The 230,686-nt window shown below is 58.8% G+C and carries 196 protein-coding genes and 3 riboswitches (2 of these 199 cut by a window edge); of the genes, 106 read left to right on the top strand and 90 right to left on the bottom strand.

Features of this window, described 5'->3' with window-relative positions:
• Together G6L97_RS11715 and fdxA are read left to right on the top strand one after the other, a co-directional pair.
• On the top strand, positions 1 to 192 hold the 3' end of the coding sequence (locus G6L97_RS11715; protein WP_111782548.1) for an RNA-binding S4 domain-containing protein. The gene continues 225 nt to the left of window position 1, outside the view; only the last 192 of its 417 coding nucleotides appear in the window; its start codon lies off the left edge, out of view; it ends in the stop codon at positions 190 to 192.
• A gap of 158 nt (positions 193 to 350) precedes the next feature.
• Positions 351 to 689, top strand: a complete 339-nt coding sequence (gene fdxA / locus G6L97_RS11710) for a ferredoxin FdxA (RefSeq protein ID WP_003516508.1) — start codon at positions 351 to 353, stop codon at positions 687 to 689.
• An 86-nt stretch (positions 690 to 775) separates the two neighbouring features.
• Here fdxA and holA read toward each other — a convergent pair whose 3' ends face one another.
• Genes holA through leuS form a run of 3 tightly spaced genes read right to left on the bottom strand, consistent with a single transcriptional unit; the run spans position 776 to position 4,993 of the window.
• Positions 776 to 1,813, bottom strand: coding sequence for a DNA polymerase III subunit delta (gene holA / locus G6L97_RS11705; RefSeq protein ID WP_003516510.1), 1,038 nt, complete (start codon positions 1,811 to 1,813; stop codon positions 776 to 778).
• A gap of 11 nt (positions 1,814 to 1,824) precedes the next feature.
• A complete protein-coding gene (gene lptE, locus G6L97_RS11700; protein ID WP_003516512.1) occupies positions 1,825 to 2,316 on the bottom strand; it encodes an LPS assembly lipoprotein LptE in 492 nt (163 codons plus the stop codon).
• Positions 2,317 to 2,362: 46 nt separating this feature from the next.
• Entirely contained in the window at positions 2,363 to 4,993 is a 2,631-nt protein-coding gene (leuS, locus tag G6L97_RS11695) for a leucine--tRNA ligase (RefSeq protein ID WP_111782550.1), read from the bottom strand.
• Positions 4,994 to 5,186: 193 nt separating this feature from the next.
• On the opposite strand from leuS, the gene G6L97_RS11690 reads away from it, so the two are divergent.
• Positions 5,187 to 5,846: a YggS family pyridoxal phosphate-dependent enzyme gene (locus tag G6L97_RS11690; RefSeq protein WP_003516516.1), complete on the top strand. Its 660-nt coding sequence runs from the start codon at positions 5,187 to 5,189 to the stop codon at positions 5,844 to 5,846.
• A gap of 107 nt (positions 5,847 to 5,953) precedes the next feature.
• On the opposite strand, the gene G6L97_RS11685 is transcribed toward G6L97_RS11690, so the two are convergent.
• Positions 5,954 to 6,658 carry a DUF1013 domain-containing protein gene (locus G6L97_RS11685; RefSeq protein ID WP_003516519.1) on the bottom strand — a complete coding sequence of 235 codons (705 nt, stop codon included), beginning with the start codon at positions 6,656 to 6,658 and terminating at the stop codon, positions 5,954 to 5,956.
• A gap of 232 nt (positions 6,659 to 6,890) precedes the next feature.
• Here G6L97_RS11685 and acs point away from each other — a divergent pair, with 232 nt between their 5' ends.
• Entirely contained in the window at positions 6,891 to 8,846 is a 1,956-nt protein-coding gene (gene acs / locus G6L97_RS11680; RefSeq protein WP_003516521.1) for an acetate--CoA ligase, read from the top strand.
• Between the two features lie 105 nt (positions 8,847 to 8,951).
• Here acs and G6L97_RS11675 read toward each other — a convergent pair whose 3' ends face one another.
• The 6 genes from G6L97_RS11675 to G6L97_RS11650 form a co-directional block, all read right to left on the bottom strand.
• A complete protein-coding gene (locus G6L97_RS11675; RefSeq protein WP_003516523.1) occupies positions 8,952 to 9,959 on the bottom strand; it encodes a TRAP transporter substrate-binding protein in 1,008 nt (335 codons plus the stop codon).
• A gap of 36 nt (positions 9,960 to 9,995) precedes the next feature.
• The gene (locus G6L97_RS11670; RefSeq protein WP_019566002.1) at positions 9,996 to 11,273 is read right to left on the bottom strand and encodes a TRAP transporter large permease; all 1,278 of its coding nucleotides are present in this window, start codon (positions 11,271 to 11,273) and stop codon (positions 9,996 to 9,998) included.
• Between the two features lie 4 nt (positions 11,274 to 11,277).
• Complete coding sequence (locus tag G6L97_RS11665; RefSeq protein ID WP_003516529.1) at positions 11,278 to 11,808, bottom strand: TRAP transporter small permease; 531 nt, start codon at positions 11,806 to 11,808, stop codon at positions 11,278 to 11,280.
• Positions 11,809 to 11,924: 116 nt separating this feature from the next.
• A complete protein-coding gene (locus G6L97_RS11660) occupies positions 11,925 to 13,085 on the bottom strand; it encodes a fumarylacetoacetate hydrolase family protein (protein WP_003516531.1) in 1,161 nt (386 codons plus the stop codon).
• A 206-nt stretch (positions 13,086 to 13,291) separates the two neighbouring features.
• Positions 13,292 to 14,008, bottom strand: a complete 717-nt coding sequence (locus G6L97_RS11655) for a FadR/GntR family transcriptional regulator (protein ID WP_065659973.1) — start codon at positions 14,006 to 14,008, stop codon at positions 13,292 to 13,294.
• Between the two features lie 119 nt (positions 14,009 to 14,127).
• Complete coding sequence (locus tag G6L97_RS11650; RefSeq protein ID WP_038492498.1) at positions 14,128 to 15,573, bottom strand: FAD-binding oxidoreductase; 1,446 nt, start codon at positions 15,571 to 15,573, stop codon at positions 14,128 to 14,130.
• A 200-nt stretch (positions 15,574 to 15,773) separates the two neighbouring features.
• Between G6L97_RS11650 and denD the strand changes: the two genes are divergently transcribed.
• The 4 genes from denD to G6L97_RS11630 all read left to right on the top strand — a co-directional run bounded on the left by denD (position 15,774) and on the right by G6L97_RS11630 (position 20,555).
• Positions 15,774 to 16,760 carry a D-erythronate dehydrogenase gene (denD, locus tag G6L97_RS11645; RefSeq protein WP_003516536.1) on the top strand — a complete coding sequence of 329 codons (987 nt, stop codon included), beginning with the start codon at positions 15,774 to 15,776 and terminating at the stop codon, positions 16,758 to 16,760.
• Positions 16,757 to 17,659 carry an NAD(P)-dependent oxidoreductase gene (locus tag G6L97_RS11640; protein WP_065688697.1) on the top strand — a complete coding sequence of 301 codons (903 nt, stop codon included), beginning with the start codon at positions 16,757 to 16,759 and terminating at the stop codon, positions 17,657 to 17,659. The genes denD and G6L97_RS11640 overlap by 4 nt, the downstream gene beginning before the upstream one ends.
• Positions 17,660 to 17,668: 9 nt before the next feature.
• Positions 17,669 to 19,453 carry an IlvD/Edd family dehydratase gene (locus tag G6L97_RS11635; protein ID WP_003516539.1) on the top strand — a complete coding sequence of 595 codons (1,785 nt, stop codon included), beginning with the start codon at positions 17,669 to 17,671 and terminating at the stop codon, positions 19,451 to 19,453.
• Between the two features lie 127 nt (positions 19,454 to 19,580).
• On the top strand, positions 19,581 to 20,555 hold the full coding sequence (locus G6L97_RS11630) for a threonine ammonia-lyase (RefSeq protein WP_065659969.1): 975 nt from the start codon (positions 19,581 to 19,583) through the stop codon (positions 20,553 to 20,555).
• 12 nt (positions 20,556 to 20,567) lie between these two features.
• Here the strand turns inward: G6L97_RS11630 and G6L97_RS11625 are convergent, their stop codons facing one another.
• Both G6L97_RS11625 and G6L97_RS11620 read right to left on the bottom strand, forming a co-directional pair.
• Positions 20,568 to 21,671 (bottom strand): NAD(P)/FAD-dependent oxidoreductase, encoded by a 1,104-nt coding sequence (locus G6L97_RS11625; protein ID WP_111782552.1) that lies wholly within the window; start codon positions 21,669 to 21,671, stop codon positions 20,568 to 20,570.
• Between the two features lie 452 nt (positions 21,672 to 22,123).
• Positions 22,124 to 23,302: a M20 aminoacylase family protein gene (locus G6L97_RS11620; RefSeq protein WP_003516543.1), complete on the bottom strand. Its 1,179-nt coding sequence runs from the start codon at positions 23,300 to 23,302 to the stop codon at positions 22,124 to 22,126.
• A 567-nt stretch (positions 23,303 to 23,869) separates the two neighbouring features.
• Between G6L97_RS11620 and G6L97_RS11615 the strand changes: the two genes are divergently transcribed.
• Positions 23,870 to 32,365 (top strand): GH36-type glycosyl hydrolase domain-containing protein, encoded by an 8,496-nt coding sequence (locus G6L97_RS11615; protein ID WP_111782554.1) that lies wholly within the window; start codon positions 23,870 to 23,872, stop codon positions 32,363 to 32,365.
• Positions 32,366 to 33,181: 816 nt separating this feature from the next.
• On the opposite strand, the gene G6L97_RS11610 is transcribed toward G6L97_RS11615, so the two are convergent.
• Positions 33,182 to 34,945, bottom strand: coding sequence for a glucan ABC transporter ATP-binding protein/ permease (locus tag G6L97_RS11610; protein WP_013636948.1), 1,764 nt, complete (start codon positions 34,943 to 34,945; stop codon positions 33,182 to 33,184).
• 337 nt (positions 34,946 to 35,282) lie between these two features.
• On the opposite strand from G6L97_RS11610, the gene G6L97_RS11605 reads away from it, so the two are divergent.
• From G6L97_RS11605 to G6L97_RS11580, 6 genes are all read left to right on the top strand, one after another.
• Positions 35,283 to 36,020: a LuxR family transcriptional regulator gene (locus tag G6L97_RS11605; protein WP_111782556.1), complete on the top strand. Its 738-nt coding sequence runs from the start codon at positions 35,283 to 35,285 to the stop codon at positions 36,018 to 36,020.
• 106 nt (positions 36,021 to 36,126) lie between these two features.
• Positions 36,127 to 39,588: a pyruvate carboxylase gene (gene pyc, locus G6L97_RS11600; protein ID WP_111782557.1), complete on the top strand. Its 3,462-nt coding sequence runs from the start codon at positions 36,127 to 36,129 to the stop codon at positions 39,586 to 39,588.
• Between the two features lie 144 nt (positions 39,589 to 39,732).
• A complete protein-coding gene (locus tag G6L97_RS11595) occupies positions 39,733 to 40,533 on the top strand; it encodes a DeoR/GlpR family DNA-binding transcription regulator (RefSeq protein ID WP_065662966.1) in 801 nt (266 codons plus the stop codon).
• A 12-nt stretch (positions 40,534 to 40,545) separates the two neighbouring features.
• Positions 40,546 to 41,736, top strand: a complete 1,191-nt coding sequence (locus G6L97_RS11590) for an MFS transporter (protein ID WP_111782558.1) — start codon at positions 40,546 to 40,548, stop codon at positions 41,734 to 41,736.
• 120 nt (positions 41,737 to 41,856) lie between these two features.
• On the top strand, positions 41,857 to 43,107 hold the full coding sequence (gene ispG / locus G6L97_RS11585) for a flavodoxin-dependent (E)-4-hydroxy-3-methylbut-2-enyl-diphosphate synthase (RefSeq protein ID WP_111782559.1): 1,251 nt from the start codon (positions 41,857 to 41,859) through the stop codon (positions 43,105 to 43,107).
• Positions 43,108 to 43,173: 66 nt separating this feature from the next.
• Complete coding sequence (locus G6L97_RS11580) at positions 43,174 to 43,836, top strand: OmpA family protein (RefSeq protein WP_003516557.1); 663 nt, start codon at positions 43,174 to 43,176, stop codon at positions 43,834 to 43,836.
• 32 nt (positions 43,837 to 43,868) lie between these two features.
• Here G6L97_RS11580 and G6L97_RS11575 read toward each other — a convergent pair whose 3' ends face one another.
• The gene (locus G6L97_RS11575) at positions 43,869 to 44,783 is read right to left on the bottom strand and encodes a polyprenyl synthetase family protein (protein ID WP_025594610.1); all 915 of its coding nucleotides are present in this window, start codon (positions 44,781 to 44,783) and stop codon (positions 43,869 to 43,871) included.
• A 135-nt stretch (positions 44,784 to 44,918) separates the two neighbouring features.
• Here G6L97_RS11575 and mtgA point away from each other — a divergent pair, with 135 nt between their 5' ends.
• Positions 44,919 to 45,665, top strand: a complete 747-nt coding sequence (gene mtgA, locus G6L97_RS11570) for a monofunctional biosynthetic peptidoglycan transglycosylase (protein ID WP_003516563.1) — start codon at positions 44,919 to 44,921, stop codon at positions 45,663 to 45,665.
• A 15-nt stretch (positions 45,666 to 45,680) separates the two neighbouring features.
• Here the strand turns inward: mtgA and G6L97_RS11565 are convergent, their stop codons facing one another.
• Both G6L97_RS11565 and metA read right to left on the bottom strand, forming a co-directional pair.
• The gene (locus G6L97_RS11565; RefSeq protein ID WP_003516565.1) at positions 45,681 to 46,700 is read right to left on the bottom strand and encodes an aldose epimerase family protein; all 1,020 of its coding nucleotides are present in this window, start codon (positions 46,698 to 46,700) and stop codon (positions 45,681 to 45,683) included.
• A gap of 74 nt (positions 46,701 to 46,774) precedes the next feature.
• Positions 46,775 to 47,701, bottom strand: coding sequence for a homoserine O-acetyltransferase MetA (metA, locus tag G6L97_RS11560; RefSeq protein WP_003516567.1), 927 nt, complete (start codon positions 47,699 to 47,701; stop codon positions 46,775 to 46,777).
• 82 nt (positions 47,702 to 47,783) lie between these two features.
• Positions 47,784 to 47,860: riboswitch (SAM riboswitch) on the bottom strand.
• 90 nt (positions 47,861 to 47,950) lie between these two features.
• On the opposite strand from metA, the gene G6L97_RS11555 reads away from it, so the two are divergent.
• The 7 genes from G6L97_RS11555 (at position 47,951) to G6L97_RS11525 (ending at position 56,253) form a co-directional block, all read left to right on the top strand.
• Positions 47,951 to 48,604 carry a thiamine diphosphokinase gene (locus tag G6L97_RS11555; RefSeq protein WP_111782560.1) on the top strand — a complete coding sequence of 218 codons (654 nt, stop codon included), beginning with the start codon at positions 47,951 to 47,953 and terminating at the stop codon, positions 48,602 to 48,604.
• A gap of 4 nt (positions 48,605 to 48,608) precedes the next feature.
• On the top strand, positions 48,609 to 50,435 hold the full coding sequence (locus G6L97_RS11550; protein ID WP_111782561.1) for an ABC-F family ATP-binding cassette domain-containing protein: 1,827 nt from the start codon (positions 48,609 to 48,611) through the stop codon (positions 50,433 to 50,435).
• 91 nt (positions 50,436 to 50,526) lie between these two features.
• Complete coding sequence (locus G6L97_RS11545; RefSeq protein WP_003516574.1) at positions 50,527 to 50,919, top strand: VOC family protein; 393 nt, start codon at positions 50,527 to 50,529, stop codon at positions 50,917 to 50,919.
• 45 nt (positions 50,920 to 50,964) lie between these two features.
• Positions 50,965 to 51,075, top strand: a riboswitch (TPP riboswitch).
• 38 nt (positions 51,076 to 51,113) lie between these two features.
• Positions 51,114 to 52,127, top strand: a complete 1,014-nt coding sequence (gene thiB / locus G6L97_RS11540) for a thiamine ABC transporter substrate binding subunit (protein ID WP_174002925.1) — start codon at positions 51,114 to 51,116, stop codon at positions 52,125 to 52,127.
• A gap of 19 nt (positions 52,128 to 52,146) precedes the next feature.
• The gene (gene thiP / locus G6L97_RS11535; RefSeq protein ID WP_111782563.1) at positions 52,147 to 53,772 is read left to right on the top strand and encodes a thiamine/thiamine pyrophosphate ABC transporter permease ThiP; all 1,626 of its coding nucleotides are present in this window, start codon (positions 52,147 to 52,149) and stop codon (positions 53,770 to 53,772) included.
• Positions 53,769 to 54,485 (top strand): thiamine ABC transporter ATP-binding protein, encoded by a 717-nt coding sequence (locus tag G6L97_RS11530; RefSeq protein WP_111782564.1) that lies wholly within the window; start codon positions 53,769 to 53,771, stop codon positions 54,483 to 54,485. The genes thiP and G6L97_RS11530 overlap by 4 nt, the downstream gene beginning before the upstream one ends.
• A gap of 307 nt (positions 54,486 to 54,792) precedes the next feature.
• On the top strand, positions 54,793 to 56,253 hold the full coding sequence (locus G6L97_RS11525; RefSeq protein ID WP_025594597.1) for a M48 family metalloprotease: 1,461 nt from the start codon (positions 54,793 to 54,795) through the stop codon (positions 56,251 to 56,253).
• Between the two features lie 61 nt (positions 56,254 to 56,314).
• Here G6L97_RS11525 and leuC read toward each other — a convergent pair whose 3' ends face one another.
• Positions 56,315 to 57,724: a 3-isopropylmalate dehydratase large subunit gene (leuC, locus tag G6L97_RS11520; RefSeq protein WP_111782565.1), complete on the bottom strand. Its 1,410-nt coding sequence runs from the start codon at positions 57,722 to 57,724 to the stop codon at positions 56,315 to 56,317.
• Positions 57,725 to 58,151: 427 nt separating this feature from the next.
• Here leuC and G6L97_RS11515 point away from each other — a divergent pair, with 427 nt between their 5' ends.
• Positions 58,152 to 59,429, top strand: coding sequence for an MFS transporter (locus tag G6L97_RS11515; protein ID WP_003516599.1), 1,278 nt, complete (start codon positions 58,152 to 58,154; stop codon positions 59,427 to 59,429).
• Between the two features lie 123 nt (positions 59,430 to 59,552).
• On the opposite strand, the gene G6L97_RS11510 is transcribed toward G6L97_RS11515, so the two are convergent.
• From G6L97_RS11510 to rplS, 4 genes are all read right to left on the bottom strand, one after another.
• Positions 59,553 to 60,515, bottom strand: coding sequence for a hypothetical protein (locus G6L97_RS11510; protein ID WP_025594592.1), 963 nt, complete (start codon positions 60,513 to 60,515; stop codon positions 59,553 to 59,555).
• Positions 60,516 to 60,695: 180 nt separating this feature from the next.
• Positions 60,696 to 62,009: an HlyD family type I secretion periplasmic adaptor subunit gene (locus tag G6L97_RS11505; protein WP_019566021.1), complete on the bottom strand. Its 1,314-nt coding sequence runs from the start codon at positions 62,007 to 62,009 to the stop codon at positions 60,696 to 60,698.
• Complete coding sequence (locus G6L97_RS11500) at positions 62,002 to 63,738, bottom strand: type I secretion system permease/ATPase (protein ID WP_065659954.1); 1,737 nt, start codon at positions 63,736 to 63,738, stop codon at positions 62,002 to 62,004. The genes G6L97_RS11505 and G6L97_RS11500 overlap by 8 nt, the downstream gene beginning before the upstream one ends.
• 249 nt (positions 63,739 to 63,987) lie before the next feature.
• Positions 63,988 to 64,527 (bottom strand): 50S ribosomal protein L19, encoded by a 540-nt coding sequence (gene rplS / locus G6L97_RS11495; protein ID WP_003492508.1) that lies wholly within the window; start codon positions 64,525 to 64,527, stop codon positions 63,988 to 63,990.
• Between the two features lie 267 nt (positions 64,528 to 64,794).
• Between rplS and G6L97_RS11490 the strand changes: the two genes are divergently transcribed.
• Positions 64,795 to 65,541: a sulfite exporter TauE/SafE family protein gene (locus tag G6L97_RS11490; RefSeq protein WP_174002924.1), complete on the top strand. Its 747-nt coding sequence runs from the start codon at positions 64,795 to 64,797 to the stop codon at positions 65,539 to 65,541.
• Here the strand turns inward: G6L97_RS11490 and trmD are convergent.
• The 5 genes from trmD to ffh form a co-directional block, all read right to left on the bottom strand.
• Positions 65,538 to 66,227, bottom strand: coding sequence for a tRNA (guanosine(37)-N1)-methyltransferase TrmD (trmD, locus tag G6L97_RS11485; protein WP_013636925.1), 690 nt, complete (start codon positions 66,225 to 66,227; stop codon positions 65,538 to 65,540). The genes G6L97_RS11490 and trmD overlap by 4 nt on opposite strands.
• A gap of 4 nt (positions 66,228 to 66,231) precedes the next feature.
• The gene (rimM, locus tag G6L97_RS11480) at positions 66,232 to 66,798 is read right to left on the bottom strand and encodes a ribosome maturation factor RimM (protein ID WP_003516610.1); all 567 of its coding nucleotides are present in this window, start codon (positions 66,796 to 66,798) and stop codon (positions 66,232 to 66,234) included.
• A gap of 204 nt (positions 66,799 to 67,002) precedes the next feature.
• Positions 67,003 to 67,380 (bottom strand): 30S ribosomal protein S16, encoded by a 378-nt coding sequence (rpsP, locus tag G6L97_RS11475; RefSeq protein WP_003516612.1) that lies wholly within the window; start codon positions 67,378 to 67,380, stop codon positions 67,003 to 67,005.
• 33 nt (positions 67,381 to 67,413) lie between these two features.
• Positions 67,414 to 67,731 carry a chorismate mutase gene (locus G6L97_RS11470; protein WP_013636924.1) on the bottom strand — a complete coding sequence of 106 codons (318 nt, stop codon included), beginning with the start codon at positions 67,729 to 67,731 and terminating at the stop codon, positions 67,414 to 67,416.
• A gap of 11 nt (positions 67,732 to 67,742) precedes the next feature.
• Complete coding sequence (gene ffh, locus G6L97_RS11465; protein WP_003516616.1) at positions 67,743 to 69,314, bottom strand: signal recognition particle protein; 1,572 nt, start codon at positions 69,312 to 69,314, stop codon at positions 67,743 to 67,745.
• A gap of 282 nt (positions 69,315 to 69,596) precedes the next feature.
• On the opposite strand from ffh, the gene G6L97_RS11460 reads away from it, so the two are divergent.
• From G6L97_RS11460 to G6L97_RS11430, 7 genes are all read left to right on the top strand, one after another.
• The gene (locus G6L97_RS11460; RefSeq protein WP_013636923.1) at positions 69,597 to 70,712 is read left to right on the top strand and encodes an MBL fold metallo-hydrolase; all 1,116 of its coding nucleotides are present in this window, start codon (positions 69,597 to 69,599) and stop codon (positions 70,710 to 70,712) included.
• Positions 70,713 to 70,833: 121 nt separating this feature from the next.
• The gene (dapF, locus tag G6L97_RS11455; protein WP_111782566.1) at positions 70,834 to 71,736 is read left to right on the top strand and encodes a diaminopimelate epimerase; all 903 of its coding nucleotides are present in this window, start codon (positions 70,834 to 70,836) and stop codon (positions 71,734 to 71,736) included.
• Entirely contained in the window at positions 71,733 to 73,007 is a 1,275-nt protein-coding gene (gene mtaB / locus G6L97_RS11450; RefSeq protein WP_038492430.1) for a tRNA (N(6)-L-threonylcarbamoyladenosine(37)-C(2))-methylthiotransferase MtaB, read from the top strand. Before dapF ends, mtaB begins: the two co-directional genes overlap by 4 nt.
• A gap of 30 nt (positions 73,008 to 73,037) precedes the next feature.
• Positions 73,038 to 74,468 carry a signal recognition particle-docking protein FtsY gene (gene ftsY / locus G6L97_RS11445; RefSeq protein WP_111782567.1) on the top strand — a complete coding sequence of 477 codons (1,431 nt, stop codon included), beginning with the start codon at positions 73,038 to 73,040 and terminating at the stop codon, positions 74,466 to 74,468.
• A 2-nt stretch (positions 74,469 to 74,470) separates the two neighbouring features.
• Entirely contained in the window at positions 74,471 to 75,121 is a 651-nt protein-coding gene (locus G6L97_RS11440) for a septation protein A (RefSeq protein ID WP_003516625.1), read from the top strand.
• Positions 75,118 to 75,714 (top strand): DUF2585 domain-containing protein, encoded by a 597-nt coding sequence (locus G6L97_RS11435; RefSeq protein WP_111782568.1) that lies wholly within the window; start codon positions 75,118 to 75,120, stop codon positions 75,712 to 75,714. Before G6L97_RS11440 ends, G6L97_RS11435 begins: the two co-directional genes overlap by 4 nt.
• Before the next feature lie 121 nt (positions 75,715 to 75,835).
• On the top strand, positions 75,836 to 77,023 hold the full coding sequence (locus G6L97_RS11430) for a GGDEF domain-containing protein (protein ID WP_162686661.1): 1,188 nt from the start codon (positions 75,836 to 75,838) through the stop codon (positions 77,021 to 77,023).
• 18 nt (positions 77,024 to 77,041) lie between these two features.
• Here the strand turns inward: G6L97_RS11430 and G6L97_RS11425 are convergent, their stop codons facing one another.
• The 5 genes from G6L97_RS11425 to ccmA all read right to left on the bottom strand — a co-directional run bounded on the left by G6L97_RS11425 (position 77,042) and on the right by ccmA (position 80,161).
• Complete coding sequence (locus G6L97_RS11425) at positions 77,042 to 77,647, bottom strand: DsbE family thiol:disulfide interchange protein (protein ID WP_111782569.1); 606 nt, start codon at positions 77,645 to 77,647, stop codon at positions 77,042 to 77,044.
• On the bottom strand, positions 77,644 to 77,817 hold the full coding sequence (ccmD, locus tag G6L97_RS11420) for a heme exporter protein CcmD (RefSeq protein WP_013636916.1): 174 nt from the start codon (positions 77,815 to 77,817) through the stop codon (positions 77,644 to 77,646). The genes G6L97_RS11425 and ccmD overlap by 4 nt, the downstream gene beginning before the upstream one ends.
• A 4-nt stretch (positions 77,818 to 77,821) precedes the next feature.
• Positions 77,822 to 78,583 carry a heme ABC transporter permease gene (locus G6L97_RS11415; protein ID WP_003516631.1) on the bottom strand — a complete coding sequence of 254 codons (762 nt, stop codon included), beginning with the start codon at positions 78,581 to 78,583 and terminating at the stop codon, positions 77,822 to 77,824.
• A gap of 74 nt (positions 78,584 to 78,657) precedes the next feature.
• On the bottom strand, positions 78,658 to 79,317 hold the full coding sequence (ccmB, locus tag G6L97_RS11410) for a heme exporter protein CcmB (RefSeq protein WP_003516632.1): 660 nt from the start codon (positions 79,315 to 79,317) through the stop codon (positions 78,658 to 78,660).
• Between the two features lie 202 nt (positions 79,318 to 79,519).
• Positions 79,520 to 80,161 (bottom strand): heme ABC exporter ATP-binding protein CcmA, encoded by a 642-nt coding sequence (gene ccmA / locus G6L97_RS11405; protein WP_065705171.1) that lies wholly within the window; start codon positions 80,159 to 80,161, stop codon positions 79,520 to 79,522.
• Positions 80,162 to 80,433: 272 nt separating this feature from the next.
• On the opposite strand from ccmA, the gene acnA reads away from it, so the two are divergent.
• From acnA to G6L97_RS11390, 3 genes are all read left to right on the top strand, one after another.
• Positions 80,434 to 83,127 carry an aconitate hydratase AcnA gene (gene acnA / locus G6L97_RS11400; RefSeq protein ID WP_174002923.1) on the top strand — a complete coding sequence of 898 codons (2,694 nt, stop codon included), beginning with the start codon at positions 80,434 to 80,436 and terminating at the stop codon, positions 83,125 to 83,127.
• A 195-nt stretch (positions 83,128 to 83,322) separates the two neighbouring features.
• On the top strand, positions 83,323 to 84,063 hold the full coding sequence (locus tag G6L97_RS11395) for a DUF1223 domain-containing protein (protein ID WP_003516643.1): 741 nt from the start codon (positions 83,323 to 83,325) through the stop codon (positions 84,061 to 84,063).
• A gap of 397 nt (positions 84,064 to 84,460) precedes the next feature.
• Positions 84,461 to 84,853, top strand: coding sequence for a DUF2794 domain-containing protein (locus tag G6L97_RS11390; protein ID WP_003516645.1), 393 nt, complete (start codon positions 84,461 to 84,463; stop codon positions 84,851 to 84,853).
• 137 nt (positions 84,854 to 84,990) lie between these two features.
• On the opposite strand, the gene G6L97_RS11385 is transcribed toward G6L97_RS11390, so the two are convergent.
• From G6L97_RS11385 to G6L97_RS11375, 3 genes are all read right to left on the bottom strand, one after another.
• Positions 84,991 to 85,728 (bottom strand): Bax inhibitor-1/YccA family protein, encoded by a 738-nt coding sequence (locus G6L97_RS11385; protein ID WP_174002922.1) that lies wholly within the window; start codon positions 85,726 to 85,728, stop codon positions 84,991 to 84,993.
• A gap of 218 nt (positions 85,729 to 85,946) precedes the next feature.
• Positions 85,947 to 88,508, bottom strand: coding sequence for an ABC transporter permease (locus G6L97_RS11380; RefSeq protein ID WP_111782570.1), 2,562 nt, complete (start codon positions 88,506 to 88,508; stop codon positions 85,947 to 85,949).
• Positions 88,505 to 89,215, bottom strand: a complete 711-nt coding sequence (locus tag G6L97_RS11375; RefSeq protein WP_038492408.1) for an ABC transporter ATP-binding protein — start codon at positions 89,213 to 89,215, stop codon at positions 88,505 to 88,507. The genes G6L97_RS11380 and G6L97_RS11375 overlap by 4 nt, the downstream gene beginning before the upstream one ends.
• Before the next feature lie 90 nt (positions 89,216 to 89,305).
• On the opposite strand from G6L97_RS11375, the gene G6L97_RS11370 reads away from it, so the two are divergent.
• Together G6L97_RS11370 and thpR are read left to right on the top strand one after the other, a co-directional pair.
• A complete protein-coding gene (locus G6L97_RS11370; RefSeq protein ID WP_111788685.1) occupies positions 89,306 to 89,956 on the top strand; it encodes an arylesterase in 651 nt (216 codons plus the stop codon).
• A gap of 68 nt (positions 89,957 to 90,024) precedes the next feature.
• Positions 90,025 to 90,618 (top strand): RNA 2',3'-cyclic phosphodiesterase, encoded by a 594-nt coding sequence (thpR, locus tag G6L97_RS11365; protein WP_003516655.1) that lies wholly within the window; start codon positions 90,025 to 90,027, stop codon positions 90,616 to 90,618.
• Here the strand turns inward: thpR and G6L97_RS11360 are convergent.
• Positions 90,552 to 91,031: a low molecular weight protein-tyrosine-phosphatase gene (locus G6L97_RS11360; protein ID WP_111788686.1), complete on the bottom strand. Its 480-nt coding sequence runs from the start codon at positions 91,029 to 91,031 to the stop codon at positions 90,552 to 90,554. The two genes, thpR and G6L97_RS11360, sit on opposite strands and share 67 nt — an antisense overlap.
• A gap of 80 nt (positions 91,032 to 91,111) precedes the next feature.
• Between G6L97_RS11360 and G6L97_RS11355 the strand changes: the two genes are divergently transcribed.
• The 7 genes from G6L97_RS11355 to G6L97_RS11325 all read left to right on the top strand — a co-directional run bounded on the left by G6L97_RS11355 (position 91,112) and on the right by G6L97_RS11325 (position 96,921).
• Entirely contained in the window at positions 91,112 to 91,417 is a 306-nt protein-coding gene (locus G6L97_RS11355; RefSeq protein ID WP_013636908.1) for a 4a-hydroxytetrahydrobiopterin dehydratase, read from the top strand.
• A gap of 51 nt (positions 91,418 to 91,468) precedes the next feature.
• Entirely contained in the window at positions 91,469 to 91,849 is a 381-nt protein-coding gene (locus G6L97_RS11350; protein ID WP_038492401.1) for a YkvA family protein, read from the top strand.
• Positions 91,850 to 92,147: 298 nt separating this feature from the next.
• Positions 92,148 to 92,651 carry an invasion associated locus B family protein gene (locus G6L97_RS11345; protein ID WP_003516662.1) on the top strand — a complete coding sequence of 168 codons (504 nt, stop codon included), beginning with the start codon at positions 92,148 to 92,150 and terminating at the stop codon, positions 92,649 to 92,651.
• Positions 92,652 to 92,917: 266 nt separating this feature from the next.
• Positions 92,918 to 94,090 (top strand): 23S rRNA (adenine(2503)-C(2))-methyltransferase RlmN, encoded by a 1,173-nt coding sequence (gene rlmN, locus G6L97_RS11340; protein ID WP_075807724.1) that lies wholly within the window; start codon positions 92,918 to 92,920, stop codon positions 94,088 to 94,090.
• 108 nt (positions 94,091 to 94,198) lie between these two features.
• Entirely contained in the window at positions 94,199 to 95,152 is a 954-nt protein-coding gene (locus tag G6L97_RS11335) for an ABC transporter substrate-binding protein (protein WP_065705186.1), read from the top strand.
• Positions 95,153 to 95,248: 96 nt separating this feature from the next.
• Positions 95,249 to 96,130: an ABC transporter permease gene (locus tag G6L97_RS11330; protein ID WP_111782573.1), complete on the top strand. Its 882-nt coding sequence runs from the start codon at positions 95,249 to 95,251 to the stop codon at positions 96,128 to 96,130.
• Complete coding sequence (locus G6L97_RS11325; RefSeq protein ID WP_111782574.1) at positions 96,127 to 96,921, top strand: ABC transporter ATP-binding protein; 795 nt, start codon at positions 96,127 to 96,129, stop codon at positions 96,919 to 96,921. Before G6L97_RS11330 ends, G6L97_RS11325 begins: the two co-directional genes overlap by 4 nt.
• Before the next feature lie 45 nt (positions 96,922 to 96,966).
• On the opposite strand, the gene G6L97_RS11320 is transcribed toward G6L97_RS11325, so the two are convergent.
• Positions 96,967 to 97,614 (bottom strand): LysE family translocator, encoded by a 648-nt coding sequence (locus G6L97_RS11320; RefSeq protein ID WP_003516674.1) that lies wholly within the window; start codon positions 97,612 to 97,614, stop codon positions 96,967 to 96,969.
• A gap of 151 nt (positions 97,615 to 97,765) precedes the next feature.
• Positions 97,766 to 98,620, bottom strand: a complete 855-nt coding sequence (locus G6L97_RS11315) for an SDR family NAD(P)-dependent oxidoreductase (RefSeq protein WP_003516675.1) — start codon at positions 98,618 to 98,620, stop codon at positions 97,766 to 97,768.
• A gap of 339 nt (positions 98,621 to 98,959) precedes the next feature.
• Between G6L97_RS11315 and G6L97_RS11310 the strand changes: the two genes are divergently transcribed.
• The gene (locus tag G6L97_RS11310; protein WP_111782626.1) at positions 98,960 to 100,183 is read left to right on the top strand and encodes an argininosuccinate synthase; all 1,224 of its coding nucleotides are present in this window, start codon (positions 98,960 to 98,962) and stop codon (positions 100,181 to 100,183) included.
• A gap of 55 nt (positions 100,184 to 100,238) precedes the next feature.
• Here the strand turns inward: G6L97_RS11310 and G6L97_RS11305 are convergent, their stop codons facing one another.
• The 3 genes from G6L97_RS11305 to G6L97_RS11295 all read right to left on the bottom strand — a co-directional run bounded on the left by G6L97_RS11305 (position 100,239) and on the right by G6L97_RS11295 (position 102,452).
• Positions 100,239 to 101,417: a multidrug effflux MFS transporter gene (locus tag G6L97_RS11305; protein WP_111782627.1), complete on the bottom strand. Its 1,179-nt coding sequence runs from the start codon at positions 101,415 to 101,417 to the stop codon at positions 100,239 to 100,241.
• 20 nt (positions 101,418 to 101,437) lie between these two features.
• Positions 101,438 to 101,893: a MarR family winged helix-turn-helix transcriptional regulator gene (locus G6L97_RS11300; protein ID WP_003516681.1), complete on the bottom strand. Its 456-nt coding sequence runs from the start codon at positions 101,891 to 101,893 to the stop codon at positions 101,438 to 101,440.
• A gap of 133 nt (positions 101,894 to 102,026) precedes the next feature.
• Positions 102,027 to 102,452 carry a hypothetical protein gene (locus G6L97_RS11295; protein WP_111782575.1) on the bottom strand — a complete coding sequence of 142 codons (426 nt, stop codon included), beginning with the start codon at positions 102,450 to 102,452 and terminating at the stop codon, positions 102,027 to 102,029.
• Between the two features lie 176 nt (positions 102,453 to 102,628).
• On the opposite strand from G6L97_RS11295, the gene G6L97_RS11290 reads away from it, so the two are divergent.
• The 4 genes from G6L97_RS11290 (at position 102,629) to ppa (ending at position 108,084) form a co-directional block, all read left to right on the top strand.
• Complete coding sequence (locus tag G6L97_RS11290) at positions 102,629 to 104,689, top strand: M3 family metallopeptidase (RefSeq protein ID WP_111782576.1); 2,061 nt, start codon at positions 102,629 to 102,631, stop codon at positions 104,687 to 104,689.
• A 149-nt stretch (positions 104,690 to 104,838) separates the two neighbouring features.
• Positions 104,839 to 106,659, top strand: coding sequence for a translational GTPase TypA (typA, locus tag G6L97_RS11285; protein WP_003516684.1), 1,821 nt, complete (start codon positions 104,839 to 104,841; stop codon positions 106,657 to 106,659).
• A gap of 215 nt (positions 106,660 to 106,874) precedes the next feature.
• The gene (locus tag G6L97_RS11280; protein ID WP_003516685.1) at positions 106,875 to 107,381 is read left to right on the top strand and encodes a GNAT family N-acetyltransferase; all 507 of its coding nucleotides are present in this window, start codon (positions 106,875 to 106,877) and stop codon (positions 107,379 to 107,381) included.
• Positions 107,382 to 107,550: 169 nt separating this feature from the next.
• A complete protein-coding gene (gene ppa / locus G6L97_RS11275; protein ID WP_003516686.1) occupies positions 107,551 to 108,084 on the top strand; it encodes an inorganic diphosphatase in 534 nt (177 codons plus the stop codon).
• 14 nt (positions 108,085 to 108,098) lie between these two features.
• Here ppa and G6L97_RS11270 read toward each other — a convergent pair whose 3' ends face one another.
• Together G6L97_RS11270 and G6L97_RS11265 are read right to left on the bottom strand one after the other, a co-directional pair.
• On the bottom strand, positions 108,099 to 108,410 hold the full coding sequence (locus G6L97_RS11270) for a DUF167 domain-containing protein (RefSeq protein WP_111782577.1): 312 nt from the start codon (positions 108,408 to 108,410) through the stop codon (positions 108,099 to 108,101).
• Positions 108,407 to 108,697, bottom strand: coding sequence for a YggT family protein (locus G6L97_RS11265; RefSeq protein ID WP_003516688.1), 291 nt, complete (start codon positions 108,695 to 108,697; stop codon positions 108,407 to 108,409). Before G6L97_RS11265 ends, G6L97_RS11270 begins: the two co-directional genes overlap by 4 nt.
• Positions 108,698 to 108,834: 137 nt before the next feature.
• Between G6L97_RS11265 and G6L97_RS11260 the strand changes: the two genes are divergently transcribed.
• Positions 108,835 to 110,067, top strand: coding sequence for an MFS transporter (locus tag G6L97_RS11260; protein WP_003516689.1), 1,233 nt, complete (start codon positions 108,835 to 108,837; stop codon positions 110,065 to 110,067).
• Positions 110,068 to 110,079: 12 nt separating this feature from the next.
• On the opposite strand, the gene G6L97_RS11255 is transcribed toward G6L97_RS11260, so the two are convergent.
• From G6L97_RS11255 to hemC, 6 genes are all read right to left on the bottom strand, one after another.
• Complete coding sequence (locus G6L97_RS11255) at positions 110,080 to 110,811, bottom strand: glutamine amidotransferase (RefSeq protein ID WP_003516697.1); 732 nt, start codon at positions 110,809 to 110,811, stop codon at positions 110,080 to 110,082.
• The gene (locus tag G6L97_RS11250) at positions 110,801 to 111,289 is read right to left on the bottom strand and encodes a tellurite resistance TerB family protein (RefSeq protein ID WP_111782578.1); all 489 of its coding nucleotides are present in this window, start codon (positions 111,287 to 111,289) and stop codon (positions 110,801 to 110,803) included. Before G6L97_RS11250 ends, G6L97_RS11255 begins: the two co-directional genes overlap by 11 nt.
• A gap of 10 nt (positions 111,290 to 111,299) precedes the next feature.
• Positions 111,300 to 112,907, bottom strand: a complete 1,608-nt coding sequence (locus G6L97_RS11245; protein ID WP_111782579.1) for a heme biosynthesis protein HemY — start codon at positions 112,905 to 112,907, stop codon at positions 111,300 to 111,302.
• Positions 112,908 to 112,910: 3 nt separating this feature from the next.
• On the bottom strand, positions 112,911 to 114,356 hold the full coding sequence (locus G6L97_RS11240; protein ID WP_174002920.1) for a COG4223 family protein: 1,446 nt from the start codon (positions 114,354 to 114,356) through the stop codon (positions 112,911 to 112,913).
• Between the two features lie 73 nt (positions 114,357 to 114,429).
• Complete coding sequence (locus G6L97_RS11235) at positions 114,430 to 115,170, bottom strand: uroporphyrinogen-III synthase (RefSeq protein WP_111782581.1); 741 nt, start codon at positions 115,168 to 115,170, stop codon at positions 114,430 to 114,432.
• Positions 115,171 to 115,174: 4 nt separating this feature from the next.
• Entirely contained in the window at positions 115,175 to 116,104 is a 930-nt protein-coding gene (gene hemC / locus G6L97_RS11230) for a hydroxymethylbilane synthase (protein ID WP_111782582.1), read from the bottom strand.
• A 73-nt stretch (positions 116,105 to 116,177) separates the two neighbouring features.
• Here hemC and tsaD point away from each other — a divergent pair, with 73 nt between their 5' ends.
• The 5 genes from tsaD (at position 116,178) to G6L97_RS11205 (ending at position 119,740) form a co-directional block, all read left to right on the top strand.
• Complete coding sequence (gene tsaD / locus G6L97_RS11225; protein WP_111782583.1) at positions 116,178 to 117,275, top strand: tRNA (adenosine(37)-N6)-threonylcarbamoyltransferase complex transferase subunit TsaD; 1,098 nt, start codon at positions 116,178 to 116,180, stop codon at positions 117,273 to 117,275.
• A complete protein-coding gene (locus G6L97_RS11220; RefSeq protein WP_013636892.1) occupies positions 117,275 to 118,258 on the top strand; it encodes an NAD(P)H-dependent glycerol-3-phosphate dehydrogenase in 984 nt (327 codons plus the stop codon). The genes tsaD and G6L97_RS11220 overlap by 1 nt, the downstream gene beginning before the upstream one ends.
• Before the next feature lie 86 nt (positions 118,259 to 118,344).
• On the top strand, positions 118,345 to 118,638 hold the full coding sequence (locus tag G6L97_RS11215) for a YciI-like protein (protein ID WP_003516711.1): 294 nt from the start codon (positions 118,345 to 118,347) through the stop codon (positions 118,636 to 118,638).
• Between the two features lie 6 nt (positions 118,639 to 118,644).
• Entirely contained in the window at positions 118,645 to 119,088 is a 444-nt protein-coding gene (locus tag G6L97_RS11210) for an EVE domain-containing protein (RefSeq protein ID WP_003516712.1), read from the top strand.
• Positions 119,089 to 119,095: 7 nt separating this feature from the next.
• Positions 119,096 to 119,740 (top strand): class I SAM-dependent methyltransferase, encoded by a 645-nt coding sequence (locus tag G6L97_RS11205; protein WP_111782584.1) that lies wholly within the window; start codon positions 119,096 to 119,098, stop codon positions 119,738 to 119,740.
• Positions 119,741 to 119,745: 5 nt separating this feature from the next.
• Here the strand turns inward: G6L97_RS11205 and G6L97_RS11200 are convergent, their stop codons facing one another.
• Positions 119,746 to 120,114 carry a hypothetical protein gene (locus G6L97_RS11200; RefSeq protein WP_019566047.1) on the bottom strand — a complete coding sequence of 123 codons (369 nt, stop codon included), beginning with the start codon at positions 120,112 to 120,114 and terminating at the stop codon, positions 119,746 to 119,748.
• Between the two features lie 306 nt (positions 120,115 to 120,420).
• On the opposite strand from G6L97_RS11200, the gene sdhC reads away from it, so the two are divergent.
• The 16 genes from sdhC (at position 120,421) to G6L97_RS11120 (ending at position 137,575) form a co-directional block, all read left to right on the top strand.
• Entirely contained in the window at positions 120,421 to 120,813 is a 393-nt protein-coding gene (gene sdhC / locus G6L97_RS11195) for a succinate dehydrogenase, cytochrome b556 subunit (protein ID WP_013636889.1), read from the top strand.
• A 14-nt stretch (positions 120,814 to 120,827) separates the two neighbouring features.
• Positions 120,828 to 121,208 (top strand): succinate dehydrogenase, hydrophobic membrane anchor protein, encoded by a 381-nt coding sequence (gene sdhD / locus G6L97_RS11190; protein ID WP_003516716.1) that lies wholly within the window; start codon positions 120,828 to 120,830, stop codon positions 121,206 to 121,208.
• Positions 121,209 to 121,215: 7 nt separating this feature from the next.
• On the top strand, positions 121,216 to 123,057 hold the full coding sequence (gene sdhA / locus G6L97_RS11185; RefSeq protein ID WP_013636888.1) for a succinate dehydrogenase flavoprotein subunit: 1,842 nt from the start codon (positions 121,216 to 121,218) through the stop codon (positions 123,055 to 123,057).
• 15 nt (positions 123,058 to 123,072) lie between these two features.
• Entirely contained in the window at positions 123,073 to 123,852 is a 780-nt protein-coding gene (locus tag G6L97_RS11180; RefSeq protein ID WP_111782585.1) for a succinate dehydrogenase iron-sulfur subunit, read from the top strand.
• A 205-nt stretch (positions 123,853 to 124,057) separates the two neighbouring features.
• On the top strand, positions 124,058 to 124,600 hold the full coding sequence (locus G6L97_RS11175) for a protease inhibitor Inh/omp19 family protein (protein ID WP_003516719.1): 543 nt from the start codon (positions 124,058 to 124,060) through the stop codon (positions 124,598 to 124,600).
• 87 nt (positions 124,601 to 124,687) lie between these two features.
• The gene (gene zapE, locus G6L97_RS11170; RefSeq protein WP_013636887.1) at positions 124,688 to 125,851 is read left to right on the top strand and encodes a cell division protein ZapE; all 1,164 of its coding nucleotides are present in this window, start codon (positions 124,688 to 124,690) and stop codon (positions 125,849 to 125,851) included.
• A gap of 176 nt (positions 125,852 to 126,027) precedes the next feature.
• The gene (gene mdh, locus G6L97_RS11165; protein WP_003516723.1) at positions 126,028 to 126,990 is read left to right on the top strand and encodes a malate dehydrogenase; all 963 of its coding nucleotides are present in this window, start codon (positions 126,028 to 126,030) and stop codon (positions 126,988 to 126,990) included.
• A 131-nt stretch (positions 126,991 to 127,121) separates the two neighbouring features.
• On the top strand, positions 127,122 to 128,315 hold the full coding sequence (sucC, locus tag G6L97_RS11160; RefSeq protein ID WP_003516725.1) for an ADP-forming succinate--CoA ligase subunit beta: 1,194 nt from the start codon (positions 127,122 to 127,124) through the stop codon (positions 128,313 to 128,315).
• Positions 128,316 to 128,332: 17 nt separating this feature from the next.
• Positions 128,333 to 129,235 carry a succinate--CoA ligase subunit alpha gene (gene sucD / locus G6L97_RS11155; protein WP_003516727.1) on the top strand — a complete coding sequence of 301 codons (903 nt, stop codon included), beginning with the start codon at positions 128,333 to 128,335 and terminating at the stop codon, positions 129,233 to 129,235.
• Positions 129,236 to 129,411: 176 nt separating this feature from the next.
• Complete coding sequence (locus G6L97_RS11150) at positions 129,412 to 132,408, top strand: 2-oxoglutarate dehydrogenase E1 component (RefSeq protein ID WP_003516728.1); 2,997 nt, start codon at positions 129,412 to 129,414, stop codon at positions 132,406 to 132,408.
• Positions 132,409 to 132,461: 53 nt separating this feature from the next.
• Positions 132,462 to 133,694 carry a 2-oxoglutarate dehydrogenase complex dihydrolipoyllysine-residue succinyltransferase gene (gene odhB, locus G6L97_RS11145; protein WP_111782586.1) on the top strand — a complete coding sequence of 411 codons (1,233 nt, stop codon included), beginning with the start codon at positions 132,462 to 132,464 and terminating at the stop codon, positions 133,692 to 133,694.
• 68 nt (positions 133,695 to 133,762) lie between these two features.
• A complete protein-coding gene (locus G6L97_RS11140) occupies positions 133,763 to 134,176 on the top strand; it encodes an MAPEG family protein (protein ID WP_013636885.1) in 414 nt (137 codons plus the stop codon).
• 14 nt (positions 134,177 to 134,190) lie between these two features.
• Positions 134,191 to 134,835, top strand: coding sequence for a LysE family translocator (locus tag G6L97_RS11135; protein WP_003516732.1), 645 nt, complete (start codon positions 134,191 to 134,193; stop codon positions 134,833 to 134,835).
• Between the two features lie 64 nt (positions 134,836 to 134,899).
• Entirely contained in the window at positions 134,900 to 136,306 is a 1,407-nt protein-coding gene (gene lpdA / locus G6L97_RS11130) for a dihydrolipoyl dehydrogenase (protein WP_019566054.1), read from the top strand.
• Between the two features lie 112 nt (positions 136,307 to 136,418).
• On the top strand, positions 136,419 to 136,919 hold the full coding sequence (locus tag G6L97_RS11125) for a cytochrome b (protein WP_111782587.1): 501 nt from the start codon (positions 136,419 to 136,421) through the stop codon (positions 136,917 to 136,919).
• Between the two features lie 167 nt (positions 136,920 to 137,086).
• On the top strand, positions 137,087 to 137,575 hold the full coding sequence (locus tag G6L97_RS11120; RefSeq protein ID WP_003516737.1) for a DUF2867 domain-containing protein: 489 nt from the start codon (positions 137,087 to 137,089) through the stop codon (positions 137,573 to 137,575).
• On the opposite strand, the gene G6L97_RS11115 is transcribed toward G6L97_RS11120, so the two are convergent.
• The gene (locus tag G6L97_RS11115) at positions 137,559 to 138,653 is read right to left on the bottom strand and encodes a TraB/GumN family protein (RefSeq protein ID WP_065659926.1); all 1,095 of its coding nucleotides are present in this window, start codon (positions 138,651 to 138,653) and stop codon (positions 137,559 to 137,561) included. The genes G6L97_RS11120 and G6L97_RS11115 overlap by 17 nt on opposite strands.
• Before the next feature lie 80 nt (positions 138,654 to 138,733).
• Positions 138,734 to 139,681, bottom strand: a complete 948-nt coding sequence (locus G6L97_RS11110) for a tyrosine recombinase XerC (RefSeq protein WP_035252387.1) — start codon at positions 139,679 to 139,681, stop codon at positions 138,734 to 138,736.
• 144 nt (positions 139,682 to 139,825) lie between these two features.
• Here G6L97_RS11110 and G6L97_RS11105 point away from each other — a divergent pair, with 144 nt between their 5' ends.
• The 8 genes from G6L97_RS11105 (at position 139,826) to fdhD (ending at position 148,879) form a co-directional block, all read left to right on the top strand.
• Positions 139,826 to 142,042 (top strand): primosomal protein N', encoded by a 2,217-nt coding sequence (locus tag G6L97_RS11105; RefSeq protein WP_003516742.1) that lies wholly within the window; start codon positions 139,826 to 139,828, stop codon positions 142,040 to 142,042.
• 77 nt (positions 142,043 to 142,119) lie between these two features.
• Complete coding sequence (locus G6L97_RS11100; protein WP_065659924.1) at positions 142,120 to 142,506, top strand: AGROH133_08824 family phage infection protein; 387 nt, start codon at positions 142,120 to 142,122, stop codon at positions 142,504 to 142,506.
• A gap of 261 nt (positions 142,507 to 142,767) precedes the next feature.
• A complete protein-coding gene (locus G6L97_RS11095; protein ID WP_173739219.1) occupies positions 142,768 to 143,334 on the top strand; it encodes a F0F1 ATP synthase subunit delta in 567 nt (188 codons plus the stop codon).
• The gene (gene atpA, locus G6L97_RS11090) at positions 143,334 to 144,863 is read left to right on the top strand and encodes a F0F1 ATP synthase subunit alpha (protein ID WP_003516747.1); all 1,530 of its coding nucleotides are present in this window, start codon (positions 143,334 to 143,336) and stop codon (positions 144,861 to 144,863) included. The genes G6L97_RS11095 and atpA overlap by 1 nt, the downstream gene beginning before the upstream one ends.
• 30 nt (positions 144,864 to 144,893) lie before the next feature.
• Positions 144,894 to 145,772: a F0F1 ATP synthase subunit gamma gene (locus G6L97_RS11085; protein ID WP_003516748.1), complete on the top strand. Its 879-nt coding sequence runs from the start codon at positions 144,894 to 144,896 to the stop codon at positions 145,770 to 145,772.
• Between the two features lie 23 nt (positions 145,773 to 145,795).
• Entirely contained in the window at positions 145,796 to 147,250 is a 1,455-nt protein-coding gene (gene atpD, locus G6L97_RS11080) for a F0F1 ATP synthase subunit beta (RefSeq protein WP_003516750.1), read from the top strand.
• A gap of 127 nt (positions 147,251 to 147,377) precedes the next feature.
• Positions 147,378 to 147,788 (top strand): F0F1 ATP synthase subunit epsilon, encoded by a 411-nt coding sequence (locus G6L97_RS11075; RefSeq protein ID WP_003516751.1) that lies wholly within the window; start codon positions 147,378 to 147,380, stop codon positions 147,786 to 147,788.
• 275 nt (positions 147,789 to 148,063) lie between these two features.
• On the top strand, positions 148,064 to 148,879 hold the full coding sequence (fdhD, locus tag G6L97_RS11070) for a formate dehydrogenase accessory sulfurtransferase FdhD (protein WP_111782589.1): 816 nt from the start codon (positions 148,064 to 148,066) through the stop codon (positions 148,877 to 148,879).
• A 43-nt stretch (positions 148,880 to 148,922) separates the two neighbouring features.
• On the opposite strand, the gene G6L97_RS11065 is transcribed toward fdhD, so the two are convergent.
• The 5 genes from G6L97_RS11065 to G6L97_RS11045 form a co-directional block, all read right to left on the bottom strand.
• Positions 148,923 to 150,659 carry a methyl-accepting chemotaxis protein gene (locus tag G6L97_RS11065; RefSeq protein WP_162686659.1) on the bottom strand — a complete coding sequence of 579 codons (1,737 nt, stop codon included), beginning with the start codon at positions 150,657 to 150,659 and terminating at the stop codon, positions 148,923 to 148,925.
• 408 nt (positions 150,660 to 151,067) lie between these two features.
• Entirely contained in the window at positions 151,068 to 151,544 is a 477-nt protein-coding gene (locus G6L97_RS11060; RefSeq protein ID WP_003504949.1) for a chemotaxis protein CheW, read from the bottom strand.
• Between the two features lie 167 nt (positions 151,545 to 151,711).
• A complete protein-coding gene (locus G6L97_RS11055) occupies positions 151,712 to 155,872 on the bottom strand; it encodes a translocation/assembly module TamB domain-containing protein (protein ID WP_174002918.1) in 4,161 nt (1,386 codons plus the stop codon).
• A 45-nt stretch (positions 155,873 to 155,917) separates the two neighbouring features.
• Positions 155,918 to 157,843 (bottom strand): autotransporter assembly complex protein TamA, encoded by a 1,926-nt coding sequence (locus G6L97_RS11050; RefSeq protein ID WP_065662997.1) that lies wholly within the window; start codon positions 157,841 to 157,843, stop codon positions 155,918 to 155,920.
• 175 nt (positions 157,844 to 158,018) lie between these two features.
• Positions 158,019 to 158,270, bottom strand: a complete 252-nt coding sequence (locus G6L97_RS11045) for a YMGG-like glycine zipper-containing protein (RefSeq protein WP_003492347.1) — start codon at positions 158,268 to 158,270, stop codon at positions 158,019 to 158,021.
• Positions 158,271 to 158,641: 371 nt separating this feature from the next.
• On the opposite strand from G6L97_RS11045, the gene hemA reads away from it, so the two are divergent.
• Positions 158,642 to 159,859 (top strand): 5-aminolevulinate synthase, encoded by a 1,218-nt coding sequence (gene hemA / locus G6L97_RS11040; protein ID WP_003516756.1) that lies wholly within the window; start codon positions 158,642 to 158,644, stop codon positions 159,857 to 159,859.
• Between the two features lie 35 nt (positions 159,860 to 159,894).
• Here hemA and dxr read toward each other — a convergent pair whose 3' ends face one another.
• The gene (dxr, locus tag G6L97_RS11035) at positions 159,895 to 161,088 is read right to left on the bottom strand and encodes a 1-deoxy-D-xylulose-5-phosphate reductoisomerase (protein WP_111782592.1); all 1,194 of its coding nucleotides are present in this window, start codon (positions 161,086 to 161,088) and stop codon (positions 159,895 to 159,897) included.
• Between the two features lie 163 nt (positions 161,089 to 161,251).
• Here dxr and G6L97_RS11030 point away from each other — a divergent pair, with 163 nt between their 5' ends.
• Positions 161,252 to 161,953, top strand: a complete 702-nt coding sequence (locus G6L97_RS11030) for a phosphatase PAP2 family protein (RefSeq protein WP_025594534.1) — start codon at positions 161,252 to 161,254, stop codon at positions 161,951 to 161,953.
• Between the two features lie 27 nt (positions 161,954 to 161,980).
• The gene (locus G6L97_RS11025; protein ID WP_111782593.1) at positions 161,981 to 163,237 is read left to right on the top strand and encodes an FAD-dependent oxidoreductase; all 1,257 of its coding nucleotides are present in this window, start codon (positions 161,981 to 161,983) and stop codon (positions 163,235 to 163,237) included.
• Positions 163,238 to 163,243: 6 nt separating this feature from the next.
• Here G6L97_RS11025 and G6L97_RS11020 read toward each other — a convergent pair whose 3' ends face one another.
• The 4 genes from G6L97_RS11020 to G6L97_RS11005 are packed head-to-tail and all read right to left on the bottom strand — an operon-like array spanning position 163,244 to position 167,141.
• Positions 163,244 to 164,170: an ROK family protein gene (locus tag G6L97_RS11020; protein ID WP_080800161.1), complete on the bottom strand. Its 927-nt coding sequence runs from the start codon at positions 164,168 to 164,170 to the stop codon at positions 163,244 to 163,246.
• A gap of 3 nt (positions 164,171 to 164,173) precedes the next feature.
• Positions 164,174 to 165,340 carry an N-acetylglucosamine-6-phosphate deacetylase gene (gene nagA / locus G6L97_RS11015; RefSeq protein ID WP_111782594.1) on the bottom strand — a complete coding sequence of 389 codons (1,167 nt, stop codon included), beginning with the start codon at positions 165,338 to 165,340 and terminating at the stop codon, positions 164,174 to 164,176.
• Complete coding sequence (locus G6L97_RS11010) at positions 165,337 to 166,359, bottom strand: SIS domain-containing protein (RefSeq protein ID WP_003516766.1); 1,023 nt, start codon at positions 166,357 to 166,359, stop codon at positions 165,337 to 165,339. The genes nagA and G6L97_RS11010 overlap by 4 nt, the downstream gene beginning before the upstream one ends.
• A gap of 26 nt (positions 166,360 to 166,385) precedes the next feature.
• Complete coding sequence (locus G6L97_RS11005; RefSeq protein ID WP_111782595.1) at positions 166,386 to 167,141, bottom strand: GntR family transcriptional regulator; 756 nt, start codon at positions 167,139 to 167,141, stop codon at positions 166,386 to 166,388.
• Between the two features lie 439 nt (positions 167,142 to 167,580).
• Here G6L97_RS11005 and G6L97_RS11000 point away from each other — a divergent pair, with 439 nt between their 5' ends.
• The 5 genes from G6L97_RS11000 (at position 167,581) to G6L97_RS10980 (ending at position 173,084) form a co-directional block, all read left to right on the top strand.
• Positions 167,581 to 168,762, top strand: a complete 1,182-nt coding sequence (locus G6L97_RS11000) for a Gfo/Idh/MocA family protein (protein WP_003516769.1) — start codon at positions 167,581 to 167,583, stop codon at positions 168,760 to 168,762.
• Positions 168,763 to 168,774: 12 nt separating this feature from the next.
• Positions 168,775 to 169,659 carry a carbohydrate ABC transporter permease gene (locus tag G6L97_RS10995; RefSeq protein WP_003516771.1) on the top strand — a complete coding sequence of 295 codons (885 nt, stop codon included), beginning with the start codon at positions 168,775 to 168,777 and terminating at the stop codon, positions 169,657 to 169,659.
• Entirely contained in the window at positions 169,656 to 170,513 is an 858-nt protein-coding gene (locus G6L97_RS10990; protein WP_003516772.1) for a carbohydrate ABC transporter permease, read from the top strand. Before G6L97_RS10995 ends, G6L97_RS10990 begins: the two co-directional genes overlap by 4 nt.
• 40 nt (positions 170,514 to 170,553) lie before the next feature.
• Positions 170,554 to 171,786 (top strand): extracellular solute-binding protein, encoded by a 1,233-nt coding sequence (locus G6L97_RS10985; protein ID WP_003516773.1) that lies wholly within the window; start codon positions 170,554 to 170,556, stop codon positions 171,784 to 171,786.
• A 185-nt stretch (positions 171,787 to 171,971) separates the two neighbouring features.
• Positions 171,972 to 173,084 carry an ABC transporter ATP-binding protein gene (locus tag G6L97_RS10980; RefSeq protein WP_003516776.1) on the top strand — a complete coding sequence of 371 codons (1,113 nt, stop codon included), beginning with the start codon at positions 171,972 to 171,974 and terminating at the stop codon, positions 173,082 to 173,084.
• A 147-nt stretch (positions 173,085 to 173,231) separates the two neighbouring features.
• Here the strand turns inward: G6L97_RS10980 and G6L97_RS10975 are convergent, their stop codons facing one another.
• Positions 173,232 to 173,717 (bottom strand): hypothetical protein, encoded by a 486-nt coding sequence (locus G6L97_RS10975; protein ID WP_013636865.1) that lies wholly within the window; start codon positions 173,715 to 173,717, stop codon positions 173,232 to 173,234.
• A gap of 243 nt (positions 173,718 to 173,960) precedes the next feature.
• Here G6L97_RS10975 and G6L97_RS10970 point away from each other — a divergent pair, with 243 nt between their 5' ends.
• The 6 genes from G6L97_RS10970 (at position 173,961) to G6L97_RS10945 (ending at position 181,220) form a co-directional block, all read left to right on the top strand.
• Positions 173,961 to 174,824 (top strand): MurR/RpiR family transcriptional regulator, encoded by an 864-nt coding sequence (locus G6L97_RS10970; RefSeq protein ID WP_003516783.1) that lies wholly within the window; start codon positions 173,961 to 173,963, stop codon positions 174,822 to 174,824.
• Positions 174,825 to 174,940: 116 nt separating this feature from the next.
• On the top strand, positions 174,941 to 175,723 hold the full coding sequence (locus G6L97_RS10965; RefSeq protein WP_111782597.1) for an SDR family oxidoreductase: 783 nt from the start codon (positions 174,941 to 174,943) through the stop codon (positions 175,721 to 175,723).
• A gap of 42 nt (positions 175,724 to 175,765) precedes the next feature.
• The gene (locus G6L97_RS10960) at positions 175,766 to 177,685 is read left to right on the top strand and encodes a beta-N-acetylhexosaminidase (RefSeq protein ID WP_111782598.1); all 1,920 of its coding nucleotides are present in this window, start codon (positions 175,766 to 175,768) and stop codon (positions 177,683 to 177,685) included.
• A 12-nt stretch (positions 177,686 to 177,697) separates the two neighbouring features.
• On the top strand, positions 177,698 to 179,131 hold the full coding sequence (locus G6L97_RS10955) for a M81 family metallopeptidase (RefSeq protein ID WP_111782599.1): 1,434 nt from the start codon (positions 177,698 to 177,700) through the stop codon (positions 179,129 to 179,131).
• A gap of 63 nt (positions 179,132 to 179,194) precedes the next feature.
• On the top strand, positions 179,195 to 180,400 hold the full coding sequence (locus G6L97_RS10950; protein ID WP_111782600.1) for an MFS transporter: 1,206 nt from the start codon (positions 179,195 to 179,197) through the stop codon (positions 180,398 to 180,400).
• Between the two features lie 79 nt (positions 180,401 to 180,479).
• Positions 180,480 to 181,220 carry a copper homeostasis protein CutC gene (locus G6L97_RS10945; protein WP_111782601.1) on the top strand — a complete coding sequence of 247 codons (741 nt, stop codon included), beginning with the start codon at positions 180,480 to 180,482 and terminating at the stop codon, positions 181,218 to 181,220.
• Here the strand turns inward: G6L97_RS10945 and G6L97_RS10940 are convergent.
• The 7 genes from G6L97_RS10940 to G6L97_RS10910 form a co-directional block, all read right to left on the bottom strand.
• Entirely contained in the window at positions 181,186 to 182,337 is a 1,152-nt protein-coding gene (locus tag G6L97_RS10940) for a glycosyltransferase family protein (protein ID WP_111782602.1), read from the bottom strand. The genes G6L97_RS10945 and G6L97_RS10940 overlap by 35 nt on opposite strands.
• Complete coding sequence (locus tag G6L97_RS10935) at positions 182,334 to 183,581, bottom strand: glycosyltransferase family 4 protein (RefSeq protein ID WP_065663009.1); 1,248 nt, start codon at positions 183,579 to 183,581, stop codon at positions 182,334 to 182,336. Before G6L97_RS10935 ends, G6L97_RS10940 begins: the two co-directional genes overlap by 4 nt.
• A gap of 43 nt (positions 183,582 to 183,624) precedes the next feature.
• Positions 183,625 to 184,833, bottom strand: a complete 1,209-nt coding sequence (locus tag G6L97_RS10930; RefSeq protein WP_003516795.1) for a glycosyltransferase family protein — start codon at positions 184,831 to 184,833, stop codon at positions 183,625 to 183,627.
• 72 nt (positions 184,834 to 184,905) lie between these two features.
• On the bottom strand, positions 184,906 to 186,081 hold the full coding sequence (locus G6L97_RS10925; protein WP_003516796.1) for an ABC transporter permease: 1,176 nt from the start codon (positions 186,079 to 186,081) through the stop codon (positions 184,906 to 184,908).
• Positions 186,078 to 187,076: an ABC transporter permease gene (locus tag G6L97_RS10920; protein ID WP_003516797.1), complete on the bottom strand. Its 999-nt coding sequence runs from the start codon at positions 187,074 to 187,076 to the stop codon at positions 186,078 to 186,080. The genes G6L97_RS10925 and G6L97_RS10920 overlap by 4 nt, the downstream gene beginning before the upstream one ends.
• A gap of 1 nt (position 187,077) precedes the next feature.
• A complete protein-coding gene (locus tag G6L97_RS10915; RefSeq protein ID WP_019566081.1) occupies positions 187,078 to 188,979 on the bottom strand; it encodes an ABC transporter substrate-binding protein in 1,902 nt (633 codons plus the stop codon).
• Positions 188,976 to 190,868: an ABC transporter ATP-binding protein gene (locus G6L97_RS10910; protein WP_065659911.1), complete on the bottom strand. Its 1,893-nt coding sequence runs from the start codon at positions 190,866 to 190,868 to the stop codon at positions 188,976 to 188,978. Before G6L97_RS10910 ends, G6L97_RS10915 begins: the two co-directional genes overlap by 4 nt.
• A 213-nt stretch (positions 190,869 to 191,081) precedes the next feature.
• Here G6L97_RS10910 and G6L97_RS10905 point away from each other — a divergent pair, with 213 nt between their 5' ends.
• The gene (locus tag G6L97_RS10905) at positions 191,082 to 192,044 is read left to right on the top strand and encodes a glycosyltransferase family 32 protein (RefSeq protein ID WP_162686658.1); all 963 of its coding nucleotides are present in this window, start codon (positions 191,082 to 191,084) and stop codon (positions 192,042 to 192,044) included.
• On the opposite strand, the gene G6L97_RS10900 is transcribed toward G6L97_RS10905, so the two are convergent.
• Both G6L97_RS10900 and G6L97_RS10895 read right to left on the bottom strand, forming a co-directional pair.
• A complete protein-coding gene (locus tag G6L97_RS10900; RefSeq protein ID WP_111782603.1) occupies positions 192,036 to 192,779 on the bottom strand; it encodes a polysaccharide deacetylase family protein in 744 nt (247 codons plus the stop codon). The two genes, G6L97_RS10905 and G6L97_RS10900, sit on opposite strands and share 9 nt — an antisense overlap.
• Complete coding sequence (locus G6L97_RS10895; RefSeq protein WP_111782604.1) at positions 192,776 to 193,873, bottom strand: glycosyltransferase family 4 protein; 1,098 nt, start codon at positions 193,871 to 193,873, stop codon at positions 192,776 to 192,778. The genes G6L97_RS10900 and G6L97_RS10895 overlap by 4 nt, the downstream gene beginning before the upstream one ends.
• 127 nt (positions 193,874 to 194,000) lie before the next feature.
• On the opposite strand from G6L97_RS10895, the gene G6L97_RS10890 reads away from it, so the two are divergent.
• Together G6L97_RS10890 and G6L97_RS10885 are read left to right on the top strand one after the other, a co-directional pair.
• Entirely contained in the window at positions 194,001 to 195,341 is a 1,341-nt protein-coding gene (locus G6L97_RS10890) for a nucleotide sugar dehydrogenase (RefSeq protein WP_162686657.1), read from the top strand.
• Positions 195,342 to 195,420: 79 nt separating this feature from the next.
• Complete coding sequence (locus G6L97_RS10885) at positions 195,421 to 195,903, top strand: class I SAM-dependent methyltransferase (protein WP_003516804.1); 483 nt, start codon at positions 195,421 to 195,423, stop codon at positions 195,901 to 195,903.
• 37 nt (positions 195,904 to 195,940) lie between these two features.
• Here the strand turns inward: G6L97_RS10885 and G6L97_RS10880 are convergent, their stop codons facing one another.
• The 4 genes from G6L97_RS10880 to G6L97_RS10865 form a co-directional block, all read right to left on the bottom strand.
• Positions 195,941 to 197,635: an adenylate/guanylate cyclase domain-containing protein gene (locus G6L97_RS10880; protein ID WP_003516805.1), complete on the bottom strand. Its 1,695-nt coding sequence runs from the start codon at positions 197,633 to 197,635 to the stop codon at positions 195,941 to 195,943.
• A gap of 209 nt (positions 197,636 to 197,844) precedes the next feature.
• Positions 197,845 to 198,546, bottom strand: coding sequence for an MBL fold metallo-hydrolase (locus tag G6L97_RS10875; RefSeq protein WP_003516806.1), 702 nt, complete (start codon positions 198,544 to 198,546; stop codon positions 197,845 to 197,847).
• A 347-nt stretch (positions 198,547 to 198,893) separates the two neighbouring features.
• On the bottom strand, positions 198,894 to 199,349 hold the full coding sequence (locus G6L97_RS10870) for a cyclic nucleotide-binding domain-containing protein (RefSeq protein WP_003516807.1): 456 nt from the start codon (positions 199,347 to 199,349) through the stop codon (positions 198,894 to 198,896).
• Positions 199,350 to 199,392: 43 nt separating this feature from the next.
• Positions 199,393 to 202,110 carry an ABC transporter ATP-binding protein gene (locus G6L97_RS10865; RefSeq protein WP_003516808.1) on the bottom strand — a complete coding sequence of 906 codons (2,718 nt, stop codon included), beginning with the start codon at positions 202,108 to 202,110 and terminating at the stop codon, positions 199,393 to 199,395.
• Between the two features lie 346 nt (positions 202,111 to 202,456).
• On the opposite strand from G6L97_RS10865, the gene G6L97_RS10860 reads away from it, so the two are divergent.
• Positions 202,457 to 204,274 carry a serine aminopeptidase domain-containing protein gene (locus tag G6L97_RS10860; protein WP_111782605.1) on the top strand — a complete coding sequence of 606 codons (1,818 nt, stop codon included), beginning with the start codon at positions 202,457 to 202,459 and terminating at the stop codon, positions 204,272 to 204,274.
• Here the strand turns inward: G6L97_RS10860 and G6L97_RS10855 are convergent.
• Genes G6L97_RS10855 through G6L97_RS10835 form a run of 5 tightly spaced genes read right to left on the bottom strand, consistent with a single transcriptional unit; the run spans position 204,245 to position 210,033 of the window.
• Positions 204,245 to 206,701 carry a glycoside hydrolase family 2 protein gene (locus G6L97_RS10855; RefSeq protein ID WP_174002914.1) on the bottom strand — a complete coding sequence of 819 codons (2,457 nt, stop codon included), beginning with the start codon at positions 206,699 to 206,701 and terminating at the stop codon, positions 204,245 to 204,247. The genes G6L97_RS10860 and G6L97_RS10855 overlap by 30 nt on opposite strands.
• The gene (locus tag G6L97_RS10850) at positions 206,698 to 207,681 is read right to left on the bottom strand and encodes a DUF1839 family protein (RefSeq protein WP_174002912.1); all 984 of its coding nucleotides are present in this window, start codon (positions 207,679 to 207,681) and stop codon (positions 206,698 to 206,700) included. Before G6L97_RS10850 ends, G6L97_RS10855 begins: the two co-directional genes overlap by 4 nt.
• A 6-nt stretch (positions 207,682 to 207,687) precedes the next feature.
• Positions 207,688 to 208,596 carry an amino acid--[acyl-carrier-protein] ligase gene (locus G6L97_RS10845; RefSeq protein ID WP_013636844.1) on the bottom strand — a complete coding sequence of 303 codons (909 nt, stop codon included), beginning with the start codon at positions 208,594 to 208,596 and terminating at the stop codon, positions 207,688 to 207,690.
• A gap of 4 nt (positions 208,597 to 208,600) precedes the next feature.
• Positions 208,601 to 209,782: an acyl-CoA dehydrogenase family protein gene (locus G6L97_RS10840; RefSeq protein ID WP_113157556.1), complete on the bottom strand. Its 1,182-nt coding sequence runs from the start codon at positions 209,780 to 209,782 to the stop codon at positions 208,601 to 208,603.
• On the bottom strand, positions 209,782 to 210,033 hold the full coding sequence (locus G6L97_RS10835) for an acyl carrier protein (RefSeq protein WP_003492279.1): 252 nt from the start codon (positions 210,031 to 210,033) through the stop codon (positions 209,782 to 209,784). Before G6L97_RS10835 ends, G6L97_RS10840 begins: the two co-directional genes overlap by 1 nt.
• A 180-nt stretch (positions 210,034 to 210,213) precedes the next feature.
• Positions 210,214 to 210,325: riboswitch (TPP riboswitch) on the top strand.
• A gap of 94 nt (positions 210,326 to 210,419) precedes the next feature.
• Here G6L97_RS10835 and thiC point away from each other — a divergent pair.
• The 6 genes from thiC (at position 210,420) to G6L97_RS10805 (ending at position 215,661) form a co-directional block, all read left to right on the top strand.
• Complete coding sequence (gene thiC / locus G6L97_RS10830; protein ID WP_111782630.1) at positions 210,420 to 212,243, top strand: phosphomethylpyrimidine synthase ThiC; 1,824 nt, start codon at positions 210,420 to 210,422, stop codon at positions 212,241 to 212,243.
• A 1-nt stretch (position 212,244) separates the two neighbouring features.
• Positions 212,245 to 213,249, top strand: a complete 1,005-nt coding sequence (gene thiO / locus G6L97_RS10825; protein WP_019566093.1) for a glycine oxidase ThiO — start codon at positions 212,245 to 212,247, stop codon at positions 213,247 to 213,249.
• Positions 213,218 to 213,415 (top strand): sulfur carrier protein ThiS, encoded by a 198-nt coding sequence (thiS, locus tag G6L97_RS10820; RefSeq protein ID WP_003516823.1) that lies wholly within the window; start codon positions 213,218 to 213,220, stop codon positions 213,413 to 213,415. Before thiO ends, thiS begins: the two co-directional genes overlap by 32 nt.
• Before the next feature lie 4 nt (positions 213,416 to 213,419).
• Positions 213,420 to 214,193, top strand: coding sequence for a thiazole synthase (locus tag G6L97_RS10815; RefSeq protein WP_113291870.1), 774 nt, complete (start codon positions 213,420 to 213,422; stop codon positions 214,191 to 214,193).
• 61 nt (positions 214,194 to 214,254) lie between these two features.
• Positions 214,255 to 215,259 (top strand): P1 family peptidase, encoded by a 1,005-nt coding sequence (locus G6L97_RS10810; protein WP_113291871.1) that lies wholly within the window; start codon positions 214,255 to 214,257, stop codon positions 215,257 to 215,259.
• 3 nt (positions 215,260 to 215,262) lie between these two features.
• Entirely contained in the window at positions 215,263 to 215,661 is a 399-nt protein-coding gene (locus G6L97_RS10805) for a winged helix-turn-helix domain-containing protein (protein WP_113291872.1), read from the top strand.
• On the opposite strand, the gene modC is transcribed toward G6L97_RS10805, so the two are convergent.
• The 4 genes from modC to G6L97_RS10785 form a co-directional block, all read right to left on the bottom strand.
• On the bottom strand, positions 215,630 to 216,706 hold the full coding sequence (gene modC, locus G6L97_RS10800) for a molybdenum ABC transporter ATP-binding protein (protein ID WP_113291873.1): 1,077 nt from the start codon (positions 216,704 to 216,706) through the stop codon (positions 215,630 to 215,632). The two genes, G6L97_RS10805 and modC, sit on opposite strands and share 32 nt — an antisense overlap.
• On the bottom strand, positions 216,703 to 217,410 hold the full coding sequence (gene modB, locus G6L97_RS10795) for a molybdate ABC transporter permease subunit (RefSeq protein ID WP_025594485.1): 708 nt from the start codon (positions 217,408 to 217,410) through the stop codon (positions 216,703 to 216,705). Before modB ends, modC begins: the two co-directional genes overlap by 4 nt.
• Positions 217,411 to 217,466: 56 nt before the next feature.
• Positions 217,467 to 218,258 (bottom strand): molybdate ABC transporter substrate-binding protein, encoded by a 792-nt coding sequence (gene modA / locus G6L97_RS10790; protein ID WP_113291874.1) that lies wholly within the window; start codon positions 218,256 to 218,258, stop codon positions 217,467 to 217,469.
• 130 nt (positions 218,259 to 218,388) lie between these two features.
• Positions 218,389 to 219,672 (bottom strand): NAD(P)/FAD-dependent oxidoreductase, encoded by a 1,284-nt coding sequence (locus G6L97_RS10785; RefSeq protein ID WP_111799098.1) that lies wholly within the window; start codon positions 219,670 to 219,672, stop codon positions 218,389 to 218,391.
• A gap of 130 nt (positions 219,673 to 219,802) precedes the next feature.
• Between G6L97_RS10785 and G6L97_RS10780 the strand changes: the two genes are divergently transcribed.
• Both G6L97_RS10780 and G6L97_RS10775 read left to right on the top strand, forming a co-directional pair.
• Positions 219,803 to 220,714 (top strand): LysR family transcriptional regulator, encoded by a 912-nt coding sequence (locus G6L97_RS10780; RefSeq protein ID WP_174002910.1) that lies wholly within the window; start codon positions 219,803 to 219,805, stop codon positions 220,712 to 220,714.
• A 116-nt stretch (positions 220,715 to 220,830) separates the two neighbouring features.
• Entirely contained in the window at positions 220,831 to 221,067 is a 237-nt protein-coding gene (locus G6L97_RS10775) for an Lrp/AsnC ligand binding domain-containing protein (protein WP_003516842.1), read from the top strand.
• A gap of 309 nt (positions 221,068 to 221,376) precedes the next feature.
• Here the strand turns inward: G6L97_RS10775 and G6L97_RS10770 are convergent, their stop codons facing one another.
• From G6L97_RS10770 to epmA, 3 genes are all read right to left on the bottom strand, one after another.
• Positions 221,377 to 221,565 carry a hypothetical protein gene (locus G6L97_RS10770; protein ID WP_003516843.1) on the bottom strand — a complete coding sequence of 63 codons (189 nt, stop codon included), beginning with the start codon at positions 221,563 to 221,565 and terminating at the stop codon, positions 221,377 to 221,379.
• A gap of 379 nt (positions 221,566 to 221,944) precedes the next feature.
• Positions 221,945 to 223,009 (bottom strand): lysine-2,3-aminomutase-like protein, encoded by a 1,065-nt coding sequence (locus tag G6L97_RS10765; RefSeq protein ID WP_111788690.1) that lies wholly within the window; start codon positions 223,007 to 223,009, stop codon positions 221,945 to 221,947.
• The gene (epmA, locus tag G6L97_RS10760; protein WP_111782617.1) at positions 223,006 to 224,070 is read right to left on the bottom strand and encodes an EF-P lysine aminoacylase EpmA; all 1,065 of its coding nucleotides are present in this window, start codon (positions 224,068 to 224,070) and stop codon (positions 223,006 to 223,008) included. Before epmA ends, G6L97_RS10765 begins: the two co-directional genes overlap by 4 nt.
• A gap of 250 nt (positions 224,071 to 224,320) precedes the next feature.
• On the opposite strand from epmA, the gene efp reads away from it, so the two are divergent.
• Positions 224,321 to 224,890, top strand: a complete 570-nt coding sequence (gene efp, locus G6L97_RS10755) for an elongation factor P (protein ID WP_003516849.1) — start codon at positions 224,321 to 224,323, stop codon at positions 224,888 to 224,890.
• Between the two features lie 112 nt (positions 224,891 to 225,002).
• Here efp and G6L97_RS10750 read toward each other — a convergent pair whose 3' ends face one another.
• From G6L97_RS10750 to G6L97_RS10740, 3 genes are all read right to left on the bottom strand, one after another.
• Positions 225,003 to 226,445 (bottom strand): efflux transporter outer membrane subunit, encoded by a 1,443-nt coding sequence (locus tag G6L97_RS10750; RefSeq protein ID WP_111782618.1) that lies wholly within the window; start codon positions 226,443 to 226,445, stop codon positions 225,003 to 225,005.
• A gap of 149 nt (positions 226,446 to 226,594) precedes the next feature.
• The gene (locus G6L97_RS10745) at positions 226,595 to 229,684 is read right to left on the bottom strand and encodes an efflux RND transporter permease subunit (RefSeq protein ID WP_111782619.1); all 3,090 of its coding nucleotides are present in this window, start codon (positions 229,682 to 229,684) and stop codon (positions 226,595 to 226,597) included.
• Positions 229,685 to 229,737: 53 nt separating this feature from the next.
• Positions 229,738 to 230,686, bottom strand: the 3' portion of a protein-coding gene (locus tag G6L97_RS10740) for an efflux RND transporter periplasmic adaptor subunit (protein WP_025594474.1). Its footprint extends 254 nt past the window's final position; only the last 949 of its 1,203 coding nucleotides appear in the window; its start codon lies off the right edge, out of view; the stop codon is at positions 229,738 to 229,740.

The raw sequence follows: 230,686 nt of genomic DNA, 5'->3' as shown, positions 1-230,686 counted from the left end.
GGGGGCGAGCGGCGCGGGCCCTATGAAGAGGCCAAACTTCTCTACGACGATCTGACGCCGCCGCGCGAGCCTTCCGACAGGCTGAGCCCGCTGGAGCAGGCGATACGTCAGCCGGGAAGCGGTCGCCCCACCAAAAAAGAGCGCAGGGCGCTCGACAGGTTCCTGTCGGACAGCGACGGAAACAAAGAATAGAATAAACCTTCAAGTCTTAGCGGTTTTTCAGAATTGTTTATCCTTGCTATCTGAAGGCAAAGGCATTACCTCACTTGCAAAATTGCCCTGTCTGAATTCCGGGCGACGGCTTGTGTTCCGAAGCCCACAGACCCGGCCTGCATATTCTGGAGTTCATCATGACATATGTCGTGACCGACAATTGCATCCGCTGCAAATACACCGATTGCGTTGAAGTCTGCCCTGTCGACTGCTTTTACGAGGGTGAAAATTTCCTCGCTATCAATCCTGACGAATGCATCGATTGTGGTGTGTGCGAACCGGAATGTCCTGCCGAAGCGATCAAGCCTGACACTGAGCCGGGTCTCGACAAGTGGCTGAAGCTGAATACGGAATATGCGGCGATCTGGCCGAATATCACCATCAAGCGCGACCCCTTGCCGGAAGCCAAGGAAATGGATGGCGTGACAGGCAAGCTCGAGCTTTATTTCTCTGCCGAGCCGGGTAAGGGCGACTGAGTTCTCAACGACTGGTGTCCTTGGTATCATGATTTTAAAAGCCCTCGCAGCGTCAGCGTGAGGGCTTTTTGCCGATCTTCAGCGAGTTATCCGCCGCGGCCTGATTGCAATGTGGTCGATAGCAGGGTCAAAAGCGCCACGCTGTCTTCCAGGCTTTGGCGCTGGCGGCTTTGCAATATGGCCGCTTGCAGGCGGTTCATCTCACGGGCGATCGCCGCTGGCTGCCAGGTTCGCAGCGCCCTTTCGATAACCGGTTTCCTGCGAAAATGGATGTGGCGTCCAAGCGTTTGCATGACCTGCCCGGCCTGCTGCTTTTTCTCATCCATTTCGGCGCGCATCTGATCCAGCAACTGAAATTGCTTGAGGCATCCCTGAAGCACGAGAAAGATCGGCGTCTTCGACGAGACGATCTTCTGGGTCGCGTGGAAAAAGGCGTTTCTGTCGCCCTTCAGGATGGCATCGACGGCGTCGTCAGCCGAAACCGTGCTGGCATCGCCGATGATTGCCAGCACATCATCTTCCTCGATCACCTCTGCGCCGCGGCAATAGAGCGCAAGCTTGCGGATCTCGTTGCGCGAAGCAATCCGGTCGCCGCCCAACTGCTCGATCAGCCTCTGCCGTGCGGCCGGGGCAATGCGCAGATTGTCGGCAGACAGTTCCTGATCGATCAACGCATTCAACGAACGGGCGTCATCCGCATAACACGGGATTGCTGCGATAGAGCGAGCGGGTTCTGCGATCTTGCGCAGGCCCGTGCCTTTTTTAATGTCGCCGGCCTCGATGATGAGAAAGCTGGCTTCGGGCGGCGTCTCAGCCAGAATCTGGAGAGCATCCACCAGCGCCTTTTCAGCCGAGGCACTTTTGATCCAGACGAGTTTTTCGCCACCGAAAAGGCCGATGGCGTTCACTTCGTCGAGAAGGCGGCCGGGATCGCCCTGCAGGTCGGATGCGCTCAGCTTCAACGATGCAAAGGCGTCATCCGGGTCAATGCCGGTCTTTTTGGCGATGAGGTTGGCCCGCTCCGACACGAGGCCGCGATCCGGGCCGTAGAGCACGAAAACGCGAAAGCGCTCCGCCGGATTTTCGGCGAAGCGCTCAAATTCATGCGATTTTATCTCTGCCACGGCCGCCGCTCTCAGCGGCCAAGGGTGGCAGCGATATCGGTACGGATGATTTCAGCCAGTTCCCGGGCCGCACGGTTTTCTGCGTCGCGGATCGCCCTGATCTTGGCGAATTCCTGCTGTGGCAGATCCACCTGCGCCGTTACGCTACGCCGCGCGGAGCGCAGGATCTGGCCGTCGGAAATACGCGTCAGGACGTAATTACCGTTCATCACAACACGGCCTGGGTAAGGGCCGTTATAATTGCTGTTGGTACGGGTCGTCAGATCGTAGTTCTCGACTTCCGTGGACGTGGCGCTCGAGCTTACGGATAACTTGACGTTGTACTGAGCCGTAGCCGGTTCACCCGCACCGCCGGACACCAGGAAGATCAGCTGATTGCGCACTTCCTGCGTTATGCGGTCGCCGGCATTCGAGATGCTGACAGCCGCCAGTCTCTCCTTGGTTCCGGAAGCCTCGCCGTAAAGCGGGCGGACCTGGCAGCCTGCCAGAAGACCGGCCATCATCACGACGGAAACTGCTGCCGCAACGCGGCTCCATCTCGAAAAAACGTCAGACAACAATGTTCACAATCCTCTGCGGAACCACGATGACTTTTTTGGGCTCGCCACCGGCAAGAATGGATTTGACGGCATCCAGCGCAAGGGCAGCCGCTCGGACCGCATCTTGATCCGCATCGCGCGCGATTGTCAATTCGCCGCGCTTCTTGCCGTTGACCTGAACGGGCATGACCACATCGTTTTCCTCGACCAGCGAGGGTACAAAAGTTGGCCACGGCGTCTGGGCGACGAGACCCTCGTTGCCCAGCGCCGACCAGCATTCTTCGGCCAGATGCGGCGTCATGGGGGCAATGATGCGAATGAGGATTTCGACGGCATCACGCGCCGCCGCCTTGACGTCATCAGGCTTGCCACCAGCCGCGACATCCGCCAGCGGAGCTGCGAGCGCGTTGACCAGTTCGTAGATGCGGGCGATCGCCTTGTTGAAGGCAAGCTTGTCCAGATCCTCCTGAACGGCCTTCAGCGTCTTGTGGGCCGCCTTGGATACTGCCAGGCCCTCGCCCTCGCTCGCGGGCTTCGGCGTGACGCTCTTCAGTTCGGTCGCGACTTCGCCGATGATGCGCCAGACGCGCTGTACGAAGCGGTTTGAGCCTTCCACACCGGCTTCGGACCAGATGACGTCGCGGTCGGGCGGGGAATCCGACAGGACGAAGAAGCGAGCGGTATCCGCACCGTAGGATGCGATGATGTCATCCGGGTCAACCACGTTCTTCTTCGACTTCGACATCTTCTCGATCGAGCCGATCTTCACTTCCTCACCGGAGGACAAGAGGAATGCCCGGCGGGCACCGTCAGTCTCTTCGATGCGCAGGTCGGCGGGCGCTACCCATTCACGGGTCAGGCCTTCACCGTGGCTATAGGTCTCGTGCACAACCATGCCCTGCGTGAACAGGCCCTTGAAGGGCTCCTTGACGCCGACATGGCCGGTCTCGCGCATGGCGCGGGTGAAGAAGCGCGAATAGAGCAAGTGCAGAATAGCATGCTCGATGCCGCCGATATACTGGTCCACCGGCAGCCAGTGGTTTGCGGCCTTCGGATCCGTCGGCTCATCTTCCCAAGGCGCGGTGAAGCGCGTGTAGTACCAGCTGGAATCGACGAATGTGTCCATCGTGTCGGTTTCACGGCGTGCGTCATGGCCGCATTGCGGGCAGGCAACGTGACGCCATGTGGGGTGGCGATCCAGTGGGTTGCCGGGCACGTCGAAGGTCACGTCGTCGGGCAGCTTGACCGGCAGGTCCTTCTTCGGAACCGGAACTACGCCGCAGACTTCGCAATGGATGACGGGTATCGGGCAACCCCAGTAACGCTGGCGGGAAATGCCCCAGTCGCGCAGGCGGAAATTGACCTTGCGCTCGGCCTGCGGCGTGTTGCCCAGCGTCTGGGCAGAGAGCTTCTGCACGACCGCCTCAAAGGCGTCAGTCGTGTTCATGCCGTTCAGGAAGCCGGAGTTGATCATCACGCCATCATCGGTGAAGGCGACGTCTTCAATGGTGAAGCTGGCGGCGTCGGGGCCTTCCGGCGCAACGACGGCCACTACCGGCAAATCGTATTTACGGGCGAAATCCAGATCGCGCTGGTCACCCGAAGGGCAGCCGAATATCGCGCCGGTGCCGTAGTCCATCAGCACGAAGTTGGCGACATAGACCGGCAGTTCCCACGTCGGGTCCAGCGGATGCACGACCTTGACGCCGGTATCGATACCCTTCTTTTCCGCTGTTTCCAGCGCTGCGAGAGACGTGCCATGGCGGCGGCACTCGTCGCAGAACTCGGCAATATCAGGGTTCTTCTCCGACAGCTCTCTTGCCAGCGGATGGTCGGCGGCGATTGCCAGGAAGGATGCGCCGAACAGGGTGTCGGGACGCGTGGTATAAACGGTTATGTCGCCAAAGCCTTCCGGCACTGTGCCAGCAACGGTCTGCCAGCGCAGCGAAAGGCCTTCGGAGCGGCCGATCCAGTTCTTCTGCATCAGGCGTACTTTTTCCGGCCACTGATCCAGCGTGTCCAGCTCGTCCAGCAGATCCTGGCTGAAATCGGTGATTCGGAAGAACCACTGCGTCAATTCACGCTGTTCGACCAGCGCGCCGGAACGCCAGCCGCGGCCGTCGATGACCTGCTCATTGGCCAGAACGGTATGGTCGACCGGATCCCAGTTGACCTTGGACTGCTTGCGGTAGACCAGACCCTTTTCCATGAAATCGACGAACAGCGCCTGCTGGCGGTGGTAATATTCCACATCGCAAGTCGCAAATTCGCGGGTCCAGTCCAGCGACAGGCCCATGGATTTCAGCTGGCCACGCATGGTGGCGATGTTCTGATAGGTCCAGTCCTTCGGGTGAACCTTGTTCTGCATAGCCGCGTTTTCGGCAGGCATGCCGAAGGCGTCCCAGCCCATGGGGTGCAGAACGTTGAAGCCGCGCGCGCGCTTGTAGCGCGCAACGACATCGCCCATCGCGTAGTTGCGGACGTGGCCCATGTGAATGCGTCCCGACGGGTAGGGAAACATCTCTAGAACGTAATACTTCTCGCGCGGATCGCTGTTGTCGGTCACGAAAACCTTGTCTTCGTTCCATTTCTGCTGCCAGCGCGGCTCGGCGTCGCGAGGATTGTAACGTTCGATGGCCATTGTTTAGAATTCCGGGTATCGAGGGGAAAAATTTGCGCTGACCTTCACCATGAAACGACCGGGGCGTCAAGTTTGGCGGGGCCTCCGGGCGTTCAATCTTGGCCAGCGTGCCTCAAATGGTGCTAAACCCGCTTGGCATCAAGGCAATCGGCGTCTAGTTAGCGTTCAGAATGTTTCAAATAGAGGTCCTGTGATGGAAATCGAAGCACGTCTTGAGGATGTCAGGCAACGCATAGCGGAGACAGCGGAAAAGTCCGGCCGCAAGGCGACGGATGTTTCTCTCGTCGCCGTCTCGAAGACGTTCGATGCGCAAGAGATCCAGCCGGTGATCGACAGCGGCCAGCGCGTGTTCGGCGAGAACCGCGTACAGGAAGCGCAGGGCAAGTGGCCTGCGCTTAAAGAAAAGACATCGGGTATAGAGCTGCACCTGATCGGGCCGCTGCAATCCAACAAGGCGGCGGATGCAGTTGCGCTGTTCGACGTCGTACAGAGCGTTGATCGGGAAAAGATCGCCCGTGCGCTTTCTGAGGAATGCGTCAAACAGGGCCGCAGCCTTCGTTTTTATGTGCAGGTCAATACCGGGCTGGAGCCACAGAAGGCTGGCATCGATCCACGCGAGACCGTCGCCTTCGTGGCTTTTTGCCGGGACGAGCTGAAATTGTCGGTAGAGGGCCTGATGTGCATTCCGCCTGCGGATGAAAATCCCGGTCCGCATTTTGCGCTTCTGGCGAAGCTTGCCAGACAATGCGGCCTCGAGAAGCTTTCCATGGGCATGTCGGGGGACTTCGAGACTGCGATAGAATTCGGCGCCACCAGCGTGCGTGTCGGCTCGGCAATCTTCGGTGCCCGCTAGAGCATTTCCGGCAAAGCGCATAGCCGGTTTACTGGAAGTGCCCTGAAGCTCTGAAAACAAAAAACCCGGCACGACGGCCGGGTTTTCATAAACGGAAAGACTTTCGATCAGTAGTGATCGTCCTCGTCTTCGTCCTTCGGAGCCGATTTCAGCGAGCTGAGCTTCTTGAAGACGGCGTCCGCGTCGATCTGCTTTTCTTCTTCGTCGCGCTGGAAGTTGTAATCCAGACCTTCCGTCGCCGTTGCCGGCTGCAGCGTGTTGCCAAGCTCTTCTGCTGTCGGCAGCGGGCGGCCGCGCGATGCGCGTTCAACTTCAAGATCGAGATCGATCTGGCTGCAGAGACCAAGCGTTACCGGGTCCATCGGGGTGAGGTTTGCCGAGTTCCAGTGGGTGCGGTCGCGGATCTGCTCGATGGTGGATTTGGTGGTGCCAACAAGACGCGAAATCTGCGCGTCCTTCAGCTCAGGATGATTGCGGACCAGCCAGAGAATGGCGTTCGGACGATCCTGACGCTTGGAAACCGGCGTGTAGCGCGGGCCACGGCGCTTGGATTCCGGCACACGAACCTTTGGCTCGGAAAGCTTGAGCTTGTGGTTCGGGTTGCCTTCAGCGCGGGCGATCTCGTCGCGGGAAAGCTGTCCGGTCGCGATCGGGTCGAGGCCCTTGATGCCCTGCGCGGCTTCACCGTCGGCGATTGCCTTGACTTCGAGCGGATGCAGTTTGCAGAACGTGGCGATCTGATCGAACGACAGCGCGGTGTTGTCTACCAGCCATACAGCCGTAGCTTTTGGCATGAGCAATTGTTGAGCCATAGATACAGTCCTTCTGTCCGTCCGCGCCGGGGTCGCGGGCGTGGTATCAACCACTGATTTCCGGGATATTGGCGCTCTATAACCGGATTGCATCATAATTGCAATTCTTTGCGAAACAAATGCCTTTGTCTAATTGCCGTGTGCATTTGAACTGCTATGAATTCAACACATGCCTGAGGTGGGAGTCTCAAGGTCGCGCATATCAAGCCATATCTGGTTCCAGGAGGAGTTCATGTCTGCCAAAATCTACCCCGTGCTCAAATCGGCGAAAGCCCGCACGCTCATCGACAATGAGCGTTACCAGAAATGGTATCAGGAGAGCGTCGAGGATCCCGAGAAGTTCTGGGACAAGCACGGCCGGCGGATCGACTGGTTCAAGCCCTATACCAAGGTCAAGAACACGTCCTTCAAGGGAAGAGTGCCGATCAAGTGGTTCGAGGACGGCCTGACGAACGTCTCCTACAACTGTATCGACCGGCACCTGAAGACGCATGGCGAACGCACGGCGATCATCTGGGAAGGTGACAATCCCTATATCGACAAGAAGATCACCTACAATCAGCTCTATGACTATGTCTGCCGCCTGGCGAACGTGCTGAAGAAGCATGGTGTCAAGAAGGGCGACCGGGTCACCATCTATATGCCGATGATACCCGAGGCGGCCTATGCCATGCTCGCCTGCGCCCGCATCGGCGCCATTCATTCGGTCGTGTTCGGCGGCTTCTCGCCGGAAGCCCTGGCCGGCCGCATCGTCGATTGCCAGTCCACCTTCGTCATCACCTGCGATGAAGGCGTGCGTGGCGGCAAGCCGATCCCGCTCAAGGAAAATACCGACAAGGCGATCGATATTGCCGCCAAGCAATATGTCATCGTCAACAAGGTTCTGGTCGTGCGCCGCACCGGCGGCAAGACCGGCTGGGCGCCCGGCCGCGACATCTGGTACCATCAGGAAATCGCCACGGTGAAACCGGATTGCCCGCCGGTGAAGATGAGAGCGGAAGATCCGCTGTTCATCCTCTACACGTCAGGCTCCACCGGCAAGCCGAAGGGCGTGCTGCACACCACGGGCGGCTATCTCGTCTATACGTCGATGACGCATGAATACGTCTTCGACTACAAGGACGGGGAGGTCTTCTGGTGCACCGCCGATGTCGGCTGGGTCACCGGCCATTCCTACATCGTCTACGGGCCGCTGGCGAACTGTGCGACGACGCTGATGTTCGAAGGCGTTCCCAACTTCCCGGATCAGGGACGGTTCTGGGAAGTCATCGACAAGCACAAGGTCAACATCTTCTACACCGCACCGACGGCGCTCCGATCCCTGATGGGGGCCGGCGACCAGTTCGTCACGCGTTCGTCGCGCGAAAGCTTGCGGCTTCTCGGCACGGTGGGCGAGCCGATCAATCCCGAAGCGTGGGAGTGGTATTACCATGTGGTCGGCGAGGACAAGAGCCCCATCGTCGATACCTGGTGGCAGACGGAAACGGGCGGCATTCTCATCTCGCCGCTGCCGGGTGCGACGGACCTGAAGCCGGGTTCGGCGACAAGGCCGTTCTTCGGCGTGCAGCCGCAGCTGGTCGATGCCGAAGGCAACGTGCTGGAGGGGCCGGCCGACGGCAATCTCTGCATCATCGACAGCTGGCCGGGCCAGTCGCGGTCCGTTTACGGGGATCACCAGCGCTTCGTCGACACCTACTTCTCGACCTATAAGGGCAAGTATTTCACCGGTGACGGCTGCCGGCGCGATGAGGACGGTTATTACTGGATCACTGGCCGCGTCGATGACGTGCTTAACGTCTCCGGCCACCGCCTCGGCACCGCCGAAGTCGAGTCGGCACTTGTTTCGCATCATCAGGTTTCGGAAGCGGCGGTCGTGGGTTACCCGCATGCCATCAAGGGGCAGGGCATTTATTGTTATGTCACGTTGATGGCGGGCCAGAGCGGCGACTATGCGCTGCGCGAGGAGCTGGTAAAGCACGTCCGCAACGAGATCGGGCCGGTTGCGACGCCAGACAAGATCCAGTTCGCGCCAGGCCTGCCGAAGACCCGTTCGGGTAAGATCATGCGGCGTATTCTGCGCAAGATCGCGGAGGATGATTTCGGCGCGCTTGGGGATACCTCGACGCTTGCCGATCCGGCGGTGGTCGAAGATCTCATCGCCAACCGGCAAAACCGCACGGCGTCCTGATTTTCTGGAAGAGGCTGCTTTGGCAGCCTTTTTCTTTTCTGTATTCGCATAAACAAAAACACCCGGAGGCTGACCTCCGGGTGTTTTAATTTTATCCAGACAGGATTACTGGCCGCGGATCTTCTTCAGGTCCGCCAGAACGGCGTCAACGACGTCGGCACCGATTTCAGCCTTGTGCTTTTCGTAGACGACCATCGACTTTTCGCGGATACGTGCCTGCTCTTCCGCAGACAGCGAGTTCACTTCAAGTCCTGCAGCCTTGATCTTTTCCAGCGACTTCTGGTTCAGTTCGCGGATGACCTTGCGCTCTTCGTCACGGCCGACGACTGCGCATTCGCGCAGGGCCGTCTGTTCTTCGGGCGTGTAGCTGTCGAAGATCGGCTTGGAGAAGAGGAAGAGGAACGGCGTGTAGGCGTGGTTCGTCTCGGTGATGTACTTCTGCACCTCGTAGAACTTGGAGGTGTCGATCGTCACATAGGGGTTTTCCTGTGCGTCGATCGCGTTGGTTTCAAGTGCCGAGAACACTTCACCGAAAGCCATCGGCGTTGCATTGGCGCCGAGGTTCTGGAAGGTGTCGAGGAAGATGTTGTTCTGCATCACGCGAACCTTCAGGCCGGAAAAGTCTTCCCACTTGTTCACGGCGTGCTTGGAGTTCGAGAGGTTGCGGAAACCGTTTTCCCAGTAGGCCAGGTTTACGAGGCCCTGTTCTTCCAGCTTCTTGTTCATCATGTCGCCGAAGGCGCCGTCCATCACGGCATCGGCTTCCTTGGCATTGGAAAACAGGAACGGCAGGTCGAAGACGCCGAGCGACGGGATCAGGCCGACGAGCGGTGACGAGGACGTAACAACCGCTTCCTGAACGCCGGAGCGCAGGGCCTGCGTCGCCTGAAGGTCACCGCCGAGAGCGCCGCCCCAGAATGCCGTCAGCTTCAGCTTGCCGCCCGACTTGTCGTCGAGGCAGGCCTGCATGGCCTTGATGCCGTTGCCGACCGGGTGGTCCTGGTTGATGCCGTTCGAAACGCGGATGTTGCGGCTGTTGAATTCAGCCATTGCCGGGGCTGCGGCGCCCACCGCAAAAGCGATGGCCGTGGTGGTCAGAAGAAGCTTTCTCATAATATCCTCCCTTGGATTTTGGTTGAGAAGTGGCGATTAACGAAGGTACTGCAGCGGAACCATCACGATGTCCGGGAAAACCACGAGCAACGCCAGAACGATGGTTTCTGCAACGAGGAAAGGCCAGACACCGATCGTGACCTTGCCGAGCGGGATGCGTCCGACGCCTGAGACGACGTTCAGCACGACACCGACCGGCGGGGTAATCAGGCCGATGGCATTGTTGATGATGAAGAGGACGCCGAAATAGACCGGGTCGATGCCTGCCTGCTTGACGATGGGCATCAGAACGGGCGTCAGGATCAGGATGGTTGGTGTCAGGTCGAGCGCGGTTCCTACGATGAAGACCAGCACCATCATGGCAACCATCAGAAGCATCGGACGATCGATCAGCGGTTCGATATAACCTGCGACTTCGTTTGGAATGTTCGCAGCCGTGATGAGCCATGCGGAGACGAGGGCTGCGCAGACAAGGAACATGATGATCGAGGTGCTCTTGGCAGCGCGCAGAAGAACGTGGAACAGATCCGCCGGCTTCAGTTCGCGGTAGATCACCATGCCGACGAAAAGAGCGTAGCCGGCAGCGACAACGGCGGCTTCCGTCGGCGTCATGATGCCTGCCTTGATGCCGCCCAGAATGATGACCGGCATGCCAAGCGCCCAGCCGGCGCGTACCGTGGCAACCAGACGTTCCTTGCCCGAGGTCTTGGGCAGCGGCTTGATGTTATCCTTTCGGACCACGATCAGCCAGGCGATGATCAGCGAAATGCCCATCAGAATGCCGGGTACGATACCGGCAAGGAAGAGCTGGGTGATCGAAACGTTGGCGGCGACGCCGAAGACGATGAAGGCCATGGAAGGCGGAATGACCGGGGCAATGATGCCGCCTGCAGCGATGAGGCCGCCGGAGCGCGGAATGTTGTAACCGGCTTTCGCCATCATCGGGATGAGGATTGCGGCAAGGGCTGCGGTGTCGGCAGCGGCCGAACCGGAGATGCTGGCCATGATGATGGCCGCGACAATCGCGACGATACCGAGACCGCCCCTGATATGGCCCACAAGCGCAATCGCAAAGTCGATGATGCGGCGGGAAAGACCACCGGAGTTCATCAGTTCGCCAGCCAGAATGAAGAAGGGGATGGCGAGCAGCGTGAAGGTGTCCGCGCCCGAGATCATGTTCTGGGCGATGATCGCGGTGTTGAACATGCCCATGTACCACATGAGCACGACGCCACAGAACATCAGCGAGAAAGCGACGGGAACGCCAATCGCCATGGCTCCGAGAAGAGAGCCGACAAAAACGAAAAGTGTCATGGTATCAGCGCTCCGAAAGCTGTTCGATCGTGAGGTTCTCGCCGGCGAACTGGGCGATTTCATCCTCTGTCACGCGGCCCGTCACATAACGGTAGAGGCGTTCCAGAGCGATGATGAACATCAGGCCGCCGGTGAACATGCCGATGCCGTAGACCCAGATCATCGACAGCTTGGTGACAGGCGCATGCATGCTGGCGTTGATGGCGGACTGCTTCCATGTTCCCCAGAAGAAGATGGCGGAACAGCCCAGAATGATAATGTTCGACAAGACCATGCACACGACACGGGCGCGGCGCGACAGGAACATCACGAGAGTTTCGATGCCCATATGGCTGTTTTCACGGAAGGTCAGTACGGCGCCGATGAAGGTCAGCCATACGAAGAAGTATCGCGACAATTCTTCCGAGATATTGATGCCGGAATTCATCGTGTAACGCATGACAACGTTGACGAAGACCATGATCGACATGCCGGCGAGCAGCAGGACGAGAATGATTTCGAGAATCCGGTAAAAGAGATTGATGGTCTTTTGCATTTTCCCCTCCCGAAGAAATATCTGGAGCATTTTCGACGAAGGATCGCCCTCAATGCTCCACCTATGGGTTTTCGCAATTCTGGGCGCAAAACCGCGATGCAGTTTTGCTGGATTGCCTAGAGCAGCCCGCGTTTCGCCAGGTTGCGCATGAGGGCCGCGGTGCCGAATGTCCATTCCGGGCATTCGTCTGTCGTCGTGACCCAGTTGATCAGCTTGCCGAGCTTGGGCGTGGAGATTTCGACACGGTCGCCCTTGGAGTGGGTGAAGCCGAGACCCGGGCCATGGCGGTCCTTTACCGGCGCGAACATCGTACCAAGGAAAAAGACGGCGCCGTCAGGATACTGATGGTTGCGGTTCAAGAGCTGGGAAGCGAGGTTTTCCGGCGTGCGGCTGATCGCCTGCATTGCGCTTGCACCGGTCATGGTGAAGCCGTCCTCGCCTTCGACCAGAAGCGATATCTGCGCCTTCTTCACGTCTTCGATGGTAAAGCGTCCATCAAACAGGCGGATGAAGGGACCGATTGCGCAGGATGCGTTGTTGTCTTTTGCTTTGCTGAGCAGGAGGGCGGAGCGGCCCTCGAAGTCACGCAGGTTGACGTCGTTGCCGAGCGTCGCGCCAACGATACGGCCGTCGGAGGCAATGGCCAGCACCACTTCCGGCTCCGGGTTGTTCCACTGCGACTTCGGGTGAACGCCGATCAGCGCGCCGCAGCCGACGGAGGCCATGGCCTGCGCCTTGGAGAATATCTCCGCATCCGGACCGATGCCAACTTCCAGATATTGCGACCACAGGCCCATTTCCTGCAGCAGTTTCTTCACTTCGGCTGCTTTTTCCGAACCGGCCTCAAGTCCCTTGAGATTGTCGCCGAGAACCGGCGCCAGCCGTCCGCGTATTTCCTGCGCGCGAAGTGGATCGCCTTTGGCCTGCTCCTCGATCACGCGTTCCAGCATGCTGTCGGCGAAGGTCACGCCTGCAGCCTTGACGGCCTGAATATCGTTGGGGGCGAGAAGTTCACCAGCGGAGCCATCCAGAAAGGCCTCGAGCGCGCCAAGCGCTACGAATGTGCCGGTGTCTGCAAGCAGCTCCACCAGATCCGTCTTTTCCAGAAGTTCCGACATGGTCGGCGAAATAGAGGTGAGGTCGTAAAGCACGCCGCCTTTGAGCAGAACGGGGCAGGGGCCGCCTTCGCTTTTCGACCATACGCGGCCGACGAGCAGGGCGTTTTCAAAGTCTTCAGGCAAAATAGCGGTAGCGTCGATGGACCTTGAGCCGGTCATATATATCCTCCCCTTCAGCCCTCCGACAGCCGCCTCCTGCGGTCATATTGTCTGGATGTCTGACAACCTAATCTCATTCTTCTTAGTATGACTTTTACAGCGAGTCTAGCGGCACCGCAGACAAAATTATCGTCTTTCGCCTCTGGATTGCCGGAAAGCAGCGAAACCTGTCCTATAGCTTTGCCGTTTAAGCTTCTGTTTGCGGCTCAGAAGATATCCAGTTCCAGATTGACCCGGCTTGCTGCCCCGAGCAGATGTTTGCGCATCGCATCCTTGGCCGCAGTCGCATCGGCGCGTTCGACGGCTTCGAAGATTGCCACATGTTCGGCGATCGTCACCTCTAGGATTTCCCCGAAAATAGCACGGGAGAAGGCGATGTTGATAGCCGAGCTGATGCGTTCTGCGATAAAGCCGAGAAACATCAGGAAATATTCGTTCTGCGTCGCTTCCGCCAGAATACGGTGAAAGTCGAGATCGGCCGCAACGCCCTCCGTCGACCAGTCGTCGGTCGTTCGCATCTTTTCCAGTGCCGCCGCCAGCCGCGCCAGCTGCTGCGGGTTGCGGTGGAGTGCCGCCAGACCCGCCGCCTCGATTTCCATCGGCATGCGAAGCTGGAAGAGATCGCGGAAATTATCCGGATCGTTCAGACGGGACCGCTCGATGCGAATGGACAGTCTCTGCCGGGGATCGGTGACGAAAGCGCCCACGCCTTGCCGTGTTTCGACAAAACCTTCGTTGCGCAATTGCGCGATCGCTTCACGAATGACCGAGCGGCTGACGCCGAAGGTTTTCGCCAGAACATGTTCCGTCGGCAGCCTGTCGCCCGGCCCGAGTTTCGAATCATTAATTTCGCGGGCGATCTCCGCGGCGATCCGGCCGGGCAGATGATCGTTGCGATGTATCTGACTGAACTCCAGCGTCATGATTGCTCCCGTTCCACAGAAACGATTGGTCCGTTTTTTCCCGCGGCAGGCGACTTCCTCCTTCGCCGTCAGCGGGGTTTTCAGAGGCGGCGTATTCCGCCGCCTTTGCTGTTTCTCGATTAGCTATCCGGTTGCAGGGTTATCTGGCAACCGGGATTCATACGCAAATCGGGGTCAAAGGCATTTTTCAAACCCGTGATCATCCGGCGCTGCACATCAGATAGCCGGCTTTCGAAATCGGAGCGTTTCAGGCGGCCGATGCCGTGCTCAGCGCTGATGCTGCCGACGTAACGGTCAAGGACTTCGTTGACGAGGGTTTTCGATTTGTAGATGAAGGTTTCGCGCTCCTGCGGCGTTGCTCCGTTTGGCGGCAGCACATTGAGATGGACGTTGCCGTCTCCGACATGGCCATAGGAAACCGCCAGGCATTCCGGCAGTTTTTCCGCCAGTTCAGCCTCTGCTTCGGCCACGAACGCCGCAAGTTTTGACAGCGGCACGGAAATATCGGTGCGCATATGGCTGCCGCGCAGCGCCTGACCCTCGTTCATGCCCTCGCGGAAAAGCCACAGAGATTGCGCCTGTGCTCGCGAGGAGGCGATGACGCCGTCCAGCACCAGACCGTCTTCCATGACGCCCTCGAGGAACCGTCCCATCAGGTCGGCAGTGTCTACTAGCCCCGAGCCGGAAATTTCCATCAGCACATAGGCCGGATAATCTCCGGCGATCGGCATTTTAAGGTCAGGGATTGCTTCGATTGCGAGCGTGAAGGCGACGGGCGGCATGAATTCGAAGGCGGACATCAGGTCGCAGCATTCGCGGCGGGCGCGGCGATAAAGCTTGATGGCGTCATCCAGCGAATTGAGGCCGAGCAGTGCCGTCTCGACATGTTCTGGATTGGGGTAGAGCTTTACGGACACGGCCGTGATGATGCCGAGTGTTCCTTCCGCGCCGATGAAAAGCTGCTTCAGGTCAATGCCACGATTGTCCTTACGCAGCGTCGACAGGCCATTCCAGATGGTGCCATCAGGCAATACCACTTCGAGACCCAGCACCAGTTCGCGGGTCATGCCGTAACGCAGAACGTTGATGCCGCCAGCATTGGTGGAGACGTTGCCGCCGATGCGGCAGCTGCCCTGCGCGCCGAGCGACAGCGGAAAGAACATTCCCTTGTCCTGAACCGCATCCTTGAATTCCGACAGAATGCAGCCGGCTTCAACGACAGCCGAAAAATCGTCGCTGTCTATGGTGCGGATGGCGTTCATGCGCTCGAGGCTCAGCACGACCTGACGCTTTGGCTCATCGGGAATGCCGCCGAGCACCAGCCCGGTATTGCCGCCCTGAGGGATGATGGCGAGACCGAGTTCGGCGCAGGCGCGAACCGTATCGGAGACTTCCTTGGTTGAACGGGGGCGGATGACGGCTACCGCCGAACTGGTGACGTCGCCATGCCAGTCGCGGCAATAGCGCAGCATGTCTTCCTGCGATGTCAGCAGCAATGCCTCGCCCAGCCTGTTCTTCAGCGAGAACCGCAATTCCTCGATATCGTGTTCGCTCACGATCGTCATTCCACCCTCTCCGTCCAATCCGCCCTAAAATATCCGGGCAAAGGTCTTTCGCCCTTGCTTTTGCCGGTTTGTGAAAAAATACTATTTTCAATCAAACCATATAAGGTTATCAGACAACCTTACAAGCTAATTTATCGGTTCACGAGCCGATGATGTTTTTTCGGTCTCGGGAGAATGACCGGGCCAAAGAGGAGGAAGATATGCATATTGCAATCATCGGTGCTGCAGGCATGGTTGGCCGTAAGCTGACGCAGCGTCTCGTCAAGGATGGATCGCTTGGCGGCAAGTCGATTGACAGATTCACGCTTATCGACGTGTTTCAGCCTGAAGCGCCCGCCGGCTTCTCCGGTGCGGTTGATGCGCGCGCAGCCGATCTGTCCGCGCCGGGCGAAGCCGAAAAGCTGGTCGAAGCCCGCCCCGATGTGATCTTTCATCTTGCTGCCATCGTATCCGGTGAAGCCGAACTTGATTTCGACAAGGGCTACCGTATCAATCTCGATGGCACGCGTTATCTCTTCGACGCCATCCGCATTGCCAACGGCAAGGACGGTTACAAGCCGCGCGTGGTCTTCACCTCGTCGATCGCCGTATTCGGTGCGCCGCTCCCCTATCCGATTCCGGATGAGTTCCACACCACGCCGCTGACCAGCTACGGCACGCAGAAAGCGATCTGCGAGCTGCTGCTCTCCGACTATAGCCGTCGCGGTTTCTTCGACGGTATCGGCATTCGCCTGCCGACGATCTGCATTCGCCCCGGCAAGCCGAATGCGGCCGCTTCCGGCTTCTTCTCCAACATCCTGCGCGAGCCGCTGGTTGGTCAGGAAGCGGTTCTGCCGGTGCCGGAAAGCATTCGCCATTGGCACGCTTCGCCGCGTTCCGCTGTTGGTTTCCTTCTTCATGGTGCGACGATCGACGTGGAAAAGGTCGGTCCGCGCCGCAACCTGTCCATGCCCGGCCTCAGCGCCACCGTTGGCGAACAGATTGAAGCACTGCGCAAGGTTGCGGGCGAAAAGGCCGTTGCCCTCATTCGCCGCGAGCCGAATGAGATGATCATGCGCATGTGCGAAGGCTGGGCGCCCGGTTTCGAAGCAAAGCGCGCCCGTGAACTTGGCTTTACGGCTGAAAGCTCCTTCGAAGAGATCATTCAGGTTCATATCGAGGACGAACTGGGAGGTTCACTGAAATGAGTGTCGGCGGGGAGGAGAAAAAGCGGTCGGTTGCCTTTATCGGCACAGGCCTGATGGGCGGGCCGATGGCCCGGCGTCTGCTGGGCGCGGGCTTTTCGGTTGCGGTGTGGAACCGCAGCGTCGAAAAGGCTGAGGCGCTGGTTGCCGATGGCGCGGTTCTCGCGGCATCGCCGGCCGAAGCCGCCAGGGGTGCCGATATCGTCATCACCATGCTGAGCGATGGCAAAGCCGTGGGCGAGGTGCTGTTCGAGGCGGGTGTGGCCGAAGCGCTGGAAAAAGGCGCTGTTGTCATCGACAGCAGCTCCATTGCGCCGCCTATTGCGCGCGAACACTCCTCCCGGCTACGGGCAATGGGCATTCATCATGTCGATGCGCCGGTCTCCGGCGGTGTGCCGGGCGCAACGGCGGGTACGCTCGCGATCATGGCCGGTGGCGATGAGGCGCTGATCTCTGGTCTTTCGGATTTCTTCGCGCCGATGGGCAGGCTCACCTATGTCGGCCCCTCCGGTGCGGGCCAGCTTTGCAAACTCGCAAACCAGCAGATCGTCGCCATCACCATCGGCGCGGTTGCCGAGGCGATGATGCTTGTGGAAGCGGGCGGGGCATCCCGCGAAGGGTTCCGTAACGCCATACGTGGCGGTTTTGCCGAAAGCCGGATATTGGAATTGCACGGCGAACGCATGGTGAAGCGCGATTTCGCGCCAGGCGGACCCTCCAAGTTCCAGCTCAAGGATCTGAACGGGGTGCTGGCGACGGCGAAGGATTTGTCCCTGACGTTGCCTTTGACCCAGCAGGTAACGCGGGAGTTCGATGATTTCGTCAGCGATGGTGGAGCCGATATCGACCATAGCGGTATCCTGCTTTACCTCGAAAAACTCAACAACCGGGAACAGGGCTGAGGCGGTCTCATGAGCGACGACAAGACACCCGTGCGGCGGCTGCGATCCCAGGACTGGTTCGACAACCCTGACCATCTCGACATGACGGCGCTCTATCTGGAGCGCTTCATGAATTATGGCGTGACGCCGGAAGAGCTGCGTTCCGGTAAGCCGGTCATCGGCATCGCGCAGAGCGGCAGCGACCTGACGCCCTGCAACCGCGTCCATGTCGAACTGGTCAAGCGGGTGCGCGATGGTATCCGTGATGCGGGCGGCATCCCCATCGAGTTTCCGACCCATCCGATGTTCGAAAACTGCAAGCGACCGACAGCGGCGCTTGACCGCAATCTTGCTTATCTCAGCCTGGTGGAAGTGCTTTACGGTTATCCGCTCGATGGCGTCGTGTTGACCACGGGCTGTGACAAGACCACGCCTTCGGCGCTGATGGCGGCAAGCACGGTTGATATTCCGGCTATCGTCTTATCCGGTGGGCCGATGCTCGACGGATATCATGACGGCGATCTGGTTGGTTCCGGCACGGTCATCTGGCGCATGCGCCGCAAATACGGCGCCGGCGAAATCACCCGCGAGGAATTCCTGCAGGCGGCGCTCGAATCCGCTCCGTCGGTTGGCCACTGCAACACCATGGGCACGGCCTCTACCATGAATGCCATCGCAGAAGCGCTCGGTATGTCGCTGACCGGCTGCGGCGCGATCCCGGCCGCTTACCGCGAACGCGGCCAGATGGCCTATCGCACCGGCCGCCGCGCCGTCGAACTGGTTGTCGAGAATATCAAGCCTTCGGATATCATGACGCGCGAGGCGTTTTTGAACGCGATCCGCGTCAATTCGGCGATCGGCGGTTCGACAAATGCCCAGCCGCATCTGGCGGCGATGGCGAAACATGCGGGCGTCGAACTTCGCGAGGAAGACTGGCAGGTTCACGGTTATGACATTCCGCTCATCGCCAATGTCCAGCCCGCCGGAAAATGGCTGGGCGAGAAATATCACCGTGCCGGCGGTACGCCCGCCATCATGTGGGAGCTTCTGAAGGCAGGCAAGCTTGATGGGAGCTGTCCGACCGTGACCGGCAAGACCGTGGCGGAAAATCTGGACGGGCGGGAATCGACCGACCGCGACGTAATCCTTCCTTACGATAAGCCGCTCAAGGAACGGGCCGGTTTCCTCGTCCTCAAGGGCAATCTGTTCGATTTCGCCATCATGAAGACGAGCGTGATCTCGGCGGAATTCCGGCAGCGTTATTTGAGCGAGCCGGGTCGTGAGGGGATTTTCGAGGGCAAATGTGTAGTTTTCGATGGTTCGGAAGACTATCACGCCCGTATCAACGATCCTTCTCTCGATATCGATGAGCGCACCATTCTCGTCATTCGCGGGGCCGGACCGCTCGGCTGGCCGGGTTCGGCTGAGGTCGTCAACATGCAGCCGCCGGACGCGCTGTTGAAAAAAGGCATCACCAGCCTGCCGACAATCGGCGACGGCCGGCAATCGGGAACCGCGGATAGCCCGTCGATCCTCAATGCCTCGCCAGAAAGTGCCGCCGGTGGAGGACTGGCATGGCTTCGCACGGGTGACGTGATCCGCATCGATTTCAATCAGGGCAAGTGCGACGCGTTGGTACCGGATGCAGAGCTTGCTGCCCGAAAGGCCGATGGCATTCCTGCGGTGCCTGCGGATGCCACGCCCTGGCAGCGCATCTATCGTCAATCGGTGACCCAGCTTTCGGACGGTGCGGTTCTGGAAGGGGCCGCGGATTTCCGCCGGATTGCCGAGAAGATGCCCCGGCACAACCACTGACCATTCATTTGCAAGCGCATGACGAAAGATCCCCGGCCAAGACCGGGGATTTTTCTTGTCCAGCCGGTTTCACTATTAATTGCGACCTCCTAATGTACACCCAACATCCGCATTACAGGGGCAGGGCATGACAGATATTTCGATGATTGAGGCAGCGCGCCAGCGCATCGGCGAACATGCGGTGCGGACACCGCTTCTGTCGTCGCATTTTCTGGATGAGATTGCCGGGCGAAAGCTGTTCGTGAAGGCCGAGTGCCTGCAAAGAACGGGTTCGTTCAAATTTCGCGGCGGCTGGTCGGCGGTATCCGGTCTGCCGGCCGATGTGCGCGCCCGTGGCGTGATCGCCTTTTCCTCGGGCAACCATGCGCAGGGCGTCGCGCTTGCTGCTCGTCTGCATGGCGTGCCTGCCGTCATCATCATGCCCTCCGATGCACCAAAAATCAAAATCGACAATACCCGCGACTATGGTGCGGAAGTGGTGCTCTATGACCGGGCGAATGACGATCGCGACGCCATTGGCGACCGCCTGTCGAGCGAGCGCGGACTGACCCTTATCAGGCCCTACGACGAACCGCTGGTGATTGCAGGGCAGGGGACTGTCGGGCTGGAAATCGCCGAACAGGGCTTGGAACTCGGTATCGATGCGGCCGAGGTTCTCGTGCCCTGCGGCGGCGGCGGCCTCACATCCGGCATCTCCCTTGCCCTTGCGGCGAAAGCGCCGAACTACAAGGTCAGGACGTCAGAACCCGAGCGGTTCGACGATGTGGCGCGCTCACTCGCAGCGGGCAGGATCGAGCGGAATGCAACGACTTCCGGTTCGATCTGCGATGCAATCGTCACGCCTCAGCCCGGTAACATCACCTTCCCGATTATGGTTGGGCTTTGCGGAAAAGGCATTGCCGTAACCGAAGATGAAGCACTGCGGGCCATGGTTCTCGCCTTCAACAGGCTGAAGGTCGTCGTCGAGCCGGGCGGCGCGGTGGCCTTGGCGGCGGCGCTGTTTCACGGCAACGAGCTGGAGAGCGAAACGGTGATTGCGGTTGCCTCCGGCGGCAATGTCGATCCGGAGATCATGGCGAGCGCGCTGTCCCGTTTCGGCTGAGATCAGGTGAGATCAGGCCTCGAGCCGTGCCGCAACCTCGTTGGCCATCGCCAGCGAGGCGGTGAGGCCGGGGCTTTCGATGCCGAAAAGATTGACGAGACCGGCAAGTCCGTGGGTTTCCGGCCCGTCGATGCGAAAATCCATGGCCGGTTCGTCGGGTCCTGAAATCTTCGGCCGGATGCCCGAATAGGCCGGGATCAGCGCGTGTTCCGGTAGGCCCGGCCAATAGCGGCGGATCGCGTCGCCAAAACCCTCCATGCGGCGGGGATCGACGGCATAATCAATGGTGTCGACCCACTCCACATCCGGCCCGAAACGGGCCTGACCGGCAAGATCCAGGGTGAGGTGCACGCCAAGGCCGTGGGTGTGCGGAGCGGGGTAGATGAGCCGTGAAAAAGGCGACTTGCCGGTCAGCGAAAAATAGCTGCCTTTGGCGAAACGCGCCTCCGGGATCGTGTGCTTCGGCAATCCCTCGATCTGTTTTGCCGCCAGCGGTGCCAGAAGGCCGGCGGAGTTGACGAGCAGCCGGCATGTCAGGCTGAGAGGTTCCTTGCCGCCAACGTGAACGCGGAAACCGTTGCCGGTCGTTTCCGCCCTTTCGAATGGTGCATTCAGGGCGAGGGCTGCGCCATGGTCTTGCGCGTCGCCGAGCAGCGCCAGCATATAACCATGGCTATCAATGATGCCGGTCGAAGGTGAAAGCAGGGCCGCTACGCAGGTGAGCGCAGGCTCGAGCGACAGCGCCTGCGTGGCATCGATCAGTTCGAGGTCGTCGCAGCCATTGGCGTTACCCTTTTCCTTGAGTGTCGCCAACAGAACCGTTTCGTCCGCATTCGCTGCCACGATGAGTTTGCCGCAGCGGCGGTGCGAAACGCCATGGCTCTGGCAGAACGTATAAAGCCGCTCCCTGCCTTCAACGCAAAGGCGTGCCTTGAGGCTGCCTTCAGGATAATAAAGCCCGGCGTGAATAACCTCGCTGTTGCGCGAAGAGGTGGCGGAACCGAATTCCTTTTCGCCTTCGAGGATGATGACGGAAAGACCACGCATCGCCAGTTCGCGGGCCGTCGCCAGTCCGATCACCCCGGCTCCTATGATGATGGCGTCGATATCCGTCATGGTCCTTATCCGAGCCTGCCAATGATTTTGAACGGAAATGCCGTCTGCGACGTTGATCCTGCGCAATGGGTAGATTGATGCTTGTCCGGCGGCAAGTCGCGATCCGTATTTTTCCCAATGCGCCGAACTTATGGAATTTTATCTCTACTGAAACAGTGGGGAATAAAGCTATTCTTCACGGGAAATAAGCAGTGCCCGCTTTGACGGGCCGAGCAGGGAAGGGAGTTGTACAATGTCTTATTCCAAGGCCGGAAAAGCAAAAGACTTTGTCTCGCAGCCCCAGTCGCAGCGAAACTGGAGAGATTCGGTTCACGCGGCTCTTGTCGGCGTGTGCGTGGCTTTTGTCGCGGCGGTCATACTCGGTCTCGTTCCCTGATCCTCCCAGATTTTCTCATCAGGAAACTTGAGAAAAAAAGGCCGGTCGCTCCTCCGACCGGCCTTTTTACATTCATTCACGCCTTGAGATAATCCTCCGCCAGATCGACCCAGAAGGCGGTTCCGATTGGCAGGATATCGTCGTTGAAGTCGAATTTCGGATGGTGCAGCGGCGGGTCGTTTTCGGTGCGCGCGGTACCGAGGAAGAAGTAGCAGCCGGGCCGTTTTTCAAGCATGTAGGCGAAGTCTTCCGCGCCCATGGACGGGCGCTGCATTTCGACCACCTTTTCCGCCCCGGCAAAACGACGGGCCAGACCGGCGACATAGTCCGTTTCCGCCTTGTGGTTGACTGTCGCATTGTAGCCGCGCTCGTAATCGAGCGTGACACTCATGCCATAGCTGGCCGCCTGGCCTTCGGCTATCGCCCGGATACGCTTTTCCAGTTCGTCGCGCACACCCGCGTCAAAGGAACGGATGGTGAGCAGCATTTCCGCCTTCTCGGGAATGACGTTGCTCGCAACGCCAGCATGAAATGCGCCAACAGTGACGACCGCCGATAGTTGCGGATGGATGTTACGGGACACCACCGTCTGCAAGGCCATGATGATACTGGCGCCCGCAACGATAGGGTCGGCCGCATCCTGCGGTTCGGCGCCGTGGCCGCCATATCCGTTGACGGTGATCCTGCATTCATCGACGGCGGCAAGGATCGGGCCGTCGCGCAGGACGAATTGTCCGAAGGGTACGCCGGGATCGTTATGGAGGGCAAAAACCGCATCGCATGGGAAGCGGTCGAACAGTCCGTCCTCGATCATGATGCGGGCGCCGCCGAAATTCTCCTCCGCCGGCTGGAAGATCAGATGCAGGGTCCCATCGAAATTCCTGCGTTCGGCGATGATCTTCGCGGCCCCCAGGAGCATGGCCGTGTGTCCGTCATGGCCGCAGGCATGCATGACGCCATCATTGGCGCTTGCATATTCCGCTCCAGTTTCCTCACGGATCGGCAGGGCATCGATATCGGCGCGAATGCCGAGCGTGCGGGCACTGTCGCCATTGCGGAGCGTGGCGACGATACCGGTTCCGGCAAGTCCGCGCGTTACTTCGTAACCCATTTCCACCAGCTGCCCGGCAATGAAATCCGAGGTCTGGAATTCGGAAAGACCGATTTCGGGATGCCGGTGCAGGTGGCGGCGGATTGCCACCACATCCGGCATATGGTTGGCGAAGGAGGCAATGTTTGCGGTCTGTCTGGTCATTTTCGAAGTCCCTGGTTACGCCGCTTTTTTCCAGCGCTTTTTGCAAATTTCATAGCAGCATATACGCGGGCATGTAAGGGGCGTTCCCGGAGCCGGAATGCCTTGAAATTCATCGCTTGCATCGTATCGCGACAGGTGGCATGGAACTATAGACGTCCTGGGGCATTAGCGTTTCGGATGTGGCGCAGGCCTTCTCGGCCTCGCGTTGCCCTTCAGGTGTCAAAGGGGGACTATCTGACGTTGCGCGAACAATTTTCGCCGTGGGGGAAGGTGCGAAATCCGGTTGGAACGGCATTGCCGGGCCATAGGGCGAAATTTTCCTGTCGTCGAAAATCCATTGTCCGCAGAGATCCCCGGCTTTGCATGGTCGGAGGGATCGCGCAGCAAAACGCCGTGCTTGCGGATATTCGCCGTTTGACGATGCGTTGCACACAACGTCTGATCCGGTTCACCGAAGGTTCAGGATAAGTCATAAATATAGCGTGGCCCGATTTCGTGCGTATTCCCGCCACGGACGAAACGCCGGTCAAGTCGAACAATTCTCCATAAAGTTCAGAATACGAGCCGATGTCATTTCATATTACCCCGACCGCCGCCGCCCGTGATTCCGAGACGAAGCAGATCGATCACAATGATTCGATTCGCGCGTCCTATATGACGGTCGAGGAACTGCATGATGCCGGTGCCGCGCTTTCGCGCGACGGTGCCGATACCCTTCCCGGCTTCATGGAGTTCGACTTCTTCGAGCGCCACCGTGAGAACGAGAAGGAAATCCTGCGGGTCTACCGCACAACGGCCGTCGACGCGGAAAATGGCGCGACGATAACGCCGGCGGCGGAATGGCTGCTCGACAACCACTACGTCATCGAAGAGGCGATCCAGGAAGTCCGCCGCGATTTTCCGCGCAAGTTCTATCGCCAGCTGCCGACAATGACGGTGGGCGGCGTGACGATCCCGCGGGTCATGGCGCTCGGCTGGCTTTATGTCGCCCATACCCACAGCACGGTCTCGCGCGAGAATATGACGGCGCTGGTGGATGGCTACCAGACGTCGAAGACGCTGCAGATCGGCGAATTGTGGGCGCTGCCCTCCATCATCCGTTTTGTCCTCATCGAAAATCTTCGCCGCATCTCCATTCGCGTGGAACGCTCGCGCCGCATGCGCCAGAAGGCGAATGAAGTCGTCGACGAAATCATTCGCCTGAACGATGCGGAAGCCTCCGCAGCGCTTCTCAAGCAGGTCGATTCGCTGGTCGATGACCCGACGTTTGCGACGCAGTTCCTCTATCGCCTCAGAAACGGCTCGCAGACTTCGGGTTTTGCGGTTGCTTGGCTTGAAGAACGCCTGCATGCTGCGGGCACCGACGCTGAAAACGTCATGATGTCGGAACACAACCGGCTGGCCTCCGGCAATGTGACGATGGGCAATATCGTCAAGAGCCTGAGGGAAATCGACGATACCGAATGGTCGGTGTGGTTCGAGGAAGTCAGCCATATCGACAAGGTCCTGCGCGAGGAAACCGATTACGAGATTCTCGATTTCGGTTCGCGCAACACCTATCGCAACACGATCGAGCTTCTTGCGCGTCGCTCCCCCAAGACAGAGGTAGAGGTCGCGCGTGCCGCCGTGGAAATGGCGAGATCCGGCGAGCCTGCCGAGGTGTCTGAAAACCATCGCGTCAATGTCGGCTCCGTACTCGTCGGCGAGCGCCGGTTCGAGCTTGAAAAGGTGCTCGCTTACAGGCCGCTGGTCTCGCAGCATATCGTCCGGTCTATGCGCAAGTTCAACTGGCTCGCAATTGCGGCGCCAGTGTTTCTCATCACCGCGCTCGTCATGCTTGCCGTCGGCTGGTTCCTGGCCGAAGCGGGCATGCCCTGGTATGTGGTGACCGCATTCCTCTTGATGTTTGCATTGCCTGCTTCGGAAGGCGCGACCGGTCTGTTCAACACGCTCGTCACTTTCTTCGTGAAGCCGTTCCGGTTGGTCGGATACGAGTTCAAGAACGGTATTCCACAGGACGCCCGCACGCTTGTTGCCGTGCCCTGCATGTTGACCAGCCGCGACAGCGTCGACGAGATGATGCGCAATATCGAGGTGCATTATCTCGCCAATCCGCATGGCGAGATTTATTTCGCGCTGGTCAGCGACTGGCGCGATGCCCAATATGAGCAGTCCGGCGACGATCTCGAGATTCTCGAATATGCCAAGCGCGAACTGGCGGCGCTGAACAGCCGTTATGCCTTCGATGGCAAGACGCGTTTCTACCTGCTGCACCGCCGCCGCATCTACAACCCGTCCGAAGGCTGCTGGATGGGCTGGGAGCGCAAGCGTGGCAAGCTGCATGAACTGAACATGCTGCTGCGCGGCGACAAGGACACGACATTCCTCGGTGGCGCCAATATCGTGCCGGCCGATGTCAAATACGTCATGACGCTTGATGCCGATACGCGCCTGATGCGCGATGCGGTGACCAAGCTCGTCGGCAAGATGCATCACCCGATCAACCGCCCCGTCATCGATCCGGTCTCGGGACGTGTGGTTGAAGGTTATGGCCTGTTGCAGCCGCGCGTTACGCCTTCGCTGACGACGGGCAAGGATGCCTCCGTCTTCCAGCGTGTCTTCTCGATCAATCGCGGTATCGACCCTTACGTCTTCACCGTTTCCGACGTTTATCAGGACCTGACCTCCGAAGGCACCTTCACCGGTAAGGGTCTTTACGACGTGGATGCCTTCGAGGCGGCGCTTAAGGGCCGGATCGAGGAAAACTCCATCCTCAGCCATGATTTGCTCGAAGGATCCTTTGCGCGCTGCGCGCTGGTGACCGATGTGGAACTGGTCGAGGATTTCCCAACCCGCTACGAGGTGGAAGTCTCGCGCCAGCATCGCTGGGCGCGTGGCGACTGGCAGCTGCTTCCCTATATTCTCGACCGCGCCCGTGGTGTTACCGCGATCGGCCGGTGGAAGATGGTCGATAACCTTCGCCGTTCGCTGACGCCGATTGCATGGTTCTTCGCCTCGATCCTCGGCTGGTATTTCATGGACCCGCTCGGTGCGCTGATCTGGCAGATCCTGCTGATCTTCTCGCTGTTCGTCGCTCCGACGCTCTCGCTGCTTTCCGGCCTCGTGCCGCGCTCCACTGATATCGTGCCTCAGGCGCATTTCCACACCATCTGGTCGGAAATCCGCGCCACCAATGCGCAGGTTGCGCTGCGTATCGTCTTCATTGCCGATTCTGCCTGCATGATGACGGATGCAATTGTCCGTTCGCTCTACCGTCTGCTCGTCAGCCACAAGCTGATGCTGGAATGGCGCACCGCCGCCAGCATGCAGTCTAGCGCCCAGGGCGGCATCACCTATTATTTCCGCCAGATGTGGCATGCGCCTGTTGTGGCCATGCTCGGCCTGTTGTTTGCGGCGCTGCCCGGTGACAATGCCTTCCTGATCGGCATTCCCTTCACACTGCTCTGGGTTCTGTCTCCCGCGGTTGCCTGGTATGTCAGCCAGTCGGCGGAAACCGAAGACCGGCTGTTCGTTTCGGAACACGTCTCTTTCGAGCTTCGCAAGATCGCGCGTCGCACATGGCGTTATTACGAAGCCTTCGTGACGCCGCAGGAAAACCACCTGCCGCCGGACAACTTCCAGGAAACGCCGGAGCCGATTGTTGCCTCGCGTACATCGCCTACCAATATCGGCGTTTACCTGCTTTCCATCATTTCGGCGCGCCAGTTTGGCTGGATCAGCTTTGCCGATACGCTGGAGCGGATCGAGAACACGATCCAGACCGTCGAGAAGATGGAGAAACATCGCGGCCATCTCTACAACTGGTACCATACGGACACGCTGCAGACGCTTGGTCCCCGTTACGTTTCGGCGGTGGACAGCGGTAATCTCGCCGGTCACCTGATTGCGGTTTCGTCTGCCTGCCGCCAGTGGGCGGAAGCGCCTTCCGCGCATCTTCAGGGTAATCTCGACGGTATCGGCGATCTCGCCGGTATTCTGCGCGAAACGCTGAAAGCGCTGCCTGACGACCGCAAGAACCTGCGTCCGCTGCATCGCCGCCTCGAAGAACGCATCATCGGTTTTTCGAACGCTCTTGCCTCGGTCAAGCGCGAGCATGAATTCGCATCGATCCGCGTCATCAATCTTGCGGTACTCGCGCGCGACATCCAGAAGCTCGCTACCAATGTCGATCACGAAGTGAAGTCTGCGCAGAGCGCGGAAGTGACCCGCTGGGCGCAATTGCTCGTGGATTGCTGCGAGGCGCATATTTCAGACAGCGCCATCGACCTCACCAATATGGAGCCGCTACGCCAGCGTCTTGCATCGCTGCGCGACCGCAGCCGCAACCTCGCTTTCTCGATGGATTTCACGTTCCTTTATCGCAAGGACCGCCGTCTTCTGTCGATCGGCTACCGCGTCGAAAGCAAGGAACTGGACGAGGCCTGCTACGACCTTCTGGCGTCCGAATGCCGCCTGACCAGCCTGTTTGCCATCGCCAAGGGCGATCTGCCGACCGAGCACTGGTACCGTCTCGGCCGCCAGGTCGTGCCGATCGGTGCGCAGGGCGCGTTGGTCTCCTGGTCGGGTTCGATGTTCGAATATCTGATGCCTCCGCTCGTCATGCAGGAGCGTCAGGGTGGCATTCTCAACCAGACCAACAATCTGATCGTCAAGGAACAGATGAACCACGGCCGCCGTCTCGGCACGCCATGGGGCATTTCCGAAGCGGCGTTCAATGCCCGCGATCACAACATGAACTACCAGTACACCAACTTCGGTGTGCCGACGCTTGGCCTCAAGCGCGGTCTCGGCCAGAATGCTGTCATCGCGCCCTATGCGTCGATCCTCGCCAGCCAGTACGATCCTGACGGTGCGCTGGAAAACCTCGACAAGCTGCGCAAGCTTGGCGCGCTTGGACAGTACGGCTTCCATGATGCCGTGGATTTCACGCCGACACGTGTGCCTGACGGCAAGGTCTGCGCGGTGGTCTACAACTATTATGCCCACCACCACGGCATGTCGATCGCGGCTGTCGCCAACGTCGCCTTTGACGGTGTGTTGCGCGAACTCTTCCATTCCGACCCGGTAATCGAGGCGGCCGAACTCCTGTTGCAGGAAAAGGCACCGCGCGAAGTGCCTGTCATGAGCGCCAAATACGAGCCGGAAACCCCCGGCAAGGAACAGGCAGACCTGCTGCGTGCGGAAGTGCGCTCCATCGCCGACCCGGCCGTGCGCGACCGCGAAGTGGTGTTCCTGTCGAACGGCCATTATTCGACGATGCTCACCTCAACGGGTGCGGGATATTCGAAATGGAACGGTCAGGCGATTTCCCGCTGGAAGGCCGACCCGACCGAAGATCGTTGGGGAACCTTCATCTTCCTGCGCGATACCACCAATGGACAATGGTGGAGTGCGACGGCTGAGCCGCGTGTCATCGAAGGCGAAAAGACCAAGACGATCTTCACCGACGACAAGGCCGAATTCCACAAGAATGTCGGCGATCTGCAGAGCGTCGTTGAATGCATCGTCGCCACTGAGCACGATGCCGATGGCCGCCGCGTCACGCTGCTCAATGTCGGTTCCGAGGATCGCTACATTGAAGTGACCTCCTATATGGAGCCGGTCATTGCGTCGGAAGACGACGACAACGCCCATCCGCTGTTCTCGCGCATGTTCGTGCAGACGGAGATCGGCCGGCGCGGCGATGTGATCCGCGCCTGGCGTAACCGCCGCAGCCCGAATGAGCCCGGAACGATCATCGCGCATCTTGCTGCCGATAACGCCGGCCCATCGCGCCCGACGGAGTTCGAGACGGACCGTGCCAAGTTCATCGGCCGCGGCCGATCGCTCGGTGAAGCGGCTGCATTCGATACCGGTGCCACGCTTTCCAACACCGACGGCTTCACGCTCGATCCAATCCTGTCGTTGCGCCGCACTGTGCGCGTACCGGCCGGCAAGAAGGTGAGCGTGATTTTCTGGACGATTGCCGCGCCGAGCCGCGAGGAAGTCGACAAGGCGATCGATCGTTATCGCCATCCGGACGCATTTGCCCATGAACTCGTGCATGCATGGACGCGCACGCAGGTGCAGATGCGCCATGTGGGTGTCACTTCGCAGCAGGCAGCCGCTTTCCAGCATCTCGGCCGTTATCTGACCTATCCGGACATGCATCTGCGCGCGGATTCGGAAACGCTGAAAACGGGCCTCGCTTCGCAGCGGGCGCTTTGGCCGCTTGCCATTTCGGGCGATTTCCCGATCTTCAGCCTGCGTATCAACGACGATATGGACATGGATATTGCCCGTGAGGCGCTCAGCGCCCACGAATATCTGCGTTCGCGCGGCGTGATCTTCGATCTCGTCATCGTCAACGAACGGGCCGCGTCGTATGCACAGGATATGCAGCATGCTCTGGATCATATTTCCGAGGCACAGCGTCGCATCAATCCCGCCGATGGTGGTAGGCCGCATGTGTTCTCCGTTCGCCGCGACTTGATGGACGAAGAGACATGGAGCGCGCTTCTGGCGGCCTCCCGCGTCGTGCTGCATGTGCGGAATGGCAAGATTGTCGACCAGATCAACCGCGCCGTGTCGCTTTTTGCGGCGCATCGCGGTCCTGACGGCGCTACTGAGGCCGCGCAGGCTCGCCTGCCGGTGCCTGCGTTCCCCGTCGCTGAGGCTGTCGAGGATGCCGGCGATCTCGATTTCTGGAACGGTTTTGGTGGTTTCGCCAAAAGCGGAGAGGAATATGTCGTGCGCCTGCATGGTGGGCAATCCACGCCGCATCCTTGGATCAACGTCATCTCGAACGAAAGTTTCGGCTTCCATGTGTCGGCGGAAGGCGCTGGTTTCACCTGGAGCCGCAATTCCCGTGACTATCAGCTGACACCCTGGAGCAACGATCCGGTCATCAACCGGCCGGGCGAGGCCTTCTATGTTGCCGATGTGGAAACAGGAAAGCTCTATACGCCCTGTGCTGCCCTTTCGCGTGATCCGGAAGCCCTGTTCGAAACCCGTCACGGTCTAGGTTACTCCGTAATGACCGGCAAGACGGATAAGCTTGAAGTTGAGGTGACGCAGACGGTAGACCGTGAAAAGCCGGTAAAGTTCTCGCAGCTCATCGTACGCAACAAGGGTTCGAAAAGCCGCCGCCTGAAGGTCTATGCTTATGTGGAATGGGTGCTGGGCAATAATGGCCAGAAATCTGCGCCGTTCATCCTGAGCAGGCACGATGCCAGCAGCAATGCGATTTTTGCTTCGAACCCTTACAGCATCGACTATAGCACCCGCACTGCCTTCCTGACGCTCGACAGCGAGGCAAGCGGCTTCACCACCAGCCGCCGTGAATTCATCGGCCGCTTCGGTTCTGCACAGGCTCCGCAGGGCATTGTGTCCGGTGCGGCACTCAGTGGCAGCACCGAGGTGGACGGCGATCCCTGCGCCGCCTTGATGCAGGAAATCCACCTGAAGCCCGGTGAAGAACGGCATATGACCTTCATTCTCGGCGATGCCGACAATGCGGAGGAGGCGGCAACGCTGGTCGAACAAGTCCGTGCGGCGGATTTCCAGTCGGTGCTGGAGGGCAGCAAGGCGTTCTGGACTGGCTTTACCGGTCAGTTGCAGGTTACCACGCCCGATGCCGGCTTCAACCACATGGTCAATAGCTGGTTGCCCTATCAGGCGCTGGCGTGCCGCATCCTGGCGCGCACGGCCTTCTATCAGTCGAGCGGCGCCTTCGGCTTCCGTGACCAGCTTCAGGACACGCTGGCATTCCTGCTCTACCAGCCGGATCTCGCTCGCAAGCAGATCCTGCGTGCGGCAGGCCGCCAGTTTGCTGAAGGCGATGTCCAGCATTGGTGGCTGCCTTTGACCGGTGCAGGTGTCCGCACGACGATCTCTGATGACGTGGTCTGGCTCGCTTATGCGATCAACCAGTATGTCTCGGCTACGGGCGATGCGGCCATCCTTGATGAAAGCATCCCCTTCATCAAGGGACCGGCATTGATGCCGGGGCAGCACGATGCCTTCTTCCAGCCGGAGACGAGCGACAAATCCGCTAGCCTCTACGAACACGCGGCGCTGGCGCTTGATCTCGCGATCCATCGCACCGGCGAAAACGGTCTGCCGCTGATCCTGGGCGGTGACTGGAACGACGGCATGAACCGTGTCGGCATCGGCGGCAAGGGCACCAGTGTCTGGCTTGGCTGGTTCCTGGCCGGAGCGCTTCGCGACTTCATCGCGATCGCCGAAAAGCGCGGTGATGCAGACCGTGTCGGCAGGTGGTCGGCGCATCGCGAAAAGCTTCGCAATGCTCTCGAAACTGCGGGCTGGGACGGCAGCTACTACCGTCGCGGTTATTTCGACGACGGCACGCCGCTCGGTTCCGCCACCAGCGAGGAATGCCAGATCGATTCACTTGGCCAGAGCTGGAGCGTTCTTTCCGGCGAGGGTGAGGAAGGCCGGTCACGGCAGGCGATGGACGCCGTCATTGAGCATCTGGTCGATGAAAAGGCCGGTATCATCCGTCTGTTCACCCCGCCATTCTCGCGGGCACCGCATGATCCGGGTTATATCAAGGGATATCCGCCGGGTGTGCGCGAAAACGGCGGACAATATACCCACGCGGCGACCTGGGTAGTGCTTGCCCTTGCCAAGCAGGGGCGTGCGCAGGAGGCGTGGAACTGCTTCAAGCTGCTCAACCCGGTCAACCATGCGCTCGACGCGGCATCGTCCGAAACCTATCGGGTCGAACCCTACGTGGTGACCGCCGATGTCTATGGTGAGGGCGCTTATGCAGGTCGCGGCGGCTGGAGCTGGTACACGGGTTCCGCCGGCTGGCTCTATCGCGCCGCGATCGAGGGCATTCTCGGTATCACCCGAACCGAAGGCAAGCTTCACATCGCGCCGTCGCTGCCCGAAGACTGGAGCGGCTTCTCGGTGAAGATCACGCTGGACGGTAAAGCAAAGGACATCGTCGTCAGCCGTAAGGCCGGCACGGCGGAGGTCTCTGTATCCGTCGACGGCAAGCCCCTGTCGGCTGACGATCGGGTGATCCCGTTCGACTGAGACGACCGGCTCTACGTTTGCTTTTAAAATCAGGCTCCTGCGGTGACGCAGGGGCCCGAATTTTTATTGTGGCTGCCCTGCTATTGTTTGTCTGCACGGAGGCGCGGTGACGACTTTGTCCTGGCGGGTATCTCCAGCATCATCTCATGAGAGAAATGACACAGCCTCGCGACGGTCTTGCAAGGGCCACCGAGAATGTAAGGCGTGCTCCTCTCGACGTGGCACGCAGGCAGAGCAGTTTTACAGAGCCATGTTTCTGCGCTGCTGGATCGCCGAATGCTGATGGCTAAGGCTAAGGCTTGGCCCTTGCCTGCATTATCAAGGTACATGTCTGCAGCTTCGTGGACCTTGGAAAACGGACAAAGAAAAAGGGCAGACACCACGGTGCCCGCCCTTATTATATTCCGTAAGCCAGAGTGTCAGGAGGCGATGGCTTTCGGCCGGGGCTGAATTTTTATTGTGGCTGCCCTGCTATTGTTTGTCTGCACGGAGGCGCGGTGACGACTTTGTCCTGACGGGTATCTCCAGCATCATCTCATGAGAGAAATGACACAGCCTCGCGACGCTCTTGCGGGGGCCACCGAGAATGTAAGGCGTGCTCCTCTCGACGTGGAACGCAGGCAGAGCAGTTTTACAGAGCCATGTTTCTGCGCTGTTGGATCGCTGAATGCTGATGGCCAAGGCTGAGGCTAAGGCTAGGTCCTTGCCTGCATTATCAAGGTACATGTCTGCAGCTTCGCAGACCTTGGAAAACGGACAAAGAAAAAGGGCGGACACCACGGTGCCCGCCCTTATTATATTCCGTAAGCCAGAGTGTCAGGAGGCGATGGCTTTCGGCCGGGGCTGGCCCTCGTCCTCTGTCAGCAGGCCGCTGGTGCGCAGCAGCGAGGTGAAGCGTCCGCCACGCTGGCTGAGCTCGTCAAACGTGCCCTTTTCAATGATACGGCCCTGATCGAGGAACAGCACCTGATCGGCATCGCGCACCGTGGAAAGGCGGTGGGCGATGATGAAGGTCGTGCGGTTCATTCTCAGCGCGTCCACGGCGGCCTTAACCCGTGCTTCCGTTTCCACGTCCAGCGCGCTGGTTGCCTCGTCAAGGACCAGGATGGGAGCGTTCTTCAGGATAGCACGCGCAATGGCGATACGCTGGCGCTCGCCACCGGACAGGCGGTTGCCGCGTTCACCCACCTGGGTCAGGTAGCCGGTGATACGGCTGTCGATGAAATCCGTCGCAGCAGCAGCTGCTGCTGCTTCCACGACCTCCGCGTCGGTAGCAGATTCGCGACCAAGGCGGATGTTTTCGCGGATGGAGCGGTTCAGAAGGCCGGCATCCTGGAACACCGTGGCGATGGAGTTTCTGAGCGAGTTCTTCGTCACCGTCGAGATGTCGGTTCCATCGATCAGAATCTGGCCTGAATCCGGATCATAGACACGCTGCAGAAGATTGATGAGCGTGGTCTTGCCCGCGCCCGTCGGTCCGACGATGGCAATCGTCTGGCCGGCCTTGGCCGTAAACGAGATGTCGTGGACGCCCTGCTTGGTGTTGGCGAAACCGAAATTGACGTTGCGGAACTCCACGGTGCCGGAGACATTGGACAATTCGCGGGCGTCGCCCGGTTCTTCCCGTTCCTTGACGGAATCCTCCAGCACGAAGAAATCCTCGAGCTTTGCGCGCGCCTCGAAAATCTGGGTCACGAACTGACGCATCTGATCGAGACGGCCGATGAGAAGATTGGCGAAACCGATGAAGGCAATCACGTCACCGACGCGCAATTCGCCGTTCTTCACCAGCACGGTGCCGATGACGAGGATGATCATCATCGAAACGGTGGAGGCAGTGCGGTTCAAGGCACTTGCGAAAGCCCACCAGTCGAGCACCGGATATTGGGCGCTCAGCAGTTTTTCGGTGAAGGATTTCAGCGCCTTCGTTTCAGCCTCGATGCGGTTGTAGCTGTGCAGGACGGACACGTTGCTGATGGAATCGCTGACATGGGCAAAAACGCTGTGATAATGCTCCTCGACCGAAGCCTGGCCATCCTTGGTGCGGCCCATCACCCACTTGCCAATGAACCAGTAGACGATGCCAAGACCGATCAGGACGAAGCTGAGGCGCAGGTCCATGGCAATGGCTGTCGGAATAAGCAGTACGAGCGCGACGAAAGTCGCCAGATGCGTGCGCATGAATTCGAGCCAAAGGCCGAACAGCGTCTCGCTGGCGCGCAGAAGCGTATGCAGCGCGTTCGAGGTGCCTCGCAGATGGTGCCAGGAGAGCGGCATGGAGATGATCCGGCCGAAGGCTTCCGTCAGCAGGGTCGCGCGGCGACCGTGGGCCAGCCGGTCGGCCTCGCGGGCGACAGCGACATAAGCCACGGTGTTGAAGACGCCGAAACCCGCCCACAGGATGAGGATGGACGTGACATCGGAGCCGGAGGAGATGGCGTCGATGATCCGTCCAAACAGCACGGGTTCGGCAATGGTGATCGCTGCAAGAATGATGTTGGCGATGACAACGATCAACACCCGCCATTTATGTACGGTCAGATAGCGCAGGGCGCGTGTGTAAACCTGAAACAAAGTCAAATTTTCAATCCAGTCCAGCGTCGGTTTCGAGCGGTTGATTGTTCGGTCTCAATACAATGCTGTTTTAGCAAGGTTGCATGAGACGGCGAAATTTGTGTAATTATCGCTCTTTCAGTCTGAATGGCGGCTTAACAAACCGAGCACGCGTGCGAACCGAAAAAAAACTGAACCCGATGTTTCTAGGGGACGCCGTCACAAGATTTTGCATGTTCGTTTCAGGGATTGCTAACGACGATATGTTCAGTCTGAACCGACCGGCGCCCGAGTAACATGACGTCCTCGCGGGACCATGTCGTTCATGTCATCCCTTCCAGCCAAGCTCCGGGCATGTGTCTTTATGCATGATATTCTTCACTTCATCTCTGCGTGCTACCAGGCGGGAAACGCTGATCGTGTTCGCTCCGAATTTGTAACACTTATTCGCGAATATGGTTTCGAATATTTCCTCGTCAGCCGGCGGATGACCGGGGAGCTTGCTTCCACCGGCCAGATTCTCGCACAACATCTCCCGGAAGGGTGGATCGAGGTCTACCGCGCCAAGAAATATAATCTTGTCGATCCCGTCCGTAAGGTGATCGGCATGGTGCACAAGCCGTTTCAGTGGAAAGAGGCGCTTGAGGGCCTGCCCCGCGCGATGCATCGAAAAAGGGCGAATGTGTTTTTTCACGATGCCGGCCGTTACGGTCTGCAGGGTGGGTATGCCTTTCCGGTGCACGGGCGCGCGGGATTCATCGGCGCGGTGTTCCTTGGCGGCGAGGACCGGCAATTGCCCTCGTTGCACGTTGAGCTACTGGATGCGGCCACGCGCGCGGTGTTCTGGCGTCTGCTCGATCTTTCAGGTCAGGTCCATAACCTCAGCAACGCGCCGAATGTTTCCGCTCTTGAACTTACAAGGCGGGAAATGGAAGTGCTGACGCTGATGGCTGATGGCATGACCTCAACCGAAATTGGACGCCAGCTATCGATCTCCAATCACACGGTCGACTGGTATATCAATGGAATCCAGCGTCGGTTCAGCGCCAAGAACAGGCAGCATACTGTAGCACTCGCCTTTCGCAACGGCTTGCTGAGCTAGTTACGACAGTACGCTTCTCTCCCGAATTGCCCTTTTCAAGACCGGGTTTTGCTGCTTAATTCCGCAGTGCAGCAGAAATTCTGTTTTGGCGTGTGGGGAGACCGTCTTGAAAATATCGAAAATACTTGTTGCCAACCGATCCGAAATTGCGATCCGAGTTTTCCGGGCAGCGAACGAGCTGGGGATAAAAACCGTCGCCATTTGGGCGGAAGAGGACAAGCTGTCTTTGCACCGCTTCAAGGCGGATGAAAGTTATCAGGTCGGCAGGGGTCCGCATCTCGCCAAGGATATGGGACCGATCGAGAGCTATCTTTCGATTGAGGAGGTCATCCGCGTGGCCAGACTTTCCGGCGCGGACGCGATCCATCCCGGTTACGGCCTTTTGTCCGAAAGCCCCGAATTCGTTGAGGCCTGTAACAAGGCTGGCATCACCTTCATCGGACCGACGGCGGATACGATGCGCCAGCTCGGCAACAAGGTTGCCGCCCGCAATCTGGCGATCTCGGTCAATGTTCCCGTTGTTCCTGCAACCAAGCCGCTGCCGGACGATATGGCAAAGGTGGAGCGGCTGGCCGAAGAGATCGGTTATCCCGTGATGTTGAAGGCCTCCTGGGGCGGCGGCGGTCGCGGCATGCGCGCCATCCGCAAAAAGGAGGATCTGGCACGCGAGGTCACCGAGGCCAAGCGCGAGGCGAAGGCCGCTTTCGGCAAGGACGAGGTCTATCTCGAAAAGCTGCTCGAGCGCGCCCGCCACGTCGAGAGCCAGGTTCTCGGTGATACCCACGGCAATGTCGTGCATCTGTTCGAGCGCGATTGTTCGATCCAGCGCCGCAATCAAAAAGTGGTTGAGCGCGCGCCGGCACCCTATCTCAGCGAAGCGCAGCGTCAGGAACTGGCCGCCTATTCCTTGAAGATCGCGGCTGCGACCAATTATATCGGCGCCGGCACGGTCGAATATCTGATGGATGTCGATACCGGCAAATTCTACTTCATCGAGGTCAATCCGCGCATTCAGGTGGAGCATACCGTCACCGAAGTCGTGACCGGCATCGATATCGTCAAGGCGCAAATCCATATTCTGGAAGGGGCCGCCATCGGCACGCCGGAATCGGGTGTGCCGAAACAGGAGGATATCCGCCTCAACGGCCATGCGCTGCAGTGCCGTATCACCACAGAAGACCCGGAGCACAATTTCATTCCCGACTACGGCCGTATAACGGCGTACCGCTCGGCGTCCGGCTTCGGCATTCGTCTGGATGGCGGGACGTCCTATTCGGGGGCGATCATCACCCGTTATTACGATCCGCTTTTGGTGAAGGTAACGGCCTGGGCGCCGCAGCCGGATGAAGCGATCAGCCGCATGGACCGCGCGCTGCGCGAATTCCGAATTCGCGGTGTTGCGACCAACCTCACCTTCCTCGAGGCCATCATTGGCCATGCGAGTTTCCGCAACAACACCTATACGACCCGCTTCATCGATTCGACGCCGGAGCTGTTTGCACAGGTCAAGCGTCAGGACCGCGCTACGAAGCTGCTCACCTATCTTGCAGATGTGACGGTGAACGGGCATCCGGAAACCAAGGGCCGCGTCAAGCCACCGGCAAATGCGGCACAGCCGGTGGTTCCCTACATCGATGCGCCGACGCCTGATGGAACCAAGCAATTGCTCGACCGGCTGGGGCCGAAGGGCTTTGCCGACTGGATGCGCAACGAAAAGCGGGTGCTGGTAACGGACACGACGATGCGCGACGGCCATCAGTCGCTGCTGGCCACGCGCATGCGTACCCATGACATTGCCGGCGTCGCAAGCGTCTATGCCAAGGCCTTGCCGCAGCTTCTGTCTCTGGAGTGCTGGGGCGGCGCCACTTTCGACGTTTCCATGCGCTTCCTGACGGAAGACCCGTGGGAGCGCCTGGCGCTGATCCGCGAGGGTGCGCCGAACCTGCTGCTGCAAATGCTGCTGCGCGGTGCGAACGGCGTCGGGTACAAGAACTATCCAGACAATGTCGTGAAATATTTCGTCCGTCAGGCTGCGAAGGGCGGTATCGACCTGTTCCGCGTCTTCGACTGCCTGAACTGGGTGGAGAATATGCGCGTATCGATGGATGCGATCGCCGAGGAGAACAAGCTCTGCGAAGCGGCCATCTGCTACACGGGCGATATCCTCAATTCCGCGCGTCCAAAATACGACCTGAAATATTATACCAACCTCGCCGCCGAGCTGGAGCGTGCAGGCGCGCACATCATCGCCGTCAAGGATATGGCGGGACTTCTGAAGCCTGCCGCTGCCAAGGTGCTGTTCAAGGCGCTGAGGGAGGCGACCAGCCTGCCTATCCATTTCCACACGCATGACACATCCGGCATTGCGGCTGCGACCGTGCTTGCCGCCGTCGATGCGGGCGTGGATGCGGTGGATGCCGCCATGGATGCGCTTTCGGGCAACACGTCCCAGCCCTGCCTCGGTTCCATCGTGGAAGCGCTGGCCGGATCGGAACGCGATACCGGTCTCGATACCGAATGGATCCGCCGCATCTCGTTCTACTGGGAGTCGGCGCGCAACCAGTATGCGGCTTTCGAAAGCGATCTGAAGGGCCCTGCCTCGGAAGTCTATCTGCATGAAATGCCCGGTGGGCAATTCACCAATCTCAAGGAGCAGGCGCGCTCGCTCGGTCTTGAGAGCCGCTGGCACGAGGTCGCGCAGGCCTATGCCGACGCCAACCGGATGTTCGGCGATATCGTCAAGGTCACGCCGTCCTCCAAGGTTGTCGGCGATATGGCGCTGATGATGGTGAGCCAGGATCTGACGGTCGCCGACGTGGAAAATGCTGATCGCGAAGTGTCCTTCCCGGACTCGGTAGTTTCGATGCTGAAGGGCGATCTTGGACAGTCGCCAGGCGGCTGGCCGGAAGCCCTGCAGAAAAAGGCGCTGAAGGGTGACGCGCCCTATACGGTTCGTCCCGGCTCTTTGCTGCCGGATGCCGATCTCGATGCGGAGAGAAAGGCGATCGAGACCAAACTCGAGCGTTCCGTGAACGACTTCGAATTCGCATCCTATCTGATGTATCCGAAGGTGTTCACCGATTTCGCGCTGACATCCGAGACCTACGGTCCGGTTTCCGTGCTTCCCACCCATGCGTATTTCTATGGCATGGAGGACGGTGAAGAGCTGTTTGCCGATATCGAGCGCGGCAAAACGCTGGTCATCGTCAATCAAGCCTCTTCAGGCACTGACGATAAGGGCATGGTGACGGTGTTCTTCGAGATCAACGGCCAGCCGCGCCGCATCAAGGTGCCGGATCGCGCTCATGGCGCATCCGGCTCTGCGGTGCGCCGCAAAGCGGAACTCGGCAATGGCACGCATATTGGTGCGCCGATGCCGGGCGTGATCAGCCGCGTCTTCATCAACCAGGGTCAGGAGGTCAAGGCCGGCGACGTGCTGCTCTCCATCGAAGCCATGAAGATGGAAACTGCGCTTCACGCCGAACGCGATGGCAAGGTCGCCGAGGTTCTTGTGCGCCCGGGTGACCAGATCGACGCAAAGGATCTGCTGATCGCCTACGCGGAATGATGCCCACACGGCATCGCTAGCCGCGATATTTTGTCTTTCGTTATAAACGCCCGCCCTCCCGGCGGGCGTTTTGCTGTTGCACCTTCGCTAAAACTCAAATATGCATGTTCGTGCACGTTTGTTCCTGTTTATGCATGAGTCCCGATGAGCGATCATTTTGTCAGCGAGCGGCAGGCGCTCATTCTTGCACAGTTGCGGCAAAGCGGCCGCGTGCTTGCGCAGGATCTGGCCCAGAATTTCGGCGTTTCGGAAGATACGGTCCGCCGGGATCTGCGGGATATGGCGGCGCGCGGGGAGTGTCTGCGCGTCTATGGCGGGGCGTTGCTTTCCGATAGCAAGACGGTGCCGCTGAAGACACGGATCGCCGAGGATGCCGATCGCAAGGCTTCGTTGGCGCGCGCAGCAATGCCGCTTTTTGAGCCGGGAATGGTCGTCTTCATCGATGCCGGCTCCACCAATCTGGCCATTGCAAGGGCTATCCCCGCCGGTCTCAAATTGACGGTGGTAACGAATACGCCTGCTATTGCCGCTGAACTCACGGGGCGCGCCGATATCGCTTTGATCATGATCGGCGGCAAGGTCGATCCGGCCGTCGGTGCGGCCATCGACGCCATGGCGTTGCGGCAACTTGAGCTGATGCGGCCCGAGCTATGTATTCTTGGCGTTTGCGGTGTTGCGGCTGAGACCGGCCTGTCGGCGGATATTTTCGAGGATGCCGTGTTCAAGCGGCTTGCCTGCAGCGCAAGCCAGCGGATTGTTGCCGCCATCACCACGGAAAAGCTGGGCCACAAGGCGGCGTTTCACGTGCACGACTTTTCTCCGCCTCTTTCCCTGGTGCTCGAACATGACGCCGACCGCACATTGGTCGAGGCGCTATCGGCTAAAGGCGTACAAGTTCATTTCGGCGACGATGACGCCGTCCAACTCTCTCACGGTCAAGTCTGAAGGATATTACCGATGAACGGCCCCACGACATTTTCGCCGACGGTCAAGCGCTCGTCCTATCTGACGCGGCACAGGCTCGGTGTGTCCCTGCTGTTTTTGATGAACGGTTTCATGATGGGGTCGTGGGCGCCCAAAATACCGGAATTTGCGGCGCGGTTATCCCTCAGTGAAAGTGCGCTTGGCCTTATCATTCTGGTTTTCGGCGTCGGCTCGCTGGTTTTCATGCCGATCGCCGGTTCCCAGATCGCCCGTTTCGGATCGCGAACGGTCAGCCTTGCGAGTGCGGCTATTTTCTTGCCGACACTGCTTTTCATCTCCTGGGCAGACACGATCTGGGCGGGTGTGATTGCAGTTTTCCTGTTCGGTGGGCTGACAGGGGCGATGGATGTCGCCATGAACGCCAATGCGGTGGCGGTCGAGCGTGACATGCGCCGCGCCATCATGTCGTCGTGCCATGCTTTCTGGAGCCTGGGCGGCCTGATCGGTGCCGGTCTTGGCGGCTATCTCATCACGACCATTGGCGTGCAGGGGCATGCGATCGCGTTGACGGTCATCGCCCTTGTTTTGCTCGTCGTCGCGTGGCCGCGCGTTCTTGCGGATCGCCCGCATGCCGAGGAGGAGCGTCCGAAAGGTCGCTTGCCGCTGACGCCCTTGCCGTGGATTATCGGTCTGATGGCGCTGTTTTCGATGATTCCGGAAGGCGCGATCCTCGATTGGGGTGCCCTTTATCTGCGCAATGAACTCGGCGCTTCCGTGTCCCAGTCCGGTTTCGCATTCGCGGCCTTTTCCATGACCATGGCGGCCATGCGTTTTGCCGGCGATCTGGTGCGCGACCGGTTCGGCGCGGTCAATACCCTGCGGTTCTGCTCGGTCATGTCGATTGCGGGCCTTCTGATTGCGGGTCTTGCGGGAAATTCCACGTTTGTGATCATCGGCTTCGCGATTGCCGGTATCGGTATTTCCAACATGGTGCCGATCGCCTTTTCGGCGGCGGGGAACATGCCGGGACTGGCACCCGGCATCGGCCTGTCGGTCGTCACCACCATGGGTTATTCCGGGATTCTGGTAGCACCCTCGGCCATCGGCTTCATTGCCGAACATACCGGCCTCGCCACCGTATTTCTCGCTCTGCCGTTGTTGCATGTGGTGGTTTTGCTGCTTTCGCGGCTCGCCCGGCATGCGGATGGTGCGGGCAAGGAATAGGCGTCTCGAATTTTGCCATGATTGCGGTAAAGTAGAAGCTCTTATGCGTTGGGTGTTGACAAGCACGCCCCCTTGTTTCACCTCAATTGCCAGACCTTGCCGCAAGCTCCAGAGACCGCCATGACGTCACACGCCGATTACGATCCAAAGACCCGCCGTGCATCAGTTGCCGTCGACGTAGGGGGCGTCATCGTGGGTGGCGGTGCGCCTGTCGTCGTACAATCCATGACCAATACCGACACGGCGGATATCGACGCCACCGTGCAGCAGGTGGCGGCACTTTTCCAGGCCGGTTCTGAAATGGTGCGCATCACCGTCGATCGCGATGAGAGCGCTGCCGCTGTGCCGAAAATCCGCGAACGGCTGCTGCGCCTTGGTATGGACGTGCCGCTGATTGGCGATTTCCACTATATAGGCCACAAGCTTCTGGCCGATCATCCGGCCTGTGCCGAAGCACTGGCGAAATACCGCATCAATCCCGGCAATGTCGGCTTCAAGGACAAGAAGGACAAGCAGTTCGGCGAAATCGTCGAAATGGCGATCCGTTATGACAAGCCGGTTCGCATCGGCGTGAACTGGGGGTCGCTCGATCAGGAATTGCTGACGACGCTGATGGACAAGAACAAGGAGCAGGGTTTTCCGCTCTCTGCCCGTCAGGTCACCCGCGAAGCCATAGTCCAGTCGGCACTGATTTCCGCAGAGCTTGCCGAAGAAATCGGCCTGCCGCGCAATCGCATCATCCTGTCTGCCAAGGTCAGCCAGGTACAGGACCTGATTGCCGTTTATTCGATGCTGTCGGAACGTTCCAACCACGCACTGCATCTCGGTCTTACCGAAGCCGGCATGGGTTCCAAGGGCATCGTCGCCTCGTCTGCTGCCATGGGTTATGTGCTGCAGCACGGTATTGGCGACACGATCCGCGTCTCGCTGACGCCGGAGCCGAACGGCGACCGCACCCGCGAGGTGCAGGTGGCGCAGGAATTGCTGCAGGTCATGGGTTTCCGCCAGTTCATTCCGGTGGTTGCGGCATGTCCCGGCTGCGGGCGCACCACCTCTACCGTCTTTCAGGAACTTGCCCAGAATATCCAGAATGACATTCGCAAGAACATGCCGATCTGGCGTGAAAAGTATCCCGGTGTGGAAGCGCTCAATGTTGCTGTCATGGGCTGCATCGTTAATGGCCCCGGCGAAAGCAAACATGCCGATATCGGCATTTCACTGCCCGGAACCGGCGAAAGCCCCGCTGCACCGATCTTCATCGATGGCGAGAAGGCGCTCACCCTGCGCGGTCCCAACATCGCCGCGGATTTTGAAGCGCTTGTGATCGATTACATCGAAAAGCGTTTTGGCCGGAAAGATGCGGCGGAGTAAAAACTACCGTGAAAATGCCGAAATTCCACTGTCATACCGCCTGAACCCTTCGGAGCATCAAAACACATGATCAAAAAAATCGCGATCGTTGCCCTTTGCGGGACCTATCTTTCCGCCTGCACCACCACCGATCCCTATACGGGTGAGCAGAAGATGTCGAACACGGCGGGCGGCGCTGGTATCGGCGCTGTCGTCGGTGCTCTCGGTGGTCTGGCTGTCGGCGGTTCGCCGGTCGGTCGCCGCAACGCAGCCCTCATCGGCGCCGGCATCGGTGCACTCGCCGGTGGCGCAATCGGCAATTACATGGATGGTCAGGAATCCGAGCTTCGCGCCCAGCTTCAGGGCACTGGCGTTTCGGTTACCCGCCGTGGCGACAGCATCGTTCTCAACATGCCGTCGAACATCACCTTCGCGACGGATCAGGATCAGGTCATCCCGCCCTTCTATCAGACACTCGATTCCGTCGCCATCGTGCTGAACAAGTTCAACCGCACGCTCATCGACATCAACGGCCATACCGACTCTACCGGCAGCCAGCAGCACAACCAGGCGCTTTCCGAGCGTCGTGCGGCGTCTGTTGCAAACTATCTCGGCGCACGCGGCGTCGACCAGCGCCGTATTTCGACGCTCGGCTTCGGCCCCTCGCAGCCGATCGCTTCGAACGCAACGCCGGATGGCCGCGCCCAGAACCGTCGTGTCGAAGTGCTGATTTCGCCGCTCAAGGGCTGATTGGCTGAAAAACGGTGAGCCGGGAAACCGGCTCAGCTTTTCCGTTCGGCGATGAATCTGGCGGCCGCGATGAGTATCGCGGCCTTTTCGCCGTAGGGGGCCAGAAGTTCGGAGGCTTCCGCCACCTGTTCCTGAAGCTTGAGGCGCGCCCAGTCTTCACCGCGTAGTGCCACCAGCGTTCCCTTGCCGCGTGCGGCATCCTTGCCGGTTGCCTTGCCCATGGTGGCGGCATCGGCGGTCAGATCCAGGAGATCGTCGGCAAGCTGGAAGGCAAGGCCGATCTTTTCACCGAAGAGGCGCAGTCTTTGTCTTTCGGAAACATCGCTGCCGGCGATGATCGCGCCTGCCTCGCAGGCGAAGCGAAGCAGCGCACCGGTTTTCATAGCCTGCAATGTAATAATGCCGGTCTCATCAGGTGCGTTCTTTTCCGCAGCCAGATCGAGCGCCTGACCGCCCGCCATGCCGCCGACGCCTGCGGCGCGGGCGAGCGAGAGAACGAGAGACGCCTTGCGGTCTGCCTGGAGAGGATTTTCGTCCGATGCGATAATATCGAAAGCGAGTGTCAGCAGGCTGTCGCCTGCGAGAATGGCGGTCGCCTCGTCGAATTTGCGGTGCACTGTCGGCTGGCCGCGGCGCAGGTCGTCGTCATCCATCGCTGGCAGATCGTCGTGCACCAGCGAGTAACAATGCAGGCACTCCAGCGCGGCACCGACGTGATGGGCTGCTTCGGCATTTCCGCCGAGCAAGGCCGTGCTTTCTATGACCAGGAAGGGCCGCAGGCGTTTGCCGCCGTTCAGCACACCATGACGCATGGCGTCGAGCAGGTTTTGCGGGCGTGTAATCTCATCCGCACGCGCCTCTGCGGAAAGCAGGCGACCAAGCAGGGATTCGGTCTGTGCCGCGTTATCGCGCAGCTTCGTTTCGAAATTCGTCATCTGAGCGTCCATGCCGCGCTCTTTGGCATGGCGCGCGGGGCCAGGCAACCTTTTCGTGATTCCTGAGGTCAACTGTTTGACCGGACTCGCCTTGAAGGCGGCAATGGAATATGAAAGGCTTCGATTGGTGCGGGGCTTTGACGAATATTGAGCAGTACGCCTGAAAGCGACGCAGATTACGCCGTGCTGGCGGAAGACCGGAGCAGTCCGAAGGTGGATTTTCGCACGTTGGCAAAGCGTATCATCATGACCTTGCTGGCGTTGCTGATCCTGCCCTATCTGCTGATCCCGGTTTACGCCCTGCCTTTCATGCGGCCGGTCTCGACGCTGATGCTTGCCGATCTGGTGACACTTCAGGGTTATGACCGGCGCTGGGTGCCGCTCGAGGATATTTCGCCGCGCCTTGTGCAATCCGTAATGATGTCCGAGGACGGACAATTCTGTTTCCACGGCGGCGTTGACTGGAACCAGATGCAATCCGTCGTCAACAATGCGCTCGAAGGCGCGTCCACCCGTGGCGCCAGCACCATTCCCATGCAGACGGCCAAGAACCTGTTCCTCTGGAACGGCCGCTCGTTCTTGCGCAAGGGGCTGGAGTTGCCGCTGGCGATTGCTGCCGATTTCGTCTGGTCCAAAAAACGGATGATGGAGATCTATCTCAACGTTGCCGAATGGGGACCCGGCATTTACGGCATTGAGGCCGCAGCACAGCACCATTTCAAGGTACCGGCGGCAAAGCTCAGCTCCCGCCAGGCGGCACTGCTTGCCGTTTCCCTGCCCAATCCCATCGATCGCGTTGCCAGCAAGCCGGGGCGTGGTTTGCAACGGCTTGCCGGCCTTATCGAACGGCGTGCCCGAGCATCGGGCGGTTATGTGGGATGCGTGCTGGACTGAGCCCAGCCCGCCGCCTCAACCCTTCTTGAAAATATAGTCGGTTTCCTGACGCAGGGTCTCGCCGGGACGCAGGATCGCGTAGGGGAAATCGGGATGATTGACGGCATCCGGCCATATCTGCGTTTCCAGGCAAAAACCTGCAAAGGGGCCATAGTGGCGGCCATCGAGGCCCGGAACGGGAACATTCAGCTTGAAGGCTGAATAAAATTGCACGCCGGGTTCTGTGGTGTGAACCTCAAGGGCAATGTCGGAGGCGGGCGAATAGGCGCGGGCAACCTTGCGCTTGGCGCGACGCTCGGGCGAAAGGCAGAAATTATGGTCGTAGAGCACCTGCTCGCCATCCTCCGTTCGCCGCATCGGCGTCGGGTGGCGCAGGTCGAAGACGGTGCCTTCGACGGAGCGGATTTCGCCTGTCGGGATCTGTTTGTCGTTGGTTGGCAGATAAAAGTCAGCGGCGATGCTGATCTCATGTCCAAGTGCGGTATCAGCACCGTCGAGGTTGAAATAGGAATGCTGGCAGATATTGGCGATGGTCGGTTGGTCGGTCACCGTTTCATAGACCACCGAAAGCACGCCGCCGTCGCGGATCGTATAGGTCGCGGTCACCGTGCAATTGCCGGGATAACCGGCGCGGCCGTCGGGATCGATGATCTGCAGAACTGCATGGCTTTCGCCGTGTTCCATCAACATCCAGTTACGTTTGCCCATCCCGTCGCTGCCGCCATGCAGGTGGCTGACGCCTTTTTCGTTCAGTTCCAGCTGGTATTCGTGCCCGTCGATCGAGAATTTTCCGTCACCGATACGGTTGGCGTTGCGGCCGGGTGTCGCGCCGAAATAGGATGAATATTTGTAGTCCTCGAATGTATCGAAGCCGAGAACGAGCGGCGGCTGGTGCCCATCGAGGCGCAGGTCCTGAATGACGGCGCCCCAGGTGATAACCTTGGCCGTCAGCCCGCCCTTCGAGATGGTGACGCGCTCAACCTTTTCGCCGGTTGCCGTGAAACCGAAATTCTCCCGTGCCGCCGCGTCGCTCATTGCGTCATTCTCCCGATATCTTTGAATTGCCGGCGGACGTTGCGTCATTTTCCGGCAATTCGCAATCCCGCAATTTACGCCGCTAGTTTGCCGATTGCTTCGAGGTCATAAGGCGTCGTCTGATATATCTCGTTGATCCAGTTGCCGAAAAACAGATGGGCATGGCTGCGCCAGCGGTTGAGCGGGGCAAGCTCCGGATCATTGTGCGGAAAATAATCATGCGGCAGCTTGATTGGGACGCCCGAGTTCACATCGCGGAAATATTCATCCGAAAGCGAGGTTGAATCATATTCGACGTGGTTGAACATATAGAGGCGGTTGCCCTCTTTTTCATGCACCAGACATACGCCCATTTCCTCTGACTCCATCAGGATTTCGAGTTCCGGGTGTTTTTCGATGTCGGCGCGGCGCACTTCCGTCCAGCGTGAGACCGGAACCTGAAAGTCGTCGGAAAAACCGTTGAGATATATCGACGAGGGGCAGAGATTGCGGTGACGATAGACACCGAAAGCCTTTTCCTTCAGTTCGTATTTCGGCACACCATGGAAATGGTAGATGGCGGCCATTGCGCCCCAGCAGACGTTCAGCGTCGAATGGACGTTGGTTTGCGTCCAGTCGAAAATCTTTTGCATCTCGTTCCAGTAGGTCACGTCTTCATAGTCAAGCATCTCGATGGGCGCGCCTGTGATGATGAAACCGTCGAACTTGCGGTGGCGCACTTCCTCCCATGTCTCATAGAAGGACAGAAGGTGCTCTTCCGGCGTATTCTTGGCACGATGGCCGCCAATGCGGATCAGCGAAAACTCCACCTGCAGCGGCGATGCGCCGACGAGGCGCGCCATCTGCACTTCCGTCTTGATCTTGTTCGGCATGAGGTTGAGAAGCCCGATCTGGAGCGGGCGGATATCCTGCCGGATGGCCGCCGTTTCTGTCATGACCCGCACGCCCTCATGAACGAGGGTGTCGAAGGCGGGAAGGGTATCGGGAATCTTGATCGGCATGTCGAACTCTCTTTTCGGATGACGTAAAGAACGTTGCGAAAACAAAAAAACCGGCAGCGAAATCGCAGCCGGTCCCAGGAAATTACCCTTTTCCTCGACCCTTTAGCGACTTCTTTAAAGTGGCTGCAAGCCGGTCGGCAAATCACCACTGAGGCGTTTCATAATCCCGAAGCCGACGAAAATCAATATCGGCTGATTTCATCGGGTTTCTGCCTTTCCATTTTTGCCTGAGGTGCGATAAGGCAGGGCATGGATAGAGAACGCTTCACCATTCTGCTTGGCGGCGATGTCACCGTTACCGACCGCCTCAAAGCGGCGGTTGAGGGTAGCCGTGTGATTGCGGCCGATGGCGGCATGCGCCATGCCGCACCGCTCGGGCTCACACCCGAGCTTTGGGTGGGGGATTTCGATTCCACCGACAAGGACCTGCTGGACGCCTGGCCCGATGTGGTGCGACAGCCCTATCCCGCTGCAAAGGCTGTGACCGATGGCGAAATTGCGGTGTCGGAGGCACTTGCCCGCGGCGCGCGTTCTCTGGTGCTTGCCGGTGCGCTTGGTGGAGCGAGAAGCGACCACGCACTTCAGCACCTCCTTTACGCGGTGGCGCTTACTGAGCGTGGTCTCAACGTTACGCTGACCTCCGGCGAAGAGGAGGCCCGCCCGCTGCTGGCGGGGTCGTTCGACCTTGATCTGCCTCCCGGTGCGCTGTTTTCCGTTGCCGGGTTTACCGACCTTGTGGGGCTCGATATCGGCAATGTGCGTTATCCTATCAAGGATTTCCCGCTTGCTTTCGGCTCTTCCCGCACTATTTCCAATGTCGCGAATGGCGGCCCCGTGCATTTCTCGCTGAAAAGCGGAAAAGCCATCGTGCTCGCCCGCCCTTATGATCTGACCGGAGCCTGACGCCTTGGCACCCCCAATTTTGAAACTCGATGACATCAAGCTGACCTTCGGCGTGACCCCGCTGCTCGACGGCGCCAATCTTCAGGTGGAGCCGGGCGACCGCATCTGCCTTGTCGGACGCAACGGTTCGGGCAAGTCGACCCTGATGAAGATCGCCGCCGGTCTGGTCGAGGCGCAGTCGGGCGAGGTTTTCCGTCACCCCTCCGCCACCATCCGTTATCTGGAACAGGCGCCGGATTTTGCCGGTTACGACACCGTGCAGGCCTATGCCGAGGCGGGGCTGGGACCTGGCGACGATCCCTATCGCGTTACCTATATTCTCGAGCATCTGGGCCTGACGGGACAGGAACATCCGGATAGCCTGTCCGGCGGCGAAGCGCGGCGTGCGGCCCTTGCCCGCGTCATGGCCCCTGAACCCGATATTCTGATGCTGGACGAGCCGACCAACCATCTGGACCTGCCCACAATCGAATGGCTTGAAGGCGAGTTGCAGCAGACGCGTAGCGCGCTGGTGCTGATCTCGCACGACAGGCGTTTTCTGGAGAAGGTTTCGACCTCGACCGTGTGGCTGGATCGCGGCCAGTCCCGTCGTCTCAATCGCGGTTTTGCGCATTTCGAGGAATGGCGCGACAAGGTGCTGGAAGAGGAAGAGCTGGAGCAGCACAAGCTCGGCAAGGCCATCGAGCGTGAAGAACACTGGATGCGTTACGGCGTGACCGCGAGACGCAAGCGCAACATGCGCCGCGTGGGCGAGCTTCAGGCAATGCGTGCGGACTATCGCGGCCACAAGGGACCGCAGGGCAGCGTGCAGGCGACGGCTGCGGAGGTGCGGGAATCCGGCAAACTGGTCATCGAGGCAGACGCAATCACTAAGTCTTACGGCGAGCGCGTGATCATCGCGCCGTTTTCGCTGCGGGTGCATCGCGGTGATTGCATCGGTCTCGTCGGGCCGAACGGTGCCGGCAAGACAACGCTTTTGAAGATGCTGACCGGCCAGCTTCAGCCCGATAGCGGCACGGTAAAGCTCGGCACCAATCTGGAAATCGCGACGCTTGATCAGAAGCGTGAAGATCTCAATCCAAACGATACGCTCGCTCATTACCTCACCGACGGTCGCGGCGACAATTTGCTGGTCAATGGCGAGTTGAAACATGTGACGGGTTACATGAAGGACTTCCTGTTCCAGCCGGAACAGGCCCGCACGCCCATCCGCAACCTCTCCGGTGGTGAGCGCGCCCGTCTTATTCTTGCGCGCATTCTGGCGCGGCCTACCAACCTGCTGATCCTTGACGAGCCGACCAACGATCTCGATATCGAAACACTCGATCTGTTGCAGGAAATCGTTGCGGGCTTTTCCGGCACGGTCATTCTCGTCAGCCACGACCGCGACTTCCTCGACCGTACCGTCACCTCCACAATCGCGCCCGCCAATCCGGACCAGCCGGACGGACGCTGGATCGAATATGCCGGCGGCTATTCGGACATGATGGCGCAACGCAAGGGTGCTGCGGAAGAAAAGCGCAAGGCGGAGAAGCAGGAAAAGGCAAAGACCGCCCCTTCCGCCTCCGCGTCGCAGGACGCTTCAAAGGCCAAGGGCAAGCTTTCTTTCAAGCAAAAATTTGCGCTCGAAAACCTTCCAAAGGAGATGGAGAAGGCGCAGGGCGAAATCGCCAAGCGTGAGCAGCGCATGGCCGATCCCAATCTGTTCACCAAGGACCCGGCTACCTTCAATACGCTGGCGCAGGAAATGACGAAGCTGCGCGAAAAGCTCGAAGCCATGGAAGAGGAATGGCTGGAGCTGGAGATGCTGCGCGAGGAAATTGAAGGGTGACTTGGTCGCGATTTCTTGACTGAGGTCTCATCCACCTTTGACAGGGAGCCGGAATTGCCGTTTCCTGTGCGGGTTCGGAGGAGTTCAGAAAATGCGCATGATCTTCGTCAATCTGCCGGTCAAGAATATCGAGACATCGAGAAGCTTCTTCACGGCTCTCGGTTTCACCTTCAATCCGGAATATTCGGATGACCGCACGCTCTGCATGATCGTTGAGGAGAACATTTTCGTGATGCTTCTTCAGGAGGAGCGTTTTCGTGATTTCATCAATGGCGATATCGCCGACGCCACACGCAGCACCGAGGTCCTGACCTGTCTCACAGCGGGAAGCCGTGAGGAAATCGACCGGATGATCGAAACGGCGCTCGCCTCGGGTGGCAGCAGCTGGAAACCGGTTCAGGATCACGGTTTCATGTATGCCGGTAGTTTTCAGGATCCCGACGGCCATGTCTGGGAACTGGTGCACATGGTGCAGCAGGCCTGACGGCAGCCATCTTGCCAATCAGAGACAGCGGGACTACATCATCATCTTGATCTAACGGGGTGTCTTTTGTGCTTGCGTGCAAAAGGCTGAGAGGCTTGCCAACCCGAAGAACCTGATCCGGTTCATACCGGCGGAGGGATTAGACGGCTTAAGGCAAGCGGCTATTTCCCTTTTCGTTTTTTGAGGAGATACCCGTGCGCCGTCGTCTTTTCCTGAATTCCCTCGTTGCCGTTTCGTTGTTTCTGCCCGGTCTTGCCACTGCTCAGGACAGACAGGAACTGACCGTCTACACCTATGAAAGCTTCGTTTCCGAATGGGGTCCCGGCCCCAAGGTGAAAGAGGCCTTCGAGAAGGTGTGCAATTGCACGGTCAATTTCGTCGGTGTAGCGGATGGCGTGGCGCTGCTCAACCGCCTGAAGCTTGAAGGGGCGGCGTCGAAGGCGGATGTCGCTGTTGGTCTCGACACCAATCTGGTCGCGGAAGCGAAACAGACCGGCCTCTTCGATATCAGCGGTATCGATGCATCGGTGGCCAAGGTGCCGGGCGGTTACAAGGACGACGTTTTCGTCCCTTACGACTACGGTCATTTCGCCGTTGTCTATGACACGCAGACGATAAAAAATCCGCCGACGAGCCTGAAGGATCTGGTGGACGGCGATCCTTCACAGAAAATCGCCATTCAGGACCCGCGCACCTCCACGCCGGGGCTTGGCCTGCTGCTCTGGGTGAAGTCCGTTTACGGCGACAAGGCACCGGAAGCCTGGGCGAAGCTCCGGAAGCGCATTCTCACCGTCACGCCGGGCTGGTCGGAATCCTTTGGCCTTTTCACCAAGGGTGAGGTGCCGATGGTGCTCTCCTACACCACGTCGCCTGCCTATCACATGGTCTCGGAAAAGACGGATCGCTATCAGGCCGCGGCTTTTTCCGAGGGGCACTACATCCAGATCGAGGTTTCCGGCCTTCTCAAAAACGCGCCGCACAAGGAACTGGCGAAGCAGTTCCTCGCTTTCACGCTCACATCAGGATTTCAGGATGCCATTCCGGAAAACAACTGGATGATGCCGGTCGCGGCAACGTCCACGCCCCTGCCCGAGGCATTTTCCAAACTCGTCGTACCGCAGAAGACCTTCCTGATGGACCCGGAAGAGGTGGCGAAGAACCGCAAGGCCTGGATCGACGAATGGCTTGCGGCCATGAGCATGAACTGAGCAAGAGGCACGCCCGCGCATGATGCTGCGTCGCGACTACAGATGGTCGATCATTGGCGGAACGGCGGCGTTTGCCGCCGTTTTCCTGTTCATGGCGCTTGCTGTATCAGCACTCCTGTCTTTCGATGCCGGCACATCCGCCGCCGGAATCGTGGATGCCTACACGCTGCGCATCCTGCGCTTCACGCTCTATCAGGCAACGTTGTCCACTGTTCTTTCCATTGTTCTCGGCCTGCCGGTGGCGCTTGCGCTCTCCCGCAGACAGGATTTTCCGGGGCGGATTTGGATTATCAGGTTGATGGCTGTGCCGATGGGGCTGCCGGTCATCGTCGGCGCCTTCGGCATTATCACGATCTGGGGCAGGCAGGGTGTTTTGAATACTGCCCTTGTTTTTGCCGGTGCGGAGCAGCCCTTCAGTATTTACGGCCTTTCCGGCATTCTCATCGCCCATGTGTTTTTCAATCTGCCGCTTGCGGTGCGGCTGATGCTGGCCGGGCTGGAGCGGATTCCGGGCGAATATTGGCGGATGGCAGCAAGTCTTGGCATGGGGCCGGTTTCGGTTTTCCGCTTCATCGAGTGGCCGGCCGTCTCGCGGCTTGTTCCCGGTATTGCCGGGCTTGTCTTCATGCTGTGCGCCACCAGCTTCACGCTAGTGCTTCTGCTGGGCGGTGGACCGGCGGCGACGACACTTGAGGTCGCAATCTATCAGGCGCTGCGGTTTGATTTCGATCCGCAACGGGCAATCGCGCTTTCGGTTTTGCAGATTGCAGTCACAGCAGTTCTGCTCGGCCTTCTTGCCTTTTTGCCATCGCCCGAGGCGGAAATTGCTTCACTTGGCCGCCCTGTTCGTCGTTTCGACGGCAAGCGTGTTGGCGCGCGCCTGTGGGACGGAGCGGCAATCATTTTTGCGGTTCTGCTGGTCGGCCTGCCGCTTGTTGCCATAACCGTCTCGGGTTTGGGGGCCGATCTGCCGCGTCTTTTGTCAGCGCCGATCTTCCTGCGTGCGGCGGCGACCAGCCTTGCAATCGCTGCGCTCTCCGCAACTCTCGTCGTGCTCTGCTGCTTTGCGATTATCGGTGCGCGACAGGCCGTGGGTTCCAGACGGCACGCGGCTCAGCCCTTGCGCCTTTTGTCCGCCACGCTCGGGGCGGGGTCATCGCTAGTGCTGCTGGTGCCGCCCGTCGTGCTGGGAAGCGGGTGGTTCCTGTTGCTGCGGCCCTTTGGAGATGTCAGTTTTTATGCTCCCGTTCTCGTGGCACTCATCAACATGCTGATGGCGTTGCCGCTTGCCATGCGGGTGCTGGAGCCAGCCTTCACCAGCCATTTTTTACGCACGTCCCGGCTCTCCGCCAGCCTTGGGCTTCAGGGACTGACGCGGCTGCGGTTCGCCGATCTGCCGGTACTGCTGCGGCCGCTTCTGATGGCGTTTTCCTTTGCCATGGCCCTGTCGCTCGGTGATCTTGGGGCGGTTGCCCTGTTCGGGTCGGAAAATTTCGTCACGTTGCCATGGCTGGTCTATAGCAATATGGGCAGCTACCGCACCAATGATGCCGCTGGATACGCGTTCATCCTTGGCGTCGTCTGCCTGCTGCTTGCCGCGGGCGGCGTTTCACGGCAATCCCAATCAGCAAGGGCGAGCATATGACGGGTGACGAATTTGCCGTGGGGCTGGACAAGGTCAGGCTGCGGCTCGGAACGCAGGATTTCGATCTCGATTGTATATTCCCGCAAGGCCAGATGACCGCCGTTGTCGGTGCCTCCGGTTCTGGCAAGTCGACGCTCCTCAATCTCATCGCCGGTTTTGAATTGCCCGATTCCGGGCGCGTGCTGATCGGCGGGCGGGACATGAAGGCGCTCGATCCTTCCGAACGACCGGTCTCCTCGATCTTCCAGGATAATAATCTTTTCGCCCATCTCGATATCTTCACCAATGTCGCGCTCGGCATCAGCCCCGGGCTGAAGCTGCGGGCGGAAGACAGGCAGAGGATCGACATGGCGCTCACACGCGTTGGTCTTGCGGGTTTTGACAAACGTTTGCCGGGCACGCTTTCCGGCGGGGAAAGGCAAAGGGCGGCGCTGGCGCGTGCGCTGGTCCGGAAAAAACCGGTCATGCTGCTGGACGAGCCTTTCGCGGCGCTAGATCCGGGGCTGCGGGCGGGCATGACCTCCCTGCTTCTCGACTTGCATGCTGAAACAAAAAATACGGTGATTATTGTCACGCACCATCCAGACGACATAAAAAAGCTGGCGCAGCGGGTGGTTTTTCTTGATCGTGGCCGCGTTGTCTATGCGGGCTCGACCATAGATTTCTTCGCCACACAAAATGTGAAGGCGGTCGACAGTTTTCTGAACGGCTGATCGCCTTATTTTCGACGCGTGCCGCTGGCAATCGCTTTAGATAACTTCAATGGCGTTAATTTGCACTTGCCAGTTTCAAGTCGTTGCCCGAGAAAAGACGAGAATTATTGCGTTCTTCAGGAATATTCCGGACTTGATGGATCGTTTTTACCGTTTCGACATTCATGGCTCGTTGGGGCGAATCTGTTATTCTGGTCTGCAATTAACGGATGATCAGGAACGTTAGGGGCAGGCATAGAGAATGAGAAATAGCATGACTGCGCAGTGGAGGCTTTTCTCCCGTTCAGGCCTTCGCCGTTCGGGCAGGATGGCTGCCGTGTGTTCCGTGCTGACGGCGTCTGCCGTATTCCTGTCATCGTGTCAGTCTCTCTTCAGCCCGGCCTACCAGTCCACCTTGCGGCCTTCGGACAATCCGCAGACCGTGGAAGAGGTGCAGAAGAATGATCCCCGTGCGCAGATGGGCGCGCGCGAACATCCGCGTATTGTGGCGAGTTATGGTGGCGAATATCGTGATGCCAAGACGGAGCGGCTTGTCGCCCGTATTGCCGGCGCGCTGACGGCTGTTTCGGAAAATCCGCAGCAATCCTATCGCATCACCATCCTCAACTCGCCTGCTATCAACGCTTTTGCGCTGCCGGGGGGGTATCTTTACGTGACGCGCGGGCTTCTGGCACTCGCCAACGATGCATCGGAAGTGGCCGCCGTGCTTTCGCATGAGATGGGCCACGTTACCGCAAACCACGGCATCGAGCGCCAGCGCCGGGAAGAGGCGGAGGTGATTGCAAGCCGTGTGGTCGCCGAGGTTCTGTCGAGCGATCTCGCCGGCAAGCAGGCGCTTGCGCGCGGTAAGCTGCGGCTTGCGGCTTTTTCGCGCCAGCAGGAGTTGCAAGCGGACGTGATTGGTGTGCGCATGTTGGGTGAGGCCGGCTACGACCCCTTCGCATCGCCGCGGTTTCTGGATTCCATGGCAGCCTATGCGCGTTTCTCCTCGGCTGATCCCGAAAATGACCAGAGCCTCGACTTTCTTTCCAGCCACCCCAACACGCCGCAGCGCATCGAGCTTGCACGCCGGCATGCCCGCGCCTTCGGTCAGGACGGTCAGGTCGGGGATCGGGGTCGCGACTGGTTTCTGGATGGCATAGACGGCCTGCTTTACGGCGACAGCCCGCAGGAGGGTTATGTCCGGGGCCAGACCTTCCTGCACGGAACGCTCGGTATCCGTTTCGATGTGCCGGAAGGTTTCGTCATCGACAACAAGGTCGAGGCCGTTCTTGCGACGGGTCCGGGCGATGTGGCGATCCGTTTCGACGGCGTGGCCGATCCGAAACAGACCACTCTTGCCAATTACCTGACCAGCGGCTGGGTTGCCGGCCTGATGCCGGAAACCGTGAAGGAAACGCAGATCAACGGTCTGGAGGCTGCGACAGCCCGTGCGACGGCGGACAAATGGGACTTTGACGTTACCGTCATCCGTGTCGGTCAGCAGATATTCCGCTTCCTGACGGCCGTGCCGAAGGGTAACACGCAGCTCGATTCCATCGCCAACGTATTGCGCACGAGTTTCCGCAAGATGACGCCGCAGGAGATCGCATCGTTGAAACCTCTGCGCGTGCGCGTGGTGACGGTCAAGCCCGGTGAAACCGTGGCAACGATTGCCGCACGGATGATGGGGACCGACCGCAAGCTCGACATGTTCCGCATGATGAATGCGATGAGCGCCACCGCCACGCTTCAGCCCGGCCAGCGGGTGAAGATCATTGCGGAATGAGATGCTAACAAAAAACCCCGGATTGTGATCCGGGGTTTTTCGCTTCAGACGTTATCGATAATTACCGCCACTCGCGAACATCGACGAAATGGCCGGCGATGGCCGCCGCCGCTGCCATGGCGGGGGAGACGAGGTGGGTGCGGCTCTTATAGCCCTGGCGGCCCTCGAAGTTGCGGTTCGAGGTGGAGGCGCAACGTTCGCCAGGCTTGAGGCGGTCGTCATTCATGGCAAGGCACATGGAGCAGCCCGGTTCGCGCCATTCGAAACCAGCTTCGAGGAAAATCTTGTCCAGACCTTCCTTTTCCGCCTGTTCCTTCACGAGACCGGAGCCGGGCACGATCATGGCCGAGACGGTGGGCGCAACCTTGCGGCCGTCGACGATCTTTGCCGCTGCGCGCAAATCCTCGATACGGCCATTGGTGCAGGAGCCGATGAAAACGCGGTCGATGGCGATATCGGTGATGCGTGTACCGGGTTTCAAGCCCATATAATCCAGCGCACGCCACTTGGAAGTACGCTTGTTTTCTTCCTCGATATCATCCGGATTGGGAACGATACCCTCGACGGACGTCACGTCCTCAGGCGATGAGCCCCAGGAGACGATCGGCGGCAGATTGGCGGCGTCCAGCACCACGATCTTGTCGTAATGGGCGCCTTCATCGGATTTCAGCGTTTTCCAGTAGGCGATGGCCTGTTCCAACGTCTCGCCCTTTGGTGCGCGCGGCTTGTCCTTGATGTAGTCGAAGGTGGTCTCATCAGGCGCGATCAGACCTGCACGGGCGCCGCCCTCGATGGTCATGTTGCAAACCGTCATGCGGCCTTCCATGGAGAGCGAGCGGATTGCCTCACCGGCAAATTCAATCACATGGCCGGTGCCGCCTGCTGTGCCGATCTCACCGATAATGGCGAGGATGATGTCCTTGGCGGTGACGCCTTCCGGAACCTTGCCATCGACACGCACCAGCATGTTCTTGGCCTTTTTCTGGATCAGCGTCTGGGTCGCCAGCACATGCTCCACTTCCGACGTGCCGATGCCGTGCGCCAGCGCGCCGAAAGCACCATGGGTGGAGGTGTGGCTGTCGCCGCAAACAATCGTCATGCCCGGCAGGGTGAAGCCCTGTTCCGGGCCAACGATGTGGACGATGCCCTGACGCTTGTCGCGCTCGGAATAATATTCGACACCGAAATCCTTGGCATTCTGCGCAAGCGCTTCCACCTGGATACGGCTTTCCTCGTTCTTGATGCCTTCCAGCCGGTCGGCTGTGGTTGGCACGTTATGATCGACGACGGCAAGAGTGCGGGCGGGCGAATGGACCGGACGACCGGCGATGCGCAGGCCTTCAAAGGCCTGCGGGCTGGTCACCTCATGGACCAGGTGACGGTCGATATAGAGAAGACAGGTTCCGTCCGGGTCACGATTGACGACGTGGTCGTCCCAGATCTTGTCGTATAAGGTGCGGGGTGCGCTCATGGCTCTATGCCTTGTCATGGAAGGTAAAATCAGGGTTCAGTAAGGCGGTGGACAGCGGGTGCTGTCAGGCGAGCCTAAGTCGGCTGTTGAGCGCCCCGGAAATGCGCGCAAAAAACCGTGCCGGCAGACGCTTGTGGTCCTGCAGCACATAAACATTCTGCGCGAGACATCCGAATTTAGATCCCATGGCGGTCTTCATAGCAGATTGCCGGTTTCGCGGCAATATGAATGCACGCAGACCGTAAAACGGTGACCCGGCGGCTTTGATGTGCGCCGCATCATGCACTCAGGGCTTTAAAATGCCGGTTTCGCAGCCCTTTCGGCATTGGCTATGATGCAATGCAACTTGCGTATCTTGCGGCGCACATATAGATGGGTCCCCTTATCATTTGCATTTCGACGAGCAATCGAAGGGAGGGAAAAGCACATGGTATCGGAAAAATCCCTAATCTCGAAGATCACCTGGCGGCTGATGCCGTTTCTTGGCCTTCTCTATCTCATCGCCTATATCGACCGGCAGAATGTCAGCTATGCCAAGCTGCAGATGGTCGATGCGCTGAGCCTCAGCGAATATGCCTACGGACTTGGCGCTTCGCTGTTCTTCATCGGCTATTTCCTCTTTGAGGTTCCGAGCAACCTTTTCCTCAACCGTTTCGGCGCCAGCAAATGGTTCGCCCGCATTCTGGTGTCCTGGGGTGCCGTCACCATCGCGCTTGCCTACACGCAGAATGCGACGATGTTCTACATCCTGCGCTTCCTGCTCGGGCTTTGCGAGGCCGGTTTCTTCCCGGGCGTGCTGTTCCTGATGACGCTGTGGTTCCCGCGCGATTATCGCGGCCGCATGATCGGCTTGTTCATGATCTTCAGTGCGCTTGCCAATGCCATCGGCGCACCGCTTGGCGGCATGCTGCTCGATCTCGATGGTTTCCTCGGTTATGCCGGCTGGGAATGGGTGTTCCTGGCGACGGGTATTCCCGCCGTGATCGCCGGTATCGTTACCTTCTTCTATCTGGACGATACGCCGGAAAAGGCGAAGTTCCTGACGCAGGCCGAGAAGGACTGGTTGAAGAACCGCCTGGCCGAAGAAAACAAGGGCATGGAAGAGCATGCGGAGGACGGCTTCAAGGCGCTGATCAATCCGCGCGTGCTGTTCATGGCGCTTTGCTATGTCGGCTTTCCGCTGGCGGCCTATGGTCTCAGCTACTGGCTGCCGACGATCGTAAAGAGCTTCGGCGTTTCCAACACCGCCAATGGCTTCATCAACATCATCCCCTGGGTGATCGTGGCCGTCGCTCTCTTCGTCGTGCCCCTGGCGGCTGACAAGGCAAAAAACAAAACGCCTTATATCGTCGGCCCTGCCTTCGTCGGCGCGTTTTGCCTGCTGATGTCGGCGCTGCTCAGCGATCCGGTATTGCAGTTCGCCTTCCTTTGCATCGCCGCTGCGGGCATTTTTGCTGGCCAGCCGGTGTTCTGGAGCCTGCCCGGCCGCTTCCTCAAGGGAGCCGGTGCCGCTGCCGGCATCGCCGCCATTAATTCCGTCGGCAATCTCGGTGGTTTCGTGGCGCAGAACGTGGTGCCTTGGATCAAGGACCAGACCGGCAGCACGATTGCGCCGATGTTCTTCCTTGCCTTCTGCCTTGCGCTGGCAGGTGTGCTCGTCATCATCGCGGCGCGAAAAATGGGCAATCAGGCCGAGGCCGCCTGATCTGCAAGATAGTGGCAGCCGGCATAATTTCCGAACCGCCGCATATGTAAAAAATCATGGCCCGGATATGTCCGGGCCATGATACATTTAAACGGTAACCGATGAAATTCTCTTCGAGAGAAATTACGCCGTGAACCAATCGCTGCCAGTCAGGTGAACGCCGGAGAGAATGATCTTCTCACCCTTGTGCTCGCCAGTAACGTTGTAGCTGAGGACGGTATCGTTATCAAAGGTCGAAACCGCCCAGTTATCGATCACTGTACCGACCAGCTTGAGCTTGTCCATGGAGGCGTTGAAGCCTTCGATGGTATCTGTGGCAAAGCTCTTCGCCATGTCACCCAGATTGAAGACGAAGGTATCGGCGCCACCGCTTGCGATGATGTGGTCGATGCCCTTGCCACCGGTGACCAGCGACGAAGCGAGCTTTACACCGCTCAGGTCGATAGAGTCGTTACCCGCACCGGCATCGATCTTGACGGAGGTGTAGCTGCCGTCGGTGATACCAGCACCACCATTCACAGCGCCGGTATTGGCGGCAAGACCGCCCGTGCCCGCAGCCGACGTGTCATTGAAGGCAGCGCCGGCCTTGACGGTGATCGTGTCGTTGCCTGCGCCGGTGTCGATGTTGAAATTGTTGACCCAGGTCTTTTCGTTCGAAACGACAGATACGGTAACCGTGTCGTTGCCTGCGCCGGTCGTGATGTTACCGCGCTTGGCATTGAGAACTTCAACGGTGGACGAACCGGTGCCGCCGAGGTGAACGTCTACCTGTACGAAATCCTTGAACTTAAGGTTTTCAGAGGTGTCAGACTGGGCGAGAGCGTTCTTCACCGAATTCCATGCCGAGGATACGTCAAATGTGAAGCCGTTTGCGTTGGGGTCGTAGCCGACATCGACAGTGCCACCAGCACCGGTACCGGCAACCGCCACAGCGCCAACGCTGACAGCGCCCGAATCGAGCGTAGAGCCGTTTTTGACCTGTGCTGTGGATTCCGTGAGGAGCTTATATGCTTCCTGATCGATCAGGCTGGTGAGCGACGAAACCGATGCCGCGCCGCCATTACCAAAAGTTACTTTTAACGCCATTTTACTCTCCTATAAATTTTTGAGAATTCGATGTATCGAAATTAAATTTAATAAATATTGCGGGTGATAATTAGTACATTATAAATGGCAAGACAATATGAGAAATTGTTTTTTTTGGAAAAATTCTCGCTCTTGGTGTATTTGCGAATCGTTTCTAAGAAAGCATGTAATGAAAGTCTTTTATTCCTGCAGGAACGTCTTTCTAAGCCTGTCCTGGAACGGTTTGACAAAATAGGAAAGAACGCTTCTTTCGCTTGTCTGTATGAAGACTTCGGCCGGCATGCCCGGATACAACCGTCCACCTGGTATATGGTCCATTCCAGTTTTGCTCGGCTTGATGCGCAGTGCGTAAAATGACGCCCCGCTTCGGGAATCTGTCTGCAAGTCCGGGGCGACGACTGCGACTTCAGCGCTTACATCCGGCGTCGTGCTCTGATTGAAAGCCGTGAAGCGAATGGTCACTGGCTGCCCGACATAGATCTGGTCTATGTCGTTTGGAAGAACATTGGCGTCGATTGCAAGATCTTCCTTTGCCGGCACCACCAGCATAAGCACTTCGCCCGGCTGGATGACGCCGTTTATGTTGTGTACCGACAGCTGGTAGATACGCCCCGCAATCGGCGAGCGAATATCGAGGCGGTCGAGCTGGTCGCGTGTTGCCGCAAGCCGTTCCTCGTATTCCGCAACGGTGGCTTCGATAGACGTCAGATCTTTTGTGACCTCGGACTTGCGGTCCTCGTCAAGCTGAAGCGACTGCAAGTCCATTTCGCTCAGCTTGCCTACCGTCTGCGCACGCGCGGCCATATACTGGCCCTGCTGACCTTCGAGATTGGAAAGCTGGCGCTTGAGAAGGTTGAGGCGCTGAAGCGTTACCAGCCCCTTGGCATATAGCTCCCGTGTCTTTGAGACGTCTTCCCTTACGATAGCAAGTTCATTGTTGGTTGCCTCAATCTGCACGTCCATGCCCCGCGCTTCATCGGCTAGCTGATCCTTGCGCGTTACCAATTGCTTCTTCATGCCAATCAGTGCACTGCGACGGCTGTTGAAAAGGTTCTGCTCACTGTCGATGAATGTTTTGGCAGCCTTCGAATTGGTCAAGACGGCCAGATCTTCCGGCGTTGTGAAAGAGGTGGCGTCGGAGATTTCGGCACGCAGACGCGCACGGCGTGCATAAAGCTGCGCGAGCGTATTTTCGACAATGGACAGGTTTGCCTGAACGATCGTGCCACTCAGCCGCAGCAAAACCTGACCGGCCTCCACCGTGTCACCTTCCGCAACATTGATCTGGCTGACAATACCGCCGGAAAGGTGCTGAATTTTCTTGGAGTTGCCTTCGACAACGACCCGGCCCGTGGCGACGACCGCCCCCGAAAGCTTCGCGAGAGCCGCCCAGCCACCCAGGCCGAAAAGAAGGCCGGCAGCAAGAACGACTACGGCGGTTGAGTGTTTGACGATAGATGTTTTCGTCACGCCGGTTTTTTCTCCCTCAACCATTTTCACCCACCCGGCTTTCCAGCTTGCGTACTTCTTCTTCTGTTTCCGGCACCTGGCGAATATTTTGACGCAGGATTTGCGCAAGCACCTCTTCCTTGGTGCCGAAGCGAAGCATGCGGCCGTTGCTCATCACCATCACAAGATTGACGCTTTCGATGGCGCTCGGACGATGGGCAATGACGACCACGATGCCGCCCCGCGCCCTTATGTCGCCAATGGCGTTGCGCAAGGCTGCCTCGCCTTCGCTGTCCAGATTGGAGTTCGGCTCATCGAGGATGACAAAGAAGGGCTCACCGAAAAGTGCCCGCGCCAGGCCGATGCGCTGTTTTTGCCCGCCTGACAATGCCTCTCCACGGTCGCCGATATAGGTGTCGTAACCGTTGGGCAGGTTCAGGATGAGATCATGAACCTGAGCGGCCTTGGCTGCCGAAACGATGGCTTCCGCCGTTGCGTCACGGTCGAAGCGCGCGATATTTTGTGCGACCGTGCCTGGCATCAGCTCCACCTGCTGGGGCATGTATCCGATGGATTTACCGAGAACCTCGAAATCCCACTGGTTCAGTGCGGCCCCATCGAAGCGCACGGAGCCGCGCTCATAGGGCCAGATACCGGTTATCAAACGTGCCAGCGTGGATTTACCGGAAGCGCTCGGCCCAATGATGCCAAGGCCATCGCCCGCGTTCAACGTGAAGGAAATATCGGCCACGGTATCTCGCGCACCATTGGGCGGACCGCCGGTCACGCGATCGATGGCAACGGTATATTTCGGTGGCGGCAGGGAAAGCGGCTGTGCGGGTTCCGGTACGAGTTCAAGAAACTCGTTGATGCGTTTCCAGCCCTGTCTCGCAGTCATGAAGCTGCGCCAGTTTGCAATTGCGTGTTCGACAGGGCCCAGCGCTTTGGCCGAGAGGATGGAGCCTGCGATGATGCTACCCGCTGACGCATGCCCCTCGATAACCAGCAGGGCGCCGATTGCCATCACACCCGACTGTAACAAAAGGCGGAATGTTCGGGAAATTGCGGCGAGCATGCCCGCCGTGTCCGACGTCGAGAGTGTGACGGCGCGATACTTGGAGTGCAGATCGTCCCACATCGACGTCACCGCATTCATCATGCCCATGGTTCTTATGGACTCGATGTTGCGCTGGCTGCTGCCGACGAGTGCATTTCTCTGTCCGCGCACGGTGTAGGCCTGTTTGGTCGCCCTTTCGGTCAGCCAGTTGGTTATGAGCGTCAGCACGACAAGGACCAGGGCGCCGCCAAGCACGGCAAAACCGATCCAGGGATGCAAGGCAAAACAGATCAGCAGATAGATGGGCAGCCAGGGAATATCAAAGAAAGCTGCTGGTCCCGGCCCGGACAGGAATTGACGTATCTGATCGAGATCGCCGACGATCTGCAGCCCGTCTACCTTGCCGTAGGCGGCAAGTGGTGCGCTGATTGATGCCCTGAAGAGCTTCTGATTGAGCTCGTCGTCCATATTGTCCGAGATGCGAGCCAATATCCTGCCGCGCAGAGCATCGAACCCGACGAGAAAGGCATAGAGAATAACCAGCAGAACAACGAGAGCGACAAGAGAAGGAATACTCTTGCTCGGCAGAATCCGGTCATAAACCTCCAGCATGAAAAGGGAGCCGGAAAGGTTGAGAATATTCATGAGTGCGCTGGCAAGGCCGACAGCGAAGAAAGCGCGCTTATTTTTTGTTAAAAAAGAATTAAAAAAAAACATATCAACACCTAAAACTGCGCGAAAATTGCACAATAAGTGAAACTAGGCAATGCTATTAGAGAATGTTCTAAATAAATTAGGCAAAGAGATAAGTAGCAATACGACTTTGATCTTGATCTGTCGATACGGAGATGGGGTCGAAGGCTGGACGTGACGCTATGTCGCCCACCAGAGTGTTATGGCGCATCGATGCAACAAAAAAGGCGGTCCAAAGACCGCCTTCTCCGTAAATCCATCAAAATGGAAATCTTATTCCGCTGCAGTTTCCGCAGCCTTTGCTGCTTCTTCTGCTGCCTTGGCTTCTGCTGCTTCGGCTGCTGCCTTTTCGGCGGCGAGAGCCTGTGCTGCTGCTACCTTTTCAGCTTCCAGACGTGCCTTTTCTTCGGCGACTGCCTGGCGCTCGGATTCGTTCAGCTTGCGGGCGCGCGTACCGGTGTTTTCAACGATACGGGCAGCCTTGCCGCGACGATCGCGCAGGTAGTAGAGCTTCGCGCGGCGAACCTTACCACGGCGAACGATTTCAACGCCTTCGACCAGCGGGGAGTAGATCGGGAATACGCGCTCGACGCCTTCGCCGTAGGAGATCTTGCGAACGGTGAAGCTCTCGGAAAGGCCGCCGCCGGAACGGGCGATGCAAACGCCTTCGTAAGCCTGAACGCGGGTACGGTTACCTTCGGTAACGCGCACGTTGACGCGCAGCGTGTCGCCCGGAGAAAACTCAGGCAGGGTGCGCTTTGCTTCGATCTTGGCAGCCTGTTCGGCTTCCAGCTGCTGAATGATATTGGTCATGTTAACCTCTGATTTCTTCTGAAACAGCCAGAGCGCTCAACGTTTCGTCTGTCGGTCAATGCCTTCAGACCATGCCGTGCGGCAGGAGCGGGTTCGCCATTCTTTGCTTGCGGTTAAAGGGGAAAACCCCAATTCCACGCGGGCACATACACGAGGCAGCGCCATTTGTCATCCCTTCATGACAATATTTTATCAATTGTGGGCGACGTACGGGCTGTTGCGAAGGTGCGTTTCCCCGGTTATGGCATGGAAACCTTGGGAGGGGCCATGTCCGTACTTATTATCATGATGCTGTTTGCGACCGGCTTTCTATCTGGCGTGGTCAATGCGATCGCCGGTGGCGGCACCTTTTTGACCTTCGGGGCGATGACGCTTGCAGGCCTGCCGCCGATTGTCGCCAATGCCACTTCGGCGATCGTGCAGTTTCCCGGTTACATCACCTCCGTGATCGCCTACGGGCCTGAAATCCGCGCCCACTGGCGCGAGGCGATCCTTCTGTCGGCCGTCTCCATCGTCGGCGGGCTGGCGGGGTCGCTTTTGCTCCTGTCGCTCGACAACCCCTCCTTCCGCCAGCTCGTGCCGTGGTTGCTTCTGGCCGCAACCGTTGTTTTCGCCGCTGGCCCGTGGCTGCGACCGAAGGCCAGTGCCGAGCGTTCACCCGGTAATGTGCCGAGCCTCTTCTTTCAGGGGCTCGCCTCCATCTATGGTGGTTTTTTCGGGGCGGGCATGGGCATCATGATGCTGGCCATCCTCGGAATGACCTCGGGTGGCATCTATCATCATCTGAATGCCCTGAAGAACCTGCTCTCGGTGGTGATCGCGATCATCGCCATTACGATCTTCGTCAGCGGCGGCGTCGTTTCCTGGTGGGCCGCCCTCATCATGTTCCCGGCGGCCGCGCTTGGCGGATATGTGGGAGTGCACACGGCAAGGCGGGTGCCGCAGTGGATCATCCGCTGGCTGGTCATTGCCGTCGGGCTGGTGCTGACGGCCTATTATTTCGTCTCGGTTTAAACCTTGGCCTTTTCCAGCAGGTCGGGCCGTCTTTCCTTCGTCAACGCCAGCGCCTGCTCGTGCCGCCATTTGTCGATGACGGCGTGATTGCCAGAGGTGAGAACGGCTGGGATGTCGCGGCCTTCCCAGACCTGCGGACGGGTGTAGTGCGGATGCTCCAGAAGCCCACCCTCGAAGCTTTCATGCACGCCTGAGAGATCGTTGCCCATGACGCCCGGCAGAATGCGGACAATGGCGTCCAGAAGCGTCAGGGCGGCGGGCTCGCCGCCGGAGAGAATGTAATCGCCGATCGACACTTCCTCCAACCCGCGCGCCTCTATGACCCGCTGGTCGACGCCTTCGAAGCGGCCACACACGATAATCGCGCCGTCGCCTGCCGCCAGTTCGCGCACTCGGTCCTGCGACAGTGGCCTGCCGCGCGGGCTCATCAGCAGACGCGGTCGCGTATCTCCATCTGAAACATGGTCGATGGCTGCGGCCAGAATGTCGGGTTTCAGCACCATGCCGGCGCCGCCGCCTGCCGGGGTGTCGTCCACGCTTCTGTGCCTGTCGGTGGCGAATTCACGGATCTGCACGGCCTCAAGCGACCATTGCTCGCGCTCCAGCGCCTTGCCCGCCAGCGAATATCCGAGATGCCCGGGAAACATTTCCGGGTAGAGCGTCAGAACTGTAGCCTTGAACGTCATGGCCTTATTTCTTGCCGAAAGGCGATGCGCCGGTTTCGTCTTTGTCGTCCGGATTGTCGATCAGGCCAGCGGCCATGGGATCGATGAGAATGCGTCTCGCCTCCAGATCGATTTCAAGCACGGCTGCTTCCGAAAAGGGGATGAGGGCGGGACGGCGGCCCGCACCTTTCAGCTCCAGGAGGTCGCCTGCGCCGAAATCGTAAACGGCGCTGACGGCGCCATAGCTTTTGCCTTCGGCATCGACGGCTTCCAGCCCTTCGAGGTCGGCATAATAAAATTCGTCGTCGTCCAGCTCGTCATCCGGCAGATTGTCGCGTTCGATGAACAGTTCGAGCCCGTTCAGGCTTTCCGCTGCATTGCGGTCGTTGATACCCCTGAAGCGGACGACAACCACATTCTTGCCCTCGCGCACTTCCAGAATTTCGAAGACACGGCCATCGGCGCTGACCAGATTGCCGTAATCGCCGAGCGCCATCGGTTCGTCCGTATAGGTGCTGACGCGAACTTCGCCGCGCAATCCCTGTGCGCCGCCGATCTTTGCCATGAGTATCGGGTTTTCCAGCTTTGCCATCGGGCCGTCCGTCTTCTGGTGTTGGTTGCGTCTGGTTTACAGCATCAGCGTGAAAATCGGAATCGATTTTCACAGGGCACGATGCGCAGATCCAACGCGTTAGAGCATAGTTCCTGACGCTCTAAAGTTTGTTGATACCAAAATAAACAAAAAACGGGCGGCATGGAAAACCACGCCACCCGTTCTCTAAAATTCTATTGCAGATTATTCTGCAGCAGAAGCTTCTGCTGCGGCAGCAGCTGCGTCTTCAGCCTTCTGCTTCTTTTCTGCAACGCGTTCCAGAGCGCGCTTGCCCGGCAATGCCTTTTCCGGGTTGCTGCGAGCGGCGCGATCGGCAAGGCCTGCCTCTGCGAGGAAGCGCAGAACGCGGTCGGTCGGCTGTGCGCCCTTGGCGATCCATTCCTTGATGAGGTCAGCCTTCAGCTCGATGCGCTGCGGGTTGTCCTTGGCGAGCATCGGGTTCCAGGAACCGACCTTCTCCAGGAAACGGCCGTCGCGGGGCGAACGGGCGTCAGCAACGACGATCTGGTAGTACGGGCGCTTCTTGGAACCACCGCGTGCGAGACGAATTTTAAGTGCCATGTTATTTACTCCTTGAGATAGCTTGTCCGCCGGTTAGGCGGTCTTTTCATTACCGCCATGTTCGGCGGCTATTGCTTCATGATGCCGGATGACTTCCTTGATGACGAAGTTTAGAAACTTCTCGGCGAAATCCGGATCCAGATTTGCATCCTTTGCCAGACGGCGAAGGCGTTCGATCTGGTATTCCTCGCGCGCCGGGTCCGCCGGCGGCAAATTGTATTTTGCCTTCAGCACGCCCACCGCCTTGGTACAGCGGAAACGTTCGGCAAGAATGTGAACCAGTGCGGCATCGATATTGTCGATCGACTGGCGGTATTCGGAAAGCTGGGCTTTCACTTCTGCGTTGTTCACTGGCGTCGCCCTCACTTCTTTTTCGGGAAGCCGGGCAGGCCCGGCATGCCGCCGAGACCCGGCAGCTTTGTCCCGCCCAGACCGGGTAGCCCGCCTGGCAGACCACCGAGACCGGGCATTGCGCCCGGCTTGCCAAGACCGGCAGCTTCAGCCTGTTTTTGAAGTGCTTCGAGCTGCTTCGGGTCGATGTTCGACAGATCAGGCATGCCGCCGCCCATCATGCCACCAAGCCCCATCTTGCCCGCAAGGCCGCCCATCATCTGCTTCATGATGCCGCCCTTGCCCTTGCCGCCCATGGCTTTCATCATGTCGGCCATGCCACGGTGCATCTTCAAGAGCTTGTTGATTTCGGCGGCATCGGTGCCGGAACCGGCGGCGATGCGCTTTTTGCGGCTGTGTTTGAGGATATCGGGATTGGCGCGTTCGGCCTTGGTCATCGACGAGATGATGGCGATCTGGCGGTCGAACATCTTGTCGTTGAGGCCTGCGGAAGCCATCTTGTCCTTCATGCCGGCCATGCCGGGCATCAGCCCCATGATACCGCCCATGCCACCCATCTTCTTCATCTGGGCAAGCTGGTCGGAGAGATCGTTGAGGTCGAACTTGCCCTTGGCCATCTTTTCGGCCATGGCGCGGGCTTTTTCGGCATCGATATTCTCGGCGGCCTTCTCGACCAGCGAGACAATGTCGCCCATGCCAAGAATACGGTCGGCGATACGGCGCGGATGGAACTCGTCGAGTTCGTTCATGCGCTCGCCGATACCGATCAGCTTGATCGGCTTGCCGGTGACGGCGCGCATGGAGAGGGCCGCACCGCCGCGTCCGTCGCCATCCATACGGGTGAGCACGAGGCCGGTGATGCCGACGCGTTCATCGAAGTTGCGCGCCAGATTGACGGCGTCCTGACCGGTCAGCGAATCCGCGACCAGCAGGATTTCATGCGGGTTGGACTTCTTCTTGATGTCGGCCATTTCCAGCATCAAGGGTTCGTCGATATGGGTGCGGCCGGCGGTGTCGAGAATGACGACGTCATGGCCGCCAAGCTTGGCGGCCTGCACGGCGCGCGCGGCGATATCTGTCGGCGACTGGCCTGCGATGACCGGCAGCGTATCGACACCGGTCTGCACGCCCAGCTGGCGAAGCTGTTCCTGTGCGGCCGGACGACGCGTGTCGAGAGATGCCATCAGCACCTTCTTCTTGTCGCGGTCGGTCAGGCGCTTGGCGATCTTGCCTGTGGTCGTGGTCTTGCCCGAACCCTGCAGACCCACCATCATGATGACGACAGGGGCGGCCGCATGCAGGTCGATCGAGACGCCTTCGGTGCCGAGCATCTCGACAAGTTCGTCATGCACGATCTTGACGACCATCTGGCCGGGCTTGATGGATTTCAGAACGGCTGCGCCGACAGCCTTTTCACGCACCTTGTCGGTGAAGGAACGCACGACTTCCAGCGCAACGTCCGCTTCCAGAAGCGCACGGCGAACCTCGCGCAGGGCGGCGGCAACATCGGCTTCCGTCAGCGCGCCACGGCCGGTCAGTCCATTCAGAATGGAACCAAGGCGGTCCTGGAGGTTTTCAAACATCGTTTCTTCCTTCTTCGTTCCGGGATCTCCGAAACGTCGGTGCTTTCGCTGCCAAAAACAAGACGCAAAGCCAAAAAGCACCCGAGGGCGCATCGCGCTGTCGGGTGTTGACCTCCGGGATCTCTTTATACCTTTGCGGGTCCCGGTCGGCGGCTTGGAGTCGTGAAACTGCCAGCTGATTGGCCGCGATAAACAGGAAAGTGCCGTGAAAGTCAAGACAGTGCCGGTTTTCATGCGGCAAAGCATGCCTTGTCATCTTTACGTGATCAGACGAAAGCTGCGATGGCGGTGCTTGAACGGCGTCGCCTGGCTTCTTATACCTTTCCCATGAAACGTCGAAACTTCTTTCGTTTTTCCGCACTTGGTCTGCTTGCTCTTGCGGGCGGCGGCCTGTTTGCGCGCCGCTCTAACGCCAGCGCCTATTATAGTGGGCCGGTCTCCGATCATTTCGACGGGGTGCGTTTCTTCAATCCCGGCGGCTCGCCGCCCGGCAATTTCATGGGCCTCCTGAAATGGCGCTTCAACGGCGAGCGCGCCACGTGGCCGGAAAACTACCCCAGCCCGTTTCCGTTCGCAAAGCCGGAGCCTCGCATCGACGGCAAGGACATTCGCGTCACCTTCGTCGGTCACGCCTCCTTTCTCATCCAGACGGCAGGGCTGAATATTCTCATCGATCCGGTGTGGTCGCAGCGTACCAGCCCGTTCAGCTTCGCCGGTCCCAAACGCGTCAACCCGCCGGGCATCCGTTTTGAGGATTTGCCGCCTATCGATCTGGTGCTGGTGACGCATAATCACTACGACCATCTGGATATGGAAACGCTGAAGCGCCTGCATGTCGCGCACAAGCCGCTTTTCATCACGCCGCTTGGCAATGACGCCATCATCCGCACCGGCGTCGAGGCAGCGCGCATCAAGGTGGGGGACTGGGGCGATGTCCTTGAGATTGGTTCGGTCAAAATTCATTTCGAGCCGTGCCACCATTGGTCGGCGCGTGGGCTGAACGACCGGCGCATGGCGCTGTGGGCTGCCTTCGTCATCGAAACGCCTTATGGCAAGATTTATCATATCGGCGATACCGGCTTCCACGACGGCCTCAATTATCACGCCGCGCGCAAGAAACACGGTGAGTTCCGTCTCGCCAACCTGCCTTTCGGCGCCTATGAGCCGCGCTGGTTCATGAAGGGCCAGCACCAGAACCCTGCGGAAGCCGTGGAAGGCATGAAGATCTGCGGTGCGGCACATGTCTGCGGCCATCATTGGGGCACTGTGCAACTGACCGATGAAGCGGTCGAAGCTCCTCTTGTCGCGTTGAAGGCAGCGCTTGCTGAGCAGGGGATAGACGAGAGCCGCTTCCAGCCCATGCGGCCCGGCGAAGTCTTCGACGTACCTTCCGCCTGAGCGGCTCAGCGGTTTGCGCCGCAACAGTCTGGTAATTTGCCGTCCTTTCCGCCATATAGAGCGAAAGTGCGGGCAAAGCCCGTCTTTATTCCGGTTTCAGGTAGTTTTCAGGTTCAGTACGATGGCGGATACGGTCGAATTTGCGAAGATGAACGGGCTTGGCAACAAGATCCTCGTTGTCGACATGCGCGGCCGCAGGGATATGGTGACGCCTGCGGCGGCCACTGCGCTCAATGCCGATCCCGCCACGCAGTTCGATCAGATCATGGCGATCCACGATCCGCGTGTCGGCGGCACCGATGCATTCATCGATATCCTCAATTGCGACGGCACGAAGGCGCAGGCCTGCGGCAACGGCACGCGCTGCGTGGTGCAGGCACTGTCCTCTGAAACCGGCAAGACCACCTTCACCTTCCAGACGGTGGCGGGCATCCTGAACGCCGTTGAGCATGAAGACGGCATGATTTCCGTTGATATGGGCCTGCCGCGTTTTCGCTGGAGCGACATTCCGCTTTCTGAAGAGTTCCACGATACGAGCCGCATCGAGTTGCAGATCGGGCCGATCGACTCGCCAATCCTGCATTCGCCCGCCGTCATGTCCATGGGAAACCCGCACGCCATTTTCTGGGTGGATCGCGATCCGATGGAGTTCGATCTGGAACGCTTCGGTCCGCTTCTTGAAAACCACCCGATGTTCCCTGAAAAGGCCAATATCACCCTGGCGCAGGTTATTTCCGACAGTGCGCTTCGCACCCGCACCTGGGAGCGCGGCGCCGGGCTGACGCTCGCCTGCGGTTCTGCCGCATGTGCCGCTGCCGTTTCCGCTGCGCGCACCGGTCGCACGGGCAGGAAGGTCACCATCGATGTTGCCTCCAGCCCCGTGCGTGTGCCGATTACAATTGAGTGGCGCGAGGACAACCACGTCATCATGACCGGGCCGGCCGAATGGGAATGGTCCGGCATGGTCGATCCCATCAGCGGCGCCTGGTCGCGCGATGCCGTGGCTGAGCAGGGGGCCATATGAGCGGCGTCGAGGTCATAACCTTCGGCTGCCGTCTCAATACCTATGAATCGGAAGTGATGCGGGCGGAGGCCGAAAAGGCCGGGCTCAACAATGCCGTCTTGGTCAATACCTGCGCGGTGACCGGCGAGGCGGTGCGCCAGGCGCGCCAGGCCATCCGTCGGGCAAGGCGCGACAATCCGCATGCGCGCATCATCGTGACCGGCTGTGCTGCCCAGACTGAAAAACAGACCTTTGCCGAGATGCCCGAAGTGGATGCGGTGCTGGGCAATGAGGAAAAGCTGAAAAGCGCCTCCTATCGCGCACTGCCGGATTTCGGCGTTTCGGCGGAAGAAAAGCTGCGCGTCAACGACATCATGAGCATCAAGGCGACGGCGCCGCAGATGGTCAAGCACATTGACGGGCATGTCCGTGCCTTCATTCAGGTGCAGAACGGCTGCGATCATCGCTGTACCTTCTGCATCATTCCCTATGGGCGGGGCAATTCCCGCTCCGTGCCGATGGGCGCTGTGGTGGAGCAGGCGCGCAGGCTGGTGGAAAGCGGTTATTGCGAAATCGTGCTGACCGGAGTGGATGCTACCAGCTACGGTGCCGACCTGCCGGGCGAACCTTCGCTGGGGCTTCTTGCCAAAACATTGCTGAAGCAGGTGCCGGAAATCTTGAGACTTCGGCTATCCTCGATCGACAGCATCGAGGCTGACCACCATCTGATGGATCTGATTGCCGGTGAGGCGCGTTTCATGCCGCATCTTCACCTGTCCCTCCAGCATGGCGACGACATGATCCTGAAACGCATGAAACGCCGTCATTTGCGGGCCGATGCCATCCGTTTCTGTCACGAGGTGCGGTCGCTCCGGCCGGATATCGCATTCGGTGCTGATATGATCGCCGGTTTTCCGACCGAGAGCGAAGAGATGTTCGAAAACGCCGCGACGCTTGCGGAAGAATGCGGCATTTCCAGCCTGCACGTATTTCCCTACAGCCCGCGTGCCGGCACGCCGGCGGCGCGTATGCCGCAGCTCGACCGTGCGCTGGTGAAGGAGCGGGCGGCGAGGCTTCGCGAACGTGGCGAGGCACTCAGGCTCGTGCATCTGCAAAACATGGTCGGTTCGACGCAAACGATCCTCGTTGAAAACACCGGTTTTGCGCATACCGACAATTTCACGCTGGTGGCGGCGCCCGATCTTCTCCCGCGCACTCTTGCGCAGGTTGAGATTACCGGCCACAACGGCAAACATCTGAACATGAAGCTTCTCGCAGCGGATGCGGCCTGAAGCGGCACAGGAAAAGACACGGGAACGACCATGGCCCTCGGCTTCATCAAAAAAGTCTTTTCTTTCGGCAAGGACAAGGCCGGGACGGACGGCAAGGCGCAAGAGGATTCCGCGCTTGAGCGCGCCAGAGAAAATGTCTCTTTCGATGAGGCACTGAGCGAAGCCGAAGCACATCCCATTGTCGAGAAAGAGCCGGTTTCCGAACTGGAGATTGAGACGGCCGGTGGGCCTGCTCCGGATGCTGATGCGGCCCTTTCCGATGACCAGGAGGAAGAGGACGCGCCGCTTCTGCCCGGTGCCGAGCAGGCCGGAGACATCGGCGTTGTTCCGCTGTCGCTGTTGCAGGCCGAAGCCGCCGCCGAAGAACAGGCCGAGGTTTTGCCCGAAGCTGCCGATGCCGTGCTCGATGCAGATGCGATGGATGCGCTGCTCGATGAGGCGGAGGCTGCCGGTGCCGTTGAGCCCTCTGCCGTTTCGCCGATCTTGCCGAAAGGTTTTGCGGCGGCAAGCGAGCGCGAAGAGCCTGTCGCCGAAGCGCCGCAGCCGAAGCTCAGCTGGTTCCAGCGCCTGCGGGCCGGGCTTGCGCGCACCTCCTCGCAACTTACCACCCAGATTTCGGCGCTGTTCACCAAGCGCAAGCTGGATGAGGATACGCTCGACGAACTGGAAGACCTTCTCATCCAGTCGGATCTGGGTGTCGAGACCGCCATGCGCATCACCGGCGCCCTGTCTTCGGAACGTTACGGCAAGGATGTCAGCGGCGAGGACGTGGCGCGCATCATGGCAGGTGAGATCACCAAGGTCCTGAAACCTGTCGCCAAGCCGCTGGAACTCGATCTTTCACACAAGCCGCATGTCATTCTCGTCGTCGGCGTGAACGGCACCGGCAAAACCACGACCATCGGCAAGCTCGCCTCCAAGCTCTCGGGCTCTGGCCTCAAGGTCATGCTCGCGGCCGGCGATACGTTCCGTGCGGCGGCAATCGAGCAGCTCAAGATCTGGGCGGATCGTACCGGCTCGCAATTCATCGGCACCAAGCTCGGTGCGGATGCCTCGGGTCTCGCTTACGACGCCTATGAGCAGGCGCGTGCGCAAAAAAGCGATGTGCTCATCATTGATACTGCCGGCCGTTTGCAGAACAAGACGGAGCTGATGGCGGAGCTGGAAAAGATCGTGCGCGTGCTCGGCAAGCTCGATCCCGATGCGCCGCATACCGTGCTTCAGACACTGGACGCGACGACCGGGCAGAACGCCTTGAACCAGGTGGAGATATTCCGCAATGTTGCGGGTGTTTCGGGCCTGATTATGACAAAATTGGATGGCACGGCGCGGGGCGGTATCCTCGTGGCCATTGCCGCCAAACACAAGCTGCCGGTGTATTTCATTGGTGTGGGTGAAGGCGTGGACGATCTGGAGCCCTTCGAGGCGGAAGATTTCGCCAAGGCCATTGCGGGAGTTTGAGTATGGATATTGAAAGCAATTCCAAGGAAAGCGAAAAGATGGTGGCGGAAATCAGCCCGCTCCTGAAATTCGTGCTCGAGCTTGGCCCGCTTATGGTGTTCTTTTTCGCCAATTCCCGCGGCGAATGGCTGGCCTCCACTTTTCCGGTACTGACGGAGTTCGGCGGGCCGATCTTCATCGCCACCGGCCTGTTCATGATCGCAACCGCAATTGCGCTTTCCGTCTCATGGATGCTGACGCGCAAGCTGCCGATCATGCCGCTGATATCAGGCATCGTGGTTCTCGTGTTCGGTGCGCTGACGCTGTGGCTGCAGAACGATACCTTCATCAAGATGAAGCCAACCATCGTCAATGCGCTGTTCGGCGTCATTCTGCTGGGCGGGCTGTTTTTCGGCCAGTCGCTGCTTGGCTATGTCTTCAATTCGGCCTTCAGGCTGAACGATGAGGGCTGGCGCAAGCTGACGCTGCGCTGGGGCGTGTTCTTCCTCTTTCTCGCCGTGCTGAACGAGGTGGTCTGGCGCATGTTCTCAACCGACGCATGGGTTGCGTTCAAGGTGTGGGGCACGATGCCGATCACGATCATCTTCACCATGGCGCAAATGCCGCTCGTCATGCGTCATTCGCTCGAACCGCTGAACAAGGACGAAAAATGACAGTTGCAGAGATGCCGGCTTCCCGTCCGCGCTCGTTCAAATGGTTCGGTGTCGCCGCCGGACTTCTTCTCCTGCAGATCGTCATCCTCTATGCCATGGGCCGCATTCCCATTTGCGAATGCGGTTATGTGAAGCTGTTCGAACCCGGTGTGAACACGTCGGGCAATTCCCAGCATCTTGCCGACTGGTACACGCCCTCACACATTATCCACGGCTTCCTGTTTTACGGGCTCGCCTGGCTGCTGTTTCGCAAGAAACCCCTTTCCATGCGGCTTTCTTTTGCGGTTTTGATAGAGGCAGCGTGGGAAATTCTCGAAAACTCGCCGCTCATCATCGATCGTTACCGCACGGCGACCATGGCGCTGGGTTACACCGGCGACAGCATCCTGAACTCCGCGATGGACACCGTTTTCATGGCGCTGGGTTTCCTCTTCGCCGCCCGCGTGCCGGTGTGGCTGACGGTTGTGATCGCCATCTTCTTTGAAATCTTCACCGGCTGGCTGATCCGCGATAATCTGACGCTGAACGTAGTGATGCTTGTCTGGCCCGTCGAAGCGATCAAGCAATGGCAGAACGCGCTCCCGCCAATGTGAACATATCTGCCCGTACGTGCGTCGGAAAGGCACGAAAACCCTGCGTTATATGCAAGTTTTCTTAAGGGCATTGCGGTAGTGTCCGGGCTCAAAGGCTCGTCTTTCCGTCCGGCAGAACACTGTGCAAGATAATTTCGCCTACCTTCTCCCCTTCATCATGCTGACATTCGGTGTGGTATTCCTGTTCCTGCAGAGGACCGGCCACGCTTCGGCGCGATATTGGGGTTTCGGATATCTTTCGGCGGCGTTTGGTTTTGCCGCACCTCTGGTGCTTGGCGGCTTGCCCTTCGAAGTACAGGCGATCGTCTCGAACCTGTTGTTTTTCTCTGCCTTTTTTCTCTACGGCCATGCGCTACTCACCCATTTCGGACGGCCGCTTTATAGGACGGCGCGACTGTCGATCGTGGCTGCGGCGGTTTTGCTGGTCTCGTTCCATGTCTTCGTCACACCGGATCTGAAACGTGAGCTGGTCATCGGTGATCTTGTCTGCGCCCTGCTGCTCGCTATCCCGGTCTGGATCGTGCGGAAGCGGCCCCTGGCGCTTGCAGACAGGCTTATGGTGGCGATTGCGTCACTCGTGGTGCTCGAAACGCTGGTGCGCATCGGCATGTTGCTGGTGATGACGCCGAACGGTTCGATGATCGAACTCAGTGAATTCTTCGAATCCGATTATGCTTTCTACATGCAGCTTGCCGCGAGCATATTCGGCTTTCTGCTTGCGCTATCCGTACTTGCGAGCCAGATTTCCGTGACTGTCGACCGGCACCTGCAAGCGGCTGAGCACGATCCGCTGACGGATGTGCTGAACCGCCGTGGGTTCGACCGGCGCGTTCCCGATTTTCGCAGCGGGACACCAATAGGCGCAGTAATTGCGTGCGACATAGACCATTTTAAGCGTATCAACGATGACTATGGCCACGCCGCCGGTGATATCGTTCTCATCGGCCTTTCAGACCTTCTCAGGAAAAGCGCGCGTGGCGACGCTCTGGTGGCGCGTTTCGGTGGCGAGGAATTCGTGGTTTTCCTGCCCGGCCACACCGCCGCCGCGGCCGGTCACCTTGCCAATGCCATGCGTTTGAACCTTCTGTCGCTGGATTGGCGTAGCCGTGGCGTGGCCACCAAGGTCACGGCAAGCTTTGGCGTTTCAGCTGTCGCGAGGGGAGATCATTCAATTCACGATGCGATCAAACGCGCTGACGACAGCCTGTATGCGGCAAAGCGTGGTGGCCGCAATCAGGTCGTGCTTGAAGGGATGGGTTTGCAGGCGACAGCCGAAGGGCCGTCGCTAAGGGTGATTTCCAAGGTATAATACCGTTCGGCGCGCGGGCTACTTTCCGGCCGCAGCGGTGATCGCCGGCAATAAATCCCGCTCGACGCTGCGGGCATCGAAGGGGCCGACCTTTTTGTAGAGGATCGTGCCGTCGGCGCCGACCAGATAGCTTTCAGGGATACCATAGACACCCCAGTCGATCGCGGCCTTGCCGTTCGGGTCGACGCCTATCGCGGCAAAGGGATTGCCGAGTTCGCCGAGAAAACGAAGCGCGTTGTCCGGTTTGTCCTTATAGTTGATGCCGACGACGGTGATGCGTTTGTCTTTCGCCAATTCCTGAAGGATGGGATGCTCCTGACGGCAGGGAATGCACCAGGAGGCGAAGACGTTGACCAGCGTCAGCTTACCCTTGACGGCGGCCTCGTTGAGGGCCGGCAGGTTTGAGCCTTCCAGCGGCGGCAGCGACAGTGCGGGCGCCTTGGTTCCGATAAGCGCCGATGGAATGGCGCTGATATCCAGCCCGTTGACGTCCTGATCGTAGAGCATCTTGCCGGCGATAATGGCAAAACCGCCGAAAAGCAGAAGCGGCAGAAGCGCCAGGGCATATCGTGTGCGCCCCGTGCTTTTGGCTTTGGTGTTCTGGTGCTGGCTGGCCTGCGTCATCGGGTTTCACCCGCAGAACCGGCTTTTGCCCTGCGGCGCACGCCGGATGCTTCCAGTTCTTTCAGTTCCCGTTTGCGCGCTTGACCATCCAGGATGACCCAGGCGATGAGACAGAGGACGACAAGGCCCGTCGCCGCATAGGACATGCCGATATAAAAGGCGTGTGTCATGTTCTCATGCCTCCCGGTTTGCCATGCGGGCGGCAAGCCGCCGTTGGGCTGCCACGCGCCGGCGCCAGATTTCGTTACGCATTGCGGCGATGTGCAACGTGAAGAACAGTAGCGTAAAGCCGATCGCCATGGTCAGAAGCGGCCAGAGAAACTCCGCATCGATTGCCGAGCCGCCCATGCGGATGACGCTTGCCGGCTGGTGAAGTGTGTTCCACCATTCAACCGAAAACTTGATGATGGGAATATTCACAAAACCAACGAGGATCAGCACGGCGCTGACACGGGCGGCTCTGGAAGGGTCGTCCATGGCGCGGTTGAGCGCTATCAGGCCAAGATACATCAGAAAAAGCACGAAGACGGACGTCAGCCGCGCGTCCCATACCCACCAGGTTCCCCACATGGGTTTACCCCAGAGCGAGCCGGTAACAAGCGCAATCAGCGTGAAGGCAGCGCCTATGGGTGCGGCCGCCTTGTGGCTGACATCCGCAACGGGATGACGCCAGACGAGCGTGCCGATCGCTGAGACCGCCATGACGGTATAACACATCATCGAAAGCCAGGCGGAGGGGACATGCACATACATGATGCGCACGGTATAACCCTGCTGGTAGTCGCCATCTGTCGTGAAAGACAGATAGAGACCGGCGGCCAGCACCAGTGCTGTCAGGACCGCAAGCCAGGGCAGAATGCGTGCCGAGAGTGCCAGAAACCGCGTGGGATTGGCGAGATCACTGAATTTGGTGATGGTGAAAGTCTGCTGGTTCATGCCGTTTGTGTAACCCGAGAATGGCTGCCCCGCAATTGATCGCCGTCAATCGTAGATCGGCAATTGCGGTTTCATCAATCCATAACATTGCGCAATGCCAAAGCGGCAAAGAAAGGACCGGTCACGGCTGAAAATAACGTGATCGCGCAGAGAATGAGGAAGGGCGGCAGAAAGGGTGCCGGATCCTGCACCGCCGCATAGGAGGCGCTGACGCCGAAGATCAGTACCGGAATGGCCAATGGCAGCACAAGGATGGAGACCAGAAGGCCGCCGCGCGGCAAGGCAACGGCGACAGCGGCACCCACCGCGCCGATGAAGGTAATGGCGGGCGATCCGACAAGGAGCGTGAGCATCACCGCGCCGATCGCCACTTCGTCCATGTTCATGAACAGGCCGATGAGCGGCGAGGCGATGACCAGTGGCAGACCCGTTCCCACCCAATGTGCCAGGCATTTGACGAGCACGGTCAGCACAAGCGGGTTTTCCTGCATGAGTATGAGGTCTAGCGAGCCGTCATCCCGCTCTGCCTGAAACAGCCTGTCGAGGCCGAGGAGGGTGGAGAGCAGCGCGCCGATCCAGACGATGGCCGGGCCGATGCGTGCAAGCAGATTGAGATCAGGCCCGACACCGAAGGGGATGACGGCGACAACGGTCATGAAGAACAATACGCCGATCAGCGCGCCACCGCCGGCGCGGATGGAGAGTTTCAGGTCGCGGAGGAAGAGGGCGGTCATTGGGAGTGCTCCGTGCGTGGGGCTTCACCCCCCTCTGCCCTGCCGGGCATCTCCCCCACAAGGAGGGAGATCGATCTGCGGCAAGATTTCGCCCGTCGCGCAGTTTTCGGATGGAGCGGCGAAGGTGCCTCTTGCTGATCTCCCCCCTTGTGGGGGAGATGCCCGGTAGGGCAGAGGCGGGCATACCCCGCACACGCACCCATCACGCCCAAGCCTCCACACCTGCAAAGCCCGTCATCTGCAATTCCCGCGCATTGTCGAGCCCAAGCGGCTGATGGGTCGCAGCCATGACGATGCCGCCTCTCCTCAGGTGGCTCTTGACCAGATCCGTAAACATGCCGTCCGCTGCTTTGTCGAGCGCCGCTGTCGGCTCGTCGAGAATCCACACCGGCCGCCACGCGATCAAAAGTTTTGCCATGGCAAAACGTCGCTGCTGGCCTGCGGACAGGTAACCGAAGGGCAGGTGGGTGATGCCCGCAAGGCCGACGATGTCTGCCGCCTCATCGATATCGACACCGGCGCCGCCGGTGAAGTCACCGAGAAAGTCTTTCCAGAACCGCAGATTCTCCGAAACCGTCAGTTCCGTTTTCATTGCGTTGCGATGGCCGAGATAATGGCAGGCCTCCGATGGACGCATGTCCGCTTCTATTCCTTTGCCGGCTATCTTTACCCAGCCCTGCTCGGGGCGCAGCAGGCCGGCTACAGTGCGCAGAAGCGTGGATTTTCCCGAGCCGTTGCGGCCGGTCAGCACCAGCGCTTCGCCGTCACTTAACTTGAAGGAAATGTTCATGAATATGAAATCTTCGCCGCGTCGCACGCCAAGATTTTCCGCGGTCAAATCCATGCTGCGTTTCCGTATAAGATTTTCATCGTCTCGCATAAAAAAATCGATTTGATTTCCTGAATGGTCTGGCACGTTTCTGAGAAATTATCTATATGGGTGTCAACCACGCCAGCGGCCGGCGTGAACATCATCTTGCGCCGGACTTGACGATTGCGAGGAGCAATTTTCACGTGCGGACAGCGGAAATGGTCGTACCCGCATCCTGATGTGCATGAGTGCATAGGTGTCCGCACGCACGTGTTGGCTATCAGAGTAAGCGGGGTTTTTTATCCATGCCCAAATCACTCGACAGTTTTCATTGTCGTTCCGTCCTTACCGTTGATGGTAAGGACTACGTCTATTTCAGCCTTCCCAAGGCTGAGGCAAACGGCCTGAAGGGCGTTTCCAAGCTCCCCTATTCCATGAAAGTTCTTCTGGAAAACCTGCTTCGTTTCGAGGACGGCCAGTCCGTCACCAAAGAGCATATTCTGGCCGTTGCAGAGTGGCTGAACAATAAGGGCCTGACCGAAAACGAAATCGCTTATCGTCCCGCCCGCGTTCTCATGCAGGACTTCACCGGCGTTCCGGCTGTGGTCGATCTCGCCGCCATGCGCGATGCCATGGTGTCGCTCGGTGGCGACCCGGAAAAGATCAATCCGCTCGTTCCCGTCGACCTCGTGATCGACCACTCTGTTATCGTTGACGAATTTGGCACGCCGACGGCGTTTGCCCGAAACGTCGAGCTTGAATATGAGCGCAATGGCGAGCGTTACCGCTTCCTGAAGTGGGGCCAGCAGGCATTCAAGAACTTCCGCGTGGTTCCTCCCGGTACCGGCATCTGTCACCAGGTAAACCTCGAATATCTCGGCCAGACCATCTGGACCAAGGAAGAGGACGGCGAAACGATCGCTTACCCGGATACCTGCGTCGGCACCGACAGCCACACCACCATGATCAACGGTCTTGGCGTTCTCGGCTGGGGCGTTGGCGGTATCGAGGCTGAAGCAGCGATGCTCGGCCAGCCTGTCTCCATGCTCCTGCCCGAGGTCATCGGCTTCAAGCTGACCGGCAAGGTGAAGGAAGGCGTGACTGCGACCGACCTCGTGCTGACCGTCGTGCAGATGCTGCGCAAGAAGGGCGTGGTTTCCAAATTCGTCGAATTCTTCGGCCCCGGCCTCGATTCGATGACGCTGGCCGACCGTGCCACCATCGGCAATATGGGTCCCGAATATGGCGCTACCTGCGGCTTCTTCCCGGTTGACGGCGAGACCATCAACTATCTGACCATGTCCGGTCGCACCAAGGACCGTATCGCGCTTGTCGAATCCTATTCGAAGGCGCAGGACATGTGGCGGACGGGCGACGGTTCCGACCTCGTCTTCACCGACACCCTTGAACTCGACCTCGGCGACGTCGTGCCATCCATGGCCGGTCCGAAGCGTCCGGAAGGCCGTCTGCCGCTCGAAACCATTGCACCGAATTTCGCGGCGGCTCTCGAGAACGACTACAAGAAGCCCGGCCAACTCCACAGCCGCTATGCGGTTGAGGGTGAGGAGTTCGATCTCGGCCATGGCGATGTGGCGATTGCCGCCATCACCTCCTGCACCAACACGTCCAACCCTTCCGTTCTCATCGCTGCCGGCCTTCTCGCCCGCAATGCGGTTGCCAAGGGTCTGAAGTCCCAGCCGTGGGTGAAGACCTCGCTGGCGCCGGGGTCGCAGGTCGTTGCCGAATATCTCGACAAGTCGGGTCTGCAGAAGGATCTCGATGCGATTGGCTTCAACCTCGTCGGTTTCGGCTGCACCACCTGCATCGGCAACTCCGGCCCGCTGCCCGCACCGATCTCCAAGACGATCAACGACAAGGGCCTGATCACGGCCGGCGTCCTCTCCGGCAACCGCAACTTCGAAGGCCGTATCTCGCCCGATGTTCAGGCGAACTATCTCGCCTCGCCGCCGCTCGTCGTGGCCTACGCGCTTGCCGGCACAGTCCAGAAGGACCTGACGAAGGAGCCGATCGGCGACGACCAGAACGGCAATCCGGTCTATCTCAAGGATATCTGGCCGACTTCGCAGGAAATCCAGGAATTCATCCTGAAATACGTCACACGCGAACTTTACGAATCGAAGTACGCTGATGTCTTCAAGGGTGACGCGAACTGGCAGGCCGTTCAGGTTCCCCCGGGCCAGACCTATGCCTGGGACGACAAGTCGACCTATGTTCAGAACCCGCCTTACTTCGTGGGCATGGGCAAGACTGGTACGGGCCTTACGAACATCAAGGGCGCCCGCGTTCTCGGTCTCTTCGGCGACAAGATCACAACCGACCACATTTCCCCGGCCGGTTCGATCAAGGCTGCTTCGCCCGCCGGCGCCTATCTGACGGAGCACGGCGTGGGCGTTGCCGACTTCAACCAGTACGGTACGCGTCGCGGCAACCATGAAGTCATGATGCGCGGCACCTTCGCCAATATCCGCATCCGCAACCACATGCTCGGCCCGAACGGCAAGGAAGGTGGCTACACCATCCACTATCCGTCGAAGGAAGAGATGTCGATCTACGACGCTGCCATGAAGTACAAGGCGGAGGGCGTTCCGCTCGTCATCTTCGCCGGTGTCGAATATGGCAACGGTTCTTCCCGCGACTGGGCGGCGAAAGGCACCAACCTGCTCGGCGTCAAGGCAGTCATCGCACAGTCCTTCGAGCGTATCCACCGCTCCAACCTCGTCGGCATGGGCGTCGTTCCCTTCGTCTTCGAGGAAGGCACGACCTGGGCAAGCCTTGATCTCAAGGGTGATGAAGTCGTCGAGATCGATGGTCTCGAAGGTGAAATCAAGCCGCGTGAAAAGAAGATCGCCAAGATCACCTACAGCGACGGTTCGGTGAAGGAAGTTCCGCTTCTTTGCCGCATCGATACGCTGGATGAAGTGATCTACATGAACAATGGCGGCATTCTGCAGACGGTTCTTCGCGATCTGGTTGCCTGACAAAGCTCAGACCAGCAAAGGACGCCGGGATTTTTCCCGGCGTCTTTGCGTTTCATCATCTCTTTTTTTGTGATTGCCACTCACCCCTTCGTGACTTTCTATTGAAGTGGAATAGACGTTATTTTCCGGTTTGAATCCGGTTGGGTTGATCGCATCAATTCGTCTGGATATCTGCTCCGGACAAAGGTTCTTGTAATGCCGCTGAAATTGCCCCTGTCGATATGTCTTCTCGGCACGTTCCTCGTCACATCCGCGCATGCGCAGGAAGCTGTGAAGGGCGTTGTCGAGTTGTTTACATCGCAGGGATGCGCGTCCTGCCCGCCGGCGGACGAAGCGTTGCGCAAGATGATCCAGAAGGGTGATGTGGTCGGCCTCTCCTACCATGTCGACTACTGGAATTATCTTGGCTGGACAGATTCCCTGGCATCGAAGGAAAATACAGAGCGGCAATATGGCTACATGCGCGCCCTCGGCCGCAACGGTGTCTATACGCCGCAGGCCATCCTGAACGGTCGCGACCACGTCAAGGGTGCGGATGTCCGCGGGATTTACGACAGGCTGGATGCTTTCAAGCGGGAGGGCCAGGGGCTGAACGTGCCGGTCGCGTCCAAATTTGCCGGTGACGAGGTGGAGATCGATATTGGCGCCGGTAGCGGCAAGGCCGATGTCGTGGTCGCCTATTTCACGCGCGAACAGACGGTGGATGTGCAGAAAGGCGAAAACCAGGGGAAGAAAATGTCCTACTGGCACAGCGTCTATGACGTGCAAACGGTTGGAATGTGGGATGGTTCACCGATGACGGTGAAGCTCCCGGCGAGCGTGGTGGCAAAGGTGAAAAAGGGCGGCTGCGCCGTGCTGTTGCAAACGGCAAATGCCAGCGGCGATCCGGCGGCAATCGTCGGCGCAAGTATTTTACTGGGGAATGAAACACCCTGATCGCCTGTCTGGCGATGGAAGATCCGATCCGGGCATTGGGGGCTGGGGGTAAAGGGTCAATGCACCGGATCGGGTCATCTTGGTGCCTAGGCATCAATTGACAATAGGACTATTCCATTCAATTCGGGCCATGGTTTGACCGAAATACGGCAGGCCGTGCTAAAATGGCTGCCTAAATGGTTACCTTTTTTACCCCTGCTTTTTTCTAAGGCAACGTCCTTATGGGCATCGGAGGGCGTCTTTCTGCGTCGCAGACGCCGGGTTTCGCTGCCGTCCTAAGACCGTAAAACCCGCCTCCAAAGTTGCGATCTCATGTTCAATGGCTGTTCGAGACTTGCAATTTTGTCTTCTCCGGCTCACATTAATCGGACGACTTGGGTGGAATCGGAGGTATTGGATGACCGATCAACCGGATGTGCAGCAGGTTCAGACCGCTTCACGCGACAGTTCCACCGTTGTCGATCTCCGCGAGTACAAAAAAGATAAAGACCCTCTGCCAATTACATTCCACCGGCGTGAGCTGGATGCGATCCTGCGCATCTATGGCCGCATGGTGGGAGAGGGCGAGTGGCGCGACTATGCCATCGACCACTTGAGGGAAAAGGCGGTATTTTCAGTCTTTAAACGCTCGGGTGAAATGCCGCTCTACAGGATCGAGAAGAACCCCAAGCTGGCGGCGAAACAGGGGGCCTATTGCGTGGTGAATACGGATGGCCGCATTCTCAAACGTGGCCACGAGCTGCCGCAGGTTCTCAAGGTTTTCGACAAGGTCCTGAAGCTCATCGAGTGAGATGAGACGGGACGAGCTACCCTGCCGCAGCTTCGTGCGGACACGCGGGTGGAGAGGCGATCAAGTCTCGAATTTCGGTAAATAAAAAGGCGGCCGAATGGCCGCCTTTTGCATGTTTGCCAGTTGGGTTGCTGCCCTTACTTGTCACGGTTGCCCATGAACTGCAGGAGGAACATGAACAGATTGATGAAGTCGAGATAGAGCGTCAGCGCACCCATGATCGCCTTGCGGCCAGCCACGGCAACTTCGTCGCCATCGAAATACATTTCCTTGATCTTCTGCGTGTCATAGGCGGTGAGGCCAGCGAAGATCAGCACGCCAATCGCGGAGATCGCGAACTGAAGCGCGGAAGAGGGGAGGAAGATGTTGACGATGGACGCGATGATCAGGCCGAACAGACCCATGATCAGGAACGAACCCATGCCCGAAAGGTCTTTCTTCGTGGTGTAACCGTAAAGCGAGAGCGCGCCGAACGAGGCAGCGGTCACGAAGAACGTCTGTACGACGCTCTGGCCGGTATAGACCAGGAAGATCGAAGACAGGGACACGCCCATCAGCGCCGCATAGACCCAGAAGGTCATCTGGGCAGCAGAAACGCTCATGTTCTGGATACGGAAGCTAAGAAAGAACACCAGTCCGAGCGGTGCGAGCATCACAACCCAGCGCAACGGCGATGCATAGAGCAACTGGGCGAAAGCCGGATTGGTGGTCGCGAGCGTGAAGGTAGCGAACGCAGCAACACCGGTGATGACCAGAGCCAGTGCCATAAGGTTGTAAACCTTAAGCATGTAGGCGCGAAGACCTTCATCGATCATCGCACCAGTCTGTGCACGGGTCTGGGCCATGCGGTTCTGGTAGTTATTGAAGTCAGCCATTGTTTCCTCTTTTGAGCTCCGTAATTGCTACGGTGTCGGGATACCTCCCGGGCGCCGCTGCGGAGCTTCAGCAAGCCTGCCCAAGAATATGATGGCAGAACGTGTCCGATACAAGGCCTTTTGCAGTCGAAAAGACACCATATGCGCGAAAAGCGCTCACGTTTCAGCGATCATTACAAAGAATTAATCGTTAAAGTTAAGCAGCGCACAACCGAAGATTATTCACCCGCCTGCCGCAAAACCGGAGCGGCCTTCTGCCCGAGAATTCGCCATGTGCCCATGAGGCCGATGCCTACCGTCATGACGAGGGCGACGACGACCGTGCCGATCGCCACATCCGGCAGGAAACTGGAGGGCAGCTTCATGATGCGGGAAATGACGAACCAGGCGGAGACGCCGCCGGCGAAAAGCGCAAAAACGGCGGTGGCGAGACCGAGCATCATATATTCATAAGAGAAGGCGCGGATCAGCAGGCTGCGTGTACCGCCCAGTGTTTTCAGGATGACCGCATCATGGGTGCGGGCACGGTTTCCGGCGGCAAGAGCGCCAGCGAGGACGAGGACGGAGGCTATGAGCGCAACGGCCGCTGCGGCACGAATTGCGGTGGCAAGCTGGCCGACCAGCCGGTTGACCACATCGAGCGCGTCCTTCACGCGTACGCTTGTTATCGTCGGGTAGGCATTGGTAACGGCGCGCAATATCTGGCCCTCCTCGCTTGCGGATGCGGAGGGGTCGGCGAGTGTGGCAAGCCAGGCATGTGGTGCGCCACGGAAGGTATTGGGTGAAAACACCATGACGAAATTGATCGACAGCGATTCCCATTCGACATTGCGCAGATTGGCGATCTTTGCCGTGATGCTGCGGCCGAGCACGTTGACGGTAACGGTGTCGCCGATCTTGAGGCCCAGTTCCTGCGCCTCTTTCGCCGCAAAAGAGACCAGCGGCTCGCCGCTATAATCCGGTCCCCACCATGTTCCTTCGGTCAGCTTGGCGTTTTCGGGAGCATCCTGCGAATAGGTTATGCCCCGATCACCGCGCAGCAGCCAGCGGCCGGATGGCGGCACATCTATCTTCGTCACGTCCTCGCCATTAAGAGCCAGAATGCGGCCGCGCAGCATCGGCACCTCGGTCAGCGTGCCCTGAGGCGCTTCTTGCCTGAGAAGATCGCGGAAGCCCTGCAACTCGGTGCCCTGAATATCCACGAAGAAGAAATTCGGCGCTCGTTCCGGCAGGCTGTCGGTCAGTTCGCGGCGCAGATTGCCGTCGATAAGCGTCAGGGTCACCAGCAACGTCAGCCCGAGGCCGAGGGAGAGAACGACGGAGGGGGTGAGCGCACCCGGCCGGTGAATATTGCCGATCGCCAGGCGAAGGGCGGCGGAATGAACGCGCGGGCTGCGTTTGGCGATGGCCTTGACGCCTGACGCCACCAGTCGCAGCACCACAAACGCGAAGGCGATGGCGGCAAGGAAAACCAAGGCGATGAAACGTTCTTCTGCCGAAAAAATGGCAAGTACGGCCAGCGCAGCCAACAACAAGCCCGTCACGGCGAGATAAGGCCAGGACGGCCAGCTGCCCTCCTCGAACCCCTGCTCTCGAAAAAGGGCGGTCGCGGGAACTTCGCGCGCCTGGCCGAGTGGCACGATGGCGAAGGCAAGTGTCGTCAAGATGCCGAACAGGGCGGCAAGACCAAGTGCTGCCGGATAGAAGGCAAGCTCTTTCGGTACCGGAAGCACACCCTCCAGAAACCGCATGGCGATCAGCGGGGCGATGGCGCCCACAGCGAGGCCTATGATGATGCCAACGGCGGCAATGAACACGATCTGGAAGAGATAGGTCATGGTGACCACGGAAGCCGGCGCGCCGAGGCATTTCAGCGAGGCGATCGTGGTGCGCTTGGAATCGAGGAACGCGCGAACGGCGTTCGCAACGCCGACGCCGCCAACGATGAGGGCAGTCAGGCCCACCAGCGTCAGGAATTGCGAGAAGCGGTTGACGTTTTCGGTAAGCGATGGCGCTGCCCGGTCACTCGTGCGGATGGACCAGCCGGCATCGGGAAACGTCTTGTTGGCCGCATCGGTCATCGTTGCCCGCGCTGCAGGATCGTTCAGCATGATCTTGTAGGCGTGTTCGACCAGACTTCCGTTCTGAACGAGGCCTGAGGCGAAAAGCGCATCGCGGCTGACCATCAGCCTTGGGGCAAAACCGAAGCCGTCGGACAGGGCATCCGGCTCGTCGACAACCGTGCCGGTCAGTTTCAGCTTCACATTACCGAGAAGGATGTCGTCGCCGACCTTGATGCCCAGCCGCTCCAGGAGAAGCGGCGCGGCCACGGCGCCATAGGTATCGCCGTTCGCAGCCAGAAGCTCGCTCAGAGGCCGGTTTGGATCTGCCACGAACGCGCCGTAAAGCGGATAGGCGCCGTCTACGGCCTTCACTTCCGTCAGCGTCTGTTCGGAACCATCGGCAAGGCGCGCCATGGAGCGCAGCCCGGTGGAAACCGCAATTTTGCCGAGGCCATCGAGGTAGGCCCGTTCCTCTGCGGTTGCCTCCCTGTTGCGCAGCTCGAAGCGCACATCGCCAGCCAGTATCGATTGGCCTTCCGTCGCAATCGCGCTGGTGACGGCGCGTGACACGGAGTTAACGGCGGCAATGGCGCCGGTTCCGAGCGCGATGCAGGCGAGGAAAATATAGAAGCCACGAAGGCCGCCGCGAATTTCGCGCCGCGCGAGCCTCAATGCGTTTTTGATGTTGGCAACAGACGGGAGAATGGAGCCGATCATGCCGATACCGCCCGGGCCATATGGGCAGCGGCGCTGTCACCCTCTATCTCGCCGGAGCGCACCTTGATCTGTCTTGAGCAACGGGCGGCCAGTGACGGATCATGCGTGACAAGGATCATCGTCATGCCGCGTTCGGCCTGTTTTGAGAAAAGAAGATCGGCGATCTGCTGGCCCGTATCCGCATCCAGATTGCCGGTCGGTTCGTCTGCGATCAACACGGCGGGGGAGGGTGCAAGCGCGCGGGCGATCGCAACACGCTGCTGTTCGCCACCGGAGAGCTGGCCGGGATAATGGTTGAGGCGTTCGCCGAGACCGACAGCAACGAGTTCCCGTTTGGCGATCTCGAAGGGGTTAGGCACGTTGGCCAGTTCCAGCGGAACGGCTACGTTTTCCAGCGCCGTCATATTGGCGATGAGGTGGAAAGACTGGAAAACGATGCCGATATTCTTGCCGCGGAAATCCGCGAGAGCATCCTCGCCGAGCTTATGCAATTCCGTGCCCGCTATGACGATCTCGCCGCTATCCAGCCTTTCGAGACCGGCAAGCACCATGAGAAGCGTCGATTTTCCCGAACCGGAAGGGCCGACGATGCCCACCGCCTCGCTTTCGCCAATGGCAAGATCGATGCTCTTGAGAACGTGAACGGAGGCGGCGGCGTTGCCGAGCGTGAGGTCGGCCTTCTTAAGCTCTATGATGCTTTTCGTCACAATTCTCGTTCCTATATATGATGAAAACAGTCTGGCGGTGTCGATGCGGACGGTATTTCAGACAATGCAAACCAAGTTAGGAAAGCCGTGATGAGATTTAAAGCTGCCCTGTTTCACTTCATCGTCATTTTCGCAGCCGCCTTTTCCGCCTCGGCGGTCATGGCGCAGGAGCGGACATTGCAACTGGTTGGCCTGGGCGACAGTCTCATGGCGGGTTACCAGTTACCCCCCACCGATGGCTATACGGCACAGCTTGAAGCTGCATTAAAGGCCAAGGGCGTTAATGTTACCGTCACCAATGCCGGTGTGTCCGGCGATACGTCCTCAGGCGGTCTGGCTCGGGCGGAGTGGTCGGTTCCCGATGGCACGGACGGGGTCATTCTGGAACTCGGCGCCAATGATGCGTTGCGCGGTATTGCGCCGGAACAGACGGAAAAGAACCTCGACGCCATCATTTCCGGCTTTCAGAAACGCAACATAGCGGTGCTGCTAGTCGGCATTATGGCACCGCCGAACATGGGTGACGATTACGCCAAGCGCTTCAACCCGATCTATCCGAAGCTTGCAGAAAAATACAACCTGCCGCTTTATCCGTTTTTTCTGGATGGCGTGGTGACGGATGATAAGTTGAAGCTGGAGGACAAGATGCATCCCAATACGCAGGGTGTGGCGATGATGGTGGAGAAATCTTTGCCGACTGTTGAAAGCTTCATCAAGACAATCGGTGCGCAAAAAAAATAAGCACTTGCGCCCGCCTGCATTGCATGATTCGCTATGCTTGTTCTGCCAAGAGATTCGGGGAGCTCGCCATGCCGAGACTGTTTATCGCCCTCGAAATTCCGCGCAATGCGGCTATGAGCCTGTCATTGTTGCGCGGTGGTCTGCCGGGAGCCCGGTGGATCGATGTGGAGAATTATCACATAACCCTGCGTTTTATCGGCGATATCGACGGGAGAACCGCCGATGAGGTCGTTGACAGGCTGGACCGGATCGACAGGCCGGAATTCCAGCTCAGTCTCAACGGGATGGGTTCCTTCGGCTCCAAGAAACCGCATTCGATCTGGGCGGGGGTTTCCCCCTCGCCGGAAATGAATGCGCTTCAGGCGGAGGTCGAGAGGATCTGTCAGAGGATCGGCCTGCCGCCGGATCCGCGCAAGTTCATGCCGCATGTGACGCTGGCGCGGTTGCGCTCTTCACGGCTGGACGATGTGGTGCAGTATCTTTCCGGGCGCGGCAATTTCCGCACATCCGCCTTCACGGTCGGTCGTTTCGTGCTGATGTCGTCCAAGGAATCGGTGGGTGGCGGACCCTACATCGTGGAAGAGGTGTTCCCGCTTCACGAAGCGCGGTCCAGCGCCATCTTCTCGAGCAACGAGCTGCATCCCGCAAAAAGCATGTTGTAGACGACCAGAAATCCGTCGTCGCCACCGAAGTAGGGATCGGGCACGTTTTCGTGGCGTCCCGAAGCGTAGTCCAGGAACAGGTGGATTTTGTGCTTCCGGTTTTCGGGCGCCTTTCGGAGCAGTTTCGCGAGATTTCCTCCGTCCATGGCAAGGATGAGATCGAAGGTCTCGAAATCGGCCTGGCTGACCTGCCGCGCACGCTGCAGGGAAATATCGATGCCATGCTTGCGGGCGATTGCGATGGATCTGCGATCCGGGGCGGTACCGGTGTGCCAACCGCCGGTGCCGGCGGAATCGACAGTGAGTTGGCGAGACAGGCCTCCGGTTTCGGCAAGGTTTGTCAAAATGCCTTCGGCAAGCGGTGAGCGGCAGATATTGCCCATGCAGACAAAAAGAACGGCTGTATGTTTCATTGAATATGCGTCGATCCGGTCGTTGAGGCGTTAATGTTTGTCCGAAACAGCGGATCGCATGTCAAGCGGAGGCAAGATGCATGAAATATCCCAGACTTGAGCCGGAAGCCATCCGGCAGGCGCTTTTAAAACTCGAAGGCTGGTCCTTGCGCGAGGACGGGGCGGCAATCGTCCGGTCGTTCAAATTTGCGAGTTTTGCGGAGGCTTTTGGTTTCATGGCGGAGTCCGCACTCGTGGCAGAAAAGCTCAATCATCATCCAGAATGGTCCAACGTCTATTCGCGCGTCAGGGTCTGCCTCACCACCCACGATTCGCAAGGCGTTACCGAGCGGGATTTCCTGCTCGCGGAGGCCATGCAGAAGGCGGCAACGGGCCGTGGGAATTGAACGGCGGGCTTTAACTCCCATATAATAACCGTGACCGGAGGACCGTCGATCATGGATGATGTGAAAATCGGTGAAATTCTTTTGCCCGGGGAAACGGGCAGCGAGGGCGAACGCGAACGCGTCGTGCGCGCCAAATTCTGGCCGAAGCTGAAGCGTGTGATGACCAAGGTGCCCTTCGCGCGCGATGCGGCAGCAGCCTATTATTGCGCGATCGACCGGGATACTCCGCTGCGTGCCAAGGGCATTATTCTGGCCGCGCTTGCCTATTTCATCATGCCGTTTGATGCCATACCGGACATGCTGGCGGTCGTTGGTTTTACCGACGACATCGCGGTCATTACGGCCGCGCTTGCGATGATCCGCGCCCACATCAAGATGGAGCATTACGATGCAGCGGATGCCATGCTGAAACGGCAGCAGGAGGCCGAATAACACGTCTGTGATGACGAGGCTCCTCGGAGCCGGGCAGGTGACAAATTGTTGCCTGAATTTGTGTGTCATAGACAAGACGGGGAGGGCGTGCCACGCCTTTCTTCTCAGGGTGCGGGCGTAGCCGATCTGTAACACTTCAAGACGTTTTCGGCATTTTATACGTGTTGTTGACGGTTTGGTAACCGCTTCCTGACCACAATGAGAAAAGACGATCCGCACCTGAACGTGGCCGATCCATAAACATGGAGCCCGCCGCTGCTTCGGGCCAATGGAAGACAATAACCCGGCAGGAAATTCTATGTTTGTAAGAAGTGTAGCAACCGCAGTGGCCATTTTGCTGACCAGCGTCGGCGTAGCATCTGCACAGTCGCCCACGCGCATCCAGCAGTTCAATGCATGGGGCGCCTATTCGTACAAATCGGGCAACAGCACCGTCTGCTACGTTCTTTCCATCCCAACTTCCAAGGAACCGGCGAGCGTCGATCACGGCGATATCTTCTTCATCGTGTCGCAGCGTCCGGGCCAGAATATTTCCTACGAGCCGCAGGCCATGGTGGGTTACCCGCTGAAGCAGGGCTCCAAGGTCAATGTCACGATCGACAACAAGAACTTCGTGATGTTTACCAAGGACAAGGCTGCCTGGGTTGAAAATGCTGCCGAAGAACCCGCTCTCGTGGCCGCGATGAAGGGCGGCAAGTCGATGACGGTGAAGGCGGTGTCCGGCCGCGGCACCGCGACTTCGTATTCCTATTCGCTTTCTGGCATTTCGGCTGCTTTTAAGCAGATCGAAAGCTGCAAGTAATCCTGACGCTTCGTCAGCTTCGTGATTGGCCGGTCATCGACCGGCCATTTGCGTTTTTGCTTGTTTGATGCTAAAGGCGCGGCAACATTGACAGGCGGATGCGCGAAAAGTGCTCCGCCTTTGATTTTCTCGACATGCAGACGATTTTCCGCCTTTCCTAAAGGCCGGTCGTGCGATGCATTGGATGATGGGATAGCGTGATGTCCGTATTGCATGCCCCTGCCGGTCTGGCAGTCAAAACTCCCCTGATCGCCAATAGCGATCTCATGTCCGGCAAGCCGTCGCTGATCGGCATGACGCGGGAGGAAATGGGCGAGGCGCTGGCCGAGATCGGCGTGCCGCAGAAGCAGGTGAAGATGCGTGTCAGCCAGTTGTGGAACTGGCTGTATGTGCGCGGCGTCTCGGATTTCGACAACATGACCAATGTTGCCAAGGAACTCAGGGAAAAGCTGAAAGCAGCCTTCACCATTGCCCGCCCCGAAATCGTCGAGGAGCAGATTTCCAACGACGGCACCCGCAAATGGCTGATGCGTTTTCCGCCGCGCGGTGCGGGACGTCCTGTCGAGATCGAGACGGTCTATATTCCCGAAGAAGGACGCGGCACGCTTTGCATTTCGAGCCAGGTGGGCTGTTCGCTGACGTGTTCCTTCTGTCACACCGGCACGCAGCGTCTGGTGCGGAACCTGACGGCCGAGGAAATTCTCTCCCAGCTTCTGCTCGCCCGCGACCGGCTCGGCGATTTTCCTGACGGTTCGACGCCGGTCGGCGCCTATGTGCCGAGCGAAGGCCGCAAGGTCTCCAACATCGTGATGATGGGCATGGGCGAACCGCTCTACAATTTCGAACATGTGAAGACCGCACTTCTGATCGCCACCGATGGTGACGGCCTGTCGCTCTCCAAGCGTCGCGTGACCCTGTCCACCTCGGGCGTCGTGCCGGAAATCTTCCGCACGGGCGATGAGATCGGCGTCATGCTGGCGATTTCACTGCATGCGGTGCGCGACGATCTGCGCGACATGCTGGTGCCGATCAACAAGAAATACCCGCTGAAGGAGCTGATCGAGGCTTGCCGCAATTATCCGGGTGTCTCCAACGCCCGCCGCATCACCTTCGAATATGTGATGCTGAAGGATGTGAACGACAGTCTGGAAGACGCCAAGATGCTGGTGCAGCTTCTGAGGGGCGTTCCAGCCAAGATCAATCTCATTCCTTTCAATCCGTGGCCAGGCACGAATTACCAGTGCTCCGAATGGGCGCAGATCGAGAAGTTCGCGGATTTCATCAATCAGGCGGGTTACGCTTCGCCGATCCGTACGCCGCGCGGCCGCGATATTCTCGCTGCCTGCGGCCAGCTGAAATCGGAATCCGAGCGCATGCGCAAAACCGAAAGGCTGGCTTTCGAGGCGATGATGATTGCCAACCACGGTGCGGACGACTGAATCGACGCCAATCGCGGCAGAAAGCTTGGTTCGTTACGGTTCTTTGATTGATTTCGGGCGGTCTTGTTTCTAATAAGACGGCAATAAGAAACCAACTGGAGGATACCTATGCGTGCATTCATTCTGGCGCTCGCGGCCGCGAGCGCCCTCGTTCTGCCGGCCAAGGCTGAAAACGTCACCGTTGCCGTCACCGCCATTGTCGAACATCCGGCGCTTGACGCCGCACGTGACGGCGTCAAGGCAGCGCTTGCCGAAGCCGGTTACAAGGAAGGCGAGAACCTCAAGTTCCTCTACGAGTCCGCGCAGGGCAATCCAGGCACCGCAGCGCAGATTGCGCGTCAGTTCGTGGGCGAAGCCCCCAATGTCATCGTGCCGATCTCCACACCGTCCGCCCAGGCTGTCGTTGCGGCGACGCGCGACATTCCGGTTGTCTTCACGGCTGTTTCCGATCCGGTTGGCGCACAGCTCGTCAAGGACATGCAAAAGCCCGGCCGCAACGTGACCGGGCTTTCCGACATGCTGCCGATTGCTGAGCATCTGGCGCTGATCAAGGAAATTTCGCCCAACGCCAAGTCCATCGGCTTTATCTACAACTCCGCCGAGGCCAACTCCGTCTCGACGCTTGCAGCGCTGAAGGCTGAGGCTGAAAAGGCCGGCCTGAAGGTCGTTGAATCTGTCGCCACAAAATCCGCCGAAGTGCAGGGCGCGACGCGCGCACTGGTCGGCAAGGCCGACGTGATCTACGTGCCGACCGACAATACCATCGTTTCCGCTTTCGAGGCGGCAGCTGGCGTTGCGAGTGAGGCGAAGATTCCGCTTTATGCCGCCGATACGGATTCCGTTGCGCGCGGTGCGGTTGCGGCTCTCGGCTTCAATTATTTCGACGTTGGCAAGCAGACCGGCGCTGTCGTTGTTCGCATTCTCAAGGGTGAGAAGCCCGGCGACATTCCGGCAACCGTTGCCGTCGGCACCGATCTGGTGATCAACAAGAAGGCTGCTGAAAAAGCTGGCGTCACCTTCCCCGAAAGCGTGACGAAGCGCGCCACCAAGGTCATCGACTAAACCGGACTTCGGGCGGCGGTCACTCGCCGCCCGTTTTGCGCGGCACGCAATGGTGCCCGTATCCGCCGACGCGGCGGCAATAACAAGGACATTACCGTGAGCCAAATCGCTTTCTGGGGTGCCGTGGAACTGGGACTGGTCTTCGCCTTCGTGGCGATCGGCGTCTATCTCGCTTTCAGGGTACTTGATTTTCCTGATCTGACCGTTGACGGTTCCTTTCCGCTCGGCGCAGCCGTTGCGGCAGTGATGATCATCGCCGGCCTCAATGCCTGGGTCGCGACGGCGATTGCGATGGTTGCCGGCGCCGGTGCTGGCATCGTTACGGCCACGCTCAACGTTCGGTTCAAGATACTCAACCTGCTTGCGTCAATCCTGACGATGATCGCGCTGTTTTCGGTGAACCTTCGGGTGATGGGAAAACCGAATGTGGCGCTGCTCAATCAGGATACGATGATCTCGCCGTTCTACGGTCTCGGTCTTTCCGAATATCTCGTGCGGCCACTCTTTATCGGCGTTCTGGTATTGCTCGCTGTCATGCTCGTCTGGCGTTTCCTTGAGAGCGACGCGGGCCTTGCCATGCGGGCGACGGGCGCGAATGCGCGGATGGCGCGCGCCCAAGGGGTGAAGACCGGCAACCAGATCTATCTTGGCATGGCGCTTTCGAATGCACTGGTCGCGCTCGGCGGCGCGCTTTTTGCGCAGACCAATGGCTTTGCCGATGTGACTGCCGGTGTCGGCACCATCGTCGTCGGGCTTGCGGCCGTCATCATCGGCGAAACGCTGTTCGGCTCGCGGGGCATTCTGATTGCGCTCATCGGCTGTGTTTTCGGCTCCATCGCCTACCGCCTTGCCATCCAGCTCGCTTTGTCGAGCGATGCGCTGGGTCTCAAGGCCTCCGATCTCAATTTCGTTACGGCAGTATTGGTAGCCATCGCATTGATCCTGCCTCGACTGCGCCGCGGGGGAGCAACATCGTGATTTCCCTTTCCGACATTCAGGTCATCTTCGGGCGTGGCACACCGCTGCAAAAGCAGGCGCTGGCCAAGATCGATCTTACCATCGAGGATGGTTCCTTCGTTACCGTGATCGGCTCCAACGGTGCCGGCAAATCCACGCTTCTCGGCGTTCTCGCGGGCGATGTCCTGCCGACGGCCGGAAAGGTGATGGTTGGTGGCGCCGATGTCACACGCAAAACGACCGCCAGCCGGGCCGGGCGGGTGGCGCGCGTGTTTCAGGACCCACTGGCTGGCAGCTGTGGCGCGCTCACAATTGAGGAGAACCTTGCGCTTGCGGCGTCTCGCGGAGAGCGTCGCGGCTTGTTGCCGGCGCTTGGGCGCGGCAGGCGGGATTTCTTCCGGGAGCGTATCGCTTCGCTCAATCTCGGTCTGGAAAATCGTTTGAAGGACCGCATGGATCTGTTGTCCGGCGGGCAAAGGCAGGCGGTCTCGCTTGTCATGGCAACGCTTTCCGGTTCGGACGTGTTGCTGCTTGACGAACATACGGCAGCACTCGATCCCGGCATGGCGGAGTTCGTGATGGAGCTGACCCGCAAGGTGGTTTCCGAGCGCAAGCTGACGACGCTGATGGTTACCCATTCCATGCGTCAGGCGCTGGACTATGGCGACCGCACGATCATGCTGCACGCCGGTGAAATCGTGCTCGATGTGTCCGGCGAAAGCCGCAATGGTCTTCAGGTCGAAGATCTTATCGACATGTTCCGCAAGATACGCGGCCAGACGCTTGATGACGATGAGCTATTGATTGGCTGATGAGTTATCCGAAAGGCGCCTGCGGGCGCCTTTTTTATTTGTGCGTCATCGCGTCTGGGTGAGGAAAATCTTGACGGCGAAAAGCGAAAATACACCGGCGATCGTATAATCCAGCCCGCGCAGAACCTTCTTGTTGCGCTGGAGCCAGGCCGACAGCACATCGGCGGCAACGACGATGCCGATGCCGATCGGCAGCGCCACGATGATTGACCAGAGCCCAAGGAAAATAAGCTTGCCGGTGACATGCGGATCGGATGCGCTGACGAATTGCGGCAGGAAGGTCATGAAAAAGATGATGACCTTTGGATTGAGCAGATTGACCCAAATACCGTTCAGCAAGGCGGATTTCAGTGAAGATTGCTGTTTTTCGCCCGTGGTCTTGACCATCACGAAATCCGAGCCCTTGCGGATCGCCTGAATGGCGAGCCAGACAAGATAGGCGGCCCCGCCGGTCTTCAGGATGAGGAAGGCTGTCGGCGATGCGACGATGAGGGCAGCGACGCCGAAGGCAACCAGCATCGTATGCACGGTAATACCGAGATTGGTGCCCACAAGGGTCATGAAACCCGCTGCCCGGCCCTCGCGTATTGACCGGCTGATCCATAGCGTCATGTCAGGACCGGGCGTTACCGCCAGAAGCAGGATGGCGACGGTGAAGGCGGCAAGTGTTGGCAGGCTCGGAACGAAATCCATCGCGGCACCCGTAAAGCTGGAGACTGCCGTTGCTTAACGCGAATTCGCGTTTCTGCCAATGTTTTTGCGCGCCGGGACATTGGTACGAAAACCGGAGATGATCAAAAGTGGATAGCCGCCGCAACTTTCAAAGTGCGGCGGCGTCGGGCGATCAGTTTTTGAGGAAGCTGGTGAAGGCGGCGGAATATTCGGTGTGCCAGCGCGACAGTGGCGGACGATTTTGGACGATGTCTTGAGCTGCCCACAGAATGCGTTTCTCGTCCGTCGGGCGATCCACTTCGCCATCCGGGCAGAGAATGTAGAAATCGCCCCTGGCGATGCTCTCGATCATGAAATCAACGGTTTGCTCGCCGGTCCAGGCTCCTGCTGGTTTTTCCGTCCTGCCATTTGCCGTGAGGCCGGTAAAGACGAAACCGGGGATCAGGAGATGGGCGGAAACCGCACTGTTCGGAATATTGCGCAGCTCGTGCTGTAGCGCTTCCGTGAAGGCTTTGACGCCGGCCTTCGAGACATTATAGGCCGGATCGCCCGGCGGGGTGGTGATGCCCTGTTTCGAACCGGTATTGATGATGAGCGCGGCCTCGCCATGGGCGACCATGCCCTGCCCAAACACCCGGCTGCCGTTCACGACACCCATCAGGTTGACGTTGATGACTTTTTCCCAGTTGGCCTGAGCCCCGAAGATGGCGCTGCCCGGCTGGATGCCGGCATTGTTCATCAACACATGAACCCGCCCGAAACGCTGGATGACAGCGCGTTCCAGCGCCTCAAGCTCATCGAGTTTCGACACGTCGGTCGGTATTGCGACGATCTGTGCTTCGCCGTCCTTTGCGATGGTCAGAATATCAGCATGCGCTGCGGCAAGCCTGTCACCGTCGAGATCGACGAGGACGACGCTCATGCCGAAACCGGCAAATTTCCGGGCCGCGGCAAGTCCGATACCGGAGGCCGCGCCGGTGATGACGGCGACATTATCTTCCTTGAATGCAGGGTGGATGGTCGTCATAGGTTTTCCTTTCGCGTCGTTTTGTGCTGTTTCCAGCCGTTTGCAACGTTGCCTGAACCCTGAGTGGCTTCATTCACGGTCTTCAAGTTGATCGCGCCGCTTCATGTTAAAGCGCGAAATCGCATAATGCATGTGACAATTCGTTCGTTCCAGTCATGACGCGCTGTTGCGGGGATCTGACCTTTCGCAAATGCCTATTGCCCTTTCGTCCTATTCGTTGTTTTGTCGGGCATCTTTTCCGAAAATCGCTTCACAGTTTTCGGGTTGCACTGTAAAAGTGCCGAAATCCCAAGGAAATGGCGGTACCCCGATGCCGTCATCATGCAGATGGACATCATAATGGCACTCCCGAAAGACGTTAAGAAAGTCGTTCTCGCCTATTCCGGCGGCCTCGACACCTCGATCATCCTGAAGTGGCTTCAGACGGAACTCGGCGCTGAGGTCGTGACCTTTACCGCCGATCTCGGCCAGGGCGAAGAGCTTGAGCCGGCGCGCAAGAAGGCCGAAATGCTGGGCATCAAGGAAATCTTCGTCGAGGACGTCCGCGAAGAGTTCGTGCGTGATTTCGTTTTTCCGATGTTCCGTGCCAACGCCGTTTATGAAGGTGTCTATCTGCTCGGTACCTCCATCGCCCGCCCGCTGATTTCCAAGCACCTGATCGAGATCGCCAAGAAGACCGGTGCCGATGCCATTGCGCATGGCGCCACCGGCAAGGGCAACGACCAGGTCCGTTTCGAGCTTTCGGCCTATGCGCTGAACCCGGATATCAAGATCATCGCCCCATGGCGCGACTGGACTTTCAAGAGCCGGACCGACCTTCTGGAATTTGCCGAAAAGAACCAGATTCCCGTGGCCAAGGACAAGAAGGGCGAAGCGCCGTTCTCCGTCGACGCCAACCTGCTGCACTCCTCGTCCGAGGGCAAGGTTCTGGAAGACCCGGCTAAGGAAGCTCCGGAATATGTGCACATGCGCACCATTTCCCCGGAAGCGGCGCCTGACAAGGCAACCGTTATCAAGGTCGGTTTCCGCAAGGGTGATGCCTGCTCCATCAACGGTGTGGAAATGTCGCCTGCCACGCTTCTGGCGACGCTCAACAATTATGGTCGCGAAAACGGCATCGGCCGTCTCGATCTGGTCGAGAACCGCTTCGTCGGCATGAAGTCGCGTGGCGTCTACGAAACGCCCGGCGGCACCATCCTGCTGGCTGCGCATCGTGCGATCGAATCCATCACGCTCGACCGGGGTGCCGCGCATCTGAAGGACGATCTGATGCCGCGTTACGCCGAACTCATCTATTACGGCTTCTGGTTCTCGCCCGAGCGCGAGATGCTGCAGGCCCTGATCGACAAGAGCCAGGAGCATGTGGAAGGCGAAGTGACGCTGAAGCTCTACAAGGGCAATGTCATGGTGACCGGCCGCGAGAGCGCGAAGTCGCTCTATTCCGACGCGCTGGTGACGTTCGAGGACGACCACGGTGCTTATGACCAGAAGGACGCAGCTGGCTTCATCAAGCTCAATGCCCTGCGCCTGCGCACCCTTGCGAAGCGTAATCTCGGCAAGTAATTCTGCTGAAGTATGAATTGGAAAAACCCGCAGGTGGCAACGCCTGCGGGTTTTTTCATGTCTCTCTTCTGGAAACGGCGCGAAAGCCGATGTAGCTGGCAACGGCCACGAATTCCATCACCGGAATGATGATGCCGAAGCTGGTCAGCGGGGAACCTATGAGCGAGGCCATTGCCCCACCCGCAAAGCCAGATCCCATCTGGATGAAACCCATCATGGCCGATGCCGAGCCGGCGATATGCGGGAAGGGGGCGAGGGCCGCCGTGACCATCGAAGGCGTCAACAGCGCGATCCCGACCGTCGCCACCGCGACGGGTCCCATGATGGAGAGGAAGGATGGTGGCACGAGGAAAACCGACAGCATGATGAGAAGACCGCCCGTGCCGGAAAAACAAAGGCCAAGCACGACGGAACGCCGGTCGCCCAGTCTAGGCGCGATGTAACGCAACGCAATCGAACCGAAGAAATAGGCGCCTGTTTGCATCAGCATGCCGACACCGAAGGCCGTGGGGGACATGCCGACTTCGTTGATAAGGATGAAGGTCAGCATGGTGGCTTGCGCATAAAGTGCGCCGATGGAGCCGCCGAGCACCAGGGCGGCCAGAAGAAAACGCGGCTGCTTCAGCAATGTGCCATAGGCAGACAGAAGGTGTCGGGGTCGGATCCTGGTTTTGTCAGGCACCGTCGTTTCACGCAGAAAAAGCACCACCGAAAGGATGGCGATAGCTCCGAGACCGGCCATGAGGAAAAACACCGATTGCCAGCCAAAAGCCGCAAGTGACAGACCACCGATCGTCGGCCCCATCGCAGGGCCGATCGCCAGCATGATGCCGATGAGGTTCATGATGCTGGAGGCTTCCGGGCCGGTGAACTGATCGCGCACCACGGCGCGCGCAACAGTCATGCCAACGGAAGCGCCGATGCCCTGAACGAGGCGCGCGAACAGCAGCACTTCGATGGTTGGGGCCAAGAGGGCGAGCACACCACCGCCCAGAAAGATCGACAGGAAGACGAGGCTCGCCTTGCGCCGCCCGAAGGCATCGGATGCCGGCCCGGCAAGCAATTGGGCTAAGGCAAAACCGGCAAAATAGAGCGAGAGGCTGAGTTTTATGGCAGATTCGGTGGTTGCGAAAACCCGTGTCAGTTCCGGCATGGCCGGCGTGTAAATCGACATGGAAATGGGCGCCAGCGCTGTCAGCAATGCTCCGAGCAAAGCCGTGCGTTTTCTGGACATGATCGTTTTCGACATTGCGATCAGCCGTTCTGGCCCTGCTGTTCCGGTTGCAGATTGTTGCGAAGCGTCTGCAGGAAGCTACGGAAAAGCGCGACTTCCTCTTCGTTCAGTCCCTGTGTGGCCTGAAGAACGAGCTGGTCGATTTCATGACCGACAGCTTCCAGCATGTCGGCGGAGGTTTTCGTCAGGACGATACGTTTGGAACGCCTGTCCTGCGGGTCCTGCTGGCGCTCTATCAGATTGAGTGACTGCAACTTGTCGAGATAGGCGCAGATCGTCATGGGTTCGATGCCGAGACGGGCGGCGATGTCAGCCTGTTTGCTGCCATCGATAACCGCAACTGTCAGCAATGCTCTTGCTTCGCCGGGGGTAAGGCCCAGTCCGGCTTCCGAGATGCGGCGCTCAAATGCACTGTTCAGCAGGCGTGCGCCGCTGTTCAGCAAAAATGCCAATGAATCTTTTTCGCGTGTGCCCATGCTTCGCCTTTTGGTAAGTCAGCCTTACTAAGTTTCGGACGATAAGCAATGGCGCATAAATCATATTATCGAAAATTGCGTAAAGTATTCGTCAGTTTGATTGCGGGACGTCCAACAACATTGCCTGTCATCGTCACGTCGAAGCAAAAAAAGACAATACACCCTGCATTTTTTCCACTTCATCCGTCGTGCCAATGGAACGGGCAATCTCGATCCGGTCAGAAAAATACGTCACGAAGTCGAAATCCGTGTCGTCGGTCACGTCGGCAATGTCAATCACCTCGCCATTGGCATTCAGCGTCTGTGCCGGAAGTTCGGACGAAAGCTCAAGCCAGGTATCGTGGCTGATTTTTCCGGTATCGTAATATGCCTGCGCGATTTCCCGCAATTGCCGGGGGCTAACACGGGTGAAATCGATGCGGTCTATCGTTTCTTCAAAGCCGGTGGCCGCGTCGGATGGGGCTGCCTTGCCGAAATCGGGGCTTCCCACGGGTCTGCTGTTTTTGGGATTGTCCCTGAAAAGGAAACTATTGGCAGACCTTAAAGAATAAATCTCCATAATACATATCTCCATCATGGGATATTATTGCGAGAAATCAAAACATGCCGTCGCCATGCCGGTCAATTCTTGGCGGTGTTGACGATCATGTCTTCCACACCAAATTCCGGCATATTGAATTGGCGGTGGAGGCATGCCCATATGGGCGTAAACCGGAATTGTACAAGGAAGATGAAATGCCATCCACGACCGCGCCCTATCCCGCACTCGTTACCTGGAACGGTCAGAACGGTCTGCCGAAATTCGATGCGGTCAAGGATGAGGATTTTGCTCCGGCCTTTGAAGCCGCCCTTTTGTCCCATGAACAGGAAATCGATGCGATTGCCGGCAATCCGCAGGCGCCGACCTTCGAAAACACCGTGACCGCGCTTGAAATCGCAGGCGACGAACTCTCGCGCATTTCGGCGCTGTTCTGGAACAAGGCGGGTGCCCACACCAACAGCGTCATTCAGGCACTGGAGCGGGAAATCGCGCCGAAAATGTCACGGCACTATTCCAAGATCGGCATGAACGAGGCGCTGTTCAGACGCATCGACACGCTATGGGAAACGCGCGATTCGCTTTCCCTGACCGGCGAGGAAAAACGCGTTCTCGAACGGCACTGGAAGGGTTTCGTGCGCTCCGGCGCAAAGTTGCAGAAGGACCGTCAGGAGCGTCTGGCGGCCATCAATGAAGAGCTTGCCGGTCTCGGTGCCAAATTCGGGCAGAATGTTCTGGCGGATGAAAAGAGCTGGAAACTTTTGCTCTCCACCGATGACGAGCTTTCCGGCATTCCCGGTTTTCTGCGTGATGCCATGGCAGGCGCCGCGCGCGAACATGGCGAAGACGGCAAATTTGCCGTTACCCTTTCCCGCTCCATCATCGAGCCATTCCTGACCTTCTCCGAACGCCGCGACTTGCGCGAGCAAGCCTTCAAGGCCTGGGTGGCCCGCGGCGAAAATGGTGGCGATACCGACAACCGCGCAACCGTCCGCCGTACGCTGGAACTGCGTGAGGAAAAGGCACAGCTTCTTGGCTACAAGAATTTTGCTGCCTACAAGCTGGACGACACGATGGCAAAAACGCCGGATGCCGTGAACGGTCTTCTGGGCCAGGTCTGGGAAAAGGCCGTGCTGCGCGCAGGTGAGGAGGAGGCTGAACTTGCCTCCATCATCGCCGCGGAGGGCAAGAACCACGAGGTGATGCCCTGGGACTGGCGCCATTACGCCGAAAAGCTGCGGGCACAGAAATTCAGCTTCTCCGAGACCGAATTGAAGCCGTATCTGCAATTGGAAAAGATCATCGATGCGTGTTTCGATGTGGCCAACCGGCTCTTTGCAATTCGTGCCGTCGAGATCAAGGGTGTCGCCGCCTATCATCCCGATGTGCGGGTTTTTGAAATCCGCGACGACAAGGGCGACCTGAAGGCCATGTTCCTCGGCGATTATTTCGCCCGCCCGTCCAAGCGTTCCGGCGCGTGGATGAGTTCGTTCCAGTCGCAGCACAAGCTGCCTTTGAAGAACGGCACTGTCGGTGAAATACCGATCATCTACAATGTCTGCAATTTTGCAAAACCGGCAGAGGGAAAGCCTGCGCTGCTTTCGCTCGATGATGCGCGCACGCTGTTTCACGAATTCGGCCACGCCCTGCACGGCATGTTATCTGATGTCACCTATCCTTCCGTTTCTGGAACGGGTGTGTCGCGCGATTTCGTCGAGTTGCCGTCGCAGCTTTACGAACACTGGCTGACCGTGCCGGAAATTCTGGAGAAATATGCCCTGCATTATGAAACCGGGGCACCGATGCCAAAGGCGCTGCTGGACAAGGTTCTGGCAGCACAGACCTTCAATGCTGGTTTCAGCACGGTGGAATTCACTTCTTCGGCCATCGTCGATATGGCGTTCCACACCCGTGACAGCGTCGGCGATCCCATGGTCGTACAAGGTGAGGTGCTTTCCGCCCTGAACATGCCGAAGTCCATCGTCATGCGGCATGCGACGCCACATTTCCAGCATGTGTTTTCCGGTGATGGTTATTCGGCCGGTTATTATTCCTACATGTGGTCGGAGGTGCTGGACGCCGACGCGTTTTCTGCCTTCGAGGAGACCGGCAACGCCTTCGATGGTGAAATGGCGCGCAAGCTGAAAGAGAATATCTATTCAGTCGGTGGCTCGATCGATCCGGAGGAGGCCTATCTTGCTTTTCGCGGCAAGATGCCAAGTCCCGATGCCATGCTTTTGAAGCGCGGCCTCGTATAAAAGACTGTCATATTCTTGAGCTAGAACCTGAGCGCAGGGGGCATATGACAATGCCCCCCTTTCGCATTTGCAAAAAAAAGGTTATGAGCGCGCCAAACTAAATTGGCGCATCTCACGACGGTAGCGCCCAACCTCAGAGATTTTGAACAATGGCAATTCGCAACATCGCGATTATCGCGCACGTTGACCATGGAAAAACGACGCTCGTTGACGAGCTTCTGAAGCAGTCCGGCTCGTTCCGCGACAACCAGCGCGTTGCGGAACGCGTGATGGATAGCAACGATCTCGAAAAGGAACGCGGCATCACCATTCTTGCCAAGGCGACTTCGGTGGAGTGGAAGGGTGTTCGCATCAACATCGTCGACACCCCCGGCCACGCCGATTTCGGCGGCGAAGTTGAGCGTATCCTGTCGATGGTGGATGGCGCGATCGTTCTGGTCGATAGTTCCGAAGGCCCGATGCCGCAGACGAAGTTCGTCGTCAGCAAGGCGCTGAAGGTTGGTCTTCGCCCGATCGTCGCGATCAACAAGATCGACCGTCCGGATGGCCGCCATGAAGAGGTCATCAACGAAGTTTTCGACCTTTTCGCAAACCTCGATGCTACCGACGAGCAGCTCGACTTCCCGATCCTTTACGGTTCCGGCCGTGACGGCTGGATGAACGTCAACCCAGAAGGTCCGAAGGATCAGGGTCTTGCACCGTTGCTCGATCTGGTTCTCGAGCATGTTCCGGAGCCTACGGTTGAAGAAGGTCCGTTCCGTCTGATCGGTACGATCCTCGAAGCCAACCCCTTCCTCGGCCGTATCATCACCGGCCGTATTGCTTCCGGTTCGATCAAGCCAAACCAGGCCGTGAAGGTACTTGGCCAGGACGGCAAGACGATCGAAACCGGTCGTATTTCCAAGATCCTCGCATTCCGCGGCATTGAGCGCACATCCATCGATGAGGCCCATGCGGGTGACATCGTCGCCATCGCTGGTCTTTCCAAGGGCACTGTTGCCGATACCTTCTGTGACCCTTCCGTCACCGAGGCGATGACCGCGCAGCCGATCGATCCGCCGACCGTTACTATGTCCTTCATCGTCAACGACAGCCCGCTTGCCGGCACCGAAGGCGACAAGGTCACGAGCCGCGTCATCCGCGACCGTCTGTTCAAGGAAGCCGAAGGCAACGTCGCGCTGAAGATTGAAGAGGCTGAAGGCAAGGATTCGTTCTTCGTTTCCGGCCGTGGCGAATTGCAGCTGGCAGTTCTCATCGAAACGATGCGTCGCGAAGGCTTCGAGCTTGCAGTTTCGCGTCCGCGCGTTGTCATGCACAAGGACGAGAACGGCGCCATGATGGAGCCGATCGAAGAAGTCGTGATCGACGTCGATGAAGAGCATTCCGGCGTCGTCGTTCAGAAGATGTCCGAGCGCAAGGCTGAAATGGCTGAGCTCCGTCCCTCCGGCGGTAATCGCGTTCGTCTGAAGTTCTACGCTCCGACCCGCGGCCTGATCGGCTACCAGTCGGAACTTTTGACCGACACGCGCGGCACGGCGATCATGAACCGTCTGTTCCACGACTATCAGCCGTACAAGGGTGCGATTGCTGGTCGCGTTAACGGCGTTCTTTTGTCGAACGGTTCGGGCGAAGCTGTCGCCTACGCCATGTTCAACCTGGAAGATCGTGGCCCGATGATCATCGAGCCGGGTGAGAAGGTTTATGCCGGCATGATTATCGGCATTCACTCTCGCGATAACGATCTCGAAGTGAACGTGCTGAAGGGCAAGCAGCTGACCAACATCCGCGCCGCCGGCAAGGATGAAGCCGTAAAGCTGACGCCGCCGATCCGCATGACGCTCGACCGCGCGCTTTCCTGGATTCAGGACGACGAGCTGATGGAAGTGACGCCGAAGTCCATCCGTCTGCGCAAGATGTTCCTCGACGCCAACGATCGCAAGCGTTTCGAAAAGGCGAAGCTCGCAGTTTGATTGCGGCTTCCCGTCAAGAATTTGAAAAAACCCGGCCGCGAGCCGGGTTTTTTTATGCGCATGTTTTATTTGTGCATGAGTCGAAAGACCCTTGTGTCAAAGGTTAAGGATGCGTTAATTTTTCTCGGTCGTCCACATGAATAGGCTGTGGGTAAGCTTGCTGTCGTTAACCTTTATGGCTGGCAAGTTTTCATGGTCGGGGCCAGAATCGCGTTATGAAAACGTTATCCATAGATGTTCGCCGAGCCGAACCGCAAGATGCGCGCGCAATAGCCGAAGCGCACCGTCTGTCATGGCAACAGGCCTATGCCGGGCTGATCCCGCACCGACCGCTGACGCAGATGCTGGAGCGCCGCGGCGAAATCTGGTGGAAGAAGGCGACCCGGGGTTCCGCAACCATGCTGGTGGTGGAAGTGAAGGGCGTGGTTGCCGGATATGCCACGCTGGGCTTAAGCCGTGCGCGTGGGCTGCCGCATGACGGCGAGATCTACGAGCTTTATCTGCGGCCGGAATATCAGGGCATCGGGCTTGGCTCGCTGCTGTTCACGGAAGCTCGCCGGCTGCTGACCTCGCTCGGCTGCAACGGTGTTGTGGTCTGGTGCCTCGAAGATAGCGAGGTCGCCAATCGGTTTTTCCGTTCCCATGGCGGCCGGGACATCGCCGAGGGCATGGAAGATTTCGGCGGCAGGTCGCTGCGCAAGATCGGTTTCGTCTGGAACTAAGTACGCAGCCGGGTGATTTCACGCCGGTTTCATTTTTTCCGGTCGGCCATTCGCAATCCCGATGCCCTCAAATTCGGCATTCTGCCTTATCCGCCTAAAGCCATGTTGCAATACGGCGACTTTCCCAGTATCGAAAACCAAATCCAACCCCGTCGAATGAGGGAAGCGAATGCGTATCGATGCAATTTCCATTGGCAAGAATCCGCCGGAAGACGTGAATGTTATTGTCGAGGTGCCGGTTGGCGGCCAGCCGATCAAGTACGAGATGGACAAGGACGCCGGTGCGCTGATCGTCGATCGCTTCCTCTACACGCCGATGACCTATCCGGGTAACTATGGCTTCGTGCCGCACACGCTTTCCGACGATGGCGACCCGATCGACGTTCTTATCTGCAATACCCGCCCGCTGGTTCCCGGCTGCGTGATCAATGTGCGCCCCATCGGCGTCATGATCATGGAAGACGACGGCGGCAAGGACGAGAAGATCCTCGCCGTTCCGGTTCCGAAGCTGACGCGCCGTTACGACAAGGTCCACAACTACACCGACCTGCCGGAAATCACGCTGAAGCAGATCGAGCACTTCTTCGAGCACTACAAGGATCTGGAGCCCGGCAAGTGGGTGAAGATGGGCGGTTGGCAGGATGTCGACGTTGCCAAGAAGCTGATCGTCGAAGCCATCGAGCGCTACAAGACGCAGGGCTGATTTCAGCCGTTGCTTTAGACTCCCAGCTTTCTAAAAAGCTTTTCGAAATCCTCCGGGTCGGTATCGATCCGGAGGATTTTTTTACGCGCTGTTTCACCTGAAATGAAGGTGATGGACGATTGGGGCAGTCCGAGTTTTTTCGCCAGCAAAATGACCAGGGCCTTGTTCGCCTTGCCGCCTTCAGGCACTGCGCTGACGCGGGCCTTTAGATGGGCATTTCCGGCAGCATCCTGCTCCACGCCGTCAATGGCATCGCGTCCCCCGTTCGGGGTGAGGCGAACGGACAGGCGTATGTGATCGCCGTGTCTTTGCCAGAGGTCGCTCAAGCGACCATGGGATAGAGCGTATTCCACATGAAGGAGCGGATGAAGAAGATGATCAGCAGCAGGATGATCGGCGAAATATCGATGCCGCCGAGATTAGGCAGAATGCTACGGATTGGGCGCAGAACCGGCTCGGTGACGTTGACCAGAAAGCTGCCGATGGCATTCACGAACTGGTTGCGGGAGTTGATGACGTTGAAGGCGTAAAGCCAGGAAAAAATGGCGCTGGCGATCAGCACCCACGTATAGAGGTTCAAAGCCAGATCGATGGTCTGAAACAGGGCAAGCATCAATATCTCCGTATCTTGATTGCAAGACATTTAGACATTCGCTCGTGAACCGGCAAGTGTTGCGCCTATAGGGCTGGCGATTCTTGTCGTATCGCTCTATTGCAGACTTCTCATATTGTCTCGAGAGCACCCAGCCGATGTCCCTGCCTTCTGCCGAAAACCGCTTCGGTGCATTCCGGCATAGTTCCTATCGCCGTTTTTTCAGCGCCCGGTTTTTTTCGGCCTTCGCAATCCAGATCGTCAGCGTTTCCGTGGGCTGGCAGATGTATGAGGTCACCGGCAATGCCTTTTATCTCGGCTTGATCGGTCTTTTCCAGTTTCTGCCATCGCTGCTTTTGATCCTTGTCACTGGAACGGTGGCGGACAGGCACAATCGCCGGCGCATTATGGCCGTATGCCTTCTGATCGCGGCCGGTTGCGCGGCGGCTCTGCTTGGCCTGACGCTGGCACACAGCTTTTCTCCCTGGCCGGTCTTTGCCATTCTCGTCGTGTTCGGCATAGAGCGGGCTTTCATGGGGCCGGCGGTGCAATCGCTGGCTCCCAATCTTGTGCCTGTCGAGGATTTGCCGAACGCTATCGCCTGGAACTCCTCTTCATGGCAGATGGCGTCCATTCTTGGCCCTGTCGCCGGTGGCCTGCTTTATGGTCTCGGCGCTTCCGTGGCCTATAGCGTGGCGCTCGTGCTGTTCATCGTGTCCGCTATGCTGGCGGTGACGATCCGCAAACCGGAGCAACGGGGTCCGGCGAAAGCGATCAGCCTCGAGACAATGCTGGCCGGGTTCAAATTCATCTCGCAGGAAAAAGTGGTTCTCGGCGCCATCTCGCTCGATCTTTTTGCCGTGTTGCTCGGCGGCGCTGTCGCCCTGATGCCGATTTTCGCCAAGGAAGTGCTGACACTCGGGCCTTGGGGGCTTGGGCTTCTGCGCGCGGCACCCGGTATCGGCGCCATAACCGTCGCGGTCATTCTGGCGTTCAGGCCCATCCGCCACCATGCCGGCCTGCTGATGTTCGTCGGTGTCGGGTTTTTCGGCATTTCCACCGTGGTGTTCGGACTTTCTCAAACCGCATGGGTGTCCATTGCCGCTTTGGTAGTCATGGGCGCATCGGACATGGTGTCGGTTTATGTGCGGGAAACGTTGATTGCGCTCTGGACGCCGGATGAGGTGCGCGGGCGCGTGAATGCGGTGAACATGGTGTTTGTCGGGGCGTCCAACGAGCTGGGCGAGTTCCGCGCCGGCACCATGGCCCATGTCGTCGGGGCCGTGCCAGCCGTCGTCATCGGCGGGGCGGGCACGCTTGCGGTTGCGGTCATCTGGGCACTCGGCTTTTCGAAGCTGCGCAGGATCGATAATCTCGACGCACCACGCTGACGCTGACGCGCCTCAGCGCTGCGGTTTGCCTTCGAAAACCAGATCAAGGAAATTGCCAAGCCAGGACCGGAGCGGTGTGTCGAACAACATGCGCCCCTCCAGATGCTGGCTGCCGACCTGCGCATTGGGCATGCCGAAACGCTGTGCGCCACGCACCACCCAGCTGTGCATCATCGCGCGGGTCAGTTCTGCGTGAAACTGAAGGCCCCAGGCGTTTTTTCCGTATCGGTAAGCCTGGTTGGGATAGGTTTCGCCCGATGCCAGAAGCTCCGCTCCCCGCGGCAAATCGAACCCTTCGCGGTGGAAATGATAGACCATCTTCGGCCAATGCGGCATCAGCAATCGCCCGTGTTCGGTCGCATGAAGCGGATACCAGCCGATTTCCACCTTGCCTTCACGGTCGGCCTCTACCTTACCACCCAGATGTTTGGACAGCATTTGTGCGCCGAGGCAGATACCGAGAAAGGGTTTGTTTTCCTTCAGCGGCACTTTCAGCCAGTCAATTTCGGCTTTGATATAGTCATGCGGGTCGTTGGCGCTCATCGGGCCGCCGAAGATAATGGCGCCCGCATGTTTCTCCAGCGTTTGCGGCAGATCGTCTCCAAGCGCGGGGCGCCTTATATCTAGCCGATAGCCTTTTTCCACCAGCATCTGGCCGACGCGGCCGGGCGTGGAACGTTCCTGATGCAGGATGACGAGCAGCGAAGGTTGTTTTCTCTGTTGCCTGGAGGGGTCAAACAGCATCGTCTTCGTTTTCGCTTTCTTCAGCGGGTCCGGACCTGGTGGCGGCCTGCTGACGTTGCAGAACCCTGTCGCGCACGGAAACACCGAGTAGATCGGCCACGCGCCAGATCACATGATCTTCCATCTCGCTTCGTTCGCCGTCAGCGTAAACAATATCCCAGAGGATGCCAACAAGCTCCACGCGCTGCTCTTCATCGAGATGGCGGCGGATATCGGTGGTGAATCGGTAATAGTCTACGGCTTCCTTGCCGGCCTCCTGGCCGGCGGCAAGAAGCGCGTCCAGCTTGCCGGCATCGAGATGATAATAGTCGTGGAGGATCTCACGAAGGCGATCACGTTCGCTTTTGGAGACGGTGCCGTCCGCTTCCATCACCTGAAAACAGAGGGCGGCCACCGCGACCCTCAGATCATCGGGGCTGAATTCATCCGCATGCTGGCCAACGAGGTTTTGAATAAACGACTGGATCTGGTTGAACATCGATAGCCTGTCAGAAGAGTTTTAGCCGGGTTTTGGGTTCGGCATCCACGCCGGGTTTCTTGACGCCGGGATCATCCGGTGCACCACCGAAAAATGGCACCGGTTCTGTCTTCGCATCCGCTGGCCTGGCTTCCACCGGAACTTCATTTGTTGCCGGCTTTTTCTCCTTCGGGGCAGATACGTCCGGCTTGACCTCGATGGGTGCGGGTTTCGTCACAACAATGGGCTGAGGTGCCACTTCAACAACGATCGGGGTCGGAGCCTGTTCGGTCCTTGCCGGTGCTGCTGCAATCGCATTTTCGATCGTCAGGTCTTCGACAGGTCCTTCAAGCTGGCCAAAAGGCGCCTTCCACTCGAAGGCATCGAGACGGCCTGTCACGGGCGAAACCGGAAGCCATTTTTCCGAAGTGACACCATCTGCCACCCAGACGGGATCACGCGGTGCGCGCAGCGCCTGCGCCATCCAGTAACGCACCCGCCCCTGATCGCCGGTTTCGGCTTCCTCGATGTCGGCCATCAGCAGGAAGATGCTTTCGCGCGGCTCGATCCGGGCGGCGGCTTCCGCTTTGGCACGCGCCTTGGCAAATTCCTTGGCGTCGAGAGCTGCCTGCGCCACGGCAAACAGGGATTCGATGTTGTTGGGTTTCAGGCTCTCAAGCCGTTCGGCACGTTTAAGGCGATCAATGGCCGTATCGCCGCTGCGCGCCCGAACATAGAGATCGGCGATCTGCGAGTGGGGATCGTTCTTCCATACCGGTTCCAGAACCGCTGCGGCCTTGCGCAGATTGTCTTCGCGCAGATAGGATTTTGCTGCGATCAATGCTGCGGGCACAAGGCTTTTTGCAAGCTTGAGGGCTTGTTTTGCGTCTTCGCGCGCACCCACCGGGTCGCTCTCCAGTTTTTCACCGGCCTTTGCGGTAAGAAGCACAGCTTTCAGCCGCTCAGCCTCGCCGCGTTGGATGACGCCTGCTGCTTTTTGCTGGTCGAGCAGGCGGATCGCGTCATCCCACTCGCCGTTGCGGCAGCGGGTTTCCAGCGTCGCCTGTGCTGCCCAGGGCAGGTAGGGGGCTTTTTCGGCTGCGTCCTCGGCATATTGCTGGGCTGCTTCATGGGCTCCCTGTCGGCGCGCCTCGATGTAAAGGCCGCGAAGGCCAAGTTCGCGGGTTTCAGGATCGCGGGCCATCGCCTCGAATTTGCGCCGCGCCTCGTCATATTTGCCTTCGATGAGGTCGGCCTGCGCATCAAGCAGGTGGATCAGCGGCTCCTGATCAGCGCTGAGAAGCCCCTGCGTGCGGGCCGTCATCTTGCGGGCCAGAATGGCGTTGCCGGCGCCGGCGGCGATGAGGCCGGTGGAGAGCGCCTGATAACCACGGTCGCGCTTGCGGGCGCGAAAATAGCGTCGTGCCGCGTTCGGCGATGTCCATATGGCATTGACGACCCACCAGACCAGCATGACGGCCGCAACCAATGCAGCAACGATGGAGGCGGCGACCATCAGGCTCATTTCGATCAGCTGGCCCTGCCAGACGATTGAGAGGACACCGGGCCTATCCGCCAGCCAGGAGAAACCGAAACCGAGCGCCAGAACGATGAGGACGAAAGTCAGAATTCTGGTCATGCCTTACCCCTGCTTGCCGGTGCTGGTGATGGCGCGGTTTAACGTGCCTCCCACCAGGTTTTCGACCTCGATGCGCGCATCCAGAGATTTTTTATAGTCGGCGGATGCCGTCTTGGCGGCCTCGGGAAGCCCATTCCATTCAAGTGCCGCACCCTGCAGATCTCCGTTGCGCAACTTGTTTTCCATGCGCGCGATCATGGCGTCGGGGGTCTCGCCTTCGATGTTTCCGACGGGGCGGACCTTCACCAGCGAAAAGGCGCTTTCCGTCAGACGTTCCATGATGCCCTGATTGGGGTCGGGCCGATTGATCGCCGAGAGCATCGCATTCGCAACGTCGGGGAATTTCTGCATCAGCTCCGAGCGCGACGGCACGCCGGTTGCGGCGAAAGACTGCAAGGATGCGATTGCCGGATCGTCCGGGGTTACCTTGGACAATGTGTCGAGTTCAGTGAGGAACGGCCCACCGCGATCGATCGCGGCTTTCAGTGCAGCCGACGCAATGGCGCGGGCGACTTCTATATCGTCGCGCGGTTCATTGATCTTCGTTTCCGCGTCAGTCAGGCGGCGTGTCAGCTCCGCCGTTGCCGAGGCCTGCGCGGAACGCTCTGACGTGAGCGCGGATTCCAGCGCGGTTATTTTTTCCGAAAGTGCGTCCACCTGCGGGGCTTCGCCCTTTGCGCCCTCAAGAGCGGCGATGCGCTGTTCCAGCGCCGAGGTATCCCCTCCTGCCGCGGGAACATTGGCGAGCTGCTGACGCAGGCTCCCTAGCTCGGTTCTCAATGCGGCAATCTCATCGCTTCCGGTCTTGCTCACATTAAACGAGGGCAGAATGCCGGCATATTGCATGCTGCCAGCAGCTGCGAGCGCCACGAGGCCACCCACGATACCCGCCGCGATCACACCGGAGGCTGCCGCCTGTTTGCGCTCTGATTGCTGTGGCGTGGATGGCTTGGCCGGTCCGGAGGATGGCTTCCCTGTCGATGGCTTTGCACCAGTAGTCGCGCTTCCGGATGCTGCGGACGACGATGTGGAAGCAAAAGTCGCAGGCTTCGCGCTCGCCGCGGAAGCGGAAGCAGCGCTTGCGTCAGTCGTCGCGCTGGTCACCGGTTTCGCTTCGGCTTTTGGCGAAGCTGTCTCGGGCTGTTTGTCGGCAGGTTTTTCCACCTGGGGCTTGCCGGTTGCCGGTTCCGCCTTGTGAACGTTCGGTGCAGGCTCCATGGGTGTTTTATGCGTCTGTACCCAGACGGGAGCCGGGCTGGACGTTTCGGCTGCTTCTGGCTTGGGAGGAACGTTTGGCTGAGCTGCTGCCGGTGTCGTCTCGCCGGTCTTGTCATCAGTCTTCGCAGCATCCACGTCGGCGGAAATTGCTTTCACGTCTTTTGCGTCCAGGTCGATGGTGACCGGTTCGGCGTTTGACTTGGAGTGGCGTGGCGGCTTTCCCGATACCATGACAACCTCATTTCTGCCTGCAATAGTCTAAACCTAGTCAGTGACGGCGGCAAAGGAAAGAGGCGAGCCTGAATTAGGTTCCAGACTTTCGGTGGAGAAGTTCAAACATGGCTGCCTCGTTTGCCCCTTCGGCGGCTGCGGCGTTCGCGCGGAAGATTTCCGGAACCAGTGAAAGCACATTGCGGCTGATGCAGACGAATTGTGTGGTGGTCAGCGCCGCCACATATTTTTCCGACGATGCGTGGCGGAAAAAGGCCCGTGCGGCTTCCGACGAATAGAGCAGGACCACATCGGCAGCTGTCTTCACAAGCGCTGTTTCGAGCATATCGTCTGAAAGATCTGACGGCTGCATTTCGTAACACTCGACGGTCCGGAAGGAAATTCGCGCAGCGGCAATGCCGTCCTCGAACACGTCGCCTCGCGGTGTGCCGGCAAGATAGAGCAATGGATCTGTGCTCTCCGTTAGGGGGCGATGCTCCGAGACAAGCCCCGCGAGAGCCACCGCATCGCCAGATCCGGTGAGGATGTTTTGGAAGCCGATTTCCCTCGCCGCTTCCGCCGTCGCCTCGCCGACGGCAAAAAGCGGTTTCGAAAGATGGGGCGCAAGTCGGTGGCGGAAATCTCTAAGCGCCCGCAAGGCCTCGGCGCTGGTCACGGCGATGGCCGACAGCGGCTCCGATAGCGCTGATATTGCGCGCTCGCCGTGGTGGACGGGATGAAACAGCGGAAGAAGCACCGGCTCGTGACCGAGGGCTTCAAGCTTTGCGGCCGTCTTTTCGCCCGAACGAAGCGGCCGGGTGACGACGATCCGCATCGGCTCAGCTCCAGCCGTCGAAGAAGTTGCTGCCTGCCCTGGCGCGCACGTCTTCACCGGCCTTGCGACCCAAGTCCTCGGCATCCTTGCGAGCACCGGAAATCTCGACGCTGTGGCTCGTCTGTCCATCCGGTGTGAGGATCAGGCCGGAGAAATGAAGTTCCTCGCCGTGGCAGGTAGCAAAGCCTGCAATCGGGGTGCGACATGAACCATCGAGGGCGGCCAGAAAGGCGCGCTCGCAGGTAACGGCATCGTAGGTGGGTATGTCGTTGATAGGTGAAAGCAACTCGTCCATGCGTGTGTCGCCAATACGACTTTCGACGCAGATCGCGCCCTGCGCGGGGGCTGGTGGAAAATCCTTCGGGTCGAGAATGTCCGTCGGGACGTTCTCCATGCCCAGCCGTTTCAGGCCGGCAAAGGCGAGAAGCGTGGCATCCGCCTGGCCTTCCTTCAGTTTGCGCAGGCGGGTTTCGACCTGTCCGCGAAAGATGATGACGCTCAGGTCGGGACGCAGGCGGCGGATCAGCGCTTGGCGGCGCAAGGATGCGGAGCCGACAACGGCGCCCTGCGGTAGTTCCAGAAGCTTTGGTGCGGTGCGACCAATGAAGGCGTCGCGCATATCCTCGCGCGGCAGGAAAGCGGAAAGATAAAGGCCCTTCGGCAAAACGGTCGGCATGTCCTTGGAGGAATGCACGGCAATATCGAGCTCGCCGGAAAGAAGTTGGCTCTCCAGTTCTTCCGTGAACAGACCCTTGCCGCCGATCTCCGACAAAGCGCGGTCGGTTATCCGGTCACCCTTGGTGGAAAGCACGACGATTTCGAACATATCTTCCGGCAGACCGTGTGCCGACATCAGCCGGTTACGGGTCTCGTAAGCCTGTGCGAGCGCCAGAGGGCTGCCGCGCGTGCCGATTCGGAAAGGTTTTGTTTGCATCCGCGTCTATCCATTGTTACCGGAGTTGTCTTAGACCAACTCAGCGCATGATCGCAATGAACGAACAGAATTGATGACCCGCTTTCTTCGTATCCTCGGCATAGAGACAAGCTGTGACGAAACCGCTGCATCCATTGTGGTTCGGCATGCGGACGGACGTGGCGAGATCGTGTCCGACGTCGTTTTGTCGCAGCTTGAGGAACACAGCGCCTATGGCGGCGTGGTGCCCGAAATTGCTGCCCGCGCCCATGTCGAGGCGCTGGACACGCTGGTGGAAGAAGCGCTGGAACAGGCGGGTGTCACCCTTGCGGACGTCGATGCCATCGCGGCCACATCCGGCCCCGGCCTCATTGGCGGTCTGCTGGTGGGCCTGATGACCGGCAAGGCGATTGCGAAGGCTGCAGACAAGCCGCTTTACGCCATCAACCATCTCGAAGGCCATGCGCTGACGGCGCGTCTGACCGACGGTCTTTCCTTCCCCTATCTGATGCTGCTGGTCTCCGGCGGCCACACCCAGCTCGTGCTGGTTCGCGGTGTGGGTGAATACGAGCGCTGGGGTACGACCATTGATGACGCGCTTGGGGAAGCCTTCGACAAGACTGCGAAGCTTCTGGGATTGCCCTATCCCGGCGGGCCTGCGGTTGAAAAGGCAGCAGCGAAAGGCAACCCTGACCGTTTTGCACTGCCGCGCCCGATGGTCGGCGAGACGAGACTCGATTTTTCCTTCTCCGGTCTGAAGACAGCGGTGCGGCAGGCGGCAACCGCGATCGCTCCGCTTTCGGATCAGGATATTGCCGATATCTGCGCCTCCTTCCAGAAGGCGGTGTCACGCACGCTCAAGGACCGTATCGGTCGTGGCCTTGCCCGCTTTAAGGAAGAGTTTCCGAATCTCGAGACGGAGCCCGCTTTGGTCGTGGCCGGCGGCGTTGCCGCCAATACGGAAATCCGCCAGACCCTCCAGGCGCTTTGTGATGCCCACGGGTTCCGCTTTGTCGCACCGCCGCACCGGCTCTGCACCGACAATGCCGCGATGATTGCCTGGGCCGGTCTGGAGCGGATGGCATGCGGCCGGGAACCCGATGCGCTGGAGATCGCGCCGCGCTCGCGCTGGCCGCTTGATGGCAGCGCGGAGACATTGATCGGTTTCGGCAAAAGGGGAGCCAAGGCCTGATGCAGCGGGAGAAAATCGTCGTCATCGGCGCTGGCGCCTTCGGAACCGCGCTCGCCGTCGTCATCGCGCTGGAGAACCGGCATGACGTGACCCTGCTCGGCCGTGATGCGTCCCTGATGGCCGATCTTAGGGCTGATCGTATTCACGAGGCTGTCCTGCCGGGTGTAGACCTGCCGGATGCGCTGGAATTTTCCGTTGAGCCGGATGTGCTGGCCGATGCAGGCATCGTGTTGTTTGCCATGCCCTCTCAGGCCCATGCCGATGCGGCGCGCCATTACGGTCCTTATCTGGCTAACGATTGTATCATCGTTACCTGCGCCAAGGGCATCGACCGGGTGTCCGGCCGGCTGCTGACGGAACTTCTGGAAGCGGAACTGCCGCATCATCCAATCGCCGTTCTCTCCGGTCCGGGTTTTGCGGCCGATATCGCGCGCGGACTGCCGACGGCGATGGCGATAGCGGCGGAAGACGCTGTCATCGCCGAGCGGCTGGCGACCACGATTTCCGGCAGAACCTTCAGGCTTTATGCCTCGACCGACCGCACGGGCGTGCAGCTTGGCGGCGCGCTGAAGAATGTGCTCGCCATTGCCGCCGGCATCGTGGAAGGTGCGGGCCTCGGCGATTCCGCACGGGCGGCGTTGATTTCGCGGGGGCTTGCCGAGATGTCGCGTCTGGTCGTTGCCATGGGCGGCAAGGCCGATACCGTGCGCGGTCTTTCCGGCCTCGGCGATCTCGTGCTGACCGCCACAAGCCACCAGTCGCGAAACCTGCGTTTCGGCATCGCGCTTGGCCGGGGCGAAGGCAAGGACATGTCCGGCGGGCTGGTGGAGGGCGCCTTTGCGGCAGCCGTTGCCGCCCGGCTCGGCGAACATCACGCTGTCGATATGCCGGTGACCGAGGCGGTTGCGGCCATCATCGACGGCAATCTGGACGTGGCGAGCGCCATGCAACAATTGATGACAAGGCCCATCACCACTGAATGAGTGTGGCCTTCGAATAGTTTTTACGCATGTCCTGGTCCCAAAACCGCTTACACTTTTGGGAGGCATGCGCCAGCGAGGAGACGAAAATGCTGTTTGCCTTTATCTGCAAAGACAAGCCCGGCCATCTGAACGTGCGCATGGACACGCGCCCGGCTCATCTGGAGCACCTGAACAAGTTGAACGCCGAAGGCACGCTGAAGATTGCCGGACCGTTTCTGGATGCCGAAGGCAAGCCGAATGGCAGCCTTGTCATCGTGGAAGCTGCCGACATCGATGCGGCCAAGGCCCTTGCCGATGCCGATCCCTATGCAAAGGCCGGCCTGTTCGAAAGCGTGGATGTGAAGCCCTATAACTGGGTCTTCAACAATCCGGGGGCGTGACCGGCCATGGCGAATTACTGGCTTTACAAGTCTGAGCCGTTCAAATGGTCCTGGGAAATGCAGAAGGCCAAGGGCGAGGCTGGCGAAGAATGGACCGGCGTGCGCAATTATCAGGCCCGCAACAACATGCGCGCCATGAAAATCGGCGACAAGGGTTTTTTCTACCACTCGAATGAAGGGCTTGATGTCGTCGGCATCGTGGAAGTCTGCGCCCTTTCGCACCCGGATTCGACCGCAGAGGGCGATCTGAAGTGGGATTGCGTGGATATCCGCGCCGTTTGCGACATGCCGAAACCTGTTTCGCTGAAGGATGTGAAGGCCAATCCGAAACTCGAAAAGATGTCGCTGGTCACCTCCATGCGGCTTTCGGTGCAGCCGGTGACGGAAGAGGAGTATCTCGAAGTCTGCCGCATGGGTGGCCTTTCCAATCCACCGAAATCTCCGGACTGAGCTTTCGGTGAGGACCGATCCCGAACGCTTCATTCTCGACAATACCGGCATCATGCATCCACCACATGTGCCGGAATTGCGCCTTCATCTTGCGACCGAAGCACATGAGCTGTGGCTGAAGACGGAGGAGGAGTTGGAGGAGATCGGCCTGCCGCCGCCATTCTGGGCTTTCGCCTGGGCTGGTGGACAGGGGCTTGCCCGCTACGTTCTCGATCATCCTGAAAGTGTCTCCGGCAAGCGTGTGCTGGATTTCGCCAGCGGTTCCGGACTGGTCGCCATTGCCGCCGTAAAGGCGGGCGCCGCGGCTGTTGTCGCCGCCGATATCGATCCGTGGACGGAAACGGCCATTCGGCTGAATGCGGCTCTCAATGGTGTGGCCATCGATTTTACCGTCCGCAATCTGGTTGGGACGCCGGTTGAGGCGGATGTTCTGCTGGCGGGCGACGTGTTTTATGATCGCGCCTTTGCCGATCTCCTCGTGCCTTGGTTTCTGGAACTGGCGGATAGGGGCGTGACCGTACTCGTCGGCGATCCAGGGCGGGCCTACCTGCCCAAACAGCGCCTTTACGCCGAGGCAACCTATCAGGTGCCGGTGACGCGGGCCCTGGAGGACAGTGAAGTCAAAAAGACCACCGTCTGGCGTTTTGTCTGATTATATCAGGGCCTGATGATGCAGACGCCGTGCTGGTAATCGCAGGCGTCGCCTGTCGTTTCGGCGCGGACGTTGATGATTTTCGCCTTCGGTGCCAGCTGCGCGCCCATATTGACGGTTGCGCCTTGTCGCGAAAGCCCACCATTGATCGCGAAATAATTGCCGTTCCCGCGGACTCTCAAGGCGGATATTCCACCCACATAAGTGCCGCCGGAAAGCGTGGAGGGCAGTCCGTCCGTGGAGAAGCTCAACTGTGACTGACGATGCTGATAATGGTGGCGACTATAAAAATCACCTGCCGCAGCAGGAGGCAGTGCCGTGAAAATAATGCCTGCAGTCATCACCGCCAGAGCTGCGATTCGACGCTGTAACATGAGCCTCATTCTCCGGATTTTTTCGGTTAACGAATAGTAAATTACATGATTTCGAAATTACGTAAAGGTAAATATTTTGAAGGCGTAAATCTTGGAAATGCTCGTTTTTTTATTTTCGAGCAAAAAAATTCCAAAAAAAATTCGTGAACCAATCGATTAAATTGGAATCGGTCATGAAATGTGCTTGTCGTGATGCTCCCATGTGATTAAACGTCGCGGTTGGTGCAATGCACATTCTTTCGTCATGTGCTGTTGCTTGGGGGCGCCCGATCTGACGGGTGCACGGGAAAACGCCGCGAGGTTCTGATGGCGAACGTGACAAATAACCGGCCTCTGTCGCCGCATCTTCAAATTTACAAGCCGATTCCGACGATGGTCGCATCCATCGTGCACCGCATCACGGGTGCGGCGCTTTATTTCGGAACGCTTCTTGTCGCCTGGTGGCTTATTGCACTTGCTTCCGGCCCTGCCTATTACGACTGGGTCAGCTGGGCAATGGGTACGATCATCGGCAAGCTTATCCTGATCGGATATACCTGGGCTCTCGTTCACCACATGCTGGGCGGCCTTCGCCACTTCATGTGGGATCTCGGCCATGGCTTCGAGAAGAACTTCAACACGAAACTCGCCAAGGCGACCTTTGTAGCGTCGATCTGTCTGACCGCGCTGATCTGGGTCATCGCCCTGATCGTGCGCTAAGGAGATAGCCTGTCATGGATATGCGTACACCTCTCGGAAAGGTTCGTGGCCTCGGCTCCGCCAAGGAAGGCACCGACCATTTCTGGCGCCAGCGCCTTACGGCCGTCGCCAACGTGCCCTTGCTGATCTTCTTCGTGGTCTTTCTCATCAAATATGCCGGCGCTCCCTATCCGGAAGTTGCGGCGGCGCTTTCCAACCCTCTCGTTGCGGTCATCATGGGTCTGGTGCTGGTTTCCGGCCTCATTCACATGAAGCTCGGCATGCAGGTCATCATCGAAGACTACGTTCACGGCGAGGTTTCGAAGCTCGTTCTTCTGATGCTCAATACGTTTTTCGCGGTTCTCATTGGCGGTCTTTGCATCTTCGCCATTCTGAAAATCGCATTCGCAGGATAAATCGGCCATGGCATCGATCAGTTCACCTTCCCAGAATGGCAAGGCTTACACCTACGTCGATCACTCCTATGACGTGATCGTGGTGGGCGCCGGCGGCGCGGGTCTGCGCGCAACGCTCGGCATGGCGGAACAGGGGTTCCGCACGGCCTGCATCACCAAGGTTTTCCCGACGCGCTCCCACACGGTCGCGGCGCAGGGCGGTATCGCCGCTTCTCTCACCAACATGACACCCGACTGTTGGCAGTGGCACCTTTACGACACCGTAAAGGGCTCCGACTGGCTGGGCGACGTCGACGCGATGCAATATCTCGCCATGGAAGCGCCGAAAGCGGTCTATGAGCTGGAGCATTACGGCGTGCCCTTCTCGCGCAATGCCGAAGGCAAGATCTACCAGCGCCCGTTTGGCGGCCACATGCAGAACTACGGCGAAGGCCCGCCGGTGCAGCGCACCTGTGCCGCTGCCGACCGTACCGGCCACGCCATTCTGCACACGCTTTATGGCCAGTCGCTGCGCAATAATGCGGAATTCTTCATCGAATATTTCGCGCTCGACCTCATTATGGCGCCCGATGGCCGCTGCACCGGCGTCGTGGCGTGGAACCTCGATGACGGCACGATCCATCGCTTCTCCGCCAAGATGGTGGTGCTGGCGACCGGTGGTTACGGCCGCGCCTATTTCTCGGCAACGTCTGCCCATACCTGCACCGGCGACGGCGGCGGTATGATCGCACGTGCCGGCCTGCCGCTTCAGGATATGGAATTCGTTCAGTTCCACCCGACCGGCATTTACGGCGCTGGCTGCCTGATCACCGAAGGCGCGCGCGGCGAGGGCGGTTATCTCGTCAACTCCGAAGGCGAGCGCTTCATGGAGCGTTATGCTCCTTCGGCGAAGGACCTTGCTTCGCGTGACGTGGTATCTCGCTGCATGACCATGGAAATCCGCGAGGGTCGTGGCGTCGGCAAGAACAAGGACCATATCTTCCTGCATCTCGATCACCTTGATCCGGCGATCCTGCATGAGCGTCTTCCGGGCATTTCCGAAAGTGCCAAGATTTTCGCCGGCGTTGACGTGACGCGCGAGCCGATCCCGGTCCTGCCGACCGTTCACTACAATATGGGCGGCATTCCGACCAACTATTGGGGCGAAGTGCTGAACGCCAACGCCGAGAACCCGGAACGCATCGCTCCCGGCCTGATGGCCGTTGGCGAAGCCGGTTGCGCCTCGGTTCACGGCGCGAACCGTCTCGGCTCCAACTCGCTGATCGACCTTGTGGTCTTCGGCCGTGCTGCCGCCATCCGTGCAGCCCAGGTCATCGACCGCGATGCGCCGGTTCCGGCTCTCGACACGGCTGCCTGCGACAAGATCATGGATCGCTTCGACAGCCTGCGTTATGCCAACGGCTCGACGCCGACGGCGGTGCTGCGTGACAAGATGCAGCGCGCCATGCAGGACGATGCCGCCGTATTCCGGACACAGGAATCGCTGGAAAGCGGTTGCCAGCGCATTTCCGCCATCTGGAAGGAACTGCCTGACGTCAAGGTCACCGACCGGTCGATGGTCTGGAACTCCGATCTGGTGGAAACGCTCGAGCTGCACAATCTGATGGCCAACGCGATCACCACGGTCTACGGCGCGGAAGCGCGCAAGGAAAGCCGCGGTTCGCATGCCCGCGAGGATTTCGTCGATGGTCCGTTCGGCGGTCGCGACGACGTGAACTGGCGCAAGCACACGCTTGCCTGGGTCAGCCCTGAAGGTGATGTCAAGCTCGACTACCGCCCTGTTCACACCGACCTGATTGCCGACGGCATCGATCCGAAAAAGATCGAGCCGAAGGCTCGCGTCTACTGATTTGAGGAACTGGATATGGTTGAACTCGCTCTCCCCAAGAATTCCCAGATCAGCGAAGGCAAAGTCTGGCCGAAGCCGGATGGTGCCAAGAACGTTCGCGAATACCGGATCTATCGCTGGAACCCGGATGATGGCCAGAACCCGCGCATCGATACCTATTATATCGATATCGACGATTGCGGGCCGATGGTTCTCGATGCGCTGCTGTACATCAAGAACAATATCGACCCGACGCTGACGCTGCGCCGCTCCTGCCGTGAAGGCATTTGCGGTTCCTGCGCTATGAACATCGACGGCACCAACACGCTCGCCTGCACCAAGGGCATGGAAGAGATCAAGGGAACGGTGAAGGTCTATCCGCTGCCGCATATGCCAGTGGTGAAGGACCTCGTTCCGGACCTATCGAACTTCTACGCGCAGCACCGCTCCATCGAGCCGTGGCTGAAGACGGTTTCGCCGGCGCCTGCCAAGGAATGGAAGCAGAGCCATGAGGACCGCCTGAAGCTCGACGGTCTCTACGAGTGCATTCTGTGCGCCTGCTGCTCCACTTCCTGTCCCAGCTACTGGTGGAACGGCGACCGTTACCTCGGCCCCGCCGTTCTGCTGCAAGCCTATCGCTGGCTGATCGACAGCCGCGACGAAGCGACCGGCGAACGTCTTGATGATCTCGAAGATCCGTTCCGTCTTTATCGCTGCCACACCATCATGAACTGTGCGCAGGCTTGCCCGAAGGGTCTCAACCCGGCCAAGGCGATCGCGGAAATCAAGAAGATGATGGTCGAGCGTCGCGTCTGAAGACGATTCGTTTGGACAGAAAATCTATCGGGCCGCGGTTTGGACTGCGGCCCTTTTTTACAACCGGGCGCGGGAAATTTCGGTAAAAATCGACCGAAATGGTAATTATCCCAGCCATCGCTTGCGCAAGATAAGGCTTTGGTAATAATTCAGCCTTCTTGTTTGATCATGGTCTTTCCGGAAGCGAGAGAATCGGGAGCTTGATATGCAATTCAGATATGTGGTGACGGGTCTTGCGGTTGTAATGAGCCTGGCCGGTTGCCAACGTACCTCCTACGATTACAACAACAACACCAGCAACAATCCCGGTTATACGCCGCCGTTGCAGGCACAGCCGGTTCCCTCCGTTCAGTCTGGCGCCCTGCCGCCACCCGGTGGTGCTTCCGGCAGTCAGTTCCCGTCGGCACCCGCTTCTGCGACGCCTGGCGGCACTGATATGGCGTCGGCCGCTCCGCCGACAACGGCGCTTGATGTCACCAAGGAATCCATGGTCGGCAACTGGCGCGTTTCCAATGGCGGCGCCAATTGCGACATGTTCCTGACGCTTACCAATCTCGGCAGCGGTTCTCGTGGCGGCACGCGTGGCTGCTCCGGCGAACTCACGGCGATGGGGTCATGGGAAGTGTCCGGCAAGATGGTCCTCTTCAAGAACCGTTCCGGCGATACGATCGGCCGCGTCTACAAGAGCGCCGATGCGCGTTTTGACGGCACGACGAATAGCGGCCAGCCGCTGAGCCTCAGCCGATAGAGCATCTCCGGTGCATCCGGATCGCCTCGCCTGTTTCAAGCCATTCCATTCGTCGCGGGCGTCCGTCCGCGACCGGGGCGCTTTTCCATGAAGCCATTGCCTGACTACAACCATAGTGTCGTTGAACAGCTCAACGCATTGACGGCAGCTGGCACCTTGCAGGCGGATGCCGCGCAACGCGGCGTTGCGGCCCACCTCGACCGTATCCTTGCCGATTTGAAAGCGCGCAAACCCGCCAGGAAAAAAAGCGCACTCGGCTGGATGTTCGCTCGCAAGGCTGGCCCGGCCGCCTTCGTCAAGGGACTGTATGTCCATGGCAGCGTTGGCCGCGGCAAGACGATGCTGATGGACATGTTCTACGAGATGGCGCCCGTCTCTTCCAAACGGCGCTGCCATTTTCACGAATTCATGGCTGATGTCCATAATCGCGTGCACGCGCATCGGCAGAAGCTCAAGAATGGCGAAACCAAGCAGGCCGATCCCATTCCTCCAGTGGCAGCCCAGCTTCTGGCGGAAGCGGAGCTTCTTTGCTTCGATGAGTTCACCGTCACGGATATTGCCGATGCGATGATCCTCGCCCGGCTGTTCAGCGAGCTTTTTGCCAATGGCTGCACATTGGTAACAACGTCCAATGTTGTGCCCGACAATCTTTACAAGGACGGGCTTAATCGCGGCCTGTTTCTGCCGTTTGTCGATTTGCTGAAGAAGCATGTGGAAGTGGTGACGCTGGACAGCCCCACCGATTACCGCATGGAAAAGCTGGAAAGCCTGCCGGTCTATGTCACGCCACTCGACGGTGCGGCGGATCAGGCGATGGATATGGCATGGCGGCACATGACCGGCGGCCATCTTGTCGCGCCGACTGAAATACCGATGAAGGGCCGCTCCATTCTGGTGCCGCGCGCCAGCGGCCGTGTGGCCCGCTTTTCCTTCTCCGACCTTTGCGAAAAGCCGCTCGGCGCTTCTGATTTTCTCGCGATAGCCAATCGTTTCGATACAGTCTTCATTGACCACATCCCGTTTCTCAATGCCGACAAACGGAACGAAACCAAGCGTTTTATCATTCTCATAGACGCGCTGTACGATCACAGCGTCCGCCTCTTCGCCTCCGCTGCGGCCATGCCCGAAGACCTGCTCGGCAAGCGCAAGGGCACCGAAGGTTTCGAGTTCGATCGCACCGCCTCGCGCCTGTTTGAGATGCGCAGTGCAGATTATCTGGTGCTCCACCATGAAAAACGGCAGAAAGTTTGACACTTTCGTGACGCATTCTCTTACGTTTACGTAAGAAAATAATGATCTAAACGATTGAAAATATTCATGCCAAAAGAATCTGTTGCCAATTTTGGTCAATGGGGCTAATCGAAGTGCGACAATTTGGCTGCCGGTGGCGTGGTGAAATTGAATTGAAGCTCTAGAGGAAGCATTCGATGGCTCGCAAAAAGATTGCACTTATTGGTTCTGGCATGATCGGCGGCACGCTGGCGCATCTCGCCAGCCTGAAGGAACTGGGCGATATCGTCCTCTTCGATATTGCCGACGGCATCCCGCAGGGCAAAGGTCTGGATATTGCCCAGTCCGGACCGGTTGAAGGTTTCAATGCCAAGCTCACTGGCGCGTCCGACTACGCTGCCATCGAAGGCGCTGATGTCTGCATCGTCACCGCAGGCGTCGCCCGCAAGCCCGGCATGAGCCGCGACGATCTTCTCGGCATCAATCTCAAGGTCATGGAGCAGGTCGGCGCCGGCATCAAGAAATATGCCCCGAACGCTTTCGTCATCTGCATCACCAACCCGCTGGACGCCATGGTCTGGGCGCTTCAGAAGTTCTCCGGTCTTCCGAAGAACAAGGTCGTCGGCATGGCCGGCGTTCTCGACAGCGCTCGCTTCCGCCTGTTCCTCGCCGAAGAGTTCAACGTTTCGGTTCAGGACGTAACGGCATTCGTTCTCGGCGGCCACGGCGATACGATGGTGCCTTTGGCGCGTTACTCCACCGTTGGCGGCATTCCGCTGACCGATCTCGTCAAGATGGGCTGGCTCACCGCCGAGCGTCTCGAAGAGATCATCCAGCGCACCCGCGACGGCGGTGCGGAAATCGTCGGCCTGCTGAAGACCGGCTCGGCCTATTACGCGCCAGCCGCTTCGGCGATCGAAATGGCTGAATCCTACCTCAAGGACAAGAAGCGCGTTCTGCCCGCTGCTGCCCATCTGTCGGGCCAGTACGGCGTGGACGATATGTATGTCGGCGTGCCCACCATCATCGGCGCCGGTGGTATCGAGCGCATCATCGAGATCGAGCTGAACAAGGATGAAGAAGCCGCCTTCCAGAAGTCCGTCGGCGCTGTTGCCGGTCTTTGCGAAGCCTGCATCAACATCGCTCCGTCGCTGAAGTAATAGCCTGACGCATCGGCGCAAAACCGGATTGGATTTTTGGAAGGCACGATGCGTAGATTCAACAGCTTGAAGCGCCCTGCGTCAGATAAGGATGCAGGGCGCTTCAAGCGGCTCCAAACAGGGATTATTCCATGAATATTCACGAATATCAGGCCAAGGCTCTTCTGAAGGGCTATGGTGCGCCGGTCGCTGAAGGCGTCGCCATCCTCAAGGTCGAAGAAGCCGAAGCCGCCGCAAAGCAGCTTCCCGGCCCGCTCTACGTCGTCAAGAGCCAGATTCACGCCGGCGGCCGCGGCAAGGGCAAGTTCAAGGAACTCGGCCCCGACGCCAAGGGTGGCGTTCGTCTCGCAAAGACGATAGAAGAAGTCGTTTCCCACTCGAAGGATATGCTCGGCAACACGCTGGTAACGGCGCAGACGGGCGATGCCGGCAAGCAGGTCAACCGCCTTTACATCGAAGACGGTGCGGACATCGCTCGCGAGCTTTACTGCTCGCTGCTGGTCGATCGCTCGGTCGGTCGCGTTGCTTTCGTGGTTTCCACCGAAGGCGGCATGGATATCGAAGCTGTTGCCCACGACACGCCCGAGAAGATCCACACCATCGCCATCGACCCGGAAAAGGGTGTGAGCGACGCCGACGTTGCCGCGATCTCCAAGGCGCTCGAGCTTGAGGGTGTTGCTGCGGAAGACGCTAAGGCGCTGTTCCCGATCCTCTATAAGGCCTTCAACGAGAAGGACATGGCTCTCCTCGAGGTTAACCCGCTGATCGTCATGGAAAACGGTCATCTGCGCGTTCTCGATGCCAAGATGTCCTTCGACGGCAACGCGCTGTTCCGCCATGACGACGTCAAGGCGCTGCGCGACGAGACCGAAGAAGACGCCAAGGAAATCGAAGCCTCCAAGTGGGACCTCGCTTACGTTGCGCTCGATGGCAACATCGGCTGCATGGTCAATGGTGCCGGTCTCGCCATGGCGACGATGGACATCATCAAGCTTTACGGCAAGGAGCCGGCAAACTTCTGTGACGTCGGCGGCGGCGCCGGCAAGGAGAAGGTTGCTGCAGCTTTCAAGATCATCACTGCTGACCCGAAGGTCGAGGGTATCCTCGTCAACATCTTCGGCGGTATCATGAAGTGCGACGTCATCGCCGAAGGTGTTATCGCCGCGGTGAAGGAAGTCGGTTTGCAGGTTCCGCTCGTTGTTCGCCTCGAAGGCACCAACGTCGAACTTGGCAAGAAGCTCCTGAACGAATCGGGCCTTGCGATTACGGCTGCTGACGACCTGGACGACGCAGCCAAGAAGATCGTCGCGGCGATCAACGGCTAATTGAGGGACCGGAAATAATGTCTATTCTCGTTAATAAAGACACCAAGATCCTCGTTCAGGGTCTGACCGGCAAGACCGGTACCTTCCACACCGAACAGGCGCTTGCTTATTACGGCACGCAGATGGTTGGTGGTATTCACCCGAAGAAGGGTGGCGAAACCTGGACCGGCTCCAAGGGCGAAAGCCTGCCGATCTTCGCAACGGTTGCAGAAGCCAAGGAAAAGACCGGCGCAGACGCATCCGTGATCTATGTTCCGCCGGCAGGTGCAGCCGACGCCATCATCGAAGCCATCGAGGCTGAGATCCCCTTCATCACCTGCATCACCGAAGGTATTCCGGTGATGGACATGGTGCGCGTCAAGGCTCGCCTCGACCGTTCGAACTCGCGCCTGCTCGGTCCCAACTGCCCGGGCATCATGACGCCTGAAGAATGCAAGATCGGCATCATGCCGGGCTCGATCTTCCGCAAGGGTTCGGTCGGTATCGTTTCGCGCTCCGGCACGCTGACCTATGAAGCCGTATTCCAGACATCCAACGAAGGCCTCGGCCAGACGACGGCTGTCGGCATCGGCGGCGACCCGGTCAAGGGCACCGAGTTCATCGACGTGCTGGAAATGTTCCTGGCCGACGAAGCCACGCAGTCGATCATCATGATCGGCGAAATCGGCGGTTCGGCTGAAGAAGATGCGGCACAGTTCCTGATCGACGAAGCCAAGAAGGGCCGCAAGAAGCCGATGGCTGGCTTTATCGCGGGCCGTACGGCTCCGAAGGGCCGCACCATGGGCCACGCCGGCGCTGTCGTTTCCGGCGGCAAGGGCGATGCGGAATCGAAGATCGCAGCGATGGAAGCTGCAGGCATCAAGGTATCGCCTTCCCCGGCGCGCCTCGGCAAGACGCTGGTTGAAGTCCTCAAGGGCTGAGACCACATGAGACCGGTAACGGGCGGTGCGGCTCTAACGCCACGCTGCCCGAAGCCGCAAAGAACGACAGACAGACGGCATACCGCCCCGGCGGCAGACAGCAATAATCAAGCGGCAGGCCGATAAACGGCCCTAACGGCATCGAGGAGGCGGACGGACAAGTCCGCAAGAACACAATGGCAAGGCAAGAAGCGAACGAGCAGTTTCAGATCACGTCGTTTCTGGACGGCGCGAATGCAGCCTATATCGAGCAGCTCTATGCCCGGTACGAAGAGGATCCCTCTTCCGTGTCGCCGGAGTGGCAGAGCTTCTTCAAGGCGTTGTCCGACAATCCGGAAGACGTGAAGAAGGCAGCCAAGGGCGCCTCCTGGAAGCGCGCCAACTGGCCGATCCCGGCAAACGGCGACCTGGTATCCGCGCTTGATGGCAACTGGGCTACGGTCGAGAAGGCCATCGAGAAGAAGGTTCAGGCGAAGGCCGAGGCCAAGAGCGCCGATACCGGCAAGGCCGTCAGCCCGGCCGAAGTGCTTCAGGCGACCCGTGACAGCGTCCGCGCCATCATGATGATCCGCGCCTACCGCATGCGTGGCCATCTGCACGCCAAGCTCGACCCGCTCGGCATCGCCAGCGCCGTTGAGGACTATAACGAGCTTTCGCCGAAGTCCTATGGCTTCGAGGAAAGCGACTACGACCGCAAGATTTTCATCGATAACGTCCTCGGTCTCGAATACGCGACCGTGCGCGAAATGGTCGACATTCTCGAGCGCACCTATTGCTCGACGCTCGGCGTCGAATTCATGCATATGTCCAACCCGGAAGAAAAGGGCTGGATCCAGGAACGCATCGAAGGTCCCGACAAGGGTGTGGACTTCACGCCGGAAGGCAAGAAGGCGATTCTGTCCAAGCTCGTCGAAGCCGAAGGCTACGAGCAGTTCCTCGACGTGCGTTTCAAGGGTACGAAGCGTTTCGGCCTCGATGGTGGTGAATCGCTGATCCCGGCACTTGAGCAGATCATCAAGCGCGGCGGCCAGGACGGTCTGGAAGAAGTCGTGCTCGGCATGGCTCACCGCGGCCGCCTGAACGTTCTGACCAACGTGATGGGCAAGCCGCACCGCGCCGTGTTCCACGAGTTCAAGGGCGGTTCGTTCAAGCCTGATGACGTCGAAGGTTCCGGTGACGTGAAGTACCATCTCGGTGCCTCCTCAGACCGCGAATTCGACGGCAACAAGGTTCACCTCTCGCTGACGGCCAACCCGTCGCACCTTGAAATCGTCAACCCTGTCGTCATGGGCAAGGCCCGCGCCAAGCAGGACCAGCTTGCCAAGACATGGGACGGTGACATCATTCCGCTGTCGGAACGCGCCAAGGTGCTGCCGCTCCTGTTGCACGGCGATGCCGCTTTTGCGGGTCAGGGCGTGGTAGCCGAAATTCTCGGCCTCTCCGGCCTGCGCGGTCACCGCGTTGCCGGTACCATGCACTTCATCATCAACAACCAGATCGGCTTCACGACGAACCCGGCCTTCTCGCGCTCGTCGCCCTATCCGTCCGACGTTGCCAAGATGATCGAGGCGCCGATCTTCCACGTTAACGGTGATGATCCGGAAGCGGTGGTTTATGCGGCAAAGGTTGCAACCGAATACCGCATGAAGTTCCACAAGCCTGTCGTCATCGACATGTTCTGTTACCGTCGCTTCGGCCATAACGAAGGCGACGAGCCTGCGTTCACGCAGCCGAAGATGTACAAGGTCATCCGTGGCCACAAGACTGTCGCCCGCATCTATGCCGACCGCCTGATTGCGGAAGGTCTGATCACCGAAGGCGACTTCGAGAAGATCAAGGCCGATTGGCGCGCCCATCTCGAACAGGAGTTCGAGGCAGGCCAGTCCTACAAGCCGAACAAGGCCGACTGGCTGGATGGTCAGTGGTCCGGTCTGCGCGCCGCCGACAATGCCGATGAGCAGCGTCGTGGCAAGACCGGCGTGCCGATGAAGCAGCTGAAGGAAATCGGCAAGAAGCTGTCGACCATTCCGGAAGGCTTCAGCGCACACCGCACGATCCAGCGCTTCATGGAAAACCGTGCTCAGATGGTCGAGACCGGTGAGGGGCTGGACTGGGCGATGGCTGAGGCTCTGGCCTTCGGTTCGCTGGTCGTAGACGGCCACAAGATCCGCCTGTCCGGTCAGGACTGCGAACGCGGCACCTTCTCGCAGCGCCACTCGGTTCTCTATGATCAGGAGACTGAAGAGCGTTACATCCCGCTTGCCAATCTTTCGCCGACGCAGGCCCGCTACGAAGTCATCAACTCGATGCTTTCGGAAGAAGCGGTTCTTGGTTTCGAATATGGCTATTCGCTTGCCCGCCCGAATGCACTTACGCTCTGGGAAGCCCAGTTCGGCGACTTCGCCAACGGCGCCCAGGTTGTGTTCGACCAGTTCATCTCTTCGGGTGAACGCAAGTGGCTGCGCATGTCCGGTCTCGTCTGCCTCCTGCCGCATGGTTATGAAGGTCAGGGTCCGGAACATTCGTCCGCCCGTCTGGAACGCTGGTTGCAGATGTGCGCCGAAGACAACATGCAGGTTGCCAACGTTACGACGCCGGCTAACTACTTCCATATCCTGCGCCGCCAGATGAAGCGTGACTTCCGCAAGCCGCTCATCCTGATGACGCCGAAGTCCCTGCTGCGTCACAAGCGCGCCACCTCGTCGCTTGCGGAGCTTGCAGGCGAGTCCTCCTTCCACCGTCTCCTGTGGGACGATGCGGAGGTCATCAAGGATGGTCCGATCAAGCTGCAGAAGGACTCGAAGATCCGCCGCGTCGTCATGTGCACGGGCAAGGTCTATTACGATCTGCTCGAGGAGCGTGAAAAGCGCGGTATCGACGACATCTACCTGCTGCGTGTCGAACAGCTCTATCCGTTCCCGGCCAAGGCGCTCATCAACGAGCTTTCCCGTTTCCGTAACGCGGAAATGGTCTGGTGCCAGGAAGAGCCGAAGAACATGGGTGCGTGGTCGTTCATCGATCCCTACCTTGAATGGGTTCTGGCGCATATCGACGCCAAGTACCAGAAGGTCCGTTACACGGGCCGTCCGGCTGCCGCCTCTCCGGCGACCGGCCTGATGTCCAAGCATCTGGCGCAGCTTGCTGCGTTCCTGGAAGACGCGCTGGGAGAGTGAGAACTCTCCCGCATCGCCCCGCAAAAAAGACACCCGAATAACGGAACTAGATCATGGCCACTGAAATCCGCGTACCAACCCTCGGCGAATCCGTCAGCGAAGCGACCGTCGGCACCTGGTTCAAGAAGGTCGGCGATACCGTCAAGGCCGACGAACCTCTCGTTGAACTCGAAACCGACAAGGTTACCGTCGAAGTTCCGGCGCCCGCCTCCGGCGTGCTGACCGAAATCGTCGTGCAGAACGGCGAAACCGTCGGTCTCGACGCCCTTCTCGGCCAGATCGCCGAAGGTGCTGCCGGCGCTGCAACTTCTGCACCCGCGGCAAAGCCTGCTGCGCCTGCTGCTGCACCGGCACCTGCCGCAGCCGTGGCCGCCGCTCCTGCTGGCAGCGTCATGCCACCGGCACCGGCCGCCGGCAAGCTGCTTGCTGAAAACAACCTTTCCGCCGATCAGGTCGATGGTTCGGGCAGGCGGGGCCAGGTTCTGAAGGGCGACGTTCTCGCCGCTGTTGCCAAGGGTGTTTCGGCACCTGCCGCCGCTCCGGTCGCTGCTGCTGCTCCCCGTCCGGTTTCTGCCGAGCAGGATCAGGTTCGCGAAGAGCGCGTCAAGATGACCCGCCTGCGCCAGACGATTGCACGTCGCCTCAAGGATGCACAGAACACGGCCGCCATGCTGACCACCTATAACGAGGTGGACATGAGCGCCGTCATGGATCTGCGCAACCGCTACAAGGACGTTTTCGAGAAGAAGCACGGCGTCAAGCTGGGCTTCATGGGCTTCTTCACCAAGGCCGTGACCCACGCGCTGAAGGAACTGCCCGCGGTTAACGCTGAAATTGACGGCACGGACATCATCTACAAGAACTATTGTCACGTCGGCATGGCTGTCGGAACCGACAAGGGTCTCGTCGTTCCGGTCATTCGCGATGCCGATCAACTCTCCATCGCTGGTGTCGAAAAGGAACTCGGCCGTCTCGCCAAGGCAGCGCGCGACGGTTCGCTCGGCATGGCCGACATGCAGGGCGGCACGTTCACCATCACCAATGGCGGCGTCTACGGCTCGCTGATGTCCTCGCCGATCCTCAATGCGCCGCAGTCGGGCATCCTCGGCATGCACAAGATCCAGGAGCGTCCGGTCGCCATCGGTGGTCAGGTCGTCATCCGTCCGATGATGTATCTTGCGCTCTCCTACGATCACCGTATCGTTGACGGCAAGGAAGCCGTGACCTTCCTCGTTCGCGTCAAGGAAAGCCTCGAAGATCCGGAACGTCTGGTTCTCGATCTCTGATCGGTCTTGCTTTTCGTTTCAGCGGGGTTTCAAGTCGATCCCGCTGAAATGCCATCAGGAGAGCGAAAGTGCAGCCGACATTTCTTGCCGCGTCACCCTTTTTGCCGCTGATCGGGCTCAGCGTTCTGCTGCTGGCCGCCCACATTGCGCTGCAGGGAATGACGGCAACGCGTGAATTCGGGCTGGACTGGAATGCCGGTCCGCGGGATGCTGAAAAGAAGCCGCAGGGCAGGGTTGCCGGACGCGCCGCGCGTGCCTCGGCGAATTTTCGCGAGACCTATCCCGCTTTCATTGCGCTCGCCTTCGGTGTCATCATGGCCGGCGATCCGTCCGGGCTGGCCTTCACCGGCGCTTTGATCTGGCTGATCTGCCGGGTGGTCTATATTCCACTTTATCTCGCTGGTGTGCCCTATATCCGCTCGCTGGTCTGGCTCGGTTCGATGCTCGGTCTTGGGCTGATGCTTTTCGTGTTGATGTTTTAGAGGTTGATTTTCCCATGCATCAGTATCTGATCGAACTTGCATCCCTGATGGCGATCTTCTTTTTCGCGATCGTTTCTCCCGGCGCCGATCTGGCGATGGTCATGCGTCAGGCCATGGTGCATGGGCGCAAGCAGGCCATCATCACCAGCTTCGGTGTTGGCACATCCCTGATGTTCCACGTCACCTATACGATTCTTGGACTTGGTCTCATCATTTCCCAGTCGATCTATCTCTTCAACATCGTCAAGTGGTTGGGTGTCGCCTACTTGATCTATATCGGCATCAAGGCGCTGCGCGCCGGCAAGACCGAATTGCCGGCTGCGGAAGGCGAAGATGGCGTTCGGGCCAGAAGCGGCCAGACTGCATTGAAGGCCTTCACGCTCGGTTTTGCCGCCAACGCGCTCAACCCCAAACCGGTGTTTTTCTTCCTGTCGATCTTTTCGACGGTGGTTCACGCGCATACGCCTGTTGGCATCAAGTTCGGATATGGGCTCGTCATGGCAAGCTGCCTTATCCTGTGGTTCGTCGGCGTCAGCCTGTTCATGACGACGCCTCGCATGCGCGCAGCTTTTCAGCGCGCCAGCCAATGGATCGACCGCACCAGTGGCGTGGTCTTCATCGCTCTCGGTATAAAACTCGCAACGGAAAAAGCGGCCTGAGTTTCAGGTCAAACGGAAGCAGGGCGGTTCAAAATCCTGCCCGCAATCAATCAGGAACAGAAACATGGCATATGATGTAGTGGTAATCGGTACGGGTCCCGGCGGTTATGTTTGCGCGGTCAAGGCGGCACAGCTTGGCTTGAAGGTCGCAGTGATCGAAAAGCGCGCGACCTATGGCGGCACCTGCCTCAATGTCGGCTGCATTCCTTCCAAGGCATTGCTGCACGCTTCCGAAACCTTCGCGCATGTGGCCCATGGCGTTGATACGCTTGGTATCGAAGTCGCCGCTCCGAAGCTGAACCTCGAGAAGATGATGGGGCACAAGGACAGCGTGGTGAAAGCCAATGTCGACGGCGTTGCCTTCCTGTTCAAGAAGAACAAGATCGATGCCTTCCAGGGCACGGGCAAGGTTGTATCCGCCGGCAAGGTCTCCGTCACCAACGACAAGGGCGAGAGCCAGGAAATCGAAGCGAAGAACATCGTCATCGCCACCGGTTCTGATGTTGCTGGTATTCCCGGCGTCCAGGTGGATATCGATGAAAGCGTCATCGTTTCCTCCACCGGCGCGATTGCGCTCTCCAAAGTTCCGGAAAAGCTCATCGTGGTGGGCGGCGGTGTCATCGGCCTCGAGCTTGGTTCGGTCTGGTCGCGTCTTGGCGCGAAGGTCACCGTCGTCGAATATCTCGACACCATTCTCGGCGGCATGGATAGCGAAGTCTCCAAGCAGGCTCAGCGTCTGCTCGCCAAGCAGGGTCTCGATTTCAAGCTCGGTGCCAAGGTGACGGGCGTTGAAAAGACGGGAACCGGCGCAAAGGTGGTGTTCGAGCCGGTCAAGGGTGGCGCGGCTGAAACGCTGGAAGCCAACGTTGTGCTGATCTCCACCGGTCGCAAGCCCTACACCGAGGGTCTCGGCCTTGCGGAAGCCGGTGTCGTGCTCGACAGCCGCGGCCGTGTCGAAATCGACGGCCACTTCAAGACCAATGTGGATGGCATCTACGCCATCGGCGACGTGGTGAAGGGCCCGATGCTGGCACATAAGGCGGAAGACGAGGGCGTCGCTCTTGCGGAAATTCTCGCCGGCCAGCGCGGCCATGTGAACTACGATGTTATTCCGGCCGTGGTCTATACGCAGCCGGAAGTCGCTTCCGTCGGCAAGACGGAAGAAGAACTGAAGGCCGCTGGCGTCGCCTACAAGGTTGGCAAGTTCCCCTTCACCGCCAATGGTCGCGCCCGCGCCATGCAGGTGACTGATGGGTTCGTGAAGATCCTCGCTGACAAGGAAACCGACCGGGTTCTCGGCGGCCATATCGTTGGTTTCGGCGCTGGCGAAATGATCCACGAGATCACCGTGCTTATGGAATTCGGTGGTTCCTCGGAAGATCTCGGCCGCACCTGCCATGCGCATCCGACCATGTCGGAAGCGGTGAAGGAAGCGGCGCTGGCAACTTTCTTCAAGCCGATCCATATGTGATTGTAGCCAATATTAAATTTCAGCCATAAAGAGAACCCCGGCTTGCAATGCAAGCCGGGGTTCAGCATAGTTGCGCCATAGCCTGTCTAACCTTTTGATAAAAGGCAATAAAATGGCGTCCTCCACTCAAGTTTCCTTCTCCGTTCCGCAGCGTATCCTTCACTGGACGATGGCGCTTCTGATCTTCTTCAACCTGTTGTTTACGGACGGCATGGCCCATGCGTATCGGTTGATGCGGCGGGGTGAAACGCTGACGCCGGACCAGATCTCCTCGGCCAATATTCACGCGTATGTCGGCTTTGCCGTCCTGTCCCTTGCGGTTCTGCGCCTCTGTCTGCGGTTTTTCCAGGGGGTGCCGCCGCATCCCGCCAATGAACCGCGCGCTTCTCAAATCGCCGCGAAGGTCGCGCATTTCACCTTTTACGCGCTGTTTTTTGCCCTGCCATTGTCGGGCATTGCGGCCTATTATTTCGGCGCGCGAGTAGCAGGAGAATTGCATTCCGGGCCGTTCAAGGGGCTGATGTGGGTATTGATCGCCGGCCACGTCGCCGCAGTTCTGGTTCACCAGTTCTACTGGCGCACCAATGTTCTGAAGCGAATGACGCACGGCTAACGCATTCCCGCTTTTCCAAAAGCGAAGACGCTCTATCTCTCTGTCTTTTCGTATTTTCTGAAGCTAAACCCGCTCGAATCGCCATTAGCGGCGGTTTGTCACGTTCCCGGATGATTGGAAATAGTGATGATGAGCCTCGCCATACAAGGCGGCAATGAGGTTATGGGATGCGGGATAGCGAAGACATATTGCCGGGCGCGGACTGGCGGGATTGCTTTGAAGGAGAGATGGTGACGGCCGCATCGAGTTCACTCGATGTGAGCAGACTACTCCTCGATCATCCTCCGGCATGGATCAGCGGCCTTATGGCGCTTCGAAACCGTCTCGTATCGCTTTTTGGTCTCAGAACGGTCGAGCTGGCGGCGGGTACTTCGGCGGGCGGATTTCCAGTGCTGTCGTCTACTGCGGACCGGACCGTGCTCGGCTTTGACGACAACCATCTCGATTTTCGTATCGTCGTCGATGTGGAACAGGAGCCTGGTCGGCAGATCGTGAAGGTCACGACTATCGTCCGGCGCAAGAACCTGTTCGGGCGTCTCTATCTTTTCGTCGTCGGTCCGTTTCATCGTCGCATCGTGCCGGCGACGATGCGGCCGTTTTGCGCCAATGTCCGCCCCGTCAAGACCGGAGACGAGTGGATCAGTCGACCCGTGTGAGGGTAAAGCCCTGCGCACGCAGGAGTTCAATTACGCCTTCTTCGCCCGGCAGGTGCAAAGCGCCGACGGCCATGAAGACATTGCCTTTGGCAAGCTCAGGGGCCGATCGCTCCGCCATGACGTGGTTGCGATCGGTGATGATGCGTTGCTCGAAGGCGGCGTAGCCCTGGTCATTTTCAGACGCTTTCTTGGGATCGATGCTCTTCAGCATGGGCATGGTCATGCCGATATCACCGCTGACATAAAGATCGGTCATGGTCGTCATGATGTCGTCCATGCGGTCGCCCAATTCGAGCGTTTCGATCAGCGCCTGCAGATGAAATTCCATTGGCAGCTCAGACATGGCCGCAAGCTGCTCCACCATGGTCTCCAGCCCGACAAGATGCTTTCCGTCCGCGACTGCATCTTCAGCGAGCTTCTTATCCAGGAAAGACAGGCCAGTGGCCTTGCGGGCAAATTCGCAGGCGGGAAGGGCGACGAAACTCGACAGCATCCATGGCTTCATGCGCGAAACGGCACTCAGCGGAATGCCGCGCTCCTTAAGACCCTTTTCAAGGCGTGCGACATTTTCGGGTGACAGGATGTCGGTGATCGACTTGCCGTCCAGAAACATGGTGAGGTCGGGTCTTGTCAGCAGCGATGCCGCAATTTTCTTGTCATCGACGATTTCGTCCGATTCCACGATGACCGTCGCGGCTTTTTCAAACGCGGGTGTTGCGGCGGCTGGCATGCCAAGAACACGTGGATCGGTGACATGCATGGTGCCGAGAAGAAAGGACGGCGCCGTTCCAGCTTTTTCGATGCGCCAGAAGTTGCCCTTGCCGTTCGGGATAGCTGCCGCTTCCTGTTCGATCTTCGCGAAGCCCCGCGGGTCGCTCTTGCGCATCTCCACGAGAATATCGCTGCCCGTGCAGCTTATCTCCTGTTCGGCGGCTTGCGCTTCACCCAACGATAGCAACGTCGCGAAGAGGATTGCGACAGCAGTGACGTGCAGCGCGGCGAGCAACCAGAGCAGGGTGTCGCCGGTCTTGCCCATCAGGGTGGCGGTGAGATTTTGTGGCTTTATCAGGCTTTGCATAGGTACCATCCGGTTCTAGTCCACTTATAGAACGGCGGCTTGGACGTCTGATTAATGACTATGGTTAAGCATTTCCTGCTTCATGCGCGCGGGTGGGCATTATCGTAGATTTCCAGCAATCTTGCGGTATCGACGCCGGTATAGATCTGCGTGGTGGAGAGGCTGGCATGGCCGAGCAGTTCCTGAATGGTGCGCAGGTCGCCGCCGCCGGCCAGTAGATGGGTGGCGAATGAGTGGCGCAGCGCATGCGGTGTGGCGTTTTCCGGCAGGCCGAAAGCGCCACGCAACTTCTGCATCTCGCGCTGGATGATGGCAGGTTGCAGCTTGCCGCCGCGCGCGCCGAGGAATAGCGGCTGGTCGGCAGCCAGATGATAGGGGCAGAGCTTTTTGTAGGCCTCAACCGCTTCCGTTACCACCGCCAGCAAAGGCACCATCCGGGTCTTGTTGCCTTTGCCGGTGATGCGAAGGCTGCGGGCGTCGGGCGTGAAATCGGCCGGAGCCAGCCCGAGCGCCTCGGAGATGCGAAGACCGCAGCCATAAAGAAGCGAGAGAACCGCAGCGTTACGGGCGGCAATCCACGGCTCTTCATTCAATTGCGCCTCGGTGGTGGTTATTTTCAGCGCCTGCCGGTCCGTCAGCGGTTTCGGCAGAGATTTCGGCTGTTTCGGCGAGCGCATGGCGGTGGCCCCGGCCGCATTCACCAGACCTTTCTTTTGCAGATAGTGCAGAAAGGAACGCAGGCCCGCCAGATGCCGCCCCAGCGAGCGTGCGCCGGCGCCTTCCCTGCGACGACTGGCCAGAAAGGCGCGAAGATCGACCGGGCGCAGATCGGCGATATCGGCGATTGAAGCTGGCTTGCCGATATAGCCGGTGAGGAATGTCAAAAACTGGCGAGTGTCGCGCTCGTAGGCCTCGACGGTATTGTCCGCAAGGCGGCGTTCACCGGCAATCGCGGCAAGCCAGGATTGGCGCTCGTTCAAGAGATCGGGTGTGGCAAAAGTCAGAATTTCGGTCACGGGGCGCTCCATTCCTCTCCCAACGCTATGCCCTTATGGTCAGTATTTGGTTAAGGCTTGCGCCTGGGCTTTGCATCTGGCGTGGACTTTACCGGGGTCTGCCATTACATCCGGGCGGTTTCCTTTTTCATTCCGCCGGGGCATGTTCGCCACATCATGGCAAAAGATTCGTCCGATCTGTTTGGGGCTCTGTTCGACCCGCCGTCGCTCACGCGCACGGTGCCCGTTCTCGTGCCGATGCCGGCGCCGGGACCCTACAGTTATGCCGTGCCTGACGATATGGTGGTGGAGACCGGCTCCATCGTTCAGGTGCCGCTTGGACCACGGCAGGTCTTCGGCGTGGTGTGGGACGATGCAGGAGAGAAGAGCGTCGATCCGAAAAAGCTGCGGCCCATCACCAAGAGTTTCGAGTGCCCGCCGCTGAAAGCGGAAATGCGGCGCTTCATCGATTGGGTTGCCGCCTACACGCTCTCTCCGCCCGGCCTTGTGGCGCGCATGGCCCTACGCGCGCCCGCCGCCTTCGATCCCGAACCCATGATCGAGGGGCTGCGGCTGACCGAAGGCAGGCCGGAGCGGCTTACTCCCGCCCGCGAGAGAGTGATGGAGCTGGCGGCCGAGGGCCATGGCTGGACGAAGAGTGGCCTTGCCCATGCCGCCGGCGTTTCTACCAGCGTTGTCGATGGTCTGGTCAAGCAGGGCGTATTCGAGACGGTTTTTCTGCCCGCGCCGCCCGTTGTGGCCGAGCCTGATCCTGACTATGCCGAGCCGCGACTGGAAGGCCCGCAGAAACAGGCGGCATCGGAAATTCTCGAGGATGTGCGCAAGGGTGGTTTCCATGTTTCACTGATTGATGGTGTGACCGGCTCCGGCAAAACCGAGGTCTATTTCGAGGCGGTGGCGGAAACGCTGCGACAAGGCAAGCAGGTCCTCATCCTGTTGCCGGAAATCGCGCTGACGGCGGCCTTCCTGGATCGCTTTCACGACCGCTTCGGCGCCAAGCCGGCGGAATGGCATTCTGATCTGTCGCCGCGCATGCGCGAAAAGGTCTGGCGACAGGCGGTGACGGGTGAGGTGAAGGTGGTGGCCGGCGCGCGCTCGGCGCTGTTCCTTCCCTTCGACAATCTCGGCCTCATCATCGTCGATGAGGAGCATGACCCGGCCTACAAGCAGGAAGACCGCGTCTTTTACAATGCCCGCGACATGGCGGTCGTCAGAGCCCGGATCGGGGATTTCCCGGTGGTGCTGGTCTCCGCCACGCCGTCAGTGGAAAGCCAGGTCAACGGCAGTTCTGGCCGCTATAACACCATCCATCTGCATACGCGCTTCGGCGATGCGGCGATGCCCGATCTGCATCTGATCGATATGCGTCGCCATCCGCCGGAAAGGGGAGGGTTTCTTTCGCCGGTTCTCCTGCGCGGCATCGGCAAAACCATCGAAAAGGGCGAGCAGTCCCTGCTCTTTCTCAATCGTCGCGGTTACGCGCCGCTGACGCTTTGCCGGGTCTGCGGTCACCGTTTCCAGTGCCCGCAATGTTCGAGCTGGCTGGTGGAGCACCGGTTCCGCAATCAACTGCAATGCCACCAGTGCGGTCACAACGAGCCGACGCCGGACCATTGCCCGGAATGCGGCACCTTCGATCATCTGGTGGCCTGCGGGCCGGGGGTAGAGCGGATCGCCGAGGAGGTGGAGAAACACTTTCCCGAGGCCCGCACCATCGTGCTCTCCTCTGACCTGATGGGCGTCAAGCGGCTGCGTCTGGAGCTGGAGGCGATCGTAAAGGGAGAGGCGGACATCGTCATCGGCACGCAGCTGGTTGCCAAGGGGCACAACTTCCCCCTTATGACGCTTGTCGGTATTGTCGACGCCGATCTCGGGCTTGCCAATGGCGATCCGCGCGCAGCGGAGCGAACGTTCCAGCTGCTCTCGCAGGTGACCGGTCGCGCCGGGCGAACCGGGCTGAAAAGCCACGGCCTGTTGCAAACCTACCAGCCGCAACACCCTGTCATGCAGGCAATCGTGTCCGGTGATGCATCTGCCTTTTACGAAAGGGAGATCGTGGAGCGGGAAAAAGCCGTTCTTCCGCCTTTCGGACGGCTTGCCTCAATCATCGTTTCCGCTGATACGCGTGCGGAGGCCGAAACCCATGCGCGGGGTTTAAGGGCAGCAGCACCGCAGGTTACGGGCATCATGCTGCTCGGCCCGGCGGAAGCGCCGCTGGCGCTTATCCGTGGCCGGCACCGTTTTCGCCTGCTGGTGCATGGGCGGCGCAATTCCGACATGCAATCCTTCCTTCGAACGCTTCTGGCCAATGGCCCGAAGGAACGGGGTAGCGTGCATGTGCAGCTCGATATCGATCCGCAAAGTTTCCTTTGAACTTTATCAATGGGGACGTTTTCCCGCTGTCATGACCGTGTCATAACGCAGCAGGCAAAAATGATTTGGGGAACGAGATGGAGTTTTATTTTCCCGCCGAATTAGGCGAGCAGCTGGCCTTCGGCGCTGCGGTGGTGTCGGTCGTGATCGGCCTCTTTTTCATGTTTGCACCAGGCGCTACTCTGCGTGCCTTCGGTCTGCAGGCGATCGGCGAGCGCCGGGATGGTTACGCGCTTGTGCGCTCGTCGCTTGCCGGTTTTTATCTCGGCCTCGGTGCTTCCGCCCTGCTTCTGGCGCAGCCCATGGTCTATCTCGCCTTCGGTGCGGCTTTCGGTCTCAGCGTGTTTGGCGGCATTCTCTCCATTCTCTCGGATGGAGGCGCAACAGTGCGGAATTTCATACTTCTGGTTGTACACCTTCTGTTGTCTGCACTGTCGTTGAGCTACGTGTTCGGACTGGTCTGAGACGGGCTTTTTGGCTTTTGTGCCGCACCTGCGGCGCATCCTGGGCGGAATCGGAAAATTTAAACGCATTCCCCCTTGCCCAAACGGCGCTTTCCGCTATTACGCGTGTTGCGAGTCCCGGCGTCCTATGCTAGACGGACCGCGAAATTGGGAAAAGGCAGGGGGGAATTCCGGTCTTTTTCGGGGAAATTGAAACGATTTCAAGAATTTGATGCGGAGGATCCCCCTCGCTGATGTTCTTGGACGATTAGCAGGGAAAAAGTGCCCGTGGCAGATACCTCCCATGGAACATCCGGTGTAGCCGAAAGGTATGCATCGTCGCTTTTCGAGCTTGCTTTGGAAGCGGGTGCGGTCGAGGCAGTTGGAGCCGATCTGGACAGGTTCGGCGCACTTCTCGATGGAAGTGACGATTTGAAGCGTCTGGTTGCGAGCCCGGTGTTTTCCGCCGAGGATCAGTTCAAGGCAATCACCGCAATCTGCGAGAAGGCCGGTCTTGCCGGTCTTGCTGTCAATTTCCTCAAGGTCGTTGCGAATAACCGCCGTCTGTTTGCCGTTCCCGGCATGATCCGCGCCTATCGCTCCATTGCTGCTGCCCATCGCGGCGAAATTACCGCCGAGGTCACCTCGGCACATGCGCTCGACGAAGCGCAAGAAACTGAACTGAAGGCGGCGCTGAAGAGCGTTACCGGCAAGGATGTGACGGTTTCCGTTACCGTTGATCCTTCGATCCTCGGTGGCCTGATCGTCAAGGTTGGTTCTCGCCAGATCGATACGTCTCTTCGCACCAAACTTTCCACCCTTAAGCTTGCACTGAAAGAGGTTGGCTGATGGATATCCGCGCCGCGGAAATTTCCGCAATTCTGAAAGATCAAATCAAAAATTTCGGCAACGAGGCGGAAGTCTCGGAAGTCGGTCAGGTGCTTTCCGTCGGTGACGGTATCGCCCGCGTCTATGGTCTCGACAATGTTCAGGCCGGCGAAATGGTTGAGTTTCCCGGCGGCGTTCGCGGCATGGCGCTCAACCTCGAAGCCGACAACGTCGGTGTGGTTATCTTCGGTTCTGACCGTGCCATCAAGGAAGGCGACACCGTAAAGCGGACTGGCGCTATCGTTGACGTTCCGGTTGGCCCGGAGCTGCTCGGCCGCGTCGTTGACGCCCTTGGCAACCCGATCGACGGCAAAGGCCCGATCAACGCCGCCAAGCGTTCGCGCGTTGACGTCAAGGCTCCCGGCATCATTCCGCGTAAGTCGGTTCATGAGCCGATGTCGACCGGCCTCAAGGCTATCGACGCCCTCATCCCGGTTGGCCGCGGCCAGCGCGAGCTCGTCATCGGCGACCGCCAGACCGGCAAGACCGCGATCATTCTTGACGCGATCCTGAACCAGAAGGCCATTCACGACAATGGTCCGGAAGGCGACAAGCTTTATTGCGTCTACGTTGCTATCGGCCAGAAGCGTTCGACTGTTGCCCAGTTCGTAAAGGTTCTGGAAGAGCGCGGCGCCCTGCAGTATTCGATCATCATTGCTGCCACGGCTTCCGACCCGGCTCCGATGCAGTACCTGGCACCGTTTGCCGGTTGCGCCATGGGCGAATACTTCCGTGATAACGGCAAGCACGCCCTCATCGGTTATGACGACCTTTCCAAGCAGGCCGTTGCTTACCGTCAGATGTCGCTTCTGCTGCGCCGTCCTCCGGGCCGCGAAGCTTATCCGGGCGATGTCTTCTACCTTCACTCCCGTCTTCTGGAGCGCGCTGCAAAGCTCTCCGACGAAATGGGTGCTGGCTCTCTGACGGCTCTGCCTGTCATCGAAACCCAGGGCAACGACGTTTCGGCCTTCATTCCGACCAACGTGATCTCGATCACCGACGGCCAAATCTTCCTTGAAACCGACCTGTTCTACCAGGGTATCCGTCCGGCCGTTAATGTCGGTCTGTCGGTTTCGCGCGTTGGCTCTGCCGCCCAGATCAAGGCGATGAAGCAGGTCGCCGGTTCGATCAAGGGTGAACTTGCCCAGTATCGCGAAATGGCCGCCTTCGCCCAGTTCGGCTCGGACCTTGACGCTTCCACGCAGCGCCTGCTTAACCGCGGTGCCCGCCTGACCGAGCTTCTGAAGCAGCCGCAGTTCTCTCCGCTCAAGACGGAAGAGCAGGTCGCGGTGATCTTCGCCGGTGTCAACGGTTATCTCGACAAGATCCCGGTCGCGCAGGTCGGCAAGTTCGAGCAGGGTCTGCTCTCCTACCTCCGCTCGGAAGGCAAGGCGATCCTCGACACCATCCGCACGGAAAAGGCAATCAGCGACGATACCAAGAGCAAGCTCAAGGGCGCTCTCGATAGCTTCGCGAAGTCTTTCTCGTAATTAGGGCTCTTTTACTCGGACGGATAACGGATGCCTTCACTAAAGGATCTGAAAAACCGCATTGCCTCCGTAAAGGCGACGCAGAAGATTACCAAGGCGATGAAAATGGTCGCCGCGGCGAAGCTTCGGCGCGCCCAGGAAGCTGCGGAGGCCGCCCGGCCTTATTCTCAGCGCATGGGCGCCGTTCTTGCCAACATCGCCAAGGCGGTCGAGGCGGACGTCGCTCCGGCGCTGATGACCGGCACCGGCAAGGACAACGTGCATCTGCTCGTTGTCTGCACGGCTGAACGTGGTCTTTGCGGCGGTTTCAACTCGCAGATTTCCCGTTTTGCCCGCGATCAAGCCCGCAAGCTGATTTCCGAAGGCAAAACGGTCAAGATCATCACGGTCGGCAAGAAGGGTTACGACAGCCTTCGTCGCGAATTCGCAGCTAATATCATCGAGCGCATCGAACTGCGCGAAGTGAAGAAGGTCGGTTTCGAAAACGCCGACCAGATCGCCAAGAAGGTGATCTCCCTGTTCAATGCGGGTGAATTTGACGTCTGCACGCTGATCTACTCGGAATTCAAGTCCGTCATCAGCCAGATCCCGACCGGTCTGCAGCTTATTCCTGCCGCAGTCCCTGTTGTGGAAGAGGTTGAGGCAACGCAGAGCGCCGTCTACGAATATGAGCCTGATGCGGCTTCTATTCTGGAAGACCTTATTCCGCGCAACATTTCGGTTCAGGTTTTCCGGGCTCTGCTCGAAAACGTTGCCGGTGAAATGGGCGCCAAGATGAGCGCGATGGACAACGCAACGCGCAATGCCGGTGATATGATCAACAAGCTGACGCTTTCCTACAACCGTCAGCGTCAGGCTCAGATCACCAAGGAACTCATTGAAATCATTTCGGGCGCGGAAGCGCTCTGAGGTAAGGAAAGAGGGTAAGGATAATGGCTAAGGCAGCTACCCCCAAGAAAACCGCAGCGGTGAACGGCGCGGGCAAGGTTACCCAGGTTATCGGCGCTGTTGTCGACGTGGCGTTCGAAGGCGAACTGCCTCCGATCCTCAACGCGCTCGAAACCGATAACAACGGCAACCGCCTGGTTCTGGAAGTCGCTCAGCATCTCGGCGAAAACGTCGTACGCACGATCGCCATGGACTCGACCGAAGGTCTCGTCCGCGGTCAGGTCGTCGCTGATACGGGCGCCCCGATCGAGGTTCCTGTCGGTCTGGAAACGCTCGGCCGCATCATGAACGTCATCGGTGAGCCGGTTGACGAAGCAGGTCCGATCGTAACGGCCAAGAAGCGCGCCATCCACCAGGACGCACCGTCTTACGTCGAGCAGTCGACTGAAGGCCAGATCCTCGTTACCGGCATCAAGGTCGTTGACCTTCTGGCTCCTTACGCCAAGGGCGGCAAGATCGGCCTGTTCGGCGGCGCTGGCGTTGGCAAGACGGTTCTCATCATGGAACTGATCAACAACGTCGCCAAGGCGCACGGTGGTTACTCGGTATTCGCCGGCGTGGGTGAGCGTACCCGCGAAGGTAACGACCTCTATCACGAAATGATCGAGTCGAACGTCAACAAGCTTGGCGGCGGCGAAGGTTCCAAGGCAGCTCTCGTTTACGGCCAGATGAACGAACCGCCGGGCGCCCGCGCTCGCGTCGCTCTGACCGGTCTGACGATCGCTGAAAACTTCCGCGACGAAGGCCAGGACGTTCTGTTCTTCGTGGACAACATCTTCCGCTTCACGCAGGCTGGTTCGGAAGTGTCGGCTCTTCTCGGCCGTATTCCTTCGGCTGTGGGCTATCAGCCAACGCTCGCAACCGACATGGGCCAGATGCAGGAACGCATCACCACCACGAACAAGGGTTCGATCACCTCGGTTCAGGCGATTTACGTTCCCGCCGACGACTTGACCGACCCTGCGCCGGCCACTTCGTTCGCGCACCTTGACGCAACGACGGTTCTGTCGCGTTCGATCGCAGAAAAGGGTATTTACCCGGCTGTTGACCCGCTCGACTCCACCTCGCGCATGCTCGACCCGATGATCGTCGGTGAAGAACACTACGAGGTTGCCCGTAAGGTTCAGTCGACCCTGCAGCGCTACAAGTCCCTTCAGGACATCATCGCCATCCTCGGCATGGACGAACTGTCGGAAGAAGACAAGCTGACGGTTGCCCGCGCCCGTAAGATCGAGCGCTTCCTGTCGCAGCCGTTCTTCGTTGCCGAAGTCTTCACCGGTTCTCCGGGCAAGCTCGTCGCACTCGAAGACACGATCAAGGGCTTCAAGGGCCTGGTCAACGGCGAATACGACAGCCTGCCGGAAGCAGCTTTCTACATGGTCGGTTCGATGGAAGAAGCCATCGAAAAGGCAAAGAAGCTGACTGCTGAAGCTGCCTGATTATGAATTGGCGGGCGCGTGGTTCGACCACGCGCCTTGCCGACGATGACGGTGAAACCGGAACGGCTTTGCCGGCGTTTTAATAAAAGTCCGTGACGCCCGCGTAATTGAAAAGAAGTGAATAGCCATGGCTGACAGTTTCAAATTCGATCTCGTTTCCCCGGAACGTCTGCTCGTTTCCGAAACGGTTACGGAAGTCGTCATTCCGGCTACGCTGGGTGAGATGACGGTTCTGGCCAATCACGCGCCCACCATGACGACGATCAAGCCGGGCCTGGTGACGGTGAAATTCGCCTCTGGCGAAACCCATAAATACGTCGTTTTCGGTGGTTTTGCCGATATTCTTCCGACAGGTTGCACGCTTCTCGCCGAATCCGCTGTTTCGGCTGACGATATGTCCCCTGACACGCTGCAGAAGCGCATCGATTTGGCCAAGGCCGAAATTCAGGAAGGCAATCATCACCACGAGCATCTGACCAAGCTTGAAAAGCATCTCTACGAACTGACGAACCTGCATGAGGTTCTCGTCGCCGCTTGAAAGCACCGGGCGGGTTCGAAAGAATGACTGTCCACACAATATCCAAAACAAAAAAGCGGCCGTTTCGGTCGCTTTTTTGTTTTTGGCCACTGCCTGTTTTCTTAAGCAGGCAGAAAATCTGAGTTCTCGTTCCAGTAAAGCGTCTCGGTCCGCTCATTACGTTTGCGGAAATCGATTCCGAATTTCAGGGCGATAGGCTAGACATGAGGGTGAGAAGTAGCATCGCTGTTGTCGATCGAGAGCAGACGAGAAGTCATGCTTCTTGTCATGGAGGGATGATCGCCGTGTCGATAGAAGCCAGTTATCGAAGGGTCGCAAGATCCGCGCTGCGACAGGGCGCCCTTAGCACGGGTGAGCGCGCCGTGCCGGAGGAGGTGCCGGTTGCCTTTTCTTACGGCGGCAGCACCCATGCCGTGATGATGGCTAGTCCCGCTGATCTTGTCGATTTTGCCGTCGGCTTCAGCCTGACAGAGGGCATCATATCGGCACGCAGCGAAATCCGGGCGATAGAGGTCATAGAAGCCGGGCAGGGCTACGATGTCCAGGTGGATCTGATGGATGCCGAGGCTGATGCCCTGCGGGCGAGACGGCGGCATATGGCAGGTCCGGTTGGTTGCGGTCTGTGCGGGATCGAATCCATAGAACAGGCTGTTCGCGTGGTCCCCGATCTCAGCGGCGTGAGAATGTCGATCCACGGTGATGACATCGTTGCCGCGGTGAAAGCACTGAGCGACGCACAAAGCCTCAACCGCGAAACGAGGGCCGTTCACGGTGCGAGTTTTTATAGTCCTCAAGATGGTTTGCTTGCGGTGCGCGAAGATGTCGGTCGCCACAATGCGCTCGACAAGTTGGCCGGTGCTGTCGTGAATGCCGGTATTTCCGCCAAGACAGGCATTGTTGCCGTCACCAGTCGCCTGTCGGTGGAGATGGTTCAGAAGACAGCGATCCTAGGTAGTCCGGTTATGGCAGCAATTTCGGCTCCTACCGCGCTTGCCATCGAAACTGCCGAGAGTGCGGGCATCACGCTTGTTGCGCTGGTGCGGGGTGAAGACTTCGAAATCTTCACCCGTGCGGACCGCGTCATTTTATAATGCCAGTTGCCGGCCGGCATTGGCATCCGGGCTTCGAAGCATACTAAAACTCCGCCCATTCGGGCGCAGCATTTCCATGAGACCTTGCCGTTGCGTATCGCGGCTGTGGTGCTGTCAGCCTCGTTATTGCAGCGGCTCTTTTATCGATCGGCTGGGCGGATGATATCTGTCCTTCGCGGGATATTTTGAACTGCCGCAGCAATTCGTGCAGGTTGTCCGCTTCATTGGCGAGGCCGTGGCTGGCGGCAGTGGTTTCTTCCACCATAGCGGCGTTTTTCTGGGTCGCCTGATCCATAACGTTGACGGCCTGGTTGATTTCTCTCAGACCGTTGGCCTGTTCGCGCGAGGCCTCGACGATGGCCGAGACGTTGGCATCGATTTCGCCCATTTGCGATTGAATATCCCGCAGTGCACCGCCGGTTTTGCCAACCAGATCGACGCCATTGGCGACCTGTTCGCGGGAGGTGTTGATGAGGGACTTGATTTCCTTGGCAGCAACGGCGGATCGTTGCGCGAGTTCCCGCACCTCTTGGGCGACCACTGCGAAACCCTTGCCCGCTTCACCGGCACGGGCAGCTTCCACGCCCGCATTCAGCGCCAGAAGATTGGTCTGGAATGCGATGTCGTCAATGACGCCGATGATGTTGGTGATTTCACCGGAGGAGCGCGAAATCGCGTCCATGGCGGAAATTGCCTGCTGAACGACTTCACCGGAATGTTCGGCATGTTCTCTCGTGCGCAGCACCAGTTTCCCGGCCTCGCCGGCGCGCTGGCTGGCATCGGTCACGGTGGTGGTGATTTGCTCCAGCGCCGCTGCTGTTTCTTCGAGCGAGGCCGCCTGCTGTTCGGTTCGCTGCGAGAGCTGATCGGCGGCTATGCGGATTTCACCCGAGCCGGATGCGATTGTCGAGGCATTGTGAGCAATCGTCTGCATGGTGGACTGAAGCTTGCCGACCACGTCGTTGAAGTCCTGGCGCAATTTCTCCATGCTGGGCACGAAGCTGCTATCGAGACGCTGCACCAGGTCACCCTCGGCCAGTGCCTGCAAGGCATCGGCGAGAAGGGTGATGGCGCTCATACGCGGCGTCACGTCGGTTGCGAATTTCACAACCTTCACGACTTTGCCCGTCTCATCCAATACCGGGTTGTAAGCGGCCTGGATCCATATCTCCTTGCCATTCTTTCCATAACGAACAAATTCGTCCGAGATGAATTCTCCGGATGCCAGCCGCGGCCAGAAATTGGCATAGGCTGGCGATGCGGCATAGGCCGGATCGCAGAACATACGGTGGTGCCGGCCTTCGATTTCCTTGAGGTCGTAGTTGACAGTGGCGCAGAAATTCGGATTGGCGGTAATGATCGTGCCATCCGGCAAAAATTCGATGGTGGCCTGGGAGCGTGAAAGCGCTTCGAGTTTGCCAGCATCTTCTACAGCCTTGATCTTCTTGGCTGTGATGTCGGTCGCTATCTTGACAACCTTATAGGGTTTGCCTGACCTGAAGACGGGGTTGTAGGAGGCCTCGATCCATATGGTCGATCCATCCTTGCGTATGCGGCGATATTCCTTGCCCTGAAATTCGCCGCGCGCAAGAGATTCCCAGAATTCCTGGTATGCGTGCGATGCGACAAATTCCCGGTCGCAGAAGATACGATGATGCTTGCCGACGATCTCTGCGAGATCATAGCCCAGCGTCACACAGAAATTGCTGTTTGCCGTAAGAATATTGCCTTTAAGATCGAATTCTATGACTGCCTGCGATCTGGATATCGCATCGAGCATATTTCGATTGTCTGCGCTTTTCCCTAACCCCAGCATTAACGTCCCCCAAATAGCGGCCTCGGCGCGCGCTGCCGCACAGGAGGTGTGGTCGGCGCCGTATCATGTTGAACAACGAACAGGTTCTGCCGCCAAAGGCAGCAATGCAGGCACTTGCGACTTGTCAGCCTCGGTCAGGTATCGGACCCCGCGTGATGTGATGTAGGCGCGGTACTGTTCGTCGGCTTTTAATATTAGATATCTATAATATTAAAATGTTCTTATTTAATAAAAGAGACGGTCATGAAAACAAAAACCGCCGGGCAGGTGCTCCGGCGGTTTGGTTCAATGGTCAATAGTCTCGTATTTGAGCCTTTGTTCTTAGGTTGCCTAAGAACGCGAACCGGCCGTCATGCAAAGGAATTGCAACGATCAGGCGGCGAGATCTTCCGCTTCGGTTCCCTTGAACATCTTTGCAAGGTTCAGGAAGCAGATCATGCCATGTTCGTTGGCAATGATGCCTTCGGAGTAGGACTTGTCGAAAGAGGCCGAGATTTCCGGAACCGGCTGGACCTGATTTGCCGGGATCGTCAGAATGTCCGAAACGCGGTCGACGAGCATGCCGATGACCATGTTGTGCACTTCGGCCACCACGATGGCGCTTCTTTCATTTGCGACAGTGCTTTTCATTCCGAGTTTGTGTGCGAGATCGATGATCGGAATAACCGAACCGCGCAGGTTCATGACGCCGATGACGTCTTTCGGCGCGTGGGGAATGGGCGTTGAAGGCGCCCAGCCGCGAATTTCGCGGATAGTCGTCGTCTTCACGCAGAATTCCTGATCATGCAGGCGGAATGCGATGATTTCGAGCGTCTCGCCGCCAAAGTTGGTAGAGTTTATCATTGCCATCAGAATTCTTCCCAATGCTCGCTGTGGAGGCCAGCGCAAGTGCACCGACACTTGCATATGCGAATTTGGCGTTCTGCCTGGTGCCTGAACAGCCGGAAACAATATTTTCCGCCTTCAATGGAAGATTCGTAGCATGAGATGGTTTCGCAAACCTAAATGCGAAGACTTCAATATTCTTTCTCGTAAAATATACCGGCTGCACCTTCGCCATTACCGCCCGCTTCACCGCGCAGCTTCACGCCGCGCCCGACATCGAGGTTGATGATGGCCTTTGCGCCGGAATCGCCGCTTTGCTGCAGTTCGAGATAGGTTCGCTCGTTGAGATATTTGCCGGCGGAAACGCGGGCCTGGCCTTCCGAATCCGTCGAGATGTCGAGATCGTCGACACCGAGATTGCTTCGGAGCTTGTCGAACAACGAGGTGGAGCGCCCACCGGCAAGCTGTGCTGCCGCATCCGCCAGCCGCGCGATCTGCAAGGCCGAGAGCTTGGACATGGATTGGCCGAAGATCAGCTGTGCCATAACCTCATCCTGCGGCAGAGCCGGGGTTGAGGAGAAGGCGAATGTCGGGTCGTTGGCATTGCCGGAAACCGCAACGGTGATGGTGGCGGAACCAGCGGTGGACTGCGCCTCCATATCCAGAACCGGCACGAGGCCGCCGCCGAAGGTTATCTTGCCCGTATTGAAATCGAGACGGCGGGTGAGAATTTCGAGCCGTCCACGGCGCATTTCAAAACCGCCGGAGATGACGGGAACAGCTGCCGTACCGCGAATGGTCAGATTGCCGGTCAGTTCTGCGTCGATGCCGCGTCCGCGCACGAAGATGCCGCTTGGTGCGTTTACCTGCAGATCAAGATTGATAGTGGATGAACTGCCACTGCCACCCTGATCGTTGCCGAGTGCCTTTACCTGCGCCCGCACCTGCGGCGGGGCGTTCTTGTGCTTGACGTCGATTTCCGTCAGCGAGGCCGGAAGTTTCTCCGGGATGGTGATGGCGCTTCTGTCCAGCGTCAGCTTGCCGCCAAGCACGGGCGAATTCAGAAGCGGACCCTTCAGCGTCAGCGTGCCGCTCACGATGGTCGTCACCAGCGTGCCATCATTGTAACCGGCGCGGTCCAACGTGATCGTGATGTCGGCTGGAAAGCCCGAACCGCCCGTTATACCGACGCTACCCGTTCCCGAGATCGTTCCGCCGCCGGCAAGCTTTCCCGTCAGCCGGGAGATGACGGCGCGATCACGATCGAAGGTGACCGTTGCAGCCAGCCCGTTGACCGTGAGGTTACGGCGCACATCGGTCAGGCGCGTACCATCGGTGGTGATGCTGCCGGTAACGACAGGCGCGGAAGCGCTGCCGGAAATCTTCACATCGATGGCGGCGGTGCCGTCCACATCGAGGCCCTGTGCTGCGGTTTGTGCGGCAACGGCGGAGAAGGGCAACCTCCCGGAAAAGGCCATGGAAAGCGGACGGTTACCGGCAATGCCGAGGGAGCCGCCGCCCGAAAGCGACATGCCGCCCTGACCGGTTACATTCGTATCGATCTGCAGGGTGCCGCCGGCGAAACGGCCGTTTGCCTTGATGCCGAGCGCTGCAAGCCCTGCCGCACGCGTCTGGGCAACCTCGGCATTCGTCCAGTTCAGATTATAATCGACCGCCGGGTCTGAAGCCGTGCCCTTGGCGCTGACCGTTCCGGATATACTCCCCGCCGCATCCAGCCCAGTGGCGAAGGCATTTGCGAGGTTCGCGGGAAGCGAGCGGATATTGGCGTTGATGTCGAGTGTCGAACCCGCCGTGCCGTTTACCTCGACCCGCCCGTCGCCGGTGATGATAGTCAGACCGGAGATGCGGGCCGTGCCGTTCTCGATCGCAATTGTACTCGGCTTTTCAAGCCGTACGGCAATGCCCTTGGGGGCGGCCGAGAAGGCATCGAGCCGCACGGTCATCGGCGATCCTGCGGTATTGGCACTGCCCTTTACCACGAGCGGCGCATTGTCGTAGCGTCCGTTGACATCGAAGTTGGTGGTCGTGCCGGAATGGCCAATGGTCGCATTCAGCGCCGAAATCGCCGCGGTGCCAGCATTGACGCTGTCGGCGCTGACCTTGCCGTTGATGGCGAGCGCCTGAAGGTCATCAATGGAGATATCGGCAGCGAGCTTCGAAATAACCGTTGTGCCCTGGCGGATACTGCCGCCATTCGCCTCTATCGTCGCGGCAATCCGGCCGTTATCGTTACTGAGTACGATGTCGCCGGCAATATCGCCATCTGCCTGTTGCGCGGCAAGTGCCGCCAGCAGGGCCAAGTCCGGGAAATTGAACGACAGATTGCCAGATGGCAGGAATTGTTGCGAGAATTGCAGCTTGCCGTTCAAGATGTTGCGACCCACTGCCACATGAAGCTCGGGTATTGCCGTGCCGTTTTCTGTCTGCACCACATTGGCGTTGGCGTCGATCTTCTGCCGGTCGAGGCTGCCGCTGGCGGTCAGTTTTGCCTGCGGTGCGGCCGGATCGGCCTTGCCTGCGGCATTGACCTTCAGGGCTTCAAGCTTCCGTCCGGCAAGAGTGGCACTTTCGGAGCTTAAGGTGACATTGAAGTCGGGCGCGGCAAGCGCGCCGCTGGCTTCAATTGCAAAATCGGCAACGCCCTTTGCCTGTGGCGTCAGTTTTTCGAGAGCCGGAAACTTGCCCGTCAGATTGGCGCTCAACACGTCGTCTTCGAGACTGACATCACCTGTCGCTTCAATTGTTCCGGATTTGACCACGAGGTTCTGAACGCTTGTGCGCCCGCCAATGACCAGGTCGATATCGCCCTGCAAAGCTATGGTGGTATCGAATTTTTCCGCCAGCGCTGGCGGCAGGGTGGCGGGCAACGCGAAGAGCTGCACGCTGGATGTCAGGCGATTGTTGGCGAGGTCGAAACTGCCGTTCAGCGTTCCGCCGACACTGGCGCTCTCCAGCGTCGCGCCGTCAAAGCCGATGGTCGACGAGGTGAGGCTGACCGGCGCCTTGATGGTGACCGGCGCACGCACCAGCCGGTCGATATCCGGGCTGACGAAGGACGATTGTGCCACGGAGAGAATGGTGTCGATGGTGCCGCTGCGATCGGCAATGTTGAGATTGCCGCTCCTGGCCGTCAGCTTGACATCATCAAGCCTACCCTGTGGCAGGGAAAGGCTGCGCAACGATGCCGTGGTGTTGAGATGAGCGGCATCAGCGTTGCCTTTCAGGGAAAGATCAATGCCATTGATGAGGGCCTGGATCTCGCCATTGTTCAGCGGCCAGCGGAAATCCACTGGCCCGGCGGTGCCGATGAGGTTGGCACTAAGATCGTTCTGGCCGTTCGGATCCACGGTGCCCGAGGCCGTCAGCAGCAATGTACCGGTTTCCAGTGTGCTGCTGCCGATTTCGATGCGGCCCTGTGGTGAGAGCGTGGCGTTTGCATCAAGTTTCGTCTCGCCGGCGAAAAGCTGTCGGAAAGCGGGGGGCAGAAGCAGATCGGGCTGGCCGCCGCCTGCGACCTCGATACGCCGCGTGCCGTCGTCTCCTAGTAGATGGTGGCCGGTGACGTTGAGCACGGGGTTGCCGGCGACGTTGCCGCGCAGAGTGCCGGTCCAGTCAGAAAGCGGACCTTCACCGTTCACATCGATCGCCACGGCGGGTGTGCCCGGAAGCGAGAGCAGCGTGGCCAGAAGCCCGCCCTCGGGCTCCTTCATCTCCGCTTTCAACTTCAAGACATTTTCATTCGGCAGAAACGCGATGTCTGCATTGACCGCAGCGTCCGGCGTGCTCTGCCGGTGGGCGGTGAGCGATAACCTGATATCGTCCTGCGCGGCCTTGAGATTGCCCTCGGCGGTCAGCTCGAAGTCGCGGCCAAGAAGGGATTGTCCGAGGCTAATATCGGGGAAATCGAAACTGTCGATGTCGATTTCAATCGGCAGGGACGAACTGCCGGAGCTTTTGGTCGATGTTTGCTCAGCGGGAAGCGGTTTGCGATCGACATCAATCGATCCGGCCGACACCCGGTCGGCGTGGAAGGTTCCGGCAAGAAGCGAGAGCGGCGACCAGTCAACGGCGATCTGGTTCACGCGAGCGTAAGATCCCTGCCGATCCGAAAGGCTGACATTGTCGAGCCGCAGGCGACCGGTCAAAAGACCGCTGGGTGGAGAGATTTCGATTGTCTGGTCGGGCGTGGAAACGAGCGATGAAATCTGCTTTGCGGCAATTCTTGCACCCATCGGGGTAAGACCGACGAACAGAACCGCAAGCAACACCAGCACCACGCCGCAAAGAGCAGCGTAGCCCAGCCATTTCAGCAATCGAATCAACGTTGTCATCAAGCGTAATCTACACTCTGTTGCTAGGGTGTTCGATGGCGGCGTTTAAAAAGACTGGCCGATGCCAGCATAAATGCCGAAATTGTTGCCACCATCATATTTTTCAAGCGGCATGGCGACATCAAGACGCAAAGGCCCAAAGGGTGTTGCGTAACGCAAACCAATACCGGCGCCAGCCCGGATATCGGAGAAATCAGGGGTTACGCTGTCGGATACCACACCCGCATCGATGAAGGGCACGATTCCGATCGTATCGGTGACCTTGATACGGGCTTCGATGGAGCCAACCACGTAAGAGCGGCCGCCAGTTGCATCACCGGCTGCATTATAGGGCGAAATTTCCTGGTAGCTATAGCCGCGGACGGATCCGCCGCCGCCGGCATAAAAGCGCCTTGTGGTCGGTATGTCCTGCAGATTGCTGCCGCCGACGAGCACGCCGCCGGAAAGCTTTCCGGCCATGATCAAGCGATCTTCGGCGCCAAGTCCCTTATAACCCGAAATAGAGCCTTCAAAGGAGGAAAAGAAGGTGCCGTTCAGCGCTTCATAGCTGGGCTTGGCGGCCACCGATGCACGAAAGCCTTCAGTGGGGTTGAGCTTGTCGTCGCGCGTATCGCGAACGAATTCCAGCGGTATGGAGGTGGTCAGATATTTGTTCTTGCCGAATGCGTCTTCGGTATCTGCCCACTGCACCTCGAGACCGGCTGCTGCGGTATCGGTGTCGTTCAGCTCATAACTGAAACCGGCGGCTCCAGTTATGGTCTTGGCCTCATAGGTATCGGGATGTTCGGTCTTGGCGATCAGGCTGGTCTTGAATGTGGTGCGCGGATTGAACATGCCGGGCTTTGTGAAGGTGATGCCCGCCGAATAGTCCATGCCTTCAACGCTCGATGCTTCGGCGATGCGTGAAACCGAACCCTCGATCCGCAGCGATTCCGCCTGCCCGAACAGGTTCCTGTGGCCCCAATACCCCTGGAGGCCAATGCCTTCCGTGGTGGAATATTGTGCGCCGACGCCGAAATAACGATGCTTGCCCTCTGACACCTCGATGGTGAGCGGAATGGAGCCATCGCGTGACAGTGTTCCTGCTTCCTTGATTGTCAGGCTGGAAAAGACCCCGAGCTGGCGTAGCCGGTCTGCGGCCTTGCGCAGTTTTTCCGGGGAGTAGGGTTCGCCGCCATTGAGGCGCGAATAACGGCGGATGAAGTCGCCGTCGACGGTTTTTTCGCCGGTCACGGTGACCGCGCCGAGGGGTGCCACGGGGCCACCTTCGGCAGCCATGGTAATGTCGACCGTGTTCGTCGCGTGGTTTGCAACGGCCTCGCGTTTCGTCAGCTTCGCAAGCGGGCGGCCTTCGGCTTTCAGATCATCGATCAGCTTGTTGCCGGCGCGGATGATTGCCAGGGATCCGGCCTCGCCGCCGGTGACGAGACCGTATTCTTCAAGGTTGCGGCCCGTCACATCGCCCTCGAGCCTGATATTGCCGAGCGTGAAGACCGGGCCGGGGGTGACGGTTATGACCACGGGCACCGGAGCGGAGTGATCGAACACCGGATTGGGCGGCAGATCGTCCACATCCTTGCCGGCGACCGTGACCTTGACGATGCCGCCATATCGGGCGTTTTCGTAAAGCGCTGCGATCAGCCTGTCCCTGTCATCACGCGCCTTGATCAGAAGGCCGAGATCGCCGGAGGCCGGTTTGTCCTTGTCGGCCAGAAGAAGCGAGCTGTTTTCCAGGCTGCCTTTGAGAGATTTGTCTGCATCGGCAGCATTCAGCGTCACGGCATATTTGACCGGATTTATAACTTCGATCTCCGGTTCTTCCGAACCCCAGAGACGCACGCCGAACAGCTTGAAAGCAAAAGCATCGCGAGTAAACGCCGGGTACAGGGCGAACGTGACGGCAACCGCAAGAGCGGTGCCAGCTTTCCGATACGCAATACCTGTCTTCGGGTTAGTCCGTGTTCTTCGCATAAGCTGCTTTATGGTTGAGCATTTATTATGGCTCTGACCCGTTTCCTGTCCGTTAACAGTGCAGTTTAATCATAAATAAACGGCGTTGAGGACCCTTCGGACTGTGTTTTGCCCGCCTTAACGCAAAAAGCCCCGGATGACCGGGGCTTCTGTGCAACGGTATCTCGTGCAGCTATTAACGGCAACGCGCCGTGTAACGCTGACCGTACTGGTCGCGATAATAGCAATAGCCAGGTTCGGATGCATTGCCGATCAACGCGCCGCCAACGCCACCGATCGCCGCGCCTACTGCCGCGCCACGAACGTTGCCCGTGATAGCGCCGCCCAGGACCGCACCGGAAACGGCACCGATCGAAGCACCCTTTTCAGTCTGCGTGCAGCTTGCAAGCGACAGGCCGACCAGCGCAAATATGATTGCCTTTTTCATGAAACTCTCTCCAACGTTACAATGAGCTCTTCGGCTCGGTAGGCGTCCCATATTTATCTGCGGCGACTGCTACCTCCGACCGCCACAGATAACTAACAATTCGATACCGTTTAGGGAAGCCTCCTCTTTCAGGCGTTCTTCCGCGCGTAAATCGATTGCGTCCCAAACAACGGCGCCGTTTGAAAAAGGTTCCAAATTTCCGGGTTTTTTGATGTGAATCAATTTTGTACTTTTCATCGGCGTCTATAAACGGTTTATTGGAATGGTTCAAAACAACGGCGAATTGACGCAGACGCGGTTAAAGCAGCTCGCAAGGGTTGACGGTCCCGGTGTCGAGGCAGAAAACGATCTGGTCAATTCTGGAGCATGGCATGGACTTCGAGGCATTTTTTACGACGGAACTGCAGAGCCTGCATTCTGAGGGACGCTATCGCGTTTTTGCGGATATCGAACGCCAGCAGGGCAATTTTCCCCGCGCGACACGGTACAACGCCAATGGCGAGCGCAAGGACGTAACCGTCTGGTGTTCCAACGATTATCTGGGCATGGGCCAGAACCCCAAAGTCATCGAAGCCATGAAAGCCGCCATCGATCACTGTGGCGCGGGTGCGGGAGGCACCCGGAACATTTCTGGGACCAACCATCATCACGTCCTGCTGGAACAGGAACTTGCCGATCTGCACGGCAAGGAATCGGCGCTGATCTTCACGTCGGGTTACGTTTCCAACTGGGCGACACTCGGCACACTTGGCCAGAAAATTCCGGGCCTCATCATTTTCTCCGATGCGCTCAACCATGCCTCGATGATCGAAGGCATCCGTTACGGCCGTTGCGAGCGGGTGATCTGGAAACATAATGATCTCGAAGATCTCGAGGCGAAGCTCAAGGCAGCCGATCCAAGCGCGCCGAAGCTCATCGCCTTTGAATCCGTCTATTCGATGGATGGCGATATCGCCCCGATCAAGGAAATCTGCGATCTTGCCGATCGTTATGGCGCCATGACCTATCTCGACGAAGTCCATGCCGTTGGCATGTACGGACCGCGCGGCGGCGGCATTGCCGAGCGCGAAGGCCTGATGGATCGCCTGACGATCATCGAGGGAACGCTCGGCAAGGCTTTCGGCGTGATGGGCGGTTATATTGCCGGGTCCACGGCGGTCTGTGATTTTATCCGTTCTTTTGCCTCCGGTTTCATCTTCACGACGGCCCTGCCGCCGTCGCTTGCTGCCGGCGCAATCGCCTCGATCCAGCATTTGAAGGCAAGCCCCTTTGAGCGCGCCCGCCATCAGGACCGGGTACGCAAGCTGCGGGGGCTTCTGGATGCACGCGGCATTCCGCATATGGACAATCCCAGCCATATCGTACCGGTCATGGTGGGCGATGCCGCCAAGTGCAAATGGATTTCGGATATCCTGCTCGACAATCACGGCGTCTATGTCCAGCCGATCAATTATCCAACCGTGCCGCGCAAGACCGAGCGTCTGCGCATCACGCCGACACCGCTGCACACCGATGCCGACATCGAACAGTTGGTCGGCGCGTTGCACCAGCTCTGGTCACATTGTGCGCTGGCGCGCGCCGTGGCTTAAGGCCGCAGTTCAAACAAGAGAAAATCTGGCCGCGTTTACGCGGCCTTTTCTTTGCTGGCGATCAGTTCCCGCGCGTGATTGCGGGCTTCCCCGTCCGCCGAAAATACGTCTTCGATGCTGTTGGCTGATCGGCCGTCATGCATGCGGTCCATGACCGTTTCGACGATTTCGGCCATATCGAGAAAACCGATGCCGCCTTCGACGAAGGCGTGAAAGGCGGTTTCTTCGGCGGCATTCAGGGCCGCGCCCTGCAAGCCTCCGCGCTCCAGCGCCGTGCGCGCCAGTCGGAGTGCTGGAAACCGGGTTTCATCAGGCGCTTCGAAATCGAGCCGCGCCAGTTTGGCAAAATCCAGGCGCTCGACATTGAGATTGCCGCGCTCAGGATAGGTGAGGGCATAAGAGATGGCGGTGCGCATATCGGGCGAGCCGAGCTGGGCGATATAGGAGCCATCCGTGTAACCCACCATCGAATGTATGATCGACTGCGGATGGACGATCACTTCGACCTGCTCGGGCCTGAGATCGAAGAGATATTTCGCCTCGATCATTTCCAGCCCCTTATTGAACATCGAGGCGCTGCCGATCGATACCTTCAACCCCATCGACCAGTTGGGATGTGCGCGGGCGATATCTGCCGTGACATTGGCCATCTGCTCACGCGACCAGGTGCGAAAGGGTCCGCCGGATGCGGTGAGTACGATGCGCTCCACGGCCTGTTTGTGATCGCCCGTCAGGCACTGGAAGATCGCGCTATGTTCGCTATCGACCGGGATCAACCTGCCGCCGCCCTGTTTGACCGTGCGCAGGAAAACATCGCCTGCGGAAACGAGGCATTCCTTGTTGGCAAGCGCTATGTCTGCGCCGCGCCGTGCGGCTGTCAATGTCGGGGCAAGACCAGGTGTTCCGGCAATCGCTGCCATTACCCAGCCGGCCTCCATCGAGGCCGCTTCTTCGAGGCCGGATTTGCCCGCCGCAACTTCAATGCCGGTGCCGGCAAGGGCCGCTTTCAGCGTTTCGTATTTGCCATCCTCGGCGGTTACCGCAAGCTGCGCGCCGAATTCACGCGCCTGTTGCGCCAGAAGATCGATGTTTCCGGCGCCGGTGAGCGCCAAAACCTCGAATTGTCTGCGACCACCCAGCTGACGGACGACATCCAGTGTGTTCGTACCGATCGAACCCGTCGAACCCAATATCGTCAGCCTGCGTGGCATTTCACTGGTATCTGTCATCTTCCGTCCGTCGGTCGTTTCCGGTTGCCCGAAACCGATGCATAGTTTTTGGCGACATGCACTAGCCTCTACTCGTGAAAACCGATCATAACAAGGACACAGCCGGGCTATTGTTTTTGCGGATGGCAAAGCCATATGCAAGAAAAAGGATGAGAGAATATTGATGCGACGTTTTCTGGTTTCCAGCGGTTGGATTTTTGCGGCAAGCCTTGTGCTGGTTCTGGTCTTTATTCCTTTCGACCCACGTCTTTCGGAACATGCTCAAGCCCTGCCGGGAAGGATAGTTTCCTTCAATCGCTCCATTACCGATTTCGGTACGTTCAGCTGGATGCTTTATTCCACCGGCGCTCTTGCCATCCTCGCCTATGTCGGCGCGCGGGTCCTGCAGGCGCGGACCTATGCCGGCCGGCTGAGGACGGCATGGCGGCTTCTCGCTTACTTCTTCCTGACGATCGGAACGGCGAGCATATTGGTCCACACGCTGAAATTCCTGATCGGGCGGGCGCGGCCGGAGCTTTTTCTGGAAATGGGTGCCTATAGCCTCACGCCTTTTACCGGTGACAATCTTTATGAGAGCTTCCCGTCAGGCCATTCGACGGCTGCCGGAGCGTTTTTCGGTGTTTTCGCCATGCTGATGCCGCGCTTCCGCTGGGCGTTCCTGCTGCTTGCGCTTGTCATTGGTGTTTCGCGCGTCATCGTCGGCGCGCATTATCCAAGCGATGTGGCTGCCGGGCTGTTGCTTGGCATGTGGACGGCCATGGCCTTCGCCTTTATCTTTGCCCGGTCCGAAATGCTTTTCCGTTTCGATGCACATGGTTGGCCACAGCCGAAAAATGCAAACCTGCCGGCGGCGGATGCACGATAGAGACGTTTAACGGACAGGGGGGCGGTGATGGAAGAAGCGAAAGTCGTGCCGGAGAATGACGGCAGGGCCGTTCAGCACATCCGCACGTCCGTTGTCGTGGCCGGTGGCGGGCCGGCCGGCCTGATGCTCGGCCTTTTGCTTGCCCGCAGCGGTATAGACGTAACGGTTGTCGAGAAACATGGAGATTTTCTGCGCGATTTTCGCGGCGACACCATTCACCCCTCCACGCTTGAACTGATGGAGCAGCTGGGTTTTGCCGAGGAGTTCCTGAGCCTCCCGCATACGCGTGCGCCACGGCTGAACGCAGTCATCGGCGGCGAGCGTATCACGATCGCGGATTTTTCGCGGCTGCCGGTCCATCATCGTTTCATTGCCTTCATGCCGCAATGGGATTTTCTCAATTTCATCGTCGGCAAGGCCGGACAATATGAGAATTTCCGGCTGCTGATGAATGCGCCGGTAACCGGCCTGATCGAGCGCGACGGGCGTGTTGGTGGCCTCATGGTCAATACGCCGGAAGGCGCAATCGAGATCGCCGCTGATCTGGTGGTGGGCGCGGATGGCCGCAACTCCATCGTCCGCGAGGCGGCGGGGCTTGAAGTACAGCGCTTCGGCATCCCGACCGAGGTGCTTTGGATGCGCCTTTCGAGACAGCCGGGTGATCCGGCCGACACCATGGGCCATGCGGGTTCGCGGCAGGGTTTCGTGATGATCAACCGCGGTGACTACTGGCAATGCGGGTACGTGGTGCGCAAGGGCTTTTTCGCTGACATGAAGATTGAGGGACTTGAAGCCTTCAGGAACCGGGTTGCGGAAATCTGCCCTTTCCCGCGCGAGAGGCTCGACGAAATTACGAGCTGGGATGACGTGCATCTGCTCACCGTCCGTATCGATCGGTTGAAGCGCTGGTGGAAGCCCGGCCTGATCTGCATCGGCGATGCGGCCCATGCCATGTCGCCCGTCGGCGGTGTCGGCATCAATCTTGCCATTCAGGATGCGGTTGCTGCGGCCAATGTTCTGGTGCCGGTATTCACATCCGGCCGGACCATTGCCGATGATGACCTCGCCGCCATAGAGAAACGGCGATCCTTTCCAACCAAGGCCACGCAATTCTTGCAGCGGATGATGCGTGTCGGTCGCAAGAAAGAGCAGGCGGAAACGGCGGAAAAGCCGAAAGGCCCACCCGCCATCGTGCGGGCGATCATGCGGTTTCCACTTTTTGCCCATCTGACCGGCAGGCTGGTGGGGTTGGGCTTTCGTCGGGAAAAGATCGAGACGGTGTGACGCGGCTTAAGCCGCATTCACGATTTCCTTCGCATATTTCAGCCCGATAACGGCGGAACCGATCAGCCCCGGCTCGATCCGGCAAATGGCAGGCACGACGAGCGGCCTGTCGAAGCGCCTGAGAATGCGGCCCCTGACGGCTTCGTCCAGAGCTGTCACGAGTTCCCTTGAATTCGAAAGCCCGCCGCCGACGGGCACGATGGTTGCGCCGGTGACATTGATCACCATCGCCAGCGGCGAGGCGAGAATATCAATGAGTACATCGATGGTTCTTGCGGCTTGCGCATCGCCTGCCTGCCAGGCGGCAATAATATCCTCACTGGTCATATCCTGCCCGTGAAGATGCAGATGCAGCTTTTCCATGCCGCGCGCGCTGCCGATCGCGTCGACACAGCCGGTGAGGCCGCAACCGCATTCGAATCGCGGCAGCGATACCGGTGGATTGCCGGCCAATGTCGCGGCCACTGGCCCATGTCCCCACTCGCCAGCGAAGCCGCCGTCGCTGTTGATGAGCTTGCCGTCGATCACCAGCCCGCCGCCGACACCTGTTCCAAGGATAACGCCGAAGACGACGCGATGTCCTTGTCCGGAGCCGATTTCCGATTCGGCGATCACGAAACAATCCGCATCGTTCGAAACGATAACGGGAAGGTTCAGGGCTTTTTCCAGATCGTCTTTTAGCGTTCTGCGGTGAATGCTGGGAATATTGGCGACCGTCGCCTTTCCCGTATCAAGATCGATGACGCCTGCGATCGACAGTGATACGCAGTCGGGTGTGCCGCCGCTGTTGTCGATGACGGATTTCAGGCTGGCAGCGAAGTCTTCGAAGCTGGTTTTGGGCGTTGGTATACGCGGTACGGGGCGAATATCGTCCGGGGCATGGGCAATCGCGCCCTTGATGGTCGTTCCGCCGATATCGAAACAAACGATCATGGTTCAGACTCCGGAACGTGTGACATCGTAGATTTTTTCTCCGCCAATCCATGTTGAATGCATCTGGAGGTCTGGTGTCAGCATCACGAAATCAGCATCGAAACCGGCCAGGAGTTTTCCCTTGCCGGAGGCGCCGATTGCCTGCGCCGGATAGGCGGATGCCATTCGCAAAGCTTCTTCCAGCGGCATTTCCATCTTCTCACGCATGAAGCGGATGCAGGAGAGCATGTCTATATCCGCTCCCGCCAGCGTGCCGTCGGCCAATGTTAGCCGTCCACCGTTGCGATAGACGCGCCGGCCGTTCAGTTCGAAACCGTCATCATCCGTGCCGATGGTGGACATGGCGTCGGTGACAAGGAAGATGCGGGCCGGGCCATTCTTGGCGCGCAGCGCAATGCCGATTGCGGCCGGATCGACATGGAATCCGTCGGCTATAAGCCCGCAATGCAACTTGCCGTTCGAAAGTGCGGCCCCGACCAGCCCCGGCTCGCGGTGGCCAAGCGGGCTCATGGCATTGAACAGATGCGTCACCATGGAAGCGCCTGCATCAGCATAGGCCGTCGCAACATCGAGACCGGTGTCGGTATGGCCGAGGCTGACGACGATGCCGGCGTCGCTGAGTGCTGCAACCTGCTCGACAGTAACATTTTCCGGGGCAATGGTTGTCAGCACGAAGGGGAGTTCCGCCCTGCAGCCGGTCAGGACTGCGAGGTCGTCTGTCTCCATCTTGCGGATCAACGCCGGATCATGCGTGCCCTTGCGCGCGACGGAAAGATGCGGCCCCTCGAAATGCAGGCCGAGGAAACCGGGCACATGCTCCTTGCCCGCGGCAATCCCCGCCTGCGCCGCCCTGAAAGTCACGTCCGACCGGTCGGTGATGAGCGTAACCATCAAAGCCGTCGTGCCGAACTGGGCGTGGGCGGAGCAGATGCGGGCAATGCCAGCCACATCCGGCTGGTTGTTGAACATGACGCCGCCACCGCCATTGACCTGAAGGTCGATGAAGCCCGGCGCGATCAACAGCCCATCTGTATCGATCACTTCGGCGTCGGCAGGCACGCTGTCCAGGACAGCGGCAACGCGCCCTTCGCGGATCAGGAGCACCTTGTCATCATGCCATTCGGCGCCATCGAAAATGCGGGCGCCGACAAATGCCTTTATGCCGCTCATTGGGTCTCAGTCACCTTTTTCAATGCCACTGGAGCATCCGGGTTGAAGCCTCTTGCGCGCGACAATTGCTCGATGAAGCCGTAAAACGGTGCGATAAGCAGCAATGCATCGGTCAGGGGATGGTTGGTTTCCACGAAGGGCAAGGGCTTGGCCGGGCTACCCTTGGCAGATGTGACGAAAACATTGGCGCCTTTGTGGGCAAGGCTTGCGGCAATATCCGTAACGGAGGTCTCGGCGCGGTCGCGCGCGGCAAAGGCGATTACCGGAAATTTCGGTGCGACCAGCGAAACCGGGCCGTGCATGACTTCTGCCGACGAATAGGCTTCCGCGTGCAGCTCGCAGGTTTCCTTGCATTTCAGCGCGGCTTCCGCGGCAATCGCAAGGGCGGGGCCGCGGCCCAGCATATAAAGTGAATCCTCACCCTTCACAGCCTCGCCAATATGGCTCCAGTCAAGTGCGATTGCCTTGGCGAAATTCTGCGGCAGGGTGCTGACGGCCTTCGCGAGCAGGCTGTCTTCCGTCCATTCGGCAAGGATGGCCAGACCGGCGACAATGGAGTTGACGAAGGACTTGGTTGCGGCAACTGCCTTTTCCGGTCCCGCCTGGATGTCGATGGCGTGATTGGCTGCGTCTCCAAGGGGGGAGGGCAGGGTGTTCACGAGGGAGAAGGTAAGCGCTCCGCCCTTGCGGGCACTTTCCGCCAAAGCGACGATGTCAGGGCTTTTGCCCGATTGCGATACGGCGAAGGCTGCCGCCCGTTCCAGCCGCAATTTCGTCTGGTAGATCGAGGCGAGCGAAGGGCCGAGCGAGGCGACTGGAAGCCCCGTCTGTAACTCGATCGCATATTTCAGGAAATGCGCGGCGTGATCGGACGATCCGCGCGCAATGGTGACGATAACGGCCGGGTCACGGGCTTTCAGCTTGTCTCCGGCCTGCCGGAAGTCGGCACTGGTATTGTCCAGCAGACGGGCGACGGCATCGGGAATCTCGTTGATTTCCTGGCGCATCAGGGTTGTCATCGTTTTCTGTCCTTGGTCGATGTGTTTCAGTCGGAGGTCATCGTCAGTTCGGCGACGAGGTCGTAGGCGTCGCTGCGATAAAGGGCGCGCGATATTTCCATGAGGCGGCCGCTTTCGAGATAGGCCATGCGCTGGACGGAAAGTGCAGCAGACCCGGGGGGAACTCCAAGCAGCATCGTTTCCTCATCCGTAAGGTTGCGCGCGGAGATGCGCTGGATGGCGCGGACGGGGCGAATATCGCTTTTCGCAAGCTCCTGATAAAGCGAGTTTTCCACCAGCTGTGGGTCCGGCAGAATATCGCCCGGCAGGCTCGTGACTTCGAGCGCGATCGGCTGGTCGTTGGCAAGGCGCAGTCGCGTCAACCGGGCAACCATGGCGGATTGGGAAAGGCCGAGAGCCATCATCTCGTCACCGGTCGGGTAAAACAGGCCTCTTTCAAGCCAGCGCGTGCTCGCCACCATTCCCCGGCGGCGCATATCCTCTGTAAACGAGGTAAGCTTGGTCAACGGCTGCTGCATACGGGTGATGGGTTTGACTACAAAGGTGCCCGACCCATGCCTGCGCACGAGAAGTCCGTCGTGAACGAGATCGTCCACAGCCTTGCGCACCGTGACGCGGCTGACGCAGGCGCTTTCGGCAATGTCGCGCTCGGGCGGCAGTGCATCGCCATGTTTGAGTCGGCCGCCATTGATGGCGTCTTCAATCGTCTGACGCAGTTTCAGGTAAAGCGGGCCGCCGCCTCCCGATTGCAGGTCGTCCAGATTAAGCGCTGCCCCGTTCATCCATAACCTCTGTCACAATCGATGTGGCGAATTCCGGCTATACCATATGCGTCACAATCGGCAATACCAAAATAGAACCATTAGTGGATTTGTACGATTAATCGGTGGTTTTTTCGATCGTTTGCCGAAAAATAAGGCCTCGTGCTTGAAATTTCCGCATTAACCAAAAAAAATTTCCGGCAATTGGAATTGCTATAGACGATTGGCATTTTTTTGGTATTGTTTTTGTATCAGTGGCTGACGGCGCTCTATCTTGCGCCTGTCTCCGCTGGGGAAATCGGTCTCCGGTCCTCACTAGAATTTGCGAGATCGAATTTAACTTGACCGTTATGAAAATTAATTTCATCGTGGCGGAAAATTATCGCAGATATCAGGATAACCAGCACAGAAATGGTTGCTTCTGCGAAAATGAATTACGAATGAACAGGGAACAAAGTTCATGAAGGTGGGAATTATCGGACTCGGATTCCGTCTCGGTTATCTGGGCTACGTTTTTCACGAGATCGACAAGGATTTCGAGATCGTCGGTTATGTCGATCCTGCCCCGGCCGGTCTGCCGGGTCTTGAGGAAAAGGGCATTTCGGCTGGCAAGGCCTATGACAGCCCCGAGGCGCTGATTGCCGGCGAGACATTCGACCTTTTGATGATCGGCTCACCGAACCATATGCATCTGGAGCATATCCGCATCGGGCTTGAAGCCGGTTGCACCATCTTCTCGGAAAAACCCATCGTCGTCAGCATCGAGGAAAGCCTCGAACTCGCCCGGTTGCTCAACAAGCATGGACATGAGCGGCTGCTGGTCGGTCTGGTCCTGCGTTACTCGCCGCTTTACCGCGATCTGCGCGCCGCGCAGGCCGAAGGCAAGCTGGGTGACGTCGTCTCCATCGAGGCTTCGGAACATATCCCGCCCTATCATGGCGCGTTCTTCATGCGCGACTGGCGGCGTTACGAGAACTATTCCGGCTCCTTCATGCTGGAAAAATGCTGCCACGACCTCGATCTCTATAATGGCGTGGTGGGTGCCCGGCCGCGTTTCGTGTCGAGCTTTGGCGGGCGCAAGAGCTTCACGCCTGCAAATGCTCCGCAAAATGACGGCATCAACGACATGGAAGTCTACCATCGCAAACCGAGCGGCTGGATGGGTTCCGACAAGGTTTTCGACAGCGACGGTGATATCATCGACTACCAGACCGCGATCGTCGAATATGAAAATGGCGCATCGCTCGCCTTCCATACCAATCTGAACGTTCCCGACGATTTCCGCCGTTTCTGCGTCATCGGCGCCAAGGGCATGGCCGAGGGCGATTTCGTGCGCGGCTTCCTGAACGTGCACAATGCCCGCACCAACGAAAAGACCGTTGCCAAGACCTATTCGGCGGCAACCGTGCTCTCCCAGCATTATGGCGCTGATGAGCAGATGGCCGAGGACGTGATCAACCATGTCGTCAAGGGGACGCCCCTGCCGGTTTCCGCGCTCGATGCGATCGAGGCCGGTATTCTGGCGCTCGCCATGGACGAGGCGCGCCATGGCCGCAAGGTGGTCGATCTCAAGCCGGTGTGGGAGGAATATGATCTGGCACTCCACGGGCAGTTGAAGTCGCCCGCCGTGAAATCGGCTTAAGGGGGCGCTGCGATGGATGCGAAACGCAGCGCGGTCATCTTTGCCTGGCTTCTTCTTTTGCCGGCGCTTTTATACATCACTGTTATTGTTGCTTATCCGCTCGTCGATACCTTCATCCTGTCTTTCACGGACGCGTCGTTGAAAAAGACGACGAACTGGGTGGGTTTCATCAATTACGAGAAGATCTTCAACGAGACTTTCGCCGGGGTCATCACGCGGACCTTTATCTGGACGTTCTTTTCCGTCTCGATAAAGATGATCATCGGCACCTTCGGTGCGGTGTTGCTGAATTCGGCCGTTCCCGGTCGGGCCCTGTTTCGCATCCTGACGATGCCGCCATGGATCGTGCCGATGGCTATCGGCATCTTCATGTGGGGCTGGATGTATAACGGCCAGTTCGGCATGATTTCCGGTGTTCTCCAGAACCTTGGCCTGGTGGACGGTCCAGTCGCCTTCCTCGCCTATGGCAGCACGGCTTTCTGGGCGACCATCATCACCGACGTATGGATCGGCGTGCCGATGGTGACGCTTTATCTGCTGGCGGCAATTCAGGCCATTCCGCAAGATCTTTACGAGGCAGCCTGGACCGACGGCGCCAGCCGCACCTACCGCTTCCGCCGCATCACGTTGCCGCTGATGCTGCCGGCCATGATTACCATGTCGATGATCTCGCTGATTTCGACCTTCAATTCCTTCGACATCATCTGGATCCTGACACAGGGCGGACCGACGGGCCAGACGACGACCATGATCATCGACACCTACAAGACGGCGATCGGTTCCTACAAATACGGTGAGGGCGCGGCGCGTGCAGTGCTGATCTGCATCTTCCTGTCCATATTCACCTACTTCTACTTCCGCATCACCAGCCGTATCTCGCAGGAGACCAGCCGATGACCGACAAAAATGCGATGATCAACCGTTACAGATGGTATGAGATCGTCGGGATTTATTGCGGCATCGCCGTATTCCTGACCTTCGTGCTGGCGCCGTTTGTCGAAGGGTTTCTGGTTTCGCTGAAACCGCTCAGCCTGCTTTTTTCGTCACCGTACAAGTTTTGGCCGGAAAACGGCTCCTTCGAAGCTTATCGGACCATGTGGGTTAGCGTTCCCGGCTTTGCCCGCTACGTCTTCAACTCCTTCTTCATCTCGACAATATCGACGATCATCGTTCTGCTTCTGGTGGTGCCGGCGTCCTATGCTTTCGCGCGGTTCCAGTTTCGCGGTCGCGGGCAATTGCTCGGCGCGTTTCTGGCGATCAACATGTTCTCCGGTGCGGTGCTTTTGATCCCGCTTTACCGGCTGATGCGCAATATGGGCGTCCTGAACACCTATCTGGCGATGATCATTCCCGGCGCCGCCTTTTTGATCCCCACTGCCATCTGGCTTTTGCGAACCTACATGCTGCGCATTCCGCGCGAACTGGAAGAGGCGGCCTATGTGGACGGCGCGAGCTATTTCTATACCTTCCGCCGGGTGATCCTGCCGCTTGCGATGCCTGGCATCGCCGTCGTGTCCATCACCACCTTCATCGGTGCTTATGCGCAGCAGTTCATCTTCGCGCTCACCTTCAATTCCAAGACCGAATATATGCCGCTGCCCATCGGCCTGTTTGCCTATTTCGGTCGTCAGGAAGTCGTCTGGAATGAGTTGATGGCGGCCAGCTTCGTCGGCATTGCGCCGGCCATGGTCGTCATCTTCTTCATGCAACGCTATCTCGTCAGCGGGCTTACCGCCGGCGCGGTGAAATAATCAACAATAGGAACGACCACCAGAAAACGGGAGACTATCTATGGCACTGAAACATTACGGATTGGCGCTTTGCGCCTTCGCATTTGCCGGTTCCACTGCCCTTGGCACGGTGGCGGCACACGCCGCCGACAAGGAGATCAGCTGGATCTATTGCGGCGACAAGATGGACCCCATCCATGAAAAATACATCAAGGAATGGGAAGGCAAGAATGCCGGCTGGAAGGTCGTTCCTGAAGTCGTCGGCTGGGCGCAGTGCCAGGACAAGGCAACCACGCTCGCAGCCGCCGGCACTCCGGTCGCCATGGCCTATGTCGGTTCGCGCACACTGAAGCAGTTCGCACAGAACGACCTCATCGTTCCTGTGCCGATGACCGAAGACGAAAAGAAGACCTATTACCCTAACATCGTCGACACGGTTACCTTCGAGGATACGCAGTGGGGCGTGCCTGTCGCCTTCTCGACCAAGGCGCTCTATTGGAACAAGGACCTCTTCAAGCAGGCCGGTCTCGATCCGGAAGTGCCGCCGAAGACCTGGGCTGAAGAGATCGCCTTTGCCAAGCAGATCAAGGAAAAGACCGGCGTCGCCGGTTATGGTCTGCCCGCCAAGACCTTCGACAACACCATGCACCAGTTCATGCACTGGGTTTACACCAATAACGGCAAGGTCATCGACGGCGACAAGATCACCGTCGACAGCCCGCAGGTTCTTGCAGCTCTGAAGGCCTACAAGGACATCACGCCTTACTCCGTCGAAGGTCCGACGGCCTACGAGCAGAACGAAATCCGCGCCATCTTCCTCGATGGCAAGGTTGGCATGATCCAGGCGGGATCGGGTGCCGCAACTCGCCTGCAGGAAACCAAGATCAACTGGGGTATCGCAACCCTGCCGCTCGGCCCTGAAGCCAAGGGTCCCGGCACGCTGCTCATCACCGACAGCCTCGCGATCTTCAAGGGAACCGGTGTCGAAGAAAAGGCGACCGAATTCGCCAAGTTCATCACCTCTCCCGGCCCGCAGGGCGAATACGAACTGCAGGGCGGCGCTGGCCTTACCCCGCTTCGTCCGTCGCCGAAGGTTGATGAGTTCATCGCCAAGGACCCCTTCTGGAAGCCGCTGATCGACGGTATCGCCTATGGCGGTCCCGAGCCGCTCTTCACTGACTACAAGGGCTTCCAGGACACGATGATTGAGATGGTGCAGTCTGTCGTTACCGGCAAGGCGACACCGGAAGATGCCGCAAAGAAGGCCTCTGCCGCTCTCGAGCAGTACAAGTAATCCACTTTTATACGGTTGCGGGCGCAGGTCGCCCGCAACCTCATAATTCGTTGCGAGAATACCCGCCGCTATGACGGCAGGAGCTTCTCGTGTGTTTTAACGGTTCCGATAAGGCGCGATTTTTCCGTGTCGCGGAACGTCTCTGAACGCAGCCTGATGTCGGCTGGTGACGGGAGAGGCAAGTTTTGGGTCAGCTTTATCTCAACAACGTCCGCAAGAACTATGGACATTTCGAAGTCATCAAGGGCGTTCAGCTCGACATCAGGGATGGCGAGTTCGTCGTTTTTGTCGGTCCCTCGGGATGCGGTAAATCCACATTGCTGCGCATGATCGCCGGCCTTGAGGATATTTCCGCCGGCGACATCGTCATCAACGGCGTGAAGGTCAATGACTTGCCGCCGGTTAGACGCGGCATCGCCATGGTGTTCCAGTCCTATGCGCTCTATCCGCATATGACGGTTTTTGAAAACATCGCTTTTCCCCTCCGCGTCGAAAAGATGGAAGAGGGCAAGATCAAGGAAAAGGTCGAGGCCGTCGCCAAGATCCTGCAACTCGACCAGCGCCTGCAGCAGCGTCCCGGCATGTTGTCCGGCGGCCAGCGCCAGCGTGTAGCGATCGGCCGCGCCATCGTTCGCGAGCCGAAGATATTCCTGTTCGACGAGCCGCTTTCCAACCTTGACGCCGCACTTCGCGCCGACATGCGTATCGAGCTCACCAATCTGCATCGGACGCTGAAGGCGACGATGATCTACGTGACGCATGACCAGGTGGAAGCCATGACCATGGCCGACCGCATCGTGGTGCTGAATGCGGGCGAAATCTCCCAGGTCGGCGCGCCGCTGGAACTTTACCACAAGCCCGCAAACCTGTTCGTCGCCGGTTTCATCGGCAATCCGAAAATGAATTTCCTGAAGGTCACCTGCAAATCCGTCAGCGCCGATGGTGTGACCGTGGAGTATGAGGGCCAGACAATCACCGTGCCGGTGGAGCCGCGCGCCGGTCTTGAAGGCACGCAACTGACGCTCGGCATTCGCCCGGAACACACCGGTCTCGAAACGGCCGACCTGAATATCAAGGTCGCGCCCAGCGTTATCGAGCGGCTGGGTGTGAATACGATCGCTTATGGCGTCGCGCCCACGGGTGAAAATTATTGCGCGCTTCTTTCCGGTTCTGCGCCTGTTGTCGTCGATGAAACCATCGTCACCGGTATCAAGGCGTCGGATTGCCATCTGTTTGATGAAAGCGGCACATCGCTCGAACGGCGTGTCGATCTTTCTGTCCTCAAACTGATACAATAAAGGGCGGGGAACCGGGCCATGAAATCTGTCTCGCCATGCCCGGTTTTCTGCGACGCTATCGGTTTTCAGCGGTCTTCGTCTTCCAGACGAAAAAGCAACGCCGGGCTTTCGGCCCGGCGTTCAAAACGGTCTGGCAGGTCCGCTGGATCACGGCATGGGATTGGGCATGTATCCGGTGAAACCGCTGATTTTCCAGCGGCCCTCATGCAGTCGGCAATAATAGAGCGTCTGCCATTTCATGACGTCGAAGCTGCCGTCGGCCTTGCGAAGCCCGCCGTCGAACTTCTTGCGAACCAGCGCGGTCTCACCTTCCACTTCGATTTCTTCCAGCGTGGTGGTGGTGAAGATCGCATTGCGCGGGTCTTCAGCGAATTGCTGGGTCTGGAAATCCTGCGCCTGTCGCAGCCATTCGTCGCGATAGGCGTCAAGCGAGGGGAAGGACAGGCGCCAGTTGTCCGGGTTTGCATCCCGGTTGGCGTTGATGCCGAGAAAGCCGTCCTTTACGAAATCATCCGCGACTTTCGACCAGTCGGCAGTGAGGAAGGCGTCGATATCCCGCGTTACCAGCATGTCCCAGATGGAGTGGCGGGCGACGTCTGTTTCGGGAAAAGGGTTTTTGAATGGGTCGCGCATGATTCAGGTCCGTTGTTGAAATTATTTTCAAGATTTGGATATTTCTCTGGCGAAGATTGTTGGCATATGCTCATCTCGCAATCAACAGAGAAAATAATTTTCAAATCAAAGGTGTCCGGCGTGTCGTCAACGGGGCGAAACATGGTCGATTCATGGGTGTGTACGGTTGACGGGCGTCTCGGATTAGGGTGCATCGGAAACGGGGCCAAGCCTTAAGTTTTGGCGGAACGGAGACCGGTGAGCATGGATATTTTCGCAAAGATTCAAGACGACAGGGGACAGTTCTCGCAATCGGAGCGGCGGATCGCCGATATCCTGGTTTCGGACTTCGAGTTTGCGGTCAATGCATCGATCATCGAGCTTGCCGCCCGCGCCGAGGTTTCCCCGCCAACCGTGACGCGGTTCTGCCGCCGTCTGGGTTGCCAGAGCTTTTCGGATTTCAAGGTCAGCCTTGCCAAGACCGCTTATGTCGGCATCCGCTACCTCACCTCGGAACCGACAAGCACGGGCCCCTCGGACGTCGCCGAGGAAGTGCTTGCCAAGGCGCAGGAGGCGCTTTTCCTGCTGCACAAGACGCTCGATCCCGCCCTCGCCGACGAAGCGGCCGTCCGGATTGCCAATAGCGGCATGATCTACGCGTTTGGAGCCGGTGGTAATTCCTCGATGATCGCATCGGAAATCCAGAACCGGCTGTTTCGCCTTGGCCTGCGCGTTTCGACCAGCGCCGATCACAGCATGCAATTGATGATGACTGCCGCTGCGCGGAAGGAAGACGTTATCATCGGATCCTCCTTTTCCGGCCGCAACATGGAATTGGTGAAGTGCTTCAGGCTGGCGCGGGAAATGGGGGTTACCACCATCGCGCTGACCCAGAGCGATACGCCCGTCGCCTTGGCCGCCGATATGGTGGTGGCCGTCAACGTGCCTGAGGGAAACAATATCTTCCGCCCAACATCATCGCGTTATGCCTATCTGGCGGCGGTTGATGTTCTGGCGACGCTAGCTGCCTATCACCACCGGCAGCGGTCGATGGTGACCCTGCGGCACATCAAGCAGCAGCTTGTGGAGCATCGTGATCCGGACGACCGGCAATTGCTGGGTGACTAGAGCATTTCCAGTGAGCCCGCGTAGCGGTTTCACGCCCGGAAAATGCATAAAAACAAAGATGTAGAGCGGCTTGACCTCAAAACCCGCTCTGGAAAGCTTCGAAGGAGTAGCATGAGATGCAGGACAGGAAAGACCAGGTCGCCGTCGTAACGGGCGCGGCGGGCGACATCGGCCGGGCAATTGCCGCGGCGCTTTCTGAAAGCCACGCGAAGGTGGTGTTGGTGGATATCGATCCCGACGCCGTTTCCAATGCGCTTTCCCTGCTTTCCGGTTCCGCCTTCGTTTCGAAAACCTGCGACGTCACCGATCCGCAGGATCTTGCAAGGCTGGCCTTGGAGGTTGCGGAGCTGGGTGATGTCGCCACCCTCGTCAACAATGCTGGTGCTGCAAGGGCCGTCAGCCTGCACGACACGACCGCAGAGATATGGCGCAAGGACAATGCCCTTAACTTGGAAGCACCGTTTCTCTGCTTCAGGGCTTTCGAGGACGCGCTTAAGCGCACGCAAGGGTCTGTCATCAATATCACCTCCGTCAACGGCATGGCTGTGTTCGGCCATCCCGCCTATAGCGCGGCAAAGGCAGGCTTGATCCATCTGACGAAGCTGATCGCTGTCGAATATGGAAAATTCGGCATCCGTTCCAATGCTGTTGCTCCAGGAACCGTGCGCACGCAGGCTTGGGAAGCGCGGGCGGCAGTCAATCCTCAGGTCTTCGAGGAAGCGAAGCACTGGTATCCGTTGCAGCGCATCGTGAGGCCTGAGGATGTCGCCAACGCCGTCGCTTTTCTAGCCGGGCCACAGGCAGCGGCCATCAGCGGCGTGTGCCTGCCGGTGGATTGCGGCCTGACGGCAGGGCAGGCGCCGCTCGCCCGCACTTTCTCACAATCCGAACACTACTGACCGAAGTCCTCTCGGGCTTGAAGCACAATAAAGGGGAGCATCATGGCGCTCGCACAATTTCGTCTCGAAAACTCATGGCATCCGCTCGAAGATTCCGCATCGGGTGGCTTCACCTTCACCCTGTTCAATCTTTCCAGCGAGCCGGTGAAGGATTTCCGGATCGTCTATACGTCGCTGACGCGGACCATCGACAAGCCCGTCTGCGGCAACGCCGTCTATCTGCGCCGCAATGCCAATTTCCATGAATTTGCGCCGCCACGGGGTTTTGTGCTGGAAGCCGGGAAATCGTGGCGTTTCACCGTTGACGGCCTGCTCAGGCCTGCCCGCCATCGCACAGACGGTGCGAAATCCGCCTATATCAGCCTTGCCGACGGCACACATCGCGCGGTTGATGTCGCTGACCTGATGCTTGACGGGCTCCATAGCGAGCCGGCGCCAGCCCTGCTTCCCGAAGGAAAGCTCGATCTGCCCTTCGCCATCCAGCCCTGGCCTGCAGAAATCGATGCCGCGCCGGGCGAAGACTTCCCCGTCGCACTCTTCCCGACCGAAGAGGCAGGCAAGGAAGAAGTGCTTGCGGTGGAAACTGTTTCGTCGCTGTTCCGGAGGCTTTTTGCCGTTGGTCACGTGCCTTTCAGCCTCGCGCCTGTTCATGAGGGCAAACCGCTTCGTTTCAAGCAACATAGCGGTCTGGAAGCGGAAGGTTATCGCCTGTCTTTCTCTGATGACGCCGTCGTCGTGGAATATTCGGCCGCTGCAGGTCTGCAATACGGCCTGACTGTGCTCGCGCAATTGCTGCACGGCGCGCGCACCGATACCAAATTCCGTTTCCCGGTTTCAGGCACCATCGCCGATGCGCCGCGTTACAGCTGGCGCGGTTGCCATCTGGATGTCTCGCGACAATTCTATCCGACCGGTGATGTCGTGCGGCTGATCGACATTCTTGCATGGCTGCGCATGAACCGGTTCCATTGGCACCTGACGGATGACGAGGCCTGGCGTCTCGAAATCAAGGCCTACCCGCTGCTGACGACAGTCGGCGCGACGCGCGGCCCGGATGCGCCGCTTCTGCCGCAGCTCGGCAATGGGGCTGAGCCGGTTTCCGGTTATTACTCGCAGGATGATGTTCGCATGGTCGTCGCGCATGCGGCGGCACTGAACATCGAAATCGTGCCGGAGGTCGATATTCCCGGCCACAGCACGGCAGCTCTCGTTGCCTATCCGGAGCTGACGGATGGGCAGGAAGCGCCGGACAGCTATCGCTCCGTACAGGGCTATCCCAACAATGCGCTCAATCCCGCCATCGAGCCGACCTATGAATTCCTTGGCAAGATATTCGACGAGATGGTGGAGCTTTTCCCCTCGCGGCTGATTCATATCGGCGGCGACGAGGTAGCAGATGGCTCCTGGCTTGCCTCGCCGCTTGCCAAGTCGTTGATGGAAAAGGAAGGCCTCGACGGCACATTCGGTATCCAGTCCTATTTCATGAAACGTATTCAGGGGATGCTGCATGAGCGCGGCCGCCAGCTTGCCGGCTGGGATGAAGTTTCGCATGGCGGCGGCGTCGATCCCTCGGGAACATTGCTGATGGCCTGGCAGAAGCCGGAAGTTGGCCTGGAGCTTGCAAAGCAGGGCTATGACGTCGTGATGACGCCGGGACAGGCCTATTATCTCGACATGGTGCAGGATGAAGCCTGGCAGGAGCCGGGCGCAAGCTGGGCCGGCACCGTTCCGCCGTCGCATACATATGCTTACGAGGCAGTCGGTGAGTTCCCCGAGGAATTGAAGGAGCGAATGAAAGGCGTTCAGGCCTGCATCTGGTCCGAGCATTTCCTCAATCGCGCCTATTTCAACCATCTGGTTTTCCCGAGACTGCCCGCCATTGCCGAGGCGGCGTGGACGCCGAAAGCGCAGAAGGACTGGCTGCGTTTCTCCGCCATCGTCCGCTTGAGCCCGGTCTATTGAGAGGAAGGCGAGATGCGTATTGCCGTTGGTGGAATTCATACCGAATGCAGCACCTATTCGCCGGTGCTGATGCGTCAGGAAGATTTTCGCGTCTTTCGCGGCGCGGAGTTGCTGGAAGCAGAGTATTTCAATTTCCTCGGCGAAGGTGGAGCGGAAGTGTTGCCGCTTCTGCATGCGCGGGCGGTGCCGGGTGGCCCGGTGTCGCGCGCGGCCTATGATGCGTTCAAGCAGGAATTCTTGGAGCGTCTCAAGGCTTGCCTGCCGCTCGACGGGCTTTATCTCGCCATGCATGGCGCGATGAATGTCGAGGGAATGGACGATGCGGAAGGGGACTGGATTTCCAGCGCCCGCGCCGTAGTCGGACCGGATGTGATCATTTCCGCCAGCTACGACCTGCACGGCAATGTCAGCCAGTCGATCATCGACCAATTGGATATTTTCGCCGGCTACCGAACTGCGCCGCATATCGATGTGCGCGAGACGATGGTGCGGGCGTGGACGATGCTCATCAAGGCTCTGAAAACTGGCGAGAAGCCCGGTGTGGCATGGGCGAAAATCCCCGTTCTCCTGCCGGGTGAAAAAACCTCCACGGAAGATGAACCGGCCAAAAGCCTCTATGCCCTCTTGCCGGACTACGACGCGCGGCCCGGCATTTGGGATGCGAATTTCATGATCGGCTACGTCTGGGCCGATGAACCAAGGGCGACGGCCTGCGCTGTCGTGACCGGGACGGACAGAGAGGCCGCGCAGGCGGTCGCCTCGGAGATTGCGCAATCCTACTGGAATGCCCGACAGGATTTCCGTTTCGGTCCCGTGACCGAACCGCTCGAGGTCATCATGGATATTGCGGAAAAAACAACAACCGGGCCGATCATTCTGGCGGATTCCGGCGACAATCCGACCGGCGGCGGGGTGGGCGATCGCGCCGATGTTCTGGCGGCGTTGATTGCGCGCAATTGGCAGGGCGCGTTGATCGGCGGCATCACCGACAGGCCGGCGGTCGAGGCCTGTTTTGCGGCGGGCGAGGGCGCGGCGCTTTCCCTGAAGATCGGCGGCAGTCTCGATCCCGAAAGCCCTTCCATCACTGTCGAAGCCAAGGTCCTGAAACTGGACGATCCAGGTGCTTCCGATCAGCGGCAGGCGGTAGTCGTCATCGATGGCATTACCGTCATTCTGGCCGCAAGGCGCAGGCCCTATCACATGATCGCGGATTTCACCCGTCTGGGCTTCGATCCGAAGGCGGTAAGGCTGCTCGTCGTCAAGTCAGGTTATCTTTCGCCGGAGCTTGCGCCCATCGCCAATCCCAATCTCATGGCGTTGACGGAGGGGGTTATCAATCAGGATATCGAAAACCTCCCCAATCGCCGCCGGGATGGCGATTTTTACCCATGGAAACCGCATTTCAACTATATCCCGAAACCCATCCTTTCGGCCCGCTGGCGATGACAGCGGTTCGATAGCATTTCATTCAGCGATCCGGCCGTGCCGGATCATCTCAGGCGAACCTTCATGCCGTCGGCTCTTTCCCTCGTTTTCAACAATCCGTCGATCCGCATCGGGGCGCTCGCCATCCTGTTCTTCGGATTTTCGAATGCCGCCACCGCCCCCTATCAGGCGGTGATCGGCATTCGCGAAATCGGGCTCAGCAACACCGTCTATTCCCTGCTGATGCTGTTTGCCGCCGTCATCAATGTCAGCGCCAGCGTCCTGATGGGCATCGTTGCAGACCGGCTCGGCGAATATCGCAAACCCATGCTGCTGATCGCGCTTTTCGGCGTCAGCGGCTATCTGCTGGTTTATCTCGTTGGTAATGCCACCGCCTTCGTGACCGCAAAGCTGCTGCTCCTGCCGATTTTCGGGGCGATGAACTCTCTGATTTTCGCGCATGTGCGCGCCGATGCCCGCAATCTTTCGACGGGCGACATGATTGCCGTGAATTCGATCATGCGGGCCACGATTTCGCTTTCATGGGTACTGGTGCCGGGCATCGTCGGTATTTTTCTGGTAAACTCCGGCAATATGCTGATGGCTTTCCTGTTCTCAGGCATTTGCGCGCTTATCTGCTTTCTGCTGGTCGCCTTCTGCCTGCCGCGCACGGCGACGCCGGCATCGGTGAACACGCAGGCACGCTTCGGTGTCCGCGCTTCACTTGCGGAAATCGGGGAGCGACGGGTGCTGCTGCGGATCATCGCCATCGCGCTCATCTGCTCGATGCTGCATCTCAATGATTCCATCCGCTCGCTCATCATAACGGGTCAGGCAAAGGGAACGGTCGCGGATATCGGTATCGTCGCTGGCATCGTTGCCGCGCTGGAAATCGTCTTCATTCTGCTGTGGGGCTGGATCGAAAAGAAGGTGCCGCAAACGCTGACCCTTGCGGCGGGAGCGGGGCTTTATGCCATCTACCTCATCCTGCAGGGTCTCGCGACGGCACCTTGGCATATCTATGCGCAGACCTTGATCAGCGCGCTCGGCGCAGCCGCCATCATCAGTATCCCGATCACCTATCTGCAGGAACTGATTGCGGATCGGCCGGGGCTTGGAAGCTCGCTGATTGCCGTCAACATCTTCCTCGGCGCGGGTTTGGGTGCGCTGATTTTTGCCGTCGGCACGCTCGTCACGAGCTATTCAGGCACTTCAATCCTGGGAGCGGTTGTAGGTCTCGGCGGCGTTTACATGCTCTACGCGCTTGATGGGAAGGGCCGCCGCAGGTAGAGCGTCGGACCGAAAAGTGTGGGCGGTTTTCGGATTAGCCGGCGCGAAAACACGGCACATTCAAAAGAAAGAGGTTACGATGATTCTCGAGATTTGCGTGGACGACGTGGCCGGTCTGGAAGCGGCGGTCAGGGGTGGGGCCGACCGAATAGAACTTTGCGCGGCATTGTCCGGTGGCGGTGTGACGCCGTCTGCGGGTTTCATGCACCGGGCGGCGGCCTACGCCCTGCCGGTGAGCGTGATGATCAGGCCGCGCGCCGGGGATTTCGTGTTCACGCGCGACGAAGCCGATGTGATGAAACGCGATATCGATGCGGCGCGCGCGGCGGGGCTTTCCGGCGTGGTGCTCGGTGCCTCGCTTGGCGATGGCTCGCTCGATATTCCCCTGCTCGAAGAGCTGTGCCGCCACGCCAACGGGCTCGATATGACGCTGCACCGGGCGATCGACGTTGTTCCCGACATGGATGAAGCCTTGGAGGCCGCTATCGCGCTGGGTTTCCCGAGAATTCTGACCTCCGGGGGCGCGCGTTCGGCGCTTGAGGGCATCGAGACCTTGGCCCGATTATCCGAGCTTGCCGCCGGACGAATTGTCATCATGCCGGGGGCCGGGGTGCGTCCACCAGTCGTGCAGACATTGCTGGACCGCTTTCCCATTACGGAGATCCACGCATCCTGTTCCGCCATTCCGTTTTACGATCCGGAAAGCCGGGTGGCGAAACTCGGTTTCACCGGCGCAGGGCGCAAGGGCACGGATGAAGAGGCCGTTCGAGAGTTAAAGGCGATCCTCACCGCTCATCAAAAAGGCGGCGCAAAGCTCTAGCCGTTCCTGCGGCGCCATCGAGATCGAGGTGGATCACGTCCGGTCCCGGCAGGGCCAATGCCGCCCTGATGGCATCGGCCATGGATTGCGCAGAGATTTCCTTCTCTTCCAGAACCTGTGCCAGTCCCAGCCGCGCCAGCCGTTCGGCGCGGGCGCTCTGTTCCGTTTCGCCATCGGCCGCAAACGGGATCAGAAGCGAGCGGCATTTTGCCTGTAGAATATCGCAGACGGTGTTGTAACCGGCCTGCGAAACCGAAAGCCGCGCGCCGGCAAGCAGGCTTGCGAAATCCTTGCGGAAGCGGAAGATGGACACATTTTCGGGCGCCTGCGCCGAGATCGCATCGAAATCTGCCTGCGGCATGTTGGGGCCGGTTATGAGGCACCAGCTTTTGATCTCTTCCAGCAGAGGCGATGCCTCAAGTGCGGCCCGGATAAGGGCTGCACCAACGGCACCTCCGCCAGCGGAAACGACGATATCGAATTTTTCCGCCGGTTCCGGCGGTGGCAGCGGCGCGACGAGGCCGGTATAGACAACGCGCTGGCTGATTTCGCCGGCAAGGGGAAAGGTCTCCTCCAGCCGGACGAAATCCGGATCTCCGTGGACCAGCACCGCGTCGAAATGTTTCTTCACCAGCGACACGGTTTCTTCGTCCCGGCCGGGTTTGGTTTTTTCCTGCAGAATATCGCGCAGCGACGTCATGACGAGCGGGCGTGGTTCACTGTCCTCGATCTCGTGCAGAAGCGGCAGCAATTCGAAACGCACCTGCCTGCGGCCGAAGGGGAAGGCCTCTATGATGACGATATCCGGCTTTGCGCCGTGATAGGCGCCGATCAGCATATCCGTTCGAAGCTTCTTGAAGTCGTCATCGACCGGTTTGCCGGAACTATCGACAAGGCCGGAAAAGCTGCCGTCGCTGACGGCGATCGGCGGCAATTCGACATGGCGGATGCCTTCGCCCGGAAAGCCGGGAACCGGGGTGCCACCTGTCACCAGAACGACATCGAAACCATCTGCCTGAAGGGCATTGGCAACGCGGCTGGCGCGGGCGATATGGCCGATACCCAGAAGGTGTTGGACGTAGAAGAAAACGGAAGGGCGCTTTTCCGTATCGGTCATGGCGTTTTTTCCCACTCGGTTTCGAACAGCGTCTTCAACTCGGCAATGCTGGTGCGGTTGTCGAAGGCGGTTCGCACACGGTTTTCCGCCGCACTACCCAGACGCTCACGCAATTGTGGATCGGTAATCGCCGTGCGCAGAGCCTCGGCGAAGGCAACCGGATTTTCGGGCTCCGTCAGCAGGCCGTTTTCACCGTCCACGAAGAATTCCGGAATGCCTGATATATTGGTGGAAATGCAGGTCAGCGCCTGGCTGGCGGCCTCGACCAGCACATTGGGAAGACCGTCTCGGTCACCATCGCTGGTGATGCGGCAGGCAAGGGCGAAGAGGTCGGCCTCGCGGTAATTCTCCAGCACCTGTTTCTGGTCCATGGCGCCGGTCCAGACGATCCTGTCGGCGATGCCAAGCTCGTCGGCGAGTTTTTTCAACCCGGCAAGTTCGTCGCCGCCACCGATATGGGTGAAACGCCAATGGATGTCCTGTGGAAGCGAGGCCAAAGCCTGCAACAGAATATCGATGCCCTTTTTCTTGACGGCCCGTCCAACACTCAAAATCCTGACCGGATCATGAGCGTCCGATCCATCTCTTTGCGGACGCGGCGTGTCGAAATGCGGGAAGCGGGTGAGATCGAGACCGTGATAGCTCAAATGCACATTCTGCTTGACGCCGGAAAGGGTGCGAAGATGCTGAAAGCCGCTTGCGGTGCAGGTCACGGCCCAGCGGGCGCTTTCCAGCTTTGCGGCAAGGTCCCGGTCGCTGGAGGTCCAGATATCCTTGGCGTGGGCCGAAATCGTCCAGGGCGTGCCGGTGATAAGATGTGTATAGGCGGCGACCGAGGCGGGTGTGTGGATGAAGTGGACGTGCAGCCACCCGGCATCTACGGGCCATTCGTGCGCCAGCACGGCCGCCTGCCCGAAACGGCGGAAGCGGTTGCGGCTGAGATCATGCGGCAGATCGCTGAAAAACCGACGCAGCGCCTTGGTGAAGCCTGGCTTTTTGCGGCATGCCCACAGGGCCTTCAGCACGCGGATGGGCTCGTCATGCAGATATTCCGGCAGGTAGGTCACGGGTGCGCGGATTTCATCGTGAACGGGGTGGCGTTTTTTATCCGTCGGGCGGCGCATGGACATGAGTTCCAGCGTAAGGCCAGCCTTTTCAAGCCCCAGAAGTTCCTGGGCGATGAAAGTCTCGGACAGGCGCGGATAGCCCTTGAGGAGCACCACGATTTTTTTTGTGTCGGTCACGTTGCGCGTGTCTCTTTTGAAGCGGTGGTTGTCGGGGAGCCGGTCACGCCGTCAGCGTTATTGGCACCTTGTCGCCCTCGGGCGGCAGCCATTCGGCTATCCGTTTCGAAATGTTTTCCAGACCATCGAGCTTCAGGTCCTGCGAATTGACGGAAGGCGGCGCGCGATTCGGCAGCGCTTTAAGAGCTGCCGCCATTTTTGCCGGATTCTCGGCATCCTCAGGTAAAAGCATGTCGAAAAGGCCGAGCTCCGACGCGCGGCTTGCGCGGATAAGCTGCTCCTCCCTCGGCACCGTGCGCGGCACGACGAGGGCAGGCTTGTCGAACGACAATATCTCGCAGACGGTATTATAGCCGCCCATCGACACGACGGCCTGAGCGCCGGCAACGAGGTCTTCCATGCGGTTGTCGAATTCGATGATCTCTATGTACGGAATGTCGGCAACACTGCTCATGAATCGCTGGCGCTGGTCTGCCGGCATGTAAGGGCCGAGCACCACGAGCGCCTTGTGCGTCAGTTCGCTATCATGACGGTAGGCGTTGATGACGTCATCGATCAATTCGCTGCCGTCACCGCCGCCGCCAGTGGTGATGAGAAGATAGTCGCCCTCCGGCCGGTGCGCCACGGTTTCCGCCTGCGTTTTGGAGCGTTGCAGGAAGCCGACGAAATCCATCTTGTCGCGAACGGTCTGGGGAACGTCGAGCCCCGTCAAGGGGTCGTGGAAATCCGGGGGGCCATAAATCCAGACGTGGTCATAGAACTTGCCGATCTTGGTCATCACGTCATTGCGCTTCCACTCCGCTTCAAGCAACTGCGGTGCATCCATGACGTCACGGAGGCCGATGACAAGCTTGGTTCCCTGTCCCTTGAGATACGCAAGCGTTTCCTCCACCTCGCCACGAAGACCCATGGGCTCCTTGTCGACGATGAAGATATCCGGCTGGAAGCTTTCGGCAGTGTGATAGATGATGGAGCGGCGCATCTTCAGTGTTTCCTGAAGATCGATATGCCGGTCCATGGAGGTGTATTCGCCGTTGCGCAGCTTGATGACGCTCGGGATTTTCACGAAATCGACACGAGCGCGATAATCGAAGGCGCCGGCGATAGTCGCACCCGAAATGATAAGCACGTTGAGGCCGCGATAATCCTCCACCAGCGCGTGAGCGATCGTGCGACAGCGCCGCAGATGTCCGAGGCCGAAGGAATCGTGGCTGTACATGAGGATGCGTGCGTCGTTCAGACGGGAGGTCATCGGCCACACCTCTTTTTGCCTTTCCCAAAAAAGGCGATGGCGGAAGAGCAGTTTATCAAGGCGTGTTCCATTTTATCTGAAGGGATCCGCAGCATCACGTAGTCCGTCACCGAAGAAATTAAAGGCCAGAATGACGAGAACAACCGGAATCGTCGGGATGAGAAGCCACGGATATAGCGCAATGACGCTGACGCTGCGCGCCTCCGTGAGCAGAATTCCCCAACTTGTGATCGGCGGCCTGAGGCCGAGACCAAGGAAGCTCAGCGCGGTTTCGCCGAGAATCATGCCCGGTATGGTCAGCGTCGCCGAGGCGATCAGATGTGACATGAAGCCGGGGATAAGGTGCCTGCCGATGATGCGCGGCGTGCCGGCGCCCATCAGTTGTGCAGCCAAAACATAGTCTTCCTCGCGCAATGCCAGCAATTTGGAGCGCACGGCGCGCGCCAGTCCCGTCCAGTCCAGCATGCCGAGAATGATGGTGATGCCGAGATAGACGAGGATCGGACTCCAGGTCACCGGCATGATTGCTGCGAGTGCGAGCCACAGCGGAATGCTCGGAATGGATTGCAGGACTTCGATGATACGCTGGACGATGAGATCGAAAGTGCCGCCGCGATAACCTGCAAGTCCGCCGATCACAATGCCGAGAACGAAGCTCATGGCGACACCGAGAAGGCCGATCGTCAGAGAGATGCGCGCGCCGTAGATGATCCGCGACAGCACGTCTCGTCCAAGCCGGTCGGTGCCGAGCAGGAACATTTCACCACCTTCGGCCGGACATACGAGGTGGGTTCTAGCCTCGATCATGCCCCAGAAATGATAGGTATCGCCCTTGCAGAAGAAACGCAGCGGCTGGATATCCGTCGGCACATCCCGGTAGACACGCCGCAGATTGTCCATGTCGAGCGTCATTTCCCGACCATAGACGAAAGGCCCTACAAATTTTCCGTCATTGAAAAGGTGAATGGCCTGGGGTGGGGCGTAGATATGCTCGATATTGCGGGTGTGAAGATTGTAAGGCGCGAGGAACTCGCTGATCAGGATCGAAAGATAAAGCACCACCAGAAAGGCGCCGGACCAGACGGCGATCTTGTGCTGGCGGAACTGCCACCACATGAGCCGCAGCTGCGACGCCTTGCTAAAGGCCGCCATTCCGGACGTATTGGGTTCGATGAGCGACGGGTCGAACGGCGCCGTCGAAACGTAGTGGGGCAGTGCTTCGCCGGATGTCGGGATGGATGAAGTCATTTGACGTTACCACCTCCGAAGCGGATTCTCGGGTCAAGTATGGCAAGGGCGATATCCGACACAAGAACGCCGATCACCGTGAGGAAAGCAAGGAACATCAGGAAGGAGCCGGCCAGGTACATGTCCTGGCTTTGCAGCGCCCGGATGAGCATCGGACCGGTTGTTTCGAGCGACAGCACGACGGCGGTGATTTCCGCGCCTGATATGATGGCGGGCAGGATCGAGCCGATGTCCGAGATGAAGAAATTCAGCGCCATGCGCAGCGGGTATTTGATCAGCACCTTGAAAGGGTGAAGCCCCTTGGCGCGGGCGGTTACGACATATTGTTTCTGCAACTCGTCCAAGAGGTTGGCGCGCAGGCGGCGGATCATGCCGGCCGTGCCCGCCGTTCCGATGATGAGGACGGGTATCCAGATATGTTCGAGAATCGATTTGAACTTTGGCCAGCTCATCGCCTGGTTCAGATATTCCCGATCCATCAGATGGCCGATGGAGATGCCGAACCAGATATTGGCGAAATACATCAGGATCAGCGCCAGCATGAAGTTGGGGATAGCGATGCCAAGCAGACCGAGGAATGTCAGGCCGTAGTCGCCCCAGCTATATTTGTGCGTGGCGGAGTAGATGCCGATCGGGAAGGCAAGAATCCAAGTGACGATGATGGTGACGAAGGACACCAGAACCGTCAACCACAGACGGTCTCCCACAACCTCGTTTACCGGGAGCTGATATTCGAAAGAATAACCGAAATCGCCGACCAGCATGCCGGTTGCCCAGCGGAAGTAACGGATCGGCGCCGGCTGATCGAAGCCGTAGCGGACGCGCAACTCCTCGATTTCGGCAAGGTTTGCGGTCTCGCCCATGGCGCGCAGTTCGGCGACGTAGCTTTCGAAATAATCGCCCGGCGGCAATTCGATGATGGTGAAGACCAGCATCGAGATCAGGATCAGCGTGGGGATCATGACGAGGATGCGCTTGAGAATATACCGCAGCATATCAGGCGTCTCCGTCATACCAGAAGGCATCCGGCATGTAGATGCCGAGATACGATGTGGGTTCAAAGCCGAAAAGCGCCTTTTCCGGCACGTTTCGCATGCGTTTGACATGGACGACGGGTTGCAGCGCGCCGTTGACGATGCCGATGGAAAATACCTGCTGCGTGTAGATACCAAGCATTTCCAGCCAGATTGCCTCGCGCTCTTCCTCGGTGACGCTTCGGCGCCATTTTTTCAGGAGATCGAGCAGATGCGCTGCTTCCGGCAGGTCAGGCTCCTTGCCCTCGCGCCCGCCGGACAGATAGTGGATGCCCCAGACCGGCCATTGCAACTGGTCGTCGCCGGTGGGCGCAAGGCCCGAAGGCAGCATGTCGGGGGTCGGTACGCCATTGTCCATGCCCATCCACACCGACATCAGCACCTCGCCGCCCATGGCGCGCTTGCGGAAGACATCGCGCTGGGTCGGGCGGACCGAAACCGCAATGCCGATATGCCGCCAGTGGTCCGTGACCAGCTCCATCACGTCCGTTTCGAGCGTGCTTTCGCCTGTGGTCTCGACGATGATATAGGCTGGACGGCCGTCTGGCAGAAGCCGGTAGCCGGCGCTGTCGCGCTTATCGAGACCTGCTTCGTCAAGCAACCTGTTGGCCATCGCCCGGTCGAAGGCACTCCAGGCCTCGGCAAATTCCGGTCGGTAAAGCGGGCTTTCCGGCAAGACGGTGTCGGCGCTTTCCTTGGCCAGCCCGTAAAAGCAGACCATGTTGATTTCGTGCCGGTTTATAGCGAGCGACATTGCGCGGCGCACGCGCACGTCCTGGAAACAGCTCCGCCATACAGGATCGGCGCAGTTCAGATTGGGCAGAAGCGCAATGCGCGACCCTTGAGAGCGTTTGTAGAGGTTCACCTTCAGAGGAAAGCGCTTTTCGGCATCCTTCAGGAAGGTGTAGTCGGCGAAATCGAGGCCGAAATATTGCAGATCGCTGTCACCCGACGCCGTCTTGGCCGAGATGATGTCGGAGGAGGTGACGTTCAGCAGGAACCGGTCGAGATAGGGCAGTTGCAGGCCGTTTTCGTCGACACGGTGATAATAGGGATTGCGCTCGAAAACGAACTGTTCGGCCGGTGGCGAAGTCGTATTGCGCCAGGCGTCCAGCGTCGGCAGAGCGGGATTTTCTGGACGGACCTGCCGCGACATCTTGATATGCAGCCCGCTCCAGTCATCCGCCTTGTTCTTCTTGATGAGCTTGGCGAGGTTTTCCGCGGTCTGATATTTGATGTGGAACTGCTTCATATAGGCGGCGGGCAGGAAAAGCCGCGCGGGCGATGCTGCTGCGAGCTTTGCCAGAAAATCGGGGTTCGGACCTTCCCAGGTATAGCGCACCGTCAGCCGGTCAATGACTTCGATCTGGGGAGGATTGTTGTTGACCAGCAGTTCGATTGGCGGGCCGCCCTTGTGAATTTCCTTGTTGAGAGCGACATCCTCCCAGAAATACCGGAAATCCTCGGAGGTTAAATCGCTGCCGTCGGACCATTTGTGGCCTTCGCGTAGCTTGAAGGTGAAGATGCGTTCGTCCTGAACGTCGTAGCTTTCCAGAATGTCGGGATGAAGCTCGAATTTTTCGTCGTAACCAACCAGGCGGGCATAGTTGCTGATGGGCATAAGCCGGATATCGCGCTGGCCGCCGATCAGCATGCGCACGGAACCGCCGTGTTTTCCGGGCTCCCGGCCAAGCGCCTTCATATCGATGACGCGCGGGTTTTTCGGCAAGCGCTCGGCAATATCAGGCAGCTCACCTTTTTCCCGCTTTTCCTTGAAGTAGGCGGGGTCGGTATAGGCAGCGCGCGCATAGGTCGGCAAAAAGACGGAGGCCATCAAGGCAAGGGTGGTGCGGCGCGTAATCACGAGCGAAGCTCCCTGATGTCGGCATTGCCATTTGCGAGAACGAAATGGCCATCGCCAAGATCGGCAGAGATCATTTCGCCGTCACCCTCGTCGCGAAATTGCTTGCCCCAGTCGAACTTGCCCGTCGCGCTGATCTTGCCGATGGTGCGGAAATCGAGCGGACGGTCGAGATCGGGAAAAGGCACAGCCGCCAGCAACGATTTTGTATAGGGGTGAACCGGAGAGCGCATCATGATTTCCCGCGGCGCCAGCTCGACGATGCGGCCCTCGCACATCACCGCCACGCGGTCCGCCATGTAATCCACCACCGCCAGATTGTGCGAGATGAAGAGGTAGGTAAGTCCGAGGTCCTTCTGCAAATCCTTGAGCAGGTTGAGGATTTGCGCCTGCACCGAGACATCTAGGGCAGAAACGGGTTCGTCGCAGATCAGCAGTTCGGGACCCAACGCCAGGGCTCTGGCAATGCCGATACGCTGCCTCTGGCCGCCTGAGAAACTGTGCGGATAACGGTTCAGCGCGCTTTCTCCAAGGCCGATGGCCTTGACGAGATTACGGACTTTTTCCGCGCGGTATTTCGCATCGCCCCGTCCATGGATTTCAAGCGGCTCGCTCAAAATATTGCGCACGGTCATGCGCGGTGAAAGCGATGAGATCGGGTCCTGGAAGACCATCTGTATCTTCGACCGCAGTTCCTTTAGATCGCCGTCCCTAGCATTGAGGACGTCGATATCGCCCTGCGGCCGGTGAAAGGTCACGGAGCCTTCATCCGGGCGAACGGCGCGCATGAGGATTTTGCTGACGGTTGTCTTGCCGCTGCCGCTTTCGCCGACGAGGCCAAGGCATTCTCCCCGGCGGATTTCAAAACTGACGCTGTTCACCGCCTTGGTGGCATTGGCATCGCGGCGGCTGAACCAGCTGGACTTCCGGGTCGTGAAGGTCTTGCTGATATTCTCCACGGTCAAGAGCGGGCCGGGGGTCTTGTTCACTGCGGCGGTCTTCTTGCCGACAAGGCTTTCGTGGTCGACGGTGATCTCACGAAGCGCCTTCAGCCTCTCACCCGGCTTCATGTCGAAATGCGGCACGGCGGCCATCAGGCCCTTGAGATAGGGGTGGCTCGGTGCCTTGAAAATATCGTCGACCGTTCCGGCTTCCATGATCTCGCCCTGATAGATCACGGCAACCTCGTCGGCGATGTTTGCCACCACGCCGAGATCGTGGGTGATGAGCAGCATGCTCATGTTCAGCCGGCTCTGGAGATCGCGCAGGAGTTTGAGGATTTGCGCCTGTATGGTTACATCAAGAGCCGTCGTCGGTTCGTCGGCGATCAGAAGCGCGGGGCGACAGATCAGTGCCATGGCGATCATGGCGCGCTGGCGCATGCCGCCCGACAATTCGAAGGGATACATGTTCACGACCTTCTTCGGGTTGGAAAACCCTACAAGGTCGAGCGTCTCATACATTTTTTCCGCGCGCTCGGCCGGCGACAGGATGCTGTGGATTCTCAGCGCTTCGTCAATCTGGTTGCCGATCGTATGCAACGGCGAAAAAGACGTCATGGGTTCCTGAAAAATCAGCCCGATGCGATTTCCGCGTATAGCACGGATGTCCCGGCCGTCCTTCGGCAGTTGCAGCAGATCGACGGGGCCGGCTGCGGCATTTGCGGGATCGGTAAACAGCACGCGGCCGTTCACGCGCGCCGTCTTGGGGTGGATGCCCATGATGGTCTGGCCGATGACGGATTTTCCGGAGCCGGATTCTCCGACAAGCGCGGTCACTTTTCCCGGAAGAATGCGAAGGCTGGCACCCCTCACGGCGTCAATCGTGCCACCCATAAGAGAAAACGAGACCCGCAGATTTTCAATACGGAGCAAATCTGCGCCTGCGCTCATGCTAAAGGGTTCCTTGCCGTCTCTCTTTATCGTTGTCTTGTGACAATTTGCTCAGGAGGGCTTAAAGGCACGTTATCGTAGGGTTTGTTGTCTGTCTATGCCTCTGAAACATCGAATTGTTTAGCAAATTCAAAGCCGGCTTCCAAATTGCAATGGCTTGCCTGATGGCTTGTGTTTGGCGATATGTTAACGAACGTTCCCGGGTGAGGATCCATGTCCGACAAGAAATATTACGATGCCCAGCTGGATAGAGCCCGGCAGTTGCAAAACCAAGGACAATATGCGGAAGCGCATGCGCTTCTCTTATCGCTGGTTGCAGTAAAGGACGGGCACCTGATGGGTGAGCGGACAGTGCTCGGTCTGCCGCGCAGGCTGCATGCGGCACGGCTGCGTCTTGCCAAGGCTGAAGGCGATGTGGTCGCGAGGATCGGCTATCAATACACGCTGGTTCCGCCGCCGCAGGTGCTTGCAAAATATGCGCATTTTTCCCCGGAGGAGCACCGCGCTATCAATCTGAAAAGCAGGGAGGACGTGCCGAGGCGCATCCACCAGATTTGGATCGGAGACAAGGCCCCGCCCGTATCGGTCAAGGCCTGGGCCGCCCATGCCGCCTCGCATGGTTACGAATATCACCTCTGGCGGGAGGCCGATCTTGAGCGGGAAGGCGTGTTTTCGAACAACGTCTTCAGGACGATGCTGGAAGACGGCGATTATCCCGGCGCTGTCGATGTAGCCCGCTATGTCGTGCTGGAGCGTTTTGGTGGCATCTATCTTGATTGCGACTGGTATCCGGCGCGGGATGATGCGAGTTTCGATGCTTTCCTGCCACTGGTAGGGCTGACGGCGTTCGATGAAGAAACGCCGCGCGGTACCGGGCAGGGCAGCATGCTTCTTGCCAACTCTTTCATTGCGACACCTGCTGGCCATCCGGTCTTCCGCAGGATGCTGGAGGCGTTTCCGAGGATTCTTGAGGAAATGCCGCGTGCGCCAGCCTGGTGGTCGACGGGTCCGCTGATCTTTACCGTCATCGCTCGGGCTGGGAGCATCAGCCTTGCGCCGGCGGGGTTTGTTGCCGCTTCTCTTGCCGATCGCGCCGCGTTGCAGGAGGTCGAAGCTGTCAGGCGCGAACTTGCCACCAAGACGGGTGGTTTGCTGATTGCCTGGAAGTCATGGTGATATCTGGTTGATGAGTTCCGCCGAGGAACGCCAGCGCGCGGCAGGATGTTTGCCGGTAATTTCGAACAGCCGTTTCAGAAAACGCCAGACGTTGTCATCATGCACGAGATGATGGGTGAGGATGCCGGTCGTGCCGCCGTGCTCCGCAGCCTGCAGGATGCGGGCGGCGGTCTCGGCGAAAAGGATGTCGTCTTCGCGCCCACCGCGGCTGCCGTGCCAGTCAATCACGTCGACATGGGTGTTCAGGCAAGGTGGCACGGCGTCTTTCTCCGGGCCGAAAACCGAAAGCGCTCGATATCCGAGGTCTGCCAGTCCCTGCACCACATTGGCATCTATGCGGTTCCACGGCGGAACGAGCATAGGCACGAAACGCCTGCCATGCAGATCGTGCAGTTTTTCCAGCCCGGATTGCAACTCGTCGAGAACGATGGACAGGTAACGGTGTGATCCGAGTTCCTGTTTCTTTTCTTTCTCGGTGGCATAGTTTGTATGGGACCAGCCATGCACGGCGACATGGGCAATGTCAGTCGTATCCAGGTGCCGCGCGAGCTTGTCCGTCGTCATCTCGGGGATAACCGCAAGCGTGACCGGCGCGGAAAAGCTGCTGCAAAGATCGAGCAGCGTGTCGAGCGCCGGTGTCGGTTCCACCGCATCGTCGTCCCTGAGCCAGAGATCGGCCGTTATGCGGCGTCGTCCACATTCATCCAGTGCCGCTACGAGTGTTTCCAGACTCATGATGTTCGTGCCTTTGCTCGCAACAGGATATCGTTCAGTTCTCTTGCGGCGTTTTCCAGAGATCGTTCATTTTTTACGAACTGGCGGGCTGCCCTTGCCAAGTCCTCCCGCCGCTTGTCATCGCCGAGCAGAGTTTCGATTGCTCCAGCATAGGCGGCTGTATCATTTTCCGGTGTCAGTAATCCGGTGGTTCCGGATTTTACCACTTCGGGGACGCCGGCCACCGCTTCGGCGATAACCGGCAGGCCCGCAGCCTGTGCCTCGAGATAGGCGAGACCGTAGGCTTCGCCATGCCCCGGCCAGACATAAACCGATGCTTTTGAAAGAAGGTCTGCGATTTCGTTTGCGTTTTTTTCTCCGTGCCAGACAAGACGGCGATCGGGGAAAGAGCTGAACATGGCCTGTACGGCAGCGCGTTCCGGCCCGTCGCCAATGATATCCAATGTCCAGTTCAAATCCTGCGGCAACAGCGCAAGCGCTTCGCGAAGCGCGCGATAGCTGTCGAACTTGTCGCCCGCCCGCATCATGGCGACGGTGATGAGTTTTCCCGGTGTGGGGTGCGGAGCAATTTCAAGAAAATTACTGGCATCGATAAAGGGCGCCAACATCGCCGAGCGGAGTGCGGGAGAGGCGCGGACAAGCCCGTCGCGATCACGCACGGTGAAGCAGATATTGATGGCGGCAGCGTTCAATGCGGCCAGTAACTCGTCCTGAACCGCCTGCCAGCCCATGCCATTGCGCTTGGGGGAATAGGAGGCCTCGGCGGTGACGTAGGGAATATCGAAACGTGTGCCCAGTTCCGGCCCGAGCAAGTCCGGGGCCTTGTAATAGGGGTGATAACAAAACCACAGATCCGGCGCGCCTTCCCGCTGCCAGCGCTCCGTGATGGTCTCGATTTCGTGCGTCGCCGCATCGGCAAGCAAGGACCTCGCCGGATCGTCAGCCTGTTTGAGAAAGCTGCGCAGCTCGGAAGCGACGGAAACATCGTGGCCGCTCATCGCCATCGCCTTCATCAGCAGGCGGGCCATCAGCCGGTCTCCGGAGGGAACGGGATGGTTGGGCGATTTGAGCGGTGAATAAAAAGCGATCCTCATCCGGATGGTTGTGCGTCGCCCATGGCTCTGGCGTCAACCGGAATTTGAGAGGGCCGAGCCTTGACAGCCTGACCATTCTTGCCCAACTGAAAGGCATCTTTTGCACATGCGCGGAGCGTGACACGCTTTGACTTCCCCAGTCGTTTCCCAGAACCTGCTTTCCAGCATCGAAAACAAAAGCGCCAAAGCGGCGGTGATCGGCCTTGGCTATGTCGGCCTGCCGCTAGCCATCACGATCGCCAAGGCCGGTTTCAAGGTCGTCGGTTTCGATATCGATCCCGGTAAAATGGTCGCGATCGATGCCGGCCGCAGCTATATCGAGGCGGTTTCGGACGAGGTGCTGGCAAGCGTCAGGCGCGATGATGGCTTCATCGCAACGTCTGATTTTTCCAGACTGGCTGAATGCGATGTGATTGCCATTTGTGTGCCGACGCCCCTGACGAAATATCGCGAGCCGGACCTCTCCTATGTCGAAAAGACCTGCCGGGACATTGCCGCGCATCTGCGCAGGGGGCAGCTTGTGGTGCTGGAATCGACCACCTATCCCGGCACGACCGACGGAGTTGTGAAGACCATTCTGGAAGCTACCGGACTTGTCTCCGGCGTCGACTTCTTCATCGGTTTTTCGCCCGAGCGGGAAGATCCCGGTAATCGCGACTTCGAGACCTCGAACATTCCAAAGGTCGTTGCAGGCGATGGTGAGGCTGCCGGAAAACTGATGGCGGCATTCTACGGCTCAGTGGTCAAGAAAATCGTTCCGGTCTCGACAAACGCCACGGCCGAGGCGGTGAAAATCACCGAAAACGTCTTCCGTGCTGTCAATATCGCGCTCGTCAATGAACTCAAGGTCGTCTACGAGGCCATGGGCATCGACATCTGGGAAGTGATCGACGCGGCGAAAACCAAGCCGTTCGGTTTCATGCCGTTTTATCCCGGCCCGGGTCTTGGTGGCCACTGCATACCGATCGATCCTTTCTATCTCACCTGGAAATCGCGAGAGTACGAGTTGCCGACGAGGTTCATCGAGCTCGCCGGCGAAATCAACACCGGCATGCCGCGTCATGTCATCGGGAGGGTCGCGGAAGCCCTCGACATCCGTTCCGGCAAGGCGCTCAGCCGCTCCAAGGTGCTGGTGGTCGGTCTCGCCTACAAGAAAAATGTGCCCGATATTCGTGAAAGTCCTTCGCTGAAACTCATAGAACTTATTCAGGAGCGCGGCGGCGAAGCGGCCTATTATGATCCGCACGTGGCAGAAATCCCGAAAACCCGGGAATATAGCCACCTGATGGGCATGAAATCCGTGGCTTGGGACAAGCAGACCGTCAGCGCCTTTGACGCTGTTCTGGTCGCGACCGATCACGACAATGTGGACTATGCCGCTCTTTGCGAATGGTCGCCGCTGATCATCGATACGCGAAACGTCTTCGCACGTCGGGATATCGCCGCAAAACACATCATCAAGGCCTGATCGCCTTCTCCCGGGCATTTCCAGCAAAATCGCCATACGCTTTTACTGAAAATGCCCGGCATTCATGAACGGACGGACTATGAGCAGATTGGACAGTTTCATTCGCCGGCTGACCGCGCAGCGCGATATCCTCAACCACGTCAAGGCCGATCTTGATCTGCCTGACGAAGGCGCGATCATGGAAATAGGCCTTGGAAACGGGCGCACGTTCAATCATTTGCGGGAACTGTTTCCGCAACGCCGTATCGTTGCCTTCGACAGGGCCATGGGTGCACACGCCTCTTCCGTTCCGGCGCAGGAAGATCTCGTCATCGGTGAAATATCGGAAACCGCTCCGGCCTTCATCGGTGTGGAGGCGGCCATGGTGCATGCCGATATCGGCACGGGCTACCCGGAAAAGGATGCCATTACCCTGACATGGCTGCCGGACCTTGCCGCGGGCATGCTGGCAAAAGGCGGCGTTGCGGTCAGCGGTCTGCCTCTGGATCATCCCATGCTGAAGCCTCTGCCGGTGCCGGAAAGCGTGCCGACCGACCGTTATTTTCTCTATCGCAAGATTTGAGGCCGGATGGCCCGTCAGCGAGCGCGCCGGTATTGCCCTATAGGTAACGCTCGCTCTCTTCTTTCGAGAGCAGGAAAACTTTCATTTGCGAGTTTCTCCCGCGAATGGCGATTTTTTCGCTTCGCAGATCGGCAATCTCTTGTCCCGCCTGAATGATGGCGGGTTCGGAAACGACGATGGCGGCGCCGAATTCCTTGGCCTTGGATTCCAGCCTGCTCGCCACATTCACGGTGTCGCCGATGGCGGTCAGGGTTTTCGCTGCGCCATAGCCCATGACGCCGACTATCGTCGGGCCAGCGTGGATGCCTACTACCACTTCCAGCCGGACGGCAAATTGTTTTTCCAGTCCCTCATTCAGGATTGAAAGCTCCCGCAATATGATAGCGGCGGCCTTCATGGCGTTGCGGCAGGCATTTTCTGCATCGTCGCCAAGTCCGAAAAGAGCCATGGCGCCATCACCGATGAATTTGTCGAGATGTCCTCCGGCCTGTTCTACGGCCTGCCCGACGATGGTGAAGTAGCGGTTTAGAAGAAACACGACGTCATATGGCAGTTTCGCCTCGGAAAGCGCGGTGAAATTGCGGATATCACAAAAGAGGATGGCGATCTCCTCTTCCTTGCCCGGCCGGGCCGGTTGCGCATCCGCTGGCAGGTCGCTCTGTTGGGGCGGCGATACCAGAAGCGCTATTCCAATATCCTGAGTGGGCCGCAACTGGCAGCCGAGCCGCACATCTGAATCGGCATGGATGCGCCTCAAAGTGGTTTGTTCGATATCTCCAGGAGGGGGAAGCGGGCCTTTGCTTTCGACAATCCTGACCCGGCAGGTCGAACAGCGTCCTTTGCCGCCGCATACGGAATAATGCGGTACGCCCGCGAGTCTGCTGGCCTCCAGAATGCTGAGCCCGGCAGGGACGCGCGCCTGCGCGCCATGCTCATAACGGATTTCGATAGCCGTCGATCTCTGTCGCCAGCTGCGCACGCCGCGCAAGACGAACACCAGCATTACCGCGCCGACAAAAATCGCTTCCGTTGCGTCGGTAACGAAACGGATACGCGTCTCCATCTCCCGTTGCAACGGTATGTCGTCTCTTTGAACGGTGGTATCTGCAAGCCCGGGAGGAAGTGAGTATTTTCTGTCCACCTCCTCCAGCCAGCGGCCGGCATCGCTGAAGCCCAGAAGCGCCAACAAAGGCAGCATCACCGCCACAGTCATGAATATCCCGGCAATTTTGGGATACCAGTCCCGGTACCGTAACCAGAAAAACAGGCCGATACACCCGTGGGTCCAGATCACGATCAATGCGAGGCTTTGCCACGCGCCGGCCATCGGGTTGTTGATCCAGAGCCGGCGAACGACCGAGTAATATCCCACGTCGATGTTGTAGATCATGTGCGACACGCGAATATTGACGGCGTGGCTGATGATCAAAAACGGGATCGACAGGCCAAGTATGGCTTGCAGCGCTTCGCGAAGCGGCATGCGCAATGTCCGGCGCTGATAAAGCGAGCGCAGGACAAGACAGACGTGCACCACAACCGACCCATAAAACAGCAGGCTGCTGACGGGATTGAGCCAGATCAGGCTGAACCATTTTCGCGCCCGCTCGGCGGTATCGATGGAGATGAGAGCGAGCGAATGGTTGAAAAGATGGGAAAATACAAAGGCAAAAATGATGAGGCCGGACAAGATCCGGGCGCGTCTCAAATTGGTCTCCGAAAAGAAACGGATCATGCAAATCCCATCATGCGGTCATTTGGCGCAGAATCATCATTAAGTGTGCTCTGGTGTCTTTAATGCAGGGTATCTCGTGGCAATATCGTGGAGCAATGGGCCGGCGATGGTCAATTGTGCGTGTTCGAACGTCGGTTCGCCGCATGATACAAATCAGGCTTCAAAAAAGCGTCAAACGCACGCCAGCAACACGAGATTGGTGACCGCGATCAGAGGTCGATGATCTGGCCGTCCATTGTCGCGAATGCACCGCTGAACTGGGCTTTCGCCTGTTTTTCGATGTCGTCCAGTTCGTCGTCGCTGCGGCTTGGGGCGTGGTGGATGAAGCCGACATTTTTTGCGCCTGCCAGTTTGGCAAGGCGGATCGCCTCCTGCCAGGACGAATGGCCATAACCGCGATAAAGGCCCATCTCCTCATCGGTAAACATGGCGTCGTAGAGGAAGAGATCGACGTCCTTGATCAGATCAAGCACGTTCTTGTCGATATTGCCCGGTTCATGTTCGGTATCGGTGATGATGGCGAATGACTTTCCCGCCCAGTCCAGGCGATACCCGATGGCGTTGCCCGGATGATTGAGCATTCCAGTTCGGATCGAGAGGCCCGGATGAACATCCAGGACGTCGCCCGGCATAAAGTCACGGGTTGCCATTTTTGCGCAGCAGACTTCCAGCGGTACGGGGAACCATGGCGGGCTCATGAAGTCCTTGAGCATTTCCCGCGTTGTCATGGTGCCGGCAAGATGACCCGACCAGATGGCGACATCGTTGGAGCTATTGTAGAACGGCTTGAAATAGGGAAAGCCGACGATGTGGTCGTAATGGCAGTGAGAGAAGAACAGGTTGACGTCGGTAATACCTTCCGCCCGCAACGCCAGACCAGCAGGGTGTAACCCCGAGCCCGCGTCGAACAAAAGAACATGATCTCCGCATCGTACCTCGATGCAGATGGTATTCCCGCCATATTTTCGGAAGTTTTCACCTGAAACAGGAAGCGTTCCCCGCGCACCCCAGATCTTTACCCGAAAATCTTTATTACCTTCCCGACTTACGATGTCGGAATCGAACGCCATGACACACCCCGATTACAACGGAATCTTGCACGCTTCCTCCCATGAAGCCCGTTGTCTCTACAGATTATTATATCCGCTCTCTTTTGGCGGACGCCCTTGCCCTTATTCAGTCAGCATTTCATTTATATTGCAATGGTGCGACATTTATTTTTCCAACATCGCCATCCACGGTAGCAAGAAATTGCGGCTCATGTTCTCGCGTTTGCACGCGCTTTGCTAAGCTCCGTCGTCGTCTGGGTGAGACGTTCGGCAAGAACCCGCATGACCTTGATGGTAATGTCAGGGAAATCGGACATGAGCTTGAAGAACTGTTCCTTGCCGATACGCAGGGCTTCCACGTTGGTGGAGGCGCGCACGGTTGCGGTTCTGACGCTGTCGCAGAGAATGGCGATTTCACCGACGATCGCATTGCCGGTCATTTCGGCCACTTTTAACGTGCCGGACGGAGAATCGACCAGAACATCCACTTTGCCGGTCAAAAGGACGTAAGCCGCATCGCCGACATCTCCCTGCCGGAACAGCATGTCGCCGGTGTGATAGGACACGCGGTCGGATGCGAATGCGAGAAGTTTAAGCTTCGACGGTTCCATTTCCGAAAAAAACGGGACGCGTTTCAGCATTTGAATTTCGTCTTTGAAAAGCATTGCCTTACCCTGTTCTTGTTCCACCTCGGTCACTTTCTTGGATTTATGTTGCGACCATATCCTTGAATGTACCGTTTTCCTGCGCAAGAGTCTCGTAACTTCCATCAGCGCTGATAAGGCCCTGATGGACGACGATGACCCGGTCGAACATGCGCGAGAGCGTCGCATTCGACAGAACCCACACGATCGCCGGGTTATTATTGTTCTGTTTCAGGAATGTGATGACCCGTTCGACAATTTCCTCCTGTTGCCGCGGATCGAGGCCGGGAAGGGGGCGATTGAAGACGTAATAGTCGGACTTGCGGATCAGCGCCCTTGCGAGATTGAGCTTCTGCCGCTGGAGTGGCCCGAGCCGCTTGCCGCCGGCGCCGAGGTTGAAATCCAGACCCACCGCAAGCACACGCTCATAGACGCCCTGCTTGCGCATGACCTCGGCCACGATGTGGGTGATGCGCCGTGATGCGTCGGTATAACGATGGCTGACCTTGCCGAAGAGAATATTGTCCAGAAGGCTGGTGGCACTCATGTATTTCGTCGGATCGTAGATTTCGATCACGTTCTTCAGGCTGTCCGGCAGGTTTTCATGGAACATGTGCCGGACTTCAACGATCCGGTTCATGATTTCCGGTGACAGCAGGCCGAAACGCTGCCGGGGCTCAATGTAGAAGAAGCTCAGCCGCAGCATCGCGCGTCTTTCGCTTTCATTGGCCTCGTCGAAACTCCTGCTCTGAAGACGTTGCAGCATTTGCTGATAGACCGGAACATCGTCGGGCGTCATGAATGTGAGCTGCTGGAAGAAGGGGTGGTCACCCGGCAGGTCGGCGAAGATTTCCACGATGTTTTCGGCAATCGTATACCCCATTTCGAACAGGGTTTTGACGAGGCCGGTTTCGCGCATCAGCGAACGGAAATATTCGCTTTCTATGACGGTCCTGATCGACTGTGATGAGTCGCGCATGGTACCGAACAACAGGTTCTCGCCCACGGTGGCCTCGCTGTTGTAGCTCTCCAGCTCAAACGGAGCGATGAGGCCGCTCAGGTTCTCCTTTTCCAGTTCGGCGCGCAGGACATGTCGCAGTTCCACAATGCGGGCCGCAAGATGCAGGTCGGTCAAGGGGTCGATCGTCGAGCGCAACGCGAATTCCAGAATATCCTGTGAAAGTTCCACGCTGTCGAGCACAGCCAGAACGGCCTGAATGAGGTTTTCCGGTTTGCCATCACCGGCCGGGCTTGAAGCGTAGTCGATCCATTCGCTGTTGATGTCGATCGTCGGATTGCCCGCAAGCTTGGCTTCGCGGATCTCCCATTTGCGGTGTTCCAGCGCTGCACCTTCGTATTGCTTTTCGACAAGCGGTGCATGCTTGAGACCGTAAAGCAGATTGTCCTTCAGGCTGGCGTGGAAAAAATAGCTGTCCGAGGACACATAGGAGATGCGCCGGCCCGTCAGCGATTCAGGCAATTCCAATATGTCGACGTCGTTGATGCTCACCTTGCCGGAAGTCGGCCAGAGCGTGCGGCCGATAGCATCCGCGAGCGCCTCTGCTCCCGATCCACCGACGATGGCGATCACCTCGCCTGCCTCGATCTTCAACGATGCCTGTTCCAGAAGCCGGCTGCCGCTATCGTCTTCCAGCGTGAGATTGCTGACGACGATCGGTGCGGCAATTGCCGCGACTGCTCCCGGTGACAGTTTTTGCACCTTGTCATCGATCATGTTCGACGCATCGAACTGCTCGAAGACCTGCTCGTATTTTACCTGAACATCCTGACGCGCCTGATCCCAGTCGATCAGCTCCTTCAGCGGTCCTGGCAGTTCCTTATAAGCGTTGATGACGGCAACCAGCTGCCCGACATCGAGGCTGCCCTTGAGCGTGAGATAACCGCCCAGTGCATAAAAGAAGAAAGGGGTGAGCTGCGCGAGGAAGTTATTGATGAATTTGACCAGAAACTTCCACTGGTAGAGATCGTAGCGGATCCTGAAGATGTCGCCGAGCCGGTGCGAGGCATCGGCACGCTCGAAATTGGAGGTGTCATAGGCGTGGATGGTGCCGATGCCGTCGACCATTTCGCCGATGCGCCCGGCAAGCTGGCGTGCGCTCAGCTGCCGCTGACGCCCGAGTTCGATGAGGCGACGGCGCATTTTGGGGATGATGCCGACCTGGATGGCGGCCATGAAAGCCGCAATCAGACCCAGCCAGAAATTCTGCACGAGAATGAAGAAGAGTGCCGAGAGCGCCTGACCGCCGAGAAGCGCCGGCTGCACAAAGGCGTCGCCGGTAAATCCGCCCAGCGGCTCGACCTCGTCCTTCACCATGCTGGAGATTTCAGCACCCTTGACCCGCTTGAAATGCGTGGGCGGGAACCGCAGGATCCGATCGATAAGTTCGAAACGGATACGCCTGAGAAGCCGCTCGCCAAGGCGGCCCTTGAAGGTGTTGATATAATATTTGAAAAGCCCGTTGATGACGACAAGCGCAAGGAAGGTGAGGCTGAGCGCCATCAGCATCGACATGCGGTTGAGTTCGAGCCCGGGGAAGAGCGTCACGGTGCCCCAATAGGGAATATCGACCGTGAGATGCATGAAAAGCTGTGTCGCGTTTGCCCCTTCGAAGCCGTCTCCCTGAATGGGCCCGTTGACGATCTGTTTGGGCAGATCGAAGGCGAGGAAATAGGGGATCATGGACAAGGCGACGATCAGCAGAATGAAAAGCTGCTGCCGCTTCGTATGCGACCAGATATAACGCGTAAGGCTTTGTTCCATATAAAACTTCTATGACCTGTCGGGCAGGGCCCGGCGTGTTGGTTTGCGCGGTGTCAAGACGGTCAGGCTGCCGGGTGGCGGGGTCCCCTCCTGCAAATAGGTATGTGACTCGCTATTTATCAGTATATTCAAGCGGTTTCGAGCAAAATAGCGCCCGTGCCGAGGCTGGCCCACGATCCCCGATATTTGTTTTTGTAACGTGCATTCCACATTCGATATTGAGACGACTACATTTTTAGACTTCCCTAATGTTATTGGTTTTACTGTAGAACAGGACGTTAGGACGCTCCGGTATAGTTATCCCGCAAATGGTTGAGCCGACACAGGCGTAGTGATTGCAAGGTCGATGGCGATAGATATTTCAGAGCGTGCAAGCGGTGAACCGTCCCCTGACATGTTGTCGCTTTCGGGCATTGCATCCGATGGGTCGATCGCACATCCGGTTTCTTTTCAAGGATGCACGGGTGTTTTTCACCCGGCGCGCAAAGAGGTCAAACAGGATCATGCGGTTCTTTTCGTCAGCCCCTGGGGCATGGAGGAACTGTGCACTCGCAAGTTTCAGCGGGTTGTGGCTGAACGACTGGCGGCGGCCGGCGTCGCCAGCCTGCGGTTCGACTATCATGGCGCCGCGGATGCGCTCGATCCGGAGGATGTCGACCGTGCGGCGGATTGGCTTTCCGACACGCGAGCGGCGCTCGATTATCTAAAAAGTCTTTCCGGCTGTTCCAGGGTGGTCGTCATCGCTCAGGGTCTCGGCTGTCTGATCGCCATACAGGCGCTCGCCGATGCGGCGGCCGTCGATTCCATGGCGCTTCTCGCGCCCGTCGTCTCCGGCCGGAGCTATCTTCGCGAATTGGCGATGTGGTCGTCCATGATTGACGATGGCCTTGGTCTTCGTCCCGGGCAGCGCATGGCGGAGGCGGGGGCAATTGCAGGCATGGCCATGCCGGTGGGTGTTGCTGATGCTGTCAAGAAGGTCAATCTTGCAAAGCTGGATACTGCTCCTGCGCGCAGCATTCTGGTGCTGTCGAGACCGGGCCGGGCGAGCGACAGCGATTTTGCCAAACAACTCGCCGCGATTGGTGCCGAGGTGGGGGAGGCGGAATTTGAGGGATATGACGATCTCGTATCCAGTCCCACACTCTCGAAAATACCCGGCGATGTGGTGAAGCGGCTTCGGGATTGGGTCCTGTCCCAAACTCATGCCGCGGATGCGGCGGGTCCGCAGGAGGATATCATCGTCAACGCTCCGCAGCGCGGTCGCGGTTTTCTGGAACAGCCGGTGCAATTTGGCGAAGCCGGCCGGCTTTTCGGTGTTTTTTGCGAGCCTGACGATCGGCCGGCGGTATCCTCGGTCCTTCTGCTCGGCGCGGCCTACGACCGGCATGCGGGTTGGGGCAGGCTTTCCGTGCAAACGGCCCGTTTGCTCGCACGGGAGGGTATCGCTTCGCTGCGGTTCGACGCGGCCAATATTGCCGACAGCCCCCCGGTCAAAAACGCGCCCGATCAGGTTCTTTACGATGCGGCGCAGAATGACGACGTGGCCGCTGCGCTCGATTTTCTCAGTCGGCGTGGCAAAGGACCCGTCGTTGCTGCTGGGCGCTGCAGTGGCGCCTACCTCGCCTTCAATGGCGCGCTTGCCGATGACCGGATCAGCGGGGTGGTTGCGGTTAATCCGGTTGTGTTCCACTGGCGGAAAGGCCGCTCGGTCGATGAAGCGCTGCACAAACCGCCACGGTCCTTTGGGGAATACAGCCAGCGTTTTCGCCAGGGCGCTACGTTCAAGCGTCTCGTCAGCGGCGATGTCGATGTGGTGAGCGCTGGTCGCAATATCGCCAAGGCGACGCTCAAGAAGCTTTCGATAAAAACGGCAAGGCTTTCCCGCCGGGGGAGCGAGGAAGGGCGTGCCGTCTACGGTGCTTTCGACAAGCTCAAGACAAGGGATGTGTCCATCAGCCTGCTTTACAGTGACAATGACGACGGGCTTGAGCATTTCCGGTATTATTTCAACGCCGATGGCAGGGGCCTGTCGGCCTATCGGAATGTGTCGCTGACGATTATTCCTGACGCCGACCATAATCTTTCAACGCCTGAGGCCAGAAAAGCCTACATCGATGCGGTGAAGCTGATGGCTCTAAAAGGAAAATCGCCGGCTGGAGCCTAGCGAGACGACATCGCCGGAAGGGGGCGTTTCGGATGTTGCTGTCTCCGGCATAAGGTCGATTTTTCTGGTTTCACCGGGTGCGAGATGGAACCAGCTTTCCGAGGCGCGGTAATCTTGCGCCGTGATATGGACGGATTGCGCCAGCCGGTCCGTGCCGATTTCGAGCGACCAGATGCCGTTCGCCTCGCTCACCCCCACCTGAAGTTTGGCGGCGTGCAGTGCTTTTTTCCGACCGAGAGGAAAATGGAATGCGTCGGCGATGACAGATCCGGTCGCGACATCGCGGAGCCGGGCTACCGTCACATCATGGGAGGGCGGGCCGAAACGATAGGCATAGGTCGTATCGAAAAAGGCGCCGAACAAATCGGTTGCGGCGATGGTCTGGCTCTGTCGCGGCGAGAGCGTGAGCGGCCGTTTGGCATGGACGACAGGTTGCGTGCCATCGCGCAGGCAGGTCAGTTCCAGCATGGCGTCAAGGTTGTCGCCGGTTTCGTTGATGACATGAATGTCCAGCCCGTTGGTGCCTTCATCGGAAAGGCTGACCTGGATGGGACGAAACGCTCTTTTCAACGCATGCCAGACGGATTTTGGTCTGCCGGTGGCATCGATGATACCCCAGCCAGCGCCGGGAACGAGATCCTGCAAGGTCCAGACCAGGGCGCCCCGGCAAGGGGACGCGTCGCGACGCCATTCGGCGAAGGTTGCTTCCATGACCTCGGTAGTGACGGCACGAGACATGTCGAGATAGAGGCCGCCATCCTCCCGACGCAGCACGTCCGGCTCAACGTCGTAAAGCAGTTTCAGATAATGGTCGCGAATATCCTCAAAATCCCAGGAAGCGCCGCGATCGCGTGGCGTGCGTGCCTTCCAGCGCGGATCATGCACCGCCAGGGCGGGAAGATGTCTGTCCAGCGTTTCCTGTTCGGGAATATTGGCGAAGGCCAGGCACTCTGCAGCAAAGCGGACATTGGCCCGGCGGGCATCTTCCAGCGGACGGCAATAGGCGCCCACACCGTAATAATGACCAACTCCCGCATTGGGAAAGAAGGGCAATGCGCCGCCTGAAGGGGAATTCGCCACATAGGCCGCGTCCGGCCGTTTTTCGGTCAGGACTTCGGGCAAAATTGTCTCGGTGAGCGTTCCCTTCCATATCTGTTCCGGCAGACCGAGCATCGCGCCCTGCTGGTACATTTCGCTACCACCGCAAAAAACGATCAGCGAAGGGGAAAGGGCGGTCGCCTCGAGGAACTGCGAGACTTCCGTAACGATGTGCTGGCTGAGCGCCTCATCCTTTGCTGGATAATCAAAATTGGCAAGCATGGCGTCCTGCCAAACCATGATGCCGAGTTCATCGCACAGCGTGAAGAACTCCGGCGTTTCATAGGCCATCGTGCCGCCGATGCGGATCATGTTCATACCGGCTTCGGCAGCTTTTCGAAGCCAAGGCTCATAGTTCGGTCTTGTTCCCGGCAGGCGCACGATGTCGGCGGTCGTCCAGACTGCGCCCCGGCAGAAAACGGGGTGCCCGTTTATCTGGATGCCGAAACCGTTTCCGTCTTCGCCGTAATCCACCTCCACGCGCCTGAAGCCGGTGCGCCCGAGCCTGTGTTGCTTACCATCCAGTTCCAGAACGACTTCATGAAGCGCCGGTCTGCCGTGGGTATGCGGCCACCAAGTCTCGACATCGGGTATCCGGAGTTCGCCCAAGAATTCGCCGTTTTCACCTCTGGAAAGATCGGTGCTGTAACCGGCGCAGGTGAGCCGTGCGGATGGAATGTCGTGGTTCGCCTCCAGGGCGATGTTGACCGTTCCCGTCCCGGTTTCGTCGAGCGAGGACCGGACTGTGCAACGCACGCCTGCCTGTCTTACAAGGCTGATCGGTCGCCATGGTCCGGCGGCATGGATTTCCGGGCACCAGCCTGGCATATATCCGAGCGCCGTGGTGCGGATAAGCCGCAGACCTTGGGTGTTCATCATCTGCGGACGCCAGCGGGCGCGGGGACCGGTCTTTTCGAGCCTTGGCGAAAGTGCCCGGAAGCAGATCGAAAGTTCGGCCGCGCCCGTCAGTTCAACCGGCACTTCCAGCCTTTCGAACATGCTCTGGCTGGCGGCGATCAGTTCGCCGTTGAGGAAGATTTCTGCAATCGTCGACAGGCCGTCGAAGCGCAGGATCGCCCGCTCCCGCACATCGGAAATCATCGTCAGACGGTACCAGGCATCCCTGTCGTTCAATGGTGTCGGATTGAAACGATCAAATTTTCCGGCCAATTCCAGAGCTTGCGCCACTGTTCCGGGAACGGATACGTGAAAGCTTTCAAGGGTTGCGGGAATTTCCGAGGGCGTTTCGCAGGCATTGGCGGACGTCAGCGTCAGCGTCCAGCCTTCACTCAGCAATTTTTCGCTTTCGCGCGGAAGATAAGTCCTCACGCGGCCTCGCTGGTGTTCGACAATTTCGCCGCAAGGGCTTCCATCACACCATCCCATGCTTCCGCAGCCGGATCGAGCACCGAGGCGAGCGCGTCGAATTTACGGCGTGTGACGGCCCGAGCTAGCTGGAACTGCACGGTCTTGGCGACCTCGGATATGCGCAGCGCGTGGTCTCTCGCTTCAGCAAATTTGCTCTTGTCCAGCCATTCGAGGTGGCTCGCCGCCAGTTCGAAATTGGCGCCGAGCTGGCGCAGCGTATTGAAGGCATATTTGTGGAAAAAGCCGAACGGACGGTCTGCCACCTTCTCGACCTGAGCCGGAAACACGGCTGCAAAAGACCTGACCGGATTGTCGGATGGTCGCCGTGAAAAATGAAACTTCAGCAGCCGTTCGGCCGTTTTGCGGATATGCGCCGGCGAAGGGTTGCTGTCTGCGAATTTCGCAAATTCCGTATAAGGCAGAAAGGGCGGCTCGCTCTCTGACAGGTGATGCTGGAACAGGCCATCGAAATCTTCGCCCGACAGGTGGAAAAAGCCGGCATTGTGGAAATAATCGAGTTCCCGGTTTGCGAGGTCCATCCGGTTGATGGCGATGGTGGTCTTGCCATGTTCCTTCCGGTAGCCCACCCCGTGGGTATCGGGCATATAGAAGCTGTCCATCTCGATCAGGCAGATGCGACCGCGCTCCAGCTGCGCTTCGATATGGTTTTCCACCCGGTCGAAGATCGCAAGTTCGGTGGCGCGAACGCCATAAAGTGCTTCCAGATCTTCCAGCGGCACTTTGAAGAAGGTGAACTGGTCGCCTTCGAAATCCTGCGTCAGTGTGAAGCCGAACATGGCCTCAGGCGGCAACCCTTTCGAGGCCAGCACCTCGATCCACAAATCGATGTAGCAATTGGTCTCCGGCCACAGTCTTTCCGACGAATGAAGCGGGTGCTGCACATAGTTTTTGGGATCGAGACCGGGGAAAATCTGCCGCATGAATGGTTAGCCCCAGAGTGTTTTCAAGGCCTTTTCGGGCCATGTTTTTACATCCAGTCCGTGATGCGCAAAAAGTGCCAGCGCAATGCGCTCAAGGCCGAAACCGACGCAGGCAGTGTGAGCCACATCACCATTGTCGAGGTTCAATCCCCATTTCTGGCCAAAGGCGTCCTGATGGTAATTGAAGCTCATGCAGGCCGTCGGGTTGGTGGCGGATGTGACGGGGATCAACAGTTCGAATTTCAGGTTCTGGTCGCGCTGGTTGTTGGCGAGCATTTTGCCGGCGCGGCCGAAGAAGGGATCGTTGGCCACGTCGATGGTCACTTCAAGGCCCACGGCTTCCATCATCGCCACGCCGCGATCCATCCATGTCTGGCGGAATTCGGTCACATCGCTCTCCGTGCCCATGCGCACATATTCCCGCATGCGGAAAAGCTGCTGACGTGCCGGGTCCTTGGAGGGCTCATGGCGGAAACAATAGGACTGGATGTCGTAGAGACCGCCGCCGGAAGGCAATGCGCCGCGCTTGGCGATGGTCGGATAAAGAGGGTAGCAAGCGGCCGGCGTCAGCACGATATCGGTTGCTTTCTGGTCCTTTGTCCAGTCGCCGCCCTCATCCATGGATTTGAGAAGGCTGACATGGTCAAGTTCGCAACCGCAGAAGGAATGCACCGTGCCCGCAAGCTGCGGGAAGCTTTTCATGTAACCGCTCTTTTCGAAATAGGCGCGGTTGATGCCGGGCGGGAAGCGGATCGCCTCTGCACTGTCCGGGCCGCCGGTGCGGTCGATCAGGCGTTCGAATGCGGCAATGACATCCTCGAACTGGCCGCTGCGTCCGTAAAGACCATCGACACCCGTTTCAATCAGCAGGCCTTCTTCGAACAGTCGATCGAGAAACGATGTTTGCATATCCATGGTCTTATCCCAAGAGGCTGGTGTCCTGCTTGTGAACCAGCAGGAGATTGGCGGAATTGCCGAGAATACGGTCGTTGGAAATCATCAGGCGCGCGGAATGCGCGTCGCGCAGGTGTCGGCCAAGGCTGTAGGGCGTGCCGTTCTTGTAACCCATGATGCCGCAGACCAGCATCGCTTGGTCGATGATCTCCAGAATGGTTTCCGAAGAACAGATCTTCACATTGTTCATGGCAACCGCGAACGCCATGGACATCAGCTTGTCCGGGTCGCTCTTGGTGTCTTCGTAAGCCTTTACGCCCGCAATGACGTTGGATTTGACCACCTGTAATTTGGTGGAAATTTCGGCAATGTGGATAGCGCCTGGCGGTGTGACACCGGGCGACTTGCGTGCTGCCGTCCTGACGAAGGATTGCGCGCGCAGCACCGCATCCGACGCGATGCCATACCACACGGCGCTCCACAGAAGATGCGAGCTTGCAAGCATGGATTGCGCGGCGATTTCCGCAAAGGGTTTTGGGAATATCTGCACCGCCGGCGCCTCGCCGCGGAACAGGAAACCGTCCGAACAGGTGCCGCGCATGCCGAGTGTGTCCCAGACATGGGTCTTCTCGAGCTTGTACTGATCTTTCAGGAAGACGGTCATCACCTGATCGGCCGGGGCGGCATCCTTGTGGGCGCGCGAGGTGATGAGGATGGCATCCGCATTGCTGCCGTAGGAAATGACGGTGGCGTCCTTCTCCAGCCGGCAGATGTCTCCTGCGACCTCAATCGCGCAGATGGAATTGCGCAGATTGCCGCCGATTCCGCCTTCGGTCGTGGCCGATGCGAGAAGAAGCTGTTCGCTTGCGATGCGGCTCATGAAGCCCGCATGCCATGGGCTTGTCTCGCCGTGTTCCACAAGGCTCGATGCCTTGATGTGGTGCATGGCGAAAATCATCGCGGTTGCCGAACAGGCCTGGCCAAGCCGGGCGCAGATATCGGCGATTTGCTGTATGGATGCGCCTTCGCCACCAAGAGAGGACGGGACCTGAATCCCGAGAAGGCGCTCTTGTCTCAGCGCCTTGACGGCTTCCTCCGGGAAGCGACCGGTGACGTCCACCTCGTCCGCGTGTTTGGCGGCAATTGCTGCGACGCGGCTTGCGCGCGCGGACAGCGTTTCATCCTGCGGCGCAACGGTCACATTCATCAGGCTGCCTCTTTACCATCCAGAATGAGCTTAACGGTGTCTTCAATGGCCTTGATGCTGGCAAAGGACTTGCGGTTCAAGAGGTTGTCGGGGAATTCGATATCGAAAGCTTCCTCGATACCCAGCATCAATTGCACCGATGCAAAGGAAGAAAGACCTGCCGCATAAAGATCTGCTTCGTTTTCAATCGTATCGACGGGGGTAGGAAGCTGGCCGAATTTTGCCAGTATTTCACGAATAGTCGCATTCATTCCGACTTATCTCCCATGAATTTAACATCAGGATGGTTTGTGCTTATCGTTAATTTGAAAACGATAATATTCGCCTAAACCGTTAGGTTAATTACCACTAACGGCGCTTTTGTTGTTCGTCCACCTTTGCCAGCCATCAGCAGCACCCTTGACAAATGTCGGGCGGTGTTTTCTCTTGTGTCCATTCACCAGGGGTGTCCCGTCAAGGGGCTGAGATTCTGCTTTTATGCGCAGTGACCCGTTGAACCTGATCCAGTTCATACTGGCGTAGGGACGGTGCAAAGACCGAAGGTCGGATTGCGTGTAACTTGCGCTGCCGACGCGTCGGTATTTTCCATCATTCCGGCTCGAACTGGGTCTCCACTGTCAAACTTTGGAGCCTCATGATGAATATCGCTGCCAAGAATATCCCGCTTGTCGTCACAACCGGGCCGCATCCCGCCTCCACGAAAATCCACAAAACCGGAATTTTGCATCCGCATATTCGCGTGCCGATGCGCGAAATCGCCGTCCACCCGACGGCGGGAGAACCGCCGGTCACGGTCTATGATTCCTCAGGCCCCTATACCGATCCATTGCATAACGTTCTGATCGAAAAGGGTCTGCCGCGCCTGCGTCACGACTGGGTTGTAGCGCGCGGCGATGTCGCGGCTTACGACGGTCGGCACGTCAAACCGGAGGATAACGGCTTTGCCACTGGCGAGCGCCTGACGCCTGAATTTGCCGTGCGCCACAAGCCGCTGAGGGCCACGGAAGGAAAAGCCGTAACGCAGCTTGCCTATGCGCGGGCAGGCATCATCACGCCGGAAATGGAGTTCATCGCCATTCGCGAAAATCTGGGGCGCGAAGCGGCGAAGGAGAATCTGGCTCGTGATGGCGAGAGTTTTGGCGCGCAGATACCCGATTATGTGACGCCGGAGTTCGTCCGTCAGGAAGTCGCATCGGGCCGCGCCATCATCCCGGCCAACATCAATCACCCCGAGCTTGAGCCGATGATCATCGGCCGTAATTTTCTGGTCAAGATCAACGCCAATATCGGCAATTCCGCCGTTACCTCCTCCATGGCCGAAGAGGTGGAGAAGATGGTCTGGGCGATCCGCTGGGGTGCCGATACCGTCATGGACCTTTCGACCGGGCGCAACATCCACAATATCCGCGAATGGATCATCCGCAATTCGCCGGTACCGATCGGCACGGTGCCGCTTTATCAGGCGCTGGAGAAGGTCAACGGCATTGCCGAGGACCTGAACTGGGAAGTGTTCCGCGATACGTTGATCGAACAGGCGGAGCAAGGTGTGGATTATTTCACCATCCATGCCGGTGTTCGGCTGCATTACATTCCGCTTACCGTCAACCGTGTCACCGGTATCGTCTCACGCGGCGGGTCGATTATGGCCAAGTGGTGTCTGCATCATCACAAGGAAAGCTTCCTCTACGAGCATTTCGACGAGATCTGCGACATCTGCCGTGCCTATGACGTTTCCTTCTCGCTGGGTGACGGGTTGCGGCCCGGTTCGATTGCCGACGCCAACGACGCCGCGCAATTTGCCGAGCTGGAGACGCTCGGTGAGTTGACACAGATCGCATGGGCGAAGGATTGCCAGGTCATGATTGAGGGCCCCGGCCATGTGCCGATGCACAAGATCAAGGAGAACATGGACAAGCAGTTGAAGACATGCGGTGAGGCGCCCTTTTATACGCTTGGGCCGCTAACGACCGATATCGCCCCCGGTTACGACCACATCACTTCCGGCATCGGGGCAGCGATGATCGGCTGGTTTGGCACGGCGATGCTCTGCTATGTCACGCCGAAGGAACATCTGGGTCTGCCTGATCGTAACGACGTGAAGGTCGGTGTCATCACCTACAAGATCGCGGCTCACGCTGCCGATCTCGCCAAGGGTCATCCGGCAGCACAGGTGCGGGACGATGCGCTGTCGCGTGCAAGGTTCGAGTTCCGTTGGGAAGACCAGTTCAACCTGTCGCTGGATCCGGACACGGCGCGCTCCTTCCATGACGAGACCCTGCCGAAGGAGGCGCACAAGGTCGCACATTTCTGCTCGATGTGCGGGCCGAAATTCTGCTCGATGCGGATTTCCCACGACATCCGCGCCGAGGCGCAGAAGGAAGGGCTGGAGGCCATGGCCGCGCGCTTCAAGGAAGGTGGCGAGCTTTACATGCCGCTCGCGACCCCGGCAGACGGCCAGTAGCATGCGTGTCCTTGTCAAGGGAACGGGGGTCGCCGGTCTGACGGCGGCCTTCGAACTGGCGCGGCGCGGTGCAACCGTGGAGGTTTCGGAGCGCAATGCTGAAGCCTCGCGCGGCGCATCCTTTTACGCGGGCGGAATGCTGGCGCCCTGGTGCGAGCGTGAAAGTGCGGACGAGGCGGTACTAATGCTCGGCCAGGCGGCTCTCGACTGGTGGGATGAGGCGACCCCCGGCCTTGTCATCAGACACGGCACGCTGGTCGTCGCGCCCGCCCGCGACAAAGCCGAGCTTTCGCGTTTCGCATCCAGAACCGCAGGGTACCGATGGGTGGATGAGGGTGAAATCGCCGCTCTGGAGCCTGACCTTGCCGGGCGGTTCCGCTCCGGGCTTTATTTCCCGGGCGAGGGGCATCTCGATCCGCGCCTTGCGCTCAAATCGCTGCATACGCGGCTTTGCGGCTTGGGCGTGCGGTTTCATATGGGTATTCCGGTGGATGAGCAGCCGTTCGATCGGGTGGTGGATTGCACGGGCGCTGCGGCGGTGGGCGAGATTGCCAATCTTCGCGGCGTGCGGGGAGAAATGCTCTATCTCGCCACGTCAGAGGTTTCCCTGTCGCGCGCCGTCCGGCTCTTACATCCGCGCATTCCGCTTTACATTGTGCCGCGTGAGCCGGGTCGCTTCATGGTGGGGGCGACGATGATCGAGACAGAGGATGCCGGAGCCATTTCAGCGCGCTCGATGATGGAGTTTCTGAACGCCGCCTATGCCGTACATCCGGCCTTCGGCGAAGCGGAAATCATCGAGACCGGAACGGGCGTGCGCCCCGCCTATCCCGACAATCTGCCGAAAGTTACGCAGGACGGCCGGACCGTCTTCATCAACGGCGCCCACCGGCATGGCTTCCTGCTGTCGCCGGCTATGGCGCGGCAGGCGGCTGAAATCGTCTGCCAAGATATCTCTGGAAAGGAACAGGATCATGAAACTTCTGGTGAATGGCGACGAGCTTGATCTCGCCACCGAGACGCTGGCCGGGTTACTCACCAGCCTCGATTATGAAGGCGAGTGGCTGGCGACGGCGGTCAATGGCGATCTGGTGCATTCGGAAGAGCGCGCTGATTATCGATTGAAGGCGTTCGACCGTGTCGAAATCCTCTCGCCGATGCAGGGAGGTTGAGGCCATGCTGACGCTTTATGGCCGTGAGGTCTCGTCGCGCCTCCTGCTCGGCACGGCGCGTTATCCGTCTCCCGCCGTGCTTGCCGATGCAGTGCGGGCCAGCAACACGGATATTCTGACGATTTCGCTGCGTCGGGAAACGGCAGGCGGCAAGAAGGGTGGCCAGTTTTTTGAGCTGATCCGCGAGCTGGATCGTTACATTCTGCCCAATACGGCTGGCTGCCATACCGTGAAGGAAGCGGTGCTGACGGCGAAGATGGCGCGTGAGGTTTTTCACACCAACTGGATCAAGTTGGAGGTCATCGGCCATCACGACACTTTGCAGCCCGATGTGTTTGCGCTCGTCGAAGCGGCGAAAATTCTCTGCGACGATGGTTTCGAAGTCTTTCCGTATACGACTGATGATCTTGTCGTGGCGGAAAAGCTCCTGGATGCGGGTTGCAAGGTGCTGATGCCCTGGTGTGCGCCGATCGGCAGCGCCATGGGGCCGCTTAATCTGATGGCGCTGAAATCCATGCGGGCGCGTTTTCCGGATGTGCCGCTGATCGTCGATGCCGGTATCGGCCGGCCGTCACATGCGGTGACGGTGATGGAGCTTGGTTACGATGCCGTTCTGCTCAACACGGCGGTCGCGGGGGCGGGTGACCCGGTCGGCATGGCGGAAGCTTTCGCCCGCGCCATTGAGTCAGGGCATCAGGCTTTTGTGGCGGGGCCGCTGGAGCCGAGAGATATGGCCATTCCCTCGACACCGGTGATTGGCACGGCGGTATTTTCCTGATTCACCTTTTGCGTTGACAGTGCCCCGTGGCGGCGGGATACCGGGAGAAAAGGGGAACGGCATGGCGGCACGCAATAATCTTCTGACGGATATCAATGGGATTTTGGTCGGCAATGTCACCGATCTTGCACTCGGCTCCGGCGTCACCGCAATCGTTTTCGAAAAACCCGTAATCGCCTCCGGTTCGGTTCTTGGCGGGGCGCCCGGTGGTCGTGATACCGGCCTGCTCGACCCGGCGATGACGGTGGAAACCGTGGATGCCTTCGTACTTTCAGGCGGTTCGGCCTTCGGGCTGGATGCGGCGGGTGGTGTTCAGGCCGGTCTGCGCGAGATCGGCCGTGGCCTGCAAGTCGGTTCCACCCGTGTTCCCATTGTGCCGCAGGCGATCCTCATGGATCTGCTGAATGGTGGCAACAAGGAGTGGGGGCTGCATTCGCCCTATCGCGAGATGGGCTATGCGGCTTTCAGGTCGGCGCGTGCGGAGCCCTTCGGGCTTGGAACAGTCGGCGCGGGAACGGGGGCGACCACCGCCACCTTCAAGGGCGGTCTTGGTTCGGCAAGCGCTGTCAGTTCCGGCGGTTACAAGGTGGCGGCCATCGTCGCCGTCAATGCGCTTGGCTCGGCAACCGTTGGCACCAGCCGCCATTTCTGGTCTGTGCCTTTTGAAGAGCAGGGCGAGTTCGGCGACTGCGGTTTTCCTGATCGTTTCGAACCGGATCATACCGCGCTTCGTCTCAAGGGCGTCAACCTCACCGCGACGACCATCGGCGCCGTGGTCACCGATGCCGTCCTTACCAAAGCGCAGGCGCACCGCCTTTCCATCATGGCGCATGACGGGCTGGCGCGCGCCGTGCTGCCCGCCCATCTGCCGAGCGACGGCGACACCATGTTTTCGGCTGCGACCGGTGAGAAGCCGCTTGAGGGCGGCGCTCATTTCGCGGAACTCTGCCATCTCGCTACCATCGTTATGGCGCGCGCAGTGGCGCGCGGTGTTTACGAGGCGACGGCTCTGCCGCAGCACGGTGCGCAGAAAGCCTATCACGATCTTCATGGCCGGGGTTTCTAGCCGATGAGCAATATACATCAGCCACTGAAGCCCGTTCTCCGCATCGATTTTCCGCCCGGAGATCGTCTCGGCCACGGTAAGATCGAGTTGATGGAGCTGATTGTCGAGACCGGCTCGATATCGGCCGCCGGGCGAGCGATGGACATGTCCTATCGCCGTGCATGGCTGCTTGTGGATGCGCTGAACCATATGTTCAAACAGCCGGTGATCGAATCCCAGCGGGGCGGCAAGCAGGGGGGTGGGGCCGCGCTGACCGCATTCGGTGCCGAATTGCTTGAACGGTATCGCAGCATGGAAAAGCGGATGAATGAGGCCCTGCGCAAGGATATCGACTGGCTTGAGGCCAACCGCAATCCGGATGCCGCCATCACTAATACGGATCGAGAGCCGCCGACTTTATGATCGCGTGTACCGGTTTCCCGGGTTCCAGCTGGAGACGTTCGCGCGACAGATCGGTGATACGCGACTGGATAATATCGCCGCCGCAATCCACCTGAACGGTTACCATGCCATCTTCGCTGGCGGAGATACCGGCAATATGGCCTTCGAGGATGTTAAGGGCGCTCAGGCCTTCGGGCTTTGCCGTGGCAAGCATGACGTCACGCGCCGGTATCAGCACGCGTGCCGGGGTGCGGGGTGTTCCTCTTTTTGCTGGAACCTGCAGGAGCGACGAGCAGAGCCTTACGGCAGCAAGCCCGTGCCTTTCATCGAAGCTTTCGATGTGTCCCGAAAGGATGCTGCCCGCTTCTCGTCGCTCAAGATGTGCGCTGAAATCCGACCGTGACAGCACGTCGGCCGCTTTTCCCTGTGCCTCCACCTTGCCGTCCTTCATAACAACTATGCGGTCGGCAAGGCGGGCGACTTCCTGGATGGAGTGGCTGACATAGACGATCGGGATTTTCGTCTCGTCGCGCAGCCGTTCCAGATAAGGGATGATCTCGGCCTTTCGTTCCTCGTCCAGTGAGGCGAGAGGTTCGTCCATCAACAGTAGTCTGGGCGATGACAGGAGTGCGCGGCCGATGGCGACCCGCTGTTTTTCACCGCCGGAAAGCTTGTTCGGACGACGCTGGAGAAGATGGCCGATGCCAAGCATGTCGATAATGCGGTTTTCATTCGCCCGCTCAGATTTTTCCGTAGCGAACCATTTGCCGTAGTTCAGGTTCTGGGCAACGCTGAGATGAGGAAACAGCCGCGCGTCCTGAAAAACATAACCAAAATGGCGCCTGTGCGCCGGCAGGAACAGGCGCTTTCCGCTATCGGCCAGCACTTCGCCATCGAGCGATACCTGACCACTATCTGGCCGCAGCAGACCTGCGATGATGCGGATCATCGACGTTTTACCGGAGCCGGAGCGTCCGAAAAGCGCTGTAACGCCGCCATCAGAGGTGAATGACGCGTTGAGTTCGAAGGAGCCGAGGCGGTGGCGGGTGGAGACAGAAAGCGTCATTCCATGCTCACCCGTTTGCCGATGATGCGGGCCAGAAACTCCGAGACGAGCAAGGCCGACATGGAAATCACGACGGAAACGATGGTCAGCCGCAATGCGCCTGCATCGCCGCCCGGAACCTGCGTGAAAGTGTAGATGGCAGCGGACAGCGTCTGGGTTTCGCCGGGAATATTGGAAACGAAGGTGATGGTCGCGCCAAATTCGCCCATGGCCTTGGCGAAAGCGAGGATCATGCCCGCGATGATGCCGGGCAGGATCAGGGGAAGCGTGACGGTGAGGAACACCCATAGGGGGCTTGCACCCAGGGTTCCGGCCGCCTCTTCCAGCTTGCTGTCCACCGCTTCGATGGAGAGGCGGATGGAGCGCACCATCAGCGGAAACGCCATGACGGCGCATGCGAGCGCCGCTCCCGTCCAGCGAAAGGAAAAGACGATGCCGAACCAGCTGTCGAGAAACTGGCCGATGGCGCCTCTGCGGCCGAAGAGGACGAGCAGCAGAAAACCGGTGACGACGGGCGGCAGAATGAGCGGCAGGTGGACAATGCCATTGAGCAGCGACTTGCCCCAGAAGCGCCCGCGCGCCAGCGCGACGGCAACCGCAATGCCGAAGGGCAGGCTGGCGAACATGGCGATGGAGGACACCCACAGGCTGAGCCTGATCGCCGTCCATTCTTCAGGGCTTAGTGTCCACCAATGCAAAGCCATATCCTACAATCGTCATCTCTCGCGGTCCCATACGGGATCGGGCCGCGAGACGCAGTTTATTTCAAAACGGTAAAGCCTTGCTTTTCGAAGAAGGGCGTAGTCTTGGCGGACTTCAGGAAATCGAGATAGGATTTTGCCGCCGGAGATTTTGCTTCCGAGAGAATGGCGACGGGGTAGATGATCGGCGGATGGCTGTCTTCCGGGAAGGTGCCGACGATCTTCACGCCCGGATCGGCGGCCGCATCGGTCTGGTAGACGATGCCATAGGGCGCTTCGCCGCGCGACACGAGCAGCAGCGCTGCGCGCACGCTTTCCGCGCCGGCGACTTTCTTTTCCACGGATGACCAGACGCCGAGCTTTTCCAGCGCAGCCTTGCCGTATTTACCCGCCGGAACGGAATCGACCGCGCCCATGGCCAGTCGGCCATCGCCCACCAGTCCGGCGAGATCGAAGTCCTTTTTGATATCGACCGGCTTGGCCTTGTCGGCCGGGGCGACGAGAACGATGCGGTTGCCAAGAAGATTGGAGCGGCTTTCGACGTTGATCAGCTTCTTTTCGGCAACATAATCCATCCAGGCGAGGTCGGCGGAAATGAAGATATCCGCCGGTGCACCCTGCTCGATCTGTTTGGCGAGTGCGGAGCTTGCGGCGTAGGACACGGTCGCTTCATTGCCGCTTTCCTTCGCCCATTCAGCATTGATCGCATCAAGTGCGTTTTTCATGCTCGCGGCAGCAAACACCGTGACTTTTTCGGCGGCATGGGCGGGAACCACCGCAAAGGACGCTGCCACCCAGAAGGATGTTGCTGCGGCGATGGTTTTGAAGAAGGTGCGGCGTAAGAGTCTCATGGTGTGTTCCCCCGGCTCGAGATATACTGATGAATATATCGATAGGCCTATAGGGCAATCATTATATTTTCAAGAATATATCGATGCCGTTTGAAAAAGCCGCCACGACCGGCGGCTTTCGGCCTGTTGATCAGAAGCGTTCACCGGCGAAATGAGCGATCTGTGCGCCCGCCTCGTAATAGGCTTCCTTCACTGCCCGGAAGGCCTGCGCTTTTGGTTCGGTCACGGGAAGAGGCAGGTCGTTTTCGGCGATATCACCGAGAATATGTTGCGCAATCACCTTGCCGAAGGCAGTACCGGGTGCGATGCCGCGGCCATTATAACCGGAAAAACCGACGACATTTTCCGCGAATTTATGGAAACGAGGCACGGCATTGTCCGTCATGCCGATCTGGCCGTACCATTCGCATTCGAATTCCGTCTCTCCCAGTTGCGGGAAAAGCCGCTTCAGCGATCGTTTGGCCCATGCCCGGTGAATGGCGGCACCCGTGCTGCGCAAGGCGCCGACGCTGCCGAAGACCAGCCGACCCGCTTTGTCCATGCGGAACGAGGAGAGGATTTCCTTTGTATCCCAGCAACCTTCTCGGTTCGGCAGGATACTCTTTTGCAGATTGTCGCTAAGCGGTCTGGTCGCGAAGTTGAAGTAGGGCAGGTAGGTCTGTTCGTCGCGGACGATCTGCCACGGCCCGGTACTGTATGCTTCGGTGGCGACCACGATCCAGTTGGCGGTCACCGATCCCTGCGGTGTTTTTACCACCCATTTTCCACCACTACGTTCGGTCGCTACGACGGGGCTGGCGGTGTGCAGCCGTGCTCCTGCCTTTTGCGCGGTGGCAGCCAGACCACGAACATAGGCAAGCGGCTGAAGCGTGCCGGCGCGCGTATCGAAAAGTGCGCCGGAATAGGCGGTGCTGCCGGTGTGTCTTGCCGTTTCATCGGCATCGAGAAGGCGGACGGGAGCGCCTCTGGCTGCCCATTGTTCGCAGCGCTCGCGAATTTCGGCGAGCCCTTTTTCACCGACGGCGCAATGCAATGTGCCATTCTTTTCGATCTCGCAGGGAATCGCGTGTTTTTCCACCAATTCGCGCACCAGCAACGGCGCATCACCCAGAAGGCTGAGAAGCCGTTCCCCGTAGGTTTCGCCCAGCACGCCGGGCAACTCCCTCGGCATGACCCACATGCCGCCGTTGATGAGACCGACATTGCGGCCGGCGCCGCCGAAGCCGATTTCCCTGGCTTCGAGAAGAACGACATCCATGCCCTTTTCAGCAAGATGAAGGGCGGCGGATTGTCCGGTGAAGCCGCCACCGACAATCACCACATCGGCAACCGCCTCGCCTTGCAGAGCAGGCGTTGCGGGCGGCTGCGGCGCGGTCTTTTCCCAGAGGCCGTGCGAGCGGGGATCATTATACATCGTTCCACCATTTTCCGGGCGAGTTCATTTGTTTTCCGTATGAGTGACAAGCCCTTGTTTATGAGACTTTACAAGCGGCCTTACCTGTTGAATATCGACATATCGTCAAGAGTTCATTCCGTGAGGGAATATGGTTCTACCGCCTCGGCGCTTCTTACCCTCGCTTTCACTTCTTGCGGCCTTTGAAGCCGCCTCGCGCACCGGCAGCGTGACCGCGGCTGCGAGAGAACTCGGGCTTACTCAAGGTGCGGTCAGCCGGCAGATCCTCGCGCTTGAGGAGCAACTTGGCGTGGCGCTGTTTCTGCGCGAGCGGCAGACAATCCGGCTCACCCGGGCGGGGGAGGGTTATGCGCGGGAAATCCGGGAGGCCCTGCGGCGAATATCGACCGCGTCGCTCAATCTGCGCGCCAATCCGGATGGCGGCACGCTCAATCTCAGTGTTTTGCCAAGCTTTGGTACGCGCTGGCTGGTGCCGCGTCTTCCCGATTTCATTGCCCGACATCCGGGCGTTTCGGTCAATCTTCTTACGCGTTCGTCGCTGTTCGATTTCCGTACCGATACAGTCGATGCGGCGATTCATTTCGGTTTGCCGCATTGGCCGGGTACCGAACTCATTTTTCTGATGCATGAAACAGTCATTCCGGTGTGCAGTCCCGCTTTCAGGGAGCGCTACGGGCTTTCACAGCCGGGCGATCTGCTGCATGTGCCGCTGCTGCACATGACGACCCGGCCGGACGCCTGGGAACAATGGTTTCGCAGCCATGATGTGGTTTTCGACAATGTGCATGGCATGCTTTTCGATCAGTTCACGACGATTGCCGAGGCGGCGAGCGCCGGGGTGGGGGCATCGCTCGTTCCGTCCTTCATGATCGGGGAGGAGTTGCGAAGCGGCCGGCTTGTCGCGGCGGTTACCGGCGAGGTGGAGAGCGAAGAGGCCTATTATCTCGCCTGCATGCCCGATCGCGCCGGTTACGCTCCGCTTGAAAGTTTTCGAAGCTGGATCGTTTCTCAGGCCGCGATCGGGGCTGGTAGCAGCGGATGAGACTTTTCTGCCTAAACCGGCAGGCGGTCTTGCAAGACCGGCGCGGCTAAGCCAATAGTGCGCCATGACGCATGGCAAAGAGCCACGCACCACAAGTTCCAATACGGGAGATGTCCGTGAAGCCCATTTTTGTCCAGCTTCAATGCGAGCCCGGCAAGACCTATGATGTCGCCGATGCCATCTATAAAACGGAGCTGGTTTCCGAGCTTTATTCCACCAGCGGCGAATATGATCTGATGCTGAAGATCTATCTTCCGCAGGAAGAGGATATCGGCAAGTTTATCAACCAGAACATCGTCAACATTCCGGGCATCGTCCGCTCGTTGACGACGCTGACCTTTACCGCGTTCTGACGCGCGTCTGGGCGGCGAGAGAGTCTTTTCAGCCCTGGGATCTGGGCTGGCTGGATTCCTGTGACAAGCACAGAAATGAGGAGGGGTGGGAGCTCTAGGAGCGCGTGGCTTTGGCACTCCAATCCGGATTTGAAAAAGCTATTTCACCCTAGTGCAGGGCGTATTGATACACCCCGTCGTGGTTTATGACAGACCAGTGGACGAATTGTCAGGCAATAGAAAAGCGCGCCATCGACCCGGTATTCGGGATCCGATATTGGGCGCGCTTTGGTTTTGAAAGGTCCGTGAGCGGGTGATGGGTTTCCCGCATCAGGCCGCGGCCAGGTTCCGGCTGCGCACGAGATTGCGAATTGCAATCCGCACATCATCGGCGCTGTCGAACTTCTGTTCGTCCAGGTCGTGGACGTGGAACTTCACCGCGATGAACTTCAGCCGGTCGTTGTCCGGTATGACGATGCCGACGGGTTCGCCAGCGAATTCAATAACTTGCTTTTGCATAGGTATACTCCCGCTGTGGCTCATTAACACAGCATGTTGTCGAACTGATTTTCAGAAAATTGAGACCGTCAGGTCACATTCGACAGCAGCGGGAACACGTGGATTTAAATCCAGCATTCCAGGACTCAAGACCAAGGATTGCGTTGATGCGAATATATTTTGACATGACACACTCCCTGTATTGGTGTTGATCCGGAATCAGGAGACTCGCTCTCCAGTTCCACACTGATAATCCAGACCACCATTAAAATCAATGCTGATTGTTATAGGTAGAATATTTTTCTTTATGATGACAGGAGGGGGGCGGAAATGTGAAATTTTTGTTTTCGTTCGACGCCGCTTTGAAAAGCCCGGCACGGCGGGCTTTCTATGCTTTTTTTTAATCGTCGCCGGATGCAGGCGGCGGGTAAATATGATCGTTTCCGTTGAAGTCAGAGACGGAGTAGCAGCCATCGCGGGTTTTTTCGGCCGCATTCGGGCCGATCGTGGCCTTGCCGTGACCGCCCGGAATGTCGAGAACGTAGGTCGGCTGGCAAAGACCGGAGACATGCCCGCGCAAGGCGGAAACGATTCGCTGACCTTCTTCTATCGTCAGCCGGAAATGGCTGGTGCCGGGCGCAAGGTCGGGGTGGTGCAGGTAATAGGGCTTGATACGGTTCTCGACAAAGGCGCGCATCAGTTCGGCGAGAATTGCCGAATCATCGTTGATGCCCTTCAAAAGCACGGTCTGGCTGACCATGGCGATGCCGGCATCGATCAGCCGCGCGCAAGCACTTCTGGCTGCTTGCCCAAGTTCGCGTGCGTGGTTGGCGTGCAGGGCCACATAGGTGGTTTTGCCGCTGGCCTTCAATGCCTCGATCAGCGGCCCGTCAATTCGTTCGGGATCGACGACCGGAACACGGGTGTGGAAGCGAACGATCTTGACGTGCGGTACGTCTTTCAGCCGCGTCATCAGGTCGGACAATCGCCGCGCCGAGAGTACCAGCGGATCGCCGCCGGTGAGGATGACCTCCCAGATGGCCGGGTTTGCTTTTATATAGTCGAATGCGGCGTCCAGCTCTTCCGGGCTCATCATGCCGTTGCCCTGCGGCCCGACCATTTCGCGGCGGAAACAGAAACGGCAATAGACGGGGCAGACATGCACCGCCTTCAAGAGCACCCGGTCCGGATAACGGTGGACGATGCCATGGACGGGACTATGTGCACCGTCGCCGATCGGATCGTCCCGTTCTTCGGGAAGGTGGACGAGTTCGGCTAGGTCCGGCACGAATTGCCGCGCGATGGGGTCCTGCGGATCGCCGCTGTCCATCAGATCGGCCATTGTCGCTGTGATGGCTAACGCGTAACGCTGCGTCACCGCGCGCACGTCCTCGAGCGCCTCGGGCTTGATCAACCCCGCCTCAACAAGTGCTTCGGGTGTCTTGATGGTTTCAAGTCTTGTCATCGTCCGTATTCCGCAACGGGTGCCCACATGACCAGATCGATTCGGGGCGCGCCGGTTGCCAGCATCACCAGTCGGTCGAAACCGAGTGCTATGCCGCTTGCCGGCGGCATGATCGCCAGCGCCGCCAGAAAATCCTCGTCCAAAGGATAGGTCTCGCCGTAAACCCGCTGCTTCTCAACCATCTCCATTTCGAAACGCCGTCTCTGCTCAGTAGCGTCGGTCAATTCGCCGAAGGCATTGGCAAGTTCCACGCCACACGCATAAAGCTCGAACCGTTCCGCCACCCGCGCATCCCCGGGCGATTTGCGGGCAAGCGCAGCCTCGCTTGTGGGGTATTCATCGAGAATGGTGGCGCGGCCGAAGCCCAGTTCGGGTTCCACCCGCTCCACGATAACGCGGCTGAACATATCCGCCCAGGTGTCGTCCCTAGCCACACGAATTCCGGCATTGGTGAGGCTCGCGGCAAGGTGCCGGCTATCCGTCTCGCCGTTTCGGTCAATCGTCGCCAGAAGATCAATTCCCGCATAGCGATCGAAGGCTTCCGCGACGCTTAGACGTTCCGGTTCGAGGAACGGATCGACGCTGCGGCCACGATAGGTGAAATTGTTTGTTTTGGCGGTTTCTGCCGCGAGCGCCAGAAGATTGGCGCTGTCCTTCATCAGGATCTCGTAGGTTTCTCCGACCCTATACCATTCCAGCATCGTGAATTCTGGGTGGTGCAGGGGGCCTCTTTCCCGGTTTCGATAAACATGGGCGAAACAGAAAATGCGTTCTTCACCGGCCGCGAGCAATTTCTTGCAGGCGAATTCGGGCGAGGTGTGGAGATAGAGCGGAGCGGCGTCGCCGGCCGGCGTCAGTCCCTGGGTGGCGAAGGCATGCAGATGTGCCTCGTTGCCAGGAGAAATCTGCAATGTGGCGGTGTCGACCTCTAGAAAGTCCGCGCGCGCGAAATAGCTGCGAAATTCCGACTGGATCGCGTTGCGTCCAAGCAGAAAGGCGCGGCGGTCGGCATGGACGTCGGGCGTCCACCAGGGCGACATTGTTTCGTTGCTTGAGCCCATCTCTTTTTTCTTTTCCGTCTTACCTGCTGGCCTCGTTACGGATAAACGGCCCGCAAAACGCCTGATCGCATCATTTAAAGCAATTCCGGGCGGAAAACCGCTAGGCACTCTTCCGCGAATTGCTGTAGAAGGCTGGCAATTCGCGCGGATTTAAGGTAGTTGCGCCCCAGAAAAAAGACAAAACGTCTGCCGGGCCGGTGCTATCGCGCAGTCCTTTACGACGCATTTCATCGAGTTACAAGGAAGTCATATGGTCAAGGTTATCGCCTCATCCGTCCGCAAGGGCAATGTTCTCGACGTGGACGGCAAGCTCTACGTTGTTCTCACCGCGCAGAACTTTCACCCGGGCAAGGGCACCCCGGTCACGCAGGTTGACATGCGCCGCATCGTTGACGGCGTGAAGGTTTCCGAGCGCTGGCGCACGACCGAACAGGTCGAGCGCGCTTTCGTCGAAGACCTGAACTTCCAGTTCCTTTATGAAGACGGCGAAGGCTTTCACTTCATGAACCCGGCAAACTACGATCAGGTCGTTGTCGATGTCGAGACAATGGGCGACCAGAAGGCCTATCTGCAGGAAGGCATGACCTGCGTTCTGTCCATTCACGAAGGCAATCCGCTGGCTGTCGAACTGCCGCGCCACGTCACGCTGGAAATCGTGGAAACGGAACCGGTTGTGAAGGGCCAGACGGCTTCTTCTTCCTACAAGCCGGCAATTCTTTCCAACGGCATCCGCACCATGGTGCCGCCGCACATCGACGCCGGTATCCGCGTGGTCATCGCGACGGAAGACAATTCCTACGTCGAGCGCGCCAAGAACTGAGCCTGACGGCAGGTTAAACAAAAAGCACCGGGTGACCGGTGCTTTTTGTGTCTGGAATACAAAAAAAAGCCCGCGTCGAGACGCGGGCTTTTCATTTGCCTTGAGGCGTTTCTTACATGCCCTTTGCAGCGGCCACGGTTGGGCCAGCGGACTTCTTCGGGACAGGCTGGCCAACGGCATAACCGCCGCCGAGAGCCACGTTGAGCGAGACATAATCCTGCGCGGTCGTCTGGATCGCCGTTGCAAGGTTTGCCTGTGCATCGGAGACCGACCGCTGGGCATCCAGAACGTCGAGCAGAGACGAAGCACCGTCACGATAGCTGGCTGTCGAGAGCTGCAGCGCTTCCTGGTAGGATGAGACAGTCTTTCTCAGCGCGTCGACGGTACGCTGGTCGCGATTGATGGCGGCCAAGGCGTTTTCGACTTCTTCAACTGCGTTGAGAACGGTTGCCTTCCAGACGAGATATTGCTCGCGTGCTTGCGAGTTCGCGATGTCGACATTGGCGCGCAGTCTGCCACCATCGAGGATAGGGAGAGTGAGGCTCGGACCGAAGGACCAGCTATTGGCCGTTCCCCTGCCGCCGCCACTCAGGAAATTGTAGCTAGGGGTGATCGCGCCACCAAGCTCGATGCTTGGATAAAGCTGTGCCTCGGTTACACCGATCGTGGCGACCGCAGCGGCAAGATTGCGTTCAGCGACGCGGATGTCCGGACGGTTGCGGATCAGGTCGGCCGGGATGCCAGTGCGGGGAACTGCGCGCGCAACAGGCTGGCGTGCGCCCTTCTGCAGCTCGGTGATGAGCGACGAGGCCGGCATGCCGAGCAGGGTCGCGATGCGGTGGGCTGACTTGCGGAAGCTGGTTTCGAGGCCGGGTATCTGCGACAGCGTTGAATTGACCAGACCTTCGGACTGGACGACATCGAGGCGCGAGGCCGCACCCGCTTCGAGCTGCAGCTTCGTCAGATCGAGCGTTTCGCGGCGTGAACTCAGGTTCTGGCGGGCAATCGCCAGGCGCTCCTGATAATAGCGCACGTCGATATAGGCCGCGGCGACCGAGGAAATCAGCGTCAGGCGCTGAACGTCGACGGTGGAGTACGCGGCGTCAAGCGACGCATCGGCGCTTTCCGTTGCCCGGCGATAGCGACCGAAAAGATCGAGGAACCAGGAAACGCTAAGGCTGCCGTTGGACACGTTGGTGACGGGAACGTCACGGTAGCTGCCCTTGGTCTCGCTGGTCGTGTGGCTGCCACTGCCTGTCAGGCTCGGCAGGCCGCCGGCGCCGTCCACGATCACCTGGGCCTGCGCCTGATTGATGCGCTCGATTGCCTGCATAACGGTGAGGTTCTGCGCAAGGCCGGTGGAGACGTAACCGTTCAGGCGGTTGTCGTTAAAGGCTGTCCACCATGCAACGCTGCTGATGTCGCCATTACTGGTTTTTCCGGCTTCCGCGAACTTTCCCGGCAATTGAATTTCCGGCGTCTTGTGGTCGGGTCCGACAACGCAGCCCGAAAGCAGTAGCATTGTCAGGGGAATAGTAGCGCGAATAGACAGCATATAATTTTCCCAATTCTCTGGTTGGCTTACCAAGCGCGGCTTGCTGACAAATGGGCTGCGCGGTCGATATGCCCTAGAAACGTGCGTTTGCCAAATCGGCCATATTTCTAGCAGCGTATTAACGGTTGGCACAGCCCATTTTTGTTTTGTTAACGCCTTGAAAGGCGACGAATGATGACGAAAAAGGACGGAACGAAGAAAATTCCGAGCAGTGTTGCAGAAAGCATACCACCCAGCACCCCGATACCGATTGCATTTTGCGCAGCGGAACCCGCTCCGGTTGCGATCGCGAGAGGCACGACGCCGAGGATGAAGGCGAGCGACGTCATGATGATCGGGCGCAGGCGCAGCTTCGCCGCCTCCAGTGCCGCTTCCACCAGACTTAACCCGTGCTCCTGCCTCTCCTTGGCGAATTCAACGATCAGGATCGCGTTTTTCGCGGCAAGGCCGATGGTCGTCAGCAGGCCCACCTTGAAGTAGACGTCGTTCGTCTGGCCGAAGAAATGGGCCGCAGTCAAAGCGCCGAGGACACCCACCGGGACAGCCAGAATGACCGAGAACGGGATCGACCAGCTTTCATAAAGGGCAGCCAGGCAAAGGAACACGATGAGAACCGACAGCGCGTACAGCATGGGCGCCTGCGAGCCGGAAAGGCGTTCCTGATAGGAGATACCCTGCCATGCCACGGTGTAACCGCCCGGCAAGCTTGCCGTCAGACGTTCCATCTCGTCCATGGCTTCGCCGGAAGCAACGCCTGCGCCGGCGGTGCCTTCAAGCGAGATCGCGCCCGTACCGTTGTAGCGTGCCAGTGACGGCGGCGCGTTGATCCACTTCACCTCGCTGAAGGAGGAGAAAGGTACCATTTCGCCGCTGGTGTTGCGGGCATACCAGAACTTCAGGTCGTCCGGCTGCATGCGATAGGGTGCATCGCCCTGAACATAGACCGGCTTGAGCTCACCGTTCAGGGTGAAGTCGTTGACATCCCGGCCGGCAAAGATCGTCGACAGCATCAGGTTCACGGAGGAAAGATCGACGCCCATGGCCCCCATCTTTTCCTGATCGAGAATGATCTTCATCTGTGTTTCGTTGTCCTGGCTGTCGCTTCGCAGAGAGCTGATTTTTGGATTGCTTGTTGCAAGCGCAATCAGGTCCTTGGAGGTTGCGGTCAGAGCGTCGGTGCCGTTGCGGCCGCTATCCACGAGATACATGGAGAAACCGCTCGACGTGCCCATGCCCTGAATTGCCGGCGGCAAAAGCGGGAATACCTGTGCATCGCGGAAGCCGAAGAACGTACCCATTGCCCGCTGCACAATGGCGGCGGCGTGTTGATCGGGTGCGGTTCGCTCGGAAAAGTCCTTGAGCTTGGTGAAGACGATCGCGTTGTTCTGACCCGAACCGCTGAAGCTGAATCCAAGCACGCCGAAAACCGATTCGACATTGGCTGCTTCTTTTTCACGGAAGTAGCTTTCGACCTGTTTTACCACCTCGTTGGTGCGTTCGATGTTCGAACCGGTCGGTGTCTGGATGATCGTCAGCAGCACGCCCTGATCTTCCTGTGGGAGGAAGGAGCTTGGCAGTTTGGTGAAGAACCAGGCGCAGCCGCCGACGACGATCAGGAAAAGAATCGTCACGCGCAGGGGCCGTTTCAGCAGATAGCCGATCGACGAGACATAGCCGTCCGTCGTCTTGCCGAAGCCGCGGTTGAACCAGGCACCCGGTCCACGCTGCTTTTTGGTATGGTCGATGGGCTTCAGCATTGTGGCGCACAGCGCCGGCGTCAGAACGATGGCGACCACCGCCGAAAGCAGCATGGCCGAAACGATCGTGATAGAGAACTGGCGATAGATGATACCAGTCGATCCGCCAAAGAAGGCCATGGGAATAAACACGGCGGTCAGGACGAGCGCGATGCCGATGATGGCGCCGGTTATCTCGCCCATCGATTTTTCCGTCGCCTCGACCGGCGACAGGCCCTCTTCCGACATGATGCGCTCGACGTTTTCAACAACGACGATGGCGTCATCCACGAGAAGGCCGATCGCCAGAACCATGGCGAACATGGTCAGCGTGTTGATAGAATATCCGGTGACTGCGAGGATGCCGAACGTGCCGAGGAGCACGACGGGCACGGCGATCATCGGAATGAAGGTGGCGCGCAGGTTTTGCAGGAAGACCAGCAGCACGACGAAGACGAGGATGATCGCCTCGATCAGCGTATGCACCACTTTCTCGATCGACAGCTTCACGAAGGGTGTCGTGTCGTAGGGATATTCGATCGAGACGCCCGCAGGCAGCGAGCCCTCAACGGCGGTAAGTGCGGACTTGACACGTGCTGCAGTATCGAGCGCGTTGGCGCCCGTGGCGAGGTTGACCGCGAAACCGGCGGAAGGACGGCCGTTGGAGCGGGAATCACCGCCATAGGTTTCCTGGCCGATTTCGATGCGGGCCACGTCGCTCAGGCGAACGGTTGCGCCGTCCTTCTCAACCTTCAAGATGACCGATTCGAAATCGGCGACGGTGGTGAGCTGGCTCTGCGCCGTCACCGTCACATTGAGCTGCTGGCCCTGGACGGCGGGAACGGCACCGAGGGAGCCGACCGAAACCTGGGTGTTCTGGCTTTCGATGGCGCCGGTGACGTCAGCCGTGGTCAGCTGGTATTTGTTGAGCTTGAACGGGTCGAGCCAGATGCGCATCGCATATTCGGAACCGAAGACGTTGATGCTGCCCACGCCTTCAAGGCGCTTGATCTGGTCTTCAACGCGCGAAGAGAACACGTCGCCGAGATCGGCCGAATTGCGCTTGCCGTCCGTCGAGATCAGCGCACCCACCATCAGAATGCTCGATGTGGAGCGGCTGACCTGAATACCGCGCTGCTGCACGGTGTCGGGCAATTGCGACTGCACGAGCTGCAGCTTGTTCTGCACCTGAACCTGCGCGATGTCAGGCAGGATGCTGTTGCCGAAGGTCAGCGTCACTTCGGCGCTGCCGGTCGAGGAAGACGAGGTCATATAGGTGAGGTCGTCGAGGCCGGTCATGCCGTCCTCAATGATGGTCGTCACCGATTTTTCGACCGTCTCCGCGCTAGCGCCGTTATAGGTTGCGCTGACGCGGACCGTCGTTGGGGCAATATCGGGATATTGCGAGATGGAGAGCGTCACAATTGCCAGAGCGCCGCCCAGCATGATGACGATGGCGATAACCCATGCAAAAACGGGGCGCCTGATAAAGAAATGGGCCATGGCAGTCCTGCCTTACCTTTTACGAGCTTCGACCAAGGGTTTCGTGCTCATGTTTATTTCGAGGGGGCGGCGGCAGGCGGAGCTTGCTGCGGCAGAACGACGATACCGCGATCGTCGATGGTCACTTCCACGGGCGCGACCGTCGCGCCGTCGGCAATCCACTGGAAGCCGTCAACGATGAGCTTGTCGCCATCCTTGACGTTTTCCGTCACCAGCCAGGCATTGCCCGACTGCTGGCTGGATGGGAAGGTGCGCGTTTCCACCTTGTTTTCCGCGGTGACAAATTTTGCGGTCAGTTCGCCATTGGCGTTCCGGCTCGCTGCGCGCTGCGGGATGCGGAAACCCGTTTCCTTACCGATGGTCAGCGTTGCGCGAACATAGGTGCCGGGAAGCAGAAGATCGTCCGGGTTATCGAAGAGAGCACGGATGGAGAAGGTGCCCGTGGTTTCGCTCACCGCCATGTCCGACATGTCGATCTTGCCGTCATGCTTGTATTCGGTGCCGTCTTCCAGCGTCAGGTGAATGCCGGTTTCCTTGGTATCGCCGCCGAGCTGGCCCGACGAGATCGCCTTTTTCAGACGCAGAAGATTGATGCTGGATTCCATCAGATCGATGTAGATCGGATCGATGCGGCGCAGCGTCGTCAAAGCCGTCGTCTGGTTTGCCGTCACCACGTTGCCGATGCTGAAAGCGGTAGCGCTGGTGATGCCATCGAAAGGCGCGCGGACCTTGGTGAGATCGAGATTGATCTCAGCCGTTTCCAGCGCAGCCTTGGCCTGGGCCACGTCGGCTTCGGCCTGAAGCAGCGTCACCTTGGCGTTTTCATATTCGATCTGCGTTGCGCCGCTGTTGACCAGCCGCTCGTAGCGGGCAAGGTTCGCCTGGGCGCTCGGAACGCTTGCTTCGGCTTTCGCCACACTTGCCTTGGCCTGTGCCACTTCTGCCAGATAGGTGTTGTCTTCAATCTGGTAGAGAATGTCACCCTGCTTGACCTCGCTGCCT

It is taken from the genome of Agrobacterium tumefaciens, assembly GCF_013318015.2.
In the GTDB taxonomy this organism is placed as follows: Bacteria; Pseudomonadota; Alphaproteobacteria; order Rhizobiales; family Rhizobiaceae; genus Agrobacterium; species Agrobacterium tumefaciens.
Note: the sequence above shows the minus strand (reverse complement) of the source record. Positions and strands in the feature narration are given on the sequence as shown.

What these genes read in the sequence shown, in the direction of transcription:
- fdxA (WP_003516508.1), top strand. Translation starts at nt 351, where the DNA reads ATGACATATGTCGTGACCGACAATTGCATCCGCTGCAAATACACCGAT.
- lptE (WP_003516512.1), bottom strand. Translation starts at nt 2,316, where the DNA reads ATGATGGCCGGTCTTCTGGCAGGCTGCCAGGTCCGCCCGCTTTACGGC.
- leuS (WP_111782550.1), bottom strand. Translation starts at nt 4,993, where the DNA reads ATGGCCATCGAACGTTACAATCCTCGCGACGCCGAGCCGCGCTGGCAG.
- G6L97_RS11690 (WP_003516516.1), top strand. Translation starts at nt 5,187, where the DNA reads ATGGAAATCGAAGCACGTCTTGAGGATGTCAGGCAACGCATAGCGGAG.
- G6L97_RS11685 (WP_003516519.1), bottom strand. Translation starts at nt 6,658, where the DNA reads ATGGCTCAACAATTGCTCATGCCAAAAGCTACGGCTGTATGGCTGGTA.
- acs (WP_003516521.1), top strand. Translation starts at nt 6,891, where the DNA reads ATGTCTGCCAAAATCTACCCCGTGCTCAAATCGGCGAAAGCCCGCACG.
- G6L97_RS11675 (WP_003516523.1), bottom strand. Translation starts at nt 9,959, where the DNA reads ATGAGAAAGCTTCTTCTGACCACCACGGCCATCGCTTTTGCGGTGGGC.
- G6L97_RS11670 (WP_019566002.1), bottom strand. Translation starts at nt 11,273, where the DNA reads ATGACACTTTTCGTTTTTGTCGGCTCTCTTCTCGGAGCCATGGCGATT.
- G6L97_RS11665 (WP_003516529.1), bottom strand. Translation starts at nt 11,808, where the DNA reads ATGCAAAAGACCATCAATCTCTTTTACCGGATTCTCGAAATCATTCTC.
- G6L97_RS11660 (WP_003516531.1), bottom strand. Translation starts at nt 13,085, where the DNA reads ATGACCGGCTCAAGGTCCATCGACGCTACCGCTATTTTGCCTGAAGAC.
- G6L97_RS11655 (WP_065659973.1), bottom strand. Translation starts at nt 14,008, where the DNA reads ATGACGCTGGAGTTCAGTCAGATACATCGCAACGATCATCTGCCCGGC.
- G6L97_RS11650 (WP_038492498.1), bottom strand. Translation starts at nt 15,573, where the DNA reads ATGACGATCGTGAGCGAACACGATATCGAGGAATTGCGGTTCTCGCTG.
- denD (WP_003516536.1), top strand. Translation starts at nt 15,774, where the DNA reads ATGCATATTGCAATCATCGGTGCTGCAGGCATGGTTGGCCGTAAGCTG.
- G6L97_RS11640 (WP_065688697.1), top strand. Translation starts at nt 16,757, where the DNA reads ATGAGTGTCGGCGGGGAGGAGAAAAAGCGGTCGGTTGCCTTTATCGGC.
- G6L97_RS11635 (WP_003516539.1), top strand. Translation starts at nt 17,669, where the DNA reads ATGAGCGACGACAAGACACCCGTGCGGCGGCTGCGATCCCAGGACTGG.
- G6L97_RS11630 (WP_065659969.1), top strand. Translation starts at nt 19,581, where the DNA reads ATGACAGATATTTCGATGATTGAGGCAGCGCGCCAGCGCATCGGCGAA.
- G6L97_RS11625 (WP_111782552.1), bottom strand. Translation starts at nt 21,671, where the DNA reads ATGACGGATATCGACGCCATCATCATAGGAGCCGGGGTGATCGGACTG.
- G6L97_RS11620 (WP_003516543.1), bottom strand. Translation starts at nt 23,302, where the DNA reads ATGACCAGACAGACCGCAAACATTGCCTCCTTCGCCAACCATATGCCG.
- G6L97_RS11615 (WP_111782554.1), top strand. Translation starts at nt 23,870, where the DNA reads ATGTCATTTCATATTACCCCGACCGCCGCCGCCCGTGATTCCGAGACG.
- G6L97_RS11605 (WP_111782556.1), top strand. Translation starts at nt 35,283, where the DNA reads ATGCATGATATTCTTCACTTCATCTCTGCGTGCTACCAGGCGGGAAAC.
- G6L97_RS11595 (WP_065662966.1), top strand. Translation starts at nt 39,733, where the DNA reads ATGAGCGATCATTTTGTCAGCGAGCGGCAGGCGCTCATTCTTGCACAG.
- G6L97_RS11590 (WP_111782558.1), top strand. Translation starts at nt 40,546, where the DNA reads ATGAACGGCCCCACGACATTTTCGCCGACGGTCAAGCGCTCGTCCTAT.
- ispG (WP_111782559.1), top strand. Translation starts at nt 41,857, where the DNA reads ATGACGTCACACGCCGATTACGATCCAAAGACCCGCCGTGCATCAGTT.
- G6L97_RS11580 (WP_003516557.1), top strand. Translation starts at nt 43,174, where the DNA reads ATGATCAAAAAAATCGCGATCGTTGCCCTTTGCGGGACCTATCTTTCC.
- G6L97_RS11575 (WP_025594610.1), bottom strand. Translation starts at nt 44,783, where the DNA reads ATGGACGCTCAGATGACGAATTTCGAAACGAAGCTGCGCGATAACGCG.
- G6L97_RS11565 (WP_003516565.1), bottom strand. Translation starts at nt 46,700, where the DNA reads ATGAGCGACGCGGCGGCACGGGAGAATTTCGGTTTCACGGCAACCGGC.
- metA (WP_003516567.1), bottom strand. Translation starts at nt 47,701, where the DNA reads ATGCCGATCAAGATTCCCGATACCCTTCCCGCCTTCGACACCCTCGTT.
- G6L97_RS11555 (WP_111782560.1), top strand. Translation starts at nt 47,951, where the DNA reads ATGGATAGAGAACGCTTCACCATTCTGCTTGGCGGCGATGTCACCGTT.
- G6L97_RS11545 (WP_003516574.1), top strand. Translation starts at nt 50,527, where the DNA reads ATGCGCATGATCTTCGTCAATCTGCCGGTCAAGAATATCGAGACATCG.
- thiP (WP_111782563.1), top strand. Translation starts at nt 52,147, where the DNA reads ATGATGCTGCGTCGCGACTACAGATGGTCGATCATTGGCGGAACGGCG.
- G6L97_RS11530 (WP_111782564.1), top strand. Translation starts at nt 53,769, where the DNA reads ATGACGGGTGACGAATTTGCCGTGGGGCTGGACAAGGTCAGGCTGCGG.
- G6L97_RS11525 (WP_025594597.1), top strand. Translation starts at nt 54,793, where the DNA reads ATGGCTGCCGTGTGTTCCGTGCTGACGGCGTCTGCCGTATTCCTGTCA.
- leuC (WP_111782565.1), bottom strand. Translation starts at nt 57,724, where the DNA reads ATGAGCGCACCCCGCACCTTATACGACAAGATCTGGGACGACCACGTC.
- G6L97_RS11515 (WP_003516599.1), top strand. Translation starts at nt 58,152, where the DNA reads ATGGTATCGGAAAAATCCCTAATCTCGAAGATCACCTGGCGGCTGATG.
- G6L97_RS11510 (WP_025594592.1), bottom strand. Translation starts at nt 60,515, where the DNA reads ATGGCGTTAAAAGTAACTTTTGGTAATGGCGGCGCGGCATCGGTTTCG.
- G6L97_RS11505 (WP_019566021.1), bottom strand. Translation starts at nt 62,009, where the DNA reads ATGGTTGAGGGAGAAAAAACCGGCGTGACGAAAACATCTATCGTCAAA.
- G6L97_RS11500 (WP_065659954.1), bottom strand. Translation starts at nt 63,738, where the DNA reads ATGTTTTTTTTTAATTCTTTTTTAACAAAAAATAAGCGCGCTTTCTTC.
- rplS (WP_003492508.1), bottom strand. Translation starts at nt 64,527, where the DNA reads ATGACCAATATCATTCAGCAGCTGGAAGCCGAACAGGCTGCCAAGATC.
- G6L97_RS11490 (WP_174002924.1), top strand. Translation starts at nt 64,795, where the DNA reads ATGTCCGTACTTATTATCATGATGCTGTTTGCGACCGGCTTTCTATCT.
- trmD (WP_013636925.1), bottom strand. Translation starts at nt 66,227, where the DNA reads ATGACGTTCAAGGCTACAGTTCTGACGCTCTACCCGGAAATGTTTCCC.
- rimM (WP_003516610.1), bottom strand. Translation starts at nt 66,798, where the DNA reads ATGGCAAAGCTGGAAAACCCGATACTCATGGCAAAGATCGGCGGCGCA.
- rpsP (WP_003516612.1), bottom strand. Translation starts at nt 67,380, where the DNA reads ATGGCACTTAAAATTCGTCTCGCACGCGGTGGTTCCAAGAAGCGCCCG.
- ffh (WP_003516616.1), bottom strand. Translation starts at nt 69,314, where the DNA reads ATGTTTGAAAACCTCCAGGACCGCCTTGGTTCCATTCTGAATGGACTG.
- G6L97_RS11460 (WP_013636923.1), top strand. Translation starts at nt 69,597, where the DNA reads ATGGCGGTGCTTGAACGGCGTCGCCTGGCTTCTTATACCTTTCCCATG.
- dapF (WP_111782566.1), top strand. Translation starts at nt 70,834, where the DNA reads ATGGCGGATACGGTCGAATTTGCGAAGATGAACGGGCTTGGCAACAAG.
- mtaB (WP_038492430.1), top strand. Translation starts at nt 71,733, where the DNA reads ATGAGCGGCGTCGAGGTCATAACCTTCGGCTGCCGTCTCAATACCTAT.
- ftsY (WP_111782567.1), top strand. Translation starts at nt 73,038, where the DNA reads ATGGCCCTCGGCTTCATCAAAAAAGTCTTTTCTTTCGGCAAGGACAAG.
- G6L97_RS11440 (WP_003516625.1), top strand. Translation starts at nt 74,471, where the DNA reads ATGGATATTGAAAGCAATTCCAAGGAAAGCGAAAAGATGGTGGCGGAA.
- G6L97_RS11435 (WP_111782568.1), top strand. Translation starts at nt 75,118, where the DNA reads ATGACAGTTGCAGAGATGCCGGCTTCCCGTCCGCGCTCGTTCAAATGG.
- G6L97_RS11425 (WP_111782569.1), bottom strand. Translation starts at nt 77,647, where the DNA reads ATGACGCAGGCCAGCCAGCACCAGAACACCAAAGCCAAAAGCACGGGG.
- ccmD (WP_013636916.1), bottom strand. Translation starts at nt 77,817, where the DNA reads ATGACACACGCCTTTTATATCGGCATGTCCTATGCGGCGACGGGCCTT.
- G6L97_RS11415 (WP_003516631.1), bottom strand. Translation starts at nt 78,583, where the DNA reads ATGAACCAGCAGACTTTCACCATCACCAAATTCAGTGATCTCGCCAAT.
- ccmB (WP_003516632.1), bottom strand. Translation starts at nt 79,317, where the DNA reads ATGACCGCCCTCTTCCTCCGCGACCTGAAACTCTCCATCCGCGCCGGC.
- ccmA (WP_065705171.1), bottom strand. Translation starts at nt 80,161, where the DNA reads ATGGATTTGACCGCGGAAAATCTTGGCGTGCGACGCGGCGAAGATTTC.
- acnA (WP_174002923.1), top strand. Translation starts at nt 80,434, where the DNA reads ATGCCCAAATCACTCGACAGTTTTCATTGTCGTTCCGTCCTTACCGTT.
- G6L97_RS11395 (WP_003516643.1), top strand. Translation starts at nt 83,323, where the DNA reads ATGCCGCTGAAATTGCCCCTGTCGATATGTCTTCTCGGCACGTTCCTC.
- G6L97_RS11390 (WP_003516645.1), top strand. Translation starts at nt 84,461, where the DNA reads ATGACCGATCAACCGGATGTGCAGCAGGTTCAGACCGCTTCACGCGAC.
- G6L97_RS11385 (WP_174002922.1), bottom strand. Translation starts at nt 85,728, where the DNA reads ATGGCTGACTTCAATAACTACCAGAACCGCATGGCCCAGACCCGTGCA.
- G6L97_RS11380 (WP_111782570.1), bottom strand. Translation starts at nt 88,508, where the DNA reads ATGATCGGCTCCATTCTCCCGTCTGTTGCCAACATCAAAAACGCATTG.
- G6L97_RS11370 (WP_111788685.1), top strand. Translation starts at nt 89,306, where the DNA reads ATGAGATTTAAAGCTGCCCTGTTTCACTTCATCGTCATTTTCGCAGCC.
- thpR (WP_003516655.1), top strand. Translation starts at nt 90,025, where the DNA reads ATGCCGAGACTGTTTATCGCCCTCGAAATTCCGCGCAATGCGGCTATG.
- G6L97_RS11360 (WP_111788686.1), bottom strand. Translation starts at nt 91,031, where the DNA reads ATGAAACATACAGCCGTTCTTTTTGTCTGCATGGGCAATATCTGCCGC.
- G6L97_RS11355 (WP_013636908.1), top strand. Translation starts at nt 91,112, where the DNA reads ATGAAATATCCCAGACTTGAGCCGGAAGCCATCCGGCAGGCGCTTTTA.
- G6L97_RS11350 (WP_038492401.1), top strand. Translation starts at nt 91,469, where the DNA reads ATGGATGATGTGAAAATCGGTGAAATTCTTTTGCCCGGGGAAACGGGC.
- G6L97_RS11345 (WP_003516662.1), top strand. Translation starts at nt 92,148, where the DNA reads ATGTTTGTAAGAAGTGTAGCAACCGCAGTGGCCATTTTGCTGACCAGC.
- rlmN (WP_075807724.1), top strand. Translation starts at nt 92,918, where the DNA reads ATGTCCGGCAAGCCGTCGCTGATCGGCATGACGCGGGAGGAAATGGGC.
- G6L97_RS11335 (WP_065705186.1), top strand. Translation starts at nt 94,199, where the DNA reads ATGCGTGCATTCATTCTGGCGCTCGCGGCCGCGAGCGCCCTCGTTCTG.
- G6L97_RS11320 (WP_003516674.1), bottom strand. Translation starts at nt 97,614, where the DNA reads ATGGATTTCGTTCCGAGCCTGCCAACACTTGCCGCCTTCACCGTCGCC.
- G6L97_RS11315 (WP_003516675.1), bottom strand. Translation starts at nt 98,620, where the DNA reads ATGACGACCATCCACCCTGCATTCAAGGAAGATAATGTCGCCGTCATC.
- G6L97_RS11310 (WP_111782626.1), top strand. Translation starts at nt 98,960, where the DNA reads ATGGCACTCCCGAAAGACGTTAAGAAAGTCGTTCTCGCCTATTCCGGC.
- G6L97_RS11305 (WP_111782627.1), bottom strand. Translation starts at nt 101,417, where the DNA reads ATGTCCAGAAAACGCACGGCTTTGCTCGGAGCATTGCTGACAGCGCTG.
- G6L97_RS11300 (WP_003516681.1), bottom strand. Translation starts at nt 101,893, where the DNA reads ATGGGCACACGCGAAAAAGATTCATTGGCATTTTTGCTGAACAGCGGC.
- G6L97_RS11295 (WP_111782575.1), bottom strand. Translation starts at nt 102,452, where the DNA reads ATGGAGATTTATTCTTTAAGGTCTGCCAATAGTTTCCTTTTCAGGGAC.
- G6L97_RS11290 (WP_111782576.1), top strand. Translation starts at nt 102,629, where the DNA reads ATGCCATCCACGACCGCGCCCTATCCCGCACTCGTTACCTGGAACGGT.
- typA (WP_003516684.1), top strand. Translation starts at nt 104,839, where the DNA reads ATGGCAATTCGCAACATCGCGATTATCGCGCACGTTGACCATGGAAAA.
- G6L97_RS11280 (WP_003516685.1), top strand. Translation starts at nt 106,875, where the DNA reads ATGAAAACGTTATCCATAGATGTTCGCCGAGCCGAACCGCAAGATGCG.
- ppa (WP_003516686.1), top strand. Translation starts at nt 107,551, where the DNA reads ATGCGTATCGATGCAATTTCCATTGGCAAGAATCCGCCGGAAGACGTG.
- G6L97_RS11265 (WP_003516688.1), bottom strand. Translation starts at nt 108,697, where the DNA reads ATGCTTGCCCTGTTTCAGACCATCGATCTGGCTTTGAACCTCTATACG.
- G6L97_RS11260 (WP_003516689.1), top strand. Translation starts at nt 108,835, where the DNA reads ATGTCCCTGCCTTCTGCCGAAAACCGCTTCGGTGCATTCCGGCATAGT.
- G6L97_RS11255 (WP_003516697.1), bottom strand. Translation starts at nt 110,811, where the DNA reads ATGCTGTTTGACCCCTCCAGGCAACAGAGAAAACAACCTTCGCTGCTC.
- G6L97_RS11250 (WP_111782578.1), bottom strand. Translation starts at nt 111,289, where the DNA reads ATGTTCAACCAGATCCAGTCGTTTATTCAAAACCTCGTTGGCCAGCAT.
- G6L97_RS11245 (WP_111782579.1), bottom strand. Translation starts at nt 112,907, where the DNA reads ATGACCAGAATTCTGACTTTCGTCCTCATCGTTCTGGCGCTCGGTTTC.
- G6L97_RS11240 (WP_174002920.1), bottom strand. Translation starts at nt 114,356, where the DNA reads ATGGTATCGGGAAAGCCGCCACGCCACTCCAAGTCAAACGCCGAACCG.
- G6L97_RS11235 (WP_111782581.1), bottom strand. Translation starts at nt 115,170, where the DNA reads ATGCGGATCGTCGTCACCCGGCCGCTTCGTTCGGGCGAAAAGACGGCC.
- hemC (WP_111782582.1), bottom strand. Translation starts at nt 116,104, where the DNA reads ATGCAAACAAAACCTTTCCGAATCGGCACGCGCGGCAGCCCTCTGGCG.
- tsaD (WP_111782583.1), top strand. Translation starts at nt 116,178, where the DNA reads ATGACCCGCTTTCTTCGTATCCTCGGCATAGAGACAAGCTGTGACGAA.
- G6L97_RS11220 (WP_013636892.1), top strand. Translation starts at nt 117,275, where the DNA reads ATGCAGCGGGAGAAAATCGTCGTCATCGGCGCTGGCGCCTTCGGAACC.
- G6L97_RS11215 (WP_003516711.1), top strand. Translation starts at nt 118,345, where the DNA reads ATGCTGTTTGCCTTTATCTGCAAAGACAAGCCCGGCCATCTGAACGTG.
- G6L97_RS11210 (WP_003516712.1), top strand. Translation starts at nt 118,645, where the DNA reads ATGGCGAATTACTGGCTTTACAAGTCTGAGCCGTTCAAATGGTCCTGG.
- G6L97_RS11200 (WP_019566047.1), bottom strand. Translation starts at nt 120,114, where the DNA reads ATGTTACAGCGTCGAATCGCAGCTCTGGCGGTGATGACTGCAGGCATT.
- sdhC (WP_013636889.1), top strand. Translation starts at nt 120,421, where the DNA reads ATGGCGAACGTGACAAATAACCGGCCTCTGTCGCCGCATCTTCAAATT.
- sdhD (WP_003516716.1), top strand. Translation starts at nt 120,828, where the DNA reads ATGGATATGCGTACACCTCTCGGAAAGGTTCGTGGCCTCGGCTCCGCC.
- sdhA (WP_013636888.1), top strand. Translation starts at nt 121,216, where the DNA reads ATGGCATCGATCAGTTCACCTTCCCAGAATGGCAAGGCTTACACCTAC.
- G6L97_RS11180 (WP_111782585.1), top strand. Translation starts at nt 123,073, where the DNA reads ATGGTTGAACTCGCTCTCCCCAAGAATTCCCAGATCAGCGAAGGCAAA.
- G6L97_RS11175 (WP_003516719.1), top strand. Translation starts at nt 124,058, where the DNA reads ATGCAATTCAGATATGTGGTGACGGGTCTTGCGGTTGTAATGAGCCTG.
- zapE (WP_013636887.1), top strand. Translation starts at nt 124,688, where the DNA reads ATGAAGCCATTGCCTGACTACAACCATAGTGTCGTTGAACAGCTCAAC.
- mdh (WP_003516723.1), top strand. Translation starts at nt 126,028, where the DNA reads ATGGCTCGCAAAAAGATTGCACTTATTGGTTCTGGCATGATCGGCGGC.
- sucC (WP_003516725.1), top strand. Translation starts at nt 127,122, where the DNA reads ATGAATATTCACGAATATCAGGCCAAGGCTCTTCTGAAGGGCTATGGT.
- sucD (WP_003516727.1), top strand. Translation starts at nt 128,333, where the DNA reads ATGTCTATTCTCGTTAATAAAGACACCAAGATCCTCGTTCAGGGTCTG.
- G6L97_RS11150 (WP_003516728.1), top strand. Translation starts at nt 129,412, where the DNA reads ATGGCAAGGCAAGAAGCGAACGAGCAGTTTCAGATCACGTCGTTTCTG.
- odhB (WP_111782586.1), top strand. Translation starts at nt 132,462, where the DNA reads ATGGCCACTGAAATCCGCGTACCAACCCTCGGCGAATCCGTCAGCGAA.
- G6L97_RS11135 (WP_003516732.1), top strand. Translation starts at nt 134,191, where the DNA reads ATGCATCAGTATCTGATCGAACTTGCATCCCTGATGGCGATCTTCTTT.
- lpdA (WP_019566054.1), top strand. Translation starts at nt 134,900, where the DNA reads ATGGCATATGATGTAGTGGTAATCGGTACGGGTCCCGGCGGTTATGTT.
- G6L97_RS11125 (WP_111782587.1), top strand. Translation starts at nt 136,419, where the DNA reads ATGGCGTCCTCCACTCAAGTTTCCTTCTCCGTTCCGCAGCGTATCCTT.
- G6L97_RS11120 (WP_003516737.1), top strand. Translation starts at nt 137,087, where the DNA reads ATGCGGGATAGCGAAGACATATTGCCGGGCGCGGACTGGCGGGATTGC.
- G6L97_RS11115 (WP_065659926.1), bottom strand. Translation starts at nt 138,653, where the DNA reads ATGCAAAGCCTGATAAAGCCACAAAATCTCACCGCCACCCTGATGGGC.
- G6L97_RS11110 (WP_035252387.1), bottom strand. Translation starts at nt 139,681, where the DNA reads ATGGAGCGCCCCGTGACCGAAATTCTGACTTTTGCCACACCCGATCTC.
- G6L97_RS11105 (WP_003516742.1), top strand. Translation starts at nt 139,826, where the DNA reads ATGGCAAAAGATTCGTCCGATCTGTTTGGGGCTCTGTTCGACCCGCCG.
- G6L97_RS11100 (WP_065659924.1), top strand. Translation starts at nt 142,120, where the DNA reads ATGGAGTTTTATTTTCCCGCCGAATTAGGCGAGCAGCTGGCCTTCGGC.
- atpA (WP_003516747.1), top strand. Translation starts at nt 143,334, where the DNA reads ATGGATATCCGCGCCGCGGAAATTTCCGCAATTCTGAAAGATCAAATC.
- G6L97_RS11085 (WP_003516748.1), top strand. Translation starts at nt 144,894, where the DNA reads ATGCCTTCACTAAAGGATCTGAAAAACCGCATTGCCTCCGTAAAGGCG.
- atpD (WP_003516750.1), top strand. Translation starts at nt 145,796, where the DNA reads ATGGCTAAGGCAGCTACCCCCAAGAAAACCGCAGCGGTGAACGGCGCG.
- G6L97_RS11075 (WP_003516751.1), top strand. Translation starts at nt 147,378, where the DNA reads ATGGCTGACAGTTTCAAATTCGATCTCGTTTCCCCGGAACGTCTGCTC.
- fdhD (WP_111782589.1), top strand. Translation starts at nt 148,064, where the DNA reads ATGATCGCCGTGTCGATAGAAGCCAGTTATCGAAGGGTCGCAAGATCC.
- G6L97_RS11065 (WP_162686659.1), bottom strand. Translation starts at nt 150,659, where the DNA reads ATGCTCGATGCGATATCCAGATCGCAGGCAGTCATAGAATTCGATCTT.
- G6L97_RS11060 (WP_003504949.1), bottom strand. Translation starts at nt 151,544, where the DNA reads ATGGCAATGATAAACTCTACCAACTTTGGCGGCGAGACGCTCGAAATC.
- G6L97_RS11055 (WP_174002918.1), bottom strand. Translation starts at nt 155,872, where the DNA reads ATGACAACGTTGATTCGATTGCTGAAATGGCTGGGCTACGCTGCTCTT.
- G6L97_RS11050 (WP_065662997.1), bottom strand. Translation starts at nt 157,843, where the DNA reads ATGCGAAGAACACGGACTAACCCGAAGACAGGTATTGCGTATCGGAAA.
- G6L97_RS11045 (WP_003492347.1), bottom strand. Translation starts at nt 158,270, where the DNA reads ATGAAAAAGGCAATCATATTTGCGCTGGTCGGCCTGTCGCTTGCAAGC.
- hemA (WP_003516756.1), top strand. Translation starts at nt 158,642, where the DNA reads ATGGACTTCGAGGCATTTTTTACGACGGAACTGCAGAGCCTGCATTCT.
- dxr (WP_111782592.1), bottom strand. Translation starts at nt 161,088, where the DNA reads ATGACAGATACCAGTGAAATGCCACGCAGGCTGACGATATTGGGTTCG.
- G6L97_RS11030 (WP_025594534.1), top strand. Translation starts at nt 161,252, where the DNA reads ATGCGACGTTTTCTGGTTTCCAGCGGTTGGATTTTTGCGGCAAGCCTT.
- G6L97_RS11025 (WP_111782593.1), top strand. Translation starts at nt 161,981, where the DNA reads ATGGAAGAAGCGAAAGTCGTGCCGGAGAATGACGGCAGGGCCGTTCAG.
- G6L97_RS11020 (WP_080800161.1), bottom strand. Translation starts at nt 164,170, where the DNA reads ATGATCGTTTGTTTCGATATCGGCGGAACGACCATCAAGGGCGCGATT.
- nagA (WP_111782594.1), bottom strand. Translation starts at nt 165,340, where the DNA reads ATGAGCGGCATAAAGGCATTTGTCGGCGCCCGCATTTTCGATGGCGCC.
- G6L97_RS11010 (WP_003516766.1), bottom strand. Translation starts at nt 166,359, where the DNA reads ATGACAACCCTGATGCGCCAGGAAATCAACGAGATTCCCGATGCCGTC.
- G6L97_RS11005 (WP_111782595.1), bottom strand. Translation starts at nt 167,141, where the DNA reads ATGAACGGGGCAGCGCTTAATCTGGACGACCTGCAATCGGGAGGCGGC.
- G6L97_RS11000 (WP_003516769.1), top strand. Translation starts at nt 167,581, where the DNA reads ATGAAGGTGGGAATTATCGGACTCGGATTCCGTCTCGGTTATCTGGGC.
- G6L97_RS10995 (WP_003516771.1), top strand. Translation starts at nt 168,775, where the DNA reads ATGGATGCGAAACGCAGCGCGGTCATCTTTGCCTGGCTTCTTCTTTTG.
- G6L97_RS10990 (WP_003516772.1), top strand. Translation starts at nt 169,656, where the DNA reads ATGACCGACAAAAATGCGATGATCAACCGTTACAGATGGTATGAGATC.
- G6L97_RS10985 (WP_003516773.1), top strand. Translation starts at nt 170,554, where the DNA reads ATGGCACTGAAACATTACGGATTGGCGCTTTGCGCCTTCGCATTTGCC.
- G6L97_RS10975 (WP_013636865.1), bottom strand. Translation starts at nt 173,717, where the DNA reads ATGCGCGACCCATTCAAAAACCCTTTTCCCGAAACAGACGTCGCCCGC.
- G6L97_RS10970 (WP_003516783.1), top strand. Translation starts at nt 173,961, where the DNA reads ATGGATATTTTCGCAAAGATTCAAGACGACAGGGGACAGTTCTCGCAA.
- G6L97_RS10965 (WP_111782597.1), top strand. Translation starts at nt 174,941, where the DNA reads ATGCAGGACAGGAAAGACCAGGTCGCCGTCGTAACGGGCGCGGCGGGC.
- G6L97_RS10960 (WP_111782598.1), top strand. Translation starts at nt 175,766, where the DNA reads ATGGCGCTCGCACAATTTCGTCTCGAAAACTCATGGCATCCGCTCGAA.
- G6L97_RS10955 (WP_111782599.1), top strand. Translation starts at nt 177,698, where the DNA reads ATGCGTATTGCCGTTGGTGGAATTCATACCGAATGCAGCACCTATTCG.
- G6L97_RS10950 (WP_111782600.1), top strand. Translation starts at nt 179,195, where the DNA reads ATGCCGTCGGCTCTTTCCCTCGTTTTCAACAATCCGTCGATCCGCATC.
- G6L97_RS10945 (WP_111782601.1), top strand. Translation starts at nt 180,480, where the DNA reads ATGATTCTCGAGATTTGCGTGGACGACGTGGCCGGTCTGGAAGCGGCG.
- G6L97_RS10940 (WP_111782602.1), bottom strand. Translation starts at nt 182,337, where the DNA reads ATGACCGATACGGAAAAGCGCCCTTCCGTTTTCTTCTACGTCCAACAC.
- G6L97_RS10930 (WP_003516795.1), bottom strand. Translation starts at nt 184,833, where the DNA reads ATGACCTCCCGTCTGAACGACGCACGCATCCTCATGTACAGCCACGAT.
- G6L97_RS10925 (WP_003516796.1), bottom strand. Translation starts at nt 186,081, where the DNA reads ATGACTTCATCCATCCCGACATCCGGCGAAGCACTGCCCCACTACGTT.
- G6L97_RS10920 (WP_003516797.1), bottom strand. Translation starts at nt 187,076, where the DNA reads ATGCTGCGGTATATTCTCAAGCGCATCCTCGTCATGATCCCCACGCTG.
- G6L97_RS10910 (WP_065659911.1), bottom strand. Translation starts at nt 190,868, where the DNA reads ATGAGCGCAGGCGCAGATTTGCTCCGTATTGAAAATCTGCGGGTCTCG.
- G6L97_RS10905 (WP_162686658.1), top strand. Translation starts at nt 191,082, where the DNA reads ATGTCCGACAAGAAATATTACGATGCCCAGCTGGATAGAGCCCGGCAG.
- G6L97_RS10900 (WP_111782603.1), bottom strand. Translation starts at nt 192,779, where the DNA reads ATGAGTCTGGAAACACTCGTAGCGGCACTGGATGAATGTGGACGACGC.
- G6L97_RS10895 (WP_111782604.1), bottom strand. Translation starts at nt 193,873, where the DNA reads ATGAGGATCGCTTTTTATTCACCGCTCAAATCGCCCAACCATCCCGTT.
- G6L97_RS10885 (WP_003516804.1), top strand. Translation starts at nt 195,421, where the DNA reads ATGAGCAGATTGGACAGTTTCATTCGCCGGCTGACCGCGCAGCGCGAT.
- G6L97_RS10880 (WP_003516805.1), bottom strand. Translation starts at nt 197,635, where the DNA reads ATGATCCGTTTCTTTTCGGAGACCAATTTGAGACGCGCCCGGATCTTG.
- G6L97_RS10870 (WP_003516807.1), bottom strand. Translation starts at nt 199,349, where the DNA reads ATGCTTTTCAAAGACGAAATTCAAATGCTGAAACGCGTCCCGTTTTTT.
- G6L97_RS10865 (WP_003516808.1), bottom strand. Translation starts at nt 202,110, where the DNA reads ATGGAACAAAGCCTTACGCGTTATATCTGGTCGCATACGAAGCGGCAG.
- G6L97_RS10860 (WP_111782605.1), top strand. Translation starts at nt 202,457, where the DNA reads ATGGCGATAGATATTTCAGAGCGTGCAAGCGGTGAACCGTCCCCTGAC.
- G6L97_RS10850 (WP_174002912.1), bottom strand. Translation starts at nt 207,681, where the DNA reads ATGCGGCAGATTTTCCCCGGTCTCGATCCCAAAAACTATGTGCAGCAC.
- G6L97_RS10845 (WP_013636844.1), bottom strand. Translation starts at nt 208,596, where the DNA reads ATGGATATGCAAACATCGTTTCTCGATCGACTGTTCGAAGAAGGCCTG.
- G6L97_RS10840 (WP_113157556.1), bottom strand. Translation starts at nt 209,782, where the DNA reads ATGAATGTGACCGTTGCGCCGCAGGATGAAACGCTGTCCGCGCGCGCA.
- G6L97_RS10835 (WP_003492279.1), bottom strand. Translation starts at nt 210,033, where the DNA reads ATGAATGCGACTATTCGTGAAATACTGGCAAAATTCGGCCAGCTTCCT.
- thiC (WP_111782630.1), top strand. Translation starts at nt 210,420, where the DNA reads ATGAATATCGCTGCCAAGAATATCCCGCTTGTCGTCACAACCGGGCCG.
- thiO (WP_019566093.1), top strand. Translation starts at nt 212,245, where the DNA reads ATGCGTGTCCTTGTCAAGGGAACGGGGGTCGCCGGTCTGACGGCGGCC.
- thiS (WP_003516823.1), top strand. Translation starts at nt 213,218, where the DNA reads ATGAAACTTCTGGTGAATGGCGACGAGCTTGATCTCGCCACCGAGACG.
- G6L97_RS10815 (WP_113291870.1), top strand. Translation starts at nt 213,420, where the DNA reads ATGCTGACGCTTTATGGCCGTGAGGTCTCGTCGCGCCTCCTGCTCGGC.
- G6L97_RS10810 (WP_113291871.1), top strand. Translation starts at nt 214,255, where the DNA reads ATGGCGGCACGCAATAATCTTCTGACGGATATCAATGGGATTTTGGTC.
- G6L97_RS10805 (WP_113291872.1), top strand. Translation starts at nt 215,263, where the DNA reads ATGAGCAATATACATCAGCCACTGAAGCCCGTTCTCCGCATCGATTTT.
- modC (WP_113291873.1), bottom strand. Translation starts at nt 216,706, where the DNA reads ATGACGCTTTCTGTCTCCACCCGCCACCGCCTCGGCTCCTTCGAACTC.
- modB (WP_025594485.1), bottom strand. Translation starts at nt 217,410, where the DNA reads ATGGCTTTGCATTGGTGGACACTAAGCCCTGAAGAATGGACGGCGATC.
- modA (WP_113291874.1), bottom strand. Translation starts at nt 218,258, where the DNA reads ATGAGACTCTTACGCCGCACCTTCTTCAAAACCATCGCCGCAGCAACA.
- G6L97_RS10785 (WP_111799098.1), bottom strand. Translation starts at nt 219,672, where the DNA reads ATGTATAATGATCCCCGCTCGCACGGCCTCTGGGAAAAGACCGCGCCG.
- G6L97_RS10780 (WP_174002910.1), top strand. Translation starts at nt 219,803, where the DNA reads ATGGTTCTACCGCCTCGGCGCTTCTTACCCTCGCTTTCACTTCTTGCG.
- G6L97_RS10770 (WP_003516843.1), bottom strand. Translation starts at nt 221,565, where the DNA reads ATGCAAAAGCAAGTTATTGAATTCGCTGGCGAACCCGTCGGCATCGTC.
- G6L97_RS10765 (WP_111788690.1), bottom strand. Translation starts at nt 223,009, where the DNA reads ATGACAAGACTTGAAACCATCAAGACACCCGAAGCACTTGTTGAGGCG.
- epmA (WP_111782617.1), bottom strand. Translation starts at nt 224,070, where the DNA reads ATGGGCTCAAGCAACGAAACAATGTCGCCCTGGTGGACGCCCGACGTC.
- efp (WP_003516849.1), top strand. Translation starts at nt 224,321, where the DNA reads ATGGTCAAGGTTATCGCCTCATCCGTCCGCAAGGGCAATGTTCTCGAC.
- G6L97_RS10750 (WP_111782618.1), bottom strand. Translation starts at nt 226,445, where the DNA reads ATGCTGTCTATTCGCGCTACTATTCCCCTGACAATGCTACTGCTTTCG.
- G6L97_RS10745 (WP_111782619.1), bottom strand. Translation starts at nt 229,684, where the DNA reads ATGGCCCATTTCTTTATCAGGCGCCCCGTTTTTGCATGGGTTATCGCC.